The following is a 229,596-nucleotide window of genomic DNA, read 5'->3' on the forward strand; positions in this document are numbered from 1 at the left end:
CCCGCGTCCGCCCTCCCCGGCCCGGCCCCGGGGGGGGGCCCGGCCGCCGGCCCCCCCCCCCCCCCCCCCCCCCCCCCCCCCCCCCCGCCGGGGTGGCGGGGTCGTATCTCAGTGCCGCGTGCTCAGTCTCGCGGTCTCAGTGGTCGTGGCCGGCATGGTCGTGGCCGTCGTCGTCCTCGTCCTCGTCGGAGGGGCCGTCGGAGGGCTCGACGCCCAGCACGGCCTCGCGGGGCTCGATCTGGTCGACGTGCTCGATCAGCCCAAGGACGTGGTCCGGCTCGATCAGCCACTGCAGCGCGGTGGCGCCGGTGTCGTCGGCCGAGACCAGCTCCGCCTGCTCCTTGCGCTCGTCGTCGTCCAGGTCGGCGTCAGGGTGGCTGATCTCCTTCAGTGCGGCGGCCTGCAGGGCGGCGATGTCCTGCACCTCCACGGTCAGCTCAACGGTCAGACGCAGGTAGCGTTCGGTGCCCGATACATCACTCATAGTGTGAATCCTAGTGCCTGGGTGGGGTGGACCAGCCTAAGGGAGTTTCCACTCCACGGGGGTCGTGCCCTGCTGCTCGAGAAGCTCGTTCGTCCTGCTGAACGGACGGGAGCCGAAGAAGCCGCTGCGGGCCGACAGGGGACTGGGGTGCGCCGACTCGATGGCCGGGACGGAGCCGAGCATCGGGCGCAGGTTGCGGGCGTCGCGTCCCCACAGGATCGCCACCATCGGCTTGTCGCGGGCGACGAGGGCCTTGATGGCCTGCTCGGTCACCTCCTCCCAGCCCTTGCCCCGGTGTGAGGCGGGCTTGCCCGGCATGACGGTGAGCACCCTGTTGAGCAGGAGCACGCCCTGCTCGGTCCAGGGGGTGAGGTCGCCGTTGCTCGGCATCGGCAGCCCGAGGTCCTCGGTGAGCTCCTTGTAGATGTTGCGCAGGCTGCCCGGGATCGGGCGCACGTCCGCGGCGACGGAGAAGCTCAGGCCGATCGGATGGCCCGGCGTGGGGTACGGATCCTGGCCCACGATCAGCACCTTGACCTGGTCAAACGGCTGTTGGAAGGCTCGGAGCACGTTGGCGCCCGAGGGGAGGTACTGCCTGCCTTCCGCCACCTCCCTCCGGAGGAACTCGCCCATCTCGGCGATCTTCTCGGCGACGGGTTCGAGGGCCTCGGCCCACCCGGCTTCCACGACTTCGTTCAAGGGACGTGCGGCCATGTGCAGGACCCTATCGAGGTTTTAGGCCCGGTACGGCGCGCGCTGGGAATCAGCGCGTGCCGCACCGGGCCTGCCCCTGTTAACTATTTCACCGAGCCAGCCATCATCCCCTGGACGAAATACCGCTGGAAGGCGAAAAAGAGGATCAACGGGATAATCAGCGACAGGAAAGCACCTGGCGCAAGAATGTCCACGTTGGTCCCGAATTGCCGCATTTGGGACTGTAGGGCCTTGGTCATCGGCTGGTTCTCGGTGTTGGCGAAGACCAGCGAGACGAGCAGGTCGTTCCAGACCCAGAGGAACTGGAAGATGCCGAGCGAGGCGACCGCCGGTTTGGCCAGCGGGAACACCACGGTCGAGAAGATCTTCCATTCCCCGGCGCCGTCCATCCGCGCCGCCTCGAGCAGCGAGCGTGAGATGCCCGCGAAGAAGTTTCTGAGCAGGAAGATGGCGAAGGGGAGGCCGAAGGCGACGTGGAAGAGCACCACGCTCGCGATGGAACCGAAGATCCCGGTCGAGCCGTACAGTTTCGCGATCGGGATCAGCGCGATCTGGGTCGGCACCACCAGCAGGCCGACCACCACCAGGAAGAGCGCGTCCCTGCCGGGAAACTCCATCCAGGCGAACGCGTACGCCGCCATGGCGGCGATGCCGATCACCAGGACGGTCGAGGGCACCGTGATGAACACGGTGTTCCAGAACGACGCGGTGAACCCGGTGGCGAGCAGGTTGGAGTAGTTCTCAAGGGTCAACTCGGCCGGCTTGGTGAGGATCGTCCACCAGCCGCTGGAGTTGTTGGCCGCCTCTTCACGGATCGAGACCACGAACAGGCCCAGGGTGGGAACCAGCCAGAACAGGCCGATCAGTACCAGTACCGCCTGGACCAGGCCGTTGCCCAGCCGGTCCACGATCCTGCTGAGGACGCCGCGAGGTGGGGTGCCAAGGGTGGAGGTCGTCACTGGTTGTCCCTCCTGAACCGGCGGATGTTGAGAATCATGAAGGGAAGGACGAGGAGCAGCAGGAAGATGGCGAGCGCGCTGCCCAGCCCCTGGTTGCTGCCTCCGCCGAACGAGACTCGCCACATCTCCAGCGCGATCACATTGGCCTGCGGCTGCACCGATCCCGGTGCGATGACGAAGACCAGGTCGAAGACCTTCAGGGTATTAATGATCATCGTGACGAACACGACGAGCAGTACCGGGGAGAGCAGCGGAACGGTGATCTTGCGGAACACCTGCCACTCGGTGGCCCCGTCGATGCGGGCCGCCTCCAGCGCGTCGCGCGGGATGGCCGCGAGCCCTGCCGCGATCAGCACCATCGCGAACCCGGCCCACACCCAGACGAACGCGCCGATGATCGCCGGAGTGATCAGTGTCGGGCCCAGCCAGGGGATCCCGCCGAACGCCGCCTCGAAGTTCGACTGCGGCAGTCGCACCTGGTAGTCACCCGGAGCGAGCCCGGTGAAGCGGAAGGTGCCGTCGGCCCCGCTGGTGGCGGTGGCCTTGACGGCGCCGTTCTGCACCGCCTCGACCGTCATCCCGGCCAGGGCCTTCTCGGTGCCGTCCACCTCGTTGGCCGCGCCGCCGCCGCCCTGGGTGAAGTCGACCCAGACGGTCCCCGCCAGTTCGCCGGGACCCGGCTGGACCGCCTTCGCCGTCGAGGCCGAGGCGAGGGTGTCGGGCTTCACGCCCACGAGCGGCAGGAGCACGGCCTGCCCCGGCTGCGCGGGCTGCTTGGTGACCACTCCGCCGCCCTGTTCCGCGGTGACGGGGGACTGGTCGTTCTCCCTGGGGCGGGCGTCCGGGTAGCCGTTGCTCGAGCCGAAGAGACCGGTCACCGAGGTGATCACCGCGTTGGCCACCCCCCGGTCGGGGGCCTGCTCGTAGACGAGGCGGAAGATGACGCCGGAGGCCATCAGGGAGACGGCCATCGGCATGAACACGACCAGCTTGAACGCGGTCGCCCAGCGGATCCGCTCGGTCAGCACCGCGAAGACGAGGCCGATCACGGTGACCAGGGCGGGAGCCACCGCGACCCAGATCAGGTTGTTCCTGATCGTGGTCAGGGTGGAGGAGTCGCTGAAGATCGTCGCGTAGTTCTCGGCCCCGACGAAGGTGCTGCCGCTGGCGTCGTAGAGACTACGGAAGATCGAGTAGATGATCGGGTAGATCACCATCACGCCGAGTACGAGCGCGCCCGGCAGCAGGAACCAGATCGCCAGCCTCGGCGGCGGCCCCAGCCGGGAGGCCCCGGCGGGCACCTTCGCGGGCGTGGCCGTCGGTGCGGCCGCCCCCGCCGTGGCGAGTTCCGGCTCGGCGGCCGGTGCGGCCGGGTCGTCCGACCTGACATCGGCGAGCGCCGGGTGGCCGTCCCCGCCGTCCGTCTTTTCCAAGGGCTGCGGGGTCTCGGGGGTCTTCGAGGGCTCGCCGCCGGACGGGGTGGTGTCAGGGGTGTGGGGGGAGCCGGCGCCCCGCGCCGGCCGCTGGGTGTCGTCAGGTCCGGAGGAGGGACCGCGGGCGGCGTCGTCGCCGCCACGCGAACCCTGCGGGCCGTCTAACCGATCGGTCACGGCCTTACTCCCCTACTTCCAGGCCTTCTTGGCCTCGGCCTCAAGCTTGTCCTGGATGCCCTTGATGTCCGAGGGGGTGCGCACGAAGTCCTGCAGGTACTTCCACAGGGCCTTGCCGTCGGTGCCACCGAAGGCGCTGGGCGCGAGGTCGGACATGTCATAGCGGACCGTGTCACCGGCGGCGATGATCGTCTCGGCGAGCTTCTTGGTCATGTCGTCCGGGTAGTTGTCGGGCGAGACGTTGCGGTTGGGAGAGAGGTAGCCGGGAAGCTTCGCCCAGACCTCGCCGCCCTCCTTGGAGGCGAGGAACTCCAGCAGCGCCATCGAGCCCTCGGACTCCTTCAGCGCCACCGCGATGTCACCGCCCAGCACGACCGGCTCGGTCTCGCCGACCTTCGGGAACGGGAAGTACTTGGCCTCCTCGCCGAGCTTCGCGCCCGACTGCTCGGCAGTGACGCCCACGAAGTCCGCCTCGATGACCATCGCCGACTTGTCCTGGCCGTAGACCTGGGTCACGCAGGTCGGGAAGTCGGTCTGCAGGGCACCGGCGGAGCCGCCGAGCAGGAACTCCTTCTTGCCGACGAGCTGCGCGATCTTCTCCAGCGCGGTGGTCACGCTGGGGTCGGTCCACGGGATCTCGTGCTTGGAGAGCTTGGTGTAGTTCTCCGGGCCCGCGGAGGACAGGTAGACGTTCTCGAACAGGTCGGTCAGGGTCCAGCCGGAGGCGCCGCAGAGGGAGAACGGCGGGGTGCCCGAGTCGGCGATCGTCTGGGCGGCCTTGATCAGGTCGTCCCAGGTGGCGGGGGGCGTCACACCGGCGTCCTGGAAGGCCTGGTCGCGATACCAGACGAGCGACTTGTGGGCCGCCTTCACCAGCACACCGTAGGCCTGGCCGTCGGCGGAGCCGAGCTCCTTCCAGTACGGGGTGTAGTTGTCGTCGATCTGCTTCTGGACCTCGGCGGTGAGCGGCTTGAGCGCCTTCTGGTCCGCGTACTGCTGGACCAGGCCGGGCTGGGGCAGGATCGCGACGTCCGGCGGGTTGCCGCCCTCGATGCGCGGTCCGAGGTAGGCGCCGGTGTCCTCACCGGTGGAGGCGTAGGTGACCTTGGCGCCGGTCTTCTCCTCGAACGCCTTGAGCACCTGCTCGAAGTTGGTCTGCTCGGCGCCGGTCCACTTGGCGGCGACCTCGACGGTCACCCCTTCGAGGTTCTTGGCGGCCGGGGCGGACGCGGGCGCGCTGTCACTCGTGGCCGGTGCGGGGGCGGCCGACTCGCCGCCGCCACACGCGGCGAGTGCCAGGGCGAGTCCCGCCGTCGTCACCGCTGCGATGGTTTTGCGCATACTGAACAAACCTCCTGAGACGTTGAGGCGTGAAATGGGGGGATATGTAGGACGAACAAGCAGCCGAAATGGGGATGACGGCTTCTGCCGGGGGTTGGCCCCGGCCTCATTGGGCCCGGATTATCTCTTCGAGTTGGCCCTTCATGGAGGAGACGACGTCGTTGCTGGCGCCGTCCTTCGCGAAAGGCGGTGTGAGGGCGTTGGAGACCGCGCTGGCGATCACCAGGCTCACCTGGTTGTAGTTGGCGCCGGCGGGCCTGGGCCGAGCGGAGAGGATGCTCTGCTTCAGGACCGGCAGGTAGGGAAAACGCTTGATCAAATCGGGGTCGTCGTACAGCTCGGCCCACACGGGCGGGAACGAGCCGTCGGCGAGCACCCGCCGCTGGTTCTCCAGACCGGTGAAGTAGCGGATGAACTCGGTGGCCGACTTCTGCCGCTTGGAGAAGGCGCTCACCGCGAGGTTGTAGCCGCCGAGCGAACCGGTGCCGGGGCCGTCGAGACCGGGCAGCCGGGTCACCCCGAACTTGCCGGCGACCGCCGAGGTGGTGGCCGGTCCGTAGGCGTGCGGCCAGTTGCGGGCGAAGGCGAGCCGTCCCTCCTCGAAGGCGAGCTGCGCCTCGTCCTCCTTGTAGGAGAGCGACTCCTCCGGGATCCACCCCTCCCGGAACCCGTCCATCAGGAAGTCCAGACCGGCCTTCGCCTTGGCCACGTCCATGGTCACCTTGGTGCCGTCCAGGCTGAGGATCTGCCCGCCCGCCGACTGCACGGCCTCGGTGAAGTTGACGGTCAGGCCCTCGTAGGCCAGGAACTGCCCCGCGTAGCCGCCGATGCCGTACTTGTCGTGCAGGGCGCGCGCCTGGGCGCGCAACTCCTCCCAGGTCCTCGGCGGCTTGAAGCCCTCCTTGGCCAGCAGGTCCCTGCGGTAGTAGAGGAGGCCGGCGTTGCTGGTGTACGGAACCGCCCAGAGCTTGCCCCGGTAGACCGCCGTGTCGACGACCGGCGGCAGGAACCGGTCGAGCGGGAACATCGTGCGCTCCAGCGGCAGGATCCAGCCGGCCTCGGCGAACTCGGCGGTCCAGATCACGTCCAATCCGATCACGTCGTATCGGTCGCTTTTGGCCTGGAGGTTGGCGACCATCTGCGCCCGCTGCTCGTCGGCCGCCTCGGGGAGTTCGAGCAGGGTCGCCCGCTCCCCGGGGTGGGCCTGGTTCCAGCGGTCGAGCAGCGGCTGCAGGTAGGCGGTCGCGGGGCGTCCGATCACCAGGGTGAACGGACCGGTCCCGCCGAACCGCTCACCCTCCTGGGCGCCGGCCGCCGAACATCCCGCCAACCCCGCCACGAGAAGCACGGCGAGCGCGACGGGGATGAGTCGGCGCACCATGACCTCCCGGTTTCCAGTTGGTTACATACGTGTTAGGTAGATGCATGCATGTTATGCATAGCGATATCATCACCGTCAACGGATAACCCCGTAACGCTCACGTAACGAGCTCTCCGAGGAGGTGGGGCGTGCGGCTGACGCTGCTGGCGCTCCTCGCGAAGGAACCTGCCCACGGCTACGAGCTCAAACAGGCACTTGAACAGATCTTCGGCAGCGCCTACCCTTCACCGAACATCGGGCAGATCTACGTCACGCTCGGCCGTCTGGAGAAGGACGGTCTGGTGCGCGCCGTGGACGTCGAGCAGTCCAACCGGCCGAACAAGAAGGTCTACTACCTGACGGCCGCCGGCCGCGAGATCCTCGACACGTGGGTGGACGAGCCCACCGAGGGCCCCAGGGTCCGGGACGAGTTCTTCATGAAGCTCGTGCTGGCCCCGATGACCGGCATCGCCGACAGAATGGCGATGATCAATCGCCAGCGCCGTCACTACCTCGGACTCATGCGTGACCTCAACGAGCTCGCCGAGCGGACCGACCCGGAGAATCAGGTCGCGCTCCTGCTGGTCGAGGGGGCCATGCTGCACCTCCAGGCCGACCTCGACTGGCTCGAACGCTGCCAGGAGGAGCTGAGTTGACGTCTCCCGTGGTTCCCGTGGTTCCCGTGGTCGAAACCGTCAATCTCGTCAAGATCTACCAGGACGGCGGGGTGCCGGTGCCCGCGGTGCGCGGGGTCGACCTGCGGGTGAGCCCGGGGGAGTTCGTGGCGGTCATGGGCCCCTCCGGCTCGGGCAAGTCCACCCTGGTCCACATGATCGGCGGTCTTGAGACGAGGACCAGCGGCGAGATCTGGCTCGACGGGCAGCGGGCCGACACGCTCAGCGAGAGCGCCTGGGCGCTGCTTCGCCGCCGGAGGATCGGTTTCGTCTTCCAGTTCTTCAATCTCGTCGCCAACATGACCGTGGCCGACAATGTCGAGCTGCCCGCGCTGCTGGCGGGGGCCTCCACGCGCGAGGCCCGCCGCCGCCGCGAATACCTCCTCGGCGAGCTCGGCCTCACCGCCCGCGCCGACGCCGCCCCCTCCCAGCTCGCCGGGGGCGAGCAGCAGCGGGTCGCGCTCGCCCGCGCGCTGGCCAACGAGCCGAGCCTGCTGCTCGCGGACGAGCCCACGGGCAACCTCGACAGCCGCAACACCCGCGACGTCCTGCGCCTGCTCGGCGAGGTCCACCGCGAGGGCCAGGCCATCATCCTGGTCACCCACGACGCCAGGGTCGCCAGCCTGGCCGACCGGGTGGTCTCCCTCCTGGACGGCCAGGTCGTCGACGACGGGGGCGCCGGGCTGGTCCGCCGCCGCCCCAAGGGCAGCGCCGGCGACGTCGTCGAGCTGAGAGGCTGACGGTGCGCCTTCCGCCCTCCCCGTCCACGGGTTCGCCTCGGCCCGTGCTCCCGAGGCTCTTCCAGGTCGGCGGCGTCATCGGCCGCGGCATCACGGGTTCGCCTCTGCCCGTGTCTTCGGGGCTCGCCGGTCCGGCGGCCCCGCGGGCTCCGGGGGCCCCACGGGCATCGCGAATCGCGGGGAAGGCGTCGCGGTGAGCACCGTCCGCGCCTCCGTGAGGTGGATCCGTGCCGACCTCAGGGCCCGCAGGGGCCAGGCACTGCTCACACTGCTCGCCGTCGCCGGGATCGTCACGGCGCTGATCACCTCCGCGACCCTCCTGGAGGACGGCACCAACCCGTGGCGGGGGCTGTTCGCCGAGTCCAGGGGCGCGCACGTGTGGATACACACCAAGGACGCCCCCGACCCGGCCGCGCTGTCGAGGCTGCCCGGCGTGGTCCAGGTCGCGGGACCCTACCGATCGGCTCCGGTCACCCTCACGCTGGACGGCAAAAGGTCGCCGGTGGCGCTGCGGGAGATGTCCGCGACGCCGCCGCGGGTCGCCGCCCCGCTGATCCGCGAGGGGCGCCCGCTGCGCTCCGGCGACACCGACGGCGTGGTCGTCGAGCGCTCCTTCGCCCGGGCGCTCGGCCTGAGGGTGGGCGGCGCCTTCCCGGTGACCGCGCTCAACGGCGCCACCCACCCGCTCATCGTGGTCGGCCTGGCCGACACTGCCGACCAGGGGTTCTACCCCGAGTGGACGCCCGGCCTCGCCTGGACGCTCGCGCCCGTCCTGGCCAGGGTCGAGCCCGCGCTGGGCCGCAGCGAGTCGGTCACCGGGCTGCGTCTGGCCGACGGGGAGACCACGCTGCCCGCCGTCCACGGCGCCGTCACCCTCCTGGACGAGCAGATCCAGCGGATGTCCACCTGGCGTGAGGTCCGCGCCTCGATGGAGCTGGACAACCGGCTGCTCGGCCTGCTGCTCGCGCTGTTCGGAATCACCGGGCTGGTGGCCGCCGCGCTCGCCATCGCCAACGCGGTGGGCGGCCGGGTGCTGAGCCAGACGCGCGACATCGCCACCCTCAAGTCCCTCGGCTACACCCGGGGCCAGGTGTTCGGCGTGCTCATGGCCGAGCACGGCGTGCTCGGGCTGCTCGGCATCGTCCTCGGACTGGTCTGCGGGCAGATCGCGGCCTCGTTCGTCCTGGACGGGGTGCCGATACTGCCGCTCTCCCCGGCCCCGCTGCTCGCCATCACCGGTGGCACCGCCGCCGTGGTCCTGGTGGCGGTGGCACTGCCCGCCTGGCGGGGCGGCCGTACCCCTCCCATCCCCGCGGCGCCGGTCGCGCCGCCCAGGAGGCACCTGTCACGGCTGGCGCGCCTGGCGCTCCTCATCCGGCTGCCGCCCGCGCTGGTCCTGGGCACCCGGGACGCCTTCACCCGTCGCGTCCCGGCGTTCCTGAGCATCTTCGGCGTCGCGATCCCGATGATGATGATCACTATTGGGCTCGGCTGCTGGGCCACCCTGGACGACTTCCTGCGGCACCCGGAGCGGGTCGGCCAGGCGGCGGCGCTCACGGTGCGCCCGGACAAGCTCTCGGCCGACGACGCCCTGCGGATCGCGAGGGCCGACCCGGGGGTGCTGGCGGTCTACCCCGGCACCGAGGTGCCCGCGCTGGAGCCCGAGCAGACCAGGAGCGTGCTGGCCCGCGCCGCCGGAACCTCCGCCGAGCCGTACCCCTTCTCGGTCGTCGAGGGGCGGATGTACGCCGCCAGGGGGGAGGCCGTCGCGGGGCAGGGGCTGCTCGACCTGCTGGGCGTGAAGATCGGGGACCGGGTCCGGCTCACCGTCGGCGGCACCCCGCTGATCGTGCACCTCGTGGGCCGGGTGGTGGAGCCCGACCAGGACGGTGAGGTGCTCTCCTTCGGGATCGACAGCCTCGCGGCCAAGGACGCGGTGCCGCCGCAGTTCTACAGTCTGGTGCTCAGGCCGGGCGCCGACCCGGCGGAGGTGAGGGCGCGGCTGATGGTCGCCTCGGGAGAGGCCCTTGAGGTCCAGCGGGTGGTGAATCCGGCGGAACGGCTCGCGATCATCCGCGTGGTGATCGTGGCGCTGATCGTCGTGCTCGCCCTGCTCGGCCTGGCGAACCTCCTGACGGCGAGCGCCCTCGGCCTGCGCGACCACGCCCTCGACCTCGCGGTGCTCAAGGCCATGGGCCTCACACCCCGGCAGGTGGCGGCCACCCTGGTCACCGGGACCGGCCTGCTGATCGTGCTGGGGGTGGTCGCGGGCACCGTGGCCGGGGCCTCACTCGTCGGCGGGCTGATCGACCTGCAGGGGCACACCAGCGGTGTCGGCGCGGGCATCGGCCGTACGCCCTCGGCCCTGACGCTCGCCGTCGCGGTGCTCGTCGCGGTGGGGAGCGCCCTGCTGGTGACGTTGATCCCGGCAGGGTACGCGGCCCGCGCCCAGGTCCCGGTCACCGCGAGATAACCCCGGCTCGTCGGCGTTCACCCGGGACGGCCCCGGGACGATGATCGTCCCGGGGCCGTTCGGAAAAAGGGGTGGTTCAGCCGTCGATGCCGGGGACGTCGGCGTTCTTGAGCGAGAACCAGTAGAAACCGTGACCGGGCAGGGTGAGCAGGTACGGCAGGGTGCCCACGGGGGGGAACCGCACCCCGCCCCTCGCCTCGACGGGGATCATGCCCGCGAAGCGGCGCAGGTCGAGCTCGACCGGCTGCGGATACTTCGAGAGGTTGTTGACGCACAGCATCAGGTCCTCGCCGTCCTCGCGGACGAAGCTGAGCACCGCCGGGTTGCTCGACCACAGCTCGTTGTAGACGCCGGTGCCGAAGACCTGGTGGCTGCGGCGGATCGCCAGCATGTTCCTGGTGAAGTGGAGCAGCGAGGCGGGGTTCTTCTGCTGCGCCTCCACGTTGACCGCCTGGTATCCGTGGATCGGGTCCATGACGACGGGCAGGTACAGGCGTCCGGGGTCGGCCGTGGAGAAGCCCGCGTTGCGGTCGGGGCTCCACTGCATCGGGGTGCGGACCGCGTCACGGTCCTCCAGCCAGATGTTGTCGCCCATGCCGATCTCGTCGCCGTAGTACATGACCGGGGAACCGGGCAGCGAGAGCAGCAGCGCGGTGAACAGCTCGATCTGGTCGCGGTCGTTCTCCAGCAGCGGGGCGAGGCGGCGCCGGATGCCGAGGTAGGCCCGCATGCGCGGGTCCTTGGCGTACTCGGCGTGCATGTAGTCGCGCTCCTCCTCGGTGACCGTCTCGAGCGTCAGCTCGTCGTGGTTGCGAAGGAAGATGCCCCACTGGCCGCTGTCGGGGAGCTTCGGGGTCCGCGACATGATCTCGGAGATCGGCTCGCGGCTGCCCCGTCGCACCCCCATGAAGATGCGCGGCATGAGCGGGAAGTGGAAGGCCATGTGGCACTCGTCGCCGCCGGTCGCGGGGTCGCCGAAGTACTCGACCACGTCCTCGGGCCAGCCGTTGGCCTCGGCCAGCAGCACCCGGTCCGGGTAGAGGCGGTCGACCTCGGCGCGGATCTTCTTCAGGTACGCGTGGGTCTCCGGCAGGCCCGAGCAGTCGGTGCCCTCGCGCTCGAAGAGGTAGGGCACCGCGTCGAGCCTGAAGCCGTCGATGCCCAGGTCCAGCCAGAACCGCAGGACCTCCAGCATCGCCTCCTGGACCGCCGGGTTCTCGTAGTTCAGGTCCGGCTGGTGGTGGAAGAAGCGGTGCCAGTAGTACTGCTTGCGGACCGGGTCGTAGGTCCAGTTGGACTCCTCGGCACCGATGAAGATGATCGGCGCGTCGGGATACCCGGTCGGGCTGTCGGACCAGACGTAGAAGTCGCCGTACGGCCCCTCGGGGTCGTGCCGGGACGCCTGGAACCAGGGGTGTTTGTCGCTGGTGTGGTTCATCACCAGGTCGGTGATGATGCGCAGGCCTCGCTGGTGCGCCGACTCGATCAGCTCCACGAAGTCCCCGAGGTCCCCGAAGTCCGGAAGGATCTTCATGTAGTCGGAGATGTCGTATCCGCCGTCACGTAGGGGAGATTCGTACAGCGGAAGGAGCCACAGGCAGTCGACGCCGAGCCACTCGACGTAGTCCAGCTTCTCGATGAGTCCGCGCAGGTCACCGGTGCCGTCGCCGTTGGAGTCCTTGAACCCGCGGACCAGCACCTCGTAGAAGACCGCGCGCTTGTACCACTGGGGGTCCGCCGAGACGAAGTCCTCGGCCACGGACTCCTGGGAAGGGGAGGGGAGGGGGGATGGGTTCATCGTGTTCTCGCTCACGGTGATGAAGGGCAGGACGAAGTCACCGGATGCTCCGGCTGATGATGTTTGGTGACCGCGCCGGCGGGAGCCGTCATCCCCACGGGCTCCATGCCCCCGGACAGGACGAATTTGTGATTCAGGACTGTCCGTTGTGGCGCTTTCTGGGCCGAACACTACCAGCCACCTGAGACCCCCGAAGCCCTCTTGGCGTGGTACATCGCCCCCTCCCCACGGAATTTTCGCGCGCATCGCGCCACGGCCGCGTAATCGTCGCGTCGCTCATTGTTTTCCTGTGTGAAACATGACACGCCACAGGGGGGTGACCTCGTCCTATGCCCGGGGATCCGGCCGATACACGGATCTTCTCGCGAGGCCGGGGACCGGTCCTTTGCGCGGATGTTGCGAACCGGGTCCCCGCGGCATTCCCGGGGCATTCGCGGGGCACTCTCAGGGCACTCGCGGGGCACTCTCAGGGCATGGAGAAACCCTCACGGAACCGGACGCCCCGGAAACACCGGGGCGGGCACAGGACGGACGGAGACCGGCCCCGGTGCGGAGGGAAAGGGGATCAGTTCCAGGGCGGGGTGAGGTCGGGAAGATGGTCCTGGTAGTCGCCGAGCCAGGCGCCGAACAGCACCAGACCGCGCACCCAGAAACGGTCGTTCCAGCCGTTGAACCGCGCCAGCCCGTCGGGGCCCTCGGCGACCACGGCGTGGAGCTGCTCCGACAGCAGCGAGGGCACGGCGCCGGCGACCCGGGTGAGCATCAGGTGGCCGTACTCCCTGGCGGGCGCGGCGGCCGAGCGGAGCGGGACCCGCTGGAGCGGCTGCTTGACCACGTTGGTGGAGGGCAGCGCGGCCACGCGCGGGTTGGCCGCGTACAGGACCTCGCGGTAGAAGCGCCCCTGGTCCTTGCGGTGCACGCCGACCGAGAGCGCCGCGTCGAAGAAGGCGGGGTGGATGAACGGTGCCGCGAACGAGGCCTCGGGGCCGACCAGGTTGACCGGGGAGCGGGCGATGCCCCGCGCGGTCCTGGTGTGCAGGACCGAGAGCGGCAGCTCGGCCCGGTGGCCGTTGAGCATCGCGGTCGACTGGGTGAAGGCGTGTCCGACGCTGTCGGTGATCCACGCCTCGGCCCCCTCCGACAGGAACGGCACGGACGGGGAGCCGAGCGCGAGCGAGCCGAGCAGCGCGGCCTTGCGCTCGGCCTGCGTGGAGGCACCGAGCGCGGCCCCGCTGACCATGAAGTTCTTCAGCAGCGGCCCTCCGGCCAGCCCGTCGACGAGGGTCCGCCCCGCCCGGTGCACCTCGCGGGCGAACGGGGTGTACCAGGCGTGGTGCGGGGTGAGGAACTCCAGTCGCCGCGCCGCGGCCAGCGCGTCGTCGGGATAGGCGTCGGCGTCCTGGGGGATCACTCTGTGACGCACGCCCAGTTCGCGGGTGATCGCCTTGGCGAAGACGATGTCGGTGTCGGTGCCGTCGTCGGGGCTGGTCGTCCACGACTCCACGTCGGCCCCGCGCGCCACCGCCACCGAGCACAGCAGCCGTGAGTCGTAGCCGCCGCTGACCGGCACCAGCAGCGGGCGCCCGTCGAACTCCTTGTAGACCTCGTGCAGGATCTCCAGGATCTCCCCGGCGGTCCTGCCCGCCTCGTAGGGCTCCTCGCGCAGCCAGCGGGGCAGCATCCGCTCGACGCCGATCCGGTCCGACGCCCGGTCGAAGACGAGCGCGCTCGCCCCCGCGAGCCGCTTCACCTGCGTGTACGGGGTGTCGTCGCGCAGTGGGAAGGTGAGCTGGATGATCGAGGCCCAGGCGTCCCAGTTGATCTCGTACGGCGTGCGCGCGAGGGAGAGCAGCGGCTCAAGCAGCGAGGAGAAGTAGACGGCCCCGCCGTAGGACAGGTAGTAGACGTCCACGAGGCCGAGACCTCCGGTGTGCAGCGTGATCCGCTCACCGTCGTCGATCAGGCCGGGCGTCTCGTAGGTCTCCGCCACCGTGATCCACGGTGCCGCGCCGCCGGGCGTGCGCTCGCCCCAGGCGAAGGCCCAGGTGCGCTCGTCGCGCCGGTACGGGGGCAGCGGGGAGGAACTGAACAGGGCCGCGTTCCCGGCCTGGACGGCGGGTCTGACCCGCGGCCCTGCCTCGCGCAACCTCTCCAGGACGGCCTCGTCGAGGTGCCCGATGCCGCCGCAGACGTACGGCCTCACATTGAACGTCGGCCACTGCACCGTGCTGACTCCTCTGTGTCGCGATTGACCAAAGGGTATCCTTTCGCCCGGCTCACGAAACGGAGGACGGCGTGGCGGGCGAGCAACTCGAAAGCACACGACAGGCGTTGCGGGAGGCGGTGGCGCACGCGGAGAGGGCTTCCGAGCTGGCCCGCCTGCTCGACGCGGCACAGGCCAAGATCGCCGATGCGGAGCGTGCGGCCGAGGAGCTGCGCGGGGTGAAGGAGCTTCTGAGCGAGACCGAGGAGCGGCTCGAAGCCGCGAACGCGGCCGAGGAGAAGCTCCGCAAGGAGCTGGCGGAGCAGCGCTACCAGGCCGAGGTGGCCAAGTGGAAGCTCTCCTCGGTGCAGGTGGCCCGCTGGTCACGGCTGGGCGACGCGATCAAGACGGGTAAGAGCAACCCGGTGCGGCTGGCGCGCGGCCTGCGCGGGGCGGCCAAGCCGGCCAAGCGCCCGACCGCTCCCAAGCGCCAGCCGGTGCCGCGCAAGGCGGGCGACAAGGCACCGGTGCCCGGGGCGTCCTTCCAGGCCACCAGCTCCGTCAGGACCGTCGGCGGCAGGCCGGTGAAGCTCAAGCCGTACCGTATCCCGACCGGCCCGAACACCCGTCCGCACCTCACCGCTGCCGTGATCGCCGCGCCGCACGGCGAGGCGCTGCTGCGTTACGAGTGGCGCCAGACCACCGGTTTCACGCCGAAGGACTTCGCCAGGGTGCTGGCCGCCGAGGTCCCGCACCTGCTGCTGGTCGAGTCGGTGAGCGAAGGGCCGTGGGCGGAGGAGCTGCGCCGGCCCGGCCAGGGACTGCGCGCGCTGCTGGCCTGGTGCGCGGAGCGGGGCATCCGCACGGTCTTCTGGCACACCGGGGGCACGCCCGCCGAGTTCGTCGCCGCGGCCCGGCTGTTCGAGCACGTCGTGACCGCGCTGCCCAAGTCCGTGGGGCCGTGGGGCACCGCGCTGGCGGCCCAGGAGCCCGAGCAGGGACGCCGGGCGCCCTCGCTGGGAATCCTGCCCTTCGCCATCCAGCCGCGCGTGCACAACCCGTTGCCGCTCGCCGGAGACCGGTTCGAGCGGGTGCTCTCGCTGGAGGAACTGCTTCCGGGGCACCTGTCGTACCCGGACGTCCTCACCTCCTACCGCTGGCCCGTCGCGGTCGACTGTCCGCCGGGCACGGAGCTCTGGCGGATGGCGGAGCTCGCCGCCTGCGGCACCCCCATCGGCACCGAGCCGGACGCGCGCCGCGCCCACCTGGCACTCCGCCAGGCGTACGCCTCGGGCACGATGACCAACAAGGTCGACGACCTGCTGGACGCGATCGGCCTGCCCAGCGGCAGGGCCACCCTGAACATCTCGGTGATCATGATCGACCGGGGCGACCTCGACTACGCGCTGGCCCAGGTCGCGCCGCAGAAGGGCGTCGTCCAGCTGGTGCTGCTGTCGGACGCCTCGGACGCCGCGGGGCGTGCCCGCGACGCGATGCCCGACGGCGTGCACGTCACGGTGCGCCGCCCCACCTCCAACCTGACCACGGGGGGCCTGCTCAACCGGGCCCTCGACCTGTGCCAGGGCGACCTGGTGGCGGTCATGGACGCCCGCGACCGGTACGGCGAGCACTACCTGGCCGATCTCAGCCGGGCGTTCCTGTTCGCCAGTGCCGACATCGTCGGCAAGGCGGCCTACTACGCCCACCTGCGCGACGTCGCGGCGACCGTGCTGCGCCAGCCCTCGGCCGAGTACTCCTACCTGCCCGACATCGCGGGAGCCACCCTGCTGGCCCGCCGCGCGGTCCTGCGGGACATCGGCTTCGCCGACGTCTCGGACAACTGGGCCGACGTGCTGATGCGGCAGTGCCGCGCGGACGGGATCAAGGTCTTCTCCGCCGACCGCTTCGGCTATGTCTGCCTCCGCGACCGTGACCGCTGGCTGCTCGGCTCGGCCCAGCTCGTCGACTACGGTCCGGCCGACCCGCACGCCCTGATCTGAACGCCGGCTCCGAGCGCCGGCGACCGTCAGGCGATCGACGGCGCCACCGACCGCCGGCCGCCCCCGTCGCCGCCTGACAACCTCACCGGGAAGTTAGGCTGCCGGGTTGACTTCCTCTCCGGGGCCGAAGCCCGGGGTCGCCACGCTGGAGGGATTTCGATGACGCCCGGCATGCTCGGCGAGGTTCTCGGCCTGCCGCCGATTCCCAGGGGGACGTGGGCGGGGGAGGCGATCTACGTCTCCCCGGTCGCGCTGCGCAGGGGCGAGGACCCCGAGGAGCTGGCGGAGCGGCTGCGCGCGCTGCCGGGGATCACGGCCGTCCGGGTGCGGCCCCGGGGTTTCCTGGAGATCGTGGTGACCGTCCCCGGCGAACTCGTCACGGAGATCGGCGCGACCGCTTCCGGAGCCGCTCCCGGCGGCACGGGCGAAGAACCCGTGCCGCCTCCCGCGGGGGACACCCCCCCTCCCGTGGCCACGGGAGGGTCCGCCACGTGGCGGGACCTGCCCAGGACGTGGGCCAACCCCGGGTTCGTCGTCAGGTACGCGCACGCGCGGGCGGTCGCCGTACAGCGCTGGGCCACCGAACTCGGCGTCGGCGGGGATTTCAGGCCCGAGTTGCTGGAGGACCGCAGAGACCGGGCGGTGCTCAGATTGCTGGCCGAGATCCACGGCAGGCGGGTGAGCCGGGACCCCGGGTGGGCCGCCTACGCCGAGCAGCTGGCGCTGGCGTACCACGACGCGTTCGAGGGTGCCGCCGCGCTTCCCTCGGGGGACGAGGAGCCGTCGGAGCTCCACACCGCCCGGGTGCGCCTGGCGCGGGCCGTGCGGGACGTGCTGGCCGAGGCGTTGACGGCGCTTGGCGAGACGGCACCCGAGAGACTGTGATAGACCCTCCCAAAGGAGTTCAAAAGGATCAGGGGAGAGGTGAATGGTCGGGCCTCGTGACTGGGAGGCGCACGAGCCGCGCCGATCAGGGGTGGTCCGGCGAACGCTGCCGACCCTGCTCGCCTTCGCCGTCGTTCTCGGCGGGCTCGCCTATCTCGGCGGAGACCTCAGGGAACTCCTCGGCACCGCCCCCGGCTCGCCCATCTCGGCCGCGGCGAAGCATCGTCTCTACGGGGATGCCGAGCCGGTCGACGGCCGTTGCGACACCCTGCCGAAAGACATCGACGCCGACGTCGGGGCGTCGTTGAAGGCCCTGGCCGGATGCCTGGAACGGATGTGGGCGACCACCCTGGCACGGGCGGAGATCGACTACGAGCCGCCCGGGGAGGTGCGGCTGGTCGCCGCTCCCGAGGAGGCCGCGTGCGGGATCGACGACTACGACTGGGCCGGGATCTACTGCCCGGGGCCTCGCGTCGTGAACGTGCTGGTCGAGGGCGAGCGGGCCTTCCCGATGATGTTCACGCTCGCGCACGAGTACGCCCACCATGTCCAGGAGGTGAGCGGGATCGCCGACCAGAGGGGTTCCGAGGCCTTCGACGAGGCGTGGTCGCGGCGGCTCGAACTGCAGGCCGACTGCCTGGCCGCGGTGGCGCTGCGAGGCGTCGCACCGCGCCGGTTGGAGAACCTGCGCCTTCTCGCCGGGCGCGGTCCCGGCGCGGACGAGGGGGCGGAGGCGGGCTACCGGCAGTCGCACGGCTCGGGCGCGAGCAGCGCCGAGTGGATGCTGCGCGGTCAGAAGGGCGGCACCGTGGGGTCCTGCAACACCTGGGGCGCTCCCGCCGAGCAGGTCTCCTAGGCTCACGGGCCTTCGCCGGGACGCGTTCGCCGGGCTCCCCGCCGTATCCTCCGCACCCGAGCGCTCGGCCCGGCTCCCCGCCCTGTCTTCCGCGCCGAGCTCGGCGCGTCCGCCTTCGCGCCGTACCCTCCGCGCCCGGCGCCCGGCCCTCCAGCCTCCGGCAACGCGCCCGCCCAGCTCGCTCCCGAGGATCGTCTCGCGATGCGACCTTAAAATATGTCGTCAAAATGGCCCATAACGTAAAAAGTTCGCGTGTTCGAGCAGGATCGCGTCTCGATGGGTGGGCAATCGTCTCAGGGGGATCACCGGGTCCGATAGCCTCGATCGGGTGAGTCGATTCGTCCACCCCGCCGGTGACCGGCATGCAGAAGTGCTGCCCGAGGAGCGCCCTCCGCACGCACCCGCAAACCTGAACGCGCTCGATCCGACCATCTGGCCCCGAACGTCGAGCCGCGCCGACGGCTCGATCACGATCGGCGGCGCGGACGTGAGGGACCTGGTCGCGGAGCACGGCACCCCGCTCTACGTGGTGGACGAGGAAGACTTCCGCTCCCGCTGCCGTGACTACGCGAGCGCGTTCTCCGGCGGCGAGGTCCACTACGCGGGCAAGGCCTTCCTGTGCCGCGAGGTCGCCCGCTGGATCATGCAGGAGGGCCTCGGCCTCGACGTCTGCAGCGCCGGGGAGCTCGCCGTCGCGCTCAGCGTCGGGTTCCCGCCCGAGCGGATCACCATGCACGGCAACAACAAGTCGCTCGCCGAGCTGGAGAAGGCCGTCGAGGCCGGGATCGGGCACATCGTGGCCGACTCCTTCGAGGAGATCGCCCGCCTGGGCTTCCTCGCCGACAAGCACGGCAGGCGTCCCAAGGTGATGATCCGCGTCACCGTGGGCGTCGAGGCCCACACCCACGAGTTCATCGCGACCGCCCACGACGACCAGAAGTTCGGCTTCTCGCTGAGCAGCGGCGCGGCGGCCGAGGCGGCGCGGCGGATCCTCGCCCTGCCCCAGCTGGAGCTCGTCGGCCTGCACTCCCACATCGGCTCTCAGATCACCGACACCGCGGGGTTCGAGGTGGCCGCGGCCCGCCTCGCCACCCTCCTGGTCAAGATCAAGGACGAGCACGACGTCGTGCTGCCCGAGCTCGACCTCGGCGGCGGCTACGGCATCCCGTACGTCGAGGGCGACACCGCGCCCGACGTCAAGGAGATCGCCGACAACCTGCGGGAGATCGTGAGCAGGGTGGCGAGGGGCGCCGGCCTGCCGGTGCCCAAGCTCACCGTCGAGCCGGGCAGGGCGATCGCCGGACTGGCCGGCGTGACGCTCTACGAGGTCGGCACGATCAAGGACGTCGAGGGCCTGCGCACCTACGTCAGCGTCGACGGCGGCATGAGCGACAACATCCGCACCGCCCTCTACGGTGCCGACTACACCGCGCGCCTCGCCTCCCGGGAGAGCGACGCCAGGCCGATGCTCTCCCGCATGGTCGGCAAGCACTGTGAGAGCGGCGACATGGTCGTGCGCGACCTGTGGTTCCCGGCCGACCTGGCCACCGGTGACCTGATCGCCGTCGCGGGCACCGGCGCCTACTGCCGCTCGCTCGCCAACAACTACAACTACCTCCCCAAGCCCGCCGTGGTCGCGGTCAAGGACGGGGTGTCTCGCGTGATCGTCCGCAGGGAGACCGAGGACGACCTCCTGAGAGGACAGCTGTGAAACGACCCGGAGCGGCCGAGAGCGCCGTCCACGGTGTGAGTGACAAGGGGGCGTGACCGCATGGCACTGAAAGTCGCACTTCTGGGATGCGGCGTCGTCGGTTCCCAGGTGGTCAGGCTCATGCACGAGCAGGCCGACGACCTCGCCGCCCGCATCGGGGCGCCGCTGGAGCTCGCCGGGGTCGCCGTACGACGCCTGGGCCGCAGGCGGGACGCCGACATCGACCCCGCCCTGCTCACCACGGACGCCGAGGCCCTGGTCACCCGCGACGACATCGACGTCGTCGTCGAGGTGATCGGCGGCATCGAGCCCGCCAGGGCACTCATCCTGGCCGCGCTGAACAGCGGCAAGTCGGTCGTCACGGCGAACAAGGCGCTGCTCGCCGAGGACGGGGCGACCATCCACGCCGCGGCCAGGGCCGGTGGCGCCGACCTCTACTTCGAGGCGGCCGTCGCGGGCGCGATCCCGCTGATCAGGCCGCTGCGCGAGTCACTCGCCGGTGATCACGTGCACCGCGTGCTCGGCATCGTGAACGGCACCACCAACTACATCCTCGACCAGATGGACTCCAGCGGGGCCTCGTTCTCCGACGCGCTGGAGGAGGCGCAGGCGCTGGGCTACGCCGAGGCCGACCCCACCGCCGACGTGGAGGGTTTCGACGCCGCGGCCAAGGCCGCGATCCTCGCGGGGATCGCCTTCCACAGCCGGGTGACGGCCGCCGACGTGCACCGCGAGGGCATCACCGAGATCACCGCGACGGACGTGGCCAGCGCCAAGGCGATGGGATACGTCATCAAGCTGCTCGCGATCTGCGCCCGTTCCGAGGACGGCAGGTCGTTCGGCGTACGGGTGCATCCGGCGATGATCCCCAGGACGCACCCGCTGGCCGGGGTCCGCGAGGCGTACAACGCGGTGTTCGTCGAGGCGCGCTCCGCCGGGCAGCTCATGTTCTACGGCGCGGGCGCGGGCGGCGCCCCGACCGCGAGCGCCGTACTCGGCGACATCGTGGCCGTGGGACGCAACGTGCTGGCGGGCACCCGGGGACCTGAGGAGTCCACGTACGCGGACCTGGTCGTGCATCCGATGGGCGAGACCGTCACGCGCTACCACGTCTCCCTGGACGTCGCCGACAAGCCGGGCGTGCTCGCGAGGGTCGCCGACATGTTCGCCAAGCAGGACGTCTCCATCCAGACCGTGAGACAGGAGGGGCACGGCGCGGACGCCCAGCTGGTGCTGGTCACCCACCGGGCGAGCGACGCCGCGCTCTCCGCCACGATCGAGGGTCTGCGCGAGCTGGACATCGTCCGTGACGTGGTGAGTGTCATGCGGGTCGAGGGCGAGGACGCCTCCTAGCGGCACCTACGGGGTTGTTCTCCTCCCCGTGGGCGGCGCCGGGGGCGAGGACGCGCCTCCTGGCGGCACCTGACGGTCCGCCGTGGCCTGCCCGCCCGCGCCTGTTCGGCGTCGGCGTCGGTCCGCTCGGCCCGCGCCGGTTCGGCGCGGGCGCGGCCCGCCGTCGCCGACACTGCCGGGGGGCGATCCCGGCCCTCGCGGTGATCATGCCATGTCGGCTCGGCATCGGGTTCCTGGGCATTTGATAACGGTTCATTTGGTGGCCTCTACCGACTTATAGGGTTCTTTCATGCCCTGTCTGCCGTTCCGCGAAAGGGAGTCCACCGTGAAGGTCTTCCACCGGGTGGTGGCGTTCGCCACGGCGCTGGCCGTCGTGGCGACGCTGAGCCCGGCCGCCCACGCGGCGACCGCGCGCCCCTCGAAGAAGATCAAAACGATCGTCGCGCTCACCTTCGACGACGGTGACTCCACCCACCCCGCCGCCGCCCGCATGCTGGAGAAACGCGGTATGCGTGGAACGTTCTACGTCAACACCGACACCGTCGGCGGCGAGGAGAAGCTGACCCGGCGCGAGCTGGCCGCGATCGCGAAGAAGGGCCACGAGATCGGCGGTCACACACTGACCCACGTCCGCCTCACCGAGCTCACCCGGAGCGAGCAGGAAGGCCAGATCTGCGACGACCGCAGGGCGCTGATCGCGTGGGGATACCGGCCCACGACCCTCGCCTACCCGTTCGGTGCGGTCGACTCCGACGCCAAGGTGGTGGCGCGGCGGTGCGGCTACGACGCGGCCCGCGGGGTCGGCGGGCTCAAGGAGTGGGGCTGCCCCGGCTGCCCGGCCGGTGAGCCCTTCCGTCCGAAGGACCGCTACGACATCCGCACCTCCGGCTCCGTCCGCGAGGACACCCTGCTGCGGCACATGAAGCAGCAGGTGCTCAACGCGGAGAAGACCGGCGGCGGGCTGGTTCCGCTCGTCTTCCACCGCGTCTGCGACGACTGCGGCCTCTACTCGACGACTCCCAGGCTCCTGAACCGGTTCCTCGACTGGCTGGTGACCAGAAAGTCGCACGGCACCGTCGTTCGTACCCTGCAGAGCGCCGTCGGCGCCCGCTACCGCCCCCTGCCCGTGCGGGAGTGAACGCGGCCGAGGACCCCCGGAGACGTCCGGGTGTCCTCGGCGGCGGGAAGCCTCGGTGAGCCCGCCGAGACGGCGGGGCGTCAGGATCCTCGGTGAGCCCGCGGCGGCGGTGGGACGTCAGGGGCCCTCGGCGAGCCTGCGGAGGCGGCGGGCGGCGCGGGCGAGCAGGGAACGCTGCTGGGCCTGGCGCAGGGCGACGGCCTCCAGACGGCGCTGCTCGGCCTTCTCCTTCCACCTGACGGTGTCCCGGCTGCCCTTGGCGGCCTTGGAGCGCAGCTCCTTCAGTTCGGCCTTGAGCGCGACGACCTGCCGCTTGGCCCGCTCGGCCTCCTTCGCCCGCGACTCGGCCGCGGCCTTCCAGCGCGCGGCCTCCCTGTTGCGGTTGGTGGCCCAGTAGGGGTAGGCCTGTGCCGCGGGCCGCAGCTTCCACGACTCCGCGTCCAGCCAGGTCGCCCCGTGCAGGTCGGCGATCACGTCGTCGAGCCGCTCGCCCTCGCGGGCCACGCGCATCGCCCTCGCGACGGCGGAGGTCCGCTCCAGGCGGGCGGCGAGGACCCCCGACTCGTCCTCGTCCAGCGCCACGAGCAGCAGGCCCTCGTCCTCCTTCTCCGCCCGCTCGATCAGCGTGGCCAGCGAGTCCGCCCCCGGCACCCAGCCGGCGGGGCAGAGCAGGCGGAACGGCGCGGGCGCGGAGGTCGCGGAGACCTGCTCGGCGAAGGAGACGCGGCCGTCGTGGGCGTACTGGCCGCGCAGCAGCCGCAGGTCGAGCAGCGGGTCGTCCAGCGGGGCCGGACGCTCGCCGGTGAGCGACCTCCACGGCCCGGTGAGGGTGACGTGCACGTCGGGCAGGGTGCTGGCCAGTGCCCCGTCGACGCTCGCCCTGACGTCCTCGAAGGAGGCGCCCTCGGCGTCCACCACGACGTCGACGTAGGGCACCAGCCACTGCCTGCCCGCGTCGGTGCGCAGGTGGCGCCGGTACGGGATCCGGTCGGCGATGAACGGGTCGTTGTGCCGCCTGACGTCCGCGGGTCTGCGCATCGCCGTCGTCGTGCCCAGGTGCCAGCTCAGCGCCTCGGCGTCGGGGACGAACACCGCGCCCGTCTGGGTGAGCCGGTAACCCAGCTCGGTGTCCTCGCCGAGGGTGAGGGAGGTGTCCAGCCCTCCCGCCTCCCTCAGCAGGACGGCGGGCAGCGAGACCGTCGCGCCCACGTGGACGCGGTGCAGCAGTGAGCTGGGCGCGTCGCGGAAGCCACGGTGGGTGGCGATGAGCTCGCCGATCCAGTCGTGCCCGTGCTCGGGGTCCTCCTCGAAGAGGGAGTCCGCCCTGTCCTTGGCGACGGCGATCTGGACCTCGGCCGGGGTGGGCGGTGTACCCGCCATGGCGGTGAAGCGCAGTGTCCCCGTCACCACCAGGTAGCCGGCCAGATGGTGCCAGCGCATGTGCGCCTCGACGTGCTCCCGGTAGGAGACGATGTCGGCGTCCATCCGGTGGATCACCTCGCCGTCCGCGACGGCCACGCCGGTCTCCAGGGCCCAGGCGATGCCCCGGCGACCTGGGGCGTTGCCGACGAGCCGGGTGTGTTCCGGGGCGATCTCGGGAAGCCGGAGCGGGGGCGCGCTGCCGTCGTCCACGACGATCACCTCGAGGAGGTGGGAGGGGTAGGTCTGGGCGGCGAGCGCGGCCAGCGTGAGGTCGAGCCTGTCCTGCCGTCCCCGCGCGGGGATCACCACGCTCACCGGCAGGCGCGGCTCCCACGTGCCGGGCGCGGGTGCGGGCAGCACCCCGTAGTCGTTGCCCGGAATCCGTGGCGTGGCGGCGTCGCCGACGAGGACCCGCGACGTGCCCGCGGCGCCTCCTGGGGCCGGAGCCGGGGCCGGTGTCGGTGTCGGGTACGGCGCGTCGGAGACACGACGTGCGTCAGAGGGGGGCGGCGTGCTCACGGCGTCTCCGTGGAGAGTTCCATGAGCGCGCTGGGCCGGAAGCCGCGCCACTGGCGCTTGTTGCGCCGCAGGAACGTGCCGATCGGCTCGCGCCAGGTGTGGTTGGCGACGTTGCCGCGCCGCAGGATGTAACCCAGTCCCTGAGTGCGGTAGATCTGCCCGCCCGCGGCCTGCACGGCGTGCTGGAACTGGGCGTCGATCGTTCCCGGCATGGGACGGAAGCCGCCCACGGCCTCGAAGGCGGAGCGTTCGGAGAAGATGGTTCCTCCGGCGATGAAGTTCGTGATCTGCTCGGTGATCTGCTCGCGGTGGACGGTCACCCCGATCGAGGCGAGATAGACGAACTCGGGGACCATGCCCACGACCTGGGCTCCCGAGTAGGAGTGGGCGAGCAGCAGGTCGGAGATGAAGTCGGGCCCGTACCAGTCGTCGTCGTCCATCTTCAGCAGGAACGACCCCGACGCCCTCGCCGCCGCCTGGTTCAGCACGGTTCCGAACACGGTCTGTTTGTCGGCCTCGACCACGGTGATCGGTCGTTCGAAGGACGCGAGGGCCTCGGCGACGCCCGGATGCGTCGCGGGGACGCCGTGCAGGGCGAGGATCACCTCGAAGGTAGCGCCGCGCTGCCTGGACAGTTGCCTCAGCGCGAAGCCCACCATCTCCGGGCGGCGGGTGACGAGCAGCACCGAGACCGTCGCCGCGGGCGCCACGGGGGCGCCCAGCTGCTCCCATCGGGCGCGGACGCCGTGCAGGCGCAGCGCCTCGCGGCGCAACCGGATGCTGTGCTCCTCGCGCTCCAGGTCGTCCTTGAGAGCGGGCTCGTCGACCGAGGTGATCAGTCTGGCCAGCTCGGGGCCGAGGGCGCCCGCCCAGCGCGGCACGGCCTCACAGATCAGGGGAACCCCGGCCGCGGCGAGTCCGGTGACGACCCGCAGCGCGGCGGCGGGGCCGGTGTGGCTGTGCCGCCAGTCCACCCGCACGCCCCTGACCTGCCTGACCCGGCTGACGTCCACGTCCGTGACGCGGCCGGAGGCGTCGAAGGAGGTGAGCGTCCCACCCCCGCAGGTGATCGTCCAGCGCCCGGACTCGGAGGACAGGTCGGCCGTGCCGAGGGTCGGCACGGTGACGAAGTTCATGGGGTTGACCGAGCGGCTGTCGACCGGGGGGATGGTCCAGGGCTCCGACAGGTCGCCGATGCCGTTCTCCAGGATCTTGCCGCCACCGGGGCGGCCGAGTCTCTCCCAGGTCATCAGCTCGGCGACCGGGCGGTCCACTGTGGTCTCGCCGGTGGGATCGGCGCCGGACCAGGGTGGCGGCTCCTCGCCGACCGCGCGCACGACCAGGTCGGCGCCGCGGGCGCCGAACCTGTCGGGAACGGGCCCCGTGAGGGGTGCGGGGGCCGCGTTCGGGTCGCCGGGGCGCCAGTGGGCCGCTCCCGGACCCGCCAGCGCGCCGACGGGGCCGGCGACGGCGTCCATCCGGTGCCCGCCGAACGCCCTCGCGGTCGCGGCGAGCGTCCGCCCGGCGGGCACCGGTTTGGAGAAGCTCGCCTCGACCACCCAGGCGGGCTGTTTCGGCTGGTGGACGCGGAGCTCCACGAGCGCGCGCCAGCGGTGGGCCGGGGTTGGGGACAACACCGGCGCGGTGTACCAGTGCGGCGTCTCCAGCACGGCGACGACGACCCGGGGGGCCATGGCGAGCAGCGACTGCAGGCTCGCGGCCCTGCGGACGTCGGTCGCGGTGCGGGCGAGCACCAGGATCTCCGCGGCGCCCTCCTCGGCGCGCGGGAGGCCGTCGAGGTCGCCGTCGAGGTCCATCGCCCCGTACGCCTCCAGCTCGCCGAGCGTCTCGAAGCCCGCGCAGTAGACGAGGACGCGTCGCTTGCCGCCGCGCTCCCTGGCGGCGCGGACCAGATCGATCAGAAGGGACATCAGCCGGTCTTCCCTCGCAGCCTGGCCGTTGAAATGATCTTTTTGAGTGGCCCGCCCCGCAGCTCGTCCTCCAGGCGCGCGTTCTTCGCCCGCAGGCGTTCGGCCTCGGCGCGGAGGCTCTCCACCTCGCTCCTCAGGTTTTCCGCCTCGCGCCTCCGGCGCGCGGAGTCGGCCCGCCACTTCGCGGTGTCCCCGGCGACGGGCTCCGCCTCGCCCGCGGTCGTCACGCCGACCTCGGCGGCGCCCACCCAGAGTGAGCCGAACAGCTCGTGGACGACCCCGTCGATGTCACTGTCGATGTCCCCGTCGATGTCCCCGTCGATGTCCCCGTCGATGTCCCCGTCGAGGTCACCGGCAGGATCACTGCCGAGGCTCCGGCGTCCGTCGCCGCTCACGTCGTCACTCACCAGCGCGGCCCTGGCGAAGGCGGCGGTGCGTTCGAACCTGGCCGCCCTCACCCCGGAAGGCCCCTCGTCGAGTGCCACGCTCAGCAGCCCGTGCTCCTCGCGTTCGGCGAGTTCGACCAGTTCGGCCAGGCTTTCCGCGCCGAGCGCCCATCCGGCGGGCAGGGTGAGCCTGAACGGCGCGGGAGCGGAGTCGGCGGGCGTCTCCTCGGTGAAGGAGACGCGTGGCTCGTGGACGTACAGGTTGCGTACCAGGCGCAGGTCGAGCAGTGGCTCGTCGAGGGAGGGGCGGCGCCCGGTGGGGAGGTCCGCCCACGGCCCGACGACGGTGACGGCGACGTCGACGAGGGTGCCCGCGAGCGCGGAGTCCACGCTCGCCCGGACGTCCTCGTAGCAGGCGTCGCGGGCGTCGACGACGACGTGCACGTACGGCACCAGCCAGGTCCTGCGCGGGTGGGTGCGCAGCCAGCGCAGGTCGGGGATGAGGTCGGGCAGCACCGACCAGTTGTGCCGGTGCACCTCCTTCTCCCGGATCATGACCGTGGAGGGGCCGAGATGCCAGCCGCGGGCCTGCGGGTCGGGGATGAAGACCGCGCCCGCCTGCGCGAGGCGGAAGCCGAGATCGGTGTCCTCGGCCATGTTCAGGGTGGTGTTCACGCCGCCGACCGAGCGCAGCAGCGCCACGGGGACCGAGGTGGTGGCGCCGGAGTGGAGCCGGTAGGCCCCGGTGCCCGCGTCCCGCAGCCATCGGGTCTCCTCCAGCACCCTGGCCCGCCACTCGTGCGGCGTGGACTCCTCGAACAGCTTCTCCGCGTCTTTGGCGTCCACGGCCGAGAAGACCTCGTCGGCCGAGGGCCCGATCCCGTCGGGGGTGAAGCGGACGTCGCCCATCACGACGGCGTAGGGGAGGAGATGGTGCCAGCGCATGTGCGCCTCGACGTGCTCCCTGTCGAGGATCATGTCGGAGTCGACCCAGTGCAGGATGTCACCCGCGGCGGCGGTGGCGCCGGTCTGGCGGGCCCAACCCCGGCCCCAGCGGCCCTCGGGCACCCGGACGAGCCTGGTGTTGGCCGGGGTGATCTCGGGGACGCGCAGCGGCGGGTCGCTGCCGTCGTCGACCACGACCACCTCCATGAGGTGCGCGGGGTAGGTCTGCGCGGCCAGCCCGGCGAGCGTGCGGTCCAGGGCCTCCTGGCAGTCGTGCGCGGGGATCACCACGCTCACCCTGAGCCGGGGCTCCCACATGCCCAGGTCGGGCGGGAGCAGGGAGCCGTAGTCGTTGTGCCTCACCCCGGCGCGCGGGACGGCGGCCCGCTCGTCGCGCGGGCGGGTGGGAGAAGCGAGGGAAGCGGTGCCGGGGGTGGCGAAACCAGTCCCGGTCACGCCTTCTCCTCCGCTTTCTCCCGCGCGTCCCGTTCGGTTCTCGCCTCCACCGCGGCCAGGCGCGGCAGCAGGTCGTGAACCATCTCCTCGATTTCCTGATGCCGGGGTACGGAGGCCAGCCGATCCTCTCCCAGGGAGACCAGGATCGCCTGCAGATCCTCGTCGCGCTTGTGCTCGTGCTTCTTGAGCAACTCGACGATCTCGTCCAGCCGACGGTCGAGCCGCTGGGTGGCCGCCTTGACCGTGGCCAGTTCCGCCTCGTAGCGCTTGACCCGGGCGTCGATCCGCTGGGCTTTTCCGTCGACCCTGCGTACGGTCGCGACCGCGAACACCTGGACGGCGAGCACCGTCGCGATCGCGCCGAGCACGATGGCCGCCGTGACCGAGATGATCTCGAAGCTCGCGAGCAGTGTCAGCGCGATCAGGAACACCGGGCCGAGTGTCGCCGCCAGAAGCGTCAGTTTTCGGGGCGTGGACATCCGCGCTTACCTTCCGTGCCGCTCTGTAACTTTACCTGTCCTTGTCAGTGGTAAATGAGGCTATCGGCTTCTCAAGTGCAAATACGTCGACAAATAAGAAATTCGAAGGTTCCTGTGACCTGTGTGACAGCTGTGAGCCTTTAGTAGTGATCCTCAATGTCAAGTGGGAAGTGTGGTGAGAAGGGATCTTCCCGCCTCGCTATCCTTCGCTCGTGCCCGCGCAGCCGACCTCCCCCTCCCCGCCCTCTCCGGCCACCCCGGCGGGCCTCCCGCGAGCGAGCGCCCACCGCGCCGGCGGCCCGGATCATTCACCACGACACCCGGTCCCGAGGCTCCCTCGACACCGGCTTCCCTGCGTCGCCTCGAACCCGGGACGCGGTCCTCGCCGGAGCCCGACCCTGGAAGCGCCATGACAGCACGGATCACCGGTAACGACTATCGGAGCCTCACGCCGGCCGCCCTGGGCTCCCTGACACCCTCGCTCCGGGTCAGCGTCGTCGTTCCCGCCTACGGTGACCAGGAGAAACTCGACCTCGCACTCGCCGCCCTGGCCGCGCAGACCTACCCCGCGGCCCTGACCGAGGTGATCGTGGTCGACAACGGCAGCAGCCCGCCGTTACGGCTGCCCGCGCTGCGTCCCGAGAACACCCGCCTGATCGTCTGCCCCGTCCCCGGCCGCGCCCACGCCAGGAACGCCGGGCTGTCGGCCGCCACCGGCGACGTGATCCACTGGCTCGACTCCGACGTCGTACTGGATCGCAGGTCGGTCGAGGCGCACATGCGCTGGCACCACGCCGCCCCGTACCTCGTGGTCACCGGATACCTGCGCTTCACCCCGGCGGCGCTGCCGGCCCCCGAGGTGGTCGCCGCCGCCGACGACCTGGCCAAACTCTTCGAGCCCGCCGAGCCGCACGCCTGGCTGGTCGACCTCGTCGAGCGCACCGACGGCCTCACCGCCAACCCGCACCGCGCGTTCAGCCTGCACGTCGGCGGCGCGACCTCGGTCAACGCCGCGCTGCTCGCCGCCGCCGGGCCGATGGACACCGACCTGATCCTCGGCCAGGACACCGAGATGGGCTACCGGCTCGCCCAGGCGGGCGCCGTCTTCGTCCCCGAGCCGCTGTCGCGCGCCTTCCACCTGGGCCCGACCATGCGCATGCGCGACAAGGCGCCGATCGACCGGGTCAGCCACGCCTTCGTGGCCGACCGGATCCCGTCCTACCGCTGGCTCCGTTCCCATCCGGCCAGACAGTGGAAGGTGCCGTACGTCGAGGTGGTCGTCGAGCCGGGAGGGCCTGGGCGGTACGCCCACTACGCCTACGACGAGGTCCGCGCCACCGTCGACGCCGTGCTCGCGGGCACCGTGCCCGACGTCGCGGTCACCCTCACCGGGCCGTGGGACCGTGTCGGCGTCGAGGGACGCGCCCCCCTGCGAGACCCAGACCTGGACCTGGTGCTGATCCGCGGCCACTACACCCACGAGCCCAGGGTCCGCTTCACCGAGGAGACCCCCGCGGCCTCCCGCGACCGGCCGGGGTCCTCGACACCGCCGAGTCCCGCCTGGGCGGTTCCGTACCGTCTCCGGCTGCCCGCGGGGTGGGTGCCGGGCGAGGACACTCTGGCCCGGCTGCTCGACCTGGCCGCGGACGAGGGATACGGCCTGGTCTCGGTACTGCTGGCCGAGGATGACGGCACCGGCACCGGCACCGGCACCGACAGCGCTGACGGCACCGGCGGCACGGGCTCGGGACGGGCGGTCGTCGCGGCGCGGCTGGAACGTGCCGCCGCGTTCGCGCGCGCCGCGATCGTGCTGAGGGAGGGGGAGGACCTCGACGACGCCGTGGACGACACCTTCGGCGTGATCTGGGTGGACGGTGAGACCTACGGGTTCGCGCCGGAGGCCCGTGCCCTCACCGGCCGCCGCAGCGCCTACCGGGTCAGGAGCGAGGCGGAGGCCGAGGTGGCCCGCCTCACCAAAGAGGCGGAACGGCTCCGCGAGCAGGCGGTCAAGTGGCGCGACGAGGCGGGTCGTTGGCGCAGGAGCACCGTCGAGCTGCGCCGCGAGGTCGGCACCCTGCGCAAGGAGCTGGCCGCGGCCAGGAAGGTCGTCCAGTACGGGCTGCTGTCCTCCGTGAAACGGGTCATCACCCGCCGTCGCTGACGACGTGGCCGCCGCTCGGTTCCTGAGCGCGGTGCGGAGCTCCGCGTCCGGGAGACGCCCTGGGGACCTCCGCCCGCCGCTCAGCTCCTGAGCGCGGTGCGGAGCCTGCCGAGGAGGGAGCCGCGCCCCTCCGGGCGCATCCCCTCCTGGTGCCGCTCCTGCCCGGGAGCCCGCTCCGCCACGGGTCTCGCGGGTTCCCGCCCCCGATCCGGGGCCGGACTTTTGGATGTGGCCGGAACCTGGGCGGGCGGAGGATCGGGGATCGGGGAGGCGGGCCAGAACTCCGACCGGTCGCCGCGCCGTACGCCGTGGGTGGCCTCGATCGACGCGGCGACGTCGTCCGCGCCCAGCAGCCTCGCCCGGCCCAGTGCCTCGGTCCGCTCCAGCCTCGCCTCGCCGTCGTCGCCGAGATCGGCGACGAGCATGCCGGAACGGTCGTCCTGCATCACGCGGATCATCCGCTCCAACGTCTCACGTCCCAGCGGCACCGAGACCGGGCCCGTGTAGCGGAACGCGATCGGGGCGGGGGTCGCGGAGATCTCGTCGGCGAACCGTATCCGCTCGTCGTGGGCGAAGTGCTCGCGCAGCAGCCGCAGCTCGAACAGGGGATCGTCCAGCACGGGGCGGCGCTCCCCGGACAGTTCCGACCACGGGGCGACCAGGGTGACGATCACGTCGCCGAGCGACCCGTCGAGCGCCGCGCCCACCGCCTCGCGCACCTTCTCCCAGGGCCCGTCGGCGCGGAGCACCACCTCCACGTACGGGACCAGCCAGTGGCGGCCCCGGTCCTTGCGCAGGTCGCGGCGGAGCGGCACCCGATGGGCCAGGTATGGGGCGACGACCCGCACCGCCCGCCCCGGGTCGCGCCGCTGGGCGGGAAGCCCCAGGTGGACGGCCTGGGCGGCCATGTCGGGGACGAAGACCACGCCGTGCGCGGCCAGCCGGTAGGCGAACTCGGTGTCCTCCCCCCGCAGCACCCCGGGGTCGACCCCGCCCACGGCCTGGAAGATCTCGCGCCGCATCGACACCGTCGGCCCCGTGCACACGTGGTAGGGGTTGCGGCTGGCACGCAGGCCGTTGGTGCGGGAGATCGTCTGCTCGGTGGAACTGGGCAGGGCGGCCGACAGGTCGAAGAGGGACGCGAGCGAGCCCGCGCGCACGCCCTCGTGGACCCGCGCGGCCGTGAGCGCCGGCTCCTCGACGAACTTCTTCGCACCGATCGTGACCAGGTAGCCGGCCAGGTGGTGCCAGCGGGCCAGAGCCTCGATGTGCTCGCGGCAGACGACCATGTCGGCGTCGAGGCGCTGGATGATCCGCCCCTCCGCGAGGGCGGCACCGGTGTTCACCGCGTGGGCGATCCCCCAGCCCGAGGAGCCGGTGGTCACGATCCTGGCGCCACTCGGGGCGATCTCCGGCAGCCGCAGCGGCGGTTCGCTGCCGTCGTCGACCACGATCACCTCCATGAGGTGATCAGGGTAGGTCTGCGCGGCCAGGGCGGCGAGGGCGAGGTCGAGCCTGTGCTGCCCGCCGTGGGCCGGAATGATCACGCTCACCGGGAGTTCCGGATCCCACGCGCCGAGCGCGGGCGGATCCAGGGGTGAGTAGTCGTTGTGCCGGATCGGCGGCAGGTCCGCCGCCGTGCCGCCCGTCATGATGTGGCACCCCTTGTCTCGATTCCCCGTCTGTCAAGCCCTGTCAAGGCTCGCAGACCATATCGGCTGATCCTTAGAGTTCCCTGGAGAGACGCCTGGCTTGTCCATTTGGTGGACATCGCATCCCGGAGCCGAGCGCGTTGCCCGTAGACTCGTTTCCCAATACCGCAGGTAGCACGCGCACGGATAGGCCGTGCGCGGTGAGGAGCAATCATGACCAGGGCGTGGCGTGGCCTCATCGAGGAGTACCGTGACCGACTTCCGGTGACCACGGCGACGCCCGTTGTCACGCTTCTGGAGGGCGGCACCCCGCTCGTCCCGGCGAACCGGGTGTCGGCGCTGACCGGCTGCGAGGTCTATCTGAAGGTCGAGGGCCTCAACCCGACCGGAAGCTTCAAGGACCGTGGCATGACCATGGCGATCAGCAAGGCCGTCGAGGACGGGGCGAAGGCCGTCATCTGCGCCTCGACCGGCAACACCAGCGCCTCCGCCGCCGCCTACGCGGTCCGGGCGGGCCTGACCTGCGCCGTGCTGGTGCCCCGAGGCAAGATCGCGATGGGCAAGCTGGCCCAGGCACTGGTCCACGGGGCCAGGCTGCTCCAGGTCGAGGGGTCCTTCGACGACTGCCTGGAGATGACCAGGAAGCTGTCGGAGAACTACCCGATCGCGCTGGTCAACTCGGTGAACCCGTTCCGGCTCCAGGGCCAGAAGACCGCCGCCTTCGAGATCGTCGACGCGCTCGGGGACGCCCCCGACATCCACTGCATCCCGGTCGGCAACGCGGGCAACATCTCGGCGTACTGGATGGGCTACACCGAGTACGCCGGGGACGGCGTCGCGACGAGGACGCCGCGGATGTTCGGCTTCCAGGCCAGCGGTGCCGCGCCGATCGTCAACGGCGCGCCGGTGACCCACCCGCACACGATCGCGACCGCGATCCGCATCGGCAACCCCGCCTCGTGGCAGCTCGCCGAGGCCGCCCGTGACGAGTCGGGCGGTGTGATCCAGGCCGTCACCGACCGTCAGATCGCCGCCGCGTACAAGCTGCTCGCCCAGGAGGAGGGCGTGTTCGTCGAGCTCGCCTCCGCCGCCAGCGTGGCGGGCCTCCTCCAGGCCCACGGGCAGGGCCTGGTCGAGCCGGGACAGCGCATCGTGTGCACGGTGACCGGAAACGGCCTCAAGGACCCCGACTGGGCCATCTCGGGCGCCCCCACGCCGGTGACGATCCCGATCGACGCGCACGCGGCGGCCACCGCCCTCGAACTCGCCTAGTCGAACCTCAAGCTCGCCCAGTGAACCTCACGTGAACCTCAGGAGAAGCGACGTGCCCCTCACGGCCCCCTCGGGGACCTCGACGACCGGCGGCACGGCGAAGGTGACCGTCCGAGTCCCCGCGACGTCGGCCAATCTGGGGCCCGGATTCGACACGCTGGGGCTCGCTCTGGACCTTCACGACGAGATCGAGGCAGAGCTGTTCGACCCCCAGGGCGGGCCGGACTCCCAAAGCGTCGACATCGTGGTCGAGGGCGAGGGAGCCGCGGAACTCGACCTGGGCGAGGGGCACCTCATCGTCACCACGATGCGCGCGACCTTTGACGCGATGGGTCTCCCACGGCCGCGCGGCATCCGGCTGCGCTGTCTCAACCGGATCCCGCACGCCCGCGGCCTCGGCTCCTCGTCCGCGGCGATCTGCGCCGGAATCCTCGCCGCCCGCGCCCTCGCCGCCACCCCGTACGCGCGAGACGACCGTGGCGGGGATCAGTCGCCGGAGGGGCCGGCCGAGCTGACCGACGACGCCGTCTTCGCGCTGGCCACCGAGATCGAAGGGCATCCCGACAACGTGGCGCCGTGCCTGGCCGGTGGGTTCACCGTGGCGTGGACGGACGCCGGGGGTGTGCCGCACCTGGTACGGCTGCCGCCCCACGAGGCCCTCAGGCCCGTGGTCCTCATCCCCGCGCACCGGCTGTCCACCGAGATCGCCCGCGGGCTGCTGCCCAAGGACGTCCCGCACGCCGACGCCGCCGCGAACGCGGGAAGGGCCGCACTGCTGGTCGCGGCGCTGACCGCCAGACCCGAGCCCGAGTTGCTGCTCGCCGCCACGCAGGACCGTCTCCACCAGGATTACCGCGCCCCGGCCATGCCGGGGACCGCCGATCTGGTGCGACGGCTGCGCGAGGCGGGGGTCGCCGCGGTCGTCTCGGGAGCGGGGCCCACGGTTCTTGCGTTTTCAACGGTGAATACGCAGGATTTGATCGCACCGGAAGTGGGTAATGACTGGCACATCCAGCCACTGGATGTCGAAACCAGAGGCGCCCGCGTTGTTTCTCTTGAGACACGCTGACACCTCTTCGACCCTCAGGGAATAGCTGTGTGCGCTGGTGATGTTAGGCTGATAGCCGCACCAGGTGCCCCGCGTTGGGTGCGTGCTTGTCAGCCACACATCGCTGTGCCATGTCTCACCTGGTGAGACATGGGCGCCGCAGTGGCCTCCCCGAATCCGTTGCCTCCGAATGCCCCATATTTCGGTAGGGGCATTGAGAAGCGGCGTTGTAGGGGGACATGCGCGTTCGAACCACCTCGACATCTGGTTGCCGGTAGCAATCCGGGGGGTGTCCTCCAAGTCCCACCGTCGGCGATTCTCGATGGTGACGGCCTGGATCCGCCCTTCTCCGACAGTGGCGGCGGCTCTCGATGGGCCGTCGAGGATCGCAACGTGCAACCCGACCCGGTCTGTCCCACCGGGTCGATCGCACCACCGGGACGATTGGCTGATCATGGCCACGCCCGACCCCTGGGAAGGACCCATTAGTGAGCGACACCACCGAACTCCTCTCCGACGTCACCGGCACGGCGCCGGCGTCCGGCGACACCCCCACCCGCCCCGCGGCCAAGCCGCGCCGTCGCTCCGGCACCGGCCTTTCCGCCATGGTGCTGCCTGAGCTGCAGGCCATGGCCTCCGGGCTCGGCATCAGCGGGACCGGGCGGATGCGCAAGAGCCAGCTGATCGCGGCCATTCAGGAGAAGCAGGGCGTCTCCACCGAGAGCGCCCAGGCTCCCGCCGCCGTCAAGGAGACACCTGCCGTGGCCGCCCCCGCCGTCGTGGCCGAGCCGGTCGCCGAGCGTCCGGCGCGCACCCGCAGGGAACGGTCCCGTCCCGTCGTGGCCGCCGAGCCCGTCGTGGAGCAGGCGCCCTCCGCCCCCACCCCCGAGCCCGTGGCCGCCGTCGTCGCGCCCGAGCCCGTCGTGGAGCAGCAGACCATCGAGACCACCCCGGCCGAGGGTCGTGGCGAGCGCGAGAGCCGTCGCGAGCGCGGCGAGCGCCGTGGCCGCAACAGCGAGCGCCGCGAGCGTGGCGAGCGTGGCGACAACCGCCCCGACAACCGGACCGACGGCCGCGCCGACCAGCGCGCCACCGACGCCGGCCAGAGCCGTGGCGAGCGGACCAGCGACCGCGGCGAGCGGACCAGCGACCGCGGTGACCGTCTCAACGACCGCGGTGACCGTCTCAACGACCGCGGTGACCGTCTCAACGACCGCGGTGAGCGGACCAGCGACCGTGGCGACAGGGGCGAGCGAGGCGACAGGGGCCCGCAGAACCGAGGCCCGCAGGACCGCAACGACCAGCACGGCGTAGGCGACGACGACGACCGCCGTGGCCGCCGTGGCCGGTTCCGCGAGCGCAACCGCCGTGGCCGCGAGCGGTTCGACAGCAACGAGCCCGTGGTCGGCGACGACGACGTCCTCATCCCGATCGCCGGAATCCTGGACATCCTCGACAACTACGCGTTCGTGAGGACGAGCGGTTACCTGCCGGGCTCCAACGACGTCTACGTCTCGCTGGCCCAGATCCGCCGCAACGGCCTGCGCAAGGGTGACGTCGTCACCGGCGCCGTCCGCCAGCCCCGCGACGGCGAGCGCAGGGAGAAGTTCAACGCGCTCGTCCGTCTCGACACGGTCAACGGCATGGACCCGGAGCAGGCGCGGCAGCGGCCCGACTTCAACAAGCTCGTCCCCCTCTACCCGCAGGAGCGCCTGCGTCTGGAGACCGAGCCGAACATCCTGACCACCAGGATCATCGACATGGTGGCGCCGATCGGCAAGGGCCAGCGCGGTCTCATCGTCTCCCCGCCCAAGGCGGGCAAGACGATGGTGCTCCAGGCGATCGCCAACGCGATCACTCGCAACAACCCCGAGTGCCACCTCATGGTCGTCCTCGTCGACGAGCGTCCGGAAGAGGTCACCGACATGCAGCGGTCGGTGAAGGGCGAGGTGATCCACTCGACCTTCGACCGCCCTGCCGAGGACCACACCACGGTCGCCGAGCTGGCCATCGAGCGCGCCAAGCGCCTGGTGGAGCTCGGCCACGACGTGGTCGTGCTGCTCGACTCGATCACCCGCCTGGGCCGCGCCTACAACCTGGCGGCCCCGGCCTCCGGCCGTATCCTGTCCGGTGGTGTCGACTCCACCGCGCTCTACCCGCCGAAGCGTTTCTTCGGCGCCGCCCGCAACATCGAGAACGGCGGCTCGCTGACGATCCTCGCCACCGCGCTGGTCGAGACCGGCTCCAAGATGGACGAGGTCATCTTCGAGGAGTTCAAGGGCACGGGCAACCTGGAGCTCAAGCTCAACCGGCAGCTCGCCGACAAGCGGATCTTCCCCGCGGTGGACGTCGACGCGTCCGGCACCCGTAAGGAGGAGATCCTCATGGGTAAGGACGAGCTCCAGATCATCTGGAAGCTCCGCCGCGTGCTGCACGCCCTGGACATGCAGCAGGCCCTTGAGCTTCTCCTGGAGAAGATGAGGGAGACCAAGTCCAACGCGGAGTTCCTGCTCCAGGTGCAGAAGACGACGGTCAGCTCCGACCGCGACTGATCGTCCGCCGTACGTCGAACGCCCCGGCCCCTCCGGCCGGGGCGTTCACGTTTTCCAAAGCCCTTGTGTGACCCCGTACTTCGGGATATCCCTACTTCAGGACCCCTTTTCCCCGTGACTCCCGTGCCCGAGACGGTCGCGGGTGTGGACGGCACGCGAGGAGGGCGGCGCGCCGGAACGGACGGGCGCGGGGGGACGCCGGGGACGGCGGGGACGGCGGGGACACAGATGACGAGGGTGGGCATCGGGGACAGAGGAGGCGCATGACGGTCGAGACGCTGGGAGGCACGACCCCGGTCAGGACGCCGCTCAGGTGGCGTGTCCCGCTCGGGCCGAACGGCCCCCTGGGCATGCTCGTCGACCCGATGACCTGGCGGGCCGTCCCCTACCTGCTGGTGAGCGTGTTCTACGGCCTCGCCTGCTTCGCGTTCCTCGCGTCCGTGATCCCGGCCTCCCTGGTGATGGTGCTCGTGTGGATCGGGCTGCCGCTGCTCGCCCTGACCATGCTCGCCTGGCGGGGCGCCGCGATGCTGGAGCGCCGGTTCCTGCGCCTGGCCTTCGGCGTCGACATCCCCAGCCCCTACCGGCCCTCCGAGGGCGACAACCTGTTCCTGCGCTGGAAGGACATGTTCGTCGACCCCGCCACCTGGAAGGACCTGCTCTACCTGTTGTTACTGCTGCCGATCGGAATCGCGGAGTTCACCGTCACGGCGGTCCTGTGGGTTCTCGGACTGGGCCTGACGTTCGCGCCACTGCCCCTGCTGCTGGCCGGGCAGCCGATGACGCCCATCGGCGGGCTGCCGATCGACAGCGGGCCGCGGGTGCTGCTGTGCGCGTTGATCGGGGCCTGTTTCCTCCTCGCCGCCCTGTACGCGACCCGGGGCATGGCCTGGTTGCACGTCCTGTTCGGCGTCGCCCTGCTGGGGACGAGTGAGAAGAACCGGCTGGCGGCCCGCGCCGCCCACCTGAGGGCCAGCAGGGCCCGCGGGGTGGACGCGGCGGAGGCCGAGCGGCGCCGGATCGAACGGGACCTGCACGACGGCGCCCAGCAGCGGCTGCTGTCCGTGGCGATGGACCTGGGCCGGGCACAGGCCAAGCTGGACTCCGACCCCGACGCCGCGAGGGAGCTCCTCGCCCAGGCGCACCGGGGCACCAAGGCCGCCATCGCCGAGCTGCGTGACCTCGCCAGGGGTATCCACCCGGCGATCCTCACCGACAGGGGGTTGAGTGCGGCCCTGTCGTCGCTCGCCGCCCGCGCGCCCGTACGGGTGGACCTGTCGGTGGAGGTCTCCCACCGGCCGCCGCCCGCGGTGGAGAGCATCGCCTACTTCGTCGTGGCCGAGTGCCTGAGCAATCTCGCCAAACACTCCGAGGCCACCGAGGCGTTCGTCCGGGTGAGCCGCGAGGGGCAGCGGGTGATCGTCGAGGTCTACGACAACGGGGTCGGCGCCGCCGTGCCGCGGCCGGGCAGTGGCCTCGCCGGGCTGGCGGACCGGGCCGCGACCATCGACGGCACCCTGAGCATCGACAGCCCGCTGGGCGGTCCCACGATGATCAGGGCGGAGTTGCCCTGCGAATGGTGAGAACGTGGAACCCATGCGGGTGGTGATCGCCGAGGACTCGGTGCTGTTGCGTGAGGGACTGGCGAGGCTCCTGGCGGACGGGGGCATCGAGACCGTGGGGGTGGCGGGCGACGGCCCCGGGCTGGTGGCGGTGGTCGACGAGCACGACCCGGACCTCGCCGTCGTCGACGTGCGGATGCCGCCGACCCATACCGACGAAGGGCTGCGCGCCGCACTGGAGGCGAGGTCCAGGCGGCCGGGGCTGCCGATTCTCGTCCTGTCGCAGTACGTCGAGGAGCAGTACGCCACCGAACTCATCGGCGGCGGCGCCGCGGCGGTCGGCTACCTGCTCAAGGAGCGGATAGCCGACGTGGCCGAGTTTCTCGACGCCGTACGCCGGGTGGCGGCCGGTGGGACGGTCATCGACCCCGAGGTGATCGGACAGCTCCTGAGCCGCCAGCGCAGGGGCGATCCCCTGGAGTCCCTGACCGCGAGAGAGAGCGAGGTCCTGGCACTGATGGCGGAGGGGCGCTCCAACACCGCGGTCGCCGGACGGATGCTCGTCACCGAGGGTGCCGTGGAGAAGCACATCTCCAGCATCTTCTGCAAACTCGGGCTGGAGCCCGCCGCCGACGATCACCGCCGTGTCCTCGCCGTGCTGGCGTACCTGGGACGGTGACAGCCTGGAGCGCCCGGTTTCCTCGCGGAGGTCCGCCTGGCGCGGCCTCCTTGCGGATATCGGGCCAGGCGGGGGCCGTGAGCGGGCTGGAGGGGCAGGTCACGGGGGCGGGGAATGTCTTGTGGCCTGGGATGGTTGGAGGATCTGGCACACTGGTAGCCGAACCGTAGCGGTTCCGGTTCCCGCCCGCGCGCACCTCGGTGTGCTCAGCGCGCAAGCCCTACAGGCGAGAGACAGTGGCGACCCGGCGACCGCGTTTTGGAGAGGAAAAGGCAACATGAAGCCCGACATCCACCCGGAGTACCACGCCACGCAGGTGACCTGCACCTGTGGTAACTCCTTCACCACCCGCAGCACCGCCAAGAACGGCGTGATCCACGCCGACGTGTGCTCCGCCTGCCACCCCTTCTACACGGGCAAGCAGAAGATCCTGGACACCGGCGGCCGGGTGGCGCGCTTCGAGAAGCGCTTCGGCAAGAAGCCCGCGGGCCAGTAGCTCTCATCTCGGCGCCGGCTCGGATAACCCCCTTCGCGGGGTGCCCGGGTCGGCGTTCGTGGTGATGAGGCAGGCTGACAAGGGCTTTCAAGGAAGGACGCACGGTGAATCTCGACGAGCTGCTCAGTGAGTACGCCGAGCTGGAACTCAAGCTCGCCGACCCCTCCGTGCACGCCGACCAGAAGCAGGCACGCACCTTCGGCAGGCGCTACGCCGAGCTGACCCCGATCATCGCCACCTACCGCGAGCTTGAGGGCGTCCGGTCCGACCTCGGCACGGCGAGGGAGCTCGCCTCGGAGGACGAGGGGTTCGCCGAGGAGGCGAAGGAGCTGGAGGCCCGGATTCCCGAGCTGGAGGAGAGGCTCAGGCACCTGCTCGTCCCGCGCGATCCCAACGATGACAAGGACATCATCATGGAGATCAAGGCGGGCGAGGGTGGTGAGGAGTCCGCCCTGTTCGCCGGAGACCTCCTGCGGATGTATCTGCGGTACGCCGAGCGGATCGGCTGGAAGACCGAGTTGATCGACGCCACCCACTCCGACCTCGGCGGTTACAAGGACGTCACGATCGCCCTGAAGGCGAGGGGCGACGAGGGCGTCTGGTCGAGGCTCAAGTTCGAGGGCGGCGTGCACCGCGTCCAGCGGGTCCCGGTCACCGAGTCGCAGGGGCGCATCCACACCAGCGCCGCCGGTGTGCTCGTCTACCCGGAGGCCGAGGATGTCGACGTCCAGATCGACCCGAACGATCTCCGTATCGACGTCTACCGCTCCAGCGGACCCGGCGGGCAGAGTGTCAACACCACTGACTCGGCCGTGCGGATCACCCACGTTCCGACGGGTGTCGTCGCCTCCTGCCAGAACGAGAAGAGCCAGCTCCAGAACAAGGAGTCGGCGATGCGCATTCTGCGGGCACGCCTGCAGGCGATCGCCGAGGAGGAGGCGAACGCCGCCGCCATGGCCGAGCGCAAGTCCCAGATCCGCACGGTCGACCGCTCCGAGCGCATCCGCACCTACAACTTCCCGGAGAACCGCATCTCCGATCACCGTGTCGGTTTCAAGGCCTACAACCTCGACCAGGTGCTCGACGGGGATCTCACGGCCGTCATCCAGTCCCTGCTCGACGCCGAGATGGCGGAGAAGCTCGCCGCCCATTCATAGAACGCGCCCATGACCTTTCTGCTGGACGAGATCGCCCTCGCCACCGCCCGGCTCGCCGAGGCAGGTGTGCCGTCTCCGCGCACCGACGCCGAGGAGATCGCCGCGTGTGTGCACGGCGTACGCCGCAGCGAGCTGCACACGGTGAAGGACTCCGACTTCGACGCCCTGTTCTGGGAGGGCGTCGCCCGTAGGGAGTCCCGCGAGCCGCTCCAGCACATCACCGGGCGGGCCTACTTCCGCTACCTGTCCCTGGAGGTCGGGCCCGGCGTGTTCGTGCCGCGCCCGGAGACCGAGGTCGTGGTGGGCTGGGCGATCGATCGGCTGCGGGAGATGGACGTCGCCTCGCCCGTGGTCGTGGATCTCGGCACCGGTTCGGCCGCGATCGCGCTGTCCATCGCCCAGGAGGTCGCGCTCGCCACCGTGCACGCGGTCGAGGTCGATCCCGGCGCCTACACCTGGGCGAAGCGCAACATCATCGAACACGGCCAGGGCCGTGTCCACCTGCACCCCGAGGACCTGGCCGACGCCCTCTCGGAGCTGAACGGCCAGGTGGACCTGGTGATCTCCAACCCGCCCTACATCCCGCCGGGCGCGATCCCCCGCGACCCCGAGGTCCGCGACTACGACCCGCACCGCGCGCTGTACGGATCGGGGAGCGACGGCCTCGACGAGGTCAGGGCGGTGGAGCGGACCGCGAGGCGGCTGCTGCGCCCCGGCGGGTTCGTCGCCGTGGAACACGCCGACCAGCAGGGCACTCCGGTCTATCTGATCTTCTCTGAGGAGAACGGCTGGCGCGACGTCCGCAGCCGCCAGGACCTGACTCGCAGGGACCGCTTCGTCACCGCTCGATTCGGCCAGGAATAGGATGCACGCCGTGAGCCGACGTTATGACTGTATGGATGCCGACCAGCGAGCCACGGGCCTGGTCGAGGCCGCGTCCGCCCTCCAGCGGGGTGAGCTCGTGGTGCTCCCGACCGACACCGTCTACGGTGTCGGCGCCGACGCCTTCACGCCCGCCGCGGTCACCGCCCTGCTGGAGGCGAAGGGACGCGGCCGTGACATGCCGGTTCCCGTGCTGGTCGGGACCGTCCGGGCCGCGAACGCCCTGGTGGAGAACCTCGGTCCGTACGGCCAGGATCTCATCGACTCCTTCTGGCCGGGGCCGCTCACGCTGATCTGCCGTGCGAACCGGTCGCTGTCGTGGGATCTCGGCGACGCCAAGGGCACCGTCGCGATCCGGATGCCGCTGCACGCGGTCGCCCTCGACCTGCTCAAGGAGACCGGCCCGCTCGCCGTCTCCAGCGCCAACCGCTCGGGTGCCCCCGCGGCCACCACCGCCGCCGACGCGGAGAAGCAGCTCGGCGACTCGGTGTCGGTCTATCTCGACGCCGGGCCGTGCGAGAGCGACATCCCCTCGACGATCCTCGATCTGACCACGGCGGTGCCCAGGCTCCTGCGGCGTGGGGCGATCGGCGTGGAGAAGCTGCGCGGCGTGATCGGCTACGTCGCCACGGACACGGGCCCGGAGCCCGGCAACTGACGGTGAGGACAGTGTGAGGACACGGGCGAGCGCCTCTACGGGGGCGCCCCGACGTCTGAGCGCGCGTTCCCGGCATATGCCGTGATCCATGCCATCTGATTATCACCGTGACGCCGGGCTGTCTCCCCGGTACCTTGAAGTGGGCCGACACTTCCTGGGAGACGTCCATGGGCAAGTTCGAAGGAATGGACCCCAAGCTGGTCCGCGATCTGTTGTCCGAGGTTCAGCGGGCGGCCGAGCGGATGCGGGACGTCGAGGGCAAGGTCTCGCAGCTGATGAGCGGGGCGGGCCTGTCCTCTCAGTCGACCCACAGACCCGTCCAGATCGCCGACGCGTGCGACGTGATGGTCCGCGACGTCTCCGCCCGTGTGGCGCTGCTGGAGAAGAAGGTCAACCAGAACGCGACGGCGCCCCCCACCGAGCCGAAGGCCGGGGACACGAAGCCCGAGGCGGGCTCCCAGGGCGAGGGCGCGAAGCCGGAGACGGGCTCTCAGAACGGTGCCAAACCGGAGAGCGGTTCTCAGAACGGCGCCAAGCCCGAGACCCCGAAGGCGGACGACCTCAAGCCGGCCGTCGGGGCGGACGACAAGCCCCGCGTCGGCGATCAGTCGGCGGAGACCACCCAGCGCGACGATCCCAAGGACTCCTCCAAGCCCGACAGCAAGCCTGACTCCAAGCCCGACAGCAAGCCTGACTCCAAGCCCGACAGCAAGCACGACTCCCCGAAGGCCGACGAGGCCAAGCCGGAGGCCGGTTCGAAGAGCGACGAGACCTCCCCGCGGGATGATCGGAAGGAGACGCAGAAACCCGAGGCGTCCGGGTCAGACGACCGGAAGCCGGAAACGGGGTCGAAGGCCGACGAGACCTCTCCGCGCGAGGGGGAGAAGGCCAAAGAGGAGCGGGAGGGGGAGAAGGCCAAGGAGGAGCGGGAGAAGCCCAAGGAGACCGCGAAACCGACTGAGACCGCACCGCGCGAGACCCCCAGGCCCGATCCCACGCCTGAGCCTCCCAAGGCGGAGCAGCCACGCCCTGAGCCTCCCAAGGCCGATCCGATGCCTGAGCCTCCCAAGGCCGAGGAACCGCGTCACGAACCTCCGAAGGCCGAGGAGCCGCGTCCTGAGCCTCCCCGCCCGGACCCCGTGCCGGAGGCTCCTAGGGACGATGCCGTGCCTCCGTCAGAGGTGTACAACCCGGACTCCCAGTCCGTACCGGACGTGCCGAGGGGCGAGGACACGCGGCCGGAGGCCCCCGCGCCGGGTCGCGTCCCCGAGATACCGAACGTCGAGGGCGCGCCCATGCCAGGCGCCCCGAACGCCGAGGGCGCGGAGGTGCCCAGGCAGGATTCCGCGCCCGCGCCGGACGTCCCCAGAGCCGAGGGGACGCATCCTGAGACGCCGAGGGTCGAGGATCTGAAGCCCGCGGTTCCCGGACCGGGGGAGAACCCGCAAGGGGGAGGGCAGCCCGTCGACACCGCGCCGCGCGAGACGCCCGACCTCCCGCGTATGCCCGAGGCTCCCAACCCGGACACCGCCCCCGCGCCCGGGACGCCGCAGGGGGACTCCACGCCCACGCCGGAGCCGCCCAGGGCCGACGACAGGGGGACGGAGGTCATCAACTCGGGCGACACGACGCCGCGCGGGCAGGATTCGACCGGCACCGTGCCCGTGAACGATTCCGACGCCAAGGGCGACACGGGGTCCAAGGGTGACGAGACGACGCCGCGAGGCGATTCCACGGGTAACGCGCCGGACGCCAAGGGCGACACCGGGTCCAAGGGCGATGAGACGACGCCGCGAGGGGACTCCACGGGTAACGCGCCCGACGCCAAGAGTGACACCGGGTCCAAGGGCGATGAGACGACGCCGCGAGGGGACTCCACGGGTAACGCGCCCGACGCCAAGGGCGACACCGGGTCCAAGGGTGACGAGCGCTCGCCCAGAGACGGGGGAGGGTCGTCCGGCGACACCGTTTTCGACACCCCGAGGAAGGATCATCCCGACGACATCGACCAGAGCGGCGATTCCAGGGCGAAGGTCGTGGAGGTCGACGGGGTGAGGGTGCTCCAGATCCCGCTCGACGCGCCCACGGCGGCCGAGGTCGACGAGCTGCTGAAGAACATCGAGGACATCCCGCCACTGGAGATGCCGGGTGTCGACAACGTCTCCGTCACCGCGGGGCAGCCCGGCTGGGTCGAGCCGCACGAACCGCTCGATTCCGCCAAGCCCGCGTACCCGCTCCTCGACACAGCGGGCCCGACCACGGACCAGACCGTCCAGCCGCCGGGCACCGGTGGCGACGCGACTCCCCAGTCCACCGGTACGACCTCGGGCGAGCCCGCCGCGCCCAGGCCCGCCGATGTGACGCAGGGAGACTCCCCTTCCCGGTCCACCGGTGAGGACGCGCTCCGGCCCGTCGGGACGGCTTCGGGCGAGCCTGCGATCCAGACGGCGGGTACGTCCTCGGGTGAGGCTGTCGCGCGGCCGGACGGGATGCGGGTGCCGGCCGTCGGCGACGCGGTTTCCGCTGTGGCGCAGGATACGGCGGGGGTTTCCGGACAGGCGGCGGGAGCGGTTCCCGAGGGTGGGTCCGCGCAACCGGACGCGCAGCCGCCCGTGCGACCGGATACGCAACCGGATGTGCGGCCGGTCGCACAGCAGGACGGGGGTTCGGTCGCCCGGTGGGCGAACGACGGCGGTGACGTCGTCACCGCAGAGGCGGGTCCGCTCGACCTCGACGCGCTCAAGACGCTCGCCGACAACGCCCGCGAGATCGAACCGCTGGAGATGCCCGGCGTGAGCGTGCCCGACGGGGAGACCTGGGGCGAGGGCGCCTGGGCGCCCATGGACATCCGGCCCGACGGTCCTGCGGGCGATGTGGAAGCGGGAGATCCGCTGCGGCCGATCCCGCCTCCGGGGGGCGGCCGGTGACCGTCGCGAAGGCGACGCCGAGGCGGCGAGCGGGTAGGTGAGAAGCGCCTGGGAAGCGGAGGGCGGCAGGCAGGGAGTGTGGCAGCGGGTCGTCCTCGTCCTTGAGCGTGGTCAGCGAGCAAAGAGGGTCAGTGAGCAGGAGGCAGGGAGCGTGTCAGCGAGGGTGAGGAGCCTGTGATGTTCGTGGATCCACCCGCACCGCAGCCGATGCAGCCGGGGGAGACCCCTCCGGCCTCGGCCAGCACCGGTCTGCCGTCCCCGGACGCGGCCACGTCGTGGGAGTTCAACCCCGACTACCAGCGGCTGGTCATGATGTGGAGGCAGGTGCTCCCCGTGCTCGACACGCTGACCTCCAGCCTGGACAAGGCCTACCAGCTCGCCAGGAGCAGCGATGTCTGGGACGCGCCCGTCTCCGGCCGCTATGTCGAGGACATGACGGAGTGGCGCACCCGTCTTGGCCTCTATCGGCAGGCGGTCCTGACGTCGATCAGCGACCAGGCGGCCGACACGCCGAGGTGGGTGCCGGTCAGATCCGGAGCCCCGCACGCGTTCTCGTGAGGTGGCCCCGTCGGTGGTGTCGATCTTCCGGGAGACGCGGTCTCGTGGGAGGGTTCTCCGGGCGGCGTCGTGTCTTCGTGACAGGTGTTCCTGTGATGCGGTCCCCTCGATGGGGGCGTTCCCTCGCGACACGCTTTCCGGGGCGGCGCGTCCCTGACGTGGGATAACCGGGCGGGGCGGGCTTACAGTGGGGGTGAGTCGTCGTCTTCGGGGTGTGAGCCATGGGCGCAGAACCGTACTACGGGCCGGATTTCGGTCTCCTGCAGCGCGAGGACCCGGAGATCGCGAGTGTGCTCCTCGACGAGCTCGACCGGCTCCGTGGAGGCGTCCAGCTGATCGCGAGCGAGAACTTCACCTCACCCGCCGTGCTCGCCGCGCTCGGCTCGACGCTCACCAACAAGTACGCCGAGGGTTACCCCGGCAGGCGTTACTACGCCGGGTGCGAGGTCGTCGACCGGGCCGAGCGGCTCGCGATCGACCGCGCCAAGCTGCTGTTCGGCGCCGAGCACGTCAACGTGCAACCCCACTCCGGCGCCTCGGCGAACCTGGCCGCCTACGCGGCCCTGCTCCAGCCTGGCGACACCATGCTCGCGATGGAGCTGTCGCACGGCGGCCATCTCACGCACGGCTCCAAGGTCAACTTCTCGGGACGCTGGTTCGACGTCGTGGCGTACGGCGTGCGCAGGGACACCGAGCTGATCGACTACGACGAGGTGAGGGAGCTGGCGCTTCGGCACCAGCCCAAAATGATCATCTGTGGCGCCACCGCCTATCCGCGTGAGATCGACTTCGCCGCTTTCCGCGGGATCGCGGACGAGGTGGGCGCCTGGCTGCTCGCCGACGTCGCGCACACCGTCGGCCTGATGGCCGGGCGGGCCCTGCCGTCCGCCGTGCCGTACGCGGACGTGGTGACCTTCACGACGCACAAGGCGCTGCGCGGTCCGAGGGGCGGCGGGATCATGTGCACGGGGGAGCTGGGGCCCAAGATCGATCGCGCGGTCTTCCCGTTCGTGCAGGGGGGCCCGCTCATGCACGCGGTGGCGGCCAAGGCGGTCGCGTTCGGCGAGGCGCTGCGGCCGGAGTTCGCACAGTACGCGCGGCAGGTGGTGGCGAACGCCCAGGTGCTGGCCGACGCGCTCGCCGCCGAGGGCATGCGGCCGGTCTCCGGGGGCACCGACAGCCATCTGGCACTGATCGATTTGCGCGATGTCGGGATCTCCGGAGCGGTGGCCGAGCAGCGGTGCCAGGCGGCCGGGATCACGCTGAACCGCAACGCGATCCCCTACGATCCCGAGCCGCCCACGGTGACCTCGGGGATCCGGGTCGGCACCCCCTGCGTCACGACCCAGGGGATGGGGCCCGAGGAGATGAAGGAAGTGGCCTCGATGGTCGCGCAGGCCATCCGCGACCCTGACGCGACGGGTGAGATACGGGAGCGCGTCGAGGTGCTGACGAAGGCTCATCAGATATATCCCAGCGAACTATGAGCTGTTCTGTGTCGTTTTCCGGTCACAGGTGGCCGGACTATCCGCGAAACTGGTTCCGTGCGCGAATACCTACTCATGGCGCTCGTCGCGGCCGCGGTGACGTACCTGCTGGTTCCCTTGATCCGCGTTTTCGCCGTTCGGATCGGCGCCATGCCCGAGGTTCGCAGCCGTGACGTGCACACAACGCCGACTCCCAGGCTCGGCGGCCTGGCGATGTACGGGGGCCTGGTCGCCGGTCTGCTGATCGCCGGAGAGCTGCCCTACGCCGGGGGCAAGCTGGCGGCCGAGGGCCAGGGCAAGACCGTGATCGCGCTGATCGCCGCAGGTGGCCTGATCACGCTGACCGGCTTTCTGGACGACTGGCTGGGAATGGACGCGCTGGTCAAGCTCGCCGGGCAGATCGGCGCCGCGGGGGTGCTCGTCACCTTCGGTGTCAGCCTGCCGTGGCTCCCGCTGCCCACCGCGCTGGGCGGGCAGACCATCCTGGACTCGACGCTGAGCCCGCTGATCACGATCCTGATCGTGGTCGTCATGATCAACGCGGTCAACTTCGTCGACGGGCTCGACGGGCTCGCCGCGGGGATCGTCGGTATCGCCGCCATGGCCACGTGGACGTACTCGGTGGCCCTGTCGAAGGACTACGGCAACACCAGCATCAACGCGACGGCGGTCATCGCCTCGGTGCTCATCGGGATCTGCCTCGGCTTCCTGCCGCACAACTTCCACCCGGCGAAGATCTTCATGGGCGACACGGGGGCGATGCTGATCGGCCTGGTCCTCGCCTCCACGATGATCCTGGTCACACCGCTCGACTCCAGCAGCATCAACCGTTTCCCCGTCATCCTTCCCCTGCTCGTGCCGGTCGCGATCCTGGTGCTCCCCCTGTTGGACCTGATCATGGCGGTGATCCGGCGCACGTCCAACGGCCTGTCGCCGTTCTCGCCCGACCGGGGGCATCTGCACCATCGGCTGCTGGACATCGGCCATTCGCACCGCCGCAGCGTCATGATCATGTACGCGTGGACCTTCCTGTTCGCCTTCGCGGTCGTGGCGCTGTCCATCGAGGGCGTCCCGCTCATCCTGTTCCCGCTCACCGTGTTGCTCGCGATCGGTGTGCTGGTGATGATGGCGCTGCCCCGCTGGCGCGCCCGCCGCGACCTCGGCGGGGCCGAGGGCGAGGCTGAGGGCGGAACCGAGGGGCGTGGCGGACTCGATCCCGCCCCTCCCACGGGTCCTACGGGTCCGGCGGAGGGGCCGGGGCGGCACGCGCGTCCTGGCGGGCAGCCGCAGCGGGGCAGGCCCCATCCGTATCCCTCGGAGGCGTCCGGACCCCGTTCGGCCGCCGCCGGCGACGACACGGCGACGCTTTCCGCGCTGCCCGACCTGTCGCTCAGCGCTCCCCGTCAGGGTTTCTCGAACTCTGAGACGCCGCTTTGAGCCGTTTCCGCCAACACCTTGATCGTTTACTTGAAACAGCAGGTAAAGGCGGCCTTCCGAGAGCTTGTGATAGCTTTCACTAACGGGTCCGGGGGCTAGCCGGATCTAAGACGTAGCAATCGCTCGCTTGATAACAGCCACAGGGAGTGCCGATGCAGGCCAACGACGTGCGCGTCCTCAAAGGGGCCGTGATACCCACCGCCGCCGCGGGCGTAATCGTCGTCCTCGCGGCGACCCTGCTCTCCGGTGGCAGGGGAGCGCTGGGGGCCGCGCTCGGCCTCCTGGTGGTGGCGGTCTTCTTCACGGTGAGCCTGGTCGCGGTCTCCTACGCGAGCAGGATCTCTCCCGCCATGATGATGGTCGCCGCGATCGTCACCTACGCGGTGAAGGTCCTGATCATCATGGCGCTCCTTAAAGTTTTCGAGAGCGCCACGGCCTTCGAGCCCCGAGCCTTCGGCTGGTCGGCGATCGTCTGCACCGTCGTCTGGACGGCCGGTGAGATGTGGGGGTTCATGAAGACGAAGATGCTCTACGTCGATCCGGGCGCGACCGTTCCCGGTCAGGGCGACCCTCGGTGAGGCGTATTATGACCGGGCGGCGGGGACCCGATATGACTAGTCATCTGCCTGGCTGCTATTGTCATGCCCGCAATGAGCGAACAAGAACGCAGGCCCGAGAGCGATGGCCGCGACTTCGCCAATGCTGCCTGGTCGGTTCCCAGTTACATTCTCTCCGGGATCATTCTGTACGGCGGCGGTGGTTGGTTGCTGAGCCGTTGGACCGGCGTGGCTGTGTTCACACCGATCGGAGTGATCGTCGGTGTCGTTCTCGCCATCTACCTGGTCTACCGGAAATACGGTCGCTGACCTCGCGCGGCGGTCGCTTCGCTGAGGAAGCAATCTTGATCCACTACCACGTTGAAGGGAACGCCGCGTGAAGGCGCTGACGGTCCTCGCCGCCGACGAGTTCAAGGCCCCCGGGCTTGAGCTGTTCGATCTCCCCCCGATCATTCCCGGCGTCGCCTGGTTCACCAAGCCGGTCCTGCTCGCCCTGCTGAGCTCGCTCCTGGTCATAGCCTTCTGCTGGTCGGCCTTCGCCAACCCGAAGCTGGTCCCCAGGGGCATCCAGAACATCGGTGAGGTCGGCTACACGTTCGTCCGCGACCAGGTGGCCCGCCCCTTCCTCGGTAAGGACGCCGACCGCTGGATGGGCCTGCTGCTGAGCCTGTTCTTCCTGGTCTGGATCTGGAACCTGATGGGGGTCGTCCCCTTCCTGCAGTTCCCGATCGCCTCGCACATCGCCTTCCCGATCGTCCTGGCGGGCAGCATCTACGTGCTGAAGATCTACCTGGGCATGAAGCACCAGGGCGGGCTCGGCTACTTCAAGAACATGATGTTCCCGCCCGGCCTGCCCAAGCCGATCTACGTGCTGCTCGCGCCGATCGAGTTCCTCTCCAACATGATCGTGGCGCCGTTCACCCACGCCGTGCGACTCTTCGCCAACATGTTCGCGGGCCACATCATCCTCGCCTTCTTCAGCGCCGTCGGTTTCTGGTTCCTCTTCGAGCAGCTCACGCCGCTCGGGGCTCCTGTGGGTGTCGTCGGCGTCATCATGACGATCGCGATGACCGGGTTCGAGTTGTTCATCCAGTTCCTCCAGGCCTTCCTGTTCGCGCTGCTCGCCGCGATGTACATCGGCGGCTCGCTGCACGCCGAGCACTAAGACCCTTCTCGTCCAGTTCAGACCGGTGAGACTCGTTCACCGGCCATCTTGTAAAGGAAACAGCAATGAACATCATCGCTGAGGTCTCCGGCAACATCGGTTCCATCGGTTACGGACTCGCCACCCTCGGCCCCGGCATCGGTGTCGGTCTCATCTTCGGTAACGGTCTGCAGGCCATCGCCCGCCAGCCCGAGACCTACGGCCTGATCCGCCAGAACATGCTGCTGGGCTTCGTGCTCGTCGAGGCGCTGGCCCTGATCGGTCTTGTCGCGCCGTTCATCTACGGCTGATCGAAAACACCTCTGACGGAAGGCTGCATCGATGACTACCGCAGCTAAGCTCCTGGCGGCCGAGGGCACCAGCCCGCTCATGCCGCACGTCTACGAGCTGGTCGTCGGCGGTTTCGCGTTCTTCGTCGTCCTCTTCGTCGTCGGTAAGATCCTCACCCCGCGCATCCAGAAGACCCTGGCCGAGCGGACCGACGCGATCGAAGGCGGCATCAAGCGAGCCGAGGACGCCCAGGCCGAGGCCCAGGCGCTGCTCAAGCAGTACAAGGACCAGCTCTCCGAAGCCCGTCACGAAGCCTCGCGGCTGCGTGAGGAGGCCCGCGAGCAGGGCGCGCAGATCAAGGCCGAGCTCCGCGAGGAGGCGCAGGCCGAGGCCCGCCGCCTGGTCGAGGCCGCGCACCTGCAGATCGAGGCCGACCGCCAGCAGGCGTTCGCCCAGCTCCGCACCGAGCTCGGCCGTCTGTCGATCGAGCTCGCCGGCCGCATCGTCGGGGAGTCCCTGGAGGACGAGGCGCGTCAGCGCCGTACCGTCGACAGGTTCCTTGAGGAGCTCGAGTCGAGCAGCGCGGCGGTCCGCTGATGACGCGGCGAACCGGGCGTGACGCGCGAGTGTCGGTGAGCAGCCGATGAGGGGCCTGAGCAGGGCCTCGCTGGCCGAGGTCGAAGAGCGCTTCAACGCCGTCGCGGGAAGCGCCGACCTCGGCACGCTGGCCGACGAGCTTTTCTCGGTCGCCGACCTGCTGGACCGTGAGCACGGGCTCCGCCGCAACCTCTCCGACCCCGCACGTCCCGCGGCCCAGAAGGCGCAGGTCGTACGGGTGCTGCTGGAGGGCAAGATCAGCGGTGCCGCGCTGGAGACGGTCATCGCGGCCGTGTCCGCGAAGTGGGCGCGCCTGGGCGACCTGGCCGACGCGCTGGAGCGCCTCGGCGTCATCGCCGCCGCGGCCGAGGCGGAGGCACAGGGCAGGCTCGACGACGTCGAGGACGAGCTGTTCAGGTTCGGGCGCATCACCGCCTCGAACCTGGAGCTTTACCGGACCTTGACGGCGCCGGCGGCCCCGGCACCGGCCAAGCGGGAGCTCCTGAACTCCCTCCTGGCCGAAAAGGTGGCCCCCACCACCCTGCGCCTGGTCATCCAGCTCGTGCTGCATCCGCGAGGACGTAGCCTGGACAGTGGGCTTGCCGAGTTCGGCAGGCTGGTCGCCGCCCAGCGGCAGCGCCTCGTCGCGGTGGTGCGCAGCGCCGTCGTGCTCTCGGAGGTGCAGAAGCAGCGTCTCGCCACGTGGCTGCGCACCTCGTACGGCCGCGACGTTCATCTGAACGTCGAGGTGGATCCGCGGGTGCTGGGAGGGTTCTCGGTCCACATCGGGGACGACCTCATCGACACCACCATCGCGGGACGAATCGAAGAAGTCCGCCGCCGGTTGGCCGGCTAGGCGAATAGGGAGACTGAAGAGAGATGGCGGAGCTTACGATCCGGCCGGACGAGATCCGGGACGCACTTGAGCGCTTCGTCCAGGCGTACGAGCCGGAAGGTGCCGCGCGCGAGGAGATCGGGACCGTCGTCGACTGCGGCGACGGTATCGCCCATGTCTCCGGCCTTCCCTCGGCGATGGCGAACGAGCTGCTTGAGTTCGAGGACGGCACGCGTGGCCTGGCACTGAACCTGGACGTCCGAGAGATCGGTGTCGTCGTTCTGGGCGACTTCAGCAAGATCGAGGAGGGCCAGTCGGTCCGCCGGACGGGCGAGGTCCTGTCCGTGCCGGTCGGCGACGGCTTCCTCGGCCGGGTGGTCGACCCGCTGGGCGTCCCCCTGGACGGCAAGGGCGCGATCGAGGCCGAGGGTCTGCGCGCCCTCGAACTCCAGGCCCCCTCGGTGGTCCAGCGCCAGCCGGTGAAGGAGCCGCTGCAGACCGGTCTCAAGGCGGTCGACGCCATGACGCCGATCGGCCGCGGCCAGCGCCAGCTGATCATCGGTGACCGTGGCACGGGCAAGACCGCCGTCGCCGTGGACACCATCCTCAACCAGCGGGAGAACTGGCTCTCCGGCGACCCCGACAAGCAGGTTCTCTGCGTCTACGTCGCGGTCGGCCAGAAGGGCTCCACGATCGCCCAGGTCAAGGGCCGCCTTGAGGAGGCGGGCGCGATGGAGTACACCACCATCGTCGCCGCTCCGGCCTCCGACCCGGCCGGCTACAAGTACCTCGCGCCCTACACCGGTTCGGCCATCGGCCAGCACTGGATGTACCAGGGCAAGCACGTCCTCATCGTCTTCGACGACCTGACCAAGCAGGCCGACGCCTACCGCGCGGTCTCCCTCCTGCTGCGCCGTCCGCCGGGCCGCGAGGCGTTCCCCGGCGACGTCTTCTACTTGCACTCCCGCCTCCTTGAGCGCTGCGCGAAGCTCTCCAAGGACATGGGGTCCGGCTCGATGACCGGCCTGCCGATCATCGAGACGAAGGGCAACGACGTCTCGGCGTTCATCCCCACCAACGTCATCTCCATCACCGACGGCCAGTGCTTCCTCGAGACCGACCTGTTCAACGCGGGTGTGCGTCCGGCCATCAACGTCGGTGTCTCCGTCTCCCGAGTCGGCGGCTCGGCGCAGATCAAGGCGATGAAGAAGGTCGCCGGCACCCTGCGTCTCTCGCTGTCGCAGTTCCGTGACCTGGAGGCCTTCGCCTCCTTCGCCTCCGACCTGGACGCGGCCTCCCGCGCCCAGCTGGAGCGCGGCCAGCGTCTGGTCGAGCTGCTCAAGCAGGCCCAGTACAGCCCGTTCCCCGTCGAGAAGCAGGTCGTGTCGGTCTGGGCCGGCACCACCGGTGAGCTCGACGACGTCCCGGTCGAGGACATCCGCCGCTTCGAGTCGGAGTTCCTCGACTACCTGGGCCGTGAGAACAAGGGCGTCTTCGACGGCATCCGCGAGACCCGTGACCTGTCCGACGACACGGTGACCGTCCTCAAGGACGCCATCACCGAGTTCAAGAAGAGCTTCGAGACCTCTTCTGGCGAGTACCTGGTCAACGACGAGCCGGTCGCCGCGCTCGGCGAGGGCGAGGTCGGCCAGGAGAAGATCACGAAGCGAGTCCGCTCGGTAGAGAAGAAGTAGCCGATGGGTGCCCAGCTAAGACTGCTGCGGCGGAGGATCAAGTCGGTCAAGTCCACGGCGAAGATCACCCGCGCCCAAGAGCTCATCGCCTCGTCCCGCATCGTCAAGGCCCAGCAGCGGATGCAGGCCGCGGTGCCGTACGAGCGCGAGATCACCCACGCCGTCACGAGCGTGGTCAGCAACACCACCGTCACCGACCATCCGCTGACGGTGGCCAAGGAGCAGGCCTCCAGGGCCGCCGTCCTGATCGTCACCAGCGACAGCGGCTTCTGCGGCGGCTTCAACGCCAACATCCTTCGCGAGGCGGAGGCGCTCGGCAACCTGCTCAGGGACAGGGGCGTCGAGCCCGTGCCCTACGTGACGGGTCGCAAGGGCGTCGCCTGGCACACCTTCCGCAACCGTGAGATGGGCGGGCAGTGGACGGGGTTCTCCCGTAAGCCCGCCTATTCCGACGCCAAGGCGATCGCCGGCACGCTGATCGAGGCGTTCTCGGACGACGACGGGGTGGACGAGATCCACATCGTCTCCACCGAGTTCGTCTCGATGCTGACGCAGGAGGTCGTGGTCAAGCGGATCCTCCCGCTGGAGGTCGAGGAGAGCGTGGAGGAGGCGTCCGACACGCCGCTTCCCTACTTCGAGTTCGAGCCCAACGCGGGCGAGGTCCTCGACACGCTGCTGCCGCGTTACGTGGAGTCGCGCATCTTCAGCGCGCTGCTCCAGTCGGCGGCCTCGGAGGAGGCCTCGCGCCGCCGGGCCATGAAGTCGGCCACCGACAACGCCAACGAGCTCATCCGCGTGTTCACCCAGCAGATGAACCAGGTCCGCCAGGCCGAGATCACCCAGGAAATCAGCGAGATCGTCGGTGGCGCGAACGCGCTGGCCGACTCCGCAGCGGGGAAAGAGTGAAATGACTGCACAGACTGTTGAGACCGGCGTGGGCCGCGTCGCGCGGGTCACCGGTCCCGTCGTCGACGTGGAGTTCCCCGTCGAGGCGATGCCCGAGATCTACAATGCCCTCAAGGTCGACGTCGAGCTCCAGGGCGAGGCGAAGGTCCTCACCCTGGAGGTCGCCCAGCACCTGGGTGACAACCTCGTCCGCGCGATCTCCATGCAGCCCACCGACGGCCTCACCCGTGGCGCCCCGGTGACCGACACCGGCGCGGCCATCTCGGTCCCCGTCGGCGACGTCGTCAAGGGCCACGTGTGGAGCACCCTGGGCGAGTCGCTGGACGTCGAGACCTCGTCGCTCCAGATCAGCGAGCGCTGGGGCATCCACCGCCCTTCGCCCTCCTTCGACACCCTTGAGTCGCGCACCGAGATGCTGACCACCGGCATCAAGGTCATCGACCTGCTCACCCCGTACGTGCAGGGCGGCAAGATCGGCCTGTTCGGCGGCGCGGGCGTGGGCAAGACCGTTCTGATCCAGGAGATGATCCGCCGGGTCGCCCGCAACTTCGGTGGCACCTCGGTGTTCGCCGGCGTCGGCGAGCGCACCCGTGAGGGCAACGACCTCTGGCTGGAGATGGAGGAGGCGAACGTCCTCAAGGACACCGCCCTCGTCTTCGGCCAGATGGACGAGCCCCCGGGCACCCGTCTGCGCGTCGCGCTCTCCGCCCTGACCATGGCGGAGTACTTCCGTGACGTCCAGAAGCAGGACGTGCTGCTGTTCATCGACAACATCTTCCGGTTCACCCAGGCCGGCTCCGAGGTGTCCACCCTGCTCGGCCGTATGCCGTCCGCGGTGGGTTACCAGCCGACGCTGGCCGACGAGATGGGTGTCCTCCAGGAGCGCATCACCTCGACCCGCGGTCACTCGATCACCTCCATGCAGGCGATCTACGTCCCCGCGGACGACATCACCGACCCGGCCCCGCACAACGCGTTCGCGCACCTCGACGCGCAGACCGTTCTCTCGCGGCCGATCTCGGAGAAGGGCATCTACCCCGCGGTGGACCCGCTCGACTCCACCTCGCGGATCCTCGACCCGCTGATCGTCGGCGAGGAGCACTACCGCGTGGCCCAGGAGACCAAGCGGATCCTGCAGAAGTACAAGGAACTGCAGGACATCATCGCGATCCTCGGTATCGACGAGCTCTCGGAAGAGGACAAGGTCACCGTCAACCGGGCCCGTCGTATCGAGCGTTTCCTGTCCCACCCGATGTACGCCGCCGAGGCGTTCACCGGTCAGCCCGGCGAGAACGTCCCGCTGGACGAGACGATCGCCTCGTTCAAGGGTCTGTGCGCCGGCGACTACGACCACCTGCCCGAGCAGGCGTTCTTCATGGTCGGCGGCATCGACCAGGCCGTGGCCAAGGCCAAGGAACTCGCCCGCTAGTCGCCTTCGGTGCCGGTACGGTCATGCGGCCGTACCGGCGCCTGGTTCGATAAGGAACTGGAGAGAAAGTGGCGAAGCTGCGAGTAGGCGTCGTCTCCCCGGAGCGTGAGATCTGGTCCGGTGAGGCCGACATGGTCATTGCCAAGACCGTCGACGGTGAGATCGGTATCATGCCTAAGCACGCGCCCGTGCTCGGCGTTCTCGTCGAGGGCGGGTTGCTGAAGATCAAGCGAGGCAACGGCGAGGCCGATCTCGTCGCCGCCGTCCACGGAGGGTTCCTCTCGGTGGCCGACGACGAGGTGTCGGTTCTGGCCGAGGTGGCCGAGCTTGGTTCCGAGGTCGATGTCGCCCGCGCGAAGAGCGCGCTGGAGCGGGCTCAGGCCTCGGTCGAATCCGACCAGGAAGCCGCGGACGCGGCCGCCGGGGCGAGGCGTGCCAGGGCCCGGTTGCGCGCGGCTGGGGAAGAAGTCGGATAAATTCTGCTTCTTAGGCTGTACGCGCTTTTGGGGGGCGAGCAGACATGGTGGTGGATGTTCTCATCGTGCTGGGGCTGCTCGTCGCCCTCCTGGGCCTGCGGGTTCTGATACTCACCCGCTTCCGGGGATCGGTGCTCTGTTGCCTGCGCCCCCTGTCGAAGAAGCGAGGCTGGCGGGTCGGGGTGGCCCGCTACGCCGACGGCCACCTCAACTGGATTCCGCTCATAGGTCTGCTCCCAAGGCCGCGCCACGTCATCGTGAGGCGCGGCCTTGTGGTTTCCGGAAGGCGCAAGGTCGGGTCCGGTGAGTTCTTCGGGTTCATCGAGGGCGTGACGGCGATCGAGTGCCGCAACGGGCAGGACGCCTTCGAGCTCGCGATGGGATACCGGGCGCTGACGGGCTTCGTCGCCTGGCTGGAGTCCGCCCCGCCCAGCGCCTACCTCGACGTCGCCTGACTCACCTGCTCGCCAGGGCCGCCGGGCCGGCCGCGATCCTCGCTCCCCGTGTGTGCCGACGGGTTTTCCGTAGGGATCTGTCGGTGCTCGTTCTCAGCGGGTGCCGCCGGGCTTCCAGAGGATCTCGTCGCCGCCCGCGGCCACCCGGCAGAGGATGAACATCAGGTCACTCACCCGGTTGAGGTACTTCGCGGTGAGCGGGTTGACGTCGTCGTGGGCCTCCATGGCCGACCAGGCGGTCCGCTCGGCCCGCCGGACCACGGTCCTGGCGACGTGGAGCGCGGCCACGGCCGGGGTGCCGCCGGGCAGGATGAAGCTGCGCAGCGGCGTGAGGCGTTCGTTGAACTCGTCGCACCGCGCCTCCAGCCAGTCGATGTAGGAGGACTCGACCCGCAGCGGCGGGAACTCGGGGTTCTCCACGACCGGGGCGCACAGGTCGGCCCCGACGTCGAACAGTTCGTTCTGGATCCGGCTGAGAACGGCGGTGATGTCCGCCTCCAGGGTCCCCGCGGCGAGGGCGACGCCGATCGCGGCGTTCGCCTCCTCGACGTCCGCGTAGGCGGCCAGGCGCGGATCGGTCTTGCGAGTGCGGCTCATGTCGCCGAGCGCGGTCGTGCCGTCGTCCCCGGTACGGGTGTAGATCTTCGAGAGCACTACCGGGTTGTCTCTGTCAGCTCGCGTCATGAGGTTCAGCGTATCGGCAGGAAAACCATCCTGTTTAACCTGATAGAGGACCATATGATTTGTCGATGGTTTCTGGTTTCTACCTGCGATTCCCCCACATCTCCCACGAGACGCTCACCTTCGTCGCCGACGACGACGTGTGGGCGGCCCCGGCGGACGGCGGCCGTGCGTGGCGTCTCTCCTTGGACCGGGCCCCCGCGAGCCACCCTCGTCTCTCGCCAGGCGGCACCAGGGTCGCCTGGACCGGTGTCCGCGACGGCGCTCCCGAGGTCTACCTGGCGGATCTGGAGTCCGGCTCCGCGGAGCGGCTGACCTACTGGGGAGACGCGCGGACGCGGACGCGCGGCTGGACGCCGGACGGCGAGGTCCTCGCGATCAGCGCGACCGGCCAGCCGTTCACTTCGCAGACCTGGGCCTACGCGCTCGGTGAGGGACGCGTCGAGCGGCTGCCGTACGGCCCGGTCAACGACCTGTCGATGGCGGGGGGCACCGCAGGGGACACAGTGGCGCTGCTCGCCGGAGGGCTTCCCCGCGACCCCGCGGTCTGGAAGCGCTACCGGGGCGGCACCGCGGGGCGCCTGTGGGTGCGGCGCGGCGACGGTGACTTCACCCGGATCCTGGCCGACCTGAACGGCCACCTCGCGAGCCCGATGCTCGTCGGGGGGCGGCTCGTCTTCCTCTCCGACCACGAGGGCATCGGCAACCTCTACTCCTGCGACCTGGACGGCGGCGGCCTGCGCCGCCACACCGACCACGAGGTCTTCTACGCCCGGCACGCCACCACCGACGGGACCCGGATCGTCTACCAGAACGCCGGAGACCTCTACCTTCTGGACGACCTCGACGCCGAGACCCGCAAACTCGACGTCACCCTCGGCTCCCCGCTGCGCGGGCGGCAGCCGTACCAGGTCAACGCGGGCAGGCGGTTGCACGACCTGGCCGTGGACGCGACCGGGCGCGCCAGCGCGGTGGAGGTCCAGGGAACGGTGCACTGGGTGACGCACAGGGACGGCCCGGCGCGGCAGCTCAGCGACGGCCTGTCGGCGGGACGGCCCCGCATGCTCGGCGACGACCGCGTGGTGTGGGTCTTCGACGACGGAGAGACGCAGGGGCTGGAGATCGTCCCGGCGGGGGGCGGGGAGAGTCGCAGGATCGCCGTGGGGACGCTGGGCGAGGTCGGCGACCTCGCCGTCGCGCCCGACGGGAACACGATCGCGGTGACCGCCAGGAACGGACGGCTGCTCCTGGTCGACGTGGCCTCCGGCGAGGCCGTGGAGCTGGCCAGCGCCGAAGGGGAGATCCACGGCCCGACCTGGTCACCCGACTCGGCCTGGCTGGCCTGGTCGCACCCCGACGGCCCCCAGCTGCGCAGGATCAGGCTGGCGAGGGTGGCGGACCGGGTCGTCACCGATGTCACCGACGGCCGGTTCGTGGACATCTCACCCGCTTTCGCGGGGGACTATCTGGCGTTCTTGTCGCGACGCGGCTTCGACCCGGTCTACGACGCGCACTCCTTCGACATGTCCTTCCCTTTCGGCTACCGGCCCTACCTGGTGCCGCTGTCCGCGTCCACGCCGTCCCCGTTCGCGCCCAGCGCCGCGGGAAGGGCGGCCGACCCCGACTCGGACTCGGGTTCCGGCTCTGATGACGACGGCAAGAGGGACGGCGCGCTCACGGTGGATCTGGAGGGCATCGCCGCCAGGGTCGTGCAGGTTCCGGTGCCAGAGGGCCGCTACTCGGACCTGTGCGCGGTCAAGGGCGGGTTCGTCTGGCTGAGGGAGCCGCTGGCGGGGGAACTCGGCGAGGACAGGGACGAGGTGGGCGGCGAGGCGCCCCGCCCGGCGCTGGACCGCTACGACCTGGTCAAGCGCGAGTGGAAGGAAGTGGTCGACAAGCTCGACTGGTACCGGGTGAGCGGTGACGGCACGCAGCTCGTCGTCAGTGACAAGGGTACGCTCACGGTCCGTCCCGTCGGGGGCAAGCAGGGCGGCAAGAACGGTGACGACGCGACCGTCGACCTGTCCAGGATCCGGATCACCGCCGACCCGCGCATACTGCGGCGGCACGCCTACGCCCAGGCGGGCCGCAGGATGCGCGCCGACTTCTGGGTCGAGGACATGGCCGACGTCGACTGGGAGAACGTGCTGGAGGAGTACCGGCCGCTGGTGGACCGGGTCGCCACCGCCGACGACTTCGCCGACCTGCTCTGGGAGGTCCTGGGGGAGCTGGGCAGCTCGCACGCCTACGTCGACGCCGCTCCCTGGGGCTACCCGGCCTCCGAACCGGTCGGGCTGCTCGGCGCCGACCTCTCCAGGGGCGACGACGGCCGCTGGCAGGTGGACCGGGTGCTGCCCGCGGAGTCCTCCGACGTGCACGCCCGTTCGCCGCTCGCCGGTCCAGGGGCGGGGGTCCAGCCGGGAGAGGCGCTGCTCGCGGTCGACGGGCGCCCGGTGCCGTCGGAGGGACCCGCGCGGCTGCTGGTCGGCGCCGCCGACAAGCCGGTCGAGCTGACCCTGGGCGGCGGGCGGCGGGTGGTCGTCACACCGCTCCGCGACGACCGGCGCCTGCGCTACCAGCACTGGGTGGCCGGGTGCCGGGCACGGGTCAGGGAGCTCGGCGGCGGACGCCTCGGCTACCTGCACATTCCGGACATGGTGGCCGAGGGCTGGGCGCAGTTCCACCGAGACCTGCGCAGGGAGATGACCTTCGAAGGGCTCGTGGTGGACGTACGGGGGAACCGAGGCGGCCACACCTCCGAGCTGGTCATCGAGAAGCTGATCCGCCGGGTCATCGCCTGGGACCTGCCCAGGGGCATGACCCCGATCACCTATCCCGAGGACGCGCCGCGCGGCCCGCTCGTCGCGATCACCAACCAGAACGCCGGATCCGACGGCGACATCGTCACCGCGGCCTTCAAGATCCACAAGCTCGGGCCGGTGGTGGGCACCCGCACCTGGGGAGGCGTCATCGGCATCGAGGACGACCACCGCCTGGTCGACGGCTCGCGCATCACCGTGCCCAAGTACTCCTTCTGGTTCGAGGAGCTGGGCTGGGGTGTGGAGAACTACGGTGTCGATCCCGACGTCGAGGTCGACATCACCCCCGACGACTGGGCGCAGGACAGGGACCCGCAGATCGAGGAGGCGGTACGGCTCGCGCTGGCCGCGCTGGAGGAGCGTCCGGCGGCGACCCCGCCCGATCGCTCCACCCGGCCCTCCCGGCGGCGTCCCGCGCTGCCACCCCGCCAGTAGTTGACATTTGTCACCCGGAACACCGTAAAGATCACCGTTTTCCGGTGATATCCACGACTACCTGGTCAAATGCCGGACGACGACGATTGTCGTCATGAGAACACCACAGGTGACGGACCCGCCGGGCCTCGACAGTGTGATCGAGGTCGGCGGGCTCCGGCAGGCGTACGGCGACTTCGAGGCGGTGCGCGGCGTCTCCTTCGACGTCCCGAGGGGCGAGTTGTTCGCCCTGCTCGGCACGAACGGTGCGGGCAAGACCACCACCGTGGAGGTCCTGGAGGGTTTCAGGGCTCCCACCGACGGCAGCGTCCGGGTGCTCGGGCTCGACCCGGTCAGGCAGCGCCGGACGCTGCGGCCCCGTGTGGGGATCATGCTGCAGGAGGGCGGCTTCCTCGGTGACCTCACGGTCGCGGAGACCGTCGGCCTGTGGGAGGGACTGAGCCGCGACACGGGCCGCACCGCCGCCTCTGCGAGGACGTTCTCCCTTCCCGGCCGGCGCAGGGGCACGGATCCGGGGACCATGGACGCGCTGGAGGCGGCCGGGCTGGCCAGGAAGGCGAGGACCAGGGTCCGGCAGCTCTCCGGCGGCCAGCGGCGCAGGCTTGACCTCGCACTGGCGGTGATCTCCCGGCCGGAGGTGCTCTTCCTGGACGAGCCGACCACCGGCATGGACCCCGAGGCGCGTCGCGCCACCTGGAAGGTGATCGAGGACCTGCGGGCGGGGGGCACCACGGTGCTGCTCACCACCCACTACCTGGAGGAGGCCGAGCGCCTCGCCAACCGGCTGGCCATCATGCACGAGGGCCGGATCCACCTCCAGGGCACCGTCGAGGAGGTGGTGGCCGGCTCCGGCGACCGGATCTCCTTCCGCCTTCCCGGCATCTCCTGGACCTTCGGCGAACTGCCCCCGCTGGACGGCGTATCCCCCGTACTGACCTACGGCGGCGACACGGGCGATACGGGGGTCGCCTACACCCTGACCGGCGCGCGGGCGGAGGCCCGCGCGCACGCGGCGGTCCGGCTGCTGCTGGACTGGGCCGACGCGCGGGGCGAGACCCTGGAACGGCTGGCCGTACGTCGGGGAACCCTGGAGGACGTCTTCCTGCGGGTGGCAGGGGAGGCGTCGCCGGCCGGGGATGCCGGAGATGACGGTACGGATCGGCGGGCCGACGGCGGGCCGGTGGCGGCGGGACCGGCGAGAAGGGGCGAGTGACCATGAGAACCGACGTGCTGCACGCGATCAGGCTCGCGAGGATCGATCTCACCCTGGTGAGCAGGAACACCACGGTCCTGTTCAACGTGCTCCTGCTGCCGCTGCTGATGGCCTGGCTGTACACCCAGGCGGTCGGCGCCGAGAAGATCGGCGGCGTGGACGGAAGGCTTTTCGTCCTGGCCGGGCTGCCGGGGGTGCTGCTGGTGTTCGCGGTCTTCGTCAACCTGGTGAACTCCTTCACCGCCCGGCGCGAGGAACTGGTGCTCAAGCGGCTGCGCGCGAGCCAGCCGTCGGGGCCGGCGATCCTCGGCGGCGGCGCCCTCGGGGCGCTCGTGCTCTATCTCGCCCAGGTAGCGCTTCTGGCCGTCTGGATGCGGCGGGCCGAGGGGGTCACGGTGGCGAACGTGCCGATGCTCGTGACCGTCGCCGTCCTGGGGGTCGCGCTGTTCTGCCTGCTCGCCGCCGCCTTCTCCGGCCTCACGCCGAACGCCGAGCTCGCCCAGGTCACGGTGCTGCCGGTGCTCCTGCTCGTGCTGGTCGGCGCCCCGATCGCGTTCCCCGCGGACACGCTGCCCGGCGCGCTGGGCCATATCGCCGGCCTGCTTCCCGCGACCCCGATCGTGGAGATCGCGCGCACCGCCTTCCTGGGCGGTGACCACATCTCCGGGGGCGGTGAGGCGCTGAGCATGGGCGGGCAGTGGGTGGCCGCGCTGCCCTCCTTCGCGAACCTGCTGGCCTGGATCGCGGTGGCCGGGCCGCTGGCACGATGGCTGTTTCGCTGGGAACCCCGGCACGGCTAACGTGCATAACGAAATGCCGGCCGACTTCGCGAGACAAGGGACGAGGCGCCTCGCACGCCTCGTCCCCTTCGCGTTCTCCACACACCGTGCCCCCGCCGTCCCTTCCGCGCTTTCCGCGAGAAGGCGGCGCTCGTCCGTCCAGCGGCTCCGCCGGATGACCATCTTCTCCCTCACCCTGGGCCTCGTCCTCGCCTGGATCAGCCCTCTCGCCGAGCTGGCGGACGAGGGTGAGGAAATCAGGCTCTCGCTGCTGACCGTCGGGGTGCCGGGCCTGGTGATCTTCAGTTTCCTGTATCTGAGGGTCATCAAAGCGGCCGTGGACGGCACCGGCGCGCGAGGCGAGATCATCGCCTCGGCCGTGGTCGCGGTGGTCCTCATGCTGACCCAGGACGGCGGTCCCTGGTCCTGGGGGCTGCTCGGCCCGGCGTGGGTGTCGGGCGCCGCGCTGCTGCTCGGCAGGTCCGCCACGATCGCCGTCACCGTCGCGGCGGCCGCCGCCGGACTGTTTCTCGTGTGGCCGGGAGACGGATTCGCCGAGGTGTTCGCGGCACCGAACGCGGAGAGTCACCTGCCCGGCCTCGGCGCCTACCTCGGGGTGGCCGCGGCGGCGCCGTGGTCGAACCGGTTCCAGCTCTGGTTCTGGCAGCTGTTCAGGGCCGCGGAGGAGGGCAAGGAGGCGCGGGCCAGGCTCGCCGTCACCGAGGAGCGGCTGCGCTTCTCCCGCGACCTGCACGATCTGGTCGGGCACAGCCTCTCCGCGATCGCCGTCAAGAGCGAGGTGGCCTCCAAGCTGTCGGGGGTGGACGCCGGGCGGGCGGCCAGGGAGATGGACGAGGTGAGGACCCTCGCGCGGCAGACGCTCAAGGAGATCCGCGCGGCGGTGCGCGGTTACCGGACGGTCGACCTCACCGCCGAGCTGCGCGCGATGACCGCGGTGCTGGAGGCGGGCGACATCCGCTGCACCCTGGAGACGCCGCGCGAACAGGTGCCCGAGGGGACGGCCACCCTGCTGGCCTGGGTGGTGAGGGAGGGCACCACCAATGTGCTGCGGCACAGCTCGGCCACTCGGTGCCGTATCACGATCACCCTCCGCGAGGGAGATGCCGTGCTGGAGATGACCAACGACGGGGTGAACGAGGACAGGGCGGACGGCCGGGGCGGTACCGGCCTCCTCGGGCTGTCGGAGCGGGTCGCCGCCGTCGGCGGGACCGTCACGGCGGGCCCGGGCGGTCCCGGGACGTTCAGGCTGCGGGCGACGATCCCGCTGGAGGGAGAACGATGATCCAGACGATGGCCGCCGTGCCTGGCTGTCCCGCCGTCTCGTACCGTCTCGCCGTGCCGGGCCGTCCGGTCGAGGTGGGGCGTCCCGGTGGGGTGAGTGGTCGGGTCGAGGTGGGGCGTCTCGCCGTGCCGGACTGTCGGGCCGAGGAGGCATGGTGATCCGGATACTGCTCGCCGACGACGAGCACCTGGTCAGGAAGGCGATCGCCACTCTGCTCGGCCTGGAGCCGGACATCGAGGTGGTGGCCGAGGTGGCGAGGGGAGACCTGGTGGCGGCGGCAGTGCTGGAGCACCGGCCCGATGTGGTCGTGCTGGACATCGAGATGCCGGGGATGGACGGGCTGAGCGTCGCCGAGACGCTGCGGGGCCACGCGGTGCTGATGCTGACCAGCTTCGGGCGGCCCGGATACCTGCGGCGGGCGCTCGCGGCAGGGGTGCGCGGCTTCGTCCCCAAGGACGCCTCCGCCGACGAGCTGGCGACGGCGATCCGCAAGGTCCACGCGGGTGGGCGCTATCTCGACCCGGAGATGGCCGCCTCGGCGATGATGGCGGGGGAGAGCCCTCTCACCGAGCGCGAGCGCGGCTCTTTGGAGCTGGCCGCGCAGGGCGCCTCGGTCGCCGAGATCGCCGCCGCGCTCCACCTCACCCAGGGCACCGTACGCAACTACCTGTCCAGCGCCATCACCAAGCTGGGGGCGACCAATCGGATCACCGCGATCCGGGCCGCTCAGCAAAAAGGTTGGCTTTAAACGCGTTTTCTCCTTCGAATCGGGCAAGGGACTCCCGTGTTCGCCGGAAGATCGACGTCAGGGACGAGGGAGATTCGCGCCTTCTTGCAGGCGGTGACGACCTTCTTCTGCGCGGTGACATCGGATGAACGCGACGCGTGACCGGTCGGCAGGTGACGCGTCGCCGTGGTGCCGGGCCGGTTTCTCCGTGGCGGCCGGGCGTGAGGAGGAGGCATGCGCGTCTCTGGTAACCCCCGGGCCCAGGTGGTCGGCGTCGGGAGTCGTCTCGACGTGGGAACCGTGGCCCAGGTGCGCCCGCGACTGCACGAGGCGGTCGACTCGGGGCGGGGCGACCTGATCGTAGATCTTTCCGGGTTGGAAATGATCGACGCCACCGGTCTTGGGGTGCTGGTGGGCACGCATCGCCGCGCTGTGAGCGCGGAACGCCGTCTCATCCTGCGGAGGGTGCCGCCCCGGATCATGCGGGTGCTGGCGGTGACCCGGCTCAACCGGGTCCTCACCGTCGAGCTTCCCGTGGCCGCGGTGGCCTGATCCGGAAGGTCGCCGGAGTTCGGGGAGCCGGCGGCACCGGAGCACGATGTCGGAGGACGGGCACGGCGGGCCCGCCCTCGTCTTACGCCGCGATCAGGTCACGAAGGCCCTTTGGAAGATGTGCGTGGCGGTGTCGATGAGCCTGGCGACCGGAGGTGGGTCGTCGGCCAGGACCCACTCGATGAGCAGTTCCTGGATCGCCCCGATCATCCCCAGCGCGAGGAGGTGTTGGTTGGCCTTCGTCGCCTCCGGCAGGTCGGCGACGTTCGACTCGATCGTTCTGGTGAGGGCCGCGACGGCCGACTGCCTGGAGGTGAGGAGGCAGTCGCCCGCCCGGCGGACCTCCAGATGCATGATCTGCGCGCGACGCCTGTCTTCGGTGACGAAGCCGATGTAGCTGGTGATTCCCGTCCGGACCCGGTCGGCCAGGGTGTCGGGGGCCTGCTCGATCGCTTTCGACATCGACTCCAGCGTCTCGTGCACGCATCGGTTGTACACGGTCTGCATCAGCTCCTCGCGTCCTGAGAAGCACTCGTAGAATGCGCGGTTGGAGATACGTGCCTCGGCACACAACCTCTCGATCGTCGTTTCGGGGAATCCGGGTTCGGAGAAGAGGGTGTACGCCGCGGAGATCAAACGCTCCCGGCGCTCCTCAAGTCGCTCCTCCGCTGACATTCCCCGGTAGGACCGTCCATTCATGTCAAGCTCCCACAGATCAGTGCGAGGTTGACAGATACTCGCTTTATCACTTCCACCTCATGGCTCTGGCCCCCGGAATCAACCATTATGGGTGCAAGATCCTTTTTGTGGAAGAGTCACTATGTTATTTCTTGCATTATCCGTGTAAGAAGGTGACATGTCTGAGTAGTCGGTCAAGGTGTTTTCGGCTGTGGCGGAATGGTGGGGTTCGTCGCGGGCGGCGCGGGAAACTCCGGCTCCGGGTCGCGAACCTCGGGGCGCCGTTCTGTTCGAAGGCCGCTCGGCCTCAAGAGCGAAGCCCACCTCACAAGAGCGGCCGGGATGGCGCCGGCTCCGATGGGGACCGTCTAGCGAGTGAGCAGGCCCCGGTCCAGAGCCGTGGTCACGGCGGCGGTGCGGCCGGAGACGCCGAGCTTACCGAAGACACGTAGCAGATGGGTCTTGACCGTGGTCTCGCCGATGAACAGGGCCCTGCCGATCTCCGCGTTGGTCAGCCCCCTGGCCACCAGGGAGAGCACCTCCGTCTCGCGCGGCGACAGCGACTCGGTCACCGGAGCCCGCATCCGGGTGACCAGCCTGGTCGCCACCGACGGCGACAGGACGGTCTCCCCGCGCGCCGCCGAGCGGATCGCGGCGAGCAGGTCGGCCCTGGAGGTGTCCTTCAGCAGATAGCCCGCCGCGCCGGCCTCGACCGCCCGGACGATGTCGGCGTCGGTCTCGTAGGTGGTCAGCACGATCACCCGGCTCTCCGGTCGCCCGGTGAGGATGCGCGAGGTGGCGCTCACCCCGTCCCCGTCCGGCATACGCAGGTCCATCAGGATCACATCCGGGGTGAGCTCCCCTGCCCGTACGACGGCCTCATCCCCGGAGGCCGCCTCGCCCACCACCGTGATCCCGGGGTCGGCCTCCAGCATCCCCCGAAGGCCCTCGCGGACCACCGGGTGATCGTCGACGATCATCACGCGAAGCATGTGTCACCCCTCCTGGCCGGGACGGCCGGTGCCGTCGCTTCGGCCGGTTCGGCCGACGGGGAGAGCGGGCCGTTCCGGGGAGTCGTCGGCGGTGAGCGCGGGCCGGTCGGTGGGGACGACCACCTCGAGCACCGTCCCCTCGCCGGGGAGTCCCCTCACGGTGAGGGTCCCGCCGACCTGCTCGACGCGGGCGCGCATGCCCCGCAGGCCGTACCCCTCGCCGCCGGACGGCTCGAAACCGCGTCCGTCGTCGCGTAGCTCCAGCCGTACGGAGCCGTCGCGGTAGGCGATCGAGACCGCGACGGATTCCGCGTCCGCGTGCTTGCGCACGTTGGCCAGCCCTTCCTGGGCGGCGCGGACGAGCACCACCTCGGCCGAAGCGCTCAGCGGCCGGGACCCTCCGTACACCTCGAACCCGACGGACAGGCTCGTCTCCTCGCCGAAGCGGTTCGTCAGCCGCCGCAGTGCCTCGTCCAGGGTCGAGCCGTCCAGCGGCGCCGGGCTCAGCGTGGTGACCAGCAGGCGGGCCTCGGTGAGGTTCTCCCGTGCCGTCCGCATGGCCAGCGCCAGGTGGCGGGACGGGTCGGGCTGTGCCTCGGCCGCCTGGAGCAGCATGATGATGCTGGTGAACCCCTGCGCCAGGGTGTCGTGGATCTCCCCGGCGAGCCGTTCGCGTTCCGCCTGCGCCCCGCGCTCGGCCGAGAGCCTGGACACCTTCGCCCGGCTGCTCTCCAGCTCCTCGATGAGCGCGGCCCGCTCCTCGCTCTGCCGGGTGATTCGCTCCATCCAGATGCCGAACGTGGCGGAGAAGAAGACGACGATCGTGGCGACCACCAGGAAGTTGAACGGCTCCGCCTCCTCGACCAGGAACAGGTAGCGGATCATCGGGGGGAGATTCAGCGCGGTCACGGCGATCATCGCCCGCCTGGCGGGGAAGACCATGAAACACTGCGGGCAGAGCCCGAACAGGGCGAATGTCGCGTACGACGCGGTGAGTCCCGGGGGAGTGAACAGCGCGACCAGCAGACCGATGTAGATCGCCCCCCGCAGCCGGTCGCCGCGGATGATCGCCGGACGGCCCAGCAGGACATAGAGCGGCAGGATCGCGCCCAGGCAGCTCGCCACGATCACCTTCTCGCGCACGGGCACGTCGACGGTGAGCGCGGTCCAGATGGTCAGGAGGAGCCCGAGGGTCAGAAGCAACTCCCAGCCGCGCAGCGACTCCCACGCGTGGGGATCGGCCCTTCGGGCGGGGGACTCGGTGTGGTCGGCGAGACTCACCCGTCTCGGCGGCTCTTCCAGCGGAACGTCATCAGGCACAGCACCAGTCCTCCGACCGCCCAGGCTCCCAGGACCAAAGCGACCCGGTCGAGTTCGTACGAGTTCGCGACTTCAAGTGTGGCACCGGCGTCCCCCAGGAAGACCGACCGGAAGCCCTGGCACATCCATTTGAGCGGGAAGAGCGAGGCGATGTTCACCAGCCAGGACGGCAGCTGCCCGATGGGGATGAACACCCCGGAGATGAACTGCAGCACCACGAACGGCATCGCAACCACCGCGCCGGCGCTCTTGGCCGACCGGGGCAGGCTGCTGATCGCGACACCGAGCAGGGACGAGCCGAGCACGCCGAGGACGAACACCCAGGTGAAGGTCACCCACCGGAACGCCTCCGACGGCAGCTCCAGGCCGAACAGCGCGACCCCGATCGCGAGCAGGATGACGACCTGCAGGAAGGAGACGAACAGGGTGTTGAGGGCCTTGCCCACGAAGTAGGAGGTGCGCGGCAGCGGGGTGCCCGCCAGCCGTTTGAGCGTGCCGTCGTCGCGGTCCATCGCGATGTTGATCCCGAGGTTCTGGAATCCCGTCATCGCGGCGGTCCCGATGAGCCCGGCCACATACAGCTGGGAGACGGTGAGGCCGATCCCCTCCATCTCGCTGGAGAAGATCGAGCCGAAGAGCACCAGCATGATGATCGGGAAGGCGAAGGTGAAGATCACCGCGTCCCGTTCGCGGAAGAACATCCTGTTCTCGACGACCGTCCGTGACAGCCCCAGTCGCATCACGGAAGGTTGCCCGGCGGACGAGGCCGGGGCGGAAGGTCGGGCAAGGGTCTGGCTCATCTGGTTGGTCACCTCGGGGGATCGGTTGACACTCGTACGGGAGGCGATCAGGCGGAGGGCTCGATGAGGCGGAGGTAGACGTCCTCCAGGCTGGGACGGGTCACGGCCAGTTCGGGGACCTCTCCGTCGAAGCGGCGGGTCAGCTCCAGCACGGTCCTGGTCGGCGTGTCCGTCTCCAGAAAGTGACGCTCACCCGCGTCGGACCAGCTCACCAGGGCCTTGGCGGTGGCCCTGCCGCCCAGCGTCTTCGGCTCGCCCTCGGCCACGATCCGTCCCCCGGCGACCACCGCCACCCGGTTGGCGAGCGCTTCGGCCTCGTCCAGGTAGTGGGTCGTCAGCACGATCGTGGTGCCGTCGCGGGCCAGGCTCTCGATCAGCTCCCAGAACCGCCTGCGCGCCTCCGGGTCGAACCCGGTGGTCGGCTCGTCCAGGAAGAGCAGCTCCGGGTCGCCGATCACCCCCAGCGCGACGTCGACCCGGCGCCGCTGCCCGCCCGAGAGCTTCCGGATGCGCTGGTCGGCCTTCTCGGTAAGCCCGACCTGCTCGATCACCTCGTCCGGGTCCTTGGCACCGGGGTAGTAGTTTGCAAAATGCCGCACGGTCTCCCGCACGGTCGCCTCGGCCACGTCGTTGGCCGTCTGCAGCACGATGCCGATCCGCGAGCGCCACGCGCGGGTGGGCCTGCCGGGATCGACCCCCAGGACGCTCACCTCCCCGGCGTCCCTGGAGCGGTGCCCTTCCATGATCTCCACCATGGTGGACTTCCCCGCCCCGTTCGGGCCGAGGATCGCGAACACCTCACCCGCGCGGATGTCGAGATCGACCCCTCCGACGGCCTGAACGTCGCCGTAGCGCTTGGTCAGACCTCTCACTCTTACCGCTGTGTCCATGTCCCAAGCGTCGCGTCCACGCGGTTCTCGCGGTACCGACGTTCGATGGAGCCCCGTGTCCACCGAACGGAGGACACGGGGCTCGTCATTTTTCTCTCGATCGGCGGCATGCCGCGATGGACGGTCGTTTCATGCGCTCGGTTTCAGGACGGATGATCCGGATGTGGTTCACATCGAGCGCGCCACCGGCATCCCGTGTTTGAAGAGCGATTCAGAATGCGCAGGATATCCGCTGATATTCGGCCGTTTGCGGGCAGCCGTATTGCTCATCGAAACTTCAATAACGCCTATCCGAAAAGGTGGCCGAGCTTGAGTGGCGAGCGTGGGAGAAGGGAGGCGGAAATGTCGATCAATGATCGACCGGTGACCCCGTCGGGTGCCGAGTGGCGCGAGAGCGCGCGGTAATGGCCAGGGTGGCGCCTGCGTCGAGATGGCGCGGAAACCCGCCCGGTGTCATCGCCGTGCGCGACAGCGAGGATCCGAACGACCTCGCCCTGGTCCTCGCACCCGAAAAGTGGTCGGCGTTCCCGGGCGGAGCGCCGGACGAGGAACTCGGCGCGCCGTAACGGGGGCCGGATTCCGTTTCGTACGTCTCCTGCGGGCCCCGGCGGCACTCAGGTTGTCAGAACAGGGTGTCCTCGCGCTCGATGCCGCGCAGCTCGTCGTAGTCGAGGGTGACGCAGCGGATACCGCGGTCCTCGGCCAGGGTCTTGGCCTGGGGCGCGATGCTCTGGGCGGCGAGGATTCCGGAGACCGGGGCGAGCAGGGGGTCGCGGTTCATCAGCTCCAGATAGCGGGTGAGCTGTTCCACGGCGTCGATGCCCGCGCGTCGCTTGAGCTCCACGGCGACGGACGCGCCCGTGTTGTCGCGGCAGAGAATGTCGACGGGGCCGATGGCCGTCATGTATTCGCGGCGGACGAGCGTCCAGCCCGCGCCCAGGGTGGTGATGTGCTCGGCGAGCAGCTCCTGCAGGTGGGCCTCGACCCCGTCCTTGATCAGGCCCGGGTCCACGCCCAGCTCGTGGCTGGTGTCGTGGATGATCTCCTCCATGGTGAGGACGAGCTTCTCGCCGGTCTTGCCGTGGGTCACCGTCCAGGTGCCCTCCTCCTCGCGGAGCTTGCACGGCGGGTTCATCCAGTTCAGCGGCTTGAAGGCCCGGTCGTCGGCATGGATCGAGACGCTGCTGTCGGCCTTGATGAGGATGAGCCGGGGTGCCATCGGAAGATGGGCGGTGAGTTTCCCGACGTAATCCACGCTGCACCGAGCTATGACCAGACGCATGACCGAACCCTATCGGCACGAAGGGACCTCGGTCCCCGTGATCCACACGGACGCCCGTCGGCCCCGGCGGCGGTCCGTTGGCGGTTGGGGCGTGACTCCCCGGTCGTACGAGAGTCGTACGAGATCGGGGAGTCACACCGAGGGGTCAGCGCACCGCCTCGGAGAGCTTGACGCGGGCGCCCGTGCGCAGGACCGCGCGGCTGTAGATGCGGGCGCCGAGCATGAGGGTGCCCACCGTCGCGAGGAGCATCAGGACCGCCGCCAGGGCGATCTCCCAGGCGGACACCTCGCCTCCGGCCATCCGGACCGGCATGACCATCGAGGAGAACGGCGGCACCAGCGAGAGGATCCTGGCCACCGGGCTGCTCGGCTGGACCGCCGCGAAGTAGGCCACCAGGTAGGTGACCATCATGAGCATCGTCATCGGGGTGAGGACGCTGTTCGCGTCCTCCTGCCTGGACACCAGAGACCCGAGCGCCGCCGCCATCGCGGCGAAGAAGGCGTATCCGAGGACGAACCAGAACAGCGCGCTGACCACGATGCCCGTCATCCCCGGGGGCAGGTCGGCCGCGAGACCGGTCGCCGCCGCCGCGCCGAGACCGGCCACGATGATCACGACCATGTTGGCGAGCGCGAGCGCGCCCAGCCCCACGATCTTGCCGCCGAGCAGCTGCCAGGGACGGACCGAGGTGAGCAGGATCTCCACGATCCGGCTGCCCTTCTCCTCGACCACGCCCATGGCGACGTACATGGAGGAGTAGATGAGCAGGAAGAACAGCACCATGACCAGCAGGGACGCGACGCCCACCCGCACGCCCGCGTAGCGGGTGTCGGCTCCGATGGAGACCTGCTCCAGAGGGGCGACCCGCATCGCCTCCGCCACCTTGGCCGGGTCCAGGCCCGCCTCGCCCAGCCGCCTCTCGGTCTGGGCGGCCTGGTTCGCGCTCTCCAGCAGCAGACCGAGGTCGCGGTCCACCTCGCCGTCGGCGAGCACCTTGCGGCCGTCCACCACGGCGGCGTCGACGTCGCCCGCGGTGACCGCGGCGCTCGCGGCGGCCTCGTCGGAGAACTCCCTGACGGTGAGCTCCACGTCCTTGGCCGCGCCGGTCAGGGCCGGCCGCAGCGCCTGCGACTGCGCCCCGGCGAGCCCCACGGTGTAGGAGTCGGGCCCGGAGAAGAGCCTGGGCAGGAACGCCAGTGCCGCGACCAGCACGGCGCTGACCACGAGCCCGATGACGAACGCCTTCGTACGGCCGCGCGTGACGATCTCCCGCCGCGCGACCAGCCACAACCCGTTCACGCGACGGCCTCCCTGAAGATCTCGGTGAGTGTGGGGCGCTGCCACCCGAAGTGCTCGACCCTTCCGGCCTTGACCGCGAGGCGCAGGATCTCCTGGTCGTCGCCGTCGACGCCCGCGACGAGGACCTCGTCGCCCTTCTCGACGACCTCTCCCGGCAGGGACGTGGCCCAGCCGGGAGAGGCGTCCCTGACGACCACCCTGAGCAGGCCGCGTCCCTCACGGTCGCGCAGCTCCTCGACCGTTCCGCTCGCCACCATGCGACCGGAGGAGATGATGCCGACCGAGTCGCAGAGCCGTTCGACGAGGTCCAGCTGGTGACTGGAGAAGAGCACGGGAACGCCCGCGGCGCGCCGCTCGGCGAGCACCTCGGCGAGCGAGTCGACGGCGAGCGGGTCGAGCCCGGAGAAGGGCTCGTCGAGGACGAGCGCCTCGGGATCGTGCACCAGCGCCACCGCGAGCTGCACGCGCTGCTGGTTGCCCAGGGAGAGCGCGTCCACCGCGTCGTTCGCGCGCTCGGTGAGCGAGAGACGTTCGAGCAGGTCGCCGGTGGCCTTCTTCGCCCCGCTCGCGGTCAGGCCGCTGAGCCTGCCGAAGTATTCGACCTGCTCGGCGACCTTCATCTTCTGGTACAGACCGCGCTCCTCCGGCATGTAGCCGAACCGGCGCCGATCGTCGAACGTCAGCGCCTTGCCGTCGCGGCGCACGGAGCCCGAGTCGGCGGTCAGCACGCCCATCAGGATGCGCATCGTGGTGGTCTTGCCCGCCCCGTTGGCTCCGACGAAGCCAAACATCTCGCCGGGTTTCACGGAGAACGTCACGCCGTCCAGGGCGGTCTTGTCGCCGTACCGTTTGTGCAGGTCGTCTATCTCGATCATTAGGGGGATCCCTCGGTGAGACGTCTCAACACGGAGACGTAGTCATGAAACGCCTGGCGGCCCTCATCGGTGATGGCGAGCCAGGTGCGTGGGCGCTTACCCACGAAGGCCTTCTCCACCTTCACGTAGCCGGCCTCCTCCAGGGTGATGACGTGCTTGGAGAGCAACGAGTCGCTGACCTCGATCGTGTCGCGCAGGAAGCGGAACTCGGCCTTGTCGGTGACCGAGAGGGCGGCCATGATCGACAACCGGACGGGCGCGTGGATGACGTCGTCGAGGCCGTGCCGGAGGTGTGAGCCCGTGCCGCGCGTCGCCCTGCCCGCGCCGTCGCCCGCCGGGCTCGTGTGCCCCGCCTCCTTCGCGCCGCCCGGGACGTGGGGCTCGCTCACCGCTCCGCCCGTGTCAGCTCATCCTTCACGACTCCTCCACTGCTCATGCGCTCAAACGGTACTTGTTACTCAACTCTGGTTCAAGTACTTTCTGTCCGCTCTTTGGCTACCTGCCCGGCTTTTGGGGTAGCCGGTACCTCTCTGGGAGACTGTTGTGACGCCGGAGTGGCGGTTCGCCAGGTGGGCGACCCGGTGGGCGGGGTGGGAGAGCGATGACGAGCACTTGTCGGGCGGCGCAGGCGGTCGAAAGGACCGTGACGGCCGGCCTCGGCGCGACGGGCTCGTGAGCCCCCGCAAGGCCCGCCGCGCCGACCCCTTCGACCGGGGCGGCAAGCGGGGCCTCGCCCGTCCCGTCGGGGGCTCCGTGCCCGGCGTCGACCGTACCGAGGAGTGGCCCGACGGTGACTGGCAGGTGCGCCGGGTCACCGGTGGCACGGCGGACAAGGTCTACCGTTGCCCCGGATGCGACCAGGAGATCAGGCCAGGACTGCCGCACCTGGTCAGCTGGCCCGCCTGGCAGGGCGGGGAGGACGAGCGCAGGCACTGGCACACCGCGTGCTGGCGCAACCGGGTCAGGCGCGGACCCGGCAGGAGCAGATACTGACCGGCGCCGACGCGGACCGGCCACCACTGACAACGACCGGCCACGACTGACCACCATCGGCTACGACCGGCGCCGACGCGGACCGGTAGGGCGAATTCGAGGAGAGACATGGAGATTCGGGCCTCTACGGTGCTGCCCGCGCGCAGGGAGCCGATCGAGCTGCACACCGGCGACGGTCTGACACTCGTCGGTGAGCTCGCCCTTCCCGCCGACCGTCCCCCGGTGGCCACGCTGGTCTGCCTGCATCCGCTGCCCACCCATGGCGGCATGATGGACAGCCACGTCTACAAGAAGGCCGCCAACCGGCTGCCCGCCCTCGCCGACCTGGCCGTGCTGCGTTTCAACACGCGCGGCACCACCTCGGAGCGGGGCACCTCCCAGGGAGCCTTCGGCGCCGGCGAGGACGAGCGCATGGACGTCGCCGCGGCCCTGGAGTACGCCGACTTCCACGACCTGCCCCGGGTCTGGCTGCTCGGCTGGTCCTTCGGCACCGAACTGGCGCTCAAGTGGGGGCACGACCCGCTGGTGGAGGGGGCGATCCTGCTCTCCCCGCCGCTGCACCGGGCCACCGACGCCGACCTCGACGCGTGGGCGGAGTTCGGGCGCCCGCTGACCGCGCTGATCCCGGAGTTCGACGACTACCTGCGCCCCGAGCAGGCTCGTGAACGCTTCGCCAGGGTGCCCCAGGCCGAGGTCGTCGGGGTGGACGACGCCAAGCACCTGTGGGTCGGCGAGCCGTACGTGCGCATCGTCCTCGACCAGATCGTCCTGCGGGTGAATCCGGCGGCCCACCCCCTGCCCACCGAGGTTCCCGGATCGTAGGAGCCCCGCCGGTTCGGACGGACCTCCGACGGGGTCCTCGTGGCCGTATCGCCGGTGAGTCCCGTTCGCCGACGTCGGGGCACCACGAGGTCTTGCCCTCCGGGCCTGCCGGAATGCCCGCGTGATCCGGGCGGTGAGAAGGAGAGCGAGACAGGAAGAGAGCCTGGCGACCGTGAAGGTCGCCAGGCTCTCGCCGTAGCCGTCGCGAACGCCCCGGAGTCAGCGGCCGCCTATTCCTGCCACCACTCCGCGTCGTCGTCCTTCGTCTCGGTCCTCGCGGGCGCGGGAACTGGCTTCTCGGCGCCGTTGGCGGCGGGGATGGCCGGCTTCGGCGGTGCCGCGGCGATCGCGGGCTCCGGGTCGGCGGCCGGGAGCGGTGCGCCACCGAGCAGCTGGCGCAGCTGCGCGAGGTGGCTGGTGATGCTGTCGCGCTGGCGGGTCAGCTCGTCGACCTGGCGCTGGGCGACCGAGCGGCTGCGCTCGGACTCCGCCTTGGCCTCGGAGACGATGGACTCGGCGCTCGCCTTGGCCTCGGAGACGACCTGGTCGGCGTTCTTGCGCGCGTTGGCCAGCAGCTGCTTGGCGTGCGTGTCGGCCTCGCGACGGGTCTGCTCGGCCTGCTGCGTGGCCTTGGTGGCGCGCTGCTCGGCGGTGGCCGCGCGCTGCTCGGCGGTGGCGGTCAGCTGCTGGGCCGCGGCCTGCGCGTTGGCGTGGCGCTCGGCCTCCTGGCGCTCGGCCTCCTCGCGACGGGCGGCGAGCTGGATCTCGAACTCCGCCTCGTCCTGTGCCCGCTTCGCCTCGGACTCCTCAAGCACCCTCTGGGCCTGGGCGCGCATCTCGTCGGCCTGGCGCTTGGCGGTGGTGAGGACCTCGTCGCGCTCGCGCTTGGTCGAGGCGCGCAGCTGGGCCACCTCGCGCTCGGTGGTGGTGCGCAGCTTGGCGATCTCGCGCTCGGAGTCGGCGCGCTTCTCCGCCACCTCGTGGTCGGCGGTGGCGCGCAGCTTGGAGACCTCGCGCTCGGTGGTGGCGGTCAGCTCGTCGGCCTCGCGGCGGGCGGTCGAGCGGATCTCCTCAGCCTCGCGCTCCGCGCTGGTGCGCATCTCGTCGGCCTCGCGGGTGGCGAGGGCGCGCTTCTCGGCCGCCTCGTTCTCCGCGGCGGCGCGCAGGTCGGCGGCCTCGACCTTGGACGCCGCCTTGATCTCGTTCGCCTCGGACCTCGCGGCCTGGACCAGCTCGGTCGCCTGCTCCTCCGCCAGGCGGAGGAGCTGCTCGATCCGGGCGCCGAGCCCGGAGTAGGTCGGCCGCTCCTGCTCCTGGAGCTGACGCTGTGAGTCGGACAGCTCCCGCTGCAGGCCCTGGACCTGTTCCCGGGACTGCCGGAGCTCGCCGTCGATCTGCTTCAGATGGTCGTGGACCTGGTGCCGGTCATAGCCACGAAGCACCACGTCGAATTCCCGAGCGGGGGCGTCTTCAAAGAAATTGTTGAGCTGGGCATCGATGTCGGACTGCATGGAGGCTCGATCCTGGGTTGTCGAGACGGCTACACGGGCCGGACGGGGGTTTCAGGCATCCGAAGCGGGAGCCGGGGCGGGATCCACGTCCGGTGGTACGCCAGCGTACTCCGCCGTTGCCGAGTTGGCGGTCTCGTCCGACTTTATGCGCGACTTGTTACGTATCAGCGTTTCTTGCATTCGGTGTGGCCTTGGCTTGCCTTTCCGGGGCCTGTACGAGTTCGGTGAGCATTCCCCCGACGTCTTTGGGGTGAAGAAAGGCGATGGAAGAGTCCATGGAGCCGTGGCGCGGTCGCTCGTCGAGCAGCCGGACCCCCTTGCCGCCGATCTTGTCCATCGCCTGCACGACGTCCGGGACGCCGAAGGCGACATGATGAACACCTTCCCCGCGCTTCGCGAGAAATTTGCCGACCGGCGTGTCGGGGCCGAGCGGTTCGAGAAGCTGGATATAAGATCCACCGCCTTCGCCGTCGGCGATGCGCAGCATCGCCTCCTTCACTCCCTGCTCGATGTTCACCTCGCGGGCCACCACCGTGAGCTCGAAGGTCTGCTCGAAAAAAGCGATCTTCTCCTCAAGGTCGTGGCAGGCGATTCCTACATGATCGATGCGCATGAACATGGGTCCATCCTCCATGGGCTCGCCGAAGTACTCATGGGTATGGTGGCAAAGTCGCTCCAAGTCCCGTCAGGGAGGCCCCACTTATGTCTGGTTCCGTCATCGTCGCCGGAGCTCGTACCCCCGTCGGACGGCTGCTCGGTTCGCTGTCCGGCCTGTCGGCCGCCGAACTCGGCGGCATCGCCATCAAGGCCGCGCTGGAGCGTTCCGGCGTCGCCCCCGACGCCGTGCAGTACGTGATCATGGGGCAGGTGCTCCAGGCGGGTGCCGGTCAGGTCCCCTCCCGCCAGGCCGCCGTCAAGGCGGGCATCCCGATGACCGTGCCGTCCCTGACGATCAACAAGGTCTGTCTCTCGGGCCTGGACGCCATCGCCCTGGCCGACCAGCTCATTCGCGCCGGCGAGTTCGACATCGTGGTCGCGGGCGGCATGGAGTCCATGTCGAACGCCCCGCATCTGTTGCCCGGCCTGCGCAGGGGCGTCAAGTACGGCTCCGCGGACATCGTCGACTCGATGGCCTACGACGGCCTCACCGACGCCTACGACCAGGTGGCCATGGGCGAGTCCACCGAGCGGCACAACGCGCGCCTCGGCCTGACCCGCGAGGAGCAGGACGAATACTCCGCGCGCTCCCACGGGCTCGCCGCCGCCGCGATCAAGAACGGGACGCTCGACGACGAGATCGTGCCGGTGTCCATCCCGCAGCGCAAGGGCGAGCCGGTGGTCTTCTCCGCCGACGAGGGGGTACGCGGGGACACCACCGTCGAGGCCCTGTCGCGGCTGCGGCCCGCGTTCACCAAGGACGGCACGATCACCGCCGGATCGGCCTCGCAGATCTCCGACGGCGCCTGCGCGGTGGTCGTGATGTCCAAGGCCAAGGCCGAGGAGCTCGGCCTCGACTGGCTGGCCGAGATCGGCGCCCACGGCAACGTCGCCGGACCCGACAACTCGCTCCAGTCCCAGCCGGCCAACGCGATCAGGCACGCTCTCGCGAAGCAGGGCCTGGAGGTCGGAGACCTCGACCTGCTGGAGATCAACGAGGCCTTCGCGCAGGTCGTCCTCCAGTCGGCCAGGGAACTCGGCGTTCCCCTCGACAGGATCAACGTCAACGGCGGCGGCATCGCCGTCGGCCACCCGATCGGCGCCTCCGGCGCACGCATCGTCCTCACCCTCGCCCACGAGCTCAGGCGCAGGGGCGGCGGCCTCGGGGCGGCGGGCCTCTGCGGTGGCGGCGGGCAGGGCGACGCCCTGATCATCCGCGTACCCTCGGCATGATCGCGGAGGTCTCCGACCTGGTCGCGATGGCGAGGCAGGGAAGGCCGCGGGCCGTGGCCCGGCTGATCTCCATGGTCGAGAACGGCTCCCCGAGGCTGCGGGAGATCACCGAGTTGCTCTGCGCCGACCGGCCGCACCGGGCACGGATCATCGGGCTCACCGGCTCTCCCGGCGTCGGCAAGTCCACCTCGACCGGGATGCTGGTCCACGCGTTCCGTAAGCGGGGCATGCGGGTCGGTGTGCTCGCCGTCGACCCGTCCTCACCGTTCACCGGCGGGGCGCTGCTGGGCGACCGGGTCAGGATGCAGGACCACGCCACCGACCCGGACGTGTTCATCAGGTCGATGGCGAGCCGGGGCCACCTGGGAGGGCTGTCGTGGGCCACGCCCCAGGCGCTGCGCGTCCTGGAGGCGGCCGGTTGCGAGGTCATCCTCGTCGAGACCGTCGGGGTCGGGCAGGCGGAGGTCGACATCGCCTCGCTCGCCGACACCACCGTCGTGTTGCTCGCCCCGGGGATGGGCGACGGCATCCAGGCGGCGAAGGCGGGCATCCTGGAGATCGCCGACGTGTTCGTGGTGAACAAGGCCGACCGCGAGGGCACCCAGGCCACCGTCCGCGAGCTCCGCAACATGATCGCCCTGGTCGAGCGGCCCTGGAGGCCGCCGATCGTACCGACCGTGGCCTCCAGAGGTGAGGGAGGCGAGGAGGTGGTCGACGCCCTCGGCGACCACCTGGCCTATCTGGAGGCGTCGGGCGAGCTCGTCCGGCGCCGCCACGCCAGGGCGAGGGACGAGATCGAGGCGATCGCCCTCACCACCCTGCGCTCCCGCTTCGCCCACCTGCACGGCGACCGGCGCCTCGACGCCCTCGCCACCCGCGTCCTGGACTCAGAGCTCGACCCCTACACCGCGGCGGACGAGCTCCTGGCCGCCACGGGCTGAGCGAGGCCCGCGCGCCTCGGGCACCGAACCGGTCACCGAGACGCGCGGGACCGCGGCCCGGACTTCGGACCCCGTGATCCGGCGGCCGTGGCACATGCCCGATCCAGGGGATCGAGATCACGGCTCCGGGGCTCAGGTCTCGTCGGCGAACTTGACGGTGACCTTCTCGAAGCCGAGGCCCTTCAGCAGGCCCTCAAGCATGATCTTGGTGTTCTGGTCGGCCCGGTTGCGCAGGTCGCTGGCCTGGGCGGCCTCGGCGATCTTCTTCTCGGCGAGCATGTAGAGCTCCCGCTGGTCGGCGGGGGAGGAGGACAGCAGATCCTCGACCCGGTCGAAGAGGCCGCGCTGCTGGGCGTAGACGTACGAGCGCTTGTTGTCGATGTTCGGCTTCTCCAGCTGGGCGCGGGGCAGCTTCATCGTGACCTCGGTGCGGTCGGGGGAGACCGTGAGGGCGTTGCCGGCGATGCCGCCGAAGTCGACGTAGGCGTCGACACCGCCGGCGCCGACGAAGAGGGTCCTGCTGCCCTTGATCGCGTCGGGCAGGAAGGCCGCGTCCTTCTCCAGGTCCACCACGACCTGGAAGTTGCCGGTGGCGGCCTCGAAGCGGCTGAGGTTGTGGATGGACTCCAGCAGCACGGGCTGACTGCGGTCGATCGTCTCCTCACCGAACGGGTTCAGCCACGACCAGGCGAGGCGGGCGCCGACGACGAGAAGGATCACGACGACGAGCAGCCCGGCGAGAAAACGCCAGAAACGCCCGCGGCGCGCCGCAGGGGGCGCCGCGGGCGGAGCTTCTTGGGAGGCTTTCACGGCGCTTTCCTTCCCCGCACGGTGACCTTCTCACGCGGAGCCTATGCCGATCTTCCTACCCCCGGGGAGAGGGGAACGCGCCCCGTTCCGCGAAGGGGGCTCGCCAGGGGCCGGTCGGGGTGATCACTCCGGGGGCGGGGGGAACGCCGGGTGCCTGGTGGACGGTGCCCGGCCGCGGTTCGGGGCCGGTCGAGGCGCCCCCCGCGCCCTGCCCGCTCTGCCCTGTCTGGGAGGTCTGTCCGGCCTGGCCCCCGAAGTGAGTGCTTTGTAGCCGGCAGTCGGTGAAGTCGGCGTAGTGGAGGCGGAGCCAGTCGCGCCGCTGGACGTCCGTGAGGCCGGAGAACCAGGCCGCGGCGTACCGGTGCTCGGGGAGCGGCCCGCCGGGAAGCGGCTCGCCACGCAGCCACGCGGTGACGATGTCGCGGTAACCCGACGCGGGGCCGGAGCCGCACCGGGCGGCCAGGCCGTCGACGAACTCGTCGGCGGCCTTCTCCGCGAAACCGGCCGCCAGGTCGTCGACGTGGATCGCGATCACGCCCGCGGAGGCGGGAGGGCTGTCGCGCCTGGGATGCTGTTCCACCCGGGAGAACTCCCCGGGCGTCCCCGCCAGCCGAGACGCGATCTTGATGAACTCCGAGCCCAGCTCGGGGAGACCGGCGCGCATGCCCGGGTGCACGCACACCATGATCGGCCATTCCTGGCAGCTGTAGACGACCTGCTGGGCGGAGACCGGCTGCGGCTCGGTGAACAGCCTGGCCATGCCGGTCCCGGCGGCGAGCACCGCGATCAGCGCCGCGGCCAGCACCAGGGCCTGGCGCGTCACGACCGCGGCCCAGCCGAGCAGCAGCGCCGAGCTGATCCCCACCAGCCAGAGCGTCTGATCGGTGAACGCCGCCGCGTTCAACCCCTGGAACGGGTCGTACGGCTCCCGCGTGGCGGGGGCGAGCCGGTCACCCCAGGCAGGCCCCTGGCACAGCCAGGTGAACAGGCTGTAGCAGCCGAGCCCGGCGAGGGCCGGTGTGATCGTCCAGGGCATCAGCCAGCCGATCACCCAGCCGATGACGACGTACAGCGCGAGCCCGGCCGCCCCCATCACCAGGCCGCTGGGCAGCAGCCGACCGGCCTGCTCTGTGATCATGGTTCTGACCGCGAGGACCATGACGGTGGCGGTGAACGCGCCTCCCGCCACCACCAGGATCGCGAGTGGTGCCCGTACCGCCTGCCACGGGGTCATCGCCCCCCCGCGCGTTCCGCGCCGTCTGCGCACCGCCACCCAGGCGGCGAACGCGGCCGCCACCGGGCCGGTGAGCCGGAGCGAGCCGATCACCGCGACGACGATGTTCTCCCACGCGCTGACACCGGGAATCAGGACGCTCCACGCCGCGACCACCCCGAGCACGAGCAGGATGGCGACGGCCATCAACCCGCTCTGCTGGAGTTCCTCGCGTGAAACGCCCCTGTGCTCACGCACCGGTGGGCGTGGTGAGAGCCCACGCCGCGTCGGTGTGGTCAAAATCTGTCCGGCGTTCGAACGCCGTTGAGTTGTCGTTCATGAAGCACCCCCCGTGCCGTGAATGTGCGGATGCCGGTCCCCTCGGCACCGGTCCGGCTCGCGTCCCCCGCAGGCCGGACTGAGTCATCGTGGCCACTTGGCCACGGCCTCACCATTCGATGTGGGAACCATAACGGAGCGTGACGTTTGGCGTCCGGGTTCTTGGTGAAGCCATCAGTGCGGTGACTCTACGTATACGGGCGAATCGGGATGAGGCCGCGCTACCGTAGCCCTGTGGTTACAGGTCAGCTGAATCTCCCGTTTGACCCCATCGAACGTGCCGCGGAAACGTGGCGCGTTCACTTCGGGCCCTCCTCGGCCATGGCCGCCGTCACATCGATCATGAGAGCGCACCAGATCCTGCTGTCGCAACTGGACACGCTGCTCAAACCGCATGACTTGACCTTCGCCCGGTACGAGGCGCTGGTGCTGCTCACCTTCAGCAGGACGGGGGCGCTGCCGCTCTCCAAGATCGGTGAGCGTCTCATGGTCCACCCCACGAGTGTGACCAACACCGTGAGCCGTCTGGAACGTGCCGGTCTGGTGCGGCGCCTGCCCAATCCCCGTGACGGCCGGGGCGTGCTCGCCGAGATCACCGATGAGGGCCGCGAGACCGTCGGCCGGGCGACGGCCGACCTGATGGAGGCCGACTTCGCCATGCCGATGTACGAAGAGGCGAAGCTGGAGGAGATGTTCGACCTGTTCAGGACCCTCCGGGTGGCGGCCGGCGACTTTCAGTACTGATGCGACGCTAACGCGTCGCGGTGAGGCCGCTCTTATCCGGCTCCTTCCCTCGTCGAGGGAGGTCGCTCGTTCCTCACGACCTCCCTCTCCTCAGTCCAGTCCCCGGCGCGGCCTCACGGGTGGTCCCGCGATTGGGGACGCTGGGGCGTTGCGGTGAGGTTGTTCTTGTCCGGCTCCTCTCCTTGGTCCAGTCCCCGGCGCGGCCTCACGGGCTGACGGCGACGCTGCGTGTCTCCGGCGGCGGTTCCCGGCGGCGGGCGGTCGCGCGCCTGGCCAAAAATTAGTAGGACGTCCTAGTATCTGGATGAGGCCACAAGCCGGATAAGAAGCCACATGCCATACAAGGGAGTCGGCCATGGACGCTGAGCGAGTCGAGGCGGGGCGGGCGCGCTGGCAGGCGCGCTTCGACGGGGCGCGCAAGCGCGAGGCGGAGTTCCGCACCCTCTCCGGGATCGACGTGGACCCGGTCTACGGCCCCGAGGGCGGCGATCCGCGCATGGAGCGCATCGGCTGGCCGGGGGAGTATCCGTTCACGCGCGGCCTGCACCCCACCGGTTACCGGGGCAAGGCGTGGACCATCCGGCAGTTCGCCGGGTTCGGGAACGCCAAGCAGACCAACGAGCGCTACAAGATGATCCTCGGCGCGGGTGGTGGCGGGCTGAGCGTGGCCTTCGACATGCCGACGCTGATGGGCCGCGACTCCGACGACCCGCGCTCGCTCGGCGAGGTCGGCCACTGCGGTGTGGCGATCGACTCCGCGCTGGACATGGACCTGCTCTTCGACGGCATCCCGCTCGGCGAGACCACCACCTCGATGACGATCAGCGGCCCCGCCGTCCCGATCTTCTGCATGTACGTCGTCGCGGCCGAGCGGCAGGGAGTGCCCGTCGGGAAGCTCAACGGGACCCTGCAGACCGACATCTTCAAGGAGTACATCGCCCAGAAGGAGTGGCTGTTCGCCCCCGAGCCGCACCTGCGGCTCATCGGCGACCTGATGGAGTTCTGCGCCACGGAGATCCCCGCGTACAAGCCGCTCAGCGTCTCCGGCTACCACATCCGCGAGGCCGGGTCCACGGCCGCCCAGGAGCTGGCCTTCACGCTGGCCGACGGGTTCGGCTACGTGGAGCTGGGCCTGTCGCGCGGTTTGGACGTCGACGTCTTCGCCCCCGGCCTGTCCTTCTTCTTCGACGCCCACATCGACTTCTTCGAGGAGATCGCCAAGTTCAGGGCCGCCCGGCGGATCTGGGCGCGGTGGCTGCGCGACGTCTACGGCGCGAAGACCGACAAGGCCCAGTGGCTGCGCTTCCACACCCAGACGGCCGGGGTGTCGCTGACCGCGCAGCAGCCGTACAACAACGTGGTGCGCACCGCGGTCGAGGCGCTCGCGGCGGTGCTCGGCGGCACCAACTCGCTGCACACCAACGCGCTCGACGAGGTCCTCGCGCTGCCCTCGGAGAAGGCGGCCGAGATCGCGCTGCGCACCCAGCAGGTGCTCATGGAGGAGACCGAGATCGTCAACGTCGCCGACCCGCTCGGCGGGTCCTGGTACGTGGAGGCGCTGACCGACCGGCTGGAGGCCGAGGCCGAGGCGATCTTCACGAGGATCAGGGACATGGGCTCGGACGGCACGATGACCTCGGGCATCCTGCGCGGCATCGAGGACGGCTGGTTCATGTCCGAGATCGCCGAGGCGGCCTTCGACTACCAGCGGAAGCTGGAGAAGGGCGAGAAGAGGATCGTCGGGGTGAACTGTCACACGGCCTCCATCGACGAGCCGCTGGAAATCCTCCGGGTCAGCCACGAGGTCGAACGCGAGCAGAACCGCGTCCTGGCCGAGCGCCGGGCCACCCGTGACCAGGCGGCCGTGGACGCCGCCCTCGCCGCGATGACACAGGTCGCGAGGGGGGAGGGCAACATGATCCCCGCCATGCTCGACGCGGCCAGGGTCGAGGCGACGCTGGGCGAGATCTGCGACGCGCTGCGCGACGAATGGGGCGTATACACCGAACCGGCCCGCTTCTAGCGGTGGCGCGTCGGGGCACCGGCCGGGATACGGCAGGATTGGAGTCATGAGCCCAGCGGACTTCACTCGACCCGGATCGCTCTACGGTGCCGTCGATCTCGGCGCTCGCAAGCAGGCACTTGAGGCACAGGCGCGGCGGGAGACCGTCGCGCAGGAAACCGGCGGTGCTCCGGCGCCGGTCATCGACGTCGACGACGCCAACTTCGCGACCGAGGTCGTCGAACGCTCCATGAACGGCCTCGTGCTGCTGGAGCTCACCGTCACCCGTGCCGAGCAGGCCAAGCAGTACAGCGGGCTGCTGGAGAAACTGGCCGCGGAGAACGCCGGCCGGTGGGTCCTGGCGAGGGTCGACGTCGAGCTCAGTCCTCAGATCGCGCAGGCGCTCCGGGTGCAGAACGTGCCCGCCCTGTACGCCATCTTCCAGGGGCAGCCGGTGGCCGTCGTCCCGGGCATCGCCACCGAGCCGCAGCTGCGCGACTGGCTGTCGCAGCTGATGGAGGCGCTTGCCCAGTACCTCCCGCCCCCCGGTGAGGAGGCCGCGGCAGGTGAGGAGCCGCAGCCGCAGGAGCCCCCGGTCGACCCGGACGTGCTCGCCGCCGAGCAGGCGATCGACGCCGGCGACCTCGACGGCGCGGTGGCCGCGTACGAGCGGCTGCTGGCCCGCTCGCCGAACAACCAGGACGCCAAACTGGGCCTGGCCGGGCTCGGCCTGATCCGCCGTACCCAGGACGTCGACCCCGCCGATGTGCAACGCCGCCTGGCCGACCCCGCCGACGTCGAGGCCCAGCTCCTCGCCGCCGACTTCGAGATGCTCTCCGGCGAGGTGGACAAGGCCTTCGACCGGCTCGTCGACGTGGTGCGCCGCACCTCGGGCGCCGACCGTGACACGGCCAGGGTGCACCTGCTCGGGCTGTTCGACACGCTCCCCGGCGACGACCCGTCCATCGGCAGGGCCCGCAGAAACCTGGCCAGCGCCCTGTTCTGAGCGATCGGCGGTTCTCAGAGCCCGGCTCACGTCTCCTCGGCGGGGCCGGGCGGCGTGGAGTATGTCGTAACCGCATCTATATGTGCAGGTCGGCCGACATAGGCGCGCTCACCCGCGATGGGATGGCACGATGGAAGGCATCCCAACCAAAGTCAGTCGCAAAGGAGCGGATTGGCTGTGGCCACCGTGCCGAGTGTGTCGTACTCCATCACCGTGCGTCTGGAGGTGCCCGCGGGCGGCAACGCCGTCAGCCAGCTCACCCACGCCGTAGAGTCCGCCGGAGGTGTGGTCACCGCGCTCGACGTGACCACGGCCGGACATGAAACGCTGCGCATCGACGTCACCTGTGCCGCGCGTGACACCGACCACGCGCAGGCGATCGTCGACAAGCTGGAGGGCGTCGAGGGCGTCGTCATCCACAAGGTCTCTGACCGGACCTTCCTCATGCATCTCGGCGGCAAGATCGAGATGCGGTCGAAGGTGCCGCTGCGCAACCGTGACGAGCTCTCCATGGCCTACACGCCCGGCGTCGCCCGGGTCTCCATGGCGATCGCCCGCAACCCCGAGGACGCCCGCCGCCTCACCATCAAGCGCAACACCGTCGCCGTCGTCACCGACGGCTCGGCGGTGCTCGGCCTGGGCAACATCGGCCCGGCCGCCGCGCTCCCCGTGATGGAGGGCAAGGCCGCGCTGTTCAAGCGGTTCGCCGACATCGACGCCTGGCCGATCTGCCTGGACACCCAGGACGTCGACGAGATCGTGCGCACGGTGCAGATCATCGCCCCCGGCTTCGGCGGCATCAACCTTGAGGACATCTCGGCCCCGCGCTGCTTCGAGGTGGAGCGGCGGCTGCGCGACCTGCTGGACATCCCGGTCTTCCACGACGACCAGCACGGCACCGCGATCTGCGTGCTGGCCGCGCTCACCAACGCGCTGCGCGTGGTCGGCAAGGACCTGGGTGAGGTCCGCATCGCCCTGGCGGGGGCGGGTGCGGCCGGTACGGCGGTGCTGCGCCTGCTGCTCGCGGCCGGTGCCCGCAACGTGGTCGTCTGCGACTACCTGGGCGCCGTGCACCGCGGCCGCCAGGACCTGGACGACTCGCTCCAGTGGATCGCCGACCACACCAACATCGAGGGCTACTCCGGTGACCTGCGCGGCGCGATCAAGGGGGCCGACGTGTTCATCGGCGTGTCCGCGCCCGGCATCCTCAACGGCGACGACATCGCCTCGATGGCCAAGGACGCCGTGGTCTTCGCGCTCGCCAACCCCGAGCCGGAGATCTCGCCCGACGACGCCCGCGAGTATGCCGCCGTGGTCGCCACCGGCCGCTCCGACTACCCGAACCAGATCAACAACGTGCTGGCCTTTCCCGGTGTCTTCCGTGGTCTGCTCGACGCCCAGGCCACCGTGGTCAGCCAGGAGATGCTGCTGGCCGCGGCCAAGGCGCTCGCCGCCGTGGTGACCCCCGAGGAGCTCGGCCCCAACTACATCGTCCCCAGCGTCTTCCACCCGGACGTGTCGGGCGCCGTCGCGGCGGCCGTGCGCGAGTCGGCCGGCGGCCGGGCACGTACGGGCATGACGGAGGCGTGACCGCGCGGTCCATGGGCACGGCGGGGGCGACCGAGGAGGCCTGAAGGCCCTCCTCTCCGCTCCGGCCGTCCTTCTCGTCTCGCGCGGTGCCCTCACATGCGCGTCACGTGACGCTGAGCGGGGTCCGAACCATCGGAACAGCGGGTGGAGCAGCGCGAAAGGGGGTTCACCCCTCATTATGGAGGCATGGCGGAGGCGATCTACGTCGGTGGGCTTCTGGTGGCGACCCCGCAGCTGGAGGATCCCAACTTCCGGCGCAGCGTGGTCCTGGTGCTGGAACACGATCTCGACGGCGGCACCCTGGGCGTAGTGCTCAACAGACCGAGCGACATCTCGGTGACCCAGGTGCTTCCCACCTGGGACACCATGGTCACCGGCCCGTCCGTGCTGTTCCAGGGCGGTCCCGTTCAGACGGACAGCGCCCTCGCGCTGGCCGCCGTCCCGAGCGGGCAGGAACCGCTCGGCTGGCGGCGGCTGCACGCGGGCACCGCGGCCGTCTCCAGGCTCGGCACCGTCGACCTCGACGCGCCGCCGGAGATCCTCGCCGGGGAGATCGCCCAGATGCGCATCTTCGCCGGGTACGCCGGATGGTCGGCGGGGCAGCTGGAGAGCGAGATCGGCGAGGGCGCCTGGTACGTCGTGGACTCCGAGCCAGGCGACACCTTCCACCACGAGCCCGAGTCGCTGTGGCGGGCGGTGCTGCGCCGTCAGAGGGGCGAACTCGCCTACGTGGCCACCTGCCCCGACGACCCCTCGATGAACTAACCCCCCTCTCCGCACCCGCCGTCATGTCCGGACGATCATCGGGATCACCGCCCAGGCGGTCGGAGCCGGCGGCCGATCCCGGGATGTCGCTCCGGCGCCGATGGGTCGTGTTTCGCGCCCGACCGACCGCCGGTGCCCCGGGCGCGACGGTACGGGCATAAAATCGCGAGGGTGAGTACGAAGATTCTCCCTGAGAGCGACGTCCGCCCGGACCTGTCGCACGGCGACGGCGACCACGAGCGCTTCGCCCACTACGTCGAGAAGAACAAGATCATGGAGAGCGCGCTGAGCGGGGCCCCGGTCCGCGCGCTCTGCGGGAAGGTCTGGGTGCCGAACCGCGACCCCCAGAAGTTCCCGGTCTGCCCGGAGTGCAAGGAGATCTACTCGGGACTCCCGAAGGGCGAAGACGGCAACAACGAGTGAGTGTTGCTCATGGGTGATCGCCACAGATGAGGTTACGGTCGGGATGCCGCCGGAGAGCGGCGAACGTCCAGCGCCTGGGATCTGTCGGGGGAGTCCATGTTTCGGCGTGCGATCGCCGTTGTTTCCGCATGCCTGTTCACGGTGGGAGCCTCATCTCCCGTTCCCGCCGTTCCCGGCCGGGCAACCGCCGCCTCCGGGCCACCGGGGTGTGCCCCCGCTCCCTCCAGGTGGGCCGCCCGCTCCGTGGCGCCGCGACACGCGCCCGCGCCGTCCCCCGAGCCCGCAGGCGGGCGGCGTGGGCCGAACCCGCTCAGGCCCGCGCTCCCCATCACCGTGCCCACCTGGGTGCACGTCCTCACCGACGGCAGGCTCGGCGCGCCCGACGCCGCCGTACGCGCCCAGATCGCCACGCTCAACGCCGCCTACTCCGGGGGGCTCGGCGGCGCGGACACCGGGATCCGGTTCAGGCTGGACGGCGTCACCCGTACCGTCAGCGCGACCTGGTTCCGCGAGCCCGTAACCCACGAGCGGGTGATCAAGCGGATGCGCAGGGGCGGCCCCGAGACCCTCAACCTCTATCTCGCCCAGCTCGGCGAGCTGGTGCTCGGCTACTCCACCTATCCCCACGGGTACGCCAAGGAGCCCGCCCTCGACGGGGTGGTCGTCGACTGGCGGAGCCTGCCCGGCGGAGCGATGCGCAGCTTCGACCGGGGATACACCGGGGTCCACGAGATCGGGCACTGGCTCGGGCTGCTGCACACCTTCGAGAAGGGCTGCGAGCCGCCGGGCGACGGCGTGGCCGACACCGAGCCCGAGGGACAGCCCACCGAGGGCTGCCCCCTGGTCAAGGACACCTGCAAGGGCGGCGGGCCCGACCCGATCCACAACTTCATGGACTACTCCGACGACCGCTGCATGTCCGGGTTCACCGTGGGCCAGGCCGTCAGGATGCAGGAGATGTGGGCCGTCTACCGAGGCCGAGGGGCGAACACTACCCTTGACGGGTGACAGCACCGAAGACAGCCGACGCTCCATACGAATCCCCCCGGATTTTCGGTCCCGAGTACCGGACCGCCTCCCTGGGCATTCTGCTCGTCGTCACGCTGATCGCCTTCGAGGGCATGTCCGTGAGCACGGTCATGCCCGCCGTCTCCGCGGACCTCGACGCCCTCGATCTGTACGGGGTGAGCTTCTCGGCCTTCCTCATCGCCGGTCTGCTCGCCAACGTCGTCGCCGGGCTCTGGTCCGACCGGCGGGGGCACGCCTGGCCGTTCCTGCTCGGGGTGGGGCTGTTCACCGCCGGTATGGTCATGGCCGGAGCCGCCGCGTCCAAGGAACTGTTCATCGTCGCGCGGGCCGTACAGGGCCTCGGTGGCGGCGCCGTCGTCGTCGCGATCTACGTGATGATCGCGCGGGTCTACGTCCCGGCGACCAGGCCCCGGATATTCGCCGCGCTCTCGGCGGCCTGGGTACTTCCCGCCCTGATCGGGCCGGGTCTCACCGGGATCATCGCCGAGACCGCGGGATGGAGATGGGTCTTCTACGGCATCGTGCCGCTGGTCGTCCCCGCTCTCGTGATGCTCCTGCCCGCCCTGCGCGTCGGCGGCCCGATGCCCGCGCCCTCCTTCGGACCCCGCTCCAGGCCTTTGGCGATGACCCTGGCCGCCACCGCCACCGCGTGCGGCGGCGGGATCCTGCTGTACGGGGTGGGCCGTCTCCACGAGGCCCCGATATCGGGCGGGATCGCCACCGCCGCGGGGCTCGCCCTCCTCGCCACGGGCCTGCCGAGATTGCTGCCTCCCCGTGCCCTCAGGTTCGGCCGCGGCCTGCCCACCACGGTCATGATGCGCGGGGTGCTCGCCTCGGCGTTCTTCGGGGTCAACGCCTTCATCCCGCTGCTCCTCACCGAGGTGCACGGCTTCTCCGTCGCCGGGGCGGGGGTCGCGCTCACCCTCGGCGCCATAGGCTGGACCACCGGCTCCTACCTGCAGACCCGCCGCTCGTACGACAGGCCGCTGCTGGTGCGGATCGGCGCCGTCGCGATCACCGTGGGCATCCTGACGACCCTGCTCGCGCTCGTGCCCGGGGTCAGCGGCTGGGTCACCGTGCCCGCCTGGGTCATCGCGGGATTCGGCATGGGCATCGGCGTGACCAGCGTCAACGTCACCGCGATGCGTCAGTCGCCCGACGCCGAGCAGGGCGCCAACTCCGCCGCCCTCCAGGTCGTCGACACCCTGGGCAGCGCGATCACCATCGGCTTCGGCGGAGTCCTGGTCAACCTGATCGGCCACGACGACATCGCCACCGGCTACACCACGATCGTCGCCCTCATGGCCTCCATCGGGCTCTTCGGGGTCGTCGTCGCCCGGCGTATGAGGGACATCTCATGACTCATTGGTCACTCCCGTAACAGCGATCACCCATAGCCGGGTCACGCCCCCCGATGCGTGGTAGGACGGTAGGACCGTCGCCGCCGGGGAGGAGGTCCCGTGCACGAACGACCTCGCCGGTCGGACCCGCCCGACGAGCCCGGCCGTGGCGGGGGACGCCGGTCCAGGCGGGCCCGCAGGGCCGCGCGGGCGGCCGAGGATCAGGTGTGGCCGCCCACCGACCCGGACCTCGACGACGAGCGCCGCCCCTGGCCGGCGCCCGAGGACGACGAGTATCGCCCCTGGCCGCCACCGGAGGACGAGCCGTCCGACGCCCGCTCCAGCCTGACCTGGCCCCCCCGCATCCCTGAGCCCGGCGACGACCTGCCGCCCTCCGCCCGCTGGTACGGCACGCCCATCGCCCCTCCCGAGCGTCGCCCCGGGCGCCTGCGCCGCGTGCTGCTCGTACTGCTCACCCTGGCCGCCGGTGCCGGCGTCATCGCCGTGGTGGCCGTACTGTCACTGCGGGCACTGCCCTCCCCGCCCCCGGAGCGGGTGGACGATCCGGTCGCGGGGGTGAGCTACCCGCTGCCGGAGCGCTGGCTCACGGGTACGGTGCCGCCGGTCACGGAGTTCACCTCGGCCGCGGGCGACGGCGTCAACACGACCGTGATGGTCATGCCCGCCGAGCCCGCGAACGACGCGCGCGCCACCACCACCGAACTCAGCGACCTGTACGCGCGGCTCCTGCTCCACGGTGACGAGGTGAAGGTCGTGGACGACACGGAGATCACCGTGGGCGCGCGTACCGGCCACACCCGTGCCCTGCGCGCGGAGTACCTGGACGTGGTGAACCGGCCGGCGTACCTGCGTGTGGTCTTCCTCACGGGGGCGGGAAAGCGTCCGGTGGTCGTGGTCGCGATGACCCAGCCGGACGACCCCGTGTCGAGGGCCGAGATCGACACGGTGATCGCGGGCCTGCGTTGAGCGGGCCTAGGTTGAGCGGGCTTGTGCTGAGCGGGGGCCGCGCGAGTCCGGCTCCGCGATTCGACGATCTCCGCTCCGCGGACCAATAGCACGAAGGGACGACCTTGGCGAGGATCTCGGCCGATCGGCACGTCTTGTCGGCGGCGCAGATTACCCTGGGGACACTGTGAGCACTTTCGCCGCATCCCACCTCTCGCCCTCATATCCGGACCGTGCCGCCTGGGGCACCGCGCCGAAGCTTCGCGCGTGGCAGCAGGAGGCCTTTGACCTGTACTCCAGCCGTGAGCCGCGCGACTTCCTCGCGGTCGCCACGCCGGGTGCGGGCAAGACGACCTTCGCGCTCCGCATCGCCAGCGACCTCCTGTCACGAGGGATCATCCGGGCTGTGACGATCGTCACACCCACGGAGCACCTCAAGCAGCAGTGGGCGGACGCCGCGAGCAGGGTCGGCATCGCGATCGACCCCGAGTTCAAGAACAGCCAGGGCGCGACCTCCCGTGACTACATCGGGGTGGCCATCACCTACGCCCAGGTATCCATGCACCCGGCGCTGCACCGCGCCCGCACCGAGGCGCGCAAGACGCTCGTGATCTTCGACGAGATCCACCACGCGGGCGACGCGAAATCCTGGGGCGACGGTGTGCGGGAGGCGTTCGAGCCGGCCGCCAGACGCCTCGCCCTGACCGGGACCCCCTTCAGGTCCGACGTCAACCCGATCCCCTTCGTCACCTACGCCGAGGACGGCGACGGGGTCCGGCGCAGCGTCTCCGACTACTCCTACGGGTACGGCCCGGCACTCGCCGACGGCGTCGTCAGACCGGTCATCTTCCTCGCCTACGCCGGTGAGATGCGCTGGCGGACCCGCGCGGGCGACGAGATCGCCGCGACCCTCGGCACCCCGCTCACCAAGGACCAGCTCGGCCAGGCGTGGCGGGCCGCACTCGACCCGAAGGGCGAGTGGATCCGCCAGGTCCTCCGGGCGGCGGACCGGCGCCTGACCGAGGTGCGCAGGGGCGTGCCCGACGCCGGTGCCCTGGTCATCGCGACCGACCACGAGACCGCACGCGCCTACGCCCGCCACATCCGGACGATCACCGGAGAGGGCGCCACGGTCGTGCTCTCCGACGACCCCACGGCATCCAAGAAGATCAAGGAGTTCTCCGCCTCCGAGCAGCGCTGGCTGGTCGCGGTCCGGATGGTCTCGGAAGGGGTCGACATCCCACGCCTCGCCGTCGGCGTCTACGCGACGAGCATCTCGACCCCGCTGTTCTTCGCCCAGGCCGTCGGACGCTTCGTCCGCGCCCGCAAGCGGGGCGAGACCGCGTCGGTCTTCGTGCCCTCCGTACCGACCCTGATGGGCCTGGCGGGGGAGATGGAGGCCGAGCGCGACCACGTGCTCGACCGCAAGCCCGCCGAGGAGGGGCTGGACGACTTCCTGCTGGAGGACGCCCAGCGCAAGAAGGACAACCCCGACGTCGTGGGCGACGAGCTGCCGTTCGAGACCCTGGAGGCGGTCGCCACCTTCGACCGGGTCCTCTTCGACGGCGGCGAGTTCGGCAGCGCCGCGGAGACCGGCTCTCCCGAGGAGGAGGACTTCCTCGGCCTGCCGGGCCTTCTGGAGCCCGACCAGGTCCGCACCCTGCTGAGCAAGCGCCAGTCCGACCAGCTGAAGGCCAAGCGGAAAAAGCCCGAGCCCAAGGAGCCGGAGCTCGCCCCGCACGAGCTGATCGCCAACCTCCGCAGGGAGCTCAACGGTCTCGTCGGCGCCTGGAACCACCGCACCGGCCAGCCTCACGGAGTCATCCACGCCGAGCTCCGCAGGGCCTGCGGCGGACCGGCCATCGCGCAGGCCTCCGCCGAGCAGATCCAGGAGCGGATCGGCAAGATCCGCCACTGGGCCACCCAGCGCTCCCACTGACCCGGTCACCGGGCCGGGCCGCCTTTCACCTGATCCGGTGACTCGACCTTGGTCGCCCAGCGGGGGTTTCCCGGCTCGGCCGTCCGGTCGGGGGTTCGAGCCGGATCCGGTCGCCGGGCGCACCCTCGGCTCGGTGACCTGTCCGGACGAGGATGCGCCCGGTCCGGCTCCGGGCGGTACCGGTCGCCCTGAACGGCGGGCCGAGCGGTTCGGGCGAGCCGGAACCCTGGATCACCGGGCCGTGGACGGCTCCTCGGGTACGCGACCCGGCCTGGCGAGGGCGATCGGCCTGCCGGTCCGCCCGTCGATCGCCCTGAACGCCCCCGTGTCGCGCACCGGCACCGTGAGCGGCACCTCCAGGGAGGCGACGCCGCCGGCGACGCTCACGGGCCACGTGGTGGCGCCGGAGGAGCGTCTGCGCGCCCTGTCCTCCCGCATCCAGACCTTGATAGTGCGGTTTCCGTGGTGCAGGACCACGGTCGCGGTGTCGCACTCGTCGGCTCTGGCCTTCCAGAAGAGCGTCACGCCCCGTGGCGCACCCTGGCGGCGAGCCAGCCGCACCTGCTCCGGAGCGGGCATCCGCCCCCGGCAGGAGGAGCCTCGCCTGCCGGAGGAGATGCCTGGCCGGTTTCCGGACATCCGCTCCCCTCGCACCGCCTGTGCTCCCCGCGTGTCCCGCACGCCCTGCCGCGCCGCATCCGGAAGCGGTGCGGGCACTCGGGACGGCGCGAGCGGGGACCGAGGTCGGATCCAGGGTTCGGTTCGGGGGGCGATCCGAGGTCCGGCCGGCGGACCTGCCAGGGAGTCGGCCAGGGTCGCCGGGCGCGGGAGTGCGGTGATCGGAGTTCGAGCGGGAACCTGGACGACGGTGGTGGCCCAGACCGTGGCCGCCTCCAGCGCGACCAGCGAAAGCACGCTCGTCAGCCGTACCAGCGTCCCTCCGCGAAACAGGTTCCACAGGCACAGCGGGGTCAGGATCAGCCAGGAGACGCCGAGCACGAACATATGAGATCACCACCGGTAGTAAGAGGTATCGACTCTCCGTGATACTCCTGCCGCGACCGGTGATGGTTCTGTTTGCCCATCCATGCCGATCCGGTAATCGTTCGAATGCTCAGAGTAGGCATCGTTGGTAACGTGTCGCTGTCACCACCCCGGGCCCGCCACCGGGTTCCCCCGCAATGCTTTCAAAGAGGACGAGTGTTGGCCGAGATGATCCGTACCGAGATCATGGAGTACGTGGCTCCGATGTTCGAGCAGATCATGGCGAGGATGGACACCCTCGCCACCAAGGACGATGTCGCCGGACTCCGGCAGGAGGTCACCGAGCTTCGGTTCGATGTGGCGAAGTGCGCCACGAAGGAGGAGCTCGCCGAGGTCAAGCAGGATGTGGCTGACCTCAGGGCGGAGGTCAAGCAGGATGTGGCCGAGCTCAGGGCCGAGGTCAAGCAGGATGTGGCCGAGCTCAGGGCCGAGGTGGCGGAGGTCAAGGAGGATGTGGCCGAGCTGAAGGTGGGGCTCGCGGAGGTCAAGGAGGATGTCGCTGAGCTCAAGGTGGAGATGGCCGGGGTCAAGCAGGATGTGGCCGAGCTCAGGGCCGAGGTGGCGGAGGTCAAGGAGGATGTGGCTGAGCTGAAGGTGGGGCTCGCGGAGGTCAAGGAGGATGTCGCTGAGCTCAAGGTGGAGATGGCCGGGGTCAAGCAGGATGTCGCTGATCTCAAGGAGGATGTGGCTGAGCTGAAGGTGGGGCTCGCGGAGGTCAAGGAGGACGTGGCCGAGCTCAAGGTGGAGATGGCCGGGGTCAAGGAGGATGTGGCCGAGCTCAAGGTGGAGGTCGTCGGGATCAAGCAGGACATGAGGGCCATGGCGTACGACATCGGCGAGCTCAAGGAGAACTACCGGACCATGGACGGGAAGCTCGACCGGATGATCCTCTTTCTGGGGATGCCGAAGAGCTGAGAGATCGTCAGGCCGGTCGGACCACGGGGGTTCCCGTGAGGCGGGCTCCGGCGGAGCCGAGTTCGGCGAGGGTGGTCTCGGTGGTCGGAGCGGACACCCCGGCGGTGAGGTCCAGCAGCACCTGAACGGACAGTCCGTGCGCGACCGCGTCCAGGGCGGTGGCCCGCACGCAGTGGTCGGTGGCGATGCCGACGATGTCCACCGCCTCCACGTGGCGCTCGCCGAGCCAGTCGGCCAGGGGAGTCCCGTCGGAGGTGACGCCCTCGAAGCCGCTGTAGGCGGCGCTGTGGGCACCCTTGCTGAAGACCTCCTCGACGCGTGAGGTGTCGAAGGCGGGGTGGAAGTCGGAGCCGGGTGTCCCGGCGACGCAGTGGGCGGGCCAGGTGGTCACGTAGTCGGGTTCGGCGGCGAAGTGGGAGCCGGGGTCGATGTGATAATCACGGGTGGCCACGACATGGTCGTAGCCGTGCGAGGCGGCGTGTGCGGAGATGGCGGCGGCCACCTCCGCGCCGCCGCCGACCGGGAGGCTCCCGCCCTCGCAGAAGTCGTTCTGGACGTCGACGATGATGAGTGCTGTTGGCATGCGGTCAGTCAAACACGGTTGGGATCGCGGCGTAGCCCCGGGACAGCTGATAGGCGTTGGAGGGCAGCTCGGCGACGGCCTCGCGGTGCCGCGCGCGGCCCGCGTCCAGCTTCTCGCGGCCGACGATCTCCCCCTCCCTGACCAGCGGAACCTGTAGCGGGCGGGCGTTCGAGGGGTGCTCGCCGGAGACGGTGACCACCTCGGCGATCGCCGTGCCCTCGGCGTCGAGCTCGCGGAACGCCTCCTTGCGTCCGCCCCGGCTGGGCTTGCCCACCGACTTCTTGGCCACCGGCCGCATGACCCCTTCGGCGTCCTCGCGGGCGACGAGCTTGTAGACCAGGGCGGCGGTGGGCGAGCCGGAGCCGGTGACCAGCGACGTGCCGACGCCGTAGCCGTCCACGGGTGCGGCGGCGAGCGCGGCGATGGCGTACTCGTCGAGGTCGCTGGTCACGATGATCCGGGTCTTGTGGGCGCCGAGCGCGTCGAGCTGCTCGCGGACCTCGTGGGCGACCTGGCCGAGGTCGCCGGAGTCGAGGCGGACCGCCCCGAGGGAGGGGCCGGCGAGTTCCACCGCGATCCGCACGGCCTCGGCCACGTCGTAGGTGTCCACGAGCAGTGTGGTATCGGCGCCGAGGGAGGCGATCTGGGCCTGGAAGGCCTGCTCCTCCGAGTCGTGGAGCAGGGTGAAGGCGTGGGCGGCGGTCCCGGCGGTCGGTATGCCGTACTCGTGGCCCGCCATGAGGTTGGAGGTGGAGGAGAACCCGCACAGGTAGGCGGCCCGCGCCGCGGCCACCGCCGCCGCCTCGTGGGTGCGCCGTGAGCCCATCTCGATGAGGGGCCTGGTCCCGGCGGCGCGGATCATGCGTGTGGCGGCGTTGGCGATCGCGCAGTCGTGGTTGAGGATCGACAGGATCACGGTCTCCATCAGCACGGCCTCGGCGAACGTGCCCTCCACCGTCATGATCGGGGAACCGGGGAAGTAGCACTCGCCCTCGCCGTAGCCGTCCACCTTCCCGGAGAACCGGTATCCGGCGAGGAACTCCAGGGTGGGCTCGTCGACCACCTCGTTGTCCCGCAGGAACGCCAGCGCCTCCTCCTCGAAGCGGAAGGACTCCAGCGCGTCCAGCACCCGGCCGGTTCCCGCCACGATCCCGTAGCGTCGCCCGCCGGGCAGCTGGCGCGCGAACACCTCGAAAACCGCCCGTCTGGAGGCGGCCCCGCTTCTCAGCGCCGCCTCCAGCATCGTCAGCTCATAGTGATCGGTAAGCAACGCGGTGCTCATGCTCTTTGTCACGAGTCGAAGACTAAGCCCGGGGTAGGGCAGACTGGTGAATGTGGGTAGCACCGCTCCAACGGAGGTCGAGCGTCCGTCAGTTGACGTACGGCCCGATCTGCCATGGTTGACGATTGTCTGGAACGACCCGGTCAACCTGATGTCCTACGTGACGTACGTCTTCCAGTCCGTTTTCGGATACTCCAAGGAGAAGGCGGAGAAGTTAATGCTCGACGTGCACCACAAGGGGAAGGCCGTGGTTTCCAGCGGCACCCGCGAGGAGATGGAGCGCGACGCGCAGATCATGCACTCGTACGGGCTGTGGGCCACCGTCCAGCGGGATTCGTGAGCGCGCGAGCGGCCGGGCGCCACCTGTCGTCGCGCGGCGACCAGCCGGGCCCGAAGCGGCAGGACTCGAAACGGCGGGCGGGTCTCGGGCGGAGCCCGCGAGAAATGGTGGGCGAGAGATGAGTTCGGGGTTCAAGCCGGGGCACGAGGGCGGCGTGATCACGGTTTTCGACGCCGCCGAGGTGTCGATCCTGCGCTCGCTGGTCACGCAGATCCTGGGCCTGATCGAGCCGGGGGAGACCGGCGACGACCCCCTGGAGAAGGCGCTCGGCATCGGCCCCTCCGAGCAGTCCAACGATCCGGTACTCGCCCGGCTCTTCCCCTCGGCGTACGAGGACGGCGAGGCGGCCGCCGAGTTCCGCAGATACACCGAGGCGACGCTGCGCGAGGGCAAGCGGGCCGACGCCAAGGCGATGCTCGACAGCGCCGAGCCCGGCAGGGTCGAGCTGACCAGGGAGCAGGCACAGGCGTGGATGCGCGCGCTGAACGACGTGCGCCTCGCGCTCGGCACCCGGCTGGAGGTGACCGAGGAGGTGCACGACGAGATCGCCGACATGCCGGAGAGCGACCCCCGCTATCCGGCGTACGTCATCTACGACTGGCTCACCTACCTCCAGGACACCCTGGTCCGCGCCCTTTGGTAACTTCCAGTCATGCTCACCATCTCTCGGGAACTGGTTGACAGGATCATCGCGCATGCTCGGGCGGACCACCCCGACGAGGCCTGCGGCGTGATCGCCGGGCCAGTCGGTTCCGACTCTCCCGAACGGTTCATCGCGATGGAGAACGCCGAGCGGTCGCCGACGTTCTACCGGTTCGACTCGCTGGAGCAGTTGCGCGTCTGGCGAGAAATGGACGACCGCGACGAGGAGCCGGTGGTCATCTACCACTCCCACACGGACACCGAGGCCTACCCCTCCCGCACCGACATCTCCTACGCCGCCGAGCCGAACGCCCACTACGTGCTGGTCTCCACCCGCGAGGAGCTGGGGGAGAAGGCCGAGTTCCGCTCGTACCGGATCATCGACGGCATCGTGAGCGAGGAGGAGGTGACGATCACCTCCGGGTGACCGTCACCTTTTCGGGTCCTGACGCCGAAGCCTCCGGGGTGGGGATCTTACCTCCATGCCCTGGTGTCCCGGCTCCCTCGTCTCCGTGTTCGGGTGGTGTCCGGGATTCGTACGGTGCCGTTGTCCGGTACGGCCGTGGGACGAATGAACCCTTTGGGTAAGCTGGTGGGCATGCTGACCGCCGCCCCGAGCCAGGAGGACGTGGTGCTCTCGCGTCCCGGCCCTCGGGCACGGCGCGCGGGTGTCGCGCCCGTGCAGAACTTCCTGTTCGCGCACACGCCCTTCGTCGTCGTCTACGACTGTCGCTGACCGGCTTTTCTGGAATCCTCCGGTGCTCACCGGTGTTCTGATCCGGTGGGCCTCTCACTCTCATGACGACACAAGGAGACTGACCCGCGATGGCCATCGAGGTTCGCATTCCGACCATCCTGCGCACCTACACCGACGGCGCCAAGGCCGTCGACGCCAAGGGCGCCACGCTTGAGGAGCTGATCGGCGATCTGGAGGTCCGGCACCCCGGGCTGAAGGAGCGCCTGGTGGACAAGGGCGCGCTGCGCCGCTTCGTGAACGTTTACCTGAATGACGAGGACGTCCGCTTTCTGGGCGGTCTGGAGACCCCGGTCGCCGACGGCGACACGGTCACCGTCCTGCCCGCCGTGGCCGGCGGATCCCGCTAGCCGCGTGGCGCCGCCCGCACCGCGGGAGTTCCGTGATCCTTCGCGAGATCGGAGAGCTCTCCCGGGCCGGGCGGCGCGCGCCGCGGTTTTTGGGCTGTCACCCCGAGGCAGCAGGTCTGTCACCACAAGGTCAACCCGAGGCGGAAGCCGTACACCATGCGTTTTGACTCACTGATCGAATCGGTCGGCCGGACCCCGCTGGTCGGCCTGCCCAGACTCTCGCCCTCGGAGGACGTACGGATCTGGGCCAAACTCGAAGACCGCAACCCGACAGGTTCGATCAAGGACCGTCCGGCGCTGTGGATGATCGAGCAGGCGGAGAAGGACGGGCTTCTCCAGCCGGGCTGCACGATCCTCGAACCCACGAGCGGCAACACCGGCATCTCGCTCGCGATGTCCGCCAGGCTCAAGGGCTACAAGCTGATCTGCGTGATGCCGGAGAACACCTCGGAGGAGCGTCGCCAGCTGCTGCGCATGTGGGGGGCGCAGATCATCTCCTCGCCCGCGGCGGGCGGCTCGAACGAGGCGGTGAGGGTCGCCAAGGGCCTGGCGGAGGAGAACCCCGACTGGGTGATGCTCTACCAGTACGGCAACCCGGCCAACTGGCGCTCGCACTACGAGTCGACGGGGCCGGAGATCCTGGAGGATCTGCCGTCCGTCACCCACTTCGTGGCCGGTCTGGGCACCACGGGCACCCTGATGGGCGTCGGCAGGTTCCTGCGCGAGCACGTTCCCGGTGTGAGGATCGTCGCCGCCGAGCCGCGTTACGGCGAGCTGGTGTACGGGCTGCGCAACGTGGACGAGGGCTTCATCCCCGAGCTGTACGACGCCGACGTCCTGACCACGCGGTTCTCGGTCTCCTCGGCCGACGCGCTGCGGCGCACCCGGGAGCTGCTGTCCGGCGAGGGCATCTTCGCGGGGGTCTCCACCGGTGCCGCCCTGCACGCCGCGCTCGGTGTGGCGGCGAAGGCCGTCAAGGCGGGGGAGCGGGCCGACGTCGTGTTCGTGGTCGCGGACGGCGGCTGGAAATACCTGTCCACCGGCGCCTACGAGGGGACGCTCGACGAGGCCGAGGAGCGGCTCGAAGGCCAGCTCTGGGCCTGAACGTCGCCTGAGGAAAAGGCGAATCCCCGGCGGGGCCGGAGCCCTGCCGGGGATCTGGGAGGCCTGATCCGAACGGGATCGGGGAGCCCGGGTGGATCAGTTGAACAGGAGCCTCATCGAGAAGGTCCCATCGCTGCCCGACTGGGTGCCGCTCACGCCCACGGCGCGGAGTACCTGGAGGTTGGCCTTCTCGTCGCCCTGGAGGTTGCCGAGGTAGAGGTTCTCCACCTTGTCCAGGTCGGCGTAGAGGGCGAAGGTCGCCTCACCGGCGTTGGGGATCGCGAGCTGGAAGGTCTCGCTGTCGCCCAGGGCGCCGTCCTTGTTGAGCTCGGCGGCGTAGTCCTGCGCGCTGCCCAGGACGAAGACGCCGTCGCCGGGAACCTTGGCGAGCTGCGGGACGGCCGTCCCGGAGTCCGCGAGGAACCTCTCGATCTTGCCGACGACCTCCTGCGCCTTGGCCGGGTCGGTGACGATCTTCGCGCCGAACTTCGGCTGGTTGCCGTCGAGGCCGTTGGAGTCGATGGCGATGGTGATGTTCTTGCCGAGCAGCGTCACCAGGTCGTCGGGGAGCGCGAGGCCGTAGTTCTGCTTGGCCTGGTCGGCGAACTGCTGGACGCCGCCGTTCGCGGCCTGGTCGGCCGACTTCATGAGCTGCGCCCACTGCTTGCCGACCACCTCGCCGAGACCGGAGATCGAGATCGCGCCGGCGGTGGAGGCGGGAAGCGTGCTGATCCTGGAGGGCTCGGGATCGCCCATGTCCAGGTTCTCGACGCCGCGGCTGATGCCCGCGAGCTCGACGTACTCGCTGTCGAAGCGGAGGGCGCCCGCCACGCGGGCGTTCTTGACCTGGGCGAGGACGGAGGGGTCCTGGGCGGCCAGTTCGGGGGCCATTCCCGCGAGCTTGCCCGCGTCGGCCCAGAAGGAGAGCACACCGGTCTCGCCGAGGGCGCTCAGGTCGTCGGAGAAGTTGGCGTTGCCCGACAGCGGCTCGGCGGTGGCGGCCTTGTCGGCCTCGGCCTGGGTCGGGGTGAGCAGCGCGTAGTCGTCGCGGAACGCGATGCCGTACTTCTCCTTGCCCATCAGCTTCGCGATGCCCGCCGTGGCCTTGTCCTGGTCGGTGACCTGGACGGCCACCACGACGCCGGGCTCGGCGCCGGCCTTGGCCGGGGCCAGCGCGGCCACGCCGACGCGGACGCCGAGCCAGGGCTCGATGTCGGTGGCGTAGTCCACCTTGCTGAGGTCGCCGGCGTCCTTCTTGATCAGGTCGAAGATCGCCTTACGCGGGTCCTCGCCGCTGAAGGAGTCCTTGGTGGTCGTGAACTTCCTGGCGATGTTGAACAGCGCCACCTTCTGGTTCGCGGCCGGGTCGAGGTCGAGGCGGATGTAGCCGACGGCGTTGCCGGGCAGTACGTCGTGCGGTTGCGCGCCGCCGCCGCTGAGCAGGTTGATCGCGAAGAAGCCGCCACCGCCCACGAGGGCGACGACCAGCGCGGCGACCACCGCGAGCAGCCAGCCCTTGCCGCCCTTGCGTGCGGGAGGTCCCGGGGGAGGCCCGGCGCTCAGGAAGTCGGGTCCCTGCTGCCAGTTTCCCGCCTGCTGGCCGTACGCCTGCTGGCCGTAGCCCTGCTGCTGGTAGCCGGGCTGCTGCTGCCCGTACGGCTGACCGGCCTGCTGGCCGTAGTTCTGCTGTCCGTACGGTTGCTGGCCGTAGCCCTGCTGCTGGTGGCCGGGCTGCTGCTGGTAAGGCTGGCCCTGCTGCGGGTAGGGCTGCCCCTGCTGGTAACCGCCGGAAGGCTGCGAGTATCCGGGCTGGCCGTTCTGCGGGTAGGCCTGCGTGTGCGGCTGGTCGTTCGGCTGTGCGCCCTCGTTCCAACGGTAGGCGATCGTCCTGTCGGGCTGCTGACCCGGATCGGGCGACTGGTCTGGGGGATTGTTGGCAGGCATGATCACTCACAATGTGGACTTCGCGGACAGGGAGAAGTTAGTGCACATTGCTAGCAACCCGCTTGCATTGAACTAACTACGTGATTGTCACGTCTAAGCCGGATCAGCCCCTGCTCAGCGTGCCTTCTTCGCCCATCGTGACCTTTGTCGCCCTGTTCCCGCAGGTCACTGCCGTCCCTTCCTTACCGCAGATCTTGGTTCCCGGAAGGCTGCGGCGTCCTGGCGGCTCCCGGGAAGAGGGCACTGAGGACCCGGGGAGGCGACGGTCGCATGGAATGGGTAAAGTAACCCCTCTAGAACAAGATTCGGGAGCGCGGATGGCGAAGTTCGACGAGGCGACAGCGGTGACCAAGGTGGACGAGACCACCTACGACGTGTGCCTCGACCCCGGATACTCCATCGGCGGCCCTTTGAACGGCGGCTATCTGATGGCTGTGCTGCTGCGCGCGGTCGTGGACGCCTCCCCCCACGAGCACCCGGTGAGCACGAGTGTCCAGTTCCTGCGTGCGGCGAGGCCCGGCCCCGCGCGGGTGCGCCTTGAGCAGATCAAGACCGGTCGCACCGCCACGATGACCAGGGTGACCCTCGTCCAGGAAGGGACCTCCTTCATCGAGGGACTCGTCACGACCGCGACGCTCAGCGGTGCCGCCCCCGACTGGGCGGACGAGCCCTCGACGGTGATGCCGCCGATCGAGCGGTGCGTCTCGCTGCCCGCTCCCAAGGACGCGTCGAACCTGACGTTCAGCGCCCAGGTGGAGCTCGCCTTCGACCCTCCGACCGTCGGCTGGCTCGACGGCCGTCCCACCGGCAGGCCCGAGGCCCGCGCCTACTTCCGGCTGGCCGAGCCGCAGGACCCCGACCCGTACGTGCTGGCGCTCGCCGTGGACGCCCTCCCGCCGGTGGTGTTCTCCGCGGGGGCGCGCGGCTGGGCACCCACCGTCGACCTCACCTGGCACCTGCGCGCCCTGCCCGCCCCGGGATGGCTCACCCTCCTGGGCGGGGGGCGTCTGATCAGCGACGGCTGGTTCGACGAGGAGGTCGAGGTCTGGGACTCCGCGGGTCGCCTGGTCGCCCAGTCCCGTCAGCTGGCCCGCGTCGGGCGGGGCTGACGTCCGCACCACGGGACGTACTACAGACACCGTACGACTGAATGTCATGAAAAATACATGGCTGAGCTGGTATTCGGCGTTGTGAGGATTCTTACCGTGATCGGCCGCCCCGGGTCGCCTAGCCTGGGGAACTGTGTCGCAAGCGAGCATTGGAATCTTTGACAGCGGTGTCGGTGGCCTCACGGTGGCTCGGGCGATCATCGACCAGCTGCCCAACGAGTCGATCTTCTATGTGGCCGACACGGCGAGGCAGCCGTACGGCCCCAAGAGCATCGCGCAGGTCCGCGCCTACGCGCTGGAGGTGATGGACCACCTCGTCGAGCGCGACGTCAAGATGTTGGTGATCGCGTGCAACAGCGCGAGCGCGGCGGTGCTCCGCGACGCGCGGGAACGCTACGCCGTCCCGGTCGTCGAGGTGATCCAGCCGGCCACCCGCCGTGCCGTGCGGGCCACCCGCAACGGCAGGGTCGGGGTGATCGGGACCAGGGCCACGATCGAGTCGATGGCCTACCACGACGCGTTCACCGCCGCTCCCGACGTCCGGCTCACCGGGGTAGCGGCGCCGCGCCTGGTGGAGTTCGTCGAGCGGGGGGAGACGATGAGCGACGAGCTCATCGACGTCATCCGCGAATACCTGGAGCCGGTGCTCGCCGACGGGTGCGACACGCTGATTCTGGGGTGCACGCACTATCCGCTCCTCACCGGGCCGATCTCCTACGTGGTGGGAGACGGCGTGACGCTGGTGTCCAGCGCCGACGAGACGGCCAAGGACGTCTACCGCGTCCTGCACGACCGGAGCCTGGCCGCCGTGGGAGACACGCCCAGGCACCGCTTCCGCGCCACCGGCGACGCGGGACTCTTCGCCGACCTCGGACGACGGTTCCTCGGACCGGAGATCCAGGCGGTCGAGGTGGCGGTAGTAGGGGATGTTCCGAACAACGGGCATCGCGTGTGACGGTGCCCGGGCGCTCCGTAGGGGGAGCGCCGGGGATCGGCGGACGAAGGGGGACGGACACCGGCCACCGGCGCCCGCGCCGTGACACGCGGCGCCGCACAGTAACCGTAGGAGGCCGCCGTGAAGTTGACGATCATTGGATGCTCGGGGAGTTTCCCCGGGCCCGACAGCCCTTCCTCCTGCTACCTGCTGGAGGCCGACGGGTTCCGCATGCTGCTCGACTTCGGGAACGGCGCGCTCGGCGCGCTCCAGAGGCACATCGGCCTGTACGACGTGGACGCGATCTGCCTGTCGCACCTGCACGCCGACCACTGCCTCGACATGTGCCCGTACCACGTGGTGCGCACCTACTCGCCCGGCGGCCCGCTGCCCAAGGTGCCGGTGTACGCGCCCTCCGACGCCCGCGAGCGCCTGAACTCCGCCTACGCGATGCCCGACGAGCCGCCGCTCGACACAGCTTTCGACTTCGTGGGCCTGATGCCCGGGACGTTCGAGGTCGGCCCCTTCGAGGTGACGGCCGCCCCGGTGAACCACCCCGTGGAGACCTACGGGTTCAGGGTCTCCCACGGCGGGCGCTCGGTGGCCTACTCCGGGGACACCGGCGAGAGCGCCGAACTGGTCAAGCTCGCCTCGGGGGCCGACGTGCTCCTGTGCGAGGCGTCGTACCTCGACGAGCCCGGACTCCCCGCCGGCCTGCACCTGAACGGCCGCCAGGCGGCCGAGCACGCGGCCAGGGCGGGCGTGGACACCCTCGTCCTCACCCACCTGGTGCCCTGGAACGACCGCGACCGCGTCATGGAGGACGCCTCCCGCGGGGGGTTCGCCGGACGGATGGAACTGGCACGGAGCGGGGCCCGGTATGACCTAGGGTGAACGTCATGGCTCGCGCAGATGGACGTACTCCCGATCAACTCCGCCCCGTCACCATCACCCGGGGCTGGCTCGCGCACGCCGAGGGCTCGGTGCTCGTCGAGTTCGGCGGCACCAAGGTGCTCTGCGCCGCCTCCGTGCAGGACAGCGTCCCGCGCTGGCGCCGGGGCAGCGGCCAGGGCTGGATCACCGCCGAGTACGCCATGCTGCCGCGCGCCACGAACACCCGCAACGACCGCGAGTCGGTACGCGGCAAGATCGGCGGCCGTACGCACGAGATCTCCCGCCTGATCGGCCGATCCCTGCGCGCCTGCGTCGACTACAAGACGCTGGGCGAGAACTCGATCGTCATCGACTGCGACGTGCTCCAGGCCGACGGCGGCACCCGCACCGCGGCCATCACCGGCGCGTACGTGGCGCTGGTCGACGCGGTCGCGTGGATGCGCAAGCGCAAGATGTGCGGCGGAGACCCGCTGGTCGACTCGGTCGCGGCGGTCTCCGTCGGCGTCGTCGGCTCGACGGCGCTGCTCGACCTCTGCTACACCGAGGACGTCGCCGCCGAGACGGACATGAACGTGGTGATGACCGGCTCCGGCGAGTTCGTCGAGGTCCAGGGCACCGCCGAGGGCAAGCCGTTCGACCGCGCAGCCCTCGACGAGCTGCTCGACCTCGGCGCGGCCGGCTGCGCCGAGCTCACCCGCCTCCAGCGGGAGGCCCTGGCATGAGCCGCTTTCTCAGCGTGAGTCGTTCCGGAACGAGGCGGTCGGCATGAGCGAGTCCGGTACGCCCGAGACCGGCGCGGCCCGTGTCGTCCTCGCCACCAGGAACGCAGGGAAGATCGCCGAGCTGCGCCGGATCCTCGCCGACGCCCGGATCCCGGTCGAGATCGTCGGGCTTGAGGAGTTCCCCGAGATCGGCGACGTCGCCGAGACCGGTCTGACCTTCGCGGAGAACGCGCTGCTCAAGGCGCACGCGGTCGCCCAGCAGTCCGGCCTCCCGGCGATCGCCGACGACTCCGGCCTCTGCGTCGACGCCCTGAACGGCATGCCGGGCATCTTCTCCGCCCGCTGGTCGGGAAAGCACGGCGACGACCAGGCCAACCTCGACCTGCTGCTCGCCCAGGTCTCCGACGTGCCCGCCGAGCACCGGGGCGCGCACTTCGCCTGCGCCGCGGCGCTCGCACTCCCCACGGGGGAGGAGCGGGTGACCGAGGGGGCGCTGCGCGGCGTGATCATCGACGCCCCGCGCGGCACCGGCGGCTTCGGCTACGACCCGATCCTCGTCCCCGAGGGCGAGACCCGGACCACCGCCGAGATGTCCGCGCAGGAGAAGGACGCGATCAGCCACCGGGGCCGCGCCTTCCGTGCCCTCGCCCCCGTCATCGCCGAAATGATCGCCTGACGGAGAGATCCGCGCGGACGACGGCCAAGGAGCCCGAGACGTCCAGGTCGAGCCTGTAATCAGCGTGTAAGAACCCGCTGCTCCTTATGGGCGTAGCGTCGGGGGTATGCAGAGCAACGAGCGCATGCCCTCCTGGGCCTCGGCGCTGATCGGCCTGGTGTCCGGCGCGGCGGCGGTGGCGGTGTCACTGCTCGTGGCGGGCCTGGTGAACCCCGTCGCCTTCCCGGTCGTCGCGGTCGGCAACTCCGTCGTCGACCTCACCCCTGCGCCGCTCAAGGAATGGGCGATCCGCACCTTCGGCGAGAACGACAAGACCGTGCTGCTCGCCGGGATCCTGCTGGTCATGGCCGCGATCGCCGTCGCGCTGGGAAGGGCCGCCGTCCGCGACCTCCGGTACGGGATGGCGGGTCTGGCCGCGTTCGGTCTCATCGGCGTCGTCGCCGTGCTGACCCGGCCGGGGGCCGGGCCGGTGGACGTCGTCCCGACGCTCGTCGGGGTGGGCACCGCCATGCTCGTCCTGTGGTGGCTCGTCCGCCGCGCCCTCGTACCCGACGACGCCTCGGCCGGGTCGTACGCGGGGATGTCCGGTGGCGCCTATGTCGTGGGTGCGGCGGGGGCCGCGCACGACACCGGGCCGGGTCGCCAGGAAGAGATTTCGCACGACACCGGGCCGGGACGCCTGCGACCGGTCTCGGCCGAGTCCTCATCGGAGGCCGGGGGGCGGCCCGACCCGCAGATACCACCTGTCATGCGGGCGGGGAACGACCTGCGCGCCTTCGATCGCCGGGGCCTGCTGACCGGCGCGGTCGGCGGCGTGGCCCTCGCGGGGGTGGCGGGTCTGGCCGGGCGCGCGTTCTCGGGGCGGGCCGAGGTGAACGCGGCGCGTAGCGGCATCGCGCTGCCCCTGCCCGCGAAACCCCTCCCCGCGCTGCCCGCCGGGACCGACCTGAAGATCAGGGGCCTGTCGTCGTTCGTCACTCCCAACAACGACTTCTACCGGGTCGACACCGCCCTGTCGGTCCCCCAGGTCGACCCGCGCGACTGGACCCTCACGATCCACGGCATGGTCGATCGGCCCGTGGAGCTCACCTTCGCCGACCTGATGAAACGCGCCGTGGTAGAGGCCGACGTCACGCTCTGCTGCGTCTCCAACGAGGTCGGCGGCCCCTACATCGGCAACGCCCGCTGGCTGGGCGTGAGCCTGGCCGCGGTGCTGCGCGACGCCGGCGTCCGCAAGGACGCGGACATGCTGCTCAGCACCTCCGCCGACGGCTGGACCGCGGGAACCCCGGTCGACGTCGTGATGGACGGCCGCGACGCCCTGCTCGCCTTCGGCATGAACGGCGAGGCGCTCCCCGTCGACCACGGCTTCCCGGTCCGCCAGGTCGTCCCCGGGCTCTACGGCTACGTCTCGGCCACCAAGTGGGTCACCGACATCAAGGTCACCCGCTTCGACGAGGACGAGGCCTACTGGACGCCCAGAGGCTGGTCCGCGAAGGGGCCGATCAAGACCCAGTCGCGCATCGACCTGCCCAGGGACGGCGCGAGCGTCCCCGCGGGCAAGACCGTCGTCGCGGGTGTCGCCTGGGCACAGCACAAGGGTGTGGACGCGGTCGAGGTCCGTGTCGACCAGGGCGAGTGGCGCCAGGCCCGCCTCGCCGAGGCCCCCACCGCCGACACCTGGCGCCAGTGGGTCCTCGACGACTGGGACGCCACCCCGGGCGAGCACACCATCGAGGTCCGCGCCACCGACACCACCGGCTACACCCAGACCGCCGATCATGCCCCGGTCGCCCCGGACGGCGCCACCGGCTGGCACACCATCCGGGTACGAGTCGGCTGACCCGGGCTGTGCCGCCCAAAGGATGACCAGACCGCTTCGCGATCACAGACTTCGATGCCGATGTGACCGGTACTGGAACGACAGGCGGGGGTTGAGCCTTTAAATGGTCAACTCCTCCGTGTCGGGTGGGTGGGCCGCCCTACTATCTGGCTCCCAGGGGTTGGGGACGGGGGAGCCGGTGAGCGAGTGGAGCTTGGCGTCGGGGGTCTACAACCCCGTGGTGACGATGGACGGGCAGCGGTGGCGGGACTTCGAGCTGGAGGTCCAGGTGCCGGTGGCACCCGCGCCGCGTGAGAGCGAGCGGGAGCGGATGCGCTGGGGGCCGGCGCGGCTGGACCAGTGCAGGCCGTACGGGCTGGCGGGCGGGTTGGCCAGGCCCGATCCGCAGACCGAGGAGGACATGCTGCGGGCCGTTCCCCTCACCGAGCAGGGAACCCCGCGCCGCTTCCCCGACCCGCGCGGCATGTGGATCAGGCTGATCAACGGGAGCGGCCCGGCCGACGATCCGTTCCGGGCGACCAACGCGATCGACTGCGCGCTGTCGGTGCTCTCCACCTGGTACGGCACTCCCGCGGTGGCCGCGCCGCGCAGGCCCGAGTACGACCGGGTGGGCAGGCCGCTGCTCACCGGGGAGGCCGGGGGAGTGGCGAGGGCGGAGCGGTGGCTGGGGCAGCGCTTCCACTATGTGGGGCAGGGGCGCCATGCCTACCTGCCGATCGCGCAGGCGCTGCTGGCCGGGGGACACGGCTCCTCGGCGCTCGTCATCAACCGCTGGCCGGCCGGGGGCAGCCACGCGTGGAACGCGGTGAACTTCGACGGCGAGGTGATCTGGATCGACGCGCAGCGGGGGCACATGGCGGTGGAGCCGCCGTACGAGTCGGTGACGGGTGTGTTCTGCGTCGTGATCGACAGGGAGGGGCGGCGGCTGTGACGGCTTTCCCGACGGTTTCACGGACTCCCTTTCCGGTGACTTCTCCGGCGGCTTTCCCGACGGTTTCCCGCTCGGAGGCGGGTTTCCGTGACCGTGTCCGCGAGATGAGGGGGACAGGGTGAACCCGGACCAGGCGAGGGCAGTAGCGGAGGAGTACTTCAACGGGGTCCGCGGCGCGGGTGCCGCCGTCGAGATCAGGATTTATGCCTTTCAAGAGGGCTATGTCGCCTGGGCGAACGAGCCCGAGCCCGACGATCCCAGCGTGCTGCCCGACACCGTCGGCTCCGGATGCGTGGTGATCGACAGGGCCAGCGGCGAGATCGTCATCCGGCCACTGCTCAACCCCGAGACCGTGGCCGAGCAGTGGCCGGGACGCCGCCCCCGATAGCGAGGCGTCCCGGCCACCATGCCTGACCTGTCCTGACCTGTCCCGACCGTCCCGGTCCGACCTCGCCGGTCCTGTCCTGCCGGGCCGGAGCGGGAGGCGCACCGTTCAGCTCACCCGGCTCGGACCGTCCGGTGCTCAGCCGCTCGCGAGTGAGCCCACGACCGAGGCGCGGGCCGCGCGCCGGGCGGGCAGGACGGCCGCGAGCACCCCGGCGAGGCCGGACAGGGCGACGAACGACAGGATCTGCGGCACCGGCAGCTGGAAGACCACGTTGTCGGTCATCGTCTGCGCGGCCGCCCAGCCGAACGCGACTCCCAGCGTCACGCCGACCAGCGCGCCGATGAGGCCCAGGACCAGCGCCTCGACCGAGAGCATCCGCCGCAGCTGGGGCCGGGTCAGGCCGAGGGCACGCAGCAGCGCGGACTCGCGGGTGCGCTCGTGGACCGAGAGGGAGAGCGTGTTGGCGATGCCCAGCAGGGAGATGAGCACCGCCAGACCGAGCAGCCCCGTAATGATCATCAGTATCATGTCGAGCGCCTCGTCGAACTGGCCCCGCATCTCCGTCGAGCTCGCGACCTTCGCCGTCGGGTACGCCTCCGTCGCCGCCTCGACCGCCGCGAGCGCCCGGTCGGGGTCGACGCCGTCACGGTGCTTGATCATCACTCGGCTGTCGCCGACCTCGCCGAAGTAGCGGTCGAACTCCCGCTCGGGCACCGTCACGTCGGAGAGGCTCGCGTCGACATTGGAGATGCCCACGATCGAGAGGTCGACCGTGCCCGCCTTCGCCGTTCGTACGGTGATCCGATCACCGACCCCGAGCGTGAGCCGCTCGGCGACGCGGTCGGTGACGAGCGCGGTCCCCGGGACGAGCCGGTCGAGCGAGCCCGCGTCGAGCGGCGGCTTGAAGCCCGGGGTCGGGGTGAAGGTTCCCACGTCGTACCGCGTGGTCCCGGTCGCGAGCCTCGCGGTGGTCTCGCGGAAGGCGATGACCGAGGCCAGCTCGGACCGGCCCCGGAGGTCCTCGGCGATCGCGCGGGGCAGGCCCGAGTCGCGCCCCTGGGTCTGCACCATGTAGTCGAAGGGGAACTGCTCGTCGAGCTGCTGGGTGAACGTCACCCGGACGGTGCCGGTGACGACGGAGATGACCGTCATCAGCGTCACGCCCACGGTGAGTGCCACGGTGGTGGTCGCCGACCGCTTCGGGTTGCGCCGGGAGTTGTCCACGGCCAGCCTGCCGGGTACGCCGAAGAGCTTGGCGGGCACCCACCCCGCGAAGGCGGAGAGCGGCCTGACGATCACCGGGCCGAGGATCAGCACCGCGAGGAAGACGCACGAGCATCCGGCCATCACCACCATCAAGGCGGTCTCGCCGGGATCCGTGGCGATCCCCGCCACCACGGTGCCCACGCCCGTGACCAGGAACAGTCCAGCGAAGATCATTCGTACCAGGCCGGCCCTGAAGGTCCGCTCCTCGGTCTGCGAGCGCAGCGCCGCGATCGGCGCCACCCGCGTCGCGGCCCGCGCGGGCAGCAGCGCCGCGCCGACCGTGACCGTCAGGCCGATGACCAGGCCAAGGACGATGGTGCTCGGCGTCAGGGTGGCGGCGGCGGCCGTGGGCAGCGGCGCGTCGAACGCCGCCAGCACGGAGAGCGCCCCCGCGCCCAGGCCGTAGCCGAGCAGCAGGCCGAACACCGACGACAGCAGGCCGACCACCGCCGACTCCAGCATGATCGAGGTGAAGACCTGCCCGCGCGTCGCCCCGACGCATCGCAGCAGCGCCATCTCGCGGGTCCGCTGGGCCACCAGGATGTTGAAGGTGTTGTAGATGACCAGCGCGGCCACGAACATCGCCACCACGCCGAACAGCAGCAGGCCCACCTTCAGGAAGTCGCCGTTGGCGCCGTTGTTCCTGGCGAGGTCCGCCGCGTAGCGCTCACCGGTCTTGACCTCGTGACCCGCGCCCACGGCCGCGGCGACCGAGCCGCGCAGCGCCTCCTGGGTGACCCCCTCGGCGGCGGCGACGTCGATCTCCCGATACCCCTGCTGCCCGGTCATCTTCCTGGCCGTGTCCGTGGTGTAGCCGACCGCGCCGAAGTATCCGAGCTCCTGGTCCAGGCCGACGTCGAACAGGCCCACCAGGGTGAACTCGTGCCTGGCGTTGCTCGCGTCGAGCACCGCGACGGTGTCGCCGACCTTGAAGCCCCTGGTCCTCGCGGTGCCCTCGTCGAGCACGGCCTGCGTCGCGGTCTTCGGGGCGGTCCCGCTCACGATCGGCATCCGGTTCAGGTCGCCCTCGGGCAGCGAGATCCCCGCGGTGGGGAAGTCACCGGCGGCCTTGCCGTCCTTGCCGATCAGGGCGGACGTGCCCCGTACCAGCCCCTGTGCGTCGGCCACCCCGTCCACGGCGCGCACCTTCTCCAGGGCGGCCTCGGAGACGACCGGAGGCTCGTCGCCGTTCTCCCCGGGCACCGGGAGTACGGCGACGTCGATTTTGTCGGCCGCCGCGGAGAACTTCTCGGTGAACCCCGCGTCGATGGTGTCGGTCAGTACGAACGTCCCCGCGATGAAGCCGACCCCCAGCGCGATCGCGAGGGCCGTCAGCATCAGGCGCAGCCGGTGCGCGAGCAACCCGGCCAGCGTCGTCCTCAGCACCTCACGCCTCCAGCTTCATCAGCGTGTCCAGCACCGACTGCGGCGTCGGCCCTGTCAGCTCGCTCACCAGCAGGCCGTCGCGGAGGAAGACCACGCGGTCGGCGTACGAGGCCGCCACCGGGTCGTGGGTGACCATCACGATCGTCTGGTCGAGCTCGCGCACCGACGTCCGCAGGAAGGAGAGCACCTCGGCGCCGCTGCGCGAGTCGAGGTTGCCGGTGGGTTCGTCGGCGAAGATGACCTGCGGCCTGCTGATCAAGGCGCGGGCGACCGCGACGCGCTGCTGCTGGCCGCCCGACAGTTCCGCGGGCTTGTGGCCGAGCCGGTCGCGCAGGCCCACGGTCTCCACGACCCGGTCGAACAGCGCGGGGTCGGCCAGCCGCCCGGCGATCTCCAGCGGGAGCCGGATGTTCTGTTCGGCGGTGAGCGTCGGCAGCAGGTTGAACGCCTGGAAGACGAAGCCGATCCGATCGCGGCGGAGCATGGTGAGCTTCTTGTCGTTGAGTTCGGTCAGTTCCACGTCCCCGACGCGCACCTGTCCGCCGCTCACCGTGTCGAGTCCGGCCAGGCAGTGCATCAGCGTGGACTTGCCCGACCCCGAGGGGCCCATGATGGCGGTGAAGGCGCCCGTCGCGAAGGAGACGTCCACTCCGCGCAGCGCGTGCACGGCGGTGTCCCCCCGGCCGTACACCTTGGTGAGACCTCTGGCCGTCACGGCCGGCGCCGCGCTTTCCCGCGCGTCCCACGCGCCGACCTCTCCGGTGATGGTCACGACAGCTCTCCTCAACAACGTGTGATGTTATGACGCACCAAACGCTATTGATGGGGAAAGAGGGATCCATCAGGCGTTAGGCCTGACTTGTAGGGATACGGAGGGGGTCGGGAGAAGGAGGGGCGCGACCTCCGCCGTAGTGCCGCCTCGGCCATTCGGACGAGGCGGACGAGGCGAACGGGGCCGCGCGCTCGGTGGGATTCCTGCCCGAAGGCCGGGGCGCTCGCGGGTTTCTGATCCAGCGGGGTTCTCCCGAGGCTCTCGTCTCCGGCCCGAGGCTCTGTCTCCGGCCGAGGCTCTCGCCTTCGGTCAAGGCTCGCGCGGCTCTCGTATCCGACGGGAAGACTCGCGCGGTTCCTGTCTCCGGCGGGGGAGGTTCCCGGCCTTCAACCGGTATTACCTCCGCGGGTATTTGATCTTCAAGGTGCCCAGGCCGACCTTGCCAGTGACACGCAGCACCGGCGCGTCAGGGTGCCCGGGTTCGGTGGCCTTGTTTTTGATCGTGCCCATGTTCGTCGTCAGCGAGTCGATCCACACGGTCCACCCACGCGGCACGGTCACCAGGATGGTGCCCATCCCGCAGGTCGCCTCCAGCAACACCTCGCGGTGCGAGCACACCGCCTCGGTGAAGTCGATCTTCACGGTGCCCGAGCTACAACTCGCCACAATGCGCGGGGGCACCACCCAGTAGTCCTTCTGGTGCACCTCCCCGTGCTTCGTCCGCAGCTCCAGGACCCCGCCTCCGACGCCCCCGGCACCCAGCATGGCGAGCCCCGCGTCGTCTCGCGGCAGGTCGGCGGTGATGGCCCTCAGGTCGTCGTACGTCCTCGCCGCCTGCGTCCGCTCGATCCGCTCCTCCAACTCCTCCAGACTGAGCCGTCCCTCTCCCGTGGCCACGCGCAACCGCTCGATGACCGCGTCACGATCGGAGTGCGACGCGCGGAGCCGGCCGTCAAGGTTCGTCATCTGAACTCCTTGAGTGTGGAGACCCGGTCCTTCAGGGCCGGGAGGAAACGGGGCACGGTGCCATAACGCTTATCGCCTGCCGTGCGTTCCGATAAGGTCCGGGCGTGCGTACGGCATACAAGGTGCGGGCCTACCCCACCCCCGAGCAGGCGGCCATGTTGAGCCGCACGTTCGGCTGCGTACGCGTGGTGTGGAACCGGACCCTGGCCTGGCGGCACGCCCGCTACCACGGCGAGCGGGCCACGACGAACTTCATCCAGGCCAACGCCTACCTGACGGCGATGAAGGCGACCGACGAGTCGGCGTGGCTGAACGAGGTGTCGTCGGTTCCGCTGCAGCAGGCCATCCGCCACCAGCAGGTCGCCTTCACCAGCTTCTTCGCCGGACGCGCCCGATACCCGCGCTACAAGTCCCGCACCGGACGCCAGAGCGCCGAGTACACCCGGTCGGGGTTCCGCTACCGCGATGGGCGATTGTTCCTGGCGAAGCTGGACGCCCCGCTGGACTTCGTGTGGTCCTGGCCGGACATCGACCCGGCGAGCATCGACCCGACCACGGTGACCGTCTCGCGCGAGGCGTGCGGGCGCTGGTACGCCTCCTTCGCCGTCGAGGTCGACGATCCGAAGCAGGCTCCGGCGACCGGCACGATGGTGGGGGTGGACGTCGGCGTGAAGGACTTCGCCGTCACCTCCGACGGCGAGAAGATCGCCAACCCGCGTCATTTGGCCAAACGGGAACGCAACCTGGCCCGCTACCAGCGGCGCATGGCCCGCAAGCAGCGCGGTAGCACCAACCGGGCCAAGGCCAAGGCGAAGGTCGCCCGCGCGCACCGCAAGGTCCGCGCCTCCCGCACCGACTTCCTGCACCGCACCTCGGCGCGCCTCGTCCGCGACCACGACGTGATCGTGATCGAAGACCTCGCCGTGAAGAACATGGTCCGCAACCGGTCCCTGGCCAAAGCGATCTCCGACTGCGGGTGGGGCACCTTCCGCCGCATGCTGGAGTACAAGGCGGCCCGGCACGGTCGCCACCTGATCGTGATCGACCGCTGGTATCCCAGCTCGAAGACCTGCTCGGTGTGCGGGCACCTGCTCGCCCGGCTTTCCCTCAGCACCCGGACGTGGCAGTGCCCGTCCTGCGGCACCCGGCACGACCGGGACGTCAACGCCGCGAAGAACATCCTGGCGGCAGGTCTTGCCGTGTCTGCCTGTGGAGGTGACGTCAGACATTCCGGGTCCTCCCGGGTGCGGTCGCCGACGAAGCAGGAACCCCGGCCCGTGAGGGCTGGAATCCCCGTCCTTCAGGGCGGGGAGTAGTCAAACGACGATGCTAATCGGCCGAATGTGGAGTTACGATTCCTGATTCATAGGCATATACGACAACCTGTGCTCGATCCCGCAGGCTCAGCTTCGCCAGGATCCGGCCCAGATGCGTCTTGACCGTCGCCTCCGCCAACTCCAGCCGACCCGCGATCTCCGTGTTCGACAACCCCCTCGCCACCAGCACCAGCACCTCCCGCTCCCGTGCGGTCAACCCGGTCAGCACCGCCGGCTCGGCCACCGCGGAGGGAAGGTGCACCGCGAAACGCTCCAGCAGCCGCCGCGTCGTACTCGGCGCCACCACCGCGTCCCCGCTGTGTACCGACTGGATCGCGCTCACCAGATCGGCGGGCGGCACATCCTTCAGCAGGAACCCCGACGCGCCCGCCTTCAACGCCGCGAACGCGTAATCGTCCAGATCGAACGTGGTCAGGATCAGCACCCGAGGCCCACCGGCCGTCGAACAGATCAGCCGTGTCGCCTCCACCCCGTCCATCACCGGCATCCGCACGTCCATCAGCACCACGTCCACGGCGACCGTCCGCACCGCCTCCACCGCCGCGGCCCCGTTACCCGCCTCCGCGACGACCTCGATATCGGGATGGGCGTCGAGAACCATGCGGAAACCGGTGCGCAGCAACTCCTGATCGTCGACCAGCATCACCCGAATCACCTGGTCACCCACCGCGTGCTCCGTCAAGCCGCCCGCCCCGCCCCGGTATCGCCGATCGGCAGCCGCGCCACCACCTGGAACCCGCCACCGGGAACGGGGCTCGCCTTGACACTCCCGCCGAACATCGCGACCCGCTCGCGCATGCCGACCAGGCCGTGCCCGCCCTCACGCTCCGGCGTCGCCGCGCCACGACCGTCGTCGGTCACCCGTAAAAGCAGCTCCCGCACGCCGTACTCCATCTCCACGGTGGCCCTGCTGTCCGGGCCACCGTGTTTGAGGGTATTGGTGAGCGCCTCCTGAACGATCCGGTAAACCGTGAGCTGCTCCCCCTCGGGAAGTTCTGCGGGAACACCGGACACCCGCAACTCCACCGGCAACCCCGACTCCCGCACCTGCGTCACCAGATCGTCCAACTGCGACAGGCTCGGCTGCGGAGCGTACTCCTCCTGGACACCGTCGGCTCGCAAAACGCCCACCATCCGCCGCATCTCCGCCAGCGCCCTGCGGCCCGTGGCCGAGACCGCCTCCATCGCCCTGCGCGCCTGCTCGGGATCGCGGTCGATCGCGTACCCCGCCCCGTCGGCCTGAACGATGATCACACTCACGTTGTGCGCGACCACGTCATGCAGCTCACGGGCGATCCTGGCCCGCTCCGCAGCCGCTGCCAGCCTGGCCTGCTGATCGCGATCCCGTTCCGCTCGCTCGGCCCGCTCCTCCAGACCCTCCAGGTAACGGCGGCGGGTGTTCGCGTAGATCCCCGTCATCCAGATCGCGGCCGCGAACGCCGAGGCCGTGGCGAAGGCACGCAGATCAAACCCCTGAGGCACCCGCCCGAACACCAGGAACAACCCCAGCTCCACCACCAGCCCCGCCCCGACCGCCCAGCGCAGCGAACGCCGCGACGCCACCTCGTACATGGCGACGAGCACGGAGGTGTTGAAGAACAGGGGCGGAACCCCGGCGAGCCACTGGAGGAAGGAGGCGAACGAGACGATCGCGAAGACCTCGACCGGACGCTCGCGCATCCAGAACAGGGGCACGAACAACATCAGCGTCAGCCCCGCGAACCCCCACAGCCCCAGCCTCTCCGCCCCCCAGGCCACCAGGTCGATCACCCCGACGGCCCAGACATTGAGCAGCGAGACCAGCAGGAACGGAGTCAGCCACAGGGCGTCCGTGATCCTGGGATGGCGCACGCTCCAGGCGCGTAGTCTGCCGAACACATCACTACAATACGTATGCGCAGATCAGAGCCCTTCCCCCTCAAGGTGGAGCTCGATGTACGACTCAGGTCGCACATCGGGCCGCACATTCGGCTCGGCTTACACAGCCTTTACGGACTCTGGGGCACCATGGTTTCTGGGAGCGCCCTCCGGGGTGAGTAAAGGGAGATAGTTTGTGGTGATCAATCACAACGACGCCGGGTCGCGCGGCTACGAAGACAGGCCGCGCGACCTGACGTTTTCTCTCCCGTTCCCCCGCCGCGACGGATAGCCGCCACACCGGACAGAGCTCCCTCGCCGCATACCGCTCGGCGCCTTCTCGGACGCTTTGGCGGCCTCACCGGGATCGTCGGCTTGCTCGCTCACCTGCGCACCTGCCTACCTGCTTACCCGCGCGGATCCACGGGGGTCTTCCCGTCCGGCGGTGAACATCGTGCCGTCTCGTGCGGCACCGGGCGACGCCGGTCCCTCGGGCGGTCGGCCCGGGCTCACGCGGGCGACTCACCGAATCCACCACCCACGGCGCAGCCGGCCGAACGCGCGTCCCCGGGGCCCCGGCCTCAACCCGCCGGATCGGACACGGCGACGCGGTCCTCCGCGAGGAAGGATTCGCGCAGTAATTGAATGGCTCTGCGTATGACCGCGGATCTCGACGCGAAACGTCTTTCGCTCCGGCAGTATTCTATGAAAAATGAATCCTGGGCCGATATTGTCACGCTGGTGTCCATCGACTTTACGTCGACCGGTTGATTCTTAATTGTTTTGTGGGGTCGACGGGATTCGAACCCGCTCTGGACGGTACCTAAAACCGCGGCCTCTGCCGTTGGGCTACGACCCCTATTCTTTCCTGCGAAATTCTCTGTCTGTGAATGGCAATTAGGGCAGAGAAAACGCAGGTTTTCTTTTCTGTTGTCCAGCCAGTTGCCATTGATATGGTCAACGTGCAGCGTCAATGCCTGACCTCGCCAGGCGTCCTCGATCCTACAGGCCGCGCAGCGGTATGGCATCCCGGTCTCGATCAGGCAGCGCCTGAGCTGCCCGGGGTCCGGGCGTGGGCTGCCCTCCGGTCGCATGGCGAGAACCTGTTCCGGACGACTGCGTCGCGGCGAGGGCTTCCCTCTGTTGGGGGAGACCCTGCGAAAGTGCGACGTGTCGATTCCGAAGCGCTTCAGCTGGCGGCTGATATGGGCGTGGTTGCCGCCTGCGATGGTGATGCCGAGGCGGCGGAGGACGTCGGCGATGCTGAGGGATGCGGCCGCGGCCTCCGCCAGCATTTCCGGGGTGTATTTGTACTTGGTGGGCACGCCCCAAGTCTAGGTAATGGGGCCGACAATTCTTGGGGCGCGCTCATGTCATATTAAATGGCGAAAATCGGGTGTCAGTCGAGGCCGAGTTCGCGGCGGAGGCGGGCCACGTGGCCGGTCGCCTTCACGTTGTAGAGGGCCTTCTCGATCTTGCCGTCCGCGTCGATGACGAAGGTGGAGCGGATGACCCCGAGGGTCGTCTTGCCGTACATCGTCTTCTCCCCGTACGCGTCGTAGGCCTTGTGGACCTCAAGGGAGGGGTCGGACAGGAGCGGGAAGGTGAGGGCGTCGTGCTCGACGAACTTGGCGAGCTTGGCCGGGCTGTCCTTCGAGACGCCGAGCACGACGAATCCGGCCGAGGTGAGCGAGGCGAGGCTGTCGCGGAAGTCGCAGGCCTGCTTGGTGCAGCCCGGGGTCATCGCGGCGGGATAGAAGTAGAGGATGACGCGCTTACCGCGGTGGCTCTCCAGCGACACGGTGGTGTCGTCGGCGGCGGGAAGGGTGAAGTCCGGGGCGGCGTCGCCCGGCTCAAGTTTCATGGTGCTCCTCCGAGGAATGGTTCCCCGGTCAACTTACCGGCCTGCCCGAAGTGCCGTGGGTGGGTAGGACCTGACAGACTGATCAATGTCAAGGAGTAGGGGAGGATAGCCATGGCGGACACCGATCCCGCGGAGTTGGAACGACAGATCGAGCGCACGCGCGCGGAGTTGGCCCAGACGGTGGACGCCATCGCGGACCGGGTGAGCCCCAAGCGGGTCGCGGCGCGTGGTGTGGCGAAGGTCCGGGCGAACGCGGAGCATCTCGCCGCTCAGGTCGGTGACCTGGTGGGGGGCGCGGCGGGGCCGAAGCCGGTCAGGCTCGCCGGCGAGCCCGAGGATCTGTGGGCGGACGAACGGCCGGACCTGGCGCCGATCCTGATCGGGGTGGGGGCGGCGCTGGCGCTCGGCGCGGTGGTCATGCTGTGGCGGCGCCGTCGTCGCTGACCGTCACCGGCCAGGGGGCGAATGTCGCCGGTGACCGATCGGCTGCCCGGAATTGAGTAGGGGTTTACTCATGTGACCTTTTTCCCGCTCGCGGACCATCGCGAGTAGGAAAAAGGAGGGGTAAATCCATGAAAAGCATCATTCGCGCCGCGATCGCGGTGACGGCGACCACGGGTCTCATGCTGACCGCGGCTCCGGCCGCCTTCGCCGCGACACCGACGTCCGCCTCGGCTGTGTCCTCGGCGTCCTCGGCGTCCTCGGCGCGAGACTTCGACGACAGCTTCGAGCAGGAGTCCAGGAACGGCCTGGCCACGCTGGAGGCCGTCTACTCGGTCAGAGGTGACGACGAGGAGGACAACACCTTCAGGCTGCGGGGCGAGCTGTACGACGGTGACAGACGCACCCTCCGCCAGGGTGGCCGCTGCGCCTACGTCGAGGTGCAGGTCACCTCGTCCGAGGACGAGGATTGGGACGTCGCCAAGCGCGACAGGCTGTGCAGCTACGACGACACCAAGCGCTTCCGCGTCACGGCGCACGACGTGAGCGAGGTGCGGGTCAAGACCTGCCAGGTCAAGTACCGCGGCTGGTCGACCTACAAGTGCAGCAGGTGGGAAGAGCTCGACCTGGGCTTCTGAGATCTCTCCGAGGCCGGGAGCACCGCGGGCCATCGGGCCCGGAGGACGGGACCGAGACGTGAGGGGAACGGGCACTCGCCGGTGAGACGGCGGGTGCCCGTTTCGCGTCAGAGGTCAGAGGAAGGTGCGGCCCTCGCCGCGGTAGGTGGGGACCTCGTCCACGACCTCGTCCCCGTCGATCAGGTGCAGGCTCGCGAAGCGCTCGCAGAGCTCGCCCGCCTTGGCGTGCCGGAACCAGACCCGGTCGCCGGCGCGCAGGTCTTCCGCGGCCTGCCCGATGAGGGGGGTCTGGACCTCTCCGGCCCCCTCGTTGGAGTCGTAGCGCAGCCCGCACGGCAGGTAGGGCTGGGGCAGACGGTCGTCGCCGGGGGCGCCGGAGGCGGGGTAGCCGCCGCCGAGGACGGTGACGACACCGGGGGCGGGGCGGCGTACGACGGGCAGGGCGAACAGGGCGGCGGGCCGGCCCGCGAATCCCCGGTAGAAGTCGAACAGGCGGGGATGGAAGAAACCGGATCCGGCCGCGATCTCGGTGACGGCCCTCTCCTCGGTGGTCTTCTCGATGCTGCCGGTGCCGCCGCCGTTGACGAACTCCAGGTCGGTGATCTGGCGGACGGCCTGGACGATTCGGCCTCTGCGGGTGATCAGCTCGCGGCGGGACCTGGCCTGCATCAGGCGGACGGCCCGGGTGAGGGCGGGGTTGCCCGGCGGGTCGTCGCCGACCCCGGCGATCTGGGCCTCGTACGCCATCAGGCCCACGAGCCGGAACCCGGGCCTTTTGGCGATCTCGGTGGCGAGGTCGGCGGCCTGGTCGACCTCGCGGACGGGGGAGCGGCGGACGCCCGCCCTGAACCGGCCGCCGAGGGCGAGGTAGCCGGCGTCGACGTCCAGGCAGAGCCGGATCTCGTGGCGGTCGCGGACTGCGGCGACGGCGGATTCGACGAGGTCCAGGTGCTCGGCCCGGTCGACCATGATCGTGATCTCCCGCGCCGCGACCGGTTCGGCGGCGAGTTCGGTGAGCGCGGCGCGGTCGACGGTGGGGTAGGCGACGAGCACGTTCCGCATCCCGGTGGAGACGAGCCAGAGGGCCTCGGGGAGGGTGAAGGCCATGATCCCGGTGAAGCCGTCCATGGCGAGGACGCGTTCGAGCACGGCCCGGGACCTGATGGACTTGCTGGCGACCCTGATCGGCTTGCCTCGGGCGCGGCGGGCCATGCCTTCGGCGTTGGCGCGCAGGGCCCGCAGGTCGAGGACGGCGAAGGGAGGGTCCAGGTGCGCTGTGGCCCGGTCGTAGCGCTGGCGGTCGTCCATGTCCGCAGGATAACCCCGATACCGAGAAGATGAGCATCGTTCATGTTGCCGTATTGGTGATCAATGCTCCCGCCAGGGAGGGCTCAAGATCGTGCAAGTGGGCGGTTGATCCCCGGTCCGGTCCTGCCGGAACGCGTACACATGGCCGAATGACGACTACTCTCCAGGACGTCCTGGCGGGCTCGGGAGGCACCGGTGCCGCGGGGAACACCGCGGGCTTGGGAGGCAAGGCGGGGGCCGAGCGGTTCCAGGACGTCCGGCGCAGGTCGGTGCGGATGCTCAGGCCGGGCAGGACCCTCGCGGGTGTCCCCACGGCGCTGACGGTGTTCGCCGTGCTGGCGGCCTCGGCCTCGGTGACGGTGGGCCTGCTCATGGACTCTCCGTTCGCGCGGGTGCCCTACCGGCGGCTCGTCAAGGGCGTCGGCGCGTGGAACTGGTCGGATCCCGCCGTGTTCGCCGCCTCGACGCTCGCCGTCGCGGTGGGCCTGGTGATGCTCGCGCTCGCCGCGCTGCCGGGGCGGTCCCGGCTGGTGCCGCTGGAGGCGGGAGACCCGCACATGGTGATCGGCATCACCAGGTCCGGACTCCGCCGCACGCTGCGGGAGGCCGCCGAGTCGGTGGAGGAGGTGAACGGGGCACGGGTCCGGCTCACGTCGCGGATCGTCGAGGTCACCGTGTTCACCGACGCCGAGCGGACCGGCCCCGTGCTGCGCCGGGTGGGTGCGGCGGTGGGCGACCGGCTCGCGGGTCTGGGCGCGATGTGCGCGGGAGAGGTCGTCGTACGGCTGCGCAGGAAGGGGGCCTGATGAGGCCCTACCCGGGCAACCGGATCGGCCTGGCCGTCACGGGGACGGTGCTGGTGTGCGCCGGGCTCTACGCCTCCCTGAGGGGACGCGGTGACCTGCCGGGACAGGCGCCCGATGCCAGGCTCGTGCCCCGAGGGTTCCCCCGGTGGCTGGCCGCGCATCCGTTGCCGGGCTGGCTGGTCGCGCTGCTGCTGGTGGCGCTCGCTCTCCTGGCGCTGCGGTGGCTGCTACACGCCCTGGGATGGGGACGGTGGGGCAGACGGACCGGGACGGGGACCGCCATGCTTGGAGTCGCTCTTAAAGAAGTCGAAGGGCTCACTCGTGTCCGCGTCAGGTACGTACGGCACGAGCGGTTGCGCATCGGGGTGGGCTGCGCGCCCTCGACCGATGTCGGCAAGCTCGTGTCCCGGCTGAACAGAGACGCGGTGGGGAAGGTCAGACGGGCGCTCGGGGAGGTAGAACTCGGCGTGGTGGTTCGCCTTCACGTTCGCCGCCGCTGACCCTCCGTACTCCGGCGGGTCCGCCGCCCCTCCGTACGCCGACCGTTCGCTCGTCGCCCCGTACGCCGGTCGTTCGCCCGTCGCCCCGTAGGCCGGGCGCTCACCCGTTCCTCCGTACACCATCCGGTCCGCCGCGTTTCCGTACGCGGGTGTCTCGCCCGTCGTGCCGTACACCGGCCGGTCCGCCGCCTCGCCGTACGAGGTCCTCACGGACGTGCTCTCCTTGTGAGCCCGCCCGCCGTACGACCTGTGCGCCGTCTCGTCGAAGGGGCTCGCGTACACCGGTCGCTCGGCCGTCGCGCCGTGCGAGGGGTCCTCGTCGCCGGGGCCCTCGCCCGGAGGTTCCTCGTCCGTGCTCCCCACCGGAACCTCGGGCGCGTTCTCCTCGTGCTTCTCGTGCCTGGCGCCGAAGGCGAGTCCGGCGGCCAGGCAGAGCAGCGGGAGGGCGGGGACGACGTAGCGGTGGTCGAAGGCCGCGATGAAGGGCGGCAGGATCAGCAGTATCGTCCCCGCGGCCCAGGGCAGCAGTACCGCGCCGCCGAACCTCCGCAGCCGCATCAGCACGCCGACCAGGCCGACCAACATGATCACCGCGAGGTACGGGCCCCGCACGAAGCCGTACTCCTGGTACTCGCGCAGCAGGCCCGCGTAGGGCTCGGCCATCACCGGCGCTCCCGACGAGCCCTGGTAGGCCACGGTCAGCTGCTCGGCGGTCTTGCCCTGCGAGGCGGCACTGGAGGTGAAGGGCCGCACGGTGTCGGGGAAGACGTAGGCGCTCTGTGGGCCGGGAGCCGGGTAGACGCGCCGGGTCCAGTCGAAGATGTGGGCCGCGTCCTCCAGGCCCACCCGGAGGAAGTCGAGCGGCTGGGCCATGATCGCCTGGGTGGCGAAGGCGCCCGCGAGGGCGTCGCGCTCGGCCCAGCTGCCCTTGACCTTGTTCAGCGGCGACTCGCCGTCCCAGATGTAGACGGGCGGCGCCGCGCGCTGCCGGTACGGCTCGACGGGGCACAGGGCCGCCTCGGGGCCGGCCGGCTGGATTCTGGCGCAGTCGGCGAAGGTCATCGTCCGGGCCCAGAGGAAGGTGTTTGCCCTGGTCAGTCCGAAACTGCCGTGCTCGGCCCTGAACCAGGCCGCGTACGAGCCCAGGCCGATCGCGGCGGCCAGCGTCGCGGAGAGGACCGCCCGCCACCCGGCCCGGCGGATCACCATGCAGACCAGCGCCACGGCGATGAGCGGCAGCCCGATCGTGCGGGTGACGGTCGCCGCGGCGAGCAGAGCCCCGGCCAGCGCGGCGACCCACGCCGCGGGGCGTCGCCGCCACAGCAGCAGCGTGACCGCGAGCACCGCGAGGAACTGGAAGAGCAGGTCCGCCATGACGAGGTGTTCGAGCTGGATCTGGTAGGCGTCGAGCAGTACCGGCAGCGTGGCGAGCGTCGCGCCCCACCCCGGCAGCCCGCCCAGCCTGCGCAGCAGCAGGTAGACGCAGACGGCCACGACCAGTCCGAGCAGGTGTTGCACCGCGACCACCGCGGGGATGCTGGACAGCGGCTTGAGGATCCACAGGAACAGCGAGTAACCCGCGGGACGGGACTCCAAAGGGCGAGGGTCGAGCCCGGCGTTCAGGTAGACGAAGGAGTCGGCCCAGAACCACAGGGCGGGCCGGTAGCCGAGCATGGCGAGGACCCGCAGGCCGCCACCCGCAAGGAGGGCGGTGATGAAGAGCCAGTGCGACCTGAGGAAGCGGAGCGTCCGCAGGGAGTGGGAGAGGCGGGCTGGGCGGCGGGAGCGACGGGAGCGGCTTGCCGGGGGCGTTCCCGTTACCACCGCGACCTCCCGAATCCCGCGCATGGCCACCCAGCATAGGCGTGGGATCGGAGGAGGCTGCCCGTGATGCGAAATTTGGTAGCGATTGCCCGCTGTCAGCACTCGATGACGTTCACCGCGAGCCCGCCCCGGCTGGTCTCCTTGTACTTGTCGAGCATGTCGCGGCCGGTGTCGCGCATCGTCTTGATGGCCTTGTCCAGTGAGACGAAGTGGCGGCCGTCGCCGCGCATCGCGATCCTGGCGGCGGCGATGGCCTTGATCGAGGCGACCGCGTTGCGTTCGATGCACGGGATCTGCACCAGACCACCGATCGGGTCGCAGGTGAGCCCCAGGTTGTGCTCGATGCCGATCTCGGCGGCGTTCTCGACCTGCTCGGGGGTTCCGCCCATCACCTCGGTGAGCCCGGCGGCGGCCATCGAGCAGGCCGAGCCGACCTCACCCTGACAGCCGACCTCGGCGCCGGAGATGGAGGCGTTCTCCTTGAACAGCACGCCGATCGCCCCGGCGGTCAGCAGGAAGCGGATCACGCCCTCGTCGTCGGCGTCCTTCGTGAAGCGGTCGTAGTAGGTGAGCACGGCCGGGATGATGCCCGCGGCGCCGTTGGTGGGCGCGGTGACGATCCGGCCGCCGGCGGCGTTCTCCTCGTTGACCGCGAGGGCGAAGAGAGAGACCCAGTCCATCGTCTGCAGCGAGTCCTTCTCTCCCGGCTCGCTCCGCAGCTGCCGGTGGAGCTGGTGGGCGCGGCGGCGGACCTTCAGGCCGCCGGGCAGCACGCCCTCCTTGCCGATGCCGCGCCGCACGCACTCGCTCATGACCTGCCACAGGACGAGCAGTTGGTCGCGGACCTCGGCCTCGGTGCGGCCGAACGCCTGCTCGTTCTCCAGCATCAGCCCGGAGATGGACAGGCCGGTCTCCGCGCACTGGGCGAGCAGCTCGGCGGCCGTGGTGAAGGGGTACGGCAGGACGGTGTCGTCGGCTTTGATCCGGTCGGCGCCGGTGGCGTTCTCGTCGACGACGAAGCCGCCGCCGACCGAGTAGTAGACCTTCTCGCGGATCGTCTCGCCGGACTCGGACAGGGCGGTGAAGCGCATGCCGTTGGGGTGGCCGGGGAGCGAGATCTTGCGTTCGAAGACGAGGTCCTCGCCGATGACGAAGGGGATCTCGCGCGATCCGTACAGGGAGATGGTGCCCGACTCGCGCATGGCGGCGAGCCGGCCCTCGACCGCGTCGACGTCGACGAGCTCGGGTTTCTCGCCGGACAGGCCGAGCAGCACGGCCTTGTCGCTGCCGTGGCCCTTGCCGGTCAGGCCCAGCGAGCCGTACAGGACGGCGCTCACCCGGGCTGTCTTCTCCAGGAGCCCGTCCTGGTGGAGGCCGCGGGCGAACTTGTGGGCGGCGGCCATCGGGCCGCCGGTGTGCGAGCTGGACGGGCCGATTCCGATCTTGAAGAGATCGAAGACGCTGATCGTCATCTGAATCCTTCCAGCGTGGACGGCCACGCGCGCCCTCCGACGCGCGTGACCGTGACGCGAGCGGGGAAAGGCTTAGGACTCACCTGAGGTGAGCGCGGCGTACTCCTCGGGCGACAGCAGGTCGTCGGCGGAGCCCTCAAGACGTACGCGGAACAGCCAGCCCTCACCGTAGGAGTCGCTGTTAACAAGCGAGGGGTCGTCCACGACGGCCTGGTTGACCTCCACGATCTCGCCGTTGACCGGCGCGAAGATGTCGCTCACCGACTTGGTCGACTCGACCTCGCCGACGGCGTCACCGGAGGCGACCGTCGCGCCGACCTCGGGCACCTGCACGTAGACCACGTCACCCAGCGCCTCGGCGGCGTAGGCGGTGATGCCCACGGTGAGGGTGAGGCCGTCATCGATGCCGGAGATCCACTCGTGTTCCTTGGTGTAGTGCAGGTCCTCGGGAATGCTGCTCATTTTTTCCTCCTGTAGAAAGGCAGTGCGACGATCTCGACCGGCTCGTGGCTGCCCCTGATGTCGACGGCCAGTCCTGACGACTGGTCGTTGTCCACGTAGGCCATCGCGATGGGCCTGCCCAGTGACTGGGAGGGCGCCCCGCTGGTGACCTCACCGACGACCGCGCCGTCACCGGCGACCACCACCGGATACCCGTGCCGGGGCACCCTGCGGCCGGTCGCGACGAGGCCCACCAGGCGGCGGGACGGCGGGACGTCCTTGAGGGATTCGAGGGCGGCCCGGCCGACGAAGTCGCCCGGTTTGTCAAACCTCACCACACGGCCCAGCCCGGCGTCGAACGGGGTCAGGCCGGCCGACAGCTCGTTGCCGTACAGCGGCATCCCGGCTTCCAGCCGGAGGGTGTCGCGGGCGGACAGGCCCGCGGGGATCAGGCCGTGCGGCGCGCCCGCCTCGGTGAGGGCGGCCCAGAGCGGCTCGGCGTCCTCGGCCGCGACGAACAACTCGAAGCCGTCCTCGCCGGTGTATCCCGTACGGGCGACGAGGGCCTCGCGGCCCGCGACGACGGCGGGCAGGCCGGCGTAGTACCTGAGCCCTTCGAGGTCGGCGTCGGTGAGCGAGCCCAGGATCTCCACGGAGCGCGGCCCCTGGACCGCGACCAGTGCGTACCGGTCGGAGCGGTCGTCCACCGCGGCGTCGAAGCCCTTGGCGCGGCCGGTCAGCTCGGCGGCCACCCGGGGGTAGTTGGAGGCGTTGGCGACGACCATGAACTCGGCGGGGGCGAGCCGGTAGACGATCAGGTCGTCCAGCACGCCTCCCCCGGCGTCAACGATCATCGTGTAGCGGGCGCGGCCGGGTTCCAGCGCGGAGAGGTGGCCGATCAGCGCGTAGTCGAGGGCTTCGGCGGCCTGCGGGCCCGTCACGAAGATCTCACCCATGTGGGAGAGGTCGAACAGGCCGGCCGCCTTGCGGACCGCGTTGTGCTCGGCCGACTCGCTGCCGTAGCGGAGCGGCATCAGCCAGCCCGCGAAGTCGGTCAGCGTCGCGCCGAGGGACTCGTGGACGCCGCGCAGCGGCGTAGGTCGGGACATGTGCGCACCTCAGACAAGGGACAGATGAGAGCATCCTCCCCCTCTGTCGTGGGTGCCTGAGAGTTTCATCCGAGTTTTACCGGACTTTCACCTTCGGCGAGGTCGTGGGACCTGCTTTCCAGAGGGCACCTACCCGCACGGTCCTTTGCCTTGAGAGGTTCGCGGGGAGGGCTTGCTCCTTCAGGGGTCCTGGGCTGGCTGTCAGGACGCTCTCCCGCACGGGTTCACCGGTGTCGCCGCCAGCCTAACCGCCCGCACCGGCCGAGCGAAATCCCCTCACGGCCCCGATCCGTGCCGGTCAGGGGGCGGCGTGCCGTACCAGCGCCTCGAACAGAGCCGACTCGTCGTCGGTCTCGGGGTGCCACTGGACGGCGACGGCGAAGGGGTGGTCGTCCACTTCCACGGCCTCGACCGTGCCGTCCTCGGCGTGGGCGGTCACGGTGAGGCCCTCGGCGAGCCGGTCGAGGGCCTGGTGGTGGTAGTGGGCCACCTCCACGGTCTCGGTCCCGAAGATCTTCGAGGTGTGGCTGCCGGGGGCGAGCCGCACCGGCATCCTGCCGTACCGGCCGGGGGCCGGGGCGTGCCCGGCGTGGCCGACCACGTCGGGCAGGTGCTGGTGGAGGCTGCCGCCCAGCGAGACGTTCAGGATCTGCATGCCCCTGCAGATCCCCAACAACGGCGTGCCCCGCTCCAGAGCCGCCTCGACCAGTCCCAGCTCGGCGTCGTCGCGGAACGGCCTGACGTAGCCGGTCCGCTCGTGCGGCTCCCGCCCGTACCGCTCGGGGCCGACGTCACCGCCACCGGCGAGGATCAGCCCGTCCAGGCGTTCCACCAGCGCCGAGGGGTCGCCGGCGGGGGGCAGGATCACCGGCTGCCCGCCCGCGCGGGCCACGTGGTCGACGTAGTCGTACGGCAGAAGCGCGGTGGTCGTCTCCCAGACGGTGAAGCGCGCGGGCTCGACATAGCAGGTGATGCCGATGACGGGACGGGACATGATCTCCTGTCTTGCTCTTGCCGGAACTCCTGGCTGCCCCCGAAGCCGGGCGGTGGAGCCGCGTCCCCTCCTCGCACGGTATCGACCACGGCGGGCCGACCCGGGAAAGGGCCGGGGACATGCCGGGACGACCCACGGGGGAGAGGGACACGAGGTCTACAGCGGGGTGACGTACGCGCCGGAGATGCCGCCGTCCACCAGGAACTCGGAGCCGGTGATGAAGCTCGCGTCGTCCGAGGCGAGGAACGCCACCGCGGCGGCGATCTCGGACGCCTCGGCGAAGCGGCCCACCGGGATGTGGACGAGGCGGCGCTGCGCCCGCTCGGGGTCCTTGGCGAACAGCTCCTGCAGCAGCGGCGTGTTCACCGGCCCCGGGCACAGCGCGTTCACCCGGATCCCCTCGCGGGCGAACTGCACGCCCAGCTCGCGGGACATGGCGAGCACCCCGCCCTTGGAGGCGGTGTAGGAGATCTGGCTCGTCGCCGACCCCATCACGGCGACGAACGACGCGGTGTTGATGATCGACCCCTTGCCCTGCCGCCGCATGTACGGGATGGCGTGCTTGCAGCACAGGTAGACCGAGGTGAGGTTCACCTCCTGGACCCGGCGCCAGGCGTCGATGCCGGTCTCCAGGATCGAGTCGTCCTCGGGCGGCGAGATGCCCGCGTTGTTGAACGCGATGTCCACGCTGCCGTAGGTGTCGAACGCGGTCTGGAACACGCGGGCGACGTCGTCCTCGTCGGTCACGTCGGCCCGCACGAACAGTCCCCCGACCTCCTCGGCGGCCGCCGAGCCGGTCGTCTCGTCCAGGTCCACGCACACGACGCGGGCGCCTTCGGCGGCGAACCGGCGCGCGGTGGCGAGGCCGATCCCGCTTCCGGCGCCGGTGATGACGGCGACCCTGTCCTGCAAACGGTCCTGCAAACGCAGCATCGCTTCTACTCCTCGGAAATGAAGACGTTCTTGGTCTCGGTGAACGCTGACAGGGCGTCGGGGCCCAGTTCGCGGCCGAGGCCCGACTGCTTGAAACCGCCGAACGGGGTCCAGTAGCGGACGCTCGAATGCGAGTTGACGCTGAGGTTGCCCGCCTCCACCGCCCTGGCCACCCGAAGCGCCCGGCCGACGTCGCGGGTCCAGATGGACCCGCTCAGGCCGTACGGGGTGTCGTTGGCGATCCGTACGGCGTCCGCCTCGTCGTCGAACGGCACCACCGACACCACGGGGCCGAAGATCTCCTCGGTGAACGCCCGGTCGTCGGCCGACCGGGGCGTCAGGACCGTCGGCGGGAACCAGAACCCCGGCCCCGACGGGCACGCGCCCCGCAGGTGGGGCGGCTCGGTGACGAAGGAGGCCACCCGCTCCCTGTGTTCGGCGCTGATCAGCGGGCCCATCTCGGTGGCCTCGTCGCGGGGGTCGCCGACTTGGACGTTCAGCACCGCCTCGCCGAACCGCGCGAGGAACTCGTCGTGGACCGAGCGCTCGACCAGGATCCGGGAGCGCGCACAGCAGTCCTGGCCCGCGTTGTCGAACACCGCGTACGGCGCGGTCGCCGCGGCCTTCTCCAGGTCGGCGTCGGCGAAGACCACGTTGGCGCTCTTGCCGCCCAGCTCCAGGGTGAGCCGCTTGACCTGTCCGGCGCAGGTCGCGGCGATCTGCTTGCCGACCTCGGTCGAGCCGGTGAACACGATCTTCGCCACCCCCGGGTGCTCGACCAACCGGGCACCCGCGACCTCCCCGGCCCCCGGCAGGACCTGCAACACCCCCTCGGGCAGACCGGCGGCCAGCGCCAGCTCGGCCACCCGCAGGGCGGTGAGCGGCGTCCACTCGGCGGGCTTGACGATCACGGTGTTGCCCGCGGCCAGCGCGGGGGCCGCCCCCCAGGTCATGATGACCATCGGGAAGTTCCACGGCACGATCACGCCGACGACGCCGAGTGGCTCCCTGAAGGTGACATCGAGCCCGCCGGGCACCGGGATCTGCAGGCCGTGGTCACGCTCCGGCGCCCCCGCGTAGAAGTCGAGCACGTCGGCGACGTTGCCCGCCTCCCAGCGGGCGTTGCCGATCGTGTGCCCGGCGTTGGCGACCTCCAGCAGGGCGAGTTCCTCGGCGTGCTCGCGCACCAGCGAGGCGAAACGGCGCAGCAGCCGGGCACGGTCCCCCGGTGCGACGTTCCGCCAGTGCGCGAAGGCGTGCCTGGCACGCTCCACGGCCCTGTCGATCTCGGCGGCGTCGGCCATCTCGATCTCGGCGACGGCCTCTTCCGTCGCCGGATTTATGATCTTCACATTCACATCCGTTCGAATCCCCGGAAAAGCTCCCAGTCGGTCACCGCCGCGTCGAAGGCGGCGAGCTCGACCCGGGCGTTGTTCGCGTAGTGCGCCACGACGTCCTCACCGAAGGCGGCCGCCGCGAACTCGGAGGTCTCCCAGAGCTCCAGCGCGTCGCGCAGCGTGCTCGGCACGGTCTCCTCGCCCGAGGAGTAGGCGTTCCCCGTGAAGGCGTCCTCAAGCGGCAGCTCGTTCTCGATGCCGTGCAGGCCGGCCGCGATCAGCGCCGAGACCGCCAGATAGGGGTTCACGTCGCCGCCGGGCACCCGGTTCTCGATCCGCAGCGAGGGGCCGTGGCCGACCAGGCGCAGCGCGCACGTCCTGTTGTCCACGCCCCACTTGACCGCGGTGGGGGCGAAGCTGCCCTGCACGTACCGCTTGTAGGAGTTGATGTTCGGCGCGTACAGCAGGGTGAGCTCGCGCATCAGCGCGATCTGCCCGGCGATGAAGTGTCCTCCCGCCGCCGACAGCCCGTGCGGCCCGGAACCGGCCATCACCGGCTCCCCGCCGGTGTCCCTGAGCGAGATGTGGATGTGGCAGGAGTTGCCCTCGCGCTGGTTCGGCTTGGCCATGAAGGTGATCGCCATGCCCTCCTGGGAGGCGATCTCCTTGGCGCCGTTCTTGTAGATCGAGTGGTTGTCACAGCTGGACAGGGCCTCGGCGAAGCGGAAGGCGATCTCGTGCTGGCCGAGGTTGCACTCGCCCTTGGCCGACTCGACGTACATGCCCGCGCCCTCCATGCCGAGCCTGATCCTGCGCAGCAGCGGCTCGACCCTGGCGGTGCCGAGGAGGGAGTAGTCGACGTTGTAGAGGTTGGCGGGGGTCAGGTCGCGGTAGCCGCGGCGCCAGGCGTCCTCGTAGGTGTCGTCGAAGACGACGAACTCCAGTTCGGTGCCGACGAAGGCGCCCCAGCCCCGCTCTTCCAGCCTGGCAAGTTGTCTGCGCAGGATCTGGCGCGGTGAGGCGGTCACGTCGGAGCCGTCCTCCCATACCAGGTCGGCCATCACCAGGGCCGTCCCCTCCTGCCACGGCACGCGGCGCAGGGTGGACATATCGGGCTTCATGACAAAGTCGCCGTATCCGCGCTCCCACGACGACATGGCGTAGCCGTCGACCGTGTTCATGTCGACGTCGACCGCGAGCAGGTAGTTGCAGCCCTCGGAGGCGTGCCGCAGCACCTCCTCCAGGAAGTAGCGCCCCGACAGGCGTTTGCCCTGGAGGCGCCCCTGCATGTCGACGACCGCAAGCAGTACGGTGTCGATCCGCCCCGCCCGCACCTCGTCTTGAAGCTCGGTGACGTCCACACGCCCTCCTCGTCGGGGTCTTATTGGGCTAGTGTTAGACCATTGACGTGCAGCGGGGGGAGCGTTGTCAAGGGCCGGAGGAGATAATTGGACGAGCTGTCGCGGTTGACGGCCGTGCTGCGGCCGGTGCGGGTCGGCAACGCGTTCGAGGAGACGGTGGAGCGCCTGCTCCAGGTCATCAAGCTGGGGCTGGTGTCGGAGAAACTGCCGCCCGAGCGGGAGCTCGCCGCCCAGCTCGGCATCAGCAGGGTCACCCTGCGCGAGGCCATCCGCGAGCTGCAGGAGGCGGGCTATCTGGAGGTGCGCCGCGGCCGGTACGGTGGCGCCTTCCTCACCCACAACACCCCGCCGCACCCGCACCGGGACGACCTGCGCCGGGCCGTGGCCGACATGGGCACCGACGACCTGTCCGACGCCCTCACCTTCAGGATGGCGGTCGAGTGCGGCGCGGCCCAGGTGCTCGCCACCACCCCCCTCACCCCGGAGCGGCGCGAGACCCTGCGCGAGAGGCTGCGCGAGGTGAACTCGGCGGGCCCCGAGGACTACCGCCGCCTCGACACGGCCTTCCATCTCGCCATCGCCGAGCTCACCGGCTCCGCCCTGCTCGCCGGGGCCTGCGCCGACGCCAGGCTCCGGGTCACCGACCTGCTCAACGCGATCCCGGTGCTCCAGCGCAACATCGAGCACGCCGCCCTCCAGCACCAGGCGATCGTGACTGCCATCCTGGCCGGGGACCCCGAAGCCGCGCGCCGCGCCGTGGCCGAGCACCTTGAGGGGACCGCGGCGCTGCTGCGGGGTTTCCTCGCCTGACGCGCCTGACGCGCCTGACGCGCCTGACGCGGGTGCCCGGGGAAGTCCCGTGCCGTCGTGACGCCCGCGCGGGACCGGAGGCTTTCCTCGCATAGCCTGGGAGACGGTGGGGGATTTGTTCCGAGAGAGGATCATGGACACAGGGCGGCTGCCGCTGTTCTGTTTCTTCGTCGCGCTGATCGCCGTCTTCCTGCTCACCAGGATCAACGTCCGGCTCATCCGTGCCAGGATCGGCTGGTTCGGCAACGTCAACATCGGTGAGATGCACATCCACCACGTGGTGTTCGGCGTGGTGCTCACCCTGCTCGGCGGGGTGTCCGGCCTCATCGTCTCGGGGGTCTCGGAAGGCTGGTACGCGGTGACGGCGGCCGTCTTCGGCGCCGGGGCCGCCCTGATCCTGGACGAGTTCGCGCTCATCCTGCACCTGCACGACGTCTACTGGGAGGAGGAGGGCCGGGCCTCGGTCGACGCCGTGTTCGTCGCCGTCGCGGTCACGGCCCTGCTCCTGATCGGCCTGCGTCCCCTCGGCTGGGAGGACTACGCCGGCGAATCCCAGGGCATGTGGCTCACGGTCGCCTTCATCGTGACCAACCTCGTGCTCGCCGTGATCACGTTGCTCAAGGGCAAGATCTGGACGGGGCTCGCCGGGCTGTTCGTCCCGATCCTTCTGGTGGCCGGCGCGATACGGCTCGCCCGCCCGGGGTCGCCCTGGGCCCACTGGTTCTTCGCGCCCGGCTCCCGGCGTCCACAGCCCCGCAAGATGGCGAGGGCGGAGGGGCGCGAGGAGCGCTGGCGCCGCCCGGTGATCCGCGGAAAGATCGCCTTCCAGGAGTTCCTCTCCGGTCGCCACGACCTCCCCTCCACCCGCCTTCGTTCCCGCCACTGAGCCCGTCCTGGGCCCGCGCGCCCCGTGGACCCCGGGCGAGCGGCGGGCATACTGGGGGACGTGAGTACGCTTCCTTCCCGGTGGGACGGCGTGGATCGGCGCGTCCCCGAATCGCTGGCCGACCTGCGAGGCCCGGCGACGGGGACGGTCGCCCTGCCCGTCCACCTCGGCTGGTCCGGGCTCACCGAGTTCGATCTGGTGAACCCGCTGCTACGGATGAGCCTCTACCGCACGGTCATCACCGGCGGTGGCCGCTCCGACGCCGAGTCCTATCTGAACGCCGAGCATCTCGTCGCCGACTGGCCGACCCTGCGCCGGGGCATCGGGCCGAGTTACCGGAGAGCCTGGGAAACCAAGATCACCGCCCTGGGGCCGGGCGCCGCGGCGCCGGGGTGGGAACGGTGATCCTGCCTCCGTTCCAGCAGCGGATGCTGGAGGCCGCCTTACCCGCCTGCGGCAGGTTCGGGCTGGTCCTGGCGGGCGGTTACGCGATGAACGCCCACGGCTTCACCGAGCGCCCGAGTGACGACCTCGACTTCGCCACCGCCGCCGAGACGCCGCTGCCCGAGGTCGCGGAGGGGATGGCCGAGGCGTTCAGGCAGGCCGGGCTGGAGGTCACCATGACGGAGGTGACGCCCCGGATGGGCCGCCTGGTGGTGAGCGACCCGGTGACCGAGCAGAGCTGCGAGTTCGACCTGCTCAGGGAGGCGTTCCAGCAGCAGCCCGTGATCGTCGGCGACATCTCCGTCGTCTCCCTGGACGACGCGGTCGGCCTGAAGATGCGGGCGCTGCACGAGCGCAGCCTCGCCCGCGACGTCATCGACATCGCCTCGGTCTCCCACCTGTACGGCTTCCGCGAGCTAGAACACCTCGCCCGCCTGCACAACGAGGAGTTCGAGCTCGCGGAGCTGGTGATGAGGCTGGAGTTCGTCGACCTGATCGCGGACGAGGACTTCGAGGCCTACGGCGTGGACGACGAGCGGATCACGGAGATCCGCGGGTTCGCCCGCGCCTGGGTGGAGGACATCGGTCTCCGCCGCGCCGAGGAGGGTGACGTCGACTACGACGACGTTCCCGACCCCGACTGAGAAGACCTGAACCGGTGAGGCCGGGGACCCAGGGGAGGCGGGGGGCTCCTGTGACGCATACTCGGCCCCTCGCGGGGCAGTTGAGGGTCCTCTCTGCCGAAGGGTGCTGATCATGGGTCTTATGGAGAAGCTCAACCTGCGTGAAATGAAGGCCAAGGCCAAGCTGAAGCTGGCCGGTCGGGTGGGTGATCGCCGCAAGGTGGCCGAGGCGAGGACGGAGGAGGCCGAGGCGAGGCTTCTGAAGACCAAGGACGAGATCCTGGACACCGTCGCGGAGATGCGCAGGGAGTACGGCGTCCGCCGCCGCTGACTCCCGCACCACCTCGGGCGCCCTGCCGCCGAAACCCTTCCGTGATCGGTTTCCCGGTGGTCGCCCACCGCCTCTCCGCTGCGGCGGAGGCCGCCTTTCCCACCCGGTCCTGTGGGGACCGGCTCGGTTGCGTAAATTCATATCGTCCATAAAGGAATAATTCGGACATCGAGGCGAGGGGCTGATTCGCCGTCGGGTGAACCGGGCATCCCCGCCTGTGCGGAGCCTCTCCTTCGCATCGGAGCGCCCATCGGGCGCGCGCCGCATTCGATCACCCGGTCCCGTCCGTGCGGGACGAGGAGCCGGGACGTGGCGATCGTTACGGCTACACCAGGGGTGTCGCGGGCGTGCTGCCCGCGGCACCCCCTTTGCCGGGTTGACCTGTGGCCTCCGGGTGACCAAGTATGAATACGTTCATTCATTCTTGAGGGGGAGGTCGGGCATGTCCGGCAGCCGGATCGTGCGCGCGCCGCGCGGCACCACGCTCACCGCCAAGGGGTGGCCGCAGGAGGCGGCGCTCCGCATGATCCAGAACAATCTCGATCCCGAGGTCGCCGAGCATCCTGAGCAGCTCGTCGTCTACGGCGGCTCGGGCAAGGCCGCCCGCGACTGGCGCTCCTTCGACGCGATCACCCGTACCCTGACCACCCTGGAGGGCGACGAGACGCTGCTGGTGCAGTCGGGCCGCCCCGTCGGGGTGTTCCGCACCCACGAGTGGGCGCCCCGGGTGCTCATCGCCAACTCCAACCTGGTGCCCGACTGGGCCAACTGGGAGGAGTTCCGGCGTCTGGAGGCCGCCGGGCTCACCATGTACGGGCAGATGACGGCCGGCTCCTGGATCTACATCGGCACCCAGGGCATCCTGCAGGGCACCTACGAGACCTTCGGGGCCGTGGCCGCCAAGCGGTTCGGCGGGAGCCTCGCCGGGACGATCACGCTGACCGCCGGGCTCGGCGGCATGGGCGGCGCCCAGCCGCTCGCCGTGACGATGAACGGCGGCGTGGTGATCTGCGTCGACTGCGACCCCAGGTCGATCGACCGGCGTATCGAGCACCGCTACCTGGACGTCCGCGCCGCCGACCTCGACGAGGCGCTGCGCCTGGCGTACGAGGCCCGCGACCGGCGCGAGCCGCTGAGCATCGGGGTCGAGGGCAACGCGGCCGAGGTCGTGCCGGAACTGCTGCGCAGGGGCGCCGAGATCGACGTCGTCACCGACCAGACGTCCGCCCACGACCCGCTGATGTACCTGCCGGTCGGCGTGGCCTTCGAGGACATGGCCGACGAGCGTGAGAAGGACCCGGCGGGCTTCACCCGCAGGGCCCGCGAGTCCATGGCCGCCCACGTGGAGGCGATGGTCGGTTTCCAGGACGCCGGGACCGAGGTCTTCGACTACGGCAACTCGATCCGGGGCGAGGCGCTCCTCGCGGGCTACACCCGCGCGTTCGACTTCCCCGGCTTCGTGCCCGCCTACATCCGGCCGCTGTTCTGCGAGGGCAAGGGCCCGTTCCGCTGGGCCGCGCTGTCCGGCGCCGCCTCCGACATCGCCAAGACCGACCGCGCGATCCTGGAGTTGTTCCCCGACAACGAGCCGCTCGCCAGATGGATCCGGATGGCCGGGGAGAAGGTCCACTTCCAGGGGCTGCCCGCCCGCATCTGCTGGCTCGGGTACGGCGAGCGCCACCTGGCGGGGGAGCGGTTCAACGACATGGTCGCCTCGGGGGAGATCGAGGCCCCGCTGGTGATCGGCCGCGACCACCTCGACTGCGGCAGCGTCGCGAGCCCGTACCGGGAGACCGAGGGCATGGCGGACGGCTCCGACGCGATCGCCGACTGGCCGCTGCTGAACGCGATGCTCAACGTCGCCTCCGGCGCCGCGTGGGTCTCCATCCACCACGGCGGCGGTGTCGGCATCGGCCGTTCCATCCACTCCGGGCAGGTCACCGTGGCCGACGGCACCAGGCTGGGGGCCGAGAAGCTCAACCGGGTCCTCACCAACGACCCGGGCACGGGCGTCATCCGCCACGTCGACGCCGGGTACGACGAGGCCGCCACCGTGGCCGAGGAGCGGGGCGTCCGCGTCCCGATGCGCGAGTCCTGACCGGGCACGCCGCGACCGGGTCCCCGCGGGAACGTACGGGTGCCGATTCGCGTGCCGTGTCCCGATCGCGGTGCGCGAATTCCCCCGGTGCCGCTCGTTTTCGTCTCTGCGGGTGTATGAACGACAGCGGGGCGGGACGGGAGGGGAATGCTCGTGGGGGTTCGAGCGGTTGGAGGGGGCGTGGGTGACGGACTCGACCGGCTTCTGGAGGGGCGGAGACTGTCGCCCGTTCAGCGGCGGATCGCGCGTTACCTGGGCGACCACCTGTCCGAGGCGGTCTTCCTGTCCAGCGTGGAGCTCGCCGACCGGGCCGGGGTGAGCCAGCCGTCGGTGACGAGGTTCGCGATGGTGCTCGGCTTCGGGGGATATCCCGAGCTGCGGCAGGCGCTGCGGCCCCTGGTGGTGGGCGGCAGGAGGCCGTCGCGGGCCAACGACCTGCAGACCGCGATCGACGTGGAGATCGACAACCTGCGGAGCGTGCGCGACGCGCTGAGCGACCCCTCCGACCTCTCGGAGCTGGGCGCCAACCTGGCGGGATGCGAGCCCCTGCCGGTGCTCGGCCTGCGGGTGTCGAGCGGGCTCGCCACCACGTTCGCCTATTTCGCGCGGCGGATCCACCCCGATGTCCGCCTGCTCACCCACGGCGGTTCCGAGCTGGCCGACGGCCTGTACGCCGCGCGCAGGGCGGGAGCGGCCTGGCTCGTCGCCGTCGTCCTGCCCCGTTACCCGGCCGAGGCCGTGCAGGCCCTGCGGGATGCCCGCGACCTCGGCCTGCGTACGGCGGTGATCACCGACCGGCGGGACGTGCCCTTCGCGGCGGATGTGGTCCTGGCCGCCCCCGTCGGCGAGCGGCTCGTCTTCGACTCGCACGCCGGCCCCCTCGCCCTGGCCATGGTGCTGGTGGAGGCGATGGCCGACGCGGCGCCGCTGCGCACCCAGGCCAGGCTTGAGGAGTACGAGCGGATGACCGACCAGGCCGGGGTCTTCACCGAGCAACTCGACTGACGGCTCGTGGTGATCGTTTTTGCCATGGGTAAGGTGACTGCCATGTCAGAACGACCTACCGCGCTGATCACCGGCGCCTCCAGAGGGATCGGTGCCGCGATCGCCCGTGCCCTGGCCCCCACACACGACCTGCTGCTCGGCGGCCGAGACGCCGAGGCGCTGTCCGGAATGGTCTCCGAGCTACCTGGCGCGCGGCCCTGGCCGGTGGAGCTCACCGCGGTCACCGAGGCCGACGTCGCCGACATCGACCGGCTCGACGTGCTGGTGCACAGCGCGGGCGTGGTGAACCTGGGACGTGTCGAGGAGACCCCCGCCGAGGTGTGGCGGCGCACGATGGAGATCAACGTGGTCGCGGTGGCCGAGCTCACCCGGCTGCTGCTGCCCGCCCTGCGCGCGGCGCACGGCCACGTGATGCTGATCAACTCCGGTTCCGGGCTGCGGGCGAACCCGAGCTGGGTCTCCTACGCGGCGAGCAAGTACGCGCTGCGCGCCTTCGCCGACGGGCTCCGCCTGGAGGAGCCCGAGCTCCAGGTCACCACGATCTACCCGGGGCGGGTCGCGACCGACATGCAGCGTGAGGTACGGGCACAGGAGGGCGGCCCCTACCGGCAGGAGGATCACCTCGACGCGGACTCGGTGGCCCGGGTGGTGCTGACCGCTCTCACCGCGTCCCCGGACGCCAACATCACCGAGATCACCATCCGTCCTTCCGGCAAGCCCTCGAACTGAGCGCGGTACGGGACCGGGACGTTCCCGGCCGAAGGCGCCTCAGGTTGGGAGTGCGCCGGGCCGAGGGCGCGGCGGGCTCGCCAATGAATGGTCTCATTCACATAATGGGAGGGTGTTCGACGAGATGTGGGGTGCCATAGAGCACCTCGGACGTGACGGCCGGACCCTGGGCTACCTGCGAGACGCGTGGTCGCCCGCGGATCTGGAACTCCGGCGGTGGTTCGGGCAGGAGGCCGCCAGACGCGGCCTCGACCTGAGGGAGGACCGCAACGGCAACCTGTGGGCCTGGTGGGGTGACCCCTCGGACCGGCCCGGCGTGGTCACCGGCAGTCATCTCGACTCGGTGCGCCAGGGCGGCGCCTTCGACGGCCCCCTCGGCGTCGTGTCGGCCTTCGCCGCCCTCGACCTGCTGCGGGCGAAGGACTTCCGGCCCGCGCGCCCGGTGGGAATCGCCTGCTTCACCGACGAGGAGGGCGCCAGGTTCGGCGTCCCGTGCGTCGGCTCCCGCCTGCTGACCGGGATCCTCGACCCGGACAGGGCCCGCGCCCTGAAGGACGACGAGGGCGACTCGCTGGCAGAGGTGCTGCGCGCGGCGGGGCGCGACCCCGGCGCTCTGGGCAGGGACGAGGAGACCCTGCGGCACATCGGCGTCTTCGTCGAACTCCACGTCGAGCAGGGACAGGACCTCGTCCACACCGGCGCCGGGGTCGGCGTCGCCTCGGCCATCTGGCCGCACGGCCGCTGGCGGTTCGACTTCCACGGCCAGGCCAACCACGCGGGCACCACCCGCCTGGCCGACCGCGACGACCCCATGCTGCCCTTCGCCCGCACCGTCCTGCACGCCCGCCAGGCCGCCGAGCGCGGCGGCGTGGTCGCCACCTTCGGCAAGACACGCGTGTCGCCCAACAACGCCAACGCCATCCCCGGCCTGGTCAGCGCCTGGCTGGACGCCAGGGGCGGCGACGAGGACGCGGTGAGGGCGCTCGTCGCCGAACTCACCGACTTCTCCGGGGCCGAGGTCACGGTCGAGTCGTGGACCCCGGTCGTCGACTTCGACGCGGCCCTGCGGGAACGGGTCGCACAGGCCGCGGGAGGCGCACCCGTCCTGCCGACCGGCGCCGGACACGACGCGGGCATCCTCGCCTCCGCGGGCGTGCCCAGCGCGATGGTGTTCGTCCGCAATCCAACGGGAATCTCTCACTCTCCGGAGGAACACGCGGACCGGGCCGACTGTCACGCCGGGGTCACCGCCCTCGCCGCCATCGTGGAGGACCTGTGCGGGAGCTGAACTACTGGTGCGAGCTGGCCTGGCTGCCGCCGGGCGAGGTCGTCGCGGGAGTGCTCGTCAAGGTCAGGGACACCCTGATCGCCGAGATGGTCACCGGAGTGACGACCCCGCCCGGCGGAGCCGTCCGGCTCGCGGGCCTCACCCTCCCCGGGCTCGCCAACGCGCACTCCCACGCCTTCCACCGCGCCCTGCGCGGGGTGACGCAGCGCGAGAAGGGCAGCTTCTGGACCTGGCGCGAGCAGATGTACGGCGTGGCGGGAACGCTCGACCCCGACTCCTACCTCAGGCTCGCCAGGGCCACGTTCGCCGAGATGTCGCTGGCCGGGATCACCTGCGTGGGGGAGTTCCACTACCTGCACCACGGGCCGGACGGCAGGCCGTACGACGACTCGAACGCGATGGGGCACGCGCTCGTTCAGGCCGCACGGGAGGCGGGGCTGCGCATCGCGCTCCTGGACGCCTGCTACCTGACCGGCGGCGTCGGTGCCCCGCTGAGCGGTGCGCAGCGGCGGTTCGGCGACGGGGACGCCGACGGGTGGGCCGCGCGGGCCGAGGCGCTCGTGGCCGGATACCGGGAGGATCGGGACGTGGAGATCGGCGTGGCCGTGCACTCGGTCCGCGCGGTGCGGGCCGAGCAGATCCCCGTGGTCGCCGAGTTCTCCCGGCACCACGCGGTCCCGCTTCACGCCCACGTCTCCGAGCAGCGGGCCGAGAACGCCGCCTGCGTGGACGCCTACGCCGCGACCCCGGTCCAGCTGCTGGACGCGCACGGCGCGCTCGGTCCCCGCTCGACCGCCGTACACGCCACGCACCTGTCGGACGTGGACGTCGCGCTGCTCGGCGCCTCCGGCACGCGCGTGTGCATGTGCCCGACGACCGAGCGCGACCTCGCCGACGGCATCGGGCCGGCGAGGAGGCTGTTCGAGGCGGGCTCGCCCATCACGCTCGGCTCGGACAGCCACGCGGTGATCGACCTGTTCGAGGAGGCCCGCGCGGTCGAGCTGGACGAGCGGCTCGCGACCGAGCGGCGCGGTCACTGGTCGGCCGCCGAACTCCTGAACGCGGCCACGGCCGCGGGGCACGACTCGCTCGGCTTCGCCGACGCGGGCATGCTCGTCCCCGGCGCCTGGGCGGACCTGGTGTCGGTGCGCCTGGACTCGGTCCGTACGGCCGGAGCCTCCCCGGCGCACCTGGCGGAGACCGTGGTCTTCGCCGCGACGGCCGCCGACGTGCACTCCGTGGTGTCGGGCGGGCGTCACGTGGTCGTCGACGGCGGACACGTACTCGGCGACGTGGGCGCGATGCTCGCGGAAGCGGTCGCCGAGGTACGAGAGGAGAGGTCGGTATGACGAGCGAGGACCGTCCGGTGACGAGCACCCTTTTCGATCGCATCGGCCTGCTCTATACGGGCGACCCGGCGCGGGAGGAGGTCGAGAACGCGGCGCTGGTGGTCGAGGGCGGCGAGGTGGTGTGGGCGGGTCCCGCCGACGCGGCTCCGCACGCCGACGAGCGGGTGGATGTGGAGGGGCGCTGCGTCATCCCCGGTTTCGTCGACAGCCACGCCCACCTCGTCTTCGCGGGCGACCGCACCGCCGAGTTCGCCGCCCGTATGGCGGGGCGCCCGTACACGGCGGGAGGCATCCGTACGACGGTGTCGGCCACCCGCGCCGCCTCCGACGCCGAACTCGCGGTGCGCACCGCCGCCCTGGTCGCCGAGATGCTCGCCCAGGGGACGACCACGGTCGAGATCAAGAGCGGCTACGGTCTCACGGTCGAGGACGAGCGCAGGTCACTGGAGATCGCGCGGAGGTTCACCGAGGAGACCACCTACCTGGGGGCGCACGTCGTACCCCCCGACGCCTCCTCGGCCGACGAGTACGTCCGCACCGTCACCGGGGAGATGCTGGAGGCGTGCGCGCCGCACGCCCGGTGGGTCGACGTGTTCTGCGAGCGCGGAGCCTTCGACGCCGACCAGAGCAGGGAGATCCTGCTCGCCGGGGTGAAGGCGGGACTGCTGCCGCGGATCCACGCCAACCAGCTGGGTGCGGGGCCGGGGGTGCGGATCGCCGCCGAGGTGGGCGCGGCCTCCGCCGACCACTGCACCCATCTGAGCGACGACGACGTCTCGGCGCTGTCGTCGTCGGGGGTGGTGGCGACCCTGCTGCCCGGCGCGGAGTTCTCCACTCGCTCGCCCTACCCTGACGCCCGCCGCCTGCTGGACGCCGGCGTGACCGTCGCGCTCGCCACCGACTGCAACCCCGGCTCCTCCTTCACCTCCTCCATGCCGTTCTGCGTGGCACTGGCGGTCCGCGAGATGCGGATGACGCCGCTGGAGGCGATCAGGGCCGCCACGTACGGCGGGGCGAGGGCGCTGCGCCGCGGGGACGTCGGCACACTGCGGGTGGGCAGCAGGGGGGATCTGGTGATTCTCGACACACCCACCTACGTCCACCTCGCCTACCGGCCGGGGGTACCGCTGGTGAGGCAGGTCTGGAAGGAAGGGCGCCGCCTGGTTTGAGCCCCTTTGCTGGGGTTAGTCGTAGTCCTCGTCGCGGCGCAGGGAAACATCCTCCTTGAGGAGGAAATCCAAAACCATTCTCCAGGCGTACTTCTTGAGGGAATCTTTGCCCTGATCCGTCCGTTGAAAAGACAAGCGATGTGTCTGAGCGCACGGGGCCTTGAGCGAGCGGTTGGACACGTCATAAGCACGCGGAGCGAGGTGCCATCGGATGGCAAGGCCGACGGGGAATCGGACGCAGGATCAGCATGTCTCTGATCGAGACCTGCTCGGGACCTACCTGGCAGAGATTGGACGGGTGCCCCTGCTCACCGCGGAGGAAGAGGTCGAGCTCGCCAAGCGGATCGAGGCGGGTCTCTTCGCTGAGCAGTTGCTGGACGGTGGGTTGGGCGGATTGACGGAGCCGCGGATCGGGAACGCGGCCGATGAGGAGCTTGAACGGCTGGCCGTTTCCGGGCAGAGGGCCAAGGATGAATTCATCCAGGCCAATCTACGTCTTGTGGTGGCCGTCGCGCGCAAATATTCCGGGCGGGGAATGCCACTGATCGATCTGGTCCAGGAGGGAAACCTGGGGCTGGTCCGCGCGGTCGAGAAGTTCGACTACCGGCGCGGTTACAAGTTCTCGACATACGCCACGTGGTGGATCAGGCAGTCGGTGGGACGCGCCATCCACGAGCAGGCCAGGCCGGTGCGCCTGCCCACCCACGCGGGCGAGCAGATGACCAGGTTGATGCGGGTCCGCCGCGACATGCTGGCCGAGTTCGACGTCGAGCCGACCGACGCCGATCTGGCCACGGTGCTCGAACTCCCCATCGAGCGGGTCCGTGAGCTCCGCCGCTGGGCCTCCGACCCCGTCTCCCTGCAACTGGGCGTGGGTGACGAGGACGAGACCGAGCTCGGCGACATGATCGCCGATGACACGTGGGCCGACCCCGAGCAGCAGGCGATGGACATCCTGGAGCGCGAGCGCCTTGAGGAGTGGCTGACCGGGCTTGAGGGGCAGACCCGTGAGATGCTCCGCTGGCGCTACGGCCTGATGGACGGCCGCGAGCACACGCTGACCGAGGTCGGCGAGCGGTACGGCATCGGTCGCGACCGCGCCCGCCGGATCGAGCGTGACGCTCTGGCACGGCTGCGGAAGATGGCGACGGCGGCCTGAGCCTTGTGATCCGGCACGGTCTCGTTTGGACCGTGCCGGATCGTGGGGTTCTTCACGGTGAGGCTTGTCGCTGCGGCGGTTCCGTGTTGCTCACGCTGTGGTGAGTTCCGTCGCCGCTCACGCCTGGTCGATTCCACGGTGTTCAGGTTGTGTGAGCCTCGTGCCGTTCACGCTTGGTCGATTCCACGGCTGTCCGGGCTGTGGCGCGTCGCCGGTCGGTTTTGTCGCGGTGGGTTTCTTCGCCGTTCACGCTGCGGTGGGCGGGTGCTCCGGCCGGCCGTCTCAGTCACCGTCTGGTGACCCAGGCCTCCGGCCTGCTCGGGCACGGTGGTTGCGGGCTTCTTTTAAGCCGTCCGGAGCACCCGTCCACCTCCGCTGCACGTGTTCTCGCCGTACGGCGTGCGGACCGTAGTGGCTTTCTCTCCGGCCGCCCTGGGCTCCGTGGGTGGCTGAAGCGATCCGTACGGGACCGTCGAAAGCGGGGCGCCGTAGCTGAAGCGCCACCTCGGAAAGGTGCGCAGGGCTGGGCGCCGGTCGGGACATGATGGGGGTCGGGAGGGTGCGGCGCAGGTCAAAGGTTCTGTGAGAGCGGCTGCTTTCGTCGTCAGGATCGTGTGCCGATGTTCATCCGAATGCGCGCGGTCGTGGCGTGGGATGTGGGACTCCGTGGCAGGGCGGGCAACGTGACCACTGTGGCGAATGCTCGCTACTCCTGCGTTACGGGTCGGCTATTCGTAAGGGTCTGAACCGGCATCGTTCCCGTTTCATGGTTTGTTTCTGTGCTCTGCCGCATTGTGCGGTGAGAGGGATCGGCGCGGTGGGGTTCTGGTTTTCTACGGCGCTCGCCGTGCGCTCCTTTCGAAAGTAACGCTTCAGTTACGGCGGCCCGCCCTGAGTGGTCTCGTACGGATCGCTTCAGCCGCACAGAGCTCACTGGGCGGCCGGAGAGAAAGCCACTACGGTCCGTACGCCGTGCGGTGAGGGCGGGCGCAGCGGAGGTGGGCGGGCGTTCCGGACGGCTTGAAAAGAGCCCGCAACCATCGCGCCCGCGCAGGCCGGAGGCCTGAATCACGAGACGGTGACTGAGACGGCCGTCCGGAACGCCCGCCCACCGCAGCGTGAACGGTCGCGAGGTCAATCCGTCTCCCAGAAGCCTGACGGCACACCGCCGGGGGGCCGTTCTGGGGAGGGGGACCGAGTGTGACCAGGGGTTACGGGCCAACCTATTCGCCCGGATCGAGGGGGTCCGGTGGGCGTGGCGTAGGGGCGGTGGAGGCTCTGGTAACTGCCAAGGGGAGTTCACCTGGGCTCTTTTAAGGCCATCTTCAAGTCATGGCACGCCTTGTCCGAAACACATCTGAAACACCATGCTGCCGAGATTCACAGATGTGAAACACGCAAGGTCACACCTTGAAACGGTAGAAGAACACGCTGTGGCGCAACGTCAGTGCGCGGCCGGTCGATGGAGCCCAGAAGCGATCACTGCATGTGAAACCGGCAAAAGCCAATTGGAAGGAGGGTCGCTTCGCATGGAGATCGATAGCGGCTCCACAGCCTGGATGCTCGCGAGTACCGCACTCGTCCTACTCATGACACCGGGTCTCGCGTTCTTCTACGGGGGCATGACCAGGGCCAAGAGTGTGCTCAACATGATGATGATGTCGTGGGTCAGCATCATCGTCGTGACGATCGCCTGGGTGCTCTACGGCCACTCGCTCGCCTTCGACACCGTCGGAGACGGTTCGGGATTCCTCAACAAGATTATCGGTGGACTCGACAACATCGGTCTGAACGGTCTCGTCGAGACGGCGACCAAGGATGACGGCACCGGTATGCCGAGCCTGGTCTTCTCGACGTTCCAGATGACTTTCGCGATCATCACGGTCGCCCTGATCAGCGGAGCGCTCGCCGACCGGGTGAAGTTCGGCGCCTGGGTCGTCTTCGCCGTCATCTGGGCGACGGTCGTCTACTTCCCCGTGGCCCACTGGGTGTGGGGCGGCGGCTGGCTGAGCAGCCTCGGCATCGAGGACTTCGCCGGCGGTACGGTCGTCCACATCAACGCCGGAGCCGCGGCCCTCGCGGTCGCCCTGGTGATCGGCAAGCGCGTCGGCTGGCGCAAGGACCCGATGCGACCGCACAACCTCACGCTGGTCCTCCTCGGCGCGGCCCTGCTGTGGTTCGGCTGGTTCGGCTTCAACTCGGGCTCCGAGCTCGCCGTTGACGGCACGACCGGTCTGGCGTTCATCAACACCCAGATCGCCACCGCCGTCGCGGCGGGCGCCTGGATCCTCGTCGAGAAGATGCGCGACGGTCACTCCACCACCCTGGGTGTCGCCTCCGGCGCGGTCTCCGGCCTGGTCGCGATCACTCCGGCCTGTGGTTTCGTCGACCCCTGGGCGGCGTTCGTGATCGGCGCGCTCGCCGGTGTCGCCTGTGCCTACGCGGTCGGCCTGAAGTACAAGCTCGGCTACGACGACTCCCTCGACGTGGTCGGCGTCCACCTCGTCGGCGGTGTCGTGGGTGCGGTGGCGCTGGGCTTCGTCGCCGCCTACCCGTTCGCCGACGGCCAGGAGAAGGGCCTCTTCTACGGCGGACCGATCTCCCAGCTCGGTGTGCAGGTGCTCGGTCCCGTCGCGGTCGGCGCCTACTCCTTCGTTATCTCCTGGATCATCGCTAAGATCATCGACAAGACAATGGGCTTCCGCATCTCGCAGGAAGACGAGATCACCGGCGTCGACATCACCTCCCACGCCGAGACCGGTTACGACCTCGGCACCATCCACTCCTCGGGTGTGGCCGCCGTCAACGGTCCGGCCCCCACCCCGGCGTCTAAGAAGGTGGACGCATGAGACTCATCACAGCGATCATCAAGCCGTTCAAGCTCGATGACGTGAAAGCGGCCCTGGAGCAGTTCGGGGTCAAGGGAATGACGGTCAGCGAAGCGAGCGGTTACGGCCGCCAGCGTGGTCACACCGAGGTCTACCGGGGTGCCGAGTACCAGGTCGACCTGGTGCCCAAGGTCCGCCTTGAGGTGCTCGCCGAGGAGGAGGACGCCGAGGATGTCATCGACGTCATCGTCAAGGCCTCGCAGACCGGCAAGATCGGTGACGGCAAGGTGTGGTCCGTCCCTGTGGACACGGTCATCCGCGTCCGCACCGGGGAACGCGGACCTGAGGCGCTCTAACCGGTGAGAGGCGACACTCGCTCGTACGCCGCGGCCCGTAAGGAACGGGCCGCGGACATCGACCGCTGGTTGACGGACCTGGTCCGCACCGCCTGCGGTACGCCGTACGGGCCTAACGGGGGAACGACGAGAAACGACGAGCGCGGCGCCCTCACCGGGGTCGCGCTCGTCGCGGTCGGGAGCCTTGGACGCTCCGAGCTCGCGCCGGGCAGTGACCTCGACCTGGTCCTGCTCCACGACGGGCGGGAGGACGTCGCGCGTGTCGCCGACCGCATCTGGTATCCGATCTGGGACTCGGGGGTCGGTCTCGACCATTCGGTGCGGACGGTGGACGAGGCGGCCAAGGTCGCGAGGGAGGACCTCAAGGCGGTCCTCGGCCTGATCCAGGCGCGGCACGTGGCCGGAGACCCGGAGCTGACGCGCTCGGCGCGTGAGATCGTGCTCGCCGAGTGGCGTGCCGACTCCCGGCGCCGCCTGGGCGAGTTGCGCGACGCCGCGGACAAGCGGGCGGAGGCGAGCGGCGAGCTGGCGTTCCTGCTCGAACCCGACCTCAAGGACTCCCGCGGCGGCATCCGCGACGTGCAGGCGATGCAGGCGGTGGCGGCGGCGTGGGTCGCCTCGGCGCCCGGCCCTCGGGTCCGTGAGGCATATGAGTTGCTGCTCGACGTCCGGCACGGTCTGCACCTGGTGACCGCCCGCGGCGCGGACAGGCTGGTGCTCCAGGAGCAGGACGCCGTCGCCGGGATGCTCGGGCTGCTCGACGCCGAGGCGCTGATGCGCAGGCTCGCCGAGGCCGCCAGGACGATCGGGCACGCCTTCGACGCCACCTGGCGCACCGTCGACCGGCTGCTCACCGGCCCCACCCCTCGTGGTCGCCGCCCGCTCGCCGACGGCGTCGTCGAGCACGGCGGAGAGGTCGTGCTCGCTCGCGGGGTGAACCCGCGCAAGGACCCGGTCCTGGTGTTGCGCGCCGCCGCCGCCGCGGCCGAGGCGGGGCTGCCGCTGGCGCCCGCCACGGTCACCACGCTGGCCGCCCAGTCGCCGCCGCTGCCCGTGCCCTGGCCGGACGAGGCGCGTGACGCGCTGGTGGCGCTGCTCGGGGCCGGCCGCGCGGCCGTGCCCGTCTGGGAGGAACTCGACCAGGCGGGAGTGCTGGTCCGCCTGCTGCCCGACTGGGAGCGGGTGCGGCACCGCCCGCAGCGCAATCCGGTGCACCGCTACACCGTCGACCGGCATCTGATCGAGGCCGCCGCGGGGGCCGCCTCGTTCACCCGCGAGGTCTCGCGGCCCGACCTGCTGCTCATCTCCGCGCTCCTGCACGACATCGGCAAGGGCTATCCCGGTGACCACTCCACCACCGGCGCCGTCGTCGCCCGCGACATCGGGACCCGGATGGGCCTGCCCCCGGCCGACGTCGACATCCTGGAGACCGTGGTCCGCCACCATCTGCTGCTGCCCGAGACGGCCACCCGCCGCGACCTGGACGACCCGGTGACGATCTCCCGGGTGGCCGAGGCCGTCGGCTCGCGTGAGGTCCTCGAACTGCTGGCGGCCCTCGCGGTGGCCGACGGCCACGCCACCGGGCCCGCCGCCTGGAACTCGTGGAAGGCCTCACTCGTCGCCGACCTGGTACGCCGGGTGCGTTCCGCGCTCTCGGGAACCCCGCTGCGTCCCGCGCCCTCGCTCTCGGTGGAGCAGGCTTCCCTCGCCCGCCACGGCGGCGGCGCCGTGCGCATCAACGGGGGAGCGGTCACCGTGGTCGCGCCCGACCGCGCCGGCCTGCTCTGGCGCGCGGCCGGGGTGCTGGCCGCGCACCGCATGGTGGTCCGCTCCGCGTCGGCGGCCTCGGCGGGTGCGACCGCCGTCATCGAGTTCTCGGTCGTTCCCGAGTACGGTTCGCCGCCCGACCCCGCGACGCTGGAGGCCGATCTGCGCCTCGTCCTGGCCGGTCGTCTCGACATCGAGCAACGCCTGGCCAGGAGGACCAGGTCGATGCGCCCGGCCCGGGTGCCGGTGGCGCCGCCGAGGGTGAACCTGGTGGACGACGCTTCCAACACCGCGACCGTCATCGAGGTGCGCGCCCATGACCGTCCGGGTCTTTTGTGGCGGATTGGTAGAGCATTTGGTGAATGTGGCCTTGACGTACGGGCCGCCCGTGTGGAGACTCTCGGCGCAGAGGCGGTGGACGTCTTCTACGTGGTCGACAGAGCCGGTCGCCCACTGACCGACGAGGTCCAGCGGGCACAGGTACGCGATCAAGTGCTCGCTGCCCTGCGGTAACCGTAAAAAATCGGTCCCTCGTCGCCTTCGTAACGATTAAAGGCGCTATGTCGGTTTTGCCGATTCTTGCTCGTGACCTTGTGGTGTGATGTTGTCCACTTGTGTCGTGATTGAGGGGTATCGAGAGCGGTGACTACGGCGACATCCGAGGGCGGGGGCGCTTCGGCACCCGACCGCGCTAAGCGGCCTGCCGCCCGCTTCGGCTTGAAGAACTGGCGCGTCCGTTCGCGTCTGACGGCCCTGATCCTGGTACCGACGGCGGTGGGCGTCGTACTCGCCGGCACACGGGTGGTGGCCTCCATCGACAGTGTGGCGGTCTACCAGCGGACCGCCGCCGCGGCGGAGTACTCCGGTGGACTCCGCGACCTCGCCCAGGCGCTCGGCCTGGAGCGTGACCGCGGTGCCTGGTCGTCGTTCCAGCCCACGAACAAGAGCCTGAAGGACAGCTCCGACGCGCAGCGGAAGACCGTGGACGCGCTGGTGAGGAAGGTGCGGCAGGAAGTCCAGGCGATCGACGACTCCTACGGAGCCAGAATCGTCGAGGCGGCCAAGAACGTGACCTACCAGCTGGACGGCCTTCCCGCGCTGCGTGCTCTGCCCGGTATCAACCGGATGGAACGATACAGTTTCATGATCGCTCCGTTGCTGACACTCCACGAGGAGCTCACGCTCGTCAGCGACGATCCGGAGATCGTCGGTAACACCCGCGCGCTCAGCGATCTGGCGTACGCCAAGGAGGAGGTCTCCAAGCAGCGCGCCCGGCTGCTGGCCGGTTACTACGCGCCCTCGCTCATCACCCCGCAGGAGATCGAGAAGTTCATCGCCTCCCGCTCCCGCATGGACGAGTACCAGGCGGACTTCGGCGTCGAGTCGACCCCGGCGAACGCGCAGCTTCTCGCTACCGCCCTGATCGACGAGAGGGTCCACCGAGCCGAGCTCACCAAGGCCAGGGTCATCGTGCTCGCCAGCAATCCCGCGCGCACCGGGCGGCTGCTGTCGAACTTCAACGAGGTCAAGCAGTGGTTCTCGGACAACGCCGTGGTCCTCGACCAGATGCGGAAGGTCGAGAACAAGGTCGCCGGCGACGTGGTGACCCGGGCCCGGGATCTTCAGGACGCCGAGCAGCGCAACGCGATCATCACCGCGGGGCTGATCCTGCTCCTGCTCCTGCTGGTGCTCGGACTCACGGTCGTCATCGCCCGCTCGATGGTGACGCCGCTGCGCCGCCTGCGCGCCGAGGCGCTGGAGGTCGCGAGCTTCAGGCTTCCCGAGATCGTGCGACGGCTCCGGGTCTCCGGCGACACCCGTGAGCCCGACCTCGACCTCATCCCGATCGACACCAGCGACGAGATCGGGGAGGTCGCCAGGGCCTTCGACGAGGTCCAGCGGCAGGCAGTCCGCCTCGCCTCCGAGGAGTCCGAGCTCAGGTCCAACATCAGCGCGATGTTCGTCAACCTGTCGCGGCGCACGCAGACCCTGGTCGAGCGGCAGATCTCGCTCATCGACGGTCTGGAGAAGGGCGAGGAGGACGGCCGCCGCCTGGCCGACCTGTTCAAGCTCGACCACCTGGCCACCCGCATGCGCCGCAACTCCGAGAACCTCCTGGTCCTCGCGGGTCACGAGCCGACCCGCAGGCGGAGCCAGCCGGCCAAGCTCGTCGACGTCGTCCGCGCCTCCCTGTCGGAGGTCGAGGACTACGAGCGGGTCCAGGTCAAGGTGCACCGTACGATCTCGGTCGCGGGCAGCGCCGCCAACGACATCGTGCACCTGGTCGCCGAGCTGGTGGAGAACGCCATCCAGTTCTCCCCCCGGGCGAGCCAGGTCGTGGTCTCCAGCAGCGTGATCGAGGGCGGCGGCGCGCTGCTCGCGGTGAGTGACCCGGGCATCGGCATGACCCACGAGGAACTGGTCGAGACGAATCGCCGGCTGGCCGACCCGCCCGTCGTCGACGTCTCGGTTTCGCGGCGCATGGGCCTGTTCGTGGTCGGCCGCCTCGCGCTGCGCCACGGCATCCGGGTCCAGCTGCGCCCGCAGGAGGGCGGCGGTCTCGTCGCCATGGTCCTGTTCCCGCCCGCGCTCGTCGTCCAGGCGACCCAGCCGGTGCAGACGCCCTCATGGGGTGGCGAGCAGGCCCCCTCGCAGGACCTCCTCGCCCAGCCGTCCACCACGGGTCGCCCGCCCGTTCAGCAGTTCTCGTACGGGCAGTCTCAGCCGGGGCTGGGACACACCCACCCCTCGTTCGAGCAGGGGCAGTCTCCGTTCGGGCAGGACCCGTTCGGACGGGATCCTTTCGGGCAGGCGTCGTTCGGACAGACCTCGTTCGGGCAGACGTCCGTGGATCTGCCTTCGTTCGGCTCCGCCGACCGCCCGGCCCAGGACTGGCCGGTTTCCTCCGAGGGAGGCGGTCAGCCCCTGCCCAAGCGCCAGGTCAACGGCAACGGTGCCCTTCCCGCCTCCGATTTCTCCGCCTGGAGCCAGTCCTCGTACGAGGAGACGACGGCGGAGGAGATGCCCACGGTGGGGGTCTCCTCGCTCGAAGCCGAGCAGGAGGAGTACCTGCCCATCTTCGCCTCGATCGAGTCCGCCTGGTTCCGCCGCGCCGAGGGGGCCGACGGGTCCGCCGGACCGGAGGGCGGGTCTTACGAGCCGGAGGAGCCGACGCCCCCGAACGGCATGCCGGCTCACGAGACACCGCGGACAAGAGAGCAGGTGGGGGCGGTGGCCGCCGAGCAGCCCGTTCCGGCGGAGGAGCCTGACAGCTGGAACACCCCGGCCGACGCGGGGTGGCGCGCCGCCCAGGCGGCGAGTGAACCTTCGCTCGGCGGGGTGACCGCGGCGGGGCTGCCCAAACGCACCCCCAAGGCGAACCTCGTACCCGGTACGGCCGCCGCCGTACCGGTCAGCCCCATGCCGCCTATGTCGCCGGACAGGGTGCGCAACCGTCTGTCGAGCTTCCAGCAAGGCGTACGGCGGGGCCGCGCCGAAGTAGTCGAAACCACCACCAGAAGCCTGGTTGACGAGGAGGAAGGCTCGTGACGACCCTGAGTCATGAGGCACGCAGGTTCGACTGGCTGATCACCGAGTTCGTCCGCGGCACGCCCGGTGTCGCGCACGCGGTGTGCGTCTCCGCCGACGGGCTGAGGATCGCCAGTTCCGAGGGGTTTCCGCCTGACAGGGCGGATCAGCTCGCCGCGGTCGCGGCGGGACTGCTCAGCCTGACGGTGGGTGCCTCGCGGGTGTTCGAGGGAGGCTCCGTCACCCAGACCGTGGTCGAGATGGAGCGTGGCCTGCTGCTGGTCATGGCGATCAGCGACGGCTCCGTGCTCGCCGTGCTCGCCTCCCCCGACTGCGACATGGGTCTGGTGGCGTACCAGATGACCCTGCTCGTCGACAGGGCGGGACAGGTGCTCACCCCGGCGCTCCGTGCCGAGCTGCAGTCTTCCCGGGGCCGGTGATGACCGCGCTCCCGATCGGTCTCATCACGGGAGAGGCTCGTGCTCGGGATTGACGGAACCGGGGACGACGAGCCTCTGTTCCGCCCGTACGCCGTGACCGGTGGCAGGTCGGAGCCTCGTTTCCACCTGGCGCTGGAGGCGCTGGTCTCCTCCTCCTTCATCATGGAGGAGGACCTGGCGCTGCTCACTCCCGAACAGGATGCGATCATCAGGCTCTGTCGTTCGTATCGTTCGGTCGCCGAGATATCGGCTCTACTGAAGGTTCCGCTCGGCGTGGCCCGCGTGCTGGTGGCCGATATGGTCGACGAGGGCTTCGTCCGTATCCACCAGCCGCATCTCAACGAGGGACAACCGGACCTCAACATGCTCGAAAGGGTTCTCAGTGGACTTCGCAGGCTCTAGCCAGAGTGGCCTGACGTCAACGAAGATCGTTGTCGCGGGCGGGTTCGGTGTCGGCAAGACCACGTTCGTGGGTTCGGTGTCGGAGATTCTGCCGCTGACCACGGAGGCGGTGATGACCGACGCCAGCGCCGGGATCGACGACCTCGGGCTGACTCCCCACAAGACGACCACCACGGTCGCGATGGACTTCGGCCGGCTCTCACTGGACCGTGACCTGATCCTGTACCTGTTCGGTACGCCGGGTCAGCACCGGTTCTGGTTCATGTGGGACGACCTGGTCCGCGGCGCGATCGGCGCGGTGGTTCTGATCGACACCCGTCGGCTCGCCGACGGCTTCCCGGCGATCGACTACTTCGAGGAGGCCAAGCTTCCGTTCGTGGTCGGTGTCAACGGCTGGAACGGGGAGTTCCCGCACCAGGAGGAGGAGGTGCGGGAGGCGCTGACGCTGGCTCCGCACATTCCCGTCGTGCGGACCGACGCCCGCTCCCGCGACTCCGTCAAGCGCACGCTGATCACTCTGGTCGAGCATGTTCTGCGGGTCCGCACGGCCTATGGGACGTCCGCGTAGTCCGGCGTTTTCTCCGGGACGGTCCCGTGCTCGGCGGGGTCGTCTCCGGAGAAGGGGGCCGGGTCTTCCCCGGCGGGGCGTGAGCCGGGAGTCGTCATCCCGGCACCCACTCCTTCCAGGTTATTTTGTTGGCGTCGATCCATTTCTGGGCCGCCTGGGTGGCGCCGAGGCCGTTGTCGGTCATGTCGTTCGCCACCGCGTTCTGCTGCTCGCTCGTCCAGTTGAAGTTTCTGACCAGTTCGTAGGCCCTGCCGCCGGTGTCGGCGAACCGCCTGCTCACGATCTTGTCGAGCAGGTACGGCGGGTAGTCGCACCTGATCCTGGCGGGGTCGGTGTCGCAGCCGATCGCGTACGGCGGAAGGTTGACCTTCGCCAGTTTGATCTGGCTGAAAAGCCAATGTGGCTCGTAGAAGTACATCAGCAGCGGGGTCCGGTTGCGGGTCGCCCGCTTGGCCGCGTCGATCAGCGCTTTCTCGCTGCCCGCGTAGACGACCCTGTAGTGGAGGCCGAGGTTGCGGACCAGGGCCTCGTCGTTGGTGACATGCGAGGGATCCCCGTCGAGCAGTTGACCTAAATTACCGGATTTGTCGGTTTTAAAGAGGTGTGCGTACTTATTGAGCTGTCGCCAGTCGGTGATCCCGGGATACTCGTCCGCCATCCACTGGGGGACGTACCAGCCGATGACCCCCGTGGGGCCGCTCCTTCCCGCGGAGACCGCGACCTTCTTCTCCTCGATGTAGGTCTGCTTCAGGGCCTGGTGTCCCCAGTTCTCCACGATCACGTCCACCGTGCCCTTCCCCAGGCCCTCCCAGGACTGGGGCGGGTCGAGCCTCACCGTCTCCACCCGGTAGCCGAGCTCCTGGGTGAGCAGGTGGCCGATGACCGCGGCGCTCGCCTCGGAGCCCGCCCACCCGTTGACGGCGATCCTCACGGTTTCGCCGTCGGATGCCCGGGGCGCGGGTGCGGCCGCCTCCTGGGTGCAGGCGGCGAGTGGGAGGAGCAGTACGGTGAGCGCCAGCAGGACGCGGACGGTCGAGCGGGAGCCGCGAACCTGACGCGCGGCGTCGCCGGGTGTGGCCACGGTCTCCTCCAGGGCTCGCCACCCGGACTCGGCGGACCGAGGGCACGGGGGGCACGGTGGGAACTACCGATGCAGGGGGTCAAGATATGGCGCGGATATGGTGGATCACAATGTCACGCTCGTTGGGATGCCTGCATCGCCCCCGTTTGGAACGATACAAACGACCATAGGGGTCTGGAAGTTCCTAATAAGATTATTCGGCTGACCGCATCCGGAGTTCCAGTCGTAGCTGGAGCTCCGGATGCGGTCCCTGCTTCACCACGAATACGCATCTATAGAGCTGCGTTCGCTTGGCCCCACCGGTTGATATGTGCTCGAATTGCCGAGAACCACAGGAAATTCGGCCAGGGGGTTCATCCACCGAGAGGGCAGCGTTCGGTGAGTACACACGAGATCCAGGGCGCGGGCAGCCGTCTGCGCCTGCGGAACTGGCGGGTGCGCCGTCGCCTCGTCGCGCTCGTTCTGGTGCCCTCCATCGCCGCGGTGCTGCTCGGCGGTGTCCAGGTGTTCGCCTCGCTGCGCGCAGCGGGCGACTACCAGCGAGTCAACGACCTCGCCCGGCTCTCCGCCCGCGTCGGCGCGCTCACCCATGAGCTGGCCGAGGAACGCGATCGCACCGCCTGGTTCATCGCCCTCGGCCGCCCTGAGGGCGGCGTAAGGAACATAAAAGCCCAGATGGACCTGGTCGACGGCTCCGCGGCGCGTGTCCGCGAAAGCGGCTCGCTGCTCGGTGAGGGGGTGAGCGGACGTACCAGGGAAGAGGTCGAGACCGCGATCACCCGTCTGGACGACCTTTACCTGCTGCGTGAGCAGGCACTGAAGTCGACGCTGCTGCCCGACGCGACCATCGCCGCCTACTCCCTGGTCATCGCCGACCTGCTCTCCCTGCACGACGAACTCGGCAAGGGCAGCGCCGACGACGTCCTCTTCGGCCAGGCGCTCACCCTGGACGCGCTCGCCCGCGCCAAGGAGGCACTCTCCCTCCAACGGGCGCTGCTCGCGGTGGTGCTCGTGGCGGGACGGTTCGAGCAGGGACAGATGGAGCAGTTCCTCGGCGCGATCTCCATCGAGCGCAACGAGCGCAAGACCTTCGCCGCCGAGGCCGGAAGCAGAGACCGCCGCCTCTTCGACGAGACCGTCAACGGCCGCAGCGCCGAACGCGCTGCCCTCATCCGCGAGCTGGTCCTGCTCCGTGCTGCCTCCGGCAACTCGCTGAGGGGTCTGGACCTGGAGCGGAAGGACGACGCCAAGGAGTGGTACGACGCGGCCACCGTCACCATCGGCCACATGCGCGAGGCCGAGGAGCGGCACGCCCAGGTCATCGTCGCGCGCAGCCAGCGGCTCGGCGACGACGAGCAGAACCGTGCCCTGATGGTCGCCGCGGCCGTCGCCGCCCTGATGGCGCTCGTGCTGGTGGTCACCATCTGGGTGGTGCGCTCGCTGGTCAGGCCGCTGCGGCGGTTGCGCAGGGAGGCCCTGGAGGTCGCGGGGGAGAGGTTGCCCGCGTACGTCCAGCGGGTTCGCGAATCGCACGGCGGGAACGGTGAGAGCATGGTCGCCGACGTGTCACCGATCGGGGTACTGTCGCGTGACGAGATCGGCGAGGTCGCCAGGGCGTTTGACGAGGTCCATCGGGAGGCGGTTCGGCTGGCGGGGGAGGAGGCGAGGCTGCGCAACACCGTGAACGCGATGTTCGTCAACCTCTCCAGGCGGAGCCAGACCCTGGTGGAACGCCAGCTCACCCTGGTCGAGCGGCTGGAGCGCGGTGAGCGCGACGACCAGCGGCTGGCGGACCTGTTCAAGCTCGACCACCTCGCCACCCGTATGCGCCGCAACAGCGAGAACCTGCTCGTCCTCGCCGGGCAGGAGGTGGCGCGGCGCTGGAGGCAGCCGGTCGAGCTGATGGACGTGGTCAGGGCCTCGCTGTCGGAGGTGGAGAACTACGAGCGGGTGACGAACCGGGTCCGGGCGGAGGTCGCCGTCGCGGGCCCCGCGGTGAGCGACGTGGTCCACCTGTTCGCCGAGCTGATCGAGAACGCCGTCTCGTTCTCGCAGCCGACCACGAGGGTCACGGTGTCCGACAGCCGGATCGACGGCGGTGGTGTGATGGTGTCGGTGACCGACAAGGGCATCGGCATGACGCTCGACGAGCTCTCCGAGGCCAACTGGCAGCTGGCGAACCCGCAGGCCGCCGACGCCTCGGTCGCCCGCCACATGGGCCTGTTCGTCGTCAGCCGCCTCGCGTTCAAGCACGGTATCCGCGTCCAGCTCCGCCCGCAGGACTCCGGTCTGGCCGCGATGGTCCTGCTCCCGGAGTCGCTTCTCGTCCTGCCGCCCATCGGGGAACAGGTGCACGGTCCCTCGGCCGCCTTCGGCGGTACGCCACCGAGCGCGGGGCTTCCCGCCGGTGTGGTCGGCTTCCCGCAAGGCGAGACCGGCCACCTGTTCCCCGGTGAGGCGCCCGATTCGCCCGACTCGCCGTTCCCGCACCGAGGGATTCCCGTGTTCGCGGCGCCCACGGTCACGCAGGCACCTTTCACCGAAGAGGGCGAGTCGGACGCGACCGAGCGGAACGTGTGGAACCCGCCCGCGGAGCGGTTCCGTCCTCCGGGGGAGCGAGGGGAGTTCCCGCAGCCGCCCCCCGGCCTGTTCGACCCTCTTCCAGGACCGTCCGACCTCCTCGCCGGCGAGGTCCCGGCTGAGCGGGAGGACGACTTCCTGCCGATCTTCGCCGCGGTCGAGTCCGCCTGGTTCCGGATCGCCGATCCCTCCGGGGACTCCGGTGCGGAGACGGCCCACCCCGAGGCGGGCGCCGCTCCCGGTGACTCCGCGCCGGAGGATTCGCCGGCCGAGCCGGAACCGTGGACCTCGCCCGGTGACAGCGGCTGGCAGGCCGCGCAGGCGGTGAGCGCTCCGGCGCACGGCGGTACGACCGAGGCAGGCCTGCCCAGACGCACCCCCCGGGCCAACCTGGTCCCCGGCTCGGTCGCGCCGCTCGCGCAACCCGAGCCGTCCCCCGCGCCGGACGTGCCGCGCCTCTCGCCGGAACAGGTGCGCAGCCGCATGTCGAGCTTCCAGGAGGGTGTGCGCAGGGCACGCAACGAGCTCCCGGACAGGGAGGGGTAGCGTGCGGGCCGACAACCGGGACCAGGGGCGGGAGCTTCACGACGGCCGAGCCTCCTCGTGGCAGGAGCGGTGGGACGACACGCCTCGGTACGGGTTTTCCGCCGGGGCGCGGGGATACGGCTCGCCGGAGGAGAGGCCGGGGTTCGTGCCGTTCGTCGGCGCGGCCGGTGCCGGGGCGCGGGGATACGAGGCTCAGGAGGAGACGGCCGGGGCCGGAGCCCGGCGGGACGGGCGTTTCGGATACGCGTCCGAGGACGAGGACGACGAGCCGGCCGAGGAGGAGAGCTCGCTGATCCGGATGTACGCGGTGACCGGGGGGCGGGTCGTCCCGAGTTCCAAGCTCGCCATGGAGGCACTCGTCTCGACCACGACCACGGCCCCGCTCGGCCTCTCCTATATCCGGGAATATCGTTTCATCAGTGATCTGTGCCGAAGTATCCGCTCGATCGCCGAGATATCCGCTCTTTTGGGTGTCCCTCTCGGCGTCACCCGCGTCCTGGTCTCAGACATGGAGTCCGAAGGGCTGGTGCGGATCCACCACCCCCGGGTCAGCGCGGCGGGTCCCGGGCCCGACCTCCTCGAACGCGTACTCAACCACCTCAAGGAATAGGCCCGTTCCTCGCACGTGTCGCGTCTCGCGGAGATCCGGTACGGGTGCGGAACGCGGGACAGGAGGCGTCCCGCGTCAGGCGGAGCGGACGCCGGTCTCAGGCGAGCCACCAGCGGGCGGCGACGAGCTCGGCCACCAGGGTCTCGGTCAGGAGCGCCACGTCGGGGTCGTCGTCATGGAGGTAGCGGACGGAGGCCTTGGCGCCGGGAAGCTCGCCGCCGACCGTCAGGACGGTGGAGCCGCGCTGCCGGATCCAGTCCATGGCCTGCTCGTCGTAGCGGGAGCCGGGGAAAAGGATGGCGCGGTAGTCGAGGGTCTTGGTGAGGTAGACGTCCACGTGGGCCCAGTCACCGGTCTCGCACGCGTCGGCCGCCCTGCGGGGCCCCTCGCGGAACATCAGGGCCGACTGCTCGGCCGAGGACAGGTGCTCGGCGGGAGCGATCGTGTAGACGCCGTTCGGGCCGTCGAGCAGCGTCGCGGCCGACTCCAGCCACTCGTCGCGACGGTCGAGCAGGTCGGTGGTGGCCTCGGCCGTACGGCGGATCAACCCGGGCACGTCCCTGCCCGGTGCGGTGAGACGCTCGCCGAGTGCGAGGAGCAGGGCGAGGGTGTGCTGGAAGGTCCGGCAGGAGACACCGCCGCGCTCCTCGCCCGCCACCATCGGGACCACCAGGTCCGCGCCCTCGGTGACGGCCGAGTCCGGGTGGTTGGTCAGCGCGAGGACGAAGGACCGGCCCCGGTGGCGGGCGACCGCGTCCAGGGTCTCCCGGCTGCCGCCGGTGGCGGAGATGGCGACCACCAGGATGTCGGGGCTCGGCGGGTAGGACGCCGCGGCGGAGGCGTACTCGGCCACGGCGTCGATCCCCGCGGCCCGCAGGCGCAGCGCGGCCACCTGGGCGGCGTACCGGGAGCTGCCCATGCCGAGGAGGAGCACCCGCCGGATCCCGGAGGGAATCCCAGCGAAGGGATCGCCCGCCTCCAGGGTGCCGGCGAGGGCGGCCAGTGCGGCGGGCTTGGCCTCCAGGTCGGCGAGGTACAGGTCGGGAATCACGGGGTCTCCTTCGTGGTGAACAGCGGGTTCGCCGAGATCAGCGGTATCGGGAGCGCAGCACGCCCATCGGGGCGTAGCGCCAGCGGGGAAGATGCCTGGCCGCGTAGACGAGCTCGCGGCACTCCTGCTCGATCTCGAAGGGGCGCAGCAGGGAACGGTCCAGGAGGGCGGCGTGCCCCAGCTCTTCCAGCCGCCTGAGGTAGGCCGACTCCAGGACGGCACGGGCCGTGGCGGACCACCCGGCGATCATCGCGGGGTCCGCGTCGCGGCGCCTGATCGCGACCTGGCCGACGTGTTCGAGGCTCGTGGTGAGCTGGGCGAGGTCGCGGGCCGCGGGCTGGAAGGGGTCGGCGCCCGCGACGGTCGGGTTGCCGTCGAAGTCGATCACCGCGTAGCCGTCCCGCCAGCGCAGGATCTGGCCGACGTGCAGGTCCCCGTGGATGCGGATCAACGGGGTGGCCCTCACCCGGGCGAGGGGCGCCAGCTCGGCGCGGAGCGCGTCGGCGCGCTCCGCGAGCCAGTCGCCGTCCTCGCCGTCGGTCAGCGCGAGTGCCTCCTCCAACGCCTCGCCCGCCCGGAGTGACCACGGGCTCTCTCCCGCCCGTACGGCGTCCGCCTGCCTGACGGGGGTGGGGAAGGTCGCGGAGGGGGTCGCCATCGCCGCGTGCAGGTCGGCGGCGAGGACGCCCAGGTCGGTGGCGAAGGAGGTGCCGCGCGAGACGGCCTCGTCGACGCACCACTCCCAGCCGTCAGCGGCCCCGGGCAGGTACGCGGTGACCAGGGCGAGCAGCAGCTCGGAGCCGTCGTCGGCGCGCCGGGAGACGGACGCGTACGGCGTCGCGGTCGCGGTGAAACCGACTGACGTGAGGTGCGCGAACATGTCGGGTGTGGGGTGGGGGAGCGGTGCGGGCGGGGTGAGCCATTTCACAACGACCTTCTCGCCGACGACCACCGAATGGTTGGTCTGATCGACCTCGAACCCTCGTTCGGCCTCCGCCCTCGATGACAATTGAGTGTCGATTGAGGAAAGAGTAGTGATCGTTACGGGGAGTGAGTGGAATCTCCGTACGCCGAATTGATCAGGGATATCGCAGGTCAGAGCCTCGACGAGCTCGCTGGTCCGCCCGTCGCCGGCCCGGGGAACCGTGTCGATCCGGCGCCAGATTGAAGCTGGATTTAACAAACGGACCAAACTCTCCAGTGGTGATGTCGGTGGAAGTCTTGCTCAAGTTAATGTTGACTGCAACACTCCTGCTTTGGTCCGCCGTGTCCCTTACGGCCGGTCTACCCCACTTACACTGAATTCTGGAGGAGTAGCGGTCGTGTCCCGCACCCGGTACACCCGTCGTCTTCCGGCCGCCGCCCTGGCCGCCGGTCTCGCACTCGCAGTCTCGGCATGTGGCGGGGAGGCCGCGGACTCCGCCGCGCCCGCCGCCGGTGCCTCGACGGCGCAGCTCAACCCCAACGCGGACCTTTCCAAGCAGAGCATCACCATCTCTGTCTGGACAGGCTATACGCCCGAGGACCTGCCCCAGAGGATCAAGGACAACCTCAAGACGACCCTCAAGGTGACGGAGCACGCCACCAACGAGGATGTCATGGCGAAGCTCACCAGCGGCGCCGACACCGGCATCGACGTGGCCTTCGTCTCCGGCCAGTACGCCCAGGCGCTCAACGAGGCCGGACTGCTCGAGCAGCTCAGCCCCGAGCTGATCCCCAACCTCGCGAACCTCTACCCCGAGGCCAAGGAGCTGTCCTACGACAAGGGCAACGTCTTCTCGGTTCCCTATACCTGGGGCACCACGGGCATCTGCTACCGCACCGACCTGGTGAAGACCGCTCCGACGAGTTGGAACGATATTCTCAACCCGCCGGCGGACGCGGTGAAGAAGGTCACGATGATGACCACCGAGCGCTGGCTCGCCCTTCCCGCCATCAAGGCACTCGGCTACTCGGTCAACACCAGGAGCGACGAGGAGCTCGCCAAGGTCAAGGCGAAGCTTGAGGAGGCCAAGCCGAAGCTGCTCAAGTACGAGGACGTCACCTTCGGCGACATGCTCAAGAGCGGCGAGGCCGTGATGGTCGAGGCGTGGGACGGCTGGTGCCCGACCACCGAGAAGAACATCAAGTTCGTGGTGCCGAAGGAGGGCAGCGACCTGTGGGTGGACACCATGGTCGTGCTGAAGTCCTCCAAGAACAAGGAGGCGGGACACGCCTTCATCAACTACATCCTGGACCCGAAGGTCCACGCCTGGGCCGCGGAGAACATCCTCTACAAGGTCCCGAACAAGGCCGCGATGGACGCGCTGGACCCCAAGCTCAAGGCTGACAACGCCCCGCTGCAGATGAGCCCCTCCGACCTGCTCAAGGGCGAGTCGATCATCGACCTGGGCGAGGACTCGGCCAAGTTCACCCAGCTCGCGACCGAGGTCACGGCGAAGCAGTGACACGTTCCGCCGTTTCCGGCGCGTCCGCGAGATCGCGGGCGCGCCGGTCGCGTGCCCTGGGAAGGTTCGTCTTCCTGGGACCCGGCCTGATCTACCTGCTCGTCTTCCTGCTGGTACCGCTCGCCCTGCTCATCAGCTTCACGATCTTCCGCAGGGGCCGGTTCGGCGGGGTGGTCTACGAGGTCACCGGGAAGAACTTCACCCGGCTGCTCGACCCGCTCTATCTGGAGATCGTGCTCGGCTCGCTGAAGCTGGCCACGATCGCGACGCTGATCGCCCTGCTGGTGGGCTATCCGACGGCCTATCTCATCGCCCAGCTCCCGCGGAAGTGGAAGACGATCGCCCTGGTGGCGATCGTGCTGCCGTTCTGGACCAACTTCCTGGTCCGCATCTACGCCTGGATCATCCTGCTGAGCGGTCCGGGCCTGGTCAACAGCACGCTGATGGACCTGGGGCTGATCGACAGCCCGCTGGAACTGCTCTACAACCAGGGCACCATCGTCACCGGCCTGATCTACTCGTACCTGCCGCTGATGGTCCTGCCGCTGTACGCGGCGATCGAGAAGCTCGACCCGCAACTGCGCGAGGCCTCGGCGAACCTCGGCGCCTCACCCGCGCGCACGTTCGTGTCGGTGACGCTGCCGCTCACCCTGCCGGGGGTGCTCACCGGCTGCCTGTTCGTCTTCGTGCCGAGTTTCGGCAACTTCGTCATCCCCGAGCTGCTCGGCGGCGGCCGTTCCATCATGGTCGGCAACCTGATCAGGGACCAGTTCCTCAAGGCACGCGACTGGCCGTTCGGGTCCACCCTCGCGCTGGCGCTGATCGCCGTGCTGATCGTCCTGCTGCTCCTGCAGGCCTGGAGTACCCGACGTGCGTAGATCACGCCTGCTGTACGTCCCCTTCTGGGTGACCTACGTCTTCCTCTACACGCCGATCGTCGTGCTCGTCGTGATGTCGTTCAACGCGGGCGAGTCCCCCTACGTCTACGAGGGCTTCAGCCTGGACTGGTACGGCGTCCTCGCCGGAAACGCCAAGATCCGCGAAGGGCTGGTCAACACCCTCATCGTGGCCACGGGCTCCACCGTGCTCGCCACGGTGCTCGGCACCCTGCTCGCGGTGGGCCTGGCCAGGCACACCAGGTCGCGGACGCTGGACGCGCTCGGCGTGCTGCCCGCGATCCTGCCCGACCTGGTGCTCGCCATCGGGCTGCTGGTGTTCTACGCCACGATCAAGTCGACCCTCGGGCTGCACTCGGTGCTGCTCGCCCACACGGTGTTCGGCATGGCGTTCGTGACCGCCGTGGTCCGCACCCGGCTCACCGGCGCCGACACCTCACTGGAGGAGGCGTCCAGAGACCTGGGGGCGACGCCGTTCACCACGTTCCTGCGGGTGACGCTGCCGCAGCTGGCGCCGGGCATCATGGCGGGCGCGCTGCTGGCGTTCACCCTCTCGATCGACGAGTTCGTCATCGCGTACTTCACGGCGGCGCCCACCACGCCGACCCTGCCCATCGTCATCTACTCAATGGTCCGCTTCGGGGTCACCCCCGAGATCAACGCGCTGGCCACGCTGCTGCTGCTGGTGAGCTTCACCGCGGTCATCGTGACCCAGCGGATGACCCGACTGACGGAGTCGCTGTCCTAATGCTGAAGATCACAGGTGTCAGCCGCCGGTTCGGCGACGTCACGGCGCTGTCGGACGTCTCCCTGGAGATCCGGCAGGGCGAGTTCTTCGCGCTGCTCGGCCCCAGCGGCTGCGGCAAGACGACGCTCCTGCGGATCCTGGCGGGCTTCGAGACACCCGACGAGGGCTCCGTCACGCTCGACGGCGACGACCTGCTCGGCCAGGCGGCCCACCGCCGCCCGGTCAACCTGATGTTCCAGTCGTACGCGCTGTTCCCGCACATGAACGTGGCGAAGAACGTCGCCTACGGCCTGGAGAGGGAGAGGCTGGGCAGGGCGGAGATCCGCCGCAGGGTCGATGAGGTACTGGAGAAGGTCGGGCTGGACGCCATGGCCGGGCGCAGACCGCATCAGCTCTCCGGCGGCCAGCGCCAGCGGGTCGCGCTCGCCCGCGCGATCGTGAAGCGGCCGCGCCTGCTGCTGCTCGACGAGCCGCTGTCCGCGCTGGACAAGAAGGTGCGCGCGGAGATGCAGCTGGAGCTCAAGCGGCTGCAGAACGAGGTCGGCATCACCTTCGTCGTGGTCACCCACGACCAGGAGGAGGCGATGTCCCTGGCCGACAGGATCGCGGTCTTCAACGCCGGCTCGGTCGAGCAGGTGGACGCCCCGGTGGAGCTGTACGAGCGCCCGCGCACCCCGTTCGTCGCCGACTTCGTGGGGGCGAACAACATCTTCCCCGGCAGGGCCTGCTCGGTCGGCCTGGCCGGCGACGGGCTCGGCATACTTCCGGGGGTCTCGAACCTGCCCGACGGCACGCCCGCGCTGCTCGCCGTACGGCCGGAGCGGCTCAGGATCGGGAGCGAGGGGGTGCTGCGCGGCGAGGTCGTGGACGTGAGCTTCTTCGGCGGCGTCTCGCACGTGTCGGTTCAGGTGGGCGGGCGCTCCACGCCCGTCCTGGTGGCCACCCCGGGGGCCACGCAGGTGCGGGCGGGTTCCGTCGTCGCGCTCGGCTGGGCGGACGGGGACGGAGTGCTGATCCCTCAATGAGAAGACTTGAGCGGGTTTTTCGTCGCGGTCCTGGCGTAGGCGAGGATGAGTTCCGCCGCCTCCTGCGGGCCGATAACCGGGTGGCGGGCCGTTATGCGGTAGCCGTACGCGTCTTCGAGCGCGACCAGGTTGCGGGCGATGGGCAGGGAGTCACCCGACAGCCTGAAGGTCTCCAGGGCGGCCCCGGTGTCGAGGATGCTCTGGTAGAGCGAGACCTGGCGGTCGTAGAGGGTGGTCAGCAGGAGGGCGTACATCCTGTTGCGGGCCGCGGCGCCGCCGAGTTCGTTGAGCAGCCGGACGTCCGGATCGTCCGGGCCGTGCGGCAGCCCCGAGCGGATGGTCACGACGAGCTTCTCCGCGGGGTCGCGCATCCCGCTGATCCGCTTGAGTCTCTGCTCGTAGAAGCGTTCCATCCCGGCGTGGTGGGCGTCGACGAGCAGCTCGCTCAGGCGCGGGTAGTGGTAGAGGACCGCTCCGGACGTGAGACCGGCCTCCTCGGCGACGTGGTTGAGATGCACCCCCTCGGTGCCGTGCCGGACGATCGCCCGGTGTGCGGCCGCGATGAGATCCAGGCGCCGGTCCGCCCGTCCCTTGCGCGTCATACTCCCCCGTTCGTTGAAAACCACGCTCTGTGCCGGGGTCCATAGTGGCCCTTTCCCAGCGTTTTTACCAGCCGAGAATTGAATCATTCCTAAAGAGCCGCAACCCCCTAGACGCAAGGAGGCGTGATGTCGCTCACGATCCTGTTCATGCCGGAGAGTGCCTACGGGCCCACGAACAACTGCATCGGCATCGGTGACATTCTTCGTAAGCGCGGTCATCGAGTCGTTTTCGCAGCTGAGGCCTCATGGAAGGGGAAATTGGAGGCCCTCGGATTCGAGGAGGACCTTGTCGATCTCGCGCCGCCCTCCGAAGAGGAGCAGGACGCGGGGCAGTTCTGGAAGGACTTCATCAGGGACACCGCCCCTGAATACAGGAAGTCGACGCTGGAACAGCTGGAGACGGTCACCAAGCCGATCTGGGACGCGCTTATCGACGGCGCCAAGTACTGCGAGCCTCAACTGAAGGCGATTATCGAGCGCGTCCAGCCGGATGTCATCGTCGAGGACAATGTCATCGCCTTCCCCGCGCTGGTGACGGCGGGCAAGCCGTTCGTCCGCATCGTCTCCTGCAACCCGCTGGAGGTGCGCGGCGAGGGCGTCGCTCCGGTCTTCTCCGGGCTTCCCGCCGACGACCGCTCCGAGTGGGACGCCTTCAACGCCGAGTACGACCGCACCCACCGCGAGATCTGGACGGCCTTCAACGAGTGGGTCGTCGAGCAGGGCGCCCCCTCGCTGCCGGACCTGGACTTCATCCACGAGGGCGACCTCAACCTGTACGTCTTCCCGGAGATCGCCGACTACACCGACGCCCGGCCGCTGGGCGACTCCTGGCACCGCCTGGACTCCTCGGTGCGCGAGACGGACGAGAGCTTCGAGCTCCCCGACTCGCTCGCCGGCCAGGAGGGGCCGCTGGTCTACTTCTCGCTCGGCTCGCTCGGTTCGGCGGACGTCGGCCTCATGCAGCGGGTCATCGACGTGCTGGCCACCACCCCGTACCGCTTCATCGTCTCCAAGGGCCCGCTGCACGAGGAGATCAAGCTGGCCGACAACATGTGGGGCGCCGAGTTCGTCCCGCAGACGAAGATCATTCCGCTGGTCGACCTCGTCATCACGCACGGCGGCAACAACACCACCACCGAGGCGCTGCACTTCGGCAAGCCGATGATCCTGCTGCCCCTGTTCTGGGACCAGTACGACAACGCGCAGCGCGTCGACGAGCTCGGCTACGGTGTGCGCCTGTCCACCTACGGCTTCTCCGACGAGGAGCTGACCGGTGCGCTGGAGCGGCTGCTGGGCGACACCGCGCTGCGCGAGCGCCTGGCCGCCGCGGGTGAGGAGATCCGCGGCAGGGACGGCCTGCGCAAGGCGGCCGACCTGATCGAGCGGGCAGGGGCCTGATCGCTTTTCGCATCACCACGACAAGGGAAGTTCCATGGGCAAGTTGATCAATCCGGCGACCGGCGACCTCCTGCGGGAGGTGGCCGAGACCTCGATCGAGGAGGTGGCCGCCGCCGTGCGGCGGGCCCGCGCGGCGTTCGAGGAGTGGAGCACGGCGACCCCGGCCGAACGGTCCAGGGTGTTGCTGCGCTTCGCCGACCTCGTCGAGGCCGACGCGGAGGAGCTCACCCGGCTGGAGGTCATCGAGACCGGCAAGCCCGCGGCGGTCTTCCGCGACGGCGAGCTGCCGTTCGCGGCCGACAACCTCCGCTTCTTCGCCGGTGCGGCCCGCTCCCTGGACGGCACCGGCGCGGGGGTGCTCAGCTCCGGCTACACCTCGGTACTGGTACGCCGCCCGGTCGGGGTCGTCGGATCGATCGCCCCCTGGAACTTCCCCCTGGTCATGGCGGTATGGAAGATCGGCCCCGCTCTGGCGGCGGGGAACGCCGTGATCATCAAGCCCGCCCCGCAGACCCCCGGCACCACGCTCAGGATGGCGCGGCTGTTCGCCCGAGCCGGCGCGCCCGACGGTCTGCTCCAGGTCGTCCTGGGCGACGCGGAGGTTGGCGAGGCCCTCGTCACCGACCCCGGCGTCGACATGGTGAGCGTCACGGGCTCCACCGCGACCGGCCGCGCCGTCATGCGCGGCGCCACCGGCTCTCTGAAGCGGGTCCACCTGGAGCTCGGCGGCAAGGCGCCGGCGCTGGTTTTCGGCGACGCGGACCTGTCCGAAATGGCGAGGGGCGTCGCGATGGGCGCCACCTACAACACCGGCCAGGACTGCACCGCCGCGACCCGGGTCTACATCTCCCGCGACGTGTACGAGGAGTCGGTCGAGGCGCTGCACGCGACGCTGGCCCAGATCACGGTGGGCGACCCCTGGGACCCGGCCACCGACATCGGTCCGCTGATCTCCGCCGCGCACCGCGACCGCGTGCACGGCTTCGTCGAGCGCGCCGTGGCGGCGGGCGCCTCGGTGCTCCACGGCGGTGTCCCGCTCGAAGGGCCCGGTTTCTACTACCCGCCCACACTGATTTCGGGCGCGGCGCAGGACAGTGAGATCGTTCAGGGAGAACTTTTCGGTCCGGTGCTCGTGGCCCTGCCCTTCGACGGTGAGGACGAGGCGGTACGGCTCGCCAACGACACTCCCTACGGCCTGGCCTCCTCGGTCTGGTCCAGGGACGTGGCGAGGGCGCTGCGCGTCTCGCACCGGCTCGACGTGGGCGTGACCTGGGTGAACGACCATCTGCCCATCGCGTCCGAGGCGCCGCACGGCGGTGTCAAGGGAAGTGGCTTCGGTAAGGACATGAGTCAGGAGGCGGTTCAGGAATACTCTGTGACCCGCCATCTGATGATCAAACATCAGGCTCCGGAGGTGAGGGATTCCTTCCGACCAGCCTGACGGCTTTGATGCCGCATGTCCCTTTTGTGGGGATATATCCGCACTTACTCCATTCGAAGTGACATAAAGGATGTGCTCAAATTGCTTCCGCCGCTTCCAAATCCGGCGAGGGGTTACGTAGGCCAGTGATGACACAAGACCGCCGGAGCCACCGCGCGTCAGGGGTGGGCAGTCGACTCCTGCCGGCGAACTGGCGCGTGCGTCCCCGTCTGGTCGCGCTGATCCTGCTCCCGACCGCCGCGGCCGTACTTCTCACCGGCCTCCAGCTCACCACGGCCCTGTCCACGGCCGACGGATACCGCCGGATGAGCCAGGTCGCCGGGCTGGTCGATTCGCTCGGCACCCTCTCCCACGAGATGGCCGAGGAACGCGACCTCACCGCCTGGTACATCGCCGCCACCAACCGCGCCAACCTCAACAAGGTGCGGGAACAGCGCGACGTGGTCGACCGGAGCAGTGGCCAGGTGCTGGCCGCCATGGACGCCCTCGACCCCTCGCAGGCCACCCGCGTCCGTACCGAGGTCGCCCAGATCCGCCGCTGGCTCAACGGGCTCCCCGGCCTGCGCAGGCTGATGACCGAGGGGAGCGTGCTCCCCCGAGCGGCCCTCGGCATGTACACGCGGATGATCACCGACTTCATCACCCTCCACGACGACCTGGGTCGCAGCGGCGGCGACGAGCGCCTCATCGGAGACGCGCTCGCGCTGGGCGCGCTGACCCGGGCCAAGGAGCAGGTCGCCAGGCAGCGGGGAACGCTCCTGATCAGCTTCCTCGACCGCAAGTTCGACTTCGACGACCCCGCCGACCTCCTCGGCGCCTACCGGAGCCAGCAGAGCGAGGAGAACGCCTTCCAGGCCACCGCCTCTGCCGCCGACATCAAGAGCTTCCGCGACTCGGTGAACGGCCCCAAGGTCGACCAGGCCGATGCCACCCGCGCCCTCGTCATGTCCCTCATGCGCGAGAACAAGCCGCTGGAACGGATGACCGGCCGCACCTGGGCCAGGAGCGCGACCGTCTGGTACGACGACGCCACCGCGGCCGTGGAGGGCATGCGGACCGTCGAGCGCCGTCTGGCGTCCGCGGTGGTCTCCCGCAGCCAGGAGATGCAGAGCGCCGAGCAGCGCAGCGCGATGATCTCCGGTGCCGCGATCCTGGTCCTGCTGGTCATGATCCTGCTCATCACCGCCTGGGTGGCCGGCACGCTCGTGCGGCCGCTGCGCAGGCTGCGCAGCGAGGCGCTTGAGGTCGCCGACACCCGGTTGCCCGAGACCGTCCGGGTGCTGCGGGAGTCCGGTGACCACGCCCCGCAGGTCGAGGTGCCCTCCATCGGAGTGGCCTCCCGAGACGAGATCGGGGAAGTGGCGCGGGCCTTCGACGAGGTCCACCGGGAGGCGATCCGGCTCGCCGGTGACGAGGCCCGCCTGCGCAGCAACATCAACGCGATGTTCGTCAACCTCTCCCGCCGTACCCAGTCGCTGGTGGAACGGCAGATCGACCTCATCGACGACCTGGAGCAGGGCGAGCAGGACGAAGGGCGGCTGGGCAGCCTCTTCAAGCTGGACCACCTCGCCACCCGCATGCGCCGCAACTCCGAGAACCTCCTCGTCCTCGCCGGTCAGGAGCAGAGCCGCCGGTGGAGCGAGCCCGTCCCGCTCAGCGACGTCGTCCGCGCCTCGCTGTCGGAGGTCGAGAACTACGAGCGGGTCAACCTCCGGGTCGAGTCGGGCATCTCGATCATCGGCCAGGCCGTCAACGACATCGTCCACCTGGTCGCGGAGCTCGTCGAGAACGCGATCTTCTTCTCGCCGCAGGACACCAAGATCACGGTGTCCAGCAACGGCAACGAGACGGGCGCCGTCATCCTGGCGGTCACCGACTCCGGCATCGGCATGAGCGACGAGGAACTGGCCGAGGCGAACCGCCGCCTGGCCGAGCCTCCCGCGGTCGACCTGTCGGTCTCCCGCCGGATGGGTCTGTTCGTGGTCGGCCGCCTGGCCATGCGCCACGGAATCAGGGTCCAGCTCAGGCGCCCGGACACCGGTGGTCTCAGCGCCGTCGTGCTGCTGCCGGTGCAGGTGGTCGCCCAGTCCCCGTTGATGCCCGAGATGGCCATGTCGGGGCAGGGCATGCAGTCCGGCTCCTTCGACGGCCAGTCGAACTCGTTCGGCTCCATGTCCAACCAGGACCCGTTCGCCTCGGTGAACCCCGACCCGTTCGGGACCGCTCCGAACCCCGACCCGTTCGGGACCGGTGCGGCGCGCGGAGCCCGGCAGCCGACCGGTCTCGGGACGCCGCCCGCCCAGGCGCCTTCCCAACCGCCTCCCCAGGTGCCGATGCCGACGTCCGCGGACATGTGGTCGGGGCCGGTGGTGCCCGCCTCGGCGGTGGAGGACCTGTGGTCGTCCCCGCTCGCGTCGACCGCGCCGCCGTCGTTCCCCTCGGCCTGGCCGGACCCGCCCGCGATCGACCCGTGGACGCCGCGCCGGCTGGAGCCGGTGGAGAACACCCAGGCCCTTCCCGTCGTCGAGGTGCCGCCGACGGAACCGGAGCCCGAGGAGTTCCTGCCGATCTTCGAGGCGGTGGGATCCGACTGGTTCCGCCGCAGCGCGCCCATCGCTCCCGAGCCGGAGTCCGAGCCGGAGTCCGAGCCGGAGCCGGAGCCCGAGGCCAGGCCGCGGCCGATGGAACAGCGGGTGAGGCGGGGTCCGCAGGGTCTGGAGACCCAGAACATCCCGCAGATCACGCATTCCACGCCGCCGCCCTCGCAGCAGGCCCAGCCGCTGCCGCAGCGGACGCCCCAGCAGCAGGCGCAACCACTGCCGCAGCGCACGCCGCAACAGGCGCAACCGCTGCCGCAGCGGACGCCGCAGCAGCAGGGGCAGCCGTCGCGGCCGGCTGAGCCCGCGGCCGAGAGGCAGCCGTGGAGCACCCCTTCCGACCAGGGTTGGGCTGCCGCCGAGGTCGCGAAGAAGCCCGTCGAGGGTGGCGTGACCGGAGCGGGCCTTCCCAAGCGGGTACCCAAGGCGAACCTCGTTCCCGGAGCCGCTTCGGCGGCCCAGGCGGCTCCGGCCCCCCCGATGCCGCCGATATCGGCGGAACGGGTACGCAGCCGTCTGTCCAGTTTCCAGCAAGGCGTACGGCAGGGGCGCGCTGAGATGAGCGAGCGAGCCAACACCGTCGAGGGAGAGAACCAGCAGTGAACAACCAACTCAGCCAGGCCGCTCGCGGCTTCAACTGGCTGATCACCGAGTTCGTGAAGGAGATGCCCGGAGTCGCGCACGCGGTGATCGTCTCCACGGACGGACTCCCGCTGGCCTACTCCCAGGGCTTCCCCAAGGACAGGGCGGACCAGCTCGCCGCCATCACGGCCGGTCTGATCAGCCTCACCCAGGGTGCCTCGCGGGTCTTCGAGGGCGGTCCTGTGGTGCAGACGGTGATCGAGATGCAGCGGGGCCTCCTGCTGACCATGTCGATCAGCGACGGTTCCGCGCTGGCCGTGCTGGCCGCGCCGGATTGCGACATGGGCCTCGTGGCCTACCAGATGACACTGCTCGCAGAGCGTGCCGGCCAGGCGCTTACGCCTGCGCTCCGGGCCGAACTGCAGTCGGTTCAGCGATAGGGGGGTGATATGGACGCACCAGGTTGGCGTGGTCCGGGGGACGACCCCCCGAGCACGCCTCAGGCCAAGAGCGGACGAGATCGTTTGATTCGCCCGTACGCTGTGACCGGGGGCAGGACCGCTCCCCGGATGCAGCTCGCTCTCGAGGCGCTGGTTTCCTCGGCGACGTTCGCGAGCGTGGACCCCACCACGCTCTCCACGGAATATCAGGCGATCATCTCGCTGTCCCGGCAGGTGCGCTCGGTTGCCGAGCTCTCCGCCCTGTTGCGCATGCCTCTCGGCGTGACCCGGGTGTTGATCGCGGACATGGCGGCCGAGGGCCTGGTGCAGATCCACCAGCCGTCGCTGGATGCGGGTAAGCCGGATCTCAATTTGCTTGAAAGGGTGCTCAGTGGGCTTCGCAGGCTCTGACGCCGGAATGACGTCGACGAAGATCGTTGTTGCCGGCGGGTTCGGTGTCGGCAAGACGACCTTCGTCGGTGCGGTCTCCGAGATCATGCCGCTGACCACGGAAGCGGTGATGACGGAGGCGAGTGCGGACGTCGACGACCTCTCGCACATTCCCACGAAGCGGACCACCACGGTCGCGATGGACTTCGGCCGTGTCTCGCTGGACCGTGACCTGATCCTGTACCTGTTCGGTACGCCGGGTCAGCACCGGTTCTGGTTCATGTGGGACGACCTCGTGAAGGGCGCGATCGGTGCGATCGTGCTCGTCGACACCCGGCGGCTCGCCGACAGCTTCCCGGCGATCGACTACTTCGAGGAGGCCGGCCTGCCGTTCGTCGTGGCCCTCAACGGGTTCGGCGGATCGCACGTCCACGGTGAGGAGGAGGTGCGGGAGGCTCTGACGATCTCCCCGCACATTCCCATCGTCCGGACCGACGCCCGGTCCCGCGACGCCGTGAAGTCGACCTTGATCACCTTGGTCGAGCACGTCCTGACGCTCAGGGTCTGACGTCACGGGTGTGGGCCCCGTCCCCTGAAGAGGGCGGGGCCCACACCCGTCTTCGCCCGCGGTCCGACGGCACGCGCTGTCAATCGCTCATGTGGCCACCGATTTCACGGTGGCCATTTCCTTTTTGTGCGGAAAACGGCGCCGAACGAAAGCCGGGCGATGCGAAAGGCGGGTCATATGAGGGCGATCCTGATGGGAACGGCCGCGCGTGAAAACGGCCTGCGAAAGCGATCCCGGGTGAAAGGCGGTCGCGGGTGAAAGAGGTTCCGCCTGAAAGGCGGACGAAACGGCGACGGCCGGTGGCGTGAACCTCACGCCACCGGCCGTCGTTCGCATTCCTACATCGGCAGAGCCTCGATGATGGAGGAACCTGCGGTGAGTTCTATCTGCCGGTTGAGCCGGAAACCCGACTTACCCAAGAGTTCCGCGTACTCGCCGGTGCTGCGCTCCATACCCTCGCCGAAAAGGGCGAGCATCCGCATGTCGACGTCCTTGCTGATGTGCGGCCGGTCGTCGTCCGGGACCACGAACTCCACGATCAGCACCCGGCCCTCGTCGGGGATGACCTCCCTGATGCTGCGCAGGATCCGTACGGAGTCCTCGTCGGACCAGTTGTGGATCACGCTGCTCAGCAGGTAGGCGTCCGCGTCGGCGGGTACGGAGACGAAGAAGTCGCCCTCGACGAAACTGCACCGATCTTCAAGGCCTGCCTCGGCGAAGAACCTGCGAGCCCCGCTGACCACGCGTTCCCGGTCGAACAGCACCCCGCTGAGATCTGAATACTCCTTCAGTACCGCGGCCAGGATGTGCCCCTTGCCGCCGGCCACGTCCACCAGGGTCCGCAGGCCGGAGAAGTCGTAGCGGGAGGCCACCGCGTCCGCGAACGGCTGTGCCCTGGCCACCATGTAGTCGTCGAACAGCGCGCCCGCCTCGGGGTGGGCCCCGAGGTATTCGTAGAGGGGTCCGTGCCGCTCCACGAAGGCCGACTTTCCGGTGCGAACGGTCTGCGGGAGCTTGCCCATGCCGTACCAGAAGCCGTCCTCGGCGATCATCCGTACGGCGGAGCGCAACGAGCCGGGCGTGTCGTCGCGGAGGACGGCACCCGCCTCGGTCAGCTCGTACGTGCCGGGCGTGGTCGTCGCGACCATGCCCATGGAGGCGAGCTGGCGCAGCATCCTGCCCAGAGCGGACGCGTTGGCGCCGCAGCGCAGCGCGAGCTCGTCGATGGTGAGGGCGCCGTCTCGCAGGTGGTCGGCGCAGCCCAGTTCGGCCATCGCGGCCAGGGCGGCGAAACGGGATACACCGCCGATCGCATCCCAGACCGGTGCCTGTGGGTCGCTCATGAGAATCCTCTCTTCTCCGGGGTGCGGGCCGGAGGGGGAGCCGTGTTTGCGAAGGTCGTGTCGTCTTCAGTGGGTCGAGGCCGACGGGCTGCGCATGCCGCGTACCAGACGTCCGACCTCGGCGCGCAGGTGTACGAAGTCGGGGTGCTCGCGGGTGGTGATCTGGTCGCGAGGGCCCGGCAGGTCCACGCGCAGGTCGCCCACGATCCCGGCGGGGGCCTTGGACAGGACCACGACGCGGTCACCGACGTAGACGCTCTCGTCGATGTCGTGGGTGATCAGCACGATCGTCATGTTGTGCAGTCCGCGAACCCGCAGGGTGAGGTCCTCCAGATCCTCGCGGGTCTGGGCGTCGACGGAGCCGAAGGGCTCGTCCATCAGCAGCAGGGCGGGCCGGTAGGCGAGCGCGCGGGCGATGGACACCCGCTGCTGCATGCCGCCGGAGAGCTGCCACGGGTATTTGGCCGCGGCGCCCTGCAGGCCCACCTCCTCCAGCGCCTCCAGCGCCGACTGCCTGCGCCGCTGTTTGTCCAGCCCTTTGCGGCGCAGCGGGAGCGAGACGTTGTCGGCCACCGACATCCAGGGGAACAGGGACCGGCTGTAGTCCTGGAAAACCACGGCCAGATTGTCGGGGGTCCGCTCCACACGGGCGCCGTTGAGCGTGACCTGGCCGCCGCTGGGCCGGAGCAGCCCCGCGATGGAGCGCAGCAGGGTGGACTTGCCGCACCCGGAGGGGCCGACGACGCACACCAGCTCGCCCTGGGCGACCTTCAAATTGATGCCGCCCAGCGCGTTGTGCGCGCCCGGACCGCTGCCGTAGGTATGGGACAGGTTCGTGATTTCGAGCACAACAGGTCCTCAGGTCGTCTGCTTGGCGGATCGGTGCCAGGACAGGGCACGTCGCTCGGCCGCGAGGAACGCCGAGTTGAGCGCGTATCCCAGGACGCCGAGCACCACGATGGTCGCCCACACGCCGGGGAAGTCGTACGATCTCTGGGCGTCCAGGAGCTGGAAGCCGATCCCGTCGACACTGCCGATCAGCTCGGAGAGCACCATGAGGATCAGCGCGAGCGACAGGCTGACCCGGAGACCGGCGAAGATCTTCGGCATCGCCGAGGGCAGGATGATCCGGAACAGTCGCTCGCGGCCCGACAGCCCGAAGACGCTCGCGGTGTCCAGATGCTGACGGTCGACGTGCCTGGCGCCGTCGCAGGCGTTGATCAGGATCGGCCAGACTATGCCGAACGCGATGAAACTGATCTGCATCCGGGGGCCGATGGCGAACAGCGCCAGGAACAGCGCGAGCAGCATGGGAGGAGGGATGGCGCGGGCGAACTGGACGAGCGGATCGACGAGACGGAAGAGCAGCGGGGAGCGGCCCAGGGCGACCCCGAGGCCGATCCCGACGACCCCGGCCAGCACCCATCCGGCCAGCAGGCGGCCGACGCTCGCCGGGAGGTTCTCCAGTGCCGCGTCGGTGAGCCAGAGCTGTTCCGCGGGCCCGGTCAGCCACATCGTGTACCCGCTGGCGGCGATCTGCGACGGGGGAGGGAAACTCAGCATCTCCAGGTAGCGGGTGACCAGCTCCCACAGCATCACGACGACCGGCACCGGCCACAGCCGGCCGACGGCACGCATCGCGCCGTTCATCACACCACCTCCGTACGGGCGGTGTGCCAGCGGAAGAGCCGCCGCTCCGCGAGCACGAACAGGCCGTTGGTGACCACCCCGATGACACCGGCCCAGATGGCGGCGGCGATGACGTACTCCGTGGTGTCCACGGCGCCCGCGCTCTCCAGGACGTAGCTGCCGATGCCGTCGGAGCCGCCGCCGATCAACTCCGTGCTGATCGCCACGATGAGCGCGATCGCCGACGCCAGCCGGACACCGGTGGCGATGAACGGCGCGGTGCTCGGCAGGGAGACCCGCCACAGCACGGCCGGCTTCCCGAACCCGAAGCTGCGGAGCGTCTCCTTGGCGAGCGGGTCGACGTCCTTGAGGCCGTACATCGTGTTGATCAGGACGGGCCAGGTCGCCGCGTAGACGACCAGGGTGACCTTCATGTCGAACCTGTCGGAGAACACGGCGAGCGCGAGGGGGATCAGCGCGATCGACGGGATCGGGCGCAGGAACTCCACGATCGGCCGCAGCGCGCTCTCCACACGGGGCAGGCTGCCGAGCAGGAACCCGGCGGGCACCGCGATCGCGACCGTGAGCAGCAGCCCGGTCGCCCACGCGCCGAGGGTCGAGGCGACGTCGGAGAGGAACTCCCCGTCCGTCACGAGAGCGGCCGCCCGGCCGAGCACCGTGGAGGCGAGCGGGAACGAGAGCGGGTCGATCAGCCCGGCCCGGCCCGCGGCCTCCATGACGCAGAACAGCCCTGCGACGCCGAGGGCGCCGCAGAGCAGTCTGCTGTCGAGCGGGTTGCGCCGTGTCACCCGAGGTTTCCGGGAAGGATGGACTTGGCCTGGATGGGGCTGGTGAGGTAGCCCTGCTCAAGCATGAGGTCGGCGACCCGCTGCAGGCGGGTCTCGTCGAGGCTGGTGGGGAAGGAGCCGAGCGTGATGACGGCCGCGGTCGCCGCGTCGATCTTGGTGTAGGTCGGCAGGATCTCCTCGACGGCCTTGCGGTCGGTGGCGGCGATCTGCTGGGCCTTGGCGATCGCCCGCTGGAAGGCGGCGACCGTCTTGGGGTTCTCGGTGGCGAACTTCTCGGTGACGGCCACTCCCGCGATGGGGAAGTCGGCGGTGGAGTCGACCATCGTGTCGGCGAGCTTCTGGGCGCCGATGGCCTTCTGCGCCGCGGTGAGGGCCGGCTCCGTCATCCAGGCGGCGTCGACGACCCCGCTGGCCAGCTGGGCCCCCATCTCGGGGAAGGGGAACTCAACGAACTCCACGTCCTTCTCGGTGAGGCCGTGCGTCTTGAGCACCGTGGTCACCGCCAGGGTGCCGATGTTCTGCTTGCTGTTGACCGCGATCTTCTTGCCCTTGAGGTCCGCCGGCGTCTTGATCGTGGAGTCCTTCGGCACCATGAGGTTGAAGGAGTTCGGGGCGGCCTGGTAGAGGTCAGAGATGATCTTCATCTTCTGGCCCTTGGAGACGGCGAGGAAGGTGGAGACGTAGTTCGTCTGCGTGGCGTCCAGGCTGCCGCCGATGAGGCCCTGCTGGGCCTGGGCGCCGCCGGGCACCGGCTCGATCTCGACGGTGAGCCCTTCCTCCTTGAAGTAGCCCTTGTCTCTGGCGATGTAGAGTGCGGCGGAGTCGGGAATCGGCAGCGCCCCCATCTTGAGGCTGGCCTTCTCCAAGCCACCCGCGTTCGCGGCGGTGGTGTCAGTGGGGGTGTCAGATCCTCCGCAGGCGGTGAGCACGAGGGCCGCGGCCACTCCTGCGATGACGGCCCGGCTCGCAAGTTTGAACCTCATGGGTCTCCTTAGCTGCGTTTGACCGCCCTTGCCGGAACTCGCGATAACTCATCGGGCGACATAGAGGGGGTCCCGGGAGGCATGTTGGTCAAGGGGGGTATGCCGACCGCGGATCAGAGTAGCGGAGTAGATCAGTCAAATTACAAATATCACCTCTTTCGCCCCTATCGCCCCGAAGCCACAAAGCGGTCATAGATGCCCCTGCTGTCACATGCGTATCAATCACAGGATGAGCGGATATAGCGGGCGTGGCGAAAGATGTCAATAAATCTGTTTGGCAACTTTGTGGAAGTTTGTGGTTACAGGGCGGAGAGTCATCGCCCGGTTACGGGTGCTGTGTACCCGTTAAGTGAAGAATGCGAGTTATGTGCTGTTGGCCGAACTGATCCGGCTGTGCTCCAATAACCCCTACCCCATGGATGCGTCGGCGTCACTCGCACATCATCTGCGTGACGCGATCCCCTCCAAGCAGACGATCCGAGGAGAGGCAGCGGAGGCCAGTGAGGACAGCGTCAATCCCCAGCGAACGCGGATCCGGGCCGGCACCTGCCCTGGGATTCGACAACCAGGGGGGGCGGCCGCGGAGCGGCCCGGGTCAGGACCTCGACGGTCGCGACTCCGAGGAGTCCGCGAGAAACGGCAGCAAGCTAGCGCTCAGGAACTGGCGGGTGAGGTCGCGGCTCATCGCGCTCATCGTCGTTCCCACGGTGGCCGCGATCGTGCTGGGAGGCCTGCGGGTCACCGGCTCGATCAGCAGCGCCGCCGATTACGAGCGCGTGCGCACCACCGCCGAGCTCACGGCGGGTCTCAGCGACCTGGTCGACGAGCTGCAGCTTGAGCGAGACCTGTCGGCCAGGTTCGTGGCGCAGGGCCGCCCGTCCACCGGCAAGCCGAACCTGCGCAAGCAGTACGAAGAGGTCGACGAGGCCGTCGGGCAGGTGAGCCCCCGCGTCAACGCCGCGATGGCCGACAGCGGTCTGCTGGAGACCCTCGGTACTCGGGGCGAGACCGAGCTCACCCAGATCCGCCGTCGCATCGACGAGATCAAGAGTGTGCGCGAACTGGCCTCGGGGGAGAACACCCAGCTCCCGGCCCAGCCCACGATCGCCATGTACTCCCGCACCATCGCGGACCTGCTCGCCCTGCACGACGAGATCATCCAGGGCGTCTCCGACCAGGAGCTCGCCGGCGGCGCGGTCGCGTTCGCCGCGCTGGCGAGGGCGAAGGAACAGGTGTCCAGGGAGCGGGCGAACCTCGCCGTCGCCCTCGCCGTCAGGGGGTTCAGCGCCGAGGGCCTCAACGCCATGCTGGCCGCCCGCGCGCAGTTCGACGGAGAGCTCGCGACCTTCCGCTCCGAGGCGTCGGTCGAACAGCGCCAGCTCTATGACGACACGGTCAGCGGCCAGAAGAAGGACCGCGCGGCGGCGATGCGCGCCCGCGCCGTTTTCATGGCGCTCAACGGCCAGCCGCTGAGGAACGTCGACGTCTCAAAAAGCGCGCTCACCGATCAGGCGACCTGGCTCGACGCCTCGAACCACGTCATCGAGCGCATGCGCACGGTGGAGGAACAGGTCGCCGGCGCCCTCATCATGCAGAGCGAGGTCCTGCAGGCGTCCGAGCAGCGCGGCGCGTTGATCGCCGCAGGGCTGAGCGGGCTGCTGCTCCTCCTCGTCCTGATCATCACCGCCGTCATGGCGCGCTCGCTGGTCAGGCCGCTGCGCAGGCTCCGCACCGAGGCGCTGTCCATCGCCGGCCAGCGTCTTCCCGAGACCGTCCAGACCATGCGCGAGAGCGGCGAGGTCTCGACCACCGACATCACCCCGATCGGCGTCGCCTCCGACGACGAGATCGGTGAGGTGGCCCGGGCCTTCGACGAGGTCCACCGCGAGGCCGTGCGACTGGCGGGTCAGGAGGCCACGCTGCGGAGCAACGTCAACTCGATGTTCGTCAACCTCTCCCGGCGCAGCCAGACCCTGGTCGAGCGCCAGCTCTCCCTCATCGAGAGCCTGGAGCAGGGCGAGCAGGACGAGGGTCGGCTCGGCAGCCTCTTCCGCCTCGACCACCTCGCCACCCGCATGCGCCGCAACTCCGAGAACCTCCTCGTCCTCGCGGGCCAGGAGCCCGCCCGCCGGTGGAGCCAGCCGGTCCCGCTCATCGACGTGGTCCGCGCCTCGCTGTCGGAGGTCGAGAACTACGAGCGGGTCGACCTGCAGCTGTCCGCGGGAGTGTCCGTGGCGGGCACCTCCGTCAACGACGTCGTCCACCTGATCGCGGAGCTCGTGGAGAACGCGATCTCCTTCTCCCCGCGTGAGACCAAGGTCATCGTCTCCAGCAACCGCATCGACGGCGGCGGGGTGATGGTCTCGGTGACCGACATCGGCATCGGCATGACCGCCGAGGAGCTCTCCCAGGCCAACTGGCGACTGGCCAACCCGCCGGTGGTGGACGTCTCCGTCTCCCGCAGGATGGGCCTGTTCGTGGTCGGCCGCCTCGCCCTGAGGCACGGCATCCGCGTCCAGCTCAGGCAGCAGGACAGCGGCGGTCTGACCGCGATGGTCCTGCTCCCGGAGAACCTGCTCGCCGTCGCCAACCGTCCGGGCGGGCCTCCCGGTGGCATGCAGAGCGGCGACTGGGCCGGGTCGATGGCCTCCATGGACCGCCCGCCCGTGCTGGCCAGCCCCGCGGCCCCCCCGATACCGTCCTTCGCCTCTTTCGAGGCGGCTCACCAGAACTCGTTCGCCTCCTTCGACCTGGGGCAGCAGTTCAACTCCTTCGACGCCTCGCAGCCCCCCCTCGGAGGCGGCCAGTTCGGGCAGGCGCCCGTCGACACCCCCTGGCCGGGACAGGTACCGCCGCCCGGCGCGGATCCCAACGGCTGGCCGAACGTCTCCCAGCCCGACCCCTCGGGGTGGCAGGGACGGGGCGGACCCCGTGGCGAGGTGGGGACGTGGTCGGCGGGCCAGGGCGCGCCCGCGCGTGGCGACGCCCCCGTCTGGCCCGGCGGGCAGCAGAGCAGGGACAGCGGCTCCGACGTCTGGTCGGCCGCCTCACGCGGCGACTCCGGGGGATGGCCGTCCACCGGCGACTCCGGGCCGTTCGGGCGGCGCGTCTTCGATCCGGCGGACAACACCGGCCCGCTGCCGGTGATCCCCGACTCCTCGCCCATGGAAGAGGCGAAGGAGGAGTTCCTGCCGATCTTCGCGGCCGTCGAGTCCGACTGGTTCAGGAAGGTCGAGCCGGCCCCGGCCGTCCAGGAACGGACCGAGGCGGTCCCCGAGACCCAGGTCGCCCACGAGACCGTCCAGCTCTCGCAGCCGGCCGCCCCCGCCCAGGGGAACGGCTGGTCGTCGCCCGCCGACGTGGGCTGGCAGGCGGCCAAGGCCGCCAGCGAACCCTCACTCGGAGGGATCACCGGTTCCGGGCTGCCCAAGCGGGTGCCCAAGGCGAACCTGGTACCCGGTACGGCCGCGCCCGACCTGAGCGCGGCACCCCAAGCTCCCGTGCACCGGCCGACGATCTCCCCGGAGGCGGTGCGCAACAGGCTGGCTAGCTTCCAGCAGGGAGTACGGCAGGGGCGCGCGGCCGCCAGGGGCGGAGCCGGAGACGGGCGGCCGTATCCCGACTTCGGCCGGGACGTTGAAGGAAACAAGGAGGACCGGTGAGCGAGCTCATCATGGTCGCCAAGGAGGATGACACGTGCGCGAAATGAGCCAGGCCGCCCGGGGGGTCAATTGGCTGATCACCGACTTTGTGAACAACGTCCCGGGTGTGGCGCACACGGTCGTCGTGTCAGCAGACGGTCTGCCGTTGGCGTATTCGGACGGATTTCCCAGGGACAGAGCCGACCAGTTGGCCGCGGTCGCGGCGGGTTTGATCAGCCTGACCCAGGGGGCATCCCGGGTTTTCGAGGGCGGAGCGGTCACCCAGACCGTGGTGGAGATGCAGCGAGGGCTGCTCCTCATCATGTCGATCAGTGACGGTTCTTGTCTGGCGGTGCTGGCCGCCGCTGACTGTGACATGGGACTGGTGGCCTACCAGATGACGATGCTCGTCGAGCGGGCGGGCCAGGTGCTGACTCCTGCCGTTCGCGCTGAGCTGCAGTCTTCCCATTCACGGTAACGGCGATGACGCGAGGAGGCTGCCGTGGCAGGCCGTGGCTGGATCGGTGAGGGGGACCCGCACGGCGGGTATCCCTATCAATCAATGGACGACCCCCATCGGCAACAGGGCGGTCCCTATCAATCGATGGACGACCCCTACCGGAATCAGGGCGCTCCTTCGCATCTCATGCACCCGGCGCCGTCGGAGCAGAGCTCCCTCGTCCGTCCGTATGCCGTGACCGGGGGGCGCACAGCCCCCCGGACCCAACTCGCCCTGGAGGCCCTGGTCTCCTCGGCGACCTCCATACATCATGATTTATCCACCCGCACCCCGGAGTATCAGGCGATCAGCGGCCTGTGTCGGCAAGTGCGTTCGGTCGCTGAGATCTCCGCGATGCTCCGCATCCCGCTCGGCGTGACCCGGATCCTGGTGGCCGACATGGCCGCCGAGGGCCTGGTGCAGATCCACCAGCCGCAGCTGGACGCGGGTAAGCCGGATCTCAACCTGCTGGAAAGGGTGCTCAGTGGACTTCGCAGGCTCTAGCCGCGGCGGCGGCCTGACATCGACGAAAATCGTCGTCGCCGGGGGATTCGGTGTCGGCAAGACCACCTTCGTGGGGGCGGTGTCGGAGATTCTGCCGCTGACCACGGAGGCGGTGATGACCGACGCCAGCGCCGGGATCGACGACCTCGGCCTCACACCGAACAAGACGACCACCACGGTCGCGATGGACTTCGGTCGTGTCTCGCTGGACCGTGACCTGATCCTGTACCTGTTCGGTACGCCGGGTCAGCACCGGTTCTGGTTCATGTGGGACGACCTGGTGCGCGGCGCGATCGGTGCGATCGTGCTCGTCGACACCCGGCGGCTCGCCGACAGCTTCCCGGCGATCGACTACTTCGAGGAGGCCAAACTCCCCTTCGTCGTCGCGGTCAACGGCTGGGACGGCACCTACCTCCACGGTGAGGAGGAGGTACGCGAGGCTCTGACACTCGCGCCTCACATCCCCATCTCCCGGACCGACGCCCGCTCGCGCGACGCGGTGAAGGCCACGCTCATCACGCTTGTCGAGCACGCGCTCACCATGCGGATGGCCGTCCCCGGCTGGGGTCGCTGACCGAGGGAGGGCGTCAGTCGCACCTCCCAGCGGATAGGCTGGGAGGTCGAGTCGCAGACCTGTAGCGCAGAGGCTGGCCAATCACGTGTTCGAGACGCTTTCCGACCGGCTGACATCGGTCTTCTCCTCCCTTCGATCCAAGGGTCGGCTGTCCGATGCCGACATCGACGCGACCTGCCGCGAGATCCGTATCGCGCTGCTCGAGGCCGACGTCGCGCTGCCCGTGGTCAAGGCGTTCGTCGCCCAGGTCAAGGAGCGCGCCCGCGGCGTCGAGGTCTCCCAGGCGCTGAACCCGGCGCAGCAGGTCGTGAAGATCGTCAATGACGAGCTCATCGAGATCCTCGGCGGTGAGACCCGGCGGCTTCGCTACGCGAAGAACCCGCCGACCGTCATCATGCTCGCGGGCCTGCAGGGCGCGGGCAAGACGACCCTGGCGGGCAAGCTCGCCCGCTGGCTGCGGGAACAGAGCCACACGCCGCTACTCGTCGCCGCCGACCTCCAGCGGCCCAACGCCGTCCAGCAGCTCTCGGTCGTGGCCGAGCGCGCGGGCGTCGCGGTCTACGCGCCCGAGCCGGGCAACGGCGTCGGCGACCCGGTCGCGGTGGCCCGTCAGTCGATCGACCACGCCAAGCGGCAGCAGCACGACATCGTCATCATCGACACCGCGGGCCGCCTGGGCATCGACCAGGAGCTGATGAAGCAGGCGGCCGACATCCGCGACGCGGTCTCGCCCGACGAGGTCCTGTTCGTCGTCGACGCCATGATCGGCCAGGACGCCGTCTCCACGGCCCAGGCCTTCATGGAGGGCGTGGGCTTCGACGGCGTCGTGCTGACCAAGCTCGACGGCGACGCCCGCGGCGGCGCCGCCCTGTCGGTCCGCCACATCACCGGCAGGCCGATCATGTTCGCCTCCACCGGTGAGAAGCTCGAGGACTTCGACGCCTTCCACCCCGACCGGATGGCGTCGCGCATCCTCGACATGGGTGACATCCTCACCCTGATCGAGCAGGCCCAGAAGACCTTCGACGAGGCCGAAGCCGCCAAGATGGCGAGCAAGCTCACCTCGGGCGAGAACTTCACCCTGGAAGACTTCCTTGAGCAGATGATGATGGTCCAGAAGATGGGCCCCATCAAGAACCTGCTCGGGATGATGCCCGGTATGGGGCAGATGCGCGATCAGCTCAACCAGGTCGACGACCGCGACCTCGACCGCATCGCCGCCATCATCCGCTCGATGACCCCCGCCGAGCGTCACAACCCGAAGATGATCGACGGCTCTCGCCGAGCCCGCATCGCCAAGGGCTCCGGCGTGACGGTGACCGAGGTGAGCGGCCTGGTCACCCGCTTCTTCGACGCCCAGAAGATGATGAAGCGGATGGCCGGAAGCATGGGCATCCCCGGCATGCCGGGTGGTCGCAAGGGTGGCAAGGCCGCGCAGAAGAAGGCGGCCAAGGGGCGCAGGGTCAGCGGAGACCCGCGCAAGGCCGCGCTTGGCAAGGCCGCCCCCGGCAAAACCGACGAGCCCGCGCCCTCCGCGGGTAACGGACTCCTCGGCAAGCTGGGCTCCCGGCAGCAGCTGCCGCCCGGCATGGAGCTGCCGCCGGGCTTCGACCCCTCGAAGTTCAAGTTTCCCGGCCAGAAATGAGCGATGACGGGTTCCACGCGCGCGCCAGGTGGATCTGGGTGATCATCGTCGGGGGGTTCATCCTCGTCGCCGTGTTCGAACTGCTCGGGGTGCGCCCCAGATAGTGTTCCCACCTCGGCGCCCCGGCCTCCCCCTCGTACAGCGGGAACGGCGGGGGAAGCCGCACGGGCGCCAAGGGCGAGAGCGGGGGGGCCAGGGACGGCGAGGATGGCGGGGGCGCAGCCCGTGCGGGTGCCCCCGGTGGGACCGGGATCCCCCACGGGGGCAGAAGTCCCAGCGGGGCCGAGGCCTCCAACGGGACCGGGATCACCGGTGAGGCGGGTGCTCCCCGGCTTTCCGCGTTTTCCGGGCTTTCTGAGTTTTCTGGGCCCCCTGCGCCTCCCGAAAGTCCTCCGAAGGTCCTGGCGGAGCTTCCGGCAGAACCCCCGATGGGGGACGAGACGGGCGCCGGGGATACGTCGGCCTGGCCCGCCGGAGTCGTCGCCCTGATGGCCAGCACCGTGCCCAGCACGGTGATGGATCCGGTCGCGGTCAGCAGCAGAGATCTGAGGGTGGTTGCCACGGCGGCCATTTAGCGCACCAGGCCGCCCCGGAGGGGGGCCCGGACACACGGGGATTACCGAGATTTGCCCTCCGGCCGCCGTACCGGATGGCCGCGAGTTGGCAGGGCACCCCCGCACGTCTGGCACAATGACATGTTGGAACATCGTGACACGTGGTTGCCCTCTCACTCCCACGTGCCATGCCTGTCCCTTGGACGGTCCTCTCCTCGTGCCCCACTCGATGAGACGCCGCTCACCCACGCTCTAATGCAGGAGAGACCACACCAGTGGCAGTCAAGATCAAGCTCAAGCGGCTCGGTATGATCCGCAACCCGCAGTACCGCATCGTCATCGCCGACAGCCGCACCAAGCGTGACGGCCGGGCGATCGAGGAGATCGGCCTGTACCACCCGAAGGAGAACCCCTCGCGCATCGAGGTCGACTCCGACAGGGCGGCCTACTGGCTGGGTGTCGGCGCGCAGCCGACCGAGCCCGTGCTCAAGCTCCTCAAGCTCACCGGCGACTGGCAGAAGTTCAAGGGCGAGCCGGCTCCGGCCCCGCTCCTGGTCGCCGAGCCCAAGGCCGACCGTCACGCCGTCTACGAGGCCGCGGCCAAGGAGTCGCTCTCCCTGGAGGCCGCCACCACGCCGAAGAAGTCGACCCGCAAGTCGGCTCCCAAGGCTGAAGAGGCCGCTCCCAAGGCCGAGGCCCCCAAGGCCGAAGAGGCCGCCGCCGAGACCCCGGCTGAGCCCACCGCGGCCGCCGAGGAGAAGCCGGAAGGCGAGGCCTGAGGTGCTCGAGGAGGCCCTCGAGCACCTGGTGAAGGGCATCGTCGAGCATCCTGACGACGTCCAGGTTCACGCTCGCCGCATCCGCAGCGGGCGTGTGCTTGAGGTCCGGGTCCACCCCGAGGACCTCGGTAAGGTCATCGGCCGCGGCGGTCGGACGGCCAAGGCGCTTCGCACGGTCGTGAACGCTCTTGGTGACGGCAAGTACGTCCGGGTCGATCTTCTCGACCTGAACGAGGCCCGCTAGCCGGCGAGACGCGTCCATCGAGCGAACGGGCCACCCGCCCAGTGTGGGTGGCCCGTCCGTTTTTCACAGACACCATTACGTGAGGAGGCGGGCGTGCAGCTCGTCGTAGGCCGGATCGGCCGCCCGCACGGACTCCGCGGGGACGTGTCCGTGGAGGTGCGCACCGACGAGCCGGACAGGCGCTTCGCCCCGGGCACCGCACTGGTCACGGATCCCGCGTCGACAGGCCCGCTGGTCGTCGAGTCCCGCCGCTGGCACTCCGGGATCCTGCTGGTCAGGTTCGAGGGCGTGACCGACCGCGACGGGGCCGAGGAACTCCGCGGCACCATGCTCGTCATCGACTCGGACGACATCCCGCCCCCCGAGGATCCCGACGAGTTCTACGACCACCAGCTCATCGGCCTCACCGTGGTCAAGCCGGACGGCGAGCCGGTGGGAGAGGTGTCCGACGTGCTCCACCACGGCCAGGACCTGCTCGTCGTACGGCGCGGAGGGAAGCCGGGGGCCGCCAGGGGTGCCGCGGTCGCCGAGGTCGCCGAGGTCTACGTGCCGTTCGTCAAGGCGCTGGTCCCGGAGATCGACCTCGCCAAGGGCGTCCTCGTCGTGGACGCCCCCGCCGGACTGCTCGACCCGGACGAGATGGTCTGACATGCGTGTCGACGTCATCTCCATCTTCCCCGAGTACTTCGCCCCCCTCGACGTCTCCCTCATCGGCAAGGCCCGTGAGCGCGGCATCCTCGACGTCCACCTCCACCAGCTCCGCGACCACGCCCACGACGTGCACCGCACCGTGGATGACACCCCTTACGGCGGTGGTCCCGGCATGGTCATGAAGGCCGGTCCGTGGGGGGAGGCTCTCGACGCGGTCCTCGCCTCGGGCCCGGCCGGACCTCCGAGGATGATCGTGCCGACCCCCAGCGGCGTGCCCTTCACCCAGAGGCTGGCGATGGAGTACGCCGCCGAGCCGTGGCTGCTGTTCACCCCGGCCCGCTACGAGGGCATCGACTCCCGGGTGATGGCCGAGTACGGCGCCCGCATGCGCGTGGACGAGGTCAGCGTCGGTGACTACGTGCTCGCCGGGGGCGAGGTGGCGGTGCTGGTGATGATCGAGGCCGTCGGGCGGCTGCTGCCGGGCGTGCTCGGCAACGTCAACTCGGCCGTGGACGACTCCTTCGCGCCCGGCGCCATGGAGAACCTCCTTGAGGGTCCCGTCTACACCAAGCCGCCCGAGTGGCGGGGGCACGAGGTGCCGGAGATCCTCCTCTCCGGGCACCACGGGAAGATCGCCAGGTGGCGGCGCGACCAGGCGCTGCGTCGTACCGCGAGAAACCGGCCGGAGTTGCTGGCGGCGCTCGACCCCGAGAGCCTGGACAAGCACGACAGGCGGGTCCTGGCGGAGCTGGATCTGCCCGGGGCGGGTTCGGCGGGTTCCCCCGGACCGGCCGCTCTGACCGGTTGATTTCCGGTCGGTCGGGAAAATATGGCAGACTGAAGCGTTGCCGCCGACTGCCCATCCGGTCCCCGGACCGGTCTCATCGCGGTCTCCGAGACATAGTCCACTTCAGCACGCGTGTCCATCGCGACGCCGCTCCGTCGCGGCCGGATGGACCTCCGGGTGCGTTCGTAAATGAGGTACCACTGCCATGCACACGCTGATCAGCGAGCTTGAGAAGTCCTCGCTCCGCACCGACATCCCGGACTTCCGGCCCGGTGACACGCTTGAGGTCCACGTCAGAGTCATCGAGGGCAGCCGGTCCCGTGTCCAGGTTTTCAAGGGTTTCGTCCTGCGCCGCCAGGGCGGCGGCTCCCGTGAGACCTTCACCGTCCGCAAGGTCAGCTACAGCGTCGGCGTCGAGCGGACCTTCCCGGTGCACAGCCCGGTCATCGAGAAGATCGTCCTCGTGACCCGTGGCGACGTCCGCCGCGCCAAGCTCTACTACATGCGTGACCTGCGCGGCAAGGCCGCCCGCATCCGCGAGAAGCGCGAAGCCCGCTAGGCGCGTCAGCGCCCGTCGGCCTGGCCCGTGCCCCCTTCACCGGGGAGCGGGCCAGTCGCATGTAAGGAGGTTTGACCTCCTATGGCAATACGCATGGCTATGCGGTACCCCGTCACTCGACCACTTGGTACCGCCCATCATCTAGGCTCGTCAGCGATGACTAGCGAAGACCGGGAGTACGGCGCGGTTTCGCGTCGACCTGTCGAGGACGAGGTGGACGTGGTCGCCGAAGACACTCAGAAGAGCGCCGAGGACGGCAAAGGCAAGAAGAAGGGCTCCTTCTGGAAGGAGTTGCCCGTCCTGGTCGTCGTGGCGTTGGTGCTCGCCCTCGTCATCAAGACCTTCGTGATCCAGGCGTTCTACATCCCGTCGGAGTCGATGGAGAACACCCTCCTCACGAACGACCGGGTCCTGGTCAACAAGCTCGTCTACCACGTCCGTGACATCGAGCGCGGCGACGTGGTGGTCTTCTCCGGGGTCGATTCCTGGGACCCCGAGGTTCCCATCGAGGAGCCGTCCAACCCGGTCGCGGGGTTCTTCCGCTGGGTCGGCATCGCCTTCGGTGTGGTTCCCGGTGAGAAGGACTACATCAAGCGGGTCATCGGCGTCCCCGGCGACACCGTGAAGTGCTGTGACGACAAGGGCAGGGTGACGGTCAACGGGGTGCCGCTCGACGAGGATTACCTCTACCCGGGCGACGTGCCGTCCCAGAGCTTCTTCGAGGCCAAGGTCGGTGCGGGCCGCCTGTGGGTGATGGGCGACCACCGGATGGTGTCCCTCGACTCCCGCTCCCACCTCGGTGACCCCGGTGGCGGGACGATCCCGGTGGACAAGGTGATCGGCCGGGCCTTCGTGATCGTGTGGCCGTTCTCCAGGGCCACGACCCTTCCCATTCCCGACATCTTCGGCCAGTCGGCCCTCAAGGCAGCGGCGGCCGTGGGAGGGGCGACTCCGCTCCTAGCAGGTTTCGCGGGAGCCGTCCCGCTGGTGCTGTGGCGTCGTCGCCGGCTTTCAAGGCGGTAGCCGGATCTCATGACCGTTGAACCCGAGGCTGAGAAGAAAAAGAAGAACGGCAAGGGCGGTGGCCTGCGCGAATCACTGTTCCTGCTGGTGTGCGGGGTGGTGGTGGCGCTGCTGTTGCAGGTCTTCGTCTTCCAGTCGTTCTACATCCCGTCCGAGTCGATGGAGAACACCCTTGTGGAGGGCGACCGGGTGGTCGTCAACAAGTTGCACGGTGACTCCGAGCGCGGTGACCTCGTCGTTTTCAAGGGCTGGAACAGCGAGGACACCATCAAGCGGGTCATCGCGGTCGGCGGTGACACGGTGAAGTGCTGTGATGCCAAGAAGCGCATCACGGTCAACGGGGTGCCGCTCGAAGAGGGCTCCTATCTCCATCCTGACGACTTCCCCTCGGGAGAGTCGTTCGAGAAGGTCGTTCCCAAGGGGCGGCTGTGGGTGATGGGCGATCACCGCACCGCCTCCGCCGACTCGCGTGCCCACGAGGAGAGGCTGGGGGAGGGGACGGTCGCCGAGAGTGACGTCATCGGCCGTGCCGTCGCGATCTACTGGCCGTTCTCCAGGGCCACCGTTCTCGCCAGACCGGAGAGCTTCCTGAAGGTGAGATAGCGGTACCGAATGCCCCGGAGGGGGCGTACTCTCTGGTCATGGTCGCTGTGTTACCCGTGGTGCCATGACAGTCGCGTTTCGCCCCAGACCCAGCGTGGTCCGGCGGGATTCGGGACTGTACGGCTACGAGCGGGCTCTCGGCCGCCGCGGGCTCGGTCCCGTGGCGGGGGTCGACGAGGCCGGCCGAGGCGCCTGTGCCGGGCCGCTGGTGGTCGCCGCCGTGGTGCTGGGCGGCCGGATCGACGGCCTGGACGATTCCAAGCTGCTCACGGCCTCCCGGCGTGAGTCGCTGTACGAGCAGATCACGGCGACCGCGCAGGCGGTGAGCGTGGTGGTGATCCCGCCGGGTGAGATCGACACCCGAGGGCTGCACAGATCCAACATCGGAGGAATGCGCAGGGCGGTGGCGCGACTATCCTGTCACCCCGGCTACGTTCTGACCGATGGGTTTCCCGTTCCCGGCCTGCCCGCACCGTCGCTGGGCGTGTGGAAGGGGGATCAGGTCGCGGCCTGCATCGCCGCGGCCTCGATCGTGGCCAAGGTGACGCGGGACGAGATGATGGTGGCGCTGCACGAACGCCATCCCCGGTACGGATTCGCCGTGCACAAGGGGTATGGCACCGCCGACCATCGCAGGGCTCTCAGAACCTACGGTCCGTGTCCGGATCACCGCTTCTCGTTCTCGACGGTGGCGCGGTCAGGAGCGGGCGAGGTGATGGGTGAGAATGAAGTGGGGGCCGGTGCCGTCTGATCGGGCGGGCCGGGGTGGGCGTTTAACAGGAGGACCGGTATGAGCGCAGAGGATCTCGAAAAGTACGAAGCCGAGATGGAGCTGCAGCTTTACCGTGAGTACCGCGACGTTGTCGGCCTTTTCACCTATGTCGTGGAGACCGAGCGGCGCTTCTATCTCACCAATTCCGTCGATCTTGACGTGCGCACCGCCGAGAACGGTGACGTGTTCTTCGACGTGAAGATGCAGGACGCCTGGGTCTGGGACATGTACCGCCCGGCGAGGTTCGTCAAGAACGTCCGTGTGGTGACCTTCAAGGACGTGAACGTCGAGGAGCTCGCCAAGCCCGACCTGGAGATGCCAAAGGAGGGTTTCTCCTCCTGAGCGGCTTTCCTCGACGGCCTTGAGGGTGTTCGCCCACGGACGGGTCGAGGACCCAAGGGGCCCTGAGGACAGGTGAGGGCAGATCTGAGCGGCCTGAGGCACTGTACGTGACCGAGCGGACGCGGGAGGTTGTCCACAGGCGTGCGCGCTGCCTGGCCGGTTTTCCACAGATCCGCATTCGGTTCCTCGGCGGTGCGGTGAGCTGAGCGAAGGTCTGGAACCGGAGGTGGTTCCATGGCCGCGAAGGACGAGCTCGGCAAACACGGCGAACAGCTCGCCGTCGACTATCTGCTCGCACACGACCTGCAGATTCTGGATCGCAACTGGCGGTGCCCCGACGGGGAGATCGACGTCGTCGCCCGAGAAGGGAACACGCTCGTCGCGGTGGAGGTGAAGACCCGCTCGGGTCGCAGTCACGGCACCGCCTTCGAGGCGGTCACGGACGCGAAGATCTCCCGCCTGCGCAGACTCGCGGCCAGATGGCTCGCCGAGTGTGAGGACCGGTGCCGGTTCGACGCGATCCGCGTCGATGTCGTCGCCCTGGAGCGGTTCGCCGGGGATTTCGTCGTCCGCCACGAGCGGGGGGTGTGCTGATGCCTCCCCGACTCTCAGGGGCTCTGGGGGCTCCCGGCCTGTCATGGATCGTTCGCTCCCCTCAGGGGGTGAGGTGAGTGGCCGTCGCGCGCACGCGCTGTGTGGCCCTGGTCGGGGTGACCGGCCGTCTCGTCGAGGTCGAGGCCGATGTCGGCAGCGGTGTGGCGGGTCTGCACCTCATCGGGATGCTCGACACCGCGCTGAGCGAGGCCCGCGACCGGGTCCGTTCCGCGCTGGTCAACAGCCGATACGCCTGGCCCGACTCCCGGATCACGGTGAGCCTGTTCCCCGCCAGCCTGCCCAAACGCGGAAGCCTGTTCGATGTCGCGATCGCGATGGCCCTGCTCGCGGCGGCGGGGTTCGTGCCCGCCGCCAGGGTCGCCGAGCCGTTCTTCCTGGGCGAGCTGGGCCTGGACGGCTCGATCAGGCCGGTGCGGGGCGTGCTCCCCGCCGTGCTGGCGGCCGTCGCCGCCGGTGCCCGCACCGTCGTCGTCCCGGCTCGTAACGCCGCCGAGGCCGGTCTCGTGCCGGGGGTGACCGTGGTTCCGGCGACCACGCTGAGCGCGCTGGTGAGCTGGTTGCGGGCCGAGGGGCCGGTAGGGGGCCTCCCGCCCGGTTCTGGAGGAGCCGGTTCTGGTGGGGGAGGTGGGGCCGGTGCTGCAGATCGCGATTCGAGGGCCGCGTGTCCTCTCCCGCCGGGACTTCCCGGCGAGGTGGGCCCCGGAGACGCCTGTGGTGCGGGGGAGGAGCCCGGTGACGCCCCCGATCTGGGAGACGTCGCCGGGCAACCTCTCGCCCGTCGCGCGCTGGAGATCTGCGCCGCCGGCGGGCACAACCTCTGGATGCTCGGTCCTCCGGGGACGGGCAAGACCATGCTCGCCGAGCGGTTGCCGACTCTGCTCCCCATCCTGGAGCGGGACCAGGCTCTGGAGGTGAGCGCGATCCACTCGGTCGCCGGTGTGCTGCCCAGGGACCGTCCCCTGCTGGTCCGCCCGCCGTTCGTGGCGCCCCACCACACCGCGACCGTCGCGTCCGTCATCGGCGGGGGCAGCGGGATGATCCGCCCGGGAGCCGTCTCGCTGGCTCATCGGGGGGTGCTCTTCCTGGACGAGGCCCCAGAGTTCTCGACGACCGTTCTCGACGCGCTCAGACAGCCGCTCGAATCGGGGCAGGTGACGGTCTCCAGGGCGCTGGCGACGGTGACCTTCCCCGCCAGGTTCGTGCTGGTGCTGGCGGCCAACAGGTGCCCGTGCGCGCGGCCCTCCACCCCGAACGACCCGTGCGCGTGCGCTCCCGCGGCCCGCCGCCGCTATCTCGCCCGGCTCTCCGGTCCGCTGCTCGACCGGGTGGACATCAAGGTCGGCCTGTTCCGTTCGACCAGGCGCGAGCTTCTCGCCGACCGCCGGTTCATCGAGTCGAGCCGGGTGGTGGCCGAGCGGGTGCTGCTCGCGCGTGAGCGGGCCGCCAAGCGGTTCGCGAACACGCCGTGGCGCTGCAACGCGGAGGTGCCCGCCCGTGCCCTCCATACCGAATACCGGCCACCGGCCGTGGCGATGTCCCCGCTGCTCGGGCATCTCGACAGCGGCCGGTTGAGTGCCCGGGGCCTCGACCGGATCCTCAGGGTGGCCTGGACCCTCGCCGATCTCGCGGGCAAGGATCGGCCGGAGCTCCACGAGACCCAGTCCGCGCTCGGGCTCTGGCTGGGGGAGGAACGATGAGCGACAGACTGGCACGGCTCACCCTGATGCGCCTGGCCGAGCCGGGCGACACCGTGATGGGCGCCCTCGTGGCCCTACGCGGCCCCGAGGCCGCCGTCGCCCTGATCCGCGAGGGCGCCGCGGACGCGGATCTCACCCGATGGTTCGCCGACACCCACGGCCGCCCGGCCGGAAACCCCGGTCCACCGGTTGGAGACTCCGGCTCGCCGGTCGGAGATCTTGGTGCATCGGCTGGAAACCTCGGTTTTGGAGATCTCGGTCCATCGGCTGGAGAGCCTGGCTCGGCTTTTGGAGGCTCCGGTTTTGGAGGCCCCTGCTCACCGGCTGGAAACCTCGGCTCGCCGGGTGGGGGCACCGGCCTACCGGTTGGGAGGTTCGACCCGTCCGGTGGTATCCCGTCCGGTGGCCGCTTCGAAGGCGAGCGCCCTGAAGCGGGTGACGGCCCGGGGGCGGTGCGGGATGGGCGGCTCGCGGCCAGGATCGACAGGATGGTCGCCTCCTGGGCGGCCAGGCTGAGGACGGCCGACCCTGAGCGAGACCTGGCCGAGGGGGAGCGGATAGGGGCGAGGCTGGTGGTTCCCGGCGATTCCGAGTGGCCGACCCAGCTGGACGACCTGGGAGACTCCCGGCCCCACGCTCTCTGGCTCCACGGTGAGGCCGACCTGCGGTTCTCCTGCCTCAGATCCGTCGCGGTCGTCGGTTCCCGAGCCGCCACGCCGTATGGCGCGCACGTGGCGGCGGAGCTTGGGGCGGGGCTGAGCGAGAGAAGATGGGGGGTCGTCTCCGGCGGTGCCCACGGCATCGACGGGGCCGCCCACCGGGGTGCCCTCGCCGGTGAGGGGCCGACCGTCGCCGTGCTCGCCTGCGGCGCCGACGTCGCCTATCCCAGCGCGCACCAGCAGTTGTTCGCCGCCATCCGGTCGCAGGGGGTGCTGGTCAGCGAGTGCCCCATGGGCGCGCACCCGACCAGGCCGAGGTTTCTCATCAGAAACCGCCTCATCGCGGCCCTGACCAGGGGCACCGTGGTCGTCGAGGCGGCCGTGCGAAGCGGGGCACTCAACACCGCCGGACACGCGATCGCGCTCAACCGTCATCTGGCCGCGATGCCGGGCCCGGTGACCTCGGAGTTCTCCGCGGGGTGTCATCGGCTGATCCGCCAGGGCAGGGCCACCTGCGTCACCGGTCCCGAAGAGATGATCGAGCTCGTCGGAACGATGGGCACCGACCTGGCCCCGGAGCCGCGCGGCCCGGTGCTTCCCCGAGATCGGCTCGACCCTGAGAGCCGGAAGGTCGTCGAAGTCATGCCCACCCGGGTCGGTGTGGGCCCCGCGACGATAGCCGTCGCCGCGGGCGTCGACCTGGAGACCGTGCTCTCCTGCCTCGGAGGTCTGGCCGCCGCGGGTTACGTCGAACGCGTCTCCCGGGGCTGGCGCCTCCGCCCCGACCGCCCTCCCGGCGGATGAAGTCCCCTTCTCGGTGGGGTCATAGGGGCGGGGTGGGCCACACGGGAAGCAGACGGACCTGGCCGTGGCCGAGGAGGAGTAGCGGGTCGAGATAGGCGCGGTCACGGAGCAGGCCCCAGTGCAGGCAGGTGGCGGGGCAGTGCCCAGGGGCGTCCTGAAGGGTGCCGATCACCTCGCCGACGGCCACCGCCTGCCCGCGCCGCACCGAGGGCTGGACGGGCAGGTAGGTGGTCCGCAGGCCACCGGGGTGGAGCACGGTCACCACGCCCCGGTCCGCGAGCGGCCCGGCGTAACCGACCGTTCCCGCTCCCGCGGCGCGCACCTCGGCTCCGGGGGACGCGGAGAGGTCGGTGCCCCGATGACCGGCCAGCCACGGTTGGGCGGGTGGCGCGAAGCCCCTGAGCACCCGTGGCCGTCCGCTGAGCGGCCATTCCCAGAGGAAGGATTCCGAAGGAGAGGACCCTCCGGCAGGGGGAGCGGATTTCCTGGCACGGGATCCCCCTGGAGCCATGGAAGAGGACTCCCCGGAAGGGGAGGTGGCGTGTGCTTCAGCGGGGGGTGTCGTCCCCGCGTGGCCGTGCGCGGCCGTGAGGGCGGTCGCGGGGGTGCTCATGGGGGCCGCCGTGCCATATGCGCGGCCGGTCGCGCCTACGGGGTGCGCGAGGGAGGTCACGCGGTGGGCGCCCGCCGGTGTGGCCAGGACCAGTGAGCACAGCAGGGCTCGCAGCCCCACCGTGTGGACGGTCTTCATGTCGGCAAGCATGAAGACCCGTGATGCGGCGGAGATGGACCGAACAGGATTCTGTGGACAGTGGACGGTAGACGTGGCCAAGCCGGGAGGCGTGGCTGAGGATGGGGGAGAGGATGGCCCAGGACGTCGTGAGAGCGGGGATCGCGTGGTCGAAGAGCGTATTCGCGAGCTGGCGGCGGAGGTGGGCGTCGAGTTGCCGCCGGTGCGGGTGAGCGGGGACGATCCGGTACTGCCCTCCGTCTTCCGCGTGGGCACCGCCGCCGCCGTCGCCGTCGGGGCGGCGGCCGCGCTCAGGGGAGGCGGAAGCCAGGCCGCCGTGGACGTGCGGGAGGCGGCGATCGCCTTTCTGGACGAGCGCCACTTCAGGATCGACGGAGCCGCTGTGGATCCGTGGGCGCCCCTTTCCGGTGACTACCGCGCCGCCGACGGCTGGGTTCGGCTGCACTGCAACTTCGACCATCATCGTGACGCGGCCCTCGCGGCGCTTGGGTTGCCCGAGGGTGCGGACGGGGACGCCGTCGAACGCGCCTGCGCGAGCCGGGGCGCCGTTGAGGTCGAGGAGGCGGTGACGGCCGAGGGAGGGTGCGCCGCGGCCATGCGCGACCGCACCGGGTGGCGTGGGCATCCGCAGTCACGGGCGGTCGCCGCGTCGCCGCTGGTCCACCTGACCCGGGTCGGCGCCTCCGGCGGCGCGAGGACCGACGCCTCGAAAGGCGGGGGAGGGCGGGCGCTCGACGGGGTGCGGGTGCTCGACCTGACCAGGGTGATCGCCGGACCGGTGGCGACCCGCACTTTGGCCGCTCACGGTGCCCAGGTGCTCCGGGTGGGTGCCGGGCACCTTCCCGAGGTGCCGGGGCTGGTGGTCGGCACCGCGTTCGGCAAGCGGTCCTGCCATCTCGACCTGAGGACTCCGGCCGGGAGCGCCGCATTGCGCGACCTGGTGGCGGGGGCCGATGTGCTCGTGCAGTCCTACCGTCCCGGGGCTCTCGAGGCACTGGGGTTCGGCCCCCGGAGGCTGGCGGAGATCAGGCCGGGGATCGTGTGCGTCGACGTCTCGGCGTACGGGGGTCAAGGGCCGTGGGCGGGCAGGCGCGGGTTCGACAGTCTGGTGCAGATGGCGTGCGGCATCGCTCACGAGGGCGGCGACGGTGCGCGGCCCCGCCCGCTGCCCGCCCAGGTCCTCGACCACGCCACCGGCTACCTGGCCGCCTTCGGCGCGATGGCCGCACTGCTCCGCCGATCAGCCGAGGGAGGATCCTGGCGGGTGGAGCTCTCCCTGGCCGGGACCGCGCGATGGCTGGACGGCCTTGGCCGGGTCGACGGAGCGGCCACGCCGGAGCCCGATGTCACCGGCGTGATCGAGGAGATGGACAGCGCCTTCGGTCGTCTGACCTATCTCCGGGCGCCCGGAACGATCGACGGTATGTCGCCGTACTGGTCGAGCCCGCCTCCGGAGAGGGGCGAGCACCCGCCCACCTGGTGGTGAGGTCTTCCGAGAGCTCTGGAAGGCGAGTCCGGGGGAGTGCGAGGTCATCGGGTTCGGGGGGCGGAGGGGTGGCGCAGCGGGGAGAGCCAGATCCACGCGGCCGCGGTCAGCACCCCGGCCGCGGAGATCCAGAACACCGGGCGCAGTCCGAGCAGTTCACCGGAGAGGCCGCCCGCGAGACCGCCGAGGGTGAGGACCCCCTGGATCATGAAGGCCTGCGTGGCGTTGACCCGGCCGCGCAGTTCGGCGGGGGTCTCGCGCAGGGTGATGGCGCCCATGCAGACGGCGAAGGCCACGACGGCCACGCCGGAGATCACCGCGCTGACGGCCAGGAGAAGGAAGCTGCGCCACACCGGTCCTGAGGTGAGCGCGACGATCATGAAGTCGACGGGGAAGAGCAGCACGGAGCAGGCCAGTATGCGGTTCTCGCCGTACCGTCCGGTCAGGCGCGAGACGACGGCCGCGCCGAGCAGGCCGCCGACGCCGAAGAAGGCGGTGATGGCGCCGACCAGCCCTCCGGCCAGGCCGAGCTCGTTGAGCGCGTAGATCACGAACAGTGCCATGTAGGCGCTGCCGAAGAAGTTGATCGTGATACCGGCGCCGCAGAGCGCGCGGAGCGTCGGGTGCCCGGCCACTGTGGCCAGGCCCTCGCGGATCTCGGTCCACATGCCGCGCCGGGGAGCGGGAGTGTGGTTCTCCGGCGCCTTGATCGATCTGATCAGGAACGCCGAGGCCAGGAACGACACCGCGTCGACCAGGAGCGCGAACGGTGCCGTGATCAGCTGGACGAGCAGTCCGGCGAGACCGGGTCCGGCGACGGTCGCCACGGCGAAGGCCGACTGGAAGCCCGCGAGGGCTTCGGTCCGCTGACTCTCGTGAACCACCGTGACCAGGTGCGGGAAGTTGACCGCCCGGAAGATCACCGAGCAGGTGCCGACGACGAACGCTACCGCGATCAGCCACGGCACGCTCAGCGACCCGGTGATCCAGGCCGCGGGGATCGTGGCCATGGCGACGGCCGAGACCGTGTCACAGGCGACCATGACCGGCCGGTGCCGCCGCAGCCGGTCGGCGAGGGCACCCGCCTGGAGACCGATCAGCAGGTAGGGCAGGGAGGACGCGGCGGTGAGCATGCCCATCTGGGCCGGGGACGCGCCGAGCAGGACGGCGGCGGTCAGTGGCACCGCGAGCCGGGAGATCTCCGTGCCGGTCTCGGTGACGGCACGGGCGGAGAGCAGGAGCCGGTAGTCGCGTTGTTTCCGCAGGGGCCCCGGCTCGGTCGCGGAGGCCTCGGGAGCGATGGGGGGTGAGGAGGGTTCGGGGGGCGTGGGGATGGCGGAGTCCTCGGAGTCCTCGGGGGCCACGGGGGTGGTGGGAGTCACGGGGACCCGCCCTCTTCAGGTCTCCGAAGATTTTGAAAGGAACGCTTCATAACTGTGAAGATAACCCTTCATAGTTATGAAGGCAATGTTTCACATATGGAGTGGGTACGGTCTGCACATGACCGAGGCATCGACGCGCAAGTCCCTCACCGATCCCACCGCGATGCGCGCGCTGGCGCACCCCGCGCGGCTCGCGATCCTGAACCGGCTCCAGGCCGAGGGGCCCTGCACCGCGACCGAGGTCGCCGAGGTCGTCGGGATCACCCCCAGCGCGGCCAGCTACCACCTGCGCATGCTCGCCAAGTACGGCTTCGTCGAGGACGCGCCCGTGCGCGACGACGGCCGCGGTGACGGCAGGGAGCGCCTGTGGCGCTCCAGCGCCACGGGCTTCAGCGTCAGCCCTGATCCGGACGACGGTCCGGACGTGCGTGGCGCCAAGGAGTTCCTGATCAAGGCGTTTCGGGAGCAGGCGGCGGACGAGGCGAGCAGGGCGCTGGAGAATCTTGAGCGGGAGTCGCGTGAGTGGCGCGAGGCCGCTCTGTTCAGCCGCGCCCTCCTGCTGGTCGACGCCGAGGAGTTGAAGGCGCTGAACGAGCGGATCGAGAAGCTGCTCGCCCCCTACAAGACCACCGTCAGGGACCGAATGGACGCCCCGCCCGGGGCTCGGGTCTCCGAGGCACAGGTCAGCCTCTTCCCCCGGGCCCGGCGCCGACCGCACGGCCTTCCACGCGACGCGTAAGGGGTGCTTGACGCCCCAAGGTCGGGAAGAGGCGCGGTTACGGGTACACTTTTTGGTGGCCTGTGAGTCATGGGCCGACTTCGCATGCCCCGTCAAGAACCGGGATCCCTCGGTCCGGGCGAAAGCCCGGCTGGATCCGGTTCGGGGCATCAGGGCGACAGCCGAGGGCTGTCGCGTCCAACCGAGAACAGCGCCCAGAGATGGGTGCCCCGATCTGGAGGACGATCAATGTCCACCCCCGTCGTCACCATGCGACAGCTGCTGGAAAGCGGCGTTCACTTCGGCCACCAGACCCGTCGCTGGAACCCGAAGATGAAGCGCTTCATCTTCACCGAGCGCAACGGCATCTACATCATCGACCTCCAGAAGTCGCTGGCCTTCATCGACAGGGCCTACGACTTCGTCAAGGAGACCGTCGCGCACGGCGGCACGATCATGTTCATCGGCACGAAGAAGCAGGCCCAGGAGGCCATCGCCGAGCAGGCGGCCCGTGTCGGCATGCCGTATGTCAACCAGCGCTGGCTGGGCGGCATGCTCACCAACTTCTCCACCGTGCACAAGAGGCTCCAGCGCCTGAAGGAGCTGGAGGAGCTCGACTTCGACAACGTGGCCGCCTCGGGGCTCACGAAGAAGGAGCTCCTCATGCGCCGCCGCGAGAAGGAGAAGCTTGAGCGCACCCTCGGCGGCATCCGGGACATGTCCCGGATCCCGAGCGCCGTGTGGGTCGTCGACACCAAGAAGGAGCACATCGGGATCAGCGAGGCTCGCAAGCTTCACATCCCGGTCGTGGCCATTCTCGACACCAACTGTGACCCCGACGAGGTCGACTACCCGATCCCGGGTAACGACGACGCGATCCGCGCCGTCGGTCTGCTGACCCGCGTCGTCGCCGACGCCGTCGCCGCCGGTCTCATGGCCCGCGCCGGCGCCAACCGTGGCGGGGACGACAAGCCGGCCGTCGCCGGTGGCGCCGAGCCGCTGGCCGAGTGGGAGCAGGAGCTGCTCGCGGGCGGTGCCGACAGCGCTCCGGCCGCCGAGGCCGAGACCGCCGAAGCCCCCGCCGAGGCTGCGGAGGCTCCCGCCGAGACCGCCGAGGCTCCCGCTGAGGCTGCGGAGGCTCCGGCCGCCGAGGTCGCGGAGGCTCCGGCCGCCGAGGCCGAGTCCACCGAGAAGCAGGCCTAGGTCACTTCCGTACGGCTCGTTTGGCCGTACGACCCGCAAGACCCTTCCGGGTGGGTGCCGCTCAGTTGGGGCACCCACCCGATCCACGACGATTCCCACGAGGAAAAGACAATGGCTTCCGTGAACATGGCCGACGTCAAGCGGCTTCGTGAGCTGACCGCCGCCGGCATGATGGACTGCAAGAAGGCTCTCGAGTCGTCCGAGGGCGACTTCGACCGCGCGGTCGAGATCCTCCGCCTCAAGGGCGCCAAGGACGTCGGCAAGCGTGAGGCCCGCACCGCCTCCAACGGCCTGGTCGCCCTGAAGCAGGAGGGCGACTCCGCCGCCGCGCTGCTCGAGCTCAACTGCGAGACCGACTTCGTCGCCAAGGGCGAGCGTTTCCAGGAGCTCGCGGCCCAGGTGGTCGACCACATCCTGGCCACCAAGCCGTCCGACGTGCCCGCGCTGCTCGACTCCGAGCTCTCCGGCAAGAGCGTCAAGACGCACCTCGACGAGGCCAACGCCGCGCTCGGCGAGAAGATCGAGATCCGCAGGTTCGCCGTGCTTGAGGGCGGTTTCATCGGCGCCTACATGCACAAGACCGACCCCCAGCTCCCCCCGGCGGTCGGCGTGCTCGTGCAGCTCGACTCCTCGAACGGTGACGTCGCCAAGGACATCGCGCAGCACGCCGCGGCGATGGCCCCGAAGTACCTCAGCCCCGCCGAGGTCCCGGCCGACGTCATCGAGAAGGAGCGCGCGCTCTTCGAGGAGATGACCCGCGAGGAGGGCAAGCCCGAGGCCGCCATCGGCAAGATCGTTGATGGCCGGGTCAACGGCTGGTACAAGGACTTCACTCTCCTTGAGCAGTCCTTCGTCAAGGACAACAAGAAGTCGGTCGCGAAGTTCGCGGACGAGAACGGCGTCAAGGTCCAGGCCTTCGTCCGCTTCAAGGTCGGCCAGGCCTGATCCCTGACATCCGCTCTTCAGGCAGAGCATCAAACGAGGAGGCCGCCGCCGTGCAGGAGAACACAGGACCCGCTACGCCGGCGGTTTCTTCGTACTCGGATCCGCTTCGCTGGAAGCGGGTGATGTTGAAGCTGTCCGGGGAGGCGTTCGCCGGCGGTGAGCCGCTGGGCATAGACCCGGGCGTCGTGAGCCACCTCGCGGACTCGATCGCCGAGGCCGTCCGCGGCGGTGTGCAGGTCTCGGTCGTCGTGGGCGGCGGCAACATGTTCCGGGGCGCCACCCTGTCCGAGCGTGGCATGGACCGCGCGAGGGCCGACTACATGGGCATGCTCGGCACGGTCATCAACTGTCTGGCCCTCCAGGACTTCCTGGAGAAGCGGGGGATCGACACCCGCGTCCAGACGGCGATCACCATGCAGCAGGTCGCGGAGCCGTTCCTGCCCCGCCGTGCCATCCGCCACCTGGAGAAGGGCCGCGTGGTCATCTTCGGGGCAGGGCTCGGCTCGCCGTTCTTCTCCACCGACACCTGCGCCGCGCAGCGAGCGCTGGAGATCGGCGCCGAGGCGCTGCTCAAGGGGACCCAGGTGGACGGCGTCTACGATGCCGACCCCCGTAAGAACCCTGACGCCGTCCGGTTCGACCATCTCGAATACGGTGAGGTGCTGACCCGTGGTCTCGGGGTCATGGACGCCACCGCCATCAGCCTGTGCATGGACAACAACCTTCCCATCGTGGTCTTCGACCTCATGGGTGAGGGCAACATCATGCGGGCGGTACGCGGTGAGAAGATCGGCACGCTGGTGAGCCCGGCACGGTGACGAGCCGGCATGGTGCCAGGACCGGCACGGTGACGAGCCGGTAGCGCAAGAAGCGAGCCCGACGTAGCTGGTGGAGTGGGACGCGAGGTGGAAGCGTCCCGTGAAGCGAGCGAGGAGTGGTGAGCGACCAGAGGACAGGAAGCGGGCCCGACGTAGCCGGCGGAGTGGGACGCGAGGTGGAAGCGTTCCGTGAAGCGAGCGAGGAGGGGCACGTGACCGAGAAGACAGGGTGCGAACCTGACGTAGCGAGCTGAGCGGTACGCCATTGTGGTGGTCCGGTGGACCTCCGGCGTGATGGCCTCCCGCGGAGTGCGTGAGGATGGGGAGTGACCGAGAAGACAGGGAGCCGCTGTGATCGACGAAACCCTCCTCGAAGCCGAGGAAAAGATGGACAAGGCTGTGTCGGTGGCGAAGGACGACTTCGCGGGCATCCGCACGGGTCGGGTCACCCCGTCGATGTTCAACAAGATCAGCGCTGAGTACTACGGGACACCCACCCCCATTCAGCAACTCGCCTCGTTCCACGTGCCCGAGGCGCGCATGGTCATCATCCAGCCTTTCGACAAGAGCTCGATGGCCGCGATCGAGAAGGCGATCCGCAACTCGGACCTCGGTGTGAACCCCGGTAACGACGGAGCGGTGATCCGCGTGGCCTTCCCCGAACTGTCGGAGGAGCGCCGCAGGGAGTACATCAAGGTCGCCAGGAACAAGGCGGAGCACTCCAAGGTCTCCATTCGCAACATCCGGCGCAGCGCCAAGGAGACCCTGGACAAGATGATCAAGGACGGCGAGGCCGGTGAGGACGAGGTGCGCCGGGCGGAGAAGGAGCTCGACGACCTCACCCAGAAGCATGTCGCCAAGATCGACGAGCTGCTCAAGCACAAGGAAGCCGAGCTGCTCGAGGTTTGAGCCATGATCCTTGTCCCGCGCGGGCTGTCCGTGCGGGACAAGGATTTTGTGTAGGTATGAAAGTAGGACCCCCTGTGGAACCCGTGGCGGGCAATAGCCGTACCGGCCGTAATCTCCCCGTCGCGGCGGCGGTGGGGCTCGCCCTGGCGGCGATCATCATCGCCTCCCTCTACTTCGTGAAGGTGCTCTTCCTCGCCGTGGTGGTCGCCGCGGTGGGTATCGGAGTGACGGAGCTGGTCCGCTCGTTCGAGGCCAGAGGCATCAAGGTCCCCCTCGTCCCGGTGCTGGTAGGCATGGCCGCGATGCTGGCCGCGGCCTACTGGGGCGGAGATCTGACCGGTTCGGCCTGGGGCGGGACCGCCTGGCTGGTCGGCGTCTTCGCGATGACCGTGCTCGGGCTGATGATCTGGCGGATGTTCCTGGGCACGGAGAACTACGTCCGCGACACCGCCGCGACCATCCTGGTCGTCGTCTATCCCTCCCTGCTCGTCGGGTTCGTGGCGCTGTTGCTCGCCAACCCCGACCAGGGCCCCGACCGGGTGGTCGTCTTCATCGCCACCACCGCCGCGAGCGATATCGGCGGATATTTCGCCGGAATCACCCTGGGTAAGCACAAGATGGCCCCGGTGATCAGCCCGAAGAAGACCTGGGAGGGCTTCGCGGGGTCGGCGCTGGCCTGCATGGCGGTGGGCGGCTGGCTGGTGGCGTGGCTGCTGGAGGCCGACATCTGGAAGGGCGTCCTGATCGGCGCGGTCGTGGTGATCTTCGCCACGCTCGGTGACCTGATCGAGTCGGTGATCAAGCGAGATCTCGGCGTCAAGGACATGGGCAGTGTGCTTCCCGGCCACGGCGGCATGATGGACCGCCTCGACTCCCTCGTCGCCACGCTGATCCCGGTCTGGGTGCTGCTCACCCTGCTGATCTGAGCCCGCCCCGGTCCGAGGCCGCCCGTGACATCCCGCCCGGGTGCGGTGCGGTCGTCACCCGTACGAGTCAGGGAGGGCGTCGATCATCCCGCCCTGGTGAGCCGGGTCGCGGACAGGCGCGGCAGCACCGCCCGGTAGCCCTCGGCCGAGACCAGACCCAGCTCGTCCGGGGTGATCGGGACGAGCCAGAGCCACTGGACGGAGTCGCCGCCGAAGGAGAAACCCGACAGGTCGGGCAGTCCCGGCAGCCCGGTCAGCATCATCACGCCGCCGTAGGCGGAGCCGAGCGGGAAGGTCTCAGGGCGGTGATACCACCTGGCGGTGTGGCCGTGCCCCAGCCAGGTGACCGAGTGCCACGGATACTGCCCCAGCCACAGGAACAGCCGGGCCGCGTCGCGGGCGTCACCGGGGGAGGCGACGGCGAGCTCCACCCGGGCGTACGCGTCCGGACGGTCGATGTACTGCTCGACGGTGGGCATCCGCTGGCAGCTCATCCCGACCGTGGACAGGATCGTGTGCTCCCTGCCACGTTCCGGCGGGCGTTCCGTGATGCCCACCGCGGGCATCCGCTCGCCCCCCGCGTCCCAGAACCTGCCCGCGGTGCCGACCTTGCGATCCAGGTGACCCATCACGAACTGCTGGAACGAGGCCCAGGCTCCGTCTCCGCCACGCCACTCCCAGTAGGCGCGCGCCTTGGAGATCCGAGGGGCCAGGCCGTCGTGGGCATCCTCCAGCGACCAGGCGAACGGGGACTCGCCCAGAGCGTCACGGGAGTAGCCGGGCATTCCCCGGCGCATGTCCGCCCATCCAGGAATGACCGCGAGCAGCTCGTCGTTCTCGTACAGGGCGACGCCGTCGCCCTCCTCGAACCACAGCGATCGCAGCGCGCCCAGAGGTCCTCTGCCGCCGGGGTGACGGGTGTTCGCCCTGGGGGCGACCGGTGGCAGTTCGGCCTCCAGACGGTCCTGGTCGATTCCGTCCGGGGCCGGGCCGTGGTTGGCCAGCCAGACGGCTCCGTGCACCGTCCCTCCCGGCCCGCACAGGTAAGCTACCGAGGAAGTCTCGTCACGTTCGACCACCAGGGTGCGGCTTCCGTAGGGATTGATGTCGGTAAGCACGACCTCGACGCCGTCTCCCCGCTCTCCTGCGGGGCCCATGGGGCGGTTTGTCGCCATACCTCCGGACTCTAGATCACTGTCGGGCACCGCTTCGAGCAATCGCGTAACCGTTGAGAGAAGGCGTTGGACTTGTCGACCGTCAGCCCGTCCGGGACCCCCGCTCCCGGCCAGCTCACCTTCGTGGCGCCGCGCCGGGCCAAGCCCGCCCGCCACCTGGCCGACCTGACCATGGCCGAGCGCCGCGCGGTCGTCGCCGAGCTGGGTGAGAAGCCGTTCCGTGCCGACCAGCTCTCCCGGCACTACTTCGAGAAGCTCAACGGCGATCCCGAGCTGATGACGGACCTTCCGGCCGCGGCGCGGGAGAAGTTCGCCACCGCGCTGTTCCCCAAGCTGCTCACCTCGGTCAGGGAGATGACCACCGACGCCGGCACCACCCGTAAGACGCTGTGGCGGCTCTTCGACGGTGCGTTGGTCGAGTCGGTCCTCATGCGCTACAGCGACCGTACGACGATGTGCGTGTCGTCGCAGGCCGGATGCGGCATGAACTGCCCGTTCTGTGCCACGGGCCAGGCGGGCCTGACCCGCAACATGACCACCGCCGAGATCGTCGAGCAGGTCGTCGCCGGGGCTCGCGCGCTCGCGGCCGGTGACGTCCCGGGCGGTCCGGGACGGGTCAGCAACGTGGTCTTCATGGGCATGGGCGAGCCGCTGGCCAACTACAAGGCCGTGATCGGCGCCGTGCGCCGTATGGTCGAGCCCGCTCCCGACGGCCTGGGCATCTCCGCCAGGGGCGTCACCGTCTCCACGGTCGGCCTGGTCCCGGCGATCGGCAAGCTCGCGGCCGAGGGCCTGCCGGTGACGCTCGCGCTCTCGCTGCACGCCCCCGACGACGAGCTCCGCGACACCCTGGTGCCGATCAACACCCGCTGGAAGGTCGCGGAGGTCCTCGACGCGGCCTGGGACTACGCGGCCAGGACCAAGCGCCGGGTCTCCATCGAGTACGCGCTGATCAAGGACATCAACGACCAGGAGTGGCGCGCCGACCTGCTCGGCAAGCTGATCAAGAACAAGCTGGTGCACGTCAACCTGATCCCGCTCAACCCGACCCCGGGTTCCAAGTGGACCGCCTCCCGCCCGGAGGACGAGCGGGCCTTCGTCAGGCGCCTGGAGTACCACGGTGTGCCGGTGACGGTCCGTGACACCCGAGGCCGCGAGATCGACGGTGCCTGCGGCCAGCTCGCCGCCGCGGAGTAGCGCGGAGTAGTAGCCCTCACCGTACGGCTGTGCCCCGAGGCCCCGATCGCCGCAGGGGCACCACCCAGTCCTCACGCCCCGCGCCGCCTCGGGGGACCCACCCAGCCGCCCCGCGCCGCATCGCCACCTCGGGGCACAGCACCCAGCCGCCCCACGCCCTGCGCCGCATCGCCGACCGGCCAGGTGTGGCCGGTCGGCGATCTCCACCTGTGCGGAACGGCGACCAATCCGTCACCGAATCAGCGACGAAACTCTCAGCGACCAAGCGACCATCCTGTCAGCGAGATGGCGGCCAATCTTTCAGCAACCCAGCGGCCATTCTGTCACTGAGCCTCGGGCTATGACATGCTTGCTCGCCATCAAGGAGCAGGTGGACACCGATCCGAGGCCGGGGCGATACCTGCTGACCGGGTCGGCGCGCGTACTCGGGCTTCGCGGGCTTCCCGACGCGCTGCCCGGCCGGATGGAGACCATCGAACTGTGGCCCTTCTCGCAGGGAGAGATCGACGGTACGGCCGACGGATTCGTGGACGCGGTCTTCGCGGGACCCGACGACCTTCACCACACCTCCGAGGTCAGCCGTGCCGAGTACGCGGAACGGCTGGTCCGAGGTGGGTTTCCCGAAGCGGTGTCGCGCAACAACATCCGTAGACGGGAGCGATTCCTCGACTCCTACGTCGCGGACCTCGTCGCACGCGATGTGAGTCAGCTGGCGGAGATCGAACGGACGGCGGAGATGCGAGCTCTGGTTCGGTTGCTGGCCGCCAGATCGGGACAGCTGCTGGTTTCCGGGTCCTTGAGCAAGGACGTCGAGCTCTCCACGAGCACGATTCATCGCTATCTCGGCCTGTTGGAAGAGGTCTTCCTGATCAAGCGGATCCCCGCCTGGTCACGCAACCTCGGCAGCCGTGCGACCGGAACCCCCAAGATGGCGTTCGTTGATTCCGGGATCGCGGCCAACCTCCTGGGCGCCGACTCCAGGAGTTTGGTGCGTCCGGAAGGTGCTTTCGGCCCACTTCTGGAGGGCTTCGTCCTGATGGAGCTGGCTCGCCAGATCACCTGGTCCGACGAACGTGTGGAGCTGTTCCACTACCGGACCAAGGACAAGGTAGAGGTCGACGCCGTGCTGGAGAATCGCCAGGGACGGGTGGTCGGCATAGAGGTGAAGGCGTCCTCGACGGTGCGACCGGATGACTTCAAGGGACTGCGGCACCTGGCGGCCCGCCTCGGCGACGACTTCGCGGTGGGAATCGTCCTCTACACGGGGACGCAGACGCTCCCGTTCGGCGACCGCATGCGCGCCATGCCGGTGAGTGCCCTCTGGGAGGTCGCGGCCCCGCGTAATTGACCGCATGGTCGCCGGGCATGGCATCGGTGTCGACGGCACGTGTCGTCAAGGCTGCTTCTCCAGCCGTCTCTCCTCTTCCAGGCTGCGGGCCGGCTTCATGGCGGTCGCCCCGCACCGAACATCGCACAGGCCATGCTCAACGTTGACATATTGGTACGCCGTAGGGGATACCACCGTCTCCGGCGCCTTCGGTGATGATCCGGATCCGTCTGCAGCGAGCCATCTTCCTGTGGCGCCGGCGTGGCGCATGCTGGGGCAGTTGATCGACTGGTTGAACGGCGGGCCGCTGCCGGAGTGGGTGCCCCCGCTGCCGGGCCGACAGCCCGTGGAGGGTGACGTCGCGTATCTGCCGACCGCGGTTCTCTGTCAGGACTACAACCTCCAGGTGCGTAACTACGCGGAGTACGCCGCACTCATCCGTGTCTCCAACCGCTCGCACCCGACACGGGGTATCACCCGTACCCGATCGACGACCTGCCGATCTGCATGAACTACCCAACCACCAACGCGCCGCACGCGCTGCGGTACACGGGCGACGCGCCGCTGCTGCTCGGGAATTCCCTGCACGATCCGGCCACCCCGTGGATATGGTCCGCCAACGCGGCACGTCAGCTCGGGCCGAAGGCAGTGTTGCTCACATACGAGGGTTGGGGGCACCGCATCTACGGCAAGGACAAGTGTCAGACGGACATCTTCGACGAGTACTTGATCTCTCTGAAGGTGCCGCCGCGCGGCACGCGCTGCGCCGTGGGCACCCCCGAGGAGAGTGTGCTCAGACAGCAGGCGCCGTCCCAGACGTGGCCGACCGGTCCGAACCACTGGACGGCCGGCCCGGTCGCGGCCTCATCCGCCTTCTGATTCCGGAGGCGGTCCTCCGCCCGGGCGGTTCATCCGGGTGAGGTCTGTGTAGCTGTCGAGTGGGTGGGTGTCGTTGGACCACGGTGAGTCCGGTGGTTCGACGACACCCACCCTTGTGTGTCGCAGACCGGTGGCGGGCTTCGAAATCGACGTCTGACGGCCGTGGTTCCGTCATCGATCGGTCGCATCCGCGACCCCGTTCAGGGGTTCAGACGGCGTAGGCGTGTGTACAGCAGGAGGCTCGCGGCGGTCCAGAAGAGGGTGGCGGCGGAGATGGGGAGCAGGACCTCCCCGAGCAGGCCGGCGTTGGCGGCGCGCATCCAGGGCATGATCGGCACCGCGAGGTGGCCCGCGGGGGTGAGGCTGATCAGCAGCAGGGCGAGATAGCCGCCGAAGAGGGCGAGCATCGAGACGGCCGGGGAGGCGAGGATCGGGCGGCTGGTGAGGGCGCCCAGGGCCGTTCCCGCGCTCACGCCGAGCACGTGCAGCGCGATGCCGCTCGCCAGGTCGGCGGGGGCGGGCATGGCGGCGAAGCCGTGGAGCAGCGGCAGCCCGACCGCGATCGCCGCCATGCCGAGGTTGACGGTGAGCGCGGCGAGCAGCCCGGCTCCGATCTCGCGGCCGGGACGCCCGGCGGCCGTCATGGAGATGAGCCGCTGCGTCGGGGGTTCGGTGTCGAGCAGCCCTCGGGCGGCCCAGGCGAAGACGAGGATCAGCAAACCGGCCGAGTCCGCGTACGCGGGCAGCTCCTTGCCCGGCGGGGCGAGCGTCGAGTAGAAGACGGACAGCATCGCGAAGAGCCCGATCGTCGGCTGGAGCAGCCGGTGTGACCGGGCGTAGGCGGAGAGCTTGAAGCGTACGAGGTGGATCACGATGACCGCCTGGTGAGGTAGCCGTCGGCGCGGAGCTTCTGTTCCACCTCGTCGGCGTCGCCCGCGTCCACGAGCACCTCGATCACCACCTGCGGAGACGAGCTTTCCGAGGGGGATCGAGGGGGCGGCGAGTGCTCCTTCGAGGTGTCCGGGGAGGGGCTGGTTTCCGGGGTGTCTCGCGGAGCGGGGGTGGGAGGTGTTGAGGTGGTGGGAAGTGCCGCGGAGTCGCGGGCGCCGACGGTGACGTCGCCGTTCACGACGAGCCAGTGATCGGCGCCGGGGAAGTGCTGAAGTTGGTTCTGGTGGTCGCTGACCACGACCGTACCGCCGCGTGCGGCGATTTCTTCGATGATCACAGGGAGTTCGGTACGGGTCTGCTCGTCGAGTCCGGCGAAGGGCTCGTCCAGGATCAGCAGGTCCGGCGGGGCGAGCAGCGACTGGATGAGCCCGATTTTCTGTGCGCTGCCCTTGGACAGGTCGCCGAGCGGTTGGTCCAGCAGGTGGGCCGCGTTCAGTCGCTCCGCCAGGTCCCCGGCCGCGGCGGCGGAGGAGGAGAGCCCTCGAATCCTGGACATGTGGACGAGGTAGGCGGCGACGGTGAACGGCTGGTCTGAGGGGAACACGTCGGGGGCGTAGCCGACGACCTTGGGCCGGTCGGCGATCGAGCCTCGGGACGGGGGGACGAATCCCGCCATCAGCCGCAGCAGCGTCGATTTTCCGGCGCCGTTGCGGCCGGTGACCTCGATGACGGAACCGGGACGGAGTGTGAGCTCGACGTCCCGCAGGATCCAGGGGCCGCGCCGCGAGTATCGAAAGGACACTGTGGAGAGCCGCATGAACCGCAACATTACCGGTGATCATGCCGGAATTCGCCGTTGATCGCCGACCATGATGCGATCTGCCCCCTGGAAGCGGGCTCGACCTGATAAATAAACAAATAAGAGGATCTCCAGGAAGCCTCGTTCGGTGAGTCACCCGACCCACCACGCTCGATTTCTCCCCTCGGAAGGGATGCACGGACAGAAATCCAGTCGGGGAGAGGCGAAAGGATGCGGGTTTGAACCGCTTTCCACGGGTTCTTGGGATTCGCAGGGGATACGACATGGCTCAGGTGGACCGGCTGGTCCGCCGGATCGAGGGCACCCTCGGCAGGGCCACCCCGGAGGGGGAGCCGATCACCGCGGACGAGATCCGTGGCGCTCGTCTCCGCACCAGGCGCGGCGGTTACCACGAGCTCGCCGTCGACTTCGCGCTTGAGGCCTTCATCGTGGCGGTCGAGACCCGGTCCACAGAAACAGGCGGACGCCCGATCGTCCCCGCCCGTAACACCGCGCCCGCGGAGCCGGAGCGGAAAGACCGGGAGGACCAGGGGGAGTGGGAGGGCCACGCCGCCCGGGTGGAGCGGGTCGCCTTCAGGTCAGGCCGCCTCGGCATGGGCTACGACGAGGACGAGGTGGACGCCTTCCTCGACCGTGCCGTGGCCACCCTGCGTGGCACCACCGACACGCCCCTCACCCCCGAGGGCGTGCGCGAGGCCAGGTTCACCACGGTGATACTGCGGCCCGGGTACGCGATCGGTGAGGTCGACGAGTTTCTCGCCGATCTCGCGGGAGCCCTGGAGAGCCGCGTCAGCCGATGACGACATCCCTTCAGGTTTTCCCGGTCTCTCCTGGTTCGCCGCCATACGGCGGGGGAGTGCGTGGGGCCTCGTCAGCGGGTGCCCCAGGAGTAGGTTTGCTTGTGAAGCTTGAGATAGACGAAGGTCTCGGTGGCCCTGACGGTCGGGATGGCCCGGATCTTGCCGAGGATCTCCAGAAGATGCTGGTCGCTCTCGCAGACGACCTCGACCATGATGTCGAGCGACCCCGCGGTGAGCACCACGTAGTCGATCTCCCTGATGGCGGACAGCTCGTCGGCCACCGTCTCCAGGTCGCCCTCGCATTTGATACCGATCATGGCCTGACGGGGGAAGCCCAGGGTGAGCGGGTCGGTCACCGCGACGATCTGCATGACTCCGGCGTCGAGCAGGCGCTGCACCCGCTGGCGTACGGCGGCCTCGGAGAGCCCCACGGCCTTGCCGATCGCGGCGTACGGCTTGCGCCCGTCCGTCTGCAGTTGCTCGATGATCTGCTTGGAGATCTCGTCGAGGACGACGGGGCCGGGCCTGGCGTCGTTTTCGCGGCGAACCTTGGGCGGCGTCGTCATGGGCGCTCCCTGGCGTCATGTTGCGGGGCTGTTGCCGTCATGTTGCGGCTCCGATGCGACATGCTGTCAGTTCCGGCGCCTCTGTCAAGCGATTTCGTAGCAATTTGGTATCTTAACAACGAAATCCCTTGTCGTAGGACTCTCGCTCTGTAAGAGTCGCGACAACTCAGCCCCGATCCATAGGAGGCCGACGGTGACCACCCCGGTTGAGACCAACGAACTCCCCCGCCTGCGGAACTACATCGACGGCGAGCTCGTGGAGGGCAGGAGCGGCCGGTTCTCCGACGTCATCGATCCGTGCACCGGCGAGATCTACCTTAAGGCCCCCGTCTCGGGCACCGAGGACATCGACGCGGCGTACGCCGCGGCCGCCGCCGCGTTCGAGTCGTGGAGCCAGGCCACCCCGGGCGAGCGCGCCAACCTCCTTCTCAAGGTGGCCGACGCGATCGACGCGAGGGCCGAGGAGCTGAACGAGGCCGAGTGCCGCAACACCGGCAAGCCGCGCGCCCGCATGGCCGAGGACGAGACCCCGATCGCCTCCGACCACTTCCGCTTCTTCGCGGGGGCCGCGCGCACGCTGGAGGGCCCGACGTCCGGCGAGTTCCTCGCCGACCACACCTCCGTCATCAGGCATGAGCCGATCGGCGTGGTGGGCCAGGTCACCCCCTGGAACTACCCGATGATGATGGCGGTCTGGAAGATCGCCCCGGCGCTCGCCGCCGGCAACACCGTGGTGCTCAAGCCCTCCGACACCACCCCCGTCTCCACGGTCAAGCTGGCCGAGATCATCGGAGACGTCCTGCCCAAGGGTGTCTTCAACGTCGTCGTCGGCGACCGGGAGACCGGCGCGCTGGTCGTCGGTCACCCGACCGCCTCGATGGTCGCGATCACCGGTTCCGTCGGCGCGGGAATGGCCGTGGCCAGGAGCGCCGCGGAAGACCTCAAGCGGGTCCACCTGGAGCTGGGCGGCAAGGCGCCCGTCATCGTGTTCGACGACGTCAAGGACCTCAAGTCCGCCGCGGAGTCCATCGCCACCGCGGGCCTGTACAACGCGGGGCAGGACTGCACCGCGGCCTGCCGCGTGCTGGTCCACGAGGACGTCCACGACGAGTTCGTGGCCGCGCTCACCGAGGCGGCGGCGAGCACCGTGACCGGCGACCTCTCCGAGGAAAGCGCCCTGTACGGCCCGCTCAACAACGCCGACCAGCTGGCCCGCGTCACCGGCTTCATCGACCGGGCCCCCGGCCACGCCAAGGTCCTGACCGGCGGGAACCGGATCGGCGACCGCGGTTACTTCTTCGCCCCCACCATCGTCGACGGCCTCAGGCAGGACGACGAGATGGTGCAGAACGAGGTGTTCGGGCCGGTCATCACCGTCCAGACCTTCACCGACGAGGCCGACGCGGTCGCCAAGGCCAACGGCGTCAAATACGGCCTGTCCGGCTCGGTGTGGACCTCCGACCACGGCCGGGCGATGAGGGTGTCGAACCGTCTCGACTTCGGCGTGGTATGGGTCAACACTCACATACCGTTCGTCTCGGAGATGCCGCACGGAGGCTTCAAGCACTCCGGTTACGGCAAGGACCTGTCCGTTTTCGGCCTGCACGACTACCTGCGCGTCAAGCACGTCATGCACTACATCGGCGAATAGCCGCGAACAGAGGGATAAGCCTGGCATGACCGAAATTCAGGCGAGCACGGAGACGGCCGACGCCGTCTCCCACTCGTCCCACGTGCCCGCGATCGAACTCGACGGGGTCGTCAAGGAGTACGTCTCCCACGGCGAGGTCGTCCAGGCGGTCAAGGGTGTCACCCTGTCGATCGCCGAGGGGGAGTTCTTCTCCCTCCTCGGCCCCTCGGGCTGTGGCAAGACCACCACCATGCGCATGATCGCCGGGTTCGAGGATCCCTCGCGTGGCACCGTACGGCTGCACGGCCAGGACGTCACCGACGTCCCCCCCAACCGGCGCGACGTCAACATGGTCTTCCAGTCCTACGCCCTCTTCCCGCACATGAACGTCTGGGAGAACGTCGCGTTCGGCCTCAGGCGCAAGAAGGTCGCCGAGGCCGAGATCAAGCGCCGGGTCGGCGAGATCCTGGAGATCGTCGACCTCACCGGGCGCGAGAAACGCCGCCCCAGGGAGATGTCCGGAGGCCAGCAGCAGCGGGTCGCCCTCGCCCGCGCCCTGGTGAACAACCCCCGCGCCCTCCTGCTGGACGAGCCCCTCGGCGCCCTCGACCTCAAGCTCCGCCAGGCCATGCAGATCGAGCTCAAGCGCATCCAGCGAGAGGTCGGCATCACCTTCGTGTACGTCACTCACGACCAGAGCGAGGCGCTCACGATGAGTGACCGCATCGCCGTCATGAACGACGGCACGGTCGAGCAGCTCGGCAGCCCCAGAGAGATCTACGAGCGGCCCGCGACCGCCTTCGTAGCAGGGTTCATCGGCACGTCCAACCTGCTCAGCGGCACTGTCGACCGGTTCCAGTCAGGTTTTGCGGTGCTTAAGCTGGGTGAGGACGACCATGTCCTCACCCAGGGCGGATCGTTCGGAGCCGGGGAGCCGATCGCGATCACGGTACGCCCGGAGAAGATCAGGATAACCACGGAGGAGCAACCCGTCGGAGACCTCAGCGTCGTGCGCGGCACCGTCTCAGAGGTGGTGTACCTGGGGCTCTACACCAGTTACACGGTCTGCCTGGCACACGGCGAAGAGGTGACCGTCTTCCAGCAGAACGCACTGGACAGCGCGAGTACGGCGGAGCGTGGAGACGCCGTCTGGCTGTCGTGGCTGCCGCACCACTCGTACGCGATCGGAAGTTGAGCTCGATATGGACCCCCGCACGAACCCCGCCTTTCTGCGAGGCATGACGCAGAGCCGCTCCGTCACTCGCCGTGACGCCCTTCGTCTGGGCGGTATGTCGGCCGCCGGCCTCGCCCTCGCCGCCTGCGGTGTGCAGGGCAAGAAGGTGGAGGCCGTTCCCCAGAAGGACGCCCTCGCCGAATACTGGGGCTCCAAGCAGAAGAACGGCACGCTGCGCTTCGCCAACTGGCCGCTCTACATCGACAAGGACGGCAAGCGGTACCCCTCGCTGGAGCTGTTCACCGCCGACACCGGCATCAAGGTGGAGTACCAGGAGGCGATCCAGGACAACAGCACGTTCTTCGGCAAGATCCAGCCGCTGCTCGCCGCCAACAACGACATCGGCTACGACCTGATGATCATCACCAACGGCCTCCAGCTGAGCAAGGCCCTCGCGCTGGGCTATCTCGTCCCCCTCGATCACTCCAAGCTGCCGAACTTCGCGGCGAACGCGAGCTCCGCGGTGAAGAACCCCACCTGGGACCCGAACAACGCCCACACGATCCCGTGGACGGTCGGCGTGACCGGCATCGCCTACAACCCCAAGTACGTGGACGAGGTCAAGAGCATCCACGACCTCTGGAACCCCAAGTACAAGGGCAAGGTCGGCATGATGCTCGACACCCAGGAGGTCGCCAACTTCAGCATGTTCGCCCTGGGCATCGACCCCGACAAGTCGACCGAGGCCGACTGGAAGAAAGCGGGGGAGAAGCTCAAGGAGCAGCGCGACGCGGGCCTGGTGCGCAAGTACTACGAGAACGACTACGTCGACGCCCTCGCCAGGGGCGACATCTGGATCACCATGGCCTGGTCGGGCGACATCTTCCAGCAGGTCGCCGAGGGCAAGGACCTGAAGTTCGTGGTGCCCGAGGAGGGCGGCACGATCTGGACCGACAACATGTGCATCCCGAAGACCGCGCAGAACCCGGTCGACGCGCTCACCTACATGGACTACGTCTACCAGCCCAAGATCGCCACGATGCTGGTCGAGTACATCAACTTCATCACCCCGGTCTCCTCCGCGAAGGATCTCGTCCTCGCCGACGCGGCCAAGGCGACGGGGGAGGAGAAGAAGACGCTGGAGCAGATCGCCGAGAGCCCGCTGATCTTCCCCTCGGAGGGGGACATGGCCAAGCTGCGGTCGTACAAGACGCTCAACTCCGCGGATGAGAAGATCTTCGAGGACATCTTCCAACCCGTCACGCAGGGCTAGGCGAATGAGAGAGCGAATCGGACCGGAAGGGGTCATCGGCCGGTGAAGCGCCTCACCCCCTACCTGCTCATCCTGCCCGGCGGCCTCTGGCTCGCGATCTTCCTGGTGGTACCGATGGTCTTCATGGCCTCGGTGTCCACCCAGGAGGGCAACGTGGTCGACGGATTCATCCAGACGTTCAACTTCCCGGTGTACGGCGAGGCGCTGGCGCAGTACCAGACGCAGTTCCTGCGCTCGGCCGGGTACGGCCTGACCGCGACCCTCATCTCCATCGCGCTCGCCTACCCGATGGCCTACTGGATCGCCTTCAAGGGCGGCAGCCGCAAGTCCACCTACCTGCTGCTGGTGCTGCTGCCGTTCTTCGTCTCGTTCGTGCTGCGCACGGTGTCGTGGAGGTTCCTGCTCGCCGACGACGGCATGCTGCTCGGACCGCTGAAGTCGGCGGGGCTGCTGCCCGAGGACTTCCACGTGCTGCAGACGACGTACGCGGTGATCGGCGGACTGGTCTACAACTACCTGCCGTTCATGATCCTGCCGATCTACGTCGCGCTGGAGCGGGTGGACCCCAAGGTGGTCGAGGCCGCCCAGGACCTGTACGCGGCCAAGCGGGAGGCGTTCACCAAGATCGTGCTGCCGCTCTCGCTGCCCGGTGTGTTCGCCGGGGTGCTGATGACGTTCGTCCCGATGACCGCCGACTACGTCAACGCGGGCATCCTCGGCGGCCCGGAGAACACGATGATCGGCAACATCATCCAGCTCGAATATCTGGTCAACAACGACTACCCGACCGCCGCCGCGCTGTCGTTCACGCTGATGGCGGCGATGCTGATCGGCATCTTCGCCTACGCCAAGGCGCTCGGCACCGAGAACGTCCTGGAGGCGGCGGCCCGATGAGCGGCACCATCGACGTCACGGAGAGCCCGGAGAACACCGAGAACACGACGACGAGCGCGCCCGCCGGGCGGCGGACCCCGCGAAGCGGCAGGCGGCTGGGCGACCGGCTGCTCCTCGGCTACGTCTGGCTGATCATCGCCTGGCTGTTCCTGCCGATCTTCGTCATGATCCTGTTCGGCTTCAACGACACTCAGAGCAAGTCGAACGTGACCTGGCAGGGGTTCACCCTCCGGTGGTGGGGCCGCCTGGACGAGTACCCCCAGTTGCTTGACGCGGTGCGCAACTCCATCTACATCGCCGTGCTCTCCACGGTGATCACGACGGTGATCGGCACGCTCATGGGGCTCGCCCTGGGCCGCTACCGGTTCCGCGGGCAGGGCGCGACCAACCTCGTGATGTTCGCCGCGATCGCCTCGCCCGAGCTCGTGATGGGCGCCTCGCTGCTGTCGCTGTTCATCAGCGTCGGTGTGCAGACCGGCTTCGCGACCGTGGTCGTCGCGCACGTGCTGTTCTCGCTCTCCTTCGTGGCGATCACCGTGCGGGCCCGGGTGATCGGGCTCGACCGGTCGATCGAGGAGGCGGCGCGCGACCTCGGCGCGTCCACGTGGATCACGTTCTGGCGGATCACCTTCCCGATGATCCTGCCCGGGGTCCTCTCCGGCGCGCTGCTCGCCTTCGCCCTGTCCATCGACGACTTCGTGATCACCCAGTTCACCAGCGGAGCCACCCAGACGTTCCCGCTGTGGATCTGGGGGGCCACCCGTATCGGGGTGCCGCCTCAGGTCAACATCCTCGGAACGCTTATATTCGCGGTAGGCGTCGCCATCGCCGTGGTCAACACGGTCACCGCGCGCCGCCGCACCTAGCCGTCGTCGATCCCCGTGCCCTCACCGGGCCACGGGGCTTCGGTGTACCCGGATCACCGGCGACGACGGTTCCGGCGGACAACGTCCCGCAGGAGAGCGAAATCCGGTAAAGACCAGGATCCGGCAGAGACAGAATCCGGCAGAGTACAGATTCCCGGCACAGAACAGGGAGGCGAGATCGGACTCAGGCGGGGGGAACCCGCGCGTGATCTCCACGACCACGCGATACACACAAAGACAACCTGACTCACGTAGGGAAGTGAGATTTGTGGATCCGCTGAAGGCTCTTGCTGACGCGGAGCGCAAGCCGTACTGGCTCGACAGTCCGGCGAAACCCGAGCCGCAGGCGCGGCTCTTCGGCGAGACCGGCGCCGATCTGGCGGTGGTCGGCGGAGGCTTCTCGGGGCTCTGGACCGCCCTGATGGCGAAGGAACGCGACCCATCGCTCGACGTCGTCCTCCTTGAGGGGCGCAGGATCGGCTGGGCGGCGTCCGGCCGCAACGGCGGCTTCGCGATGGCCACGCTGACCCACGGCATCGCCAACGGGCTGGAGCGCTGGCCCGAGGAGATCGCCACGCTCGAACGCCTCGGCGTCGACAACCTCGACGAGATCGGCGAGGCGGTCGCCGAGTACGGCATCGACTGCGGCTACGAGCGCACCGGCGAGCTGCACGTGGCCACCGAGCCGTGGCAGCTGGAGGAGATGAACCGCAACCTCGGCGTCGCCCGCGACCTGGGCGTCCGCTTCGACGTCCTCGACACCGAACAGGTCCGGGCGGAGGTGAACTCGCCCACGTACATCGGCGGCCACTGGGAGCGCGACGGCTGTGCCATGCTCGACCCCGCCCGGCTGGCCTGGGGGCTCCGGCAGGCCTGCCTCTCGCTGGGCGTGCGCATCTACGAGCGCACGCCGGTACGGACGATGAGGGACACCCCGACGAGCCTGGACCTGATCACCCCGCACGGCAGCGTGAGGGCGCGCAGGGTCGCGCTCGGCACCGGCGTGTTCCAGCCGCTGCTGCGGCGGCTGAAGCACTTCCTGGTGCCGGTCTACGACTACGCCCTGATGACCGAGCCGCTCTCGGCCGACCAGCTGGCCTCGGTGGGCTGGCACAACCGGCAGGGGGTCGGGGACGCGGCCAACCAGTTCCACTACTACCGGCTGACCGAGGACAACCGGATCCTCTGGGGCGGTTACGACGCGGTCTACTACAACGGCGGAATGATCAAACCCGAGTACGACCAGCGCGACGAGACCTTCGTCAAGCTGGCCGAACACTTCTCCACCACGTTCCCCCAGCTGTCCGGGCTGCGCTTCACCCACAGGTGGGGCGGGGTCATCGACACCTGCAGCCGCTTCAGCGCCTTCTACGGCCAGTCGCACGGCGGGCGCCTCGCCTACGCCGCCGGATACACCGGCATGGGCGTCGGCGCGACCCGGTTCGGGGCGAACGTCATGCTCGATCTGCTCGCCGGAGAGCGGACCGAGCGGACCGAGCTCAGGATGGTCAAGGAGAAGCCCGTCCCGTTCCCGCCCGAGCCGGTCCGCTCGGCCGGGATCCAGATGACCCGCTGGTCGATCGCCCAGGCCGACCTGCACCAGGGCCGCCGCAACCTCTGGCTGCGCACCCTGGATCGGATGGGGCTCGGATTCGACTCCTGAGACCCGGAAGATCCTGGTAAGTCCCGTTCCCGTTCCCGTTCCCGGCTCAGGCCGGACGAGCGGGAACGGGCCGGCCCGGGGACACCCGGGGGTGTGGAGACAGCGGAGGTCCGCGGGTGTGCGGGGGCCGCGGGGGGCTCGTTGGCTTCCGCGGCGCGGACCGTACAGACTTGGAGCATGTCGGAAAAGGTGAAGTTCACCGCCGGAGGGATCACCCTCTTCGGCGACCTGCGGATCCCGGCGGGGCCGGGCCCGCACCCCGGCGTGGTCCTCACGGGCCCGTTCACCGGCACCCGCGACCAGGTCACCGGCCTGTACGCCGCCCGGCTCACCGACGCGGGATACGCGACGCTCGCCTTCGACCACCGCAACTGGGGGGAGTCGGGCGGACAGCCACGCAACCACGAGGACCCCCAGGGCAAGCTGGAGGACCTGCGGGCCGCGGTCTCGCTGCTGCGCTCGCGCCCGGAGGTGGACGGCGACAGGATCGGCGCGCTCGGGATCTGCCTCGGCGGGGGCTACGCGCTCAGGTTCGCCGCCTTCGACCCCCGGGTGAAGGCGTTCGCGGGCGTCGCGGGGGCCTACAACAACCCCTACGGCATGCGCGCCGGAATGTCCCCCTCGGGATACCAGGAGGCGCTGGCCTCGTTCACGGAGGTGCTGGAGCGCCAGGACGGGGGTGCTGAGGTGGAGTATCTCCCCGCGGTGGCCGAGGAGGGGGAGGCGGCGATGCCGGGCGACGAGCCGTTCGCCTACTACGGCACCTCCAGGGGGGCCTCGGAGCACTGGCGCAACGAGGTCACCCGGGCCTCCGTCCGCGAGTTGATCACCGTGGACAACATGATGGGCGCCGACTTCCTCTCGCCCAAGCCCGGTCTGATCGTGCACGGCCTGGTCGACCGCTTCTGCTCACCCGAGGGCGCCGAGGAGGCGTACCGGCGGATGGACGACCCCAAGCGGATCGTCTGGCTGGACGCGAGGCTGCACATCGACCTCTACGACACCGAGCCGCACGTCACCCGGGCGGTCGAGGCCGTCACCGCGTTCTTCGGCGAGCATCTCTGAGCGCGATGTACGTCCTCGGGCTGGACGTCGGCGGGACCTCCTCGCGGGCGCTGCTGCTCGACGCCTCGGGACGGCGGGCCGGGTACGGCAGGGCGCCGGGCGGCAACCCCGCGGCCCACGGCAACGCCGCCGCGGTGGCCAACATCGGCCGGGCGCTGGGGCTCGCGCTACGCGGGATCGACCCGGGCCTGGTGAGCGGGGCGGTCATCGGGCTGGCGGGTGGCGGGGCGTTGGACCGCCTGGTCTTCGACCCCATGTGGGCCGCCGCCGGTCTGCGCGTCCCGCCCCGGCTCACCGGCGACCTGGGCATCGCCTTCGCCGCGGGTACGGCGGAACCGCGCGGCACCGCCCTCATCGCCGGTACCGGGGCGATCGCCGCCAGGATCGAGGACGGCGAGCCGGTGATGATCGCCGACGGGCTCGGCTGGCTGCTGGGCGACGCGGGCTCGGGGTTCTGGCTGGGCAGGAAGGCGGCGTCCGCCGCAGTCCACGCCCTCAGCAGGGGCGACGCGGGCGGCAGGCTCACCGGCCTGGTCGCGGGCGCCCTGCTGGAGGGCGAGCCGCTTTTCTCGGGCACAGTGGATTCGGGTGCGCTTGCCTCGGGCACGGTGGACTCGGGTGCGCTTGCCTCGGGCACGGTGGATTCGGGTGCGCTCGCCTTGAGCACGCTCGCCTCGGGCACGGCGGAGGAGATGAGGGCGCTCGCGATCAGGCTGGTGGTCCGCGCACAGTCGCGGCCCCCGCTGGAATTGGCCAGGCTCGCCCCGCTCGTCAGTCGGGCGGCGACCGAGGGGGACCCGGCAGCCCTCACGATCGTGTCCGACGCGGCCCGGCTGCTCTGCGAGACGGTGGCCGAGGTCCGCCGGGCGGGCGAGACGAGCCCGATCGTGCTGGCCGGGAGCGTACTGACCAGCGAGGGACCGATCGCCTCCGCCGTACGGGAGAGGCTGGGGCCCTCGGCGGTCCTGGCGGGCGACGGCGCGGGGGCGGCGGCGTGGCTGGCCGGCCGGGAGGCGTTCGGCTGGGACTCCGCGACCGCCGTCCGGCTGCACGCCCGCGTCGTCTCCGGCGACTGACGGGAGCCGCCGGGTCGGCTGTTCGGGCAGACTGACCCCGTTCTCCACGGGTGCCGCGCCGTCACGGCCGGAGGGCGTATCCGGTGCGGCGTGTGATCACCCCGGGACGATCGCGCGCACGCGCCGAGCACGAGGCCGACCGGGCGGGCCGCGGGGGCCAAGCGGGAAGCGCGGACCTTGTGGACCGGAATCCGGGCACGGTACATACATCGATGTACGTCCCGAATGGGTCTGCGAGACGATGTCCGCGGGCCCGCAGGACGGGATCGTGAAGGGGTGACAAGTCGTCGTATCGAAGTGCTCGACCTGCTCAGAGGCATCGCCATCGTCGGCACCCTGGGCACGAACATCTGGATCTTCACCGATCCCGGCGGTCCCGCCGACGTCATCGGGGCGCTGGGGCAGCCGGGAACCGTGGAGACCTTCCTCCGCTTCCTCACCAACGGCAAGTTCCTCGCGCTGCTCACCCTGCTCTTCGGGGTCGGGCTCGAACTCCAGTACCGTTCGGCCGCGCGCCGTGGCGTGCCGTGGCCCGGCTGGTATCTGTGGCGGGCCGGGTTGTTGTTCGTCGAAGGTCTGATCCACTACCTGCTGATCTTCGAGTTCGACGTGCTCATGGGCTACGCGCTGACCTCGATCATCGTGGCGTACCTGATCGGCAGGAGCGACCGCGTGATCAGGGTGTGGATGATCACTGTCGGGTCGGTGTTCGCCGCGCTGATCGGGTTGCTCACCGTCGGCACCAGCTCGGCGAGCCTGGACACCGGGGCGGAGTCGTCCACGCTCTTCACCGGCGGCACCTACCCGCAGCAGGTCGCCGCCCGGATCGAGATGATCGTCCTCTACCGGCTGGAGATCCTCTTCATCGTCCCGATGGGCATCGTGCTGTTCCTGCTCGGCTCCCAGCTGATGCGCGCCGGGGTGTTCGAGGACTCGGAGCGGGGCGCGGCACTGCGCCGGAGGCTCATGGTCGGCGGACTCGCCGTGGGCCTGCCGCTGAACCTGGCCACTGCGTTCGCCGGTCCGGGCTGGTTCCTGGTGGACCGGTACCTGCTGCCCCCGCTGGTGGCGCTGGGGCTGCTCGGTCTCGTCGCCACCCTCGCGCGGCGGGCGAGCGGCGCCCCCGGCGTATTGAGGCGAGGGCTGACCAACGTCGGTCGTACGGCTCTGAGCTCCTACATCTTCCAGAACCTGGTCGCCTCGGCGCTCTGCTACGGCTGGGGGCTCGGCCTGGCCGCGACGCTCGACGGCCTGCGGCCGTGGTGGGTCGTGGCGGCCTGGGCGGGAATCTGCGCGCTCTTCATGACGCTGTCCACGCTCTGGCTGCGGCGCTTCGAGCGGGGGCCCGTCGAGACTCTCTGGCAGTGGGCGTACCTGGCGCCGCAGGAGCTTTCCAGGAAATCCGGCAAGGCTCAAGGAACCCCGACAAGACAGTAGGGGGTTTCCACGGATTCCCCCGCTCCCGCCGCCGCGATGACGAGCACGCCCGCTCCGATGAGCCACGGTCACGGAAAAGCCGCGGCTCCGACCGGTGAGGACGTGTCCCACAGGATCACCGTCTTGTCGTCACTCGCGGTGGCGAGGATCTTGCCGTCGGGACTGAAGGCGACCGACCGTACCCAGTTGGTGTGGGTGGGGTGGTGGACGACAGGGTTGCGGGCGACGGGGCCGTGGGCGACGCAGCGGGTGGCGCCGTGGGTGACACGGCGGCGATCCCGAAGTCGGTCAGTACGACCCGCTCACCTTCGAGCAGGACGTTCGCGGGCTTGATGTCGCGATGGGTGATCCCGGCGGCGTGCGCGACCTCCAGGGCCGCGAGGATCTGCGCGCCGATCGCCGCCACCCGCCGGGGCGGCAGGTGCCCCTGGGTCCTCAGCAACTCGTCGAGGGAGGGTCCGTCGATGATCTCCGTCACGATCCACGGGCGGCCGTCGGCCTCGACGACATGGTCGTGGACGGTGATGATCGCCGGATGTTTCAACTGAGCCGCGGCGCGGGCCTCACGTCGCATCCGCCTGTAGAGCGTCTCACGTGCGGGAACGTCCAGATAGTCGGGGAGGATGAGCTCCTTGATCGCTACTTGGCGCTCCAGGCTCTCGTCCCGCGCCCGCCACACCGTGCCCATCCCGCCGCGGCCCAGCACGTCCATCAGCCGATATCGCCCGGCGACCAGCATGCCCGCTTCATGCGCCACGCTGAAACCTTAACGATGGCATGGTGCGATAAGCCGTAAAAGGGAACAGATTGTGACCGTGATGATGCCGAGCGTCGGCTCTCCGGGCGGTGCGGCCTTCGCGGCTGAACCCGGCCGTCCACGACAGCCCCCACCGGTGCCGCGCCGGACGACACGCGTGAGCCGGCCGTCCGCGGTGATGCGGCGCCGGATGACACGCGGGGATCTGCCGGGGCCTGGTCATCCACGGCGATACGGTGCCTGAAGTGCGCGAGGGCATTGACCTACCGGCACCTAACCGTCCGCGGTGGTGCGGCGTCCGATGACGGGGCGCAGCGCGTCCAGCACCGTCGCGTCCTCGATGGTCGAGGGAACGGGCTCGTCGGAGCCCTCCGCGATCCCGCGCATGGTCTTGCGCAGGATCTTTCCCGACCGGGTCTTCGGCAGGGCCGGGACCACGTCCACCTGCCTGAAGGCGGCCACGGCGCCCACCTGCTCGCGAACGGCGAGGACCAGCTCGGCCCGCAGGGTCTCGGGGTCGATCTCCGTCCCGCTCTTCAGCACCACGAAGCCGCGCGGCACGTGCCCCTTCAGCTCGTCGGCGACCCCGATGACCGCGCACTCGGCCACCGCCGGATGCGCGGCCAGCACCGCCTCCATGGACCCGGTCGACAGCCGGTGCCCGGCCACGTTGATCACATCGTCGGTGCGGCCCATCACGAACAGGTAGCCGTCCTCGTCGAGGTGGCCACCGTCGCCGGTCAGGTAGTAGCCGGGGAAGGCCGTGAGGTAGGACCGCACGTAGCGCTCGTCGTCCTGCCAGAGGGTGGGGAGCGTGCCCGGCGGGAGCGGGAGCCGGATGCAGATCGCGCCCTCCTCGCCGGGGGCGCACTCCTCGCCCGAGGCGCGCAGCACGCGCACGTCGTATCCGGGGACGGGCACGGTGGGGGAGCCCGGCTTGACCGGCATGGGCTCCAGCCCGCGCAGGTTGGCGGCGACGGGCCAGCCGGTCTCGGTCTGCCACCAGTGGTCGACGACCGGCACGCCAAGCCTGTCCGCCGCCCAGTGGTAGGTGTCGGGGTCCAGGCGCTCCCCGGCGAGGAACAGCGTCCGCAGCGACGAGATGTCGTACCCGTCGAGCAGGGCCGCCTGCGGGTCGGCCCTCCTGATGGCACGGAACGCGGTCGGCGCGGTGAACAGCGCGTTCACCCGGTGCTCGGCGATCACCCGCCAGAACGCGCCCGCGTCGGGGGTGCCGACCGGCTTGCCCTCGTACAGCACGGTCGTGGCGCCGCGCAGCAGCGGCCCGTACACGATGTAGGAGTGCCCGACGACCCAGCCGACGTCGGAGGCCGCCCAGAACACCTCGCCCGGCGCGATGTCGTAGACGTTGGCCATGCTCCACAGCAGCGCCGTCGCGTGCCCGCCGTTGTCGCGCACGACGCCCTTCGGCAGGCCGGTGGTGCCGCTGGTGTAGAGGATGTAGAGCGGATCGGTCGCGCGCACCGGCACACATTCGGCCGGGTCGGCCTTCGCGCTCGCCCAGTCGACGTCCCGCCCCTCCACCAGCTCGGCGGGGGCCTGCTCGCGCTGCAGGATCACACAGTGCGCGGGCCGGTGCGAGGCCAGGTCGAGCGCGGCGTCGAGCATCGGCTTGTACGGCACCACGCGCGAGGGTTCGATCCCGCAGGAGGCCGACACGACCACCTTGGGCCGCGCGTCGTCGATCCTGGCCGCCAGTTCCTTGGGTGCGAACCCGCCGAACACCACCGAGTGCACCGCCCCCAGCCGCGCGCACGCCAGCATCGCGATCACCGCCTCGGGCACCATCGGCAGGTAGACCACCACCCGGTCGCCCTGCTCCACCCCGAGCGAGCGCAGCACCCCGGCGAACCTCGCGACCTCGTCGCGCAGCTCGGCGTACGTGTAACGCCTGCCGGTGCCCGTCACCGGGCTGTCGTAGATCAGCGCGACCCGGTCACCGTGCCCGGCCTCGACGTGCCGGTCCAGCGCGTTGTGGCAGGTGTTGAGCTCTCCGTCGGGAAACCACCGGTAGAAGGGCGGCGCCCCGGCGTCCAGGATCTCGCGCGGCGGCCTGCTCCAGGTGACGGCCTCGGCGGCCTCGGCCCAGAAGTCCTCGGGATCGGCGATGCTGCGGGCGAAGGCGTCAGCGTACGACATCCAGCCATCATGCTCTTTCCCGGACTCCCAGGTCGAGGCCCCTCTCCGTGTATCCTCCCGTAGCCGAGGCCGAGCTTGATCAGTCGACGCACATCGCCTGGTGAGTGGACTGGAAGACCCACGTGCCGCCGCCCGGGGACATGTAGGTCAACATGGCGGAATAGGTCCCGGGGGTGCAGTCGTGGCCGACCGCGAGGACGGCCGCCCGGGCCCGCTGCTGGGCCGCCGCCAACCCGGCCGCGTAGGTGCTGCCCGCCCCCACGGCGGTGGCGCTGCGGGGAGTGTCGTAGCCGTCGGCGTGTGCGGCCACGGGCGTGGTCGCCAGGCCGGCCGCCACCACCGCTGAGACGAGACCGAGCCGGCGGAGCCGAGTACCTTTTCGCATGATTCTCCTACAGGGCCGGATCATTTGATCGACTGAGGATAATTTTCAAACGGACCCAGGTAAAGAGGGTATTGACCACTCAGTCGCCAGAATCTGGCCTGTCATGCGGTTTCTTCGTGATGGAGAATGCAATTTACATTCCTCGTGGCGGGGCAGGTAATTTACAGCCGTACGAAGATTGAATCGCGCCGGGGTGCATCAGAGTCTCCGGCGACCCCGGCGTGGTTCGCCGGAAGGAGCACTGCGGAGCCCGGAGAAGGCGGAAGCCCTCCCGAAAAGGCGCCTTCGCGCCCTTGATCCCCTCGGTGTAGTCGCCCTCCGGGTCGACCAGGCAGAACTGTTGACCTCCTCCCCGGCCTGAAGGGCCGGGGATTCTCCCGTCGCGTCGCGGTTAAGCGGCGCGCGGGGGTTGACGCTTCACAGACCGGGTAGTCCCGAGGTCTCGACGTCCTGACACCGCTGATCCGTCGGCGTTGTTGATATTGATCGCGGCGTTGGTGTCGGCGTGGCCGACCCACCCGCACGCGGGGTTGACGCAGGCGAACACGGTTGCGTTGCGGCTGGCTGGATCGCGATGCCCGCATCGGTGGCAGGTCTGCGAGGTGCCCGGGGCGGGGACCTCGATGACCTGCCCGCCCCGGTCGATGGTCTTGTATTCGAGCAGGGTGACGGTCCGCCCCCACGCCTGGCCACTGATCGACCGGTTCAGGCCCGCCTTTTGAGTGACGTTCCTGCCCGGGGCTTCGATCGTGCCCTTGGCGGATTTGACCATGTTGAGGATGGAGAGTTTCTCCACCTTGATCACAGCGAATGTGTCGGCGAGTTCGGTGGTGGTCTGGTGCTGCCAGTCAACGGCCCTGCGCTTGGCTTTCGCGCGCAGCCGGGCGATCTGGCCGTAGGTACGCCGCTCCCGCCCCGAGGGGCGAGCCTTCTTCGGCCGGGCCGTGCGCCGGCGGGCCGCTGTCTTCTCCAGTCGGCGCAGGTGCTCGCGCTCGCCATCCGTCAGCCAGGAGCCGTGCTCGCGCATCGTCCCGTCCGACAGGGCCAGGGCGACGTGGACGCCCCGGTCGATCCCAACCTGCGGGCCCTGATGCGCGTCGGCGGGCACTACCAAGGTTTCGGTGCGAAACACCACGTGCCAGCCTTCGGCTTCCTTGATCAGGCGAGCGCCGGTCACCTTCCCCGCAGGAGAGTTCTTCCCGACGCCGGGCAGGTCTTGGGTCCAGCGGAACCGGACCCGGCCCACCATCGGCACGGTGAGCGCGCCCCACCTGGCCGACAGGCGGACGATCCGCATGGTGCGGACCTGCGGCACGTCCACCGCCAAGTCGGCCAGGTCGTTCTCCAGGATCCGGTCGATCAGCTCGACGACCCCGGCCCCGTGCTCTCCCTCGGTCACCAGGTCACACCGTTCCTTAACGGCGGGCAGCGCGTTGGCCACCGCCACCGCCACCGCGCACTCGCAGGCGGGGAGGAACGCGTGGTCGTTCTCGGCGTCGCCAACGCCGATCGTGCTGTGCGCCGACATCTCCAGCTCCGCCAGGGCGGCGGTCAGGCCGGTGGCCTTGTTGATCCCCGAGGGCAGGACCATCACCGCGCCCTTGTTGAAGATGACCTGCATCTCCAGGCCGAGTTCGCGGATGGTGTCGAGAACGGTCTCGGCGTGCGGTTCCGTGGTGGCCACGATCGCCGAGCCGACACGGAGCGGCTCCACGCCCCCTCAAGGCCGCGGGGTCAGCTGGACACGTTCCTGCGGCGTACGAGAACGAACATGACCCCGATGGCGGCCAGCGCGGCGGCGGAGATGACGCCGATCTGGAGGAACAGGTCGTCCGACGAGCTCTCCTGGGCGCGCTCGGCCAGCTGGGCGCGCTGGGCCAGCGCCGTGCTGGACGCCGGCTCGACCTCCGCCGGGGGAAGCACGATGTCCTGCACCTTCACGCTCGCCGACTTGCTGACCTTGGCGGGCTTGGTGACGGTCACGGCGACCTTCCACTCACCCACAGGGAGCGGTTCGGCCGCGTTGTAGAGGTTCTGTCCCTCGGGCGCCGACTTCAGCGGGATGGGGCCGAAGGTACGGCCGTCGGGTGCCGTCGCGAGCAGGGTCGCCGCGACGATCTCGGTGACCGGGCGGCTGTCCTTCTTCCAGGTGACCAGCACGTTGACGTTGCGGCCGCCGTCCCCGACGACCTCCAGCTTGAGGGGTGACTTGGGTGCGGCGGAGGCGGCCGGGGCGCCGAGCAGCAGCCCGAGCCCGGCCAGCAGGATGGCCGCGGCGTATCTGAGGGCCTTGTTCACGGGGCGTGATTCCCTTCCGGGGGTGGCGGCGGGGCACGGCGGGTGCCCGCCACCGAAGCGCGAATGTCTCATCGTGAACATCCGGGACGTACGCCAGGTTTGCACACGTCCCGGACACGCACAGCGGGCGGTGGCGTCCTGCCTCCGCCGTTGGTTCAGGACTGGTTGAACAGTGAGAGCGTGAGGGTGGAGTTGTACTCGCCGGCGGTGACGTCGACGGGGGTGCGCAGGGCGAGGTCGGC

210 protein-coding genes, 1 tRNA gene, 3 pseudogenes and 2 riboswitches are annotated in these 229,596 nt (G+C 69.8%); of the genes and pseudogenes, 145 read left to right on the forward strand and 69 right to left on the reverse strand.

The features are described 5' to 3' along the window. Positions 1–136: 136 nt before the first annotated feature. The 6 genes from ACIBH4_RS18610 to ACIBH4_RS18635 form a co-directional block, all read right to left on the reverse strand. Complete coding sequence (locus ACIBH4_RS18610; protein ID WP_362504546.1) at positions 137–484, reverse strand: hypothetical protein; 348 nt, start codon at positions 482–484, stop codon at positions 137–139. 36 nt (positions 485–520) lie between these two features. Further along, complete coding sequence (locus tag ACIBH4_RS18615) at positions 521–1,198, reverse strand: uracil-DNA glycosylase (protein ID WP_362504549.1); 678 nt, start codon at positions 1,196–1,198, stop codon at positions 521–523. Positions 1,199–1,281: 83 nt separating this feature from the next. Beyond that, positions 1,282–2,157, reverse strand: a complete 876-nt coding sequence (locus ACIBH4_RS18620; protein WP_362504552.1) for a carbohydrate ABC transporter permease — start codon at positions 2,155–2,157, stop codon at positions 1,282–1,284. Then, positions 2,154–3,767, reverse strand: coding sequence for an ABC transporter permease subunit (locus tag ACIBH4_RS18625; RefSeq protein WP_362504555.1), 1,614 nt, complete (start codon positions 3,765–3,767; stop codon positions 2,154–2,156). Before ACIBH4_RS18625 ends, ACIBH4_RS18620 begins: the two co-directional genes overlap by 4 nt. 12 nt (positions 3,768–3,779) lie before the next feature. After that, positions 3,780–5,108 carry an ABC transporter substrate-binding protein gene (locus ACIBH4_RS18630; protein WP_362504558.1) on the reverse strand — a complete coding sequence of 443 codons (1,329 nt, stop codon included), beginning with the start codon at positions 5,106–5,108 and terminating at the stop codon, positions 3,780–3,782. A 106-nt stretch (positions 5,109–5,214) separates the two neighbouring features. Beyond that, entirely contained in the window at positions 5,215–6,489 is a 1,275-nt protein-coding gene (locus ACIBH4_RS18635) for an ABC transporter substrate-binding protein (RefSeq protein WP_362504561.1), read from the reverse strand. A gap of 128 nt (positions 6,490–6,617) precedes the next feature. On the opposite strand from ACIBH4_RS18635, the gene ACIBH4_RS18640 reads away from it, so the two are divergent. The 3 genes from ACIBH4_RS18640 (at position 6,618) to ACIBH4_RS18650 (ending at position 10,355) form a co-directional block, all read left to right on the forward strand. Continuing rightward, positions 6,618–7,124 (forward strand): PadR family transcriptional regulator, encoded by a 507-nt coding sequence (locus tag ACIBH4_RS18640; RefSeq protein WP_350948533.1) that lies wholly within the window; start codon positions 6,618–6,620, stop codon positions 7,122–7,124. Further along, positions 7,121–7,882: an ABC transporter ATP-binding protein gene (locus tag ACIBH4_RS18645; RefSeq protein ID WP_399172461.1), complete on the forward strand. Its 762-nt coding sequence runs from the start codon at positions 7,121–7,123 to the stop codon at positions 7,880–7,882. The genes ACIBH4_RS18640 and ACIBH4_RS18645 overlap by 4 nt, the downstream gene beginning before the upstream one ends. A gap of 193 nt (positions 7,883–8,075) precedes the next feature. Beyond that, the gene (locus ACIBH4_RS18650; RefSeq protein WP_362767826.1) at positions 8,076–10,355 is read left to right on the forward strand and encodes an FtsX-like permease family protein; all 2,280 of its coding nucleotides are present in this window, start codon (positions 8,076–8,078) and stop codon (positions 10,353–10,355) included. A gap of 76 nt (positions 10,356–10,431) precedes the next feature. Here the strand turns inward: ACIBH4_RS18650 and treS are convergent, their stop codons facing one another. Further along, on the reverse strand, positions 10,432–12,153 hold the full coding sequence (treS, locus tag ACIBH4_RS18655; protein ID WP_362504568.1) for a maltose alpha-D-glucosyltransferase: 1,722 nt from the start codon (positions 12,151–12,153) through the stop codon (positions 10,432–10,434). 565 nt (positions 12,154–12,718) lie between these two features. Further along, complete coding sequence (locus ACIBH4_RS18660; protein WP_362504571.1) at positions 12,719–14,377, reverse strand: asparagine synthetase B family protein; 1,659 nt, start codon at positions 14,375–14,377, stop codon at positions 12,719–12,721. 71 nt (positions 14,378–14,448) lie between these two features. Between ACIBH4_RS18660 and ACIBH4_RS18665 the strand changes: the two genes are divergently transcribed. From ACIBH4_RS18665 to ACIBH4_RS18690, 6 genes are all read left to right on the forward strand, one after another. Continuing rightward, entirely contained in the window at positions 14,449–16,356 is a 1,908-nt protein-coding gene (locus ACIBH4_RS18665) for a hypothetical protein (protein WP_362504574.1), read from the forward strand. Between the two features lie 159 nt (positions 16,357–16,515). Beyond that, positions 16,516–17,241: a DALR anticodon-binding domain-containing protein gene (locus ACIBH4_RS18670; protein ID WP_362504577.1), complete on the forward strand. Its 726-nt coding sequence runs from the start codon at positions 16,516–16,518 to the stop codon at positions 17,239–17,241. A 43-nt stretch (positions 17,242–17,284) separates the two neighbouring features. Next, the gene (locus ACIBH4_RS18675) at positions 17,285–18,097 is read left to right on the forward strand and encodes a neutral zinc metallopeptidase (protein ID WP_362767823.1); all 813 of its coding nucleotides are present in this window, start codon (positions 17,285–17,287) and stop codon (positions 18,095–18,097) included. A gap of 328 nt (positions 18,098–18,425) precedes the next feature. Beyond that, positions 18,426–19,808 (forward strand): diaminopimelate decarboxylase, encoded by a 1,383-nt coding sequence (lysA, locus tag ACIBH4_RS18680; RefSeq protein WP_362767821.1) that lies wholly within the window; start codon positions 18,426–18,428, stop codon positions 19,806–19,808. Positions 19,809–19,868: 60 nt separating this feature from the next. Continuing rightward, on the forward strand, positions 19,869–21,161 hold the full coding sequence (locus ACIBH4_RS18685; protein ID WP_362504586.1) for a homoserine dehydrogenase: 1,293 nt from the start codon (positions 19,869–19,871) through the stop codon (positions 21,159–21,161). A gap of 289 nt (positions 21,162–21,450) precedes the next feature. Further along, a complete protein-coding gene (locus tag ACIBH4_RS18690) occupies positions 21,451–22,299 on the forward strand; it encodes a polysaccharide deacetylase family protein (RefSeq protein WP_362767818.1) in 849 nt (282 codons plus the stop codon). Between the two features lie 117 nt (positions 22,300–22,416). On the opposite strand, the gene ACIBH4_RS18695 is transcribed toward ACIBH4_RS18690, so the two are convergent. Genes ACIBH4_RS18695 through ACIBH4_RS18710 form a run of 4 tightly spaced genes read right to left on the reverse strand, consistent with a single transcriptional unit; the run spans position 22,417 to position 28,437 of the window. Next, positions 22,417–24,240 carry a glycosyltransferase gene (locus ACIBH4_RS18695; RefSeq protein WP_362767815.1) on the reverse strand — a complete coding sequence of 608 codons (1,824 nt, stop codon included), beginning with the start codon at positions 24,238–24,240 and terminating at the stop codon, positions 22,417–22,419. After that, positions 24,237–26,171, reverse strand: a complete 1,935-nt coding sequence (locus tag ACIBH4_RS18700; protein ID WP_362504595.1) for a glycosyltransferase — start codon at positions 26,169–26,171, stop codon at positions 24,237–24,239. The genes ACIBH4_RS18695 and ACIBH4_RS18700 overlap by 4 nt, the downstream gene beginning before the upstream one ends. Then, a complete protein-coding gene (locus tag ACIBH4_RS18705; RefSeq protein WP_362767812.1) occupies positions 26,171–27,958 on the reverse strand; it encodes a glycosyltransferase in 1,788 nt (595 codons plus the stop codon). Before ACIBH4_RS18705 ends, ACIBH4_RS18700 begins: the two co-directional genes overlap by 1 nt. Beyond that, positions 27,955–28,437 (reverse strand): hypothetical protein, encoded by a 483-nt coding sequence (locus ACIBH4_RS18710; RefSeq protein ID WP_362504601.1) that lies wholly within the window; start codon positions 28,435–28,437, stop codon positions 27,955–27,957. Before ACIBH4_RS18710 ends, ACIBH4_RS18705 begins: the two co-directional genes overlap by 4 nt. 409 nt (positions 28,438–28,846) lie before the next feature. On the opposite strand from ACIBH4_RS18710, the gene ACIBH4_RS18715 reads away from it, so the two are divergent. Next, complete coding sequence (locus ACIBH4_RS18715; protein ID WP_362767809.1) at positions 28,847–30,598, forward strand: glycosyltransferase; 1,752 nt, start codon at positions 28,847–28,849, stop codon at positions 30,596–30,598. A gap of 80 nt (positions 30,599–30,678) precedes the next feature. On the opposite strand, the gene ACIBH4_RS18720 is transcribed toward ACIBH4_RS18715, so the two are convergent. Continuing rightward, positions 30,679–32,250, reverse strand: a complete 1,572-nt coding sequence (locus tag ACIBH4_RS18720; protein ID WP_362504607.1) for a glycosyltransferase — start codon at positions 32,248–32,250, stop codon at positions 30,679–30,681. Positions 32,251–32,463: 213 nt separating this feature from the next. On the opposite strand from ACIBH4_RS18720, the gene thrC reads away from it, so the two are divergent. The 24 genes from thrC (at position 32,464) to ACIBH4_RS18840 (ending at position 57,349) form a co-directional block, all read left to right on the forward strand. After that, entirely contained in the window at positions 32,464–33,522 is a 1,059-nt protein-coding gene (gene thrC / locus ACIBH4_RS18725; RefSeq protein WP_362504610.1) for a threonine synthase, read from the forward strand. A 52-nt stretch (positions 33,523–33,574) separates the two neighbouring features. Beyond that, positions 33,575–34,591: a homoserine kinase gene (locus ACIBH4_RS18730; protein WP_362504613.1), complete on the forward strand. Its 1,017-nt coding sequence runs from the start codon at positions 33,575–33,577 to the stop codon at positions 34,589–34,591. A 467-nt stretch (positions 34,592–35,058) separates the two neighbouring features. Beyond that, a complete protein-coding gene (rho, locus tag ACIBH4_RS18735; RefSeq protein ID WP_362767806.1) occupies positions 35,059–37,122 on the forward strand; it encodes a transcription termination factor Rho in 2,064 nt (687 codons plus the stop codon). 263 nt (positions 37,123–37,385) lie between these two features. Continuing rightward, positions 37,386–38,705, forward strand: a complete 1,320-nt coding sequence (locus ACIBH4_RS18740) for a sensor domain-containing protein (RefSeq protein WP_362767804.1) — start codon at positions 37,386–37,388, stop codon at positions 38,703–38,705. Positions 38,706–38,718: 13 nt separating this feature from the next. Beyond that, on the forward strand, positions 38,719–39,363 hold the full coding sequence (locus ACIBH4_RS18745) for a response regulator transcription factor (RefSeq protein ID WP_350948603.1): 645 nt from the start codon (positions 38,719–38,721) through the stop codon (positions 39,361–39,363). Between the two features lie 277 nt (positions 39,364–39,640). Then, complete coding sequence (rpmE, locus tag ACIBH4_RS18750; RefSeq protein WP_350948554.1) at positions 39,641–39,859, forward strand: 50S ribosomal protein L31; 219 nt, start codon at positions 39,641–39,643, stop codon at positions 39,857–39,859. Between the two features lie 104 nt (positions 39,860–39,963). Further along, positions 39,964–41,016, forward strand: coding sequence for a peptide chain release factor 1 (gene prfA, locus ACIBH4_RS18755; protein WP_362504623.1), 1,053 nt, complete (start codon positions 39,964–39,966; stop codon positions 41,014–41,016). Between the two features lie 9 nt (positions 41,017–41,025). Beyond that, a complete protein-coding gene (prmC, locus tag ACIBH4_RS18760) occupies positions 41,026–41,880 on the forward strand; it encodes a peptide chain release factor N(5)-glutamine methyltransferase (protein WP_362504626.1) in 855 nt (284 codons plus the stop codon). A gap of 10 nt (positions 41,881–41,890) precedes the next feature. Continuing rightward, complete coding sequence (locus ACIBH4_RS18765; protein ID WP_362504629.1) at positions 41,891–42,556, forward strand: L-threonylcarbamoyladenylate synthase; 666 nt, start codon at positions 41,891–41,893, stop codon at positions 42,554–42,556. A gap of 167 nt (positions 42,557–42,723) precedes the next feature. Next, positions 42,724–45,483 (forward strand): hypothetical protein, encoded by a 2,760-nt coding sequence (locus ACIBH4_RS18770; RefSeq protein ID WP_362767801.1) that lies wholly within the window; start codon positions 42,724–42,726, stop codon positions 45,481–45,483. Positions 45,484–45,660: 177 nt separating this feature from the next. Continuing rightward, positions 45,661–46,041, forward strand: a complete 381-nt coding sequence (locus ACIBH4_RS18775; protein WP_350948559.1) for a hypothetical protein — start codon at positions 45,661–45,663, stop codon at positions 46,039–46,041. A gap of 221 nt (positions 46,042–46,262) precedes the next feature. Further along, positions 46,263–47,528 (forward strand): serine hydroxymethyltransferase, encoded by a 1,266-nt coding sequence (gene glyA / locus ACIBH4_RS18780; protein ID WP_362504635.1) that lies wholly within the window; start codon positions 46,263–46,265, stop codon positions 47,526–47,528. A 57-nt stretch (positions 47,529–47,585) separates the two neighbouring features. After that, positions 47,586–48,965 (forward strand): MraY family glycosyltransferase, encoded by a 1,380-nt coding sequence (locus tag ACIBH4_RS18785; RefSeq protein ID WP_362504638.1) that lies wholly within the window; start codon positions 47,586–47,588, stop codon positions 48,963–48,965. Between the two features lie 152 nt (positions 48,966–49,117). Then, positions 49,118–49,543: a hypothetical protein gene (locus tag ACIBH4_RS18790; RefSeq protein WP_362767798.1), complete on the forward strand. Its 426-nt coding sequence runs from the start codon at positions 49,118–49,120 to the stop codon at positions 49,541–49,543. 72 nt (positions 49,544–49,615) lie between these two features. After that, the gene (locus ACIBH4_RS18795; RefSeq protein WP_343975662.1) at positions 49,616–49,831 is read left to right on the forward strand and encodes an AtpZ/AtpI family protein; all 216 of its coding nucleotides are present in this window, start codon (positions 49,616–49,618) and stop codon (positions 49,829–49,831) included. Between the two features lie 67 nt (positions 49,832–49,898). Next, positions 49,899–50,687 carry a F0F1 ATP synthase subunit A gene (gene atpB / locus ACIBH4_RS18800; protein WP_362504644.1) on the forward strand — a complete coding sequence of 263 codons (789 nt, stop codon included), beginning with the start codon at positions 49,899–49,901 and terminating at the stop codon, positions 50,685–50,687. A gap of 65 nt (positions 50,688–50,752) precedes the next feature. Then, complete coding sequence (gene atpE / locus ACIBH4_RS18805) at positions 50,753–50,977, forward strand: ATP synthase F0 subunit C (protein ID WP_362504647.1); 225 nt, start codon at positions 50,753–50,755, stop codon at positions 50,975–50,977. Between the two features lie 31 nt (positions 50,978–51,008). Then, positions 51,009–51,554: a F0F1 ATP synthase subunit B gene (locus ACIBH4_RS18810; protein ID WP_362504650.1), complete on the forward strand. Its 546-nt coding sequence runs from the start codon at positions 51,009–51,011 to the stop codon at positions 51,552–51,554. A gap of 46 nt (positions 51,555–51,600) precedes the next feature. Further along, a complete protein-coding gene (locus ACIBH4_RS18815; protein WP_362504652.1) occupies positions 51,601–52,410 on the forward strand; it encodes a F0F1 ATP synthase subunit delta in 810 nt (269 codons plus the stop codon). 23 nt (positions 52,411–52,433) lie between these two features. After that, on the forward strand, positions 52,434–54,083 hold the full coding sequence (gene atpA / locus ACIBH4_RS18820; RefSeq protein WP_362504655.1) for a F0F1 ATP synthase subunit alpha: 1,650 nt from the start codon (positions 52,434–52,436) through the stop codon (positions 54,081–54,083). Positions 54,084–54,086: 3 nt separating this feature from the next. Continuing rightward, a complete protein-coding gene (locus ACIBH4_RS18825; protein ID WP_362504658.1) occupies positions 54,087–54,989 on the forward strand; it encodes a F0F1 ATP synthase subunit gamma in 903 nt (300 codons plus the stop codon). 1 nt (position 54,990) lies between these two features. Beyond that, a complete protein-coding gene (atpD, locus tag ACIBH4_RS18830; protein ID WP_350948569.1) occupies positions 54,991–56,418 on the forward strand; it encodes a F0F1 ATP synthase subunit beta in 1,428 nt (475 codons plus the stop codon). Positions 56,419–56,486: 68 nt separating this feature from the next. After that, the gene (locus ACIBH4_RS18835; protein WP_362504661.1) at positions 56,487–56,894 is read left to right on the forward strand and encodes a F0F1 ATP synthase subunit epsilon; all 408 of its coding nucleotides are present in this window, start codon (positions 56,487–56,489) and stop codon (positions 56,892–56,894) included. 44 nt (positions 56,895–56,938) lie between these two features. Beyond that, positions 56,939–57,349 carry a DUF2550 domain-containing protein gene (locus ACIBH4_RS18840; RefSeq protein ID WP_362504664.1) on the forward strand — a complete coding sequence of 137 codons (411 nt, stop codon included), beginning with the start codon at positions 56,939–56,941 and terminating at the stop codon, positions 57,347–57,349. 93 nt (positions 57,350–57,442) lie between these two features. Here ACIBH4_RS18840 and ACIBH4_RS18845 read toward each other — a convergent pair whose 3' ends face one another. Then, positions 57,443–58,033, reverse strand: coding sequence for a cob(I)yrinic acid a,c-diamide adenosyltransferase (locus ACIBH4_RS18845; RefSeq protein ID WP_362504667.1), 591 nt, complete (start codon positions 58,031–58,033; stop codon positions 57,443–57,445). A gap of 65 nt (positions 58,034–58,098) precedes the next feature. Here ACIBH4_RS18845 and ACIBH4_RS18850 point away from each other — a divergent pair, with 65 nt between their 5' ends. From ACIBH4_RS18850 to ACIBH4_RS18880, 7 genes are all read left to right on the forward strand, one after another. Next, the gene (locus ACIBH4_RS18850; protein ID WP_362504670.1) at positions 58,099–61,284 is read left to right on the forward strand and encodes a S41 family peptidase; all 3,186 of its coding nucleotides are present in this window, start codon (positions 58,099–58,101) and stop codon (positions 61,282–61,284) included. Between the two features lie 94 nt (positions 61,285–61,378). After that, positions 61,379–62,497, forward strand: coding sequence for an ABC transporter ATP-binding protein (locus ACIBH4_RS18855; RefSeq protein ID WP_362767795.1), 1,119 nt, complete (start codon positions 61,379–61,381; stop codon positions 62,495–62,497). A gap of 2 nt (positions 62,498–62,499) precedes the next feature. Further along, the gene (locus ACIBH4_RS18860; protein WP_362505114.1) at positions 62,500–63,297 is read left to right on the forward strand and encodes an ABC transporter permease; all 798 of its coding nucleotides are present in this window, start codon (positions 62,500–62,502) and stop codon (positions 63,295–63,297) included. A 154-nt stretch (positions 63,298–63,451) separates the two neighbouring features. Continuing rightward, the gene (locus ACIBH4_RS18865; protein ID WP_362767792.1) at positions 63,452–64,579 is read left to right on the forward strand and encodes a histidine kinase; all 1,128 of its coding nucleotides are present in this window, start codon (positions 63,452–63,454) and stop codon (positions 64,577–64,579) included. Beyond that, positions 64,576–64,737, forward strand: coding sequence for a hypothetical protein (locus ACIBH4_RS18870; RefSeq protein ID WP_362504678.1), 162 nt, complete (start codon positions 64,576–64,578; stop codon positions 64,735–64,737). The genes ACIBH4_RS18865 and ACIBH4_RS18870 overlap by 4 nt, the downstream gene beginning before the upstream one ends. Continuing rightward, positions 64,734–65,327, forward strand: a complete 594-nt coding sequence (locus tag ACIBH4_RS18875) for a response regulator transcription factor (RefSeq protein WP_362505117.1) — start codon at positions 64,734–64,736, stop codon at positions 65,325–65,327. The genes ACIBH4_RS18870 and ACIBH4_RS18875 overlap by 4 nt, the downstream gene beginning before the upstream one ends. A gap of 213 nt (positions 65,328–65,540) precedes the next feature. Beyond that, positions 65,541–65,858, forward strand: coding sequence for an STAS domain-containing protein (locus ACIBH4_RS18880; RefSeq protein WP_362504681.1), 318 nt, complete (start codon positions 65,541–65,543; stop codon positions 65,856–65,858). Between the two features lie 93 nt (positions 65,859–65,951). On the opposite strand, the gene ACIBH4_RS18885 is transcribed toward ACIBH4_RS18880, so the two are convergent. The 5 genes from ACIBH4_RS18885 to ACIBH4_RS18905 form a co-directional block, all read right to left on the reverse strand. Further along, complete coding sequence (locus ACIBH4_RS18885; RefSeq protein WP_362504684.1) at positions 65,952–66,557, reverse strand: TetR/AcrR family transcriptional regulator; 606 nt, start codon at positions 66,555–66,557, stop codon at positions 65,952–65,954. Positions 66,558–66,904: 347 nt separating this feature from the next. Next, positions 66,905–67,528: a response regulator transcription factor gene (locus ACIBH4_RS18890; protein WP_362767789.1), complete on the reverse strand. Its 624-nt coding sequence runs from the start codon at positions 67,526–67,528 to the stop codon at positions 66,905–66,907. A gap of 3 nt (positions 67,529–67,531) precedes the next feature. After that, on the reverse strand, positions 67,532–68,848 hold the full coding sequence (locus ACIBH4_RS18895; protein ID WP_362767786.1) for a sensor histidine kinase: 1,317 nt from the start codon (positions 68,846–68,848) through the stop codon (positions 67,532–67,534). Then, the gene (locus tag ACIBH4_RS18900; protein ID WP_362504694.1) at positions 68,806–69,588 is read right to left on the reverse strand and encodes an ABC transporter permease; all 783 of its coding nucleotides are present in this window, start codon (positions 69,586–69,588) and stop codon (positions 68,806–68,808) included. The genes ACIBH4_RS18895 and ACIBH4_RS18900 overlap by 43 nt, the downstream gene beginning before the upstream one ends. Before the next feature lie 107 nt (positions 69,589–69,695). Then, positions 69,696–70,538, reverse strand: coding sequence for an ABC transporter ATP-binding protein (locus ACIBH4_RS18905; RefSeq protein ID WP_362504697.1), 843 nt, complete (start codon positions 70,536–70,538; stop codon positions 69,696–69,698). Between the two features lie 404 nt (positions 70,539–70,942). Between ACIBH4_RS18905 and ACIBH4_RS18910 the strand changes: the two genes are divergently transcribed. Next, complete coding sequence (locus ACIBH4_RS18910) at positions 70,943–71,104, forward strand: DUF397 domain-containing protein (protein ID WP_362505120.1); 162 nt, start codon at positions 70,943–70,945, stop codon at positions 71,102–71,104. 56 nt (positions 71,105–71,160) lie between these two features. Here ACIBH4_RS18910 and nucS read toward each other — a convergent pair whose 3' ends face one another. The 4 genes from nucS to ACIBH4_RS18930 form a co-directional block, all read right to left on the reverse strand. After that, complete coding sequence (nucS, locus tag ACIBH4_RS18915) at positions 71,161–71,820, reverse strand: endonuclease NucS (protein WP_362504700.1); 660 nt, start codon at positions 71,818–71,820, stop codon at positions 71,161–71,163. A 145-nt stretch (positions 71,821–71,965) separates the two neighbouring features. Then, on the reverse strand, positions 71,966–73,120 hold the full coding sequence (locus ACIBH4_RS18920) for an ABC transporter permease (RefSeq protein WP_362504703.1): 1,155 nt from the start codon (positions 73,118–73,120) through the stop codon (positions 71,966–71,968). Beyond that, positions 73,117–73,995, reverse strand: coding sequence for an ATP-binding cassette domain-containing protein (locus tag ACIBH4_RS18925; protein WP_362504706.1), 879 nt, complete (start codon positions 73,993–73,995; stop codon positions 73,117–73,119). Before ACIBH4_RS18925 ends, ACIBH4_RS18920 begins: the two co-directional genes overlap by 4 nt. Further along, positions 73,995–74,384: a transcriptional regulator gene (locus ACIBH4_RS18930; protein ID WP_362504708.1), complete on the reverse strand. Its 390-nt coding sequence runs from the start codon at positions 74,382–74,384 to the stop codon at positions 73,995–73,997. The genes ACIBH4_RS18925 and ACIBH4_RS18930 overlap by 1 nt, the downstream gene beginning before the upstream one ends. A 283-nt stretch (positions 74,385–74,667) precedes the next feature. Between ACIBH4_RS18930 and ACIBH4_RS18935 the strand changes: the two genes are divergently transcribed. Then, positions 74,668–74,988 carry an ATP/GTP-binding protein gene (locus tag ACIBH4_RS18935; RefSeq protein ID WP_362504711.1) on the forward strand — a complete coding sequence of 107 codons (321 nt, stop codon included), beginning with the start codon at positions 74,668–74,670 and terminating at the stop codon, positions 74,986–74,988. 108 nt (positions 74,989–75,096) lie between these two features. Next, a complete protein-coding gene (locus ACIBH4_RS18940) occupies positions 75,097–75,810 on the forward strand; it encodes an alpha/beta hydrolase (RefSeq protein ID WP_362504714.1) in 714 nt (237 codons plus the stop codon). A 230-nt stretch (positions 75,811–76,040) separates the two neighbouring features. Here ACIBH4_RS18940 and ACIBH4_RS18945 read toward each other — a convergent pair whose 3' ends face one another. Further along, entirely contained in the window at positions 76,041–77,321 is a 1,281-nt protein-coding gene (locus tag ACIBH4_RS18945) for a DivIVA domain-containing protein (RefSeq protein WP_362504717.1), read from the reverse strand. A 157-nt stretch (positions 77,322–77,478) separates the two neighbouring features. Then, the gene (mce, locus tag ACIBH4_RS18950; protein ID WP_362504720.1) at positions 77,479–77,940 is read right to left on the reverse strand and encodes a methylmalonyl-CoA epimerase; all 462 of its coding nucleotides are present in this window, start codon (positions 77,938–77,940) and stop codon (positions 77,479–77,481) included. 83 nt (positions 77,941–78,023) lie between these two features. On the opposite strand from mce, the gene ACIBH4_RS18955 reads away from it, so the two are divergent. Together ACIBH4_RS18955 and meaB are read left to right on the forward strand one after the other, a co-directional pair. After that, positions 78,024–79,211 carry an acetyl-CoA C-acetyltransferase gene (locus ACIBH4_RS18955; RefSeq protein ID WP_362767783.1) on the forward strand — a complete coding sequence of 396 codons (1,188 nt, stop codon included), beginning with the start codon at positions 78,024–78,026 and terminating at the stop codon, positions 79,209–79,211. Then, positions 79,208–80,152 carry a methylmalonyl Co-A mutase-associated GTPase MeaB gene (gene meaB, locus ACIBH4_RS18960; protein ID WP_362504726.1) on the forward strand — a complete coding sequence of 315 codons (945 nt, stop codon included), beginning with the start codon at positions 79,208–79,210 and terminating at the stop codon, positions 80,150–80,152. The genes ACIBH4_RS18955 and meaB overlap by 4 nt, the downstream gene beginning before the upstream one ends. A 132-nt stretch (positions 80,153–80,284) precedes the next feature. Here meaB and ACIBH4_RS18965 read toward each other — a convergent pair whose 3' ends face one another. Further along, complete coding sequence (locus tag ACIBH4_RS18965) at positions 80,285–80,962, reverse strand: DUF4230 domain-containing protein (RefSeq protein ID WP_362504728.1); 678 nt, start codon at positions 80,960–80,962, stop codon at positions 80,285–80,287. Positions 80,963–81,017: 55 nt separating this feature from the next. Continuing rightward, positions 81,018–82,433: a hypothetical protein gene (locus ACIBH4_RS18970; protein ID WP_362504731.1), complete on the reverse strand. Its 1,416-nt coding sequence runs from the start codon at positions 82,431–82,433 to the stop codon at positions 81,018–81,020. Between the two features lie 291 nt (positions 82,434–82,724). On the opposite strand from ACIBH4_RS18970, the gene ACIBH4_RS18975 reads away from it, so the two are divergent. From ACIBH4_RS18975 to ACIBH4_RS19020, 10 genes are all read left to right on the forward strand, one after another. Continuing rightward, on the forward strand, positions 82,725–83,258 hold the full coding sequence (locus ACIBH4_RS18975; RefSeq protein ID WP_362504734.1) for a MarR family transcriptional regulator: 534 nt from the start codon (positions 82,725–82,727) through the stop codon (positions 83,256–83,258). 355 nt (positions 83,259–83,613) lie between these two features. Further along, positions 83,614–85,281 (forward strand): methylmalonyl-CoA mutase family protein, encoded by a 1,668-nt coding sequence (locus tag ACIBH4_RS18980; RefSeq protein ID WP_362767780.1) that lies wholly within the window; start codon positions 83,614–83,616, stop codon positions 85,279–85,281. A 46-nt stretch (positions 85,282–85,327) separates the two neighbouring features. Further along, positions 85,328–86,266 carry a tetratricopeptide repeat protein gene (locus ACIBH4_RS18985; protein WP_362504740.1) on the forward strand — a complete coding sequence of 313 codons (939 nt, stop codon included), beginning with the start codon at positions 85,328–85,330 and terminating at the stop codon, positions 86,264–86,266. A 177-nt stretch (positions 86,267–86,443) separates the two neighbouring features. Continuing rightward, positions 86,444–87,856, forward strand: coding sequence for an NAD-dependent malic enzyme (locus ACIBH4_RS18990; protein WP_362505123.1), 1,413 nt, complete (start codon positions 86,444–86,446; stop codon positions 87,854–87,856). 186 nt (positions 87,857–88,042) lie between these two features. After that, a complete protein-coding gene (locus ACIBH4_RS18995) occupies positions 88,043–88,621 on the forward strand; it encodes a YqgE/AlgH family protein (protein ID WP_329091052.1) in 579 nt (192 codons plus the stop codon). 171 nt (positions 88,622–88,792) lie between these two features. Continuing rightward, positions 88,793–89,044, forward strand: a complete 252-nt coding sequence (locus ACIBH4_RS19000) for a DUF3039 domain-containing protein (protein WP_362504743.1) — start codon at positions 88,793–88,795, stop codon at positions 89,042–89,044. 243 nt (positions 89,045–89,287) lie between these two features. Beyond that, a complete protein-coding gene (locus tag ACIBH4_RS19005; protein ID WP_362504746.1) occupies positions 89,288–90,052 on the forward strand; it encodes a zinc metalloprotease in 765 nt (254 codons plus the stop codon). Then, on the forward strand, positions 90,049–91,434 hold the full coding sequence (locus ACIBH4_RS19010; protein WP_362504749.1) for an MFS transporter: 1,386 nt from the start codon (positions 90,049–90,051) through the stop codon (positions 91,432–91,434). Before ACIBH4_RS19005 ends, ACIBH4_RS19010 begins: the two co-directional genes overlap by 4 nt. 99 nt (positions 91,435–91,533) lie before the next feature. Further along, positions 91,534–92,400, forward strand: a complete 867-nt coding sequence (locus ACIBH4_RS19015; RefSeq protein WP_350949853.1) for a hypothetical protein — start codon at positions 91,534–91,536, stop codon at positions 92,398–92,400. A gap of 166 nt (positions 92,401–92,566) precedes the next feature. Continuing rightward, positions 92,567–94,318, forward strand: a complete 1,752-nt coding sequence (locus tag ACIBH4_RS19020) for a DEAD/DEAH box helicase (protein ID WP_362504755.1) — start codon at positions 92,567–92,569, stop codon at positions 94,316–94,318. 231 nt (positions 94,319–94,549) lie between these two features. Here the strand turns inward: ACIBH4_RS19020 and ACIBH4_RS19025 are convergent, their stop codons facing one another. Continuing rightward, positions 94,550–95,323, reverse strand: a complete 774-nt coding sequence (locus ACIBH4_RS19025; RefSeq protein ID WP_362504758.1) for a hypothetical protein — start codon at positions 95,321–95,323, stop codon at positions 94,550–94,552. 267 nt (positions 95,324–95,590) lie between these two features. On the opposite strand from ACIBH4_RS19025, the gene ACIBH4_RS19030 reads away from it, so the two are divergent. Next, entirely contained in the window at positions 95,591–96,277 is a 687-nt protein-coding gene (locus ACIBH4_RS19030) for a hypothetical protein (protein ID WP_362767777.1), read from the forward strand. Positions 96,278–96,284: 7 nt separating this feature from the next. Here ACIBH4_RS19030 and ACIBH4_RS19035 read toward each other — a convergent pair whose 3' ends face one another. Beyond that, on the reverse strand, positions 96,285–96,860 hold the full coding sequence (locus tag ACIBH4_RS19035; RefSeq protein WP_362504764.1) for an isochorismatase family protein: 576 nt from the start codon (positions 96,858–96,860) through the stop codon (positions 96,285–96,287). 4 nt (positions 96,861–96,864) lie between these two features. Continuing rightward, positions 96,865–98,154, reverse strand: coding sequence for a nicotinate phosphoribosyltransferase (locus tag ACIBH4_RS19040; RefSeq protein WP_362504767.1), 1,290 nt, complete (start codon positions 98,152–98,154; stop codon positions 96,865–96,867). Positions 98,155–98,194: 40 nt separating this feature from the next. On the opposite strand from ACIBH4_RS19040, the gene clpS reads away from it, so the two are divergent. The 6 genes from clpS to ACIBH4_RS19070 all read left to right on the forward strand — a co-directional run bounded on the left by clpS (position 98,195) and on the right by ACIBH4_RS19070 (position 101,332). Next, a complete protein-coding gene (clpS, locus tag ACIBH4_RS19045; RefSeq protein ID WP_362504770.1) occupies positions 98,195–98,482 on the forward strand; it encodes an ATP-dependent Clp protease adapter ClpS in 288 nt (95 codons plus the stop codon). 118 nt (positions 98,483–98,600) lie between these two features. Beyond that, positions 98,601–99,125 carry a DUF2017 domain-containing protein gene (locus ACIBH4_RS19050; protein WP_362504773.1) on the forward strand — a complete coding sequence of 175 codons (525 nt, stop codon included), beginning with the start codon at positions 98,601–98,603 and terminating at the stop codon, positions 99,123–99,125. 9 nt (positions 99,126–99,134) lie between these two features. Then, a complete protein-coding gene (locus ACIBH4_RS19055; protein ID WP_362504776.1) occupies positions 99,135–99,551 on the forward strand; it encodes a M67 family metallopeptidase in 417 nt (138 codons plus the stop codon). 144 nt (positions 99,552–99,695) lie between these two features. After that, complete coding sequence (locus ACIBH4_RS19060) at positions 99,696–99,860, forward strand: hypothetical protein (RefSeq protein WP_350949845.1); 165 nt, start codon at positions 99,696–99,698, stop codon at positions 99,858–99,860. 89 nt (positions 99,861–99,949) lie between these two features. Then, entirely contained in the window at positions 99,950–100,228 is a 279-nt protein-coding gene (locus tag ACIBH4_RS19065; RefSeq protein WP_350949844.1) for a MoaD/ThiS family protein, read from the forward strand. A 156-nt stretch (positions 100,229–100,384) separates the two neighbouring features. Further along, positions 100,385–101,332 carry a cysteine synthase gene (locus ACIBH4_RS19070; protein WP_350949843.1) on the forward strand — a complete coding sequence of 316 codons (948 nt, stop codon included), beginning with the start codon at positions 100,385–100,387 and terminating at the stop codon, positions 101,330–101,332. A gap of 96 nt (positions 101,333–101,428) precedes the next feature. Here ACIBH4_RS19070 and ACIBH4_RS19075 read toward each other — a convergent pair whose 3' ends face one another. Then, positions 101,429–103,276, reverse strand: coding sequence for a DUF3352 domain-containing protein (locus ACIBH4_RS19075; protein ID WP_362767773.1), 1,848 nt, complete (start codon positions 103,274–103,276; stop codon positions 101,429–101,431). 317 nt (positions 103,277–103,593) lie between these two features. Between ACIBH4_RS19075 and ACIBH4_RS19080 the strand changes: the two genes are divergently transcribed. The 8 genes from ACIBH4_RS19080 (at position 103,594) to ACIBH4_RS19115 (ending at position 110,773) form a co-directional block, all read left to right on the forward strand. Then, positions 103,594–104,385: a thioesterase family protein gene (locus ACIBH4_RS19080; RefSeq protein WP_362504785.1), complete on the forward strand. Its 792-nt coding sequence runs from the start codon at positions 103,594–103,596 to the stop codon at positions 104,383–104,385. A gap of 133 nt (positions 104,386–104,518) precedes the next feature. Then, entirely contained in the window at positions 104,519–105,340 is an 822-nt protein-coding gene (gene murI, locus ACIBH4_RS19085) for a glutamate racemase (protein WP_362504788.1), read from the forward strand. A gap of 120 nt (positions 105,341–105,460) precedes the next feature. Further along, positions 105,461–106,213 carry an MBL fold metallo-hydrolase gene (locus ACIBH4_RS19090; protein WP_362504791.1) on the forward strand — a complete coding sequence of 251 codons (753 nt, stop codon included), beginning with the start codon at positions 105,461–105,463 and terminating at the stop codon, positions 106,211–106,213. Positions 106,214–106,218: 5 nt separating this feature from the next. After that, complete coding sequence (rph, locus tag ACIBH4_RS19095) at positions 106,219–106,935, forward strand: ribonuclease PH (protein ID WP_350949838.1); 717 nt, start codon at positions 106,219–106,221, stop codon at positions 106,933–106,935. Between the two features lie 43 nt (positions 106,936–106,978). After that, complete coding sequence (locus ACIBH4_RS19100) at positions 106,979–107,611, forward strand: XTP/dITP diphosphatase (protein ID WP_362504795.1); 633 nt, start codon at positions 106,979–106,981, stop codon at positions 107,609–107,611. Positions 107,612–107,717: 106 nt separating this feature from the next. Further along, the gene (locus ACIBH4_RS19105; RefSeq protein ID WP_362767770.1) at positions 107,718–109,454 is read left to right on the forward strand and encodes a molybdopterin-dependent oxidoreductase; all 1,737 of its coding nucleotides are present in this window, start codon (positions 107,718–107,720) and stop codon (positions 109,452–109,454) included. 178 nt (positions 109,455–109,632) lie between these two features. Further along, positions 109,633–110,385 carry a toxin glutamine deamidase domain-containing protein gene (locus ACIBH4_RS19110; RefSeq protein WP_362767767.1) on the forward strand — a complete coding sequence of 251 codons (753 nt, stop codon included), beginning with the start codon at positions 109,633–109,635 and terminating at the stop codon, positions 110,383–110,385. A 118-nt stretch (positions 110,386–110,503) separates the two neighbouring features. Beyond that, positions 110,504–110,773 (forward strand): hypothetical protein, encoded by a 270-nt coding sequence (locus ACIBH4_RS19115; RefSeq protein ID WP_362504804.1) that lies wholly within the window; start codon positions 110,504–110,506, stop codon positions 110,771–110,773. Between the two features lie 135 nt (positions 110,774–110,908). On the opposite strand, the gene ACIBH4_RS19120 is transcribed toward ACIBH4_RS19115, so the two are convergent. The 3 genes from ACIBH4_RS19120 to ACIBH4_RS19130 form a co-directional block, all read right to left on the reverse strand. Next, on the reverse strand, positions 110,909–113,425 hold the full coding sequence (locus tag ACIBH4_RS19120) for an FtsX-like permease family protein (protein ID WP_362767765.1): 2,517 nt from the start codon (positions 113,423–113,425) through the stop codon (positions 110,909–110,911). Position 113,426: 1 nt separating this feature from the next. Further along, positions 113,427–114,197, reverse strand: a complete 771-nt coding sequence (locus tag ACIBH4_RS19125; protein ID WP_362504809.1) for an ABC transporter ATP-binding protein — start codon at positions 114,195–114,197, stop codon at positions 113,427–113,429. A 396-nt stretch (positions 114,198–114,593) separates the two neighbouring features. Then, the gene (locus tag ACIBH4_RS19130; RefSeq protein WP_362504811.1) at positions 114,594–115,163 is read right to left on the reverse strand and encodes a DUF1707 domain-containing protein; all 570 of its coding nucleotides are present in this window, start codon (positions 115,161–115,163) and stop codon (positions 114,594–114,596) included. A 104-nt stretch (positions 115,164–115,267) separates the two neighbouring features. Between ACIBH4_RS19130 and ACIBH4_RS19135 the strand changes: the two genes are divergently transcribed. Further along, positions 115,268–116,479 (forward strand): RNA-guided endonuclease TnpB family protein, encoded by a 1,212-nt coding sequence (locus ACIBH4_RS19135; protein WP_362504814.1) that lies wholly within the window; start codon positions 115,268–115,270, stop codon positions 116,477–116,479. Between the two features lie 13 nt (positions 116,480–116,492). Here ACIBH4_RS19135 and ACIBH4_RS19140 read toward each other — a convergent pair whose 3' ends face one another. From ACIBH4_RS19140 to bcp, 5 genes and pseudogenes are all read right to left on the reverse strand, one after another. Continuing rightward, entirely contained in the window at positions 116,493–117,155 is a 663-nt protein-coding gene (locus ACIBH4_RS19140) for a response regulator transcription factor (protein ID WP_362505126.1), read from the reverse strand. A 23-nt stretch (positions 117,156–117,178) separates the two neighbouring features. Continuing rightward, a complete protein-coding gene (locus tag ACIBH4_RS19145) occupies positions 117,179–118,378 on the reverse strand; it encodes a sensor histidine kinase (RefSeq protein WP_362504817.1) in 1,200 nt (399 codons plus the stop codon). A 765-nt stretch (positions 118,379–119,143) separates the two neighbouring features. Further along, positions 119,144–119,216 (reverse strand) — tRNA-Leu (locus tag ACIBH4_RS19150). A gap of 28 nt (positions 119,217–119,244) precedes the next feature. Further along, positions 119,245–119,652 (reverse strand): annotated as a pseudogene (locus tag ACIBH4_RS19155) (HNH endonuclease signature motif containing protein); the annotation flags it as partial. Between the two features lie 104 nt (positions 119,653–119,756). Beyond that, on the reverse strand, positions 119,757–120,221 hold the full coding sequence (gene bcp, locus ACIBH4_RS19160) for a thioredoxin-dependent thiol peroxidase (protein WP_362504820.1): 465 nt from the start codon (positions 120,219–120,221) through the stop codon (positions 119,757–119,759). Between the two features lie 111 nt (positions 120,222–120,332). Between bcp and ACIBH4_RS19165 the strand changes: the two genes are divergently transcribed. Further along, positions 120,333–120,665, forward strand: a complete 333-nt coding sequence (locus ACIBH4_RS19165) for a DUF3618 domain-containing protein (protein ID WP_350949828.1) — start codon at positions 120,333–120,335, stop codon at positions 120,663–120,665. A gap of 128 nt (positions 120,666–120,793) precedes the next feature. Then, on the forward strand, positions 120,794–121,300 hold the full coding sequence (locus ACIBH4_RS19170) for a hypothetical protein (RefSeq protein WP_362768077.1): 507 nt from the start codon (positions 120,794–120,796) through the stop codon (positions 121,298–121,300). A 114-nt stretch (positions 121,301–121,414) separates the two neighbouring features. Here the strand turns inward: ACIBH4_RS19170 and ACIBH4_RS19175 are convergent, their stop codons facing one another. Continuing rightward, positions 121,415–122,608 (reverse strand): amino acid deaminase/aldolase, encoded by a 1,194-nt coding sequence (locus ACIBH4_RS19175; RefSeq protein ID WP_362504827.1) that lies wholly within the window; start codon positions 122,606–122,608, stop codon positions 121,415–121,417. Between the two features lie 149 nt (positions 122,609–122,757). Here ACIBH4_RS19175 and ACIBH4_RS19180 point away from each other — a divergent pair, with 149 nt between their 5' ends. Then, the gene (locus ACIBH4_RS19180) at positions 122,758–123,414 is read left to right on the forward strand and encodes a DUF6286 domain-containing protein (RefSeq protein WP_362504830.1); all 657 of its coding nucleotides are present in this window, start codon (positions 122,758–122,760) and stop codon (positions 123,412–123,414) included. Positions 123,415–123,641: 227 nt separating this feature from the next. On the opposite strand, the gene ACIBH4_RS19185 is transcribed toward ACIBH4_RS19180, so the two are convergent. From ACIBH4_RS19185 to ACIBH4_RS19220, 8 genes are all read right to left on the reverse strand, one after another. Then, the gene (locus ACIBH4_RS19185; RefSeq protein ID WP_362504833.1) at positions 123,642–125,762 is read right to left on the reverse strand and encodes a hypothetical protein; all 2,121 of its coding nucleotides are present in this window, start codon (positions 125,760–125,762) and stop codon (positions 123,642–123,644) included. Between the two features lie 71 nt (positions 125,763–125,833). After that, positions 125,834–127,210 (reverse strand): L-serine ammonia-lyase, encoded by a 1,377-nt coding sequence (locus ACIBH4_RS19190; protein ID WP_362504836.1) that lies wholly within the window; start codon positions 127,208–127,210, stop codon positions 125,834–125,836. A 72-nt stretch (positions 127,211–127,282) separates the two neighbouring features. Continuing rightward, entirely contained in the window at positions 127,283–127,672 is a 390-nt protein-coding gene (gene gcvH, locus ACIBH4_RS19195) for a glycine cleavage system protein GcvH (protein WP_362504838.1), read from the reverse strand. Next, a complete protein-coding gene (gene gcvT, locus ACIBH4_RS19200; protein WP_362768080.1) occupies positions 127,669–128,760 on the reverse strand; it encodes a glycine cleavage system aminomethyltransferase GcvT in 1,092 nt (363 codons plus the stop codon). The genes gcvH and gcvT overlap by 4 nt, the downstream gene beginning before the upstream one ends. 33 nt (positions 128,761–128,793) lie before the next feature. Next, a riboswitch (glycine riboswitch) is annotated at positions 128,794–128,888 on the reverse strand. After that, a riboswitch (glycine riboswitch) is annotated at positions 128,889–128,987 on the reverse strand. A gap of 71 nt (positions 128,988–129,058) precedes the next feature. Beyond that, complete coding sequence (locus tag ACIBH4_RS19205; RefSeq protein WP_362768083.1) at positions 129,059–129,754, reverse strand: gamma-glutamyl-gamma-aminobutyrate hydrolase family protein; 696 nt, start codon at positions 129,752–129,754, stop codon at positions 129,059–129,061. A gap of 156 nt (positions 129,755–129,910) precedes the next feature. After that, entirely contained in the window at positions 129,911–130,687 is a 777-nt protein-coding gene (locus ACIBH4_RS19210) for a 3-oxoacyl-ACP reductase (protein ID WP_399172492.1), read from the reverse strand. 5 nt (positions 130,688–130,692) lie between these two features. Then, positions 130,693–132,039 (reverse strand): aldehyde dehydrogenase family protein, encoded by a 1,347-nt coding sequence (locus ACIBH4_RS19215; protein WP_362768086.1) that lies wholly within the window; start codon positions 132,037–132,039, stop codon positions 130,693–130,695. Positions 132,040–132,041: 2 nt separating this feature from the next. Further along, positions 132,042–133,409 (reverse strand): glutamine synthetase family protein, encoded by a 1,368-nt coding sequence (locus ACIBH4_RS19220; protein WP_399172529.1) that lies wholly within the window; start codon positions 133,407–133,409, stop codon positions 132,042–132,044. A 63-nt stretch (positions 133,410–133,472) separates the two neighbouring features. Between ACIBH4_RS19220 and ACIBH4_RS19225 the strand changes: the two genes are divergently transcribed. The 19 genes from ACIBH4_RS19225 (at position 133,473) to ACIBH4_RS19315 (ending at position 155,165) form a co-directional block, all read left to right on the forward strand. Next, positions 133,473–134,195: an FCD domain-containing protein gene (locus tag ACIBH4_RS19225; protein WP_362504853.1), complete on the forward strand. Its 723-nt coding sequence runs from the start codon at positions 133,473–133,475 to the stop codon at positions 134,193–134,195. A gap of 133 nt (positions 134,196–134,328) precedes the next feature. Next, positions 134,329–135,081 carry a hypothetical protein gene (locus tag ACIBH4_RS19230; RefSeq protein ID WP_362504856.1) on the forward strand — a complete coding sequence of 251 codons (753 nt, stop codon included), beginning with the start codon at positions 134,329–134,331 and terminating at the stop codon, positions 135,079–135,081. Between the two features lie 60 nt (positions 135,082–135,141). Further along, complete coding sequence (locus ACIBH4_RS19235; protein ID WP_362504859.1) at positions 135,142–135,486, forward strand: hypothetical protein; 345 nt, start codon at positions 135,142–135,144, stop codon at positions 135,484–135,486. Then, positions 135,483–136,169 (forward strand): nucleotidyl transferase AbiEii/AbiGii toxin family protein, encoded by a 687-nt coding sequence (locus ACIBH4_RS19240; protein WP_362504862.1) that lies wholly within the window; start codon positions 135,483–135,485, stop codon positions 136,167–136,169. The genes ACIBH4_RS19235 and ACIBH4_RS19240 overlap by 4 nt, the downstream gene beginning before the upstream one ends. 112 nt (positions 136,170–136,281) lie before the next feature. Further along, the gene (locus ACIBH4_RS19245; RefSeq protein WP_350949811.1) at positions 136,282–136,479 is read left to right on the forward strand and encodes a hypothetical protein; all 198 of its coding nucleotides are present in this window, start codon (positions 136,282–136,284) and stop codon (positions 136,477–136,479) included. Positions 136,480–136,921: 442 nt separating this feature from the next. Beyond that, a complete protein-coding gene (gene hutU, locus ACIBH4_RS19250; protein WP_362504865.1) occupies positions 136,922–138,577 on the forward strand; it encodes a urocanate hydratase in 1,656 nt (551 codons plus the stop codon). A gap of 180 nt (positions 138,578–138,757) precedes the next feature. Continuing rightward, positions 138,758–139,582, forward strand: coding sequence for a MurR/RpiR family transcriptional regulator (locus ACIBH4_RS19255; RefSeq protein ID WP_362504868.1), 825 nt, complete (start codon positions 138,758–138,760; stop codon positions 139,580–139,582). Between the two features lie 42 nt (positions 139,583–139,624). Continuing rightward, positions 139,625–140,311, forward strand: coding sequence for an SDR family oxidoreductase (locus ACIBH4_RS19260; RefSeq protein ID WP_362504871.1), 687 nt, complete (start codon positions 139,625–139,627; stop codon positions 140,309–140,311). Positions 140,312–140,435: 124 nt separating this feature from the next. Next, on the forward strand, positions 140,436–141,599 hold the full coding sequence (locus ACIBH4_RS19265; protein WP_362505132.1) for an allantoate amidohydrolase: 1,164 nt from the start codon (positions 140,436–140,438) through the stop codon (positions 141,597–141,599). After that, complete coding sequence (locus ACIBH4_RS19270) at positions 141,587–142,948, forward strand: formimidoylglutamate deiminase (RefSeq protein ID WP_362504874.1); 1,362 nt, start codon at positions 141,587–141,589, stop codon at positions 142,946–142,948. Before ACIBH4_RS19265 ends, ACIBH4_RS19270 begins: the two co-directional genes overlap by 13 nt. Continuing rightward, entirely contained in the window at positions 142,945–144,117 is a 1,173-nt protein-coding gene (hutI, locus tag ACIBH4_RS19275; protein ID WP_362504877.1) for an imidazolonepropionase, read from the forward strand. The genes ACIBH4_RS19270 and hutI overlap by 4 nt, the downstream gene beginning before the upstream one ends. A gap of 211 nt (positions 144,118–144,328) precedes the next feature. Beyond that, positions 144,329–145,276 carry a sigma-70 family RNA polymerase sigma factor gene (locus ACIBH4_RS19280; protein ID WP_362504880.1) on the forward strand — a complete coding sequence of 316 codons (948 nt, stop codon included), beginning with the start codon at positions 144,329–144,331 and terminating at the stop codon, positions 145,274–145,276. A gap of 1,529 nt (positions 145,277–146,805) precedes the next feature. After that, on the forward strand, positions 146,806–148,125 hold the full coding sequence (locus ACIBH4_RS19285) for an ammonium transporter (RefSeq protein WP_362504892.1): 1,320 nt from the start codon (positions 146,806–146,808) through the stop codon (positions 148,123–148,125). Beyond that, positions 148,122–148,460 (forward strand): P-II family nitrogen regulator, encoded by a 339-nt coding sequence (locus tag ACIBH4_RS19290; RefSeq protein ID WP_350948726.1) that lies wholly within the window; start codon positions 148,122–148,124, stop codon positions 148,458–148,460. Before ACIBH4_RS19285 ends, ACIBH4_RS19290 begins: the two co-directional genes overlap by 4 nt. A gap of 3 nt (positions 148,461–148,463) precedes the next feature. Next, on the forward strand, positions 148,464–150,740 hold the full coding sequence (locus tag ACIBH4_RS19295) for a [protein-PII] uridylyltransferase (protein WP_362504896.1): 2,277 nt from the start codon (positions 148,464–148,466) through the stop codon (positions 150,738–150,740). A gap of 129 nt (positions 150,741–150,869) precedes the next feature. Further along, positions 150,870–153,776, forward strand: a complete 2,907-nt coding sequence (locus tag ACIBH4_RS19300; RefSeq protein ID WP_362768092.1) for a nitrate- and nitrite sensing domain-containing protein — start codon at positions 150,870–150,872, stop codon at positions 153,774–153,776. Beyond that, positions 153,773–154,195: a roadblock/LC7 domain-containing protein gene (locus ACIBH4_RS19305; RefSeq protein ID WP_399172500.1), complete on the forward strand. Its 423-nt coding sequence runs from the start codon at positions 153,773–153,775 to the stop codon at positions 154,193–154,195. Before ACIBH4_RS19300 ends, ACIBH4_RS19305 begins: the two co-directional genes overlap by 4 nt. 39 nt (positions 154,196–154,234) lie before the next feature. Continuing rightward, positions 154,235–154,597, forward strand: a complete 363-nt coding sequence (locus ACIBH4_RS19310) for a DUF742 domain-containing protein (RefSeq protein ID WP_362504902.1) — start codon at positions 154,235–154,237, stop codon at positions 154,595–154,597. Further along, positions 154,578–155,165 (forward strand): ATP/GTP-binding protein, encoded by a 588-nt coding sequence (locus ACIBH4_RS19315; protein ID WP_362504905.1) that lies wholly within the window; start codon positions 154,578–154,580, stop codon positions 155,163–155,165. Before ACIBH4_RS19310 ends, ACIBH4_RS19315 begins: the two co-directional genes overlap by 20 nt. 94 nt (positions 155,166–155,259) lie before the next feature. On the opposite strand, the gene ACIBH4_RS19320 is transcribed toward ACIBH4_RS19315, so the two are convergent. After that, positions 155,260–156,246, reverse strand: a complete 987-nt coding sequence (locus ACIBH4_RS19320) for an ABC transporter substrate-binding protein (protein ID WP_362504908.1) — start codon at positions 156,244–156,246, stop codon at positions 155,260–155,262. A gap of 378 nt (positions 156,247–156,624) precedes the next feature. Between ACIBH4_RS19320 and ACIBH4_RS19325 the strand changes: the two genes are divergently transcribed. Next, complete coding sequence (locus tag ACIBH4_RS19325; RefSeq protein ID WP_362504911.1) at positions 156,625–159,372, forward strand: nitrate- and nitrite sensing domain-containing protein; 2,748 nt, start codon at positions 156,625–156,627, stop codon at positions 159,370–159,372. A gap of 1 nt (position 159,373) precedes the next feature. Next, entirely contained in the window at positions 159,374–159,982 is a 609-nt protein-coding gene (locus ACIBH4_RS19330) for a DUF742 domain-containing protein (protein WP_362504914.1), read from the forward strand. Between the two features lie 97 nt (positions 159,983–160,079). Here the strand turns inward: ACIBH4_RS19330 and ACIBH4_RS19335 are convergent, their stop codons facing one another. Together ACIBH4_RS19335 and ACIBH4_RS19340 are read right to left on the reverse strand one after the other, a co-directional pair. Further along, positions 160,080–161,033, reverse strand: a complete 954-nt coding sequence (locus tag ACIBH4_RS19335) for an SIS domain-containing protein (RefSeq protein WP_362504917.1) — start codon at positions 161,031–161,033, stop codon at positions 160,080–160,082. 37 nt (positions 161,034–161,070) lie between these two features. Beyond that, a complete protein-coding gene (locus tag ACIBH4_RS19340) occupies positions 161,071–161,961 on the reverse strand; it encodes a phosphotransferase (protein ID WP_362504920.1) in 891 nt (296 codons plus the stop codon). Positions 161,962–162,355: 394 nt separating this feature from the next. On the opposite strand from ACIBH4_RS19340, the gene ACIBH4_RS19345 reads away from it, so the two are divergent. Genes ACIBH4_RS19345 through ACIBH4_RS19360 form a run of 4 tightly spaced genes read left to right on the forward strand, consistent with a single transcriptional unit; the run spans position 162,356 to position 166,149 of the window. Beyond that, positions 162,356–163,480: a spermidine/putrescine ABC transporter substrate-binding protein gene (locus tag ACIBH4_RS19345; protein ID WP_362504923.1), complete on the forward strand. Its 1,125-nt coding sequence runs from the start codon at positions 162,356–162,358 to the stop codon at positions 163,478–163,480. Continuing rightward, positions 163,477–164,358: an ABC transporter permease gene (locus tag ACIBH4_RS19350; protein ID WP_362504926.1), complete on the forward strand. Its 882-nt coding sequence runs from the start codon at positions 163,477–163,479 to the stop codon at positions 164,356–164,358. The genes ACIBH4_RS19345 and ACIBH4_RS19350 overlap by 4 nt, the downstream gene beginning before the upstream one ends. Beyond that, positions 164,351–165,124: an ABC transporter permease gene (locus tag ACIBH4_RS19355; protein WP_362504929.1), complete on the forward strand. Its 774-nt coding sequence runs from the start codon at positions 164,351–164,353 to the stop codon at positions 165,122–165,124. Before ACIBH4_RS19350 ends, ACIBH4_RS19355 begins: the two co-directional genes overlap by 8 nt. Further along, entirely contained in the window at positions 165,124–166,149 is a 1,026-nt protein-coding gene (locus ACIBH4_RS19360) for an ABC transporter ATP-binding protein (RefSeq protein WP_362504932.1), read from the forward strand. The genes ACIBH4_RS19355 and ACIBH4_RS19360 overlap by 1 nt, the downstream gene beginning before the upstream one ends. Here the strand turns inward: ACIBH4_RS19360 and ACIBH4_RS19365 are convergent. Beyond that, positions 166,143–166,751, reverse strand: coding sequence for a TetR family transcriptional regulator (locus ACIBH4_RS19365; RefSeq protein WP_362504935.1), 609 nt, complete (start codon positions 166,749–166,751; stop codon positions 166,143–166,145). The two genes, ACIBH4_RS19360 and ACIBH4_RS19365, sit on opposite strands and share 7 nt — an antisense overlap. A 126-nt stretch (positions 166,752–166,877) precedes the next feature. Here ACIBH4_RS19365 and ACIBH4_RS19370 point away from each other — a divergent pair, with 126 nt between their 5' ends. The 6 genes from ACIBH4_RS19370 to ACIBH4_RS19395 all read left to right on the forward strand — a co-directional run bounded on the left by ACIBH4_RS19370 (position 166,878) and on the right by ACIBH4_RS19395 (position 174,167). Continuing rightward, complete coding sequence (locus ACIBH4_RS19370) at positions 166,878–168,149, forward strand: glycosyltransferase (protein WP_362504937.1); 1,272 nt, start codon at positions 166,878–166,880, stop codon at positions 168,147–168,149. Positions 168,150–168,183: 34 nt separating this feature from the next. After that, positions 168,184–169,590, forward strand: a complete 1,407-nt coding sequence (locus ACIBH4_RS19375; protein WP_362504939.1) for an aminobutyraldehyde dehydrogenase — start codon at positions 168,184–168,186, stop codon at positions 169,588–169,590. 197 nt (positions 169,591–169,787) lie between these two features. Next, positions 169,788–172,790: a nitrate- and nitrite sensing domain-containing protein gene (locus ACIBH4_RS19380; RefSeq protein ID WP_362504942.1), complete on the forward strand. Its 3,003-nt coding sequence runs from the start codon at positions 169,788–169,790 to the stop codon at positions 172,788–172,790. Then, on the forward strand, positions 172,787–173,209 hold the full coding sequence (locus tag ACIBH4_RS19385; protein WP_350948708.1) for a roadblock/LC7 domain-containing protein: 423 nt from the start codon (positions 172,787–172,789) through the stop codon (positions 173,207–173,209). Before ACIBH4_RS19380 ends, ACIBH4_RS19385 begins: the two co-directional genes overlap by 4 nt. Before the next feature lie 9 nt (positions 173,210–173,218). Beyond that, positions 173,219–173,620, forward strand: coding sequence for a DUF742 domain-containing protein (locus ACIBH4_RS19390; protein WP_350948707.1), 402 nt, complete (start codon positions 173,219–173,221; stop codon positions 173,618–173,620). A 7-nt stretch (positions 173,621–173,627) separates the two neighbouring features. After that, positions 173,628–174,167, forward strand: coding sequence for an ATP/GTP-binding protein (locus ACIBH4_RS19395; protein WP_350948706.1), 540 nt, complete (start codon positions 173,628–173,630; stop codon positions 174,165–174,167). Between the two features lie 338 nt (positions 174,168–174,505). Here the strand turns inward: ACIBH4_RS19395 and ACIBH4_RS19400 are convergent, their stop codons facing one another. The 5 genes from ACIBH4_RS19400 to ACIBH4_RS19420 all read right to left on the reverse strand — a co-directional run bounded on the left by ACIBH4_RS19400 (position 174,506) and on the right by ACIBH4_RS19420 (position 178,931). Beyond that, complete coding sequence (locus ACIBH4_RS19400; protein WP_362768095.1) at positions 174,506–175,510, reverse strand: methyltransferase; 1,005 nt, start codon at positions 175,508–175,510, stop codon at positions 174,506–174,508. Between the two features lie 66 nt (positions 175,511–175,576). Further along, entirely contained in the window at positions 175,577–176,359 is a 783-nt protein-coding gene (locus ACIBH4_RS19405) for an ABC transporter ATP-binding protein (protein ID WP_362504949.1), read from the reverse strand. A gap of 9 nt (positions 176,360–176,368) precedes the next feature. Then, a complete protein-coding gene (locus tag ACIBH4_RS19410; protein WP_362504952.1) occupies positions 176,369–177,160 on the reverse strand; it encodes an ABC transporter permease in 792 nt (263 codons plus the stop codon). Further along, a complete protein-coding gene (locus tag ACIBH4_RS19415; RefSeq protein ID WP_362504955.1) occupies positions 177,160–177,948 on the reverse strand; it encodes an ABC transporter permease in 789 nt (262 codons plus the stop codon). The genes ACIBH4_RS19410 and ACIBH4_RS19415 overlap by 1 nt, the downstream gene beginning before the upstream one ends. Beyond that, positions 177,945–178,931: an ABC transporter substrate-binding protein gene (locus tag ACIBH4_RS19420; RefSeq protein ID WP_362504958.1), complete on the reverse strand. Its 987-nt coding sequence runs from the start codon at positions 178,929–178,931 to the stop codon at positions 177,945–177,947. The genes ACIBH4_RS19415 and ACIBH4_RS19420 overlap by 4 nt, the downstream gene beginning before the upstream one ends. Positions 178,932–179,599: 668 nt before the next feature. Between ACIBH4_RS19420 and ACIBH4_RS19425 the strand changes: the two genes are divergently transcribed. From ACIBH4_RS19425 to dprA, 18 genes are all read left to right on the forward strand, one after another. Further along, positions 179,600–182,593, forward strand: a complete 2,994-nt coding sequence (locus ACIBH4_RS19425; protein ID WP_362504961.1) for a nitrate- and nitrite sensing domain-containing protein — start codon at positions 179,600–179,602, stop codon at positions 182,591–182,593. Positions 182,594–182,636: 43 nt separating this feature from the next. Next, on the forward strand, positions 182,637–183,050 hold the full coding sequence (locus ACIBH4_RS19430; protein WP_326646986.1) for a roadblock/LC7 domain-containing protein: 414 nt from the start codon (positions 182,637–182,639) through the stop codon (positions 183,048–183,050). A gap of 168 nt (positions 183,051–183,218) precedes the next feature. Further along, positions 183,219–183,575, forward strand: a complete 357-nt coding sequence (locus ACIBH4_RS19435) for a DUF742 domain-containing protein (protein ID WP_386201755.1) — start codon at positions 183,219–183,221, stop codon at positions 183,573–183,575. Next, positions 183,556–184,149, forward strand: a complete 594-nt coding sequence (locus ACIBH4_RS19440; RefSeq protein WP_012888558.1) for an ATP/GTP-binding protein — start codon at positions 183,556–183,558, stop codon at positions 184,147–184,149. Before ACIBH4_RS19435 ends, ACIBH4_RS19440 begins: the two co-directional genes overlap by 20 nt. A gap of 85 nt (positions 184,150–184,234) precedes the next feature. Further along, a complete protein-coding gene (gene ffh / locus ACIBH4_RS19445) occupies positions 184,235–185,794 on the forward strand; it encodes a signal recognition particle protein (RefSeq protein ID WP_362504967.1) in 1,560 nt (519 codons plus the stop codon). A gap of 428 nt (positions 185,795–186,222) precedes the next feature. Continuing rightward, on the forward strand, positions 186,223–186,369 hold the full coding sequence (locus tag ACIBH4_RS19450) for a hypothetical protein (protein ID WP_362504970.1): 147 nt from the start codon (positions 186,223–186,225) through the stop codon (positions 186,367–186,369). Positions 186,370–186,623: 254 nt separating this feature from the next. Beyond that, the gene (gene rpsP / locus ACIBH4_RS19455; RefSeq protein ID WP_350948696.1) at positions 186,624–187,127 is read left to right on the forward strand and encodes a 30S ribosomal protein S16; all 504 of its coding nucleotides are present in this window, start codon (positions 186,624–186,626) and stop codon (positions 187,125–187,127) included. 1 nt (position 187,128) lies between these two features. Next, the gene (locus ACIBH4_RS19460; protein WP_329091253.1) at positions 187,129–187,371 is read left to right on the forward strand and encodes an RNA-binding protein; all 243 of its coding nucleotides are present in this window, start codon (positions 187,129–187,131) and stop codon (positions 187,369–187,371) included. A gap of 93 nt (positions 187,372–187,464) precedes the next feature. After that, positions 187,465–188,019 (forward strand): ribosome maturation factor RimM, encoded by a 555-nt coding sequence (gene rimM / locus ACIBH4_RS19465; RefSeq protein WP_362504974.1) that lies wholly within the window; start codon positions 187,465–187,467, stop codon positions 188,017–188,019. Position 188,020: 1 nt separating this feature from the next. After that, a complete protein-coding gene (trmD, locus tag ACIBH4_RS19470) occupies positions 188,021–188,830 on the forward strand; it encodes a tRNA (guanosine(37)-N1)-methyltransferase TrmD (RefSeq protein ID WP_362768098.1) in 810 nt (269 codons plus the stop codon). 184 nt (positions 188,831–189,014) lie between these two features. After that, positions 189,015–189,368: a 50S ribosomal protein L19 gene (gene rplS / locus ACIBH4_RS19475; RefSeq protein WP_362504980.1), complete on the forward strand. Its 354-nt coding sequence runs from the start codon at positions 189,015–189,017 to the stop codon at positions 189,366–189,368. Between the two features lie 156 nt (positions 189,369–189,524). Then, complete coding sequence (lepB, locus tag ACIBH4_RS19480; RefSeq protein WP_362504982.1) at positions 189,525–190,391, forward strand: signal peptidase I; 867 nt, start codon at positions 189,525–189,527, stop codon at positions 190,389–190,391. Between the two features lie 9 nt (positions 190,392–190,400). Next, positions 190,401–190,994 carry a signal peptidase I gene (lepB, locus tag ACIBH4_RS19485; protein WP_362504985.1) on the forward strand — a complete coding sequence of 198 codons (594 nt, stop codon included), beginning with the start codon at positions 190,401–190,403 and terminating at the stop codon, positions 190,992–190,994. 64 nt (positions 190,995–191,058) lie between these two features. After that, a complete protein-coding gene (locus ACIBH4_RS19490) occupies positions 191,059–191,745 on the forward strand; it encodes a ribonuclease HII (protein WP_362768101.1) in 687 nt (228 codons plus the stop codon). 39 nt (positions 191,746–191,784) lie between these two features. Further along, on the forward strand, positions 191,785–192,108 hold the full coding sequence (locus ACIBH4_RS19495) for a DUF2469 domain-containing protein (RefSeq protein WP_350948689.1): 324 nt from the start codon (positions 191,785–191,787) through the stop codon (positions 192,106–192,108). Positions 192,109–192,342: 234 nt separating this feature from the next. After that, the gene (locus ACIBH4_RS19500) at positions 192,343–192,702 is read left to right on the forward strand and encodes a YraN family protein (protein WP_362504992.1); all 360 of its coding nucleotides are present in this window, start codon (positions 192,343–192,345) and stop codon (positions 192,700–192,702) included. 77 nt (positions 192,703–192,779) lie between these two features. Beyond that, positions 192,780–194,420, forward strand: coding sequence for a YifB family Mg chelatase-like AAA ATPase (locus ACIBH4_RS19505; RefSeq protein WP_362768104.1), 1,641 nt, complete (start codon positions 192,780–192,782; stop codon positions 194,418–194,420). Beyond that, complete coding sequence (gene dprA / locus ACIBH4_RS19510) at positions 194,417–195,883, forward strand: DNA-processing protein DprA (RefSeq protein WP_362504998.1); 1,467 nt, start codon at positions 194,417–194,419, stop codon at positions 195,881–195,883. Before ACIBH4_RS19505 ends, dprA begins: the two co-directional genes overlap by 4 nt. A gap of 19 nt (positions 195,884–195,902) precedes the next feature. Here the strand turns inward: dprA and ACIBH4_RS19515 are convergent, their stop codons facing one another. After that, positions 195,903–196,634, reverse strand: coding sequence for a M23 family metallopeptidase (locus ACIBH4_RS19515; protein ID WP_362505001.1), 732 nt, complete (start codon positions 196,632–196,634; stop codon positions 195,903–195,905). A gap of 145 nt (positions 196,635–196,779) precedes the next feature. On the opposite strand from ACIBH4_RS19515, the gene ACIBH4_RS19520 reads away from it, so the two are divergent. Further along, complete coding sequence (locus ACIBH4_RS19520) at positions 196,780–198,120, forward strand: CoA transferase (protein WP_362768107.1); 1,341 nt, start codon at positions 196,780–196,782, stop codon at positions 198,118–198,120. A 44-nt stretch (positions 198,121–198,164) separates the two neighbouring features. On the opposite strand, the gene ACIBH4_RS19525 is transcribed toward ACIBH4_RS19520, so the two are convergent. Beyond that, the gene (locus ACIBH4_RS19525; RefSeq protein WP_362505007.1) at positions 198,165–199,502 is read right to left on the reverse strand and encodes an MFS transporter; all 1,338 of its coding nucleotides are present in this window, start codon (positions 199,500–199,502) and stop codon (positions 198,165–198,167) included. A 118-nt stretch (positions 199,503–199,620) separates the two neighbouring features. Between ACIBH4_RS19525 and ACIBH4_RS19530 the strand changes: the two genes are divergently transcribed. The 6 genes from ACIBH4_RS19530 to ACIBH4_RS19555 all read left to right on the forward strand — a co-directional run bounded on the left by ACIBH4_RS19530 (position 199,621) and on the right by ACIBH4_RS19555 (position 205,021). Then, positions 199,621–200,241, forward strand: a complete 621-nt coding sequence (locus ACIBH4_RS19530; RefSeq protein WP_362505010.1) for a helix-turn-helix domain-containing protein — start codon at positions 199,621–199,623, stop codon at positions 200,239–200,241. A gap of 228 nt (positions 200,242–200,469) precedes the next feature. After that, a complete protein-coding gene (gene rpsB, locus ACIBH4_RS19535) occupies positions 200,470–201,423 on the forward strand; it encodes a 30S ribosomal protein S2 (RefSeq protein WP_362505013.1) in 954 nt (317 codons plus the stop codon). Positions 201,424–201,534: 111 nt separating this feature from the next. Continuing rightward, a complete protein-coding gene (gene tsf / locus ACIBH4_RS19540; protein ID WP_362505016.1) occupies positions 201,535–202,368 on the forward strand; it encodes a translation elongation factor Ts in 834 nt (277 codons plus the stop codon). Between the two features lie 50 nt (positions 202,369–202,418). Further along, entirely contained in the window at positions 202,419–203,186 is a 768-nt protein-coding gene (pyrH, locus tag ACIBH4_RS19545; RefSeq protein WP_386201145.1) for a UMP kinase, read from the forward strand. A gap of 351 nt (positions 203,187–203,537) precedes the next feature. Next, positions 203,538–204,095 carry a ribosome recycling factor gene (gene frr / locus ACIBH4_RS19550; RefSeq protein WP_362505019.1) on the forward strand — a complete coding sequence of 186 codons (558 nt, stop codon included), beginning with the start codon at positions 203,538–203,540 and terminating at the stop codon, positions 204,093–204,095. Positions 204,096–204,151: 56 nt separating this feature from the next. Further along, complete coding sequence (locus tag ACIBH4_RS19555) at positions 204,152–205,021, forward strand: phosphatidate cytidylyltransferase (RefSeq protein ID WP_399172517.1); 870 nt, start codon at positions 204,152–204,154, stop codon at positions 205,019–205,021. An 83-nt stretch (positions 205,022–205,104) separates the two neighbouring features. Here ACIBH4_RS19555 and ACIBH4_RS19560 read toward each other — a convergent pair whose 3' ends face one another. Further along, the gene (locus ACIBH4_RS19560; RefSeq protein ID WP_362505025.1) at positions 205,105–206,196 is read right to left on the reverse strand and encodes a suppressor of fused domain protein; all 1,092 of its coding nucleotides are present in this window, start codon (positions 206,194–206,196) and stop codon (positions 205,105–205,107) included. Positions 206,197–206,268: 72 nt separating this feature from the next. On the opposite strand from ACIBH4_RS19560, the gene rlmN reads away from it, so the two are divergent. The 4 genes from rlmN to ACIBH4_RS19580 all read left to right on the forward strand — a co-directional run bounded on the left by rlmN (position 206,269) and on the right by ACIBH4_RS19580 (position 209,599). After that, positions 206,269–207,393, forward strand: a complete 1,125-nt coding sequence (gene rlmN, locus ACIBH4_RS19565; protein WP_362505028.1) for a 23S rRNA (adenine(2503)-C(2))-methyltransferase RlmN — start codon at positions 206,269–206,271, stop codon at positions 207,391–207,393. A gap of 340 nt (positions 207,394–207,733) precedes the next feature. Next, the gene (locus ACIBH4_RS19570; protein WP_362768113.1) at positions 207,734–208,741 is read left to right on the forward strand and encodes an ATP-binding protein; all 1,008 of its coding nucleotides are present in this window, start codon (positions 207,734–207,736) and stop codon (positions 208,739–208,741) included. A 259-nt stretch (positions 208,742–209,000) separates the two neighbouring features. Next, the gene (locus ACIBH4_RS19575; RefSeq protein ID WP_362768116.1) at positions 209,001–209,231 is read left to right on the forward strand and encodes a hypothetical protein; all 231 of its coding nucleotides are present in this window, start codon (positions 209,001–209,003) and stop codon (positions 209,229–209,231) included. After that, positions 209,228–209,599 (forward strand): alpha/beta hydrolase, encoded by a 372-nt coding sequence (locus ACIBH4_RS19580; RefSeq protein WP_362768119.1) that lies wholly within the window; start codon positions 209,228–209,230, stop codon positions 209,597–209,599. The genes ACIBH4_RS19575 and ACIBH4_RS19580 overlap by 4 nt, the downstream gene beginning before the upstream one ends. Before the next feature lie 200 nt (positions 209,600–209,799). On the opposite strand, the gene ACIBH4_RS19585 is transcribed toward ACIBH4_RS19580, so the two are convergent. Beyond that, positions 209,800–210,471: a hypothetical protein gene (locus ACIBH4_RS19585; protein WP_362505037.1), complete on the reverse strand. Its 672-nt coding sequence runs from the start codon at positions 210,469–210,471 to the stop codon at positions 209,800–209,802. Continuing rightward, a complete protein-coding gene (locus tag ACIBH4_RS19590; RefSeq protein ID WP_362505040.1) occupies positions 210,468–211,307 on the reverse strand; it encodes an ATP-binding cassette domain-containing protein in 840 nt (279 codons plus the stop codon). Before ACIBH4_RS19590 ends, ACIBH4_RS19585 begins: the two co-directional genes overlap by 4 nt. A 221-nt stretch (positions 211,308–211,528) precedes the next feature. Here ACIBH4_RS19590 and ACIBH4_RS19595 point away from each other — a divergent pair, with 221 nt between their 5' ends. Then, positions 211,529–212,110: a DivIVA domain-containing protein gene (locus ACIBH4_RS19595; RefSeq protein ID WP_362505043.1), complete on the forward strand. Its 582-nt coding sequence runs from the start codon at positions 211,529–211,531 to the stop codon at positions 212,108–212,110. A gap of 71 nt (positions 212,111–212,181) precedes the next feature. Here the strand turns inward: ACIBH4_RS19595 and ACIBH4_RS19600 are convergent, their stop codons facing one another. Beyond that, on the reverse strand, positions 212,182–212,676 hold the full coding sequence (locus ACIBH4_RS19600; RefSeq protein ID WP_329091340.1) for an Lrp/AsnC family transcriptional regulator: 495 nt from the start codon (positions 212,674–212,676) through the stop codon (positions 212,182–212,184). 193 nt (positions 212,677–212,869) lie between these two features. Here ACIBH4_RS19600 and ACIBH4_RS19605 point away from each other — a divergent pair, with 193 nt between their 5' ends. The 9 genes from ACIBH4_RS19605 (at position 212,870) to ACIBH4_RS19645 (ending at position 223,754) form a co-directional block, all read left to right on the forward strand. Further along, positions 212,870–214,327: a gamma-aminobutyraldehyde dehydrogenase gene (locus ACIBH4_RS19605; protein WP_362505046.1), complete on the forward strand. Its 1,458-nt coding sequence runs from the start codon at positions 212,870–212,872 to the stop codon at positions 214,325–214,327. Between the two features lie 25 nt (positions 214,328–214,352). After that, positions 214,353–215,501, forward strand: coding sequence for an ABC transporter ATP-binding protein (locus ACIBH4_RS19610; protein WP_362768122.1), 1,149 nt, complete (start codon positions 214,353–214,355; stop codon positions 215,499–215,501). Positions 215,502–215,544: 43 nt separating this feature from the next. Continuing rightward, complete coding sequence (locus ACIBH4_RS19615) at positions 215,545–216,753, forward strand: spermidine/putrescine ABC transporter substrate-binding protein (protein WP_362768125.1); 1,209 nt, start codon at positions 215,545–215,547, stop codon at positions 216,751–216,753. Positions 216,754–216,795: 42 nt separating this feature from the next. Then, a complete protein-coding gene (locus ACIBH4_RS19620) occupies positions 216,796–217,647 on the forward strand; it encodes an ABC transporter permease (RefSeq protein WP_362505055.1) in 852 nt (283 codons plus the stop codon). Continuing rightward, complete coding sequence (locus tag ACIBH4_RS19625; protein WP_362505057.1) at positions 217,644–218,513, forward strand: ABC transporter permease; 870 nt, start codon at positions 217,644–217,646, stop codon at positions 218,511–218,513. The genes ACIBH4_RS19620 and ACIBH4_RS19625 overlap by 4 nt, the downstream gene beginning before the upstream one ends. A gap of 268 nt (positions 218,514–218,781) precedes the next feature. Next, positions 218,782–220,176, forward strand: coding sequence for an FAD-dependent oxidoreductase (locus tag ACIBH4_RS19630; protein WP_362505060.1), 1,395 nt, complete (start codon positions 218,782–218,784; stop codon positions 220,174–220,176). A gap of 177 nt (positions 220,177–220,353) precedes the next feature. Then, a complete protein-coding gene (locus ACIBH4_RS19635) occupies positions 220,354–221,241 on the forward strand; it encodes an alpha/beta hydrolase (RefSeq protein ID WP_362505063.1) in 888 nt (295 codons plus the stop codon). 5 nt (positions 221,242–221,246) lie between these two features. Then, the gene (locus ACIBH4_RS19640) at positions 221,247–222,317 is read left to right on the forward strand and encodes a BadF/BadG/BcrA/BcrD ATPase family protein (protein WP_362505066.1); all 1,071 of its coding nucleotides are present in this window, start codon (positions 221,247–221,249) and stop codon (positions 222,315–222,317) included. A 276-nt stretch (positions 222,318–222,593) separates the two neighbouring features. After that, positions 222,594–223,754, forward strand: a complete 1,161-nt coding sequence (locus ACIBH4_RS19645; RefSeq protein WP_362505069.1) for a DUF418 domain-containing protein — start codon at positions 222,594–222,596, stop codon at positions 223,752–223,754. 68 nt (positions 223,755–223,822) lie between these two features. Here the strand turns inward: ACIBH4_RS19645 and ACIBH4_RS19650 are convergent. From ACIBH4_RS19650 to ACIBH4_RS19675, 6 genes and pseudogenes are all read right to left on the reverse strand, one after another. After that, positions 223,823–223,915 (reverse strand): annotated as a pseudogene (locus ACIBH4_RS19650) (WD40 repeat domain-containing protein); the annotation flags it as partial. 113 nt (positions 223,916–224,028) lie between these two features. Next, positions 224,029–224,493 (reverse strand): annotated as a pseudogene (locus ACIBH4_RS19655) (serine/threonine-protein kinase); the annotation flags it as partial. Between the two features lie 291 nt (positions 224,494–224,784). Next, a complete protein-coding gene (locus ACIBH4_RS19660; RefSeq protein ID WP_362505072.1) occupies positions 224,785–226,671 on the reverse strand; it encodes a propionyl-CoA synthetase in 1,887 nt (628 codons plus the stop codon). 79 nt (positions 226,672–226,750) lie between these two features. After that, positions 226,751–227,056 carry a hypothetical protein gene (locus ACIBH4_RS19665; RefSeq protein WP_362505075.1) on the reverse strand — a complete coding sequence of 102 codons (306 nt, stop codon included), beginning with the start codon at positions 227,054–227,056 and terminating at the stop codon, positions 226,751–226,753. A gap of 391 nt (positions 227,057–227,447) precedes the next feature. After that, positions 227,448–228,770, reverse strand: a complete 1,323-nt coding sequence (locus ACIBH4_RS19670; protein ID WP_362768127.1) for an RNA-guided endonuclease TnpB family protein — start codon at positions 228,768–228,770, stop codon at positions 227,448–227,450. A 20-nt stretch (positions 228,771–228,790) separates the two neighbouring features. Then, positions 228,791–229,354, reverse strand: a complete 564-nt coding sequence (locus ACIBH4_RS19675; RefSeq protein WP_362505081.1) for a hypothetical protein — start codon at positions 229,352–229,354, stop codon at positions 228,791–228,793. Positions 229,355–229,596: the final 242 nt, after the last annotated feature.

It is taken from the genome of Streptosporangium sp. NPDC050284 (genome assembly GCF_044459525.1).
In the GTDB taxonomy this organism is placed as follows: domain Bacteria; phylum Actinomycetota; class Actinomycetes; order Streptosporangiales; family Streptosporangiaceae; genus Streptosporangium.

Excerpts from the sequence above, each read along its gene's own strand:
- ACIBH4_RS18610 (WP_362504546.1), bottom strand. The coding sequence starts at position 484 with ATGAGTGATGTATCGGGCACCGAACGCTACCTGCGTCTGACCGTTGAG.
- ACIBH4_RS18615 (WP_362504549.1), bottom strand. The coding sequence starts at position 1,198 with ATGGCCGCACGTCCCTTGAACGAAGTCGTGGAAGCCGGGTGGGCCGAG.
- ACIBH4_RS18630 (WP_362504558.1), bottom strand. The coding sequence starts at position 5,108 with ATGCGCAAAACCATCGCAGCGGTGACGACGGCGGGACTCGCCCTGGCA.
- ACIBH4_RS18635 (WP_362504561.1), bottom strand. The coding sequence starts at position 6,489 with ATGGTGCGCCGACTCATCCCCGTCGCGCTCGCCGTGCTTCTCGTGGCG.
- treS (WP_362504568.1), bottom strand. The coding sequence starts at position 12,153 with ATGAACCCATCCCCCCTCCCCTCCCCTTCCCAGGAGTCCGTGGCCGAG.
- ACIBH4_RS18670 (WP_362504577.1), top strand. The coding sequence starts at position 16,516 with ATGACGCCCGGCATGCTCGGCGAGGTTCTCGGCCTGCCGCCGATTCCC.
- ACIBH4_RS18675 (WP_362767823.1), top strand. The coding sequence starts at position 17,285 with ATGGTCGGGCCTCGTGACTGGGAGGCGCACGAGCCGCGCCGATCAGGG.
- ACIBH4_RS18685 (WP_362504586.1), top strand. The coding sequence starts at position 19,869 with ATGGCACTGAAAGTCGCACTTCTGGGATGCGGCGTCGTCGGTTCCCAG.
- ACIBH4_RS18690 (WP_362767818.1), top strand. The coding sequence starts at position 21,451 with ATGCCCTGTCTGCCGTTCCGCGAAAGGGAGTCCACCGTGAAGGTCTTC.
- ACIBH4_RS18700 (WP_362504595.1), bottom strand. The coding sequence starts at position 26,171 with ATGTCCCTTCTGATCGATCTGGTCCGCGCCGCCAGGGAGCGCGGCGGC.
- ACIBH4_RS18710 (WP_362504601.1), bottom strand. The coding sequence starts at position 28,437 with ATGTCCACGCCCCGAAAACTGACGCTTCTGGCGGCGACACTCGGCCCG.
- ACIBH4_RS18715 (WP_362767809.1), top strand. The coding sequence starts at position 28,847 with ATGACAGCACGGATCACCGGTAACGACTATCGGAGCCTCACGCCGGCC.
- ACIBH4_RS18720 (WP_362504607.1), bottom strand. The coding sequence starts at position 32,250 with ATGACGGGCGGCACGGCGGCGGACCTGCCGCCGATCCGGCACAACGAC.
- thrC (WP_362504610.1), top strand. The coding sequence starts at position 32,464 with ATGACCAGGGCGTGGCGTGGCCTCATCGAGGAGTACCGTGACCGACTT.
- ACIBH4_RS18740 (WP_362767804.1), top strand. The coding sequence starts at position 37,386 with ATGACGGTCGAGACGCTGGGAGGCACGACCCCGGTCAGGACGCCGCTC.
- ACIBH4_RS18745 (WP_350948603.1), top strand. The coding sequence starts at position 38,719 with ATGCGGGTGGTGATCGCCGAGGACTCGGTGCTGTTGCGTGAGGGACTG.
- rpmE (WP_350948554.1), top strand. The coding sequence starts at position 39,641 with ATGAAGCCCGACATCCACCCGGAGTACCACGCCACGCAGGTGACCTGC.
- prmC (WP_362504626.1), top strand. The coding sequence starts at position 41,026 with ATGACCTTTCTGCTGGACGAGATCGCCCTCGCCACCGCCCGGCTCGCC.
- ACIBH4_RS18770 (WP_362767801.1), top strand. The coding sequence starts at position 42,724 with ATGGGCAAGTTCGAAGGAATGGACCCCAAGCTGGTCCGCGATCTGTTG.
- ACIBH4_RS18775 (WP_350948559.1), top strand. The coding sequence starts at position 45,661 with ATGTTCGTGGATCCACCCGCACCGCAGCCGATGCAGCCGGGGGAGACC.
- glyA (WP_362504635.1), top strand. The coding sequence starts at position 46,263 with ATGGGCGCAGAACCGTACTACGGGCCGGATTTCGGTCTCCTGCAGCGC.
- ACIBH4_RS18790 (WP_362767798.1), top strand. The coding sequence starts at position 49,118 with ATGCAGGCCAACGACGTGCGCGTCCTCAAAGGGGCCGTGATACCCACC.
- ACIBH4_RS18795 (WP_343975662.1), top strand. The coding sequence starts at position 49,616 with ATGAGCGAACAAGAACGCAGGCCCGAGAGCGATGGCCGCGACTTCGCC.
- atpE (WP_362504647.1), top strand. The coding sequence starts at position 50,753 with ATGAACATCATCGCTGAGGTCTCCGGCAACATCGGTTCCATCGGTTAC.
- ACIBH4_RS18810 (WP_362504650.1), top strand. The coding sequence starts at position 51,009 with ATGACTACCGCAGCTAAGCTCCTGGCGGCCGAGGGCACCAGCCCGCTC.
- ACIBH4_RS18815 (WP_362504652.1), top strand. The coding sequence starts at position 51,601 with ATGAGGGGCCTGAGCAGGGCCTCGCTGGCCGAGGTCGAAGAGCGCTTC.
- atpA (WP_362504655.1), top strand. The coding sequence starts at position 52,434 with ATGGCGGAGCTTACGATCCGGCCGGACGAGATCCGGGACGCACTTGAG.
- ACIBH4_RS18825 (WP_362504658.1), top strand. The coding sequence starts at position 54,087 with ATGGGTGCCCAGCTAAGACTGCTGCGGCGGAGGATCAAGTCGGTCAAG.
- atpD (WP_350948569.1), top strand. The coding sequence starts at position 54,991 with ATGACTGCACAGACTGTTGAGACCGGCGTGGGCCGCGTCGCGCGGGTC.
- ACIBH4_RS18840 (WP_362504664.1), top strand. The coding sequence starts at position 56,939 with ATGGTGGTGGATGTTCTCATCGTGCTGGGGCTGCTCGTCGCCCTCCTG.
- ACIBH4_RS18845 (WP_362504667.1), bottom strand. The coding sequence starts at position 58,033 with ATGACGCGAGCTGACAGAGACAACCCGGTAGTGCTCTCGAAGATCTAC.
- ACIBH4_RS18850 (WP_362504670.1), top strand. The coding sequence starts at position 58,099 with ATGGTTTCTGGTTTCTACCTGCGATTCCCCCACATCTCCCACGAGACG.
- ACIBH4_RS18855 (WP_362767795.1), top strand. The coding sequence starts at position 61,379 with ATGAGAACACCACAGGTGACGGACCCGCCGGGCCTCGACAGTGTGATC.
- ACIBH4_RS18860 (WP_362505114.1), top strand. The coding sequence starts at position 62,500 with ATGAGAACCGACGTGCTGCACGCGATCAGGCTCGCGAGGATCGATCTC.
- ACIBH4_RS18865 (WP_362767792.1), top strand. The coding sequence starts at position 63,452 with ATGACCATCTTCTCCCTCACCCTGGGCCTCGTCCTCGCCTGGATCAGC.
- ACIBH4_RS18870 (WP_362504678.1), top strand. The coding sequence starts at position 64,576 with ATGATCCAGACGATGGCCGCCGTGCCTGGCTGTCCCGCCGTCTCGTAC.
- ACIBH4_RS18880 (WP_362504681.1), top strand. The coding sequence starts at position 65,541 with ATGCGCGTCTCTGGTAACCCCCGGGCCCAGGTGGTCGGCGTCGGGAGT.
- ACIBH4_RS18885 (WP_362504684.1), bottom strand. The coding sequence starts at position 66,557 with ATGAATGGACGGTCCTACCGGGGAATGTCAGCGGAGGAGCGACTTGAG.
- ACIBH4_RS18890 (WP_362767789.1), bottom strand. The coding sequence starts at position 67,528 with ATGCTTCGCGTGATGATCGTCGACGATCACCCGGTGGTCCGCGAGGGC.
- ACIBH4_RS18900 (WP_362504694.1), bottom strand. The coding sequence starts at position 69,588 with ATGCGACTGGGGCTGTCACGGACGGTCGTCGAGAACAGGATGTTCTTC.
- ACIBH4_RS18905 (WP_362504697.1), bottom strand. The coding sequence starts at position 70,538 with ATGGACACAGCGGTAAGAGTGAGAGGTCTGACCAAGCGCTACGGCGAC.
- ACIBH4_RS18910 (WP_362505120.1), top strand. The coding sequence starts at position 70,943 with ATGGCCAGGGTGGCGCCTGCGTCGAGATGGCGCGGAAACCCGCCCGGT.
- nucS (WP_362504700.1), bottom strand. The coding sequence starts at position 71,820 with ATGCGTCTGGTCATAGCTCGGTGCAGCGTGGATTACGTCGGGAAACTC.
- ACIBH4_RS18925 (WP_362504706.1), bottom strand. The coding sequence starts at position 73,995 with ATGATCGAGATAGACGACCTGCACAAACGGTACGGCGACAAGACCGCC.
- ACIBH4_RS18940 (WP_362504714.1), top strand. The coding sequence starts at position 75,097 with ATGGAGATTCGGGCCTCTACGGTGCTGCCCGCGCGCAGGGAGCCGATC.
- ACIBH4_RS18945 (WP_362504717.1), bottom strand. The coding sequence starts at position 77,321 with ATGCAGTCCGACATCGATGCCCAGCTCAACAATTTCTTTGAAGACGCC.
- mce (WP_362504720.1), bottom strand. The coding sequence starts at position 77,940 with ATGTTCATGCGCATCGATCATGTAGGAATCGCCTGCCACGACCTTGAG.
- ACIBH4_RS18955 (WP_362767783.1), top strand. The coding sequence starts at position 78,024 with ATGTCTGGTTCCGTCATCGTCGCCGGAGCTCGTACCCCCGTCGGACGG.
- meaB (WP_362504726.1), top strand. The coding sequence starts at position 79,208 with ATGATCGCGGAGGTCTCCGACCTGGTCGCGATGGCGAGGCAGGGAAGG.
- ACIBH4_RS18975 (WP_362504734.1), top strand. The coding sequence starts at position 82,725 with ATGAGGCCGCGCTACCGTAGCCCTGTGGTTACAGGTCAGCTGAATCTC.
- ACIBH4_RS18980 (WP_362767780.1), top strand. The coding sequence starts at position 83,614 with ATGGACGCTGAGCGAGTCGAGGCGGGGCGGGCGCGCTGGCAGGCGCGC.
- ACIBH4_RS18985 (WP_362504740.1), top strand. The coding sequence starts at position 85,328 with ATGAGCCCAGCGGACTTCACTCGACCCGGATCGCTCTACGGTGCCGTC.
- ACIBH4_RS18995 (WP_329091052.1), top strand. The coding sequence starts at position 88,043 with ATGGCGGAGGCGATCTACGTCGGTGGGCTTCTGGTGGCGACCCCGCAG.
- ACIBH4_RS19025 (WP_362504758.1), bottom strand. The coding sequence starts at position 95,323 with ATGTTCGTGCTCGGCGTCTCCTGGCTGATCCTGACCCCGCTGTGCCTG.
- ACIBH4_RS19030 (WP_362767777.1), top strand. The coding sequence starts at position 95,591 with ATGGACACCCTCGCCACCAAGGACGATGTCGCCGGACTCCGGCAGGAG.
- ACIBH4_RS19035 (WP_362504764.1), bottom strand. The coding sequence starts at position 96,860 with ATGCCAACAGCACTCATCATCGTCGACGTCCAGAACGACTTCTGCGAG.
- ACIBH4_RS19050 (WP_362504773.1), top strand. The coding sequence starts at position 98,601 with ATGAGTTCGGGGTTCAAGCCGGGGCACGAGGGCGGCGTGATCACGGTT.
- ACIBH4_RS19055 (WP_362504776.1), top strand. The coding sequence starts at position 99,135 with ATGCTCACCATCTCTCGGGAACTGGTTGACAGGATCATCGCGCATGCT.
- ACIBH4_RS19060 (WP_350949845.1), top strand. The coding sequence starts at position 99,696 with ATGAACCCTTTGGGTAAGCTGGTGGGCATGCTGACCGCCGCCCCGAGC.
- ACIBH4_RS19065 (WP_350949844.1), top strand. The coding sequence starts at position 99,950 with ATGGCCATCGAGGTTCGCATTCCGACCATCCTGCGCACCTACACCGAC.
- ACIBH4_RS19070 (WP_350949843.1), top strand. The coding sequence starts at position 100,385 with ATGCGTTTTGACTCACTGATCGAATCGGTCGGCCGGACCCCGCTGGTC.
- ACIBH4_RS19075 (WP_362767773.1), bottom strand. The coding sequence starts at position 103,276 with ATGCCTGCCAACAATCCCCCAGACCAGTCGCCCGATCCGGGTCAGCAG.
- ACIBH4_RS19080 (WP_362504785.1), top strand. The coding sequence starts at position 103,594 with ATGGCGAAGTTCGACGAGGCGACAGCGGTGACCAAGGTGGACGAGACC.
- rph (WP_350949838.1), top strand. The coding sequence starts at position 106,219 with ATGGCTCGCGCAGATGGACGTACTCCCGATCAACTCCGCCCCGTCACC.
- ACIBH4_RS19100 (WP_362504795.1), top strand. The coding sequence starts at position 106,979 with ATGAGCGAGTCCGGTACGCCCGAGACCGGCGCGGCCCGTGTCGTCCTC.
- ACIBH4_RS19105 (WP_362767770.1), top strand. The coding sequence starts at position 107,718 with ATGCAGAGCAACGAGCGCATGCCCTCCTGGGCCTCGGCGCTGATCGGC.
- ACIBH4_RS19130 (WP_362504811.1), bottom strand. The coding sequence starts at position 115,163 with ATGACGAACCTTGACGGCCGGCTCCGCGCGTCGCACTCCGATCGTGAC.
- bcp (WP_362504820.1), bottom strand. The coding sequence starts at position 120,221 with ATGAAACTTGAGCCGGGCGACGCCGCCCCGGACTTCACCCTTCCCGCC.
- ACIBH4_RS19165 (WP_350949828.1), top strand. The coding sequence starts at position 120,333 with ATGGCGGACACCGATCCCGCGGAGTTGGAACGACAGATCGAGCGCACG.
- ACIBH4_RS19170 (WP_362768077.1), top strand. The coding sequence starts at position 120,794 with ATGAAAAGCATCATTCGCGCCGCGATCGCGGTGACGGCGACCACGGGT.
- ACIBH4_RS19175 (WP_362504827.1), bottom strand. The coding sequence starts at position 122,608 with ATGGACGACCGCCAGCGCTACGACCGGGCCACAGCGCACCTGGACCCT.
- ACIBH4_RS19180 (WP_362504830.1), top strand. The coding sequence starts at position 122,758 with ATGACGACTACTCTCCAGGACGTCCTGGCGGGCTCGGGAGGCACCGGT.
- ACIBH4_RS19185 (WP_362504833.1), bottom strand. The coding sequence starts at position 125,762 with ATGCGCGGGATTCGGGAGGTCGCGGTGGTAACGGGAACGCCCCCGGCA.
- ACIBH4_RS19190 (WP_362504836.1), bottom strand. The coding sequence starts at position 127,210 with ATGACGATCAGCGTCTTCGATCTCTTCAAGATCGGAATCGGCCCGTCC.
- gcvH (WP_362504838.1), bottom strand. The coding sequence starts at position 127,672 with ATGAGCAGCATTCCCGAGGACCTGCACTACACCAAGGAACACGAGTGG.
- gcvT (WP_362768080.1), bottom strand. The coding sequence starts at position 128,760 with ATGTCCCGACCTACGCCGCTGCGCGGCGTCCACGAGTCCCTCGGCGCG.
- ACIBH4_RS19205 (WP_362768083.1), bottom strand. The coding sequence starts at position 129,754 with ATGTCCCGTCCCGTCATCGGCATCACCTGCTATGTCGAGCCCGCGCGC.
- ACIBH4_RS19210 (WP_399172492.1), bottom strand. The coding sequence starts at position 130,687 with ATGCTGCGTTTGCAGGACCGTTTGCAGGACAGGGTCGCCGTCATCACC.
- ACIBH4_RS19230 (WP_362504856.1), top strand. The coding sequence starts at position 134,329 with ATGGACACAGGGCGGCTGCCGCTGTTCTGTTTCTTCGTCGCGCTGATC.
- ACIBH4_RS19245 (WP_350949811.1), top strand. The coding sequence starts at position 136,282 with ATGGGTCTTATGGAGAAGCTCAACCTGCGTGAAATGAAGGCCAAGGCC.
- hutU (WP_362504865.1), top strand. The coding sequence starts at position 136,922 with ATGTCCGGCAGCCGGATCGTGCGCGCGCCGCGCGGCACCACGCTCACC.
- ACIBH4_RS19260 (WP_362504871.1), top strand. The coding sequence starts at position 139,625 with ATGTCAGAACGACCTACCGCGCTGATCACCGGCGCCTCCAGAGGGATC.
- ACIBH4_RS19265 (WP_362505132.1), top strand. The coding sequence starts at position 140,436 with ATGTGGGGTGCCATAGAGCACCTCGGACGTGACGGCCGGACCCTGGGC.
- hutI (WP_362504877.1), top strand. The coding sequence starts at position 142,945 with ATGACGAGCGAGGACCGTCCGGTGACGAGCACCCTTTTCGATCGCATC.
- ACIBH4_RS19280 (WP_362504880.1), top strand. The coding sequence starts at position 144,329 with ATGGCAAGGCCGACGGGGAATCGGACGCAGGATCAGCATGTCTCTGAT.
- ACIBH4_RS19285 (WP_362504892.1), top strand. The coding sequence starts at position 146,806 with ATGGAGATCGATAGCGGCTCCACAGCCTGGATGCTCGCGAGTACCGCA.
- ACIBH4_RS19290 (WP_350948726.1), top strand. The coding sequence starts at position 148,122 with ATGAGACTCATCACAGCGATCATCAAGCCGTTCAAGCTCGATGACGTG.
- ACIBH4_RS19360 (WP_362504932.1), top strand. The coding sequence starts at position 165,124 with ATGCTGAAGATCACAGGTGTCAGCCGCCGGTTCGGCGACGTCACGGCG.
- ACIBH4_RS19365 (WP_362504935.1), bottom strand. The coding sequence starts at position 166,751 with ATGACGCGCAAGGGACGGGCGGACCGGCGCCTGGATCTCATCGCGGCC.
- ACIBH4_RS19370 (WP_362504937.1), top strand. The coding sequence starts at position 166,878 with ATGTCGCTCACGATCCTGTTCATGCCGGAGAGTGCCTACGGGCCCACG.
- ACIBH4_RS19375 (WP_362504939.1), top strand. The coding sequence starts at position 168,184 with ATGGGCAAGTTGATCAATCCGGCGACCGGCGACCTCCTGCGGGAGGTG.
- ACIBH4_RS19390 (WP_350948707.1), top strand. The coding sequence starts at position 173,219 with ATGGACGCACCAGGTTGGCGTGGTCCGGGGGACGACCCCCCGAGCACG.
- ACIBH4_RS19395 (WP_350948706.1), top strand. The coding sequence starts at position 173,628 with ATGACGTCGACGAAGATCGTTGTTGCCGGCGGGTTCGGTGTCGGCAAG.
- ACIBH4_RS19400 (WP_362768095.1), bottom strand. The coding sequence starts at position 175,510 with ATGAGCGACCCACAGGCACCGGTCTGGGATGCGATCGGCGGTGTATCC.
- ACIBH4_RS19410 (WP_362504952.1), bottom strand. The coding sequence starts at position 177,160 with ATGAACGGCGCGATGCGTGCCGTCGGCCGGCTGTGGCCGGTGCCGGTC.
- ACIBH4_RS19420 (WP_362504958.1), bottom strand. The coding sequence starts at position 178,931 with ATGAGGTTCAAACTTGCGAGCCGGGCCGTCATCGCAGGAGTGGCCGCG.
- ACIBH4_RS19430 (WP_326646986.1), top strand. The coding sequence starts at position 182,637 with ATGAGCCAGGCCGCCCGGGGGGTCAATTGGCTGATCACCGACTTTGTG.
- ACIBH4_RS19435 (WP_386201755.1), top strand. The coding sequence starts at position 183,219 with ATGCACCCGGCGCCGTCGGAGCAGAGCTCCCTCGTCCGTCCGTATGCC.
- ACIBH4_RS19450 (WP_362504970.1), top strand. The coding sequence starts at position 186,223 with ATGGGGGACGAGACGGGCGCCGGGGATACGTCGGCCTGGCCCGCCGGA.
- trmD (WP_362768098.1), top strand. The coding sequence starts at position 188,021 with ATGCGTGTCGACGTCATCTCCATCTTCCCCGAGTACTTCGCCCCCCTC.
- rplS (WP_362504980.1), top strand. The coding sequence starts at position 189,015 with ATGCACACGCTGATCAGCGAGCTTGAGAAGTCCTCGCTCCGCACCGAC.
- lepB (WP_362504982.1), top strand. The coding sequence starts at position 189,525 with ATGACTAGCGAAGACCGGGAGTACGGCGCGGTTTCGCGTCGACCTGTC.
- lepB (WP_362504985.1), top strand. The coding sequence starts at position 190,401 with ATGACCGTTGAACCCGAGGCTGAGAAGAAAAAGAAGAACGGCAAGGGC.
- ACIBH4_RS19490 (WP_362768101.1), top strand. The coding sequence starts at position 191,059 with ATGACAGTCGCGTTTCGCCCCAGACCCAGCGTGGTCCGGCGGGATTCG.
- ACIBH4_RS19495 (WP_350948689.1), top strand. The coding sequence starts at position 191,785 with ATGAGCGCAGAGGATCTCGAAAAGTACGAAGCCGAGATGGAGCTGCAG.
- ACIBH4_RS19500 (WP_362504992.1), top strand. The coding sequence starts at position 192,343 with ATGGCCGCGAAGGACGAGCTCGGCAAACACGGCGAACAGCTCGCCGTC.
- dprA (WP_362504998.1), top strand. The coding sequence starts at position 194,417 with ATGAGCGACAGACTGGCACGGCTCACCCTGATGCGCCTGGCCGAGCCG.
- ACIBH4_RS19515 (WP_362505001.1), bottom strand. The coding sequence starts at position 196,634 with ATGAAGACCGTCCACACGGTGGGGCTGCGAGCCCTGCTGTGCTCACTG.
- ACIBH4_RS19530 (WP_362505010.1), top strand. The coding sequence starts at position 199,621 with ATGACCGAGGCATCGACGCGCAAGTCCCTCACCGATCCCACCGCGATG.
- rpsB (WP_362505013.1), top strand. The coding sequence starts at position 200,470 with ATGTCCACCCCCGTCGTCACCATGCGACAGCTGCTGGAAAGCGGCGTT.
- tsf (WP_362505016.1), top strand. The coding sequence starts at position 201,535 with ATGGCTTCCGTGAACATGGCCGACGTCAAGCGGCTTCGTGAGCTGACC.
- ACIBH4_RS19555 (WP_399172517.1), top strand. The coding sequence starts at position 204,152 with ATGAAAGTAGGACCCCCTGTGGAACCCGTGGCGGGCAATAGCCGTACC.
- ACIBH4_RS19560 (WP_362505025.1), bottom strand. The coding sequence starts at position 206,196 with ATGGCGACAAACCGCCCCATGGGCCCCGCAGGAGAGCGGGGAGACGGC.
- ACIBH4_RS19570 (WP_362768113.1), top strand. The coding sequence starts at position 207,734 with ATGACATGCTTGCTCGCCATCAAGGAGCAGGTGGACACCGATCCGAGG.
- ACIBH4_RS19580 (WP_362768119.1), top strand. The coding sequence starts at position 209,228 with ATGAACTACCCAACCACCAACGCGCCGCACGCGCTGCGGTACACGGGC.
- ACIBH4_RS19590 (WP_362505040.1), bottom strand. The coding sequence starts at position 211,307 with ATGCGGCTCTCCACAGTGTCCTTTCGATACTCGCGGCGCGGCCCCTGG.
- ACIBH4_RS19600 (WP_329091340.1), bottom strand. The coding sequence starts at position 212,676 with ATGACGACGCCGCCCAAGGTTCGCCGCGAAAACGACGCCAGGCCCGGC.
- ACIBH4_RS19610 (WP_362768122.1), top strand. The coding sequence starts at position 214,353 with ATGACCGAAATTCAGGCGAGCACGGAGACGGCCGACGCCGTCTCCCAC.
- ACIBH4_RS19615 (WP_362768125.1), top strand. The coding sequence starts at position 215,545 with ATGACGCAGAGCCGCTCCGTCACTCGCCGTGACGCCCTTCGTCTGGGC.
- ACIBH4_RS19625 (WP_362505057.1), top strand. The coding sequence starts at position 217,644 with ATGAGCGGCACCATCGACGTCACGGAGAGCCCGGAGAACACCGAGAAC.
- ACIBH4_RS19635 (WP_362505063.1), top strand. The coding sequence starts at position 220,354 with ATGTCGGAAAAGGTGAAGTTCACCGCCGGAGGGATCACCCTCTTCGGC.
- ACIBH4_RS19640 (WP_362505066.1), top strand. The coding sequence starts at position 221,247 with ATGTACGTCCTCGGGCTGGACGTCGGCGGGACCTCCTCGCGGGCGCTG.
- ACIBH4_RS19660 (WP_362505072.1), bottom strand. The coding sequence starts at position 226,671 with ATGTCGTACGCTGACGCCTTCGCCCGCAGCATCGCCGATCCCGAGGAC.
- ACIBH4_RS19665 (WP_362505075.1), bottom strand. The coding sequence starts at position 227,056 with ATGCGAAAAGGTACTCGGCTCCGCCGGCTCGGTCTCGTCTCAGCGGTG.